203 protein-coding genes, 10 tRNA genes, 1 other RNA gene and 1 other annotated feature (3 of these 215 running past the window's edge) are annotated in these 230,686 nt (G+C 36.1%); of the genes, 124 read left to right on the forward strand and 90 right to left on the reverse strand.

Features of this window, described 5'->3' with window-relative positions; translation table 11 throughout:
* Window positions 1-51, reverse strand: the 5' end (the start) of a protein-coding gene (locus tag AC0L5Q_RS18260) for a ligand-binding sensor domain-containing protein (protein WP_473612766.1). The gene continues 2,808 nt to the left of window position 1, outside the view; the window shows 51 of its 2,859 coding nt (coding positions 1-51); it begins with the start codon at window positions 49-51; its stop codon lies off the left edge, out of view.
* Window positions 1-418, reverse strand: partial view of a hypothetical protein gene (locus tag AC0L5Q_RS18265; protein ID WP_473612770.1) — the 5' portion only. 29 nt of this gene lie to the left of the window's left edge; 418 of the gene's 447 nt are visible here — the first part of the coding sequence; it begins with the start codon at window positions 416-418; its stop codon lies beyond the left edge, outside the window. Before AC0L5Q_RS18265 ends, AC0L5Q_RS18260 begins: the two co-directional genes overlap by 80 nt.
* 203 nt (window positions 419-621) lie before the next feature.
* Between AC0L5Q_RS18265 and AC0L5Q_RS18270 the strand changes: the two genes are divergently transcribed.
* Entirely contained in the window at window positions 622-1,803 is a 1,182-nt protein-coding gene (locus AC0L5Q_RS18270; RefSeq protein WP_473612774.1) for an FAD-dependent monooxygenase, read from the forward strand.
* A gap of 68 nt (window positions 1,804-1,871) precedes the next feature.
* On the opposite strand, the gene AC0L5Q_RS18275 is transcribed toward AC0L5Q_RS18270, so the two are convergent.
* The 14 genes from AC0L5Q_RS18275 to hisG form a co-directional block, all read right to left on the reverse strand.
* A tRNA-Leu gene (locus tag AC0L5Q_RS18275) sits at window positions 1,872-1,956 on the reverse strand.
* Window positions 1,957-2,006: 50 nt separating this feature from the next.
* Window positions 2,007-2,081 (reverse strand) — tRNA-Gln (locus AC0L5Q_RS18280).
* A gap of 74 nt (window positions 2,082-2,155) precedes the next feature.
* Window positions 2,156-2,230 (reverse strand) — tRNA-Gln (locus AC0L5Q_RS18285).
* Between the two features lie 38 nt (window positions 2,231-2,268).
* Window positions 2,269-2,353: transfer RNA gene (locus AC0L5Q_RS18290), tRNA-Leu, on the reverse strand.
* Between the two features lie 10 nt (window positions 2,354-2,363).
* Window positions 2,364-2,440: transfer RNA gene (locus AC0L5Q_RS18295), tRNA-Met, on the reverse strand.
* 188 nt (window positions 2,441-2,628) lie between these two features.
* A complete protein-coding gene (locus tag AC0L5Q_RS18300; RefSeq protein ID WP_473612778.1) occupies window positions 2,629-3,117 on the reverse strand; it encodes a GNAT family N-acetyltransferase in 489 nt (162 codons plus the stop codon).
* 153 nt (window positions 3,118-3,270) lie between these two features.
* The gene (gene hisIE, locus AC0L5Q_RS18305) at window positions 3,271-3,891 is read right to left on the reverse strand and encodes a bifunctional phosphoribosyl-AMP cyclohydrolase/phosphoribosyl-ATP diphosphatase HisIE (protein ID WP_473612781.1); all 621 of its coding nucleotides are present in this window, start codon (window positions 3,889-3,891) and stop codon (window positions 3,271-3,273) included.
* Window positions 3,885-4,676, reverse strand: coding sequence for an imidazole glycerol phosphate synthase subunit HisF (gene hisF / locus AC0L5Q_RS18310; RefSeq protein WP_473612784.1), 792 nt, complete (start codon window positions 4,674-4,676; stop codon window positions 3,885-3,887). The genes hisIE and hisF overlap by 7 nt, the downstream gene beginning before the upstream one ends.
* Window positions 4,658-5,395, reverse strand: coding sequence for a 1-(5-phosphoribosyl)-5-[(5-phosphoribosylamino)methylideneamino]imidazole-4-carboxamide isomerase (hisA, locus tag AC0L5Q_RS18315; protein ID WP_473612788.1), 738 nt, complete (start codon window positions 5,393-5,395; stop codon window positions 4,658-4,660). Before hisA ends, hisF begins: the two co-directional genes overlap by 19 nt.
* Window positions 5,396-5,398: 3 nt before the next feature.
* Window positions 5,399-6,025, reverse strand: a complete 627-nt coding sequence (gene hisH / locus AC0L5Q_RS18320; protein WP_473612793.1) for an imidazole glycerol phosphate synthase subunit HisH — start codon at window positions 6,023-6,025, stop codon at window positions 5,399-5,401.
* Complete coding sequence (gene hisB / locus AC0L5Q_RS18325) at window positions 6,025-7,095, reverse strand: bifunctional histidinol-phosphatase/imidazoleglycerol-phosphate dehydratase HisB (protein ID WP_473612795.1); 1,071 nt, start codon at window positions 7,093-7,095, stop codon at window positions 6,025-6,027. Before hisB ends, hisH begins: the two co-directional genes overlap by 1 nt.
* 24 nt (window positions 7,096-7,119) lie before the next feature.
* Complete coding sequence (gene hisC / locus AC0L5Q_RS18330; protein WP_473612799.1) at window positions 7,120-8,244, reverse strand: histidinol-phosphate transaminase; 1,125 nt, start codon at window positions 8,242-8,244, stop codon at window positions 7,120-7,122.
* Between the two features lies 1 nt (window position 8,245).
* A complete protein-coding gene (gene hisD / locus AC0L5Q_RS18335) occupies window positions 8,246-9,550 on the reverse strand; it encodes a histidinol dehydrogenase (RefSeq protein WP_473612802.1) in 1,305 nt (434 codons plus the stop codon).
* Window positions 9,551-9,553: 3 nt separating this feature from the next.
* Window positions 9,554-10,453 (reverse strand): ATP phosphoribosyltransferase, encoded by a 900-nt coding sequence (gene hisG / locus AC0L5Q_RS18340; RefSeq protein ID WP_473612806.1) that lies wholly within the window; start codon window positions 10,451-10,453, stop codon window positions 9,554-9,556.
* A 69-nt stretch (window positions 10,454-10,522) separates the two neighbouring features.
* Window positions 10,523-10,652, reverse strand: a sequence feature (His leader region).
* Window positions 10,653-10,906: 254 nt separating this feature from the next.
* Here hisG and AC0L5Q_RS18345 point away from each other — a divergent pair.
* The 8 genes from AC0L5Q_RS18345 (at window position 10,907) to fadD (ending at window position 18,588) form a co-directional block, all read left to right on the forward strand.
* A complete protein-coding gene (locus AC0L5Q_RS18345; protein ID WP_473612810.1) occupies window positions 10,907-11,152 on the forward strand; it encodes a hypothetical protein in 246 nt (81 codons plus the stop codon).
* Window positions 11,153-11,255: 103 nt separating this feature from the next.
* A complete protein-coding gene (locus tag AC0L5Q_RS18350) occupies window positions 11,256-13,244 on the forward strand; it encodes an ATP-dependent DNA helicase (RefSeq protein ID WP_473612813.1) in 1,989 nt (662 codons plus the stop codon).
* The gene (tsaB, locus tag AC0L5Q_RS18355) at window positions 13,241-13,957 is read left to right on the forward strand and encodes a tRNA (adenosine(37)-N6)-threonylcarbamoyltransferase complex dimerization subunit type 1 TsaB (protein ID WP_473612817.1); all 717 of its coding nucleotides are present in this window, start codon (window positions 13,241-13,243) and stop codon (window positions 13,955-13,957) included. Before AC0L5Q_RS18350 ends, tsaB begins: the two co-directional genes overlap by 4 nt.
* Before the next feature lie 115 nt (window positions 13,958-14,072).
* Entirely contained in the window at window positions 14,073-14,501 is a 429-nt protein-coding gene (locus tag AC0L5Q_RS18360; RefSeq protein WP_473612821.1) for a hypothetical protein, read from the forward strand.
* Entirely contained in the window at window positions 14,494-15,171 is a 678-nt protein-coding gene (locus tag AC0L5Q_RS18365) for a M50 family metallopeptidase (protein ID WP_473612825.1), read from the forward strand. The genes AC0L5Q_RS18360 and AC0L5Q_RS18365 overlap by 8 nt, the downstream gene beginning before the upstream one ends.
* A 76-nt stretch (window positions 15,172-15,247) precedes the next feature.
* The gene (locus tag AC0L5Q_RS18370) at window positions 15,248-15,847 is read left to right on the forward strand and encodes a Slp family lipoprotein (protein WP_473612828.1); all 600 of its coding nucleotides are present in this window, start codon (window positions 15,248-15,250) and stop codon (window positions 15,845-15,847) included.
* A gap of 15 nt (window positions 15,848-15,862) precedes the next feature.
* The gene (locus AC0L5Q_RS18375) at window positions 15,863-16,747 is read left to right on the forward strand and encodes an alpha/beta fold hydrolase (protein ID WP_473612831.1); all 885 of its coding nucleotides are present in this window, start codon (window positions 15,863-15,865) and stop codon (window positions 16,745-16,747) included.
* A 185-nt stretch (window positions 16,748-16,932) separates the two neighbouring features.
* Window positions 16,933-18,588 carry a long-chain-fatty-acid--CoA ligase FadD gene (gene fadD / locus AC0L5Q_RS18380; protein ID WP_473612835.1) on the forward strand — a complete coding sequence of 552 codons (1,656 nt, stop codon included), beginning with the start codon at window positions 16,933-16,935 and terminating at the stop codon, window positions 18,586-18,588.
* Between the two features lie 566 nt (window positions 18,589-19,154).
* Here fadD and AC0L5Q_RS18385 read toward each other — a convergent pair.
* A complete protein-coding gene (locus AC0L5Q_RS18385; RefSeq protein ID WP_473612839.1) occupies window positions 19,155-20,999 on the reverse strand; it encodes a M2 family metallopeptidase in 1,845 nt (614 codons plus the stop codon).
* A gap of 432 nt (window positions 21,000-21,431) precedes the next feature.
* Between AC0L5Q_RS18385 and psrA the strand changes: the two genes are divergently transcribed.
* The 6 genes from psrA (at window position 21,432) to AC0L5Q_RS18415 (ending at window position 28,497) form a co-directional block, all read left to right on the forward strand.
* Window positions 21,432-22,067, forward strand: coding sequence for a TetR family transcriptional repressor PsrA (gene psrA, locus AC0L5Q_RS18390; RefSeq protein ID WP_473612843.1), 636 nt, complete (start codon window positions 21,432-21,434; stop codon window positions 22,065-22,067).
* A gap of 145 nt (window positions 22,068-22,212) precedes the next feature.
* A complete protein-coding gene (gene nagZ, locus AC0L5Q_RS18395) occupies window positions 22,213-23,226 on the forward strand; it encodes a beta-N-acetylhexosaminidase (protein ID WP_473612847.1) in 1,014 nt (337 codons plus the stop codon).
* Between the two features lie 146 nt (window positions 23,227-23,372).
* The gene (locus tag AC0L5Q_RS18400; protein ID WP_473612851.1) at window positions 23,373-24,584 is read left to right on the forward strand and encodes a saccharopine dehydrogenase family protein; all 1,212 of its coding nucleotides are present in this window, start codon (window positions 23,373-23,375) and stop codon (window positions 24,582-24,584) included.
* Window positions 24,585-24,596: 12 nt separating this feature from the next.
* Window positions 24,597-25,787, forward strand: coding sequence for a carboxynorspermidine decarboxylase (nspC, locus tag AC0L5Q_RS18405; RefSeq protein WP_473612855.1), 1,191 nt, complete (start codon window positions 24,597-24,599; stop codon window positions 25,785-25,787).
* Window positions 25,788-25,871: 84 nt separating this feature from the next.
* On the forward strand, window positions 25,872-26,738 hold the full coding sequence (gene speB / locus AC0L5Q_RS18410) for an agmatinase (RefSeq protein WP_473612859.1): 867 nt from the start codon (window positions 25,872-25,874) through the stop codon (window positions 26,736-26,738).
* Window positions 26,739-27,351: 613 nt separating this feature from the next.
* Entirely contained in the window at window positions 27,352-28,497 is a 1,146-nt protein-coding gene (locus AC0L5Q_RS18415; protein WP_473612862.1) for a N(5)-(carboxyethyl)ornithine synthase, read from the forward strand.
* A 194-nt stretch (window positions 28,498-28,691) separates the two neighbouring features.
* On the opposite strand, the gene AC0L5Q_RS18420 is transcribed toward AC0L5Q_RS18415, so the two are convergent.
* Together AC0L5Q_RS18420 and AC0L5Q_RS18425 are read right to left on the reverse strand one after the other, a co-directional pair.
* Window positions 28,692-31,778, reverse strand: coding sequence for an efflux RND transporter permease subunit (locus AC0L5Q_RS18420; RefSeq protein WP_473612866.1), 3,087 nt, complete (start codon window positions 31,776-31,778; stop codon window positions 28,692-28,694).
* Complete coding sequence (locus AC0L5Q_RS18425) at window positions 31,779-32,888, reverse strand: efflux RND transporter periplasmic adaptor subunit (RefSeq protein WP_473612870.1); 1,110 nt, start codon at window positions 32,886-32,888, stop codon at window positions 31,779-31,781.
* 147 nt (window positions 32,889-33,035) lie between these two features.
* Between AC0L5Q_RS18425 and AC0L5Q_RS18430 the strand changes: the two genes are divergently transcribed.
* From AC0L5Q_RS18430 to AC0L5Q_RS18460, 7 genes are all read left to right on the forward strand, one after another.
* The gene (locus tag AC0L5Q_RS18430; RefSeq protein WP_473612874.1) at window positions 33,036-33,908 is read left to right on the forward strand and encodes a LysR family transcriptional regulator; all 873 of its coding nucleotides are present in this window, start codon (window positions 33,036-33,038) and stop codon (window positions 33,906-33,908) included.
* A 117-nt stretch (window positions 33,909-34,025) separates the two neighbouring features.
* Entirely contained in the window at window positions 34,026-35,504 is a 1,479-nt protein-coding gene (locus AC0L5Q_RS18435; protein WP_473612878.1) for an ATP-binding protein, read from the forward strand.
* A gap of 18 nt (window positions 35,505-35,522) precedes the next feature.
* On the forward strand, window positions 35,523-36,188 hold the full coding sequence (locus AC0L5Q_RS18440) for a response regulator (protein WP_473612882.1): 666 nt from the start codon (window positions 35,523-35,525) through the stop codon (window positions 36,186-36,188).
* Between the two features lie 101 nt (window positions 36,189-36,289).
* Window positions 36,290-36,598 (forward strand): EF-hand domain-containing protein, encoded by a 309-nt coding sequence (locus AC0L5Q_RS18445; RefSeq protein WP_473612886.1) that lies wholly within the window; start codon window positions 36,290-36,292, stop codon window positions 36,596-36,598.
* Window positions 36,591-37,055, forward strand: a complete 465-nt coding sequence (locus tag AC0L5Q_RS18450) for a hypothetical protein (protein WP_473612890.1) — start codon at window positions 36,591-36,593, stop codon at window positions 37,053-37,055. Before AC0L5Q_RS18445 ends, AC0L5Q_RS18450 begins: the two co-directional genes overlap by 8 nt.
* Before the next feature lie 168 nt (window positions 37,056-37,223).
* The gene (locus tag AC0L5Q_RS18455) at window positions 37,224-38,510 is read left to right on the forward strand and encodes a YHYH protein (protein ID WP_473612894.1); all 1,287 of its coding nucleotides are present in this window, start codon (window positions 37,224-37,226) and stop codon (window positions 38,508-38,510) included.
* Between the two features lie 75 nt (window positions 38,511-38,585).
* Complete coding sequence (locus tag AC0L5Q_RS18460) at window positions 38,586-39,113, forward strand: hypothetical protein (RefSeq protein WP_473612897.1); 528 nt, start codon at window positions 38,586-38,588, stop codon at window positions 39,111-39,113.
* A gap of 269 nt (window positions 39,114-39,382) precedes the next feature.
* On the opposite strand, the gene AC0L5Q_RS18465 is transcribed toward AC0L5Q_RS18460, so the two are convergent.
* The 9 genes from AC0L5Q_RS18465 to AC0L5Q_RS18505 all read right to left on the reverse strand — a co-directional run bounded on the left by AC0L5Q_RS18465 (window position 39,383) and on the right by AC0L5Q_RS18505 (window position 46,212).
* The gene (locus AC0L5Q_RS18465) at window positions 39,383-40,105 is read right to left on the reverse strand and encodes a hypothetical protein (RefSeq protein ID WP_473612901.1); all 723 of its coding nucleotides are present in this window, start codon (window positions 40,103-40,105) and stop codon (window positions 39,383-39,385) included.
* Window positions 40,095-40,877: a hypothetical protein gene (locus tag AC0L5Q_RS18470; protein ID WP_473612904.1), complete on the reverse strand. Its 783-nt coding sequence runs from the start codon at window positions 40,875-40,877 to the stop codon at window positions 40,095-40,097. The genes AC0L5Q_RS18465 and AC0L5Q_RS18470 overlap by 11 nt, the downstream gene beginning before the upstream one ends.
* Window positions 40,874-41,260, reverse strand: coding sequence for a cupredoxin domain-containing protein (locus AC0L5Q_RS18475; RefSeq protein ID WP_473612907.1), 387 nt, complete (start codon window positions 41,258-41,260; stop codon window positions 40,874-40,876). Before AC0L5Q_RS18475 ends, AC0L5Q_RS18470 begins: the two co-directional genes overlap by 4 nt.
* Entirely contained in the window at window positions 41,260-42,573 is a 1,314-nt protein-coding gene (locus AC0L5Q_RS18480) for an ATP-binding protein (protein ID WP_473612910.1), read from the reverse strand. Before AC0L5Q_RS18480 ends, AC0L5Q_RS18475 begins: the two co-directional genes overlap by 1 nt.
* Window positions 42,574-43,233, reverse strand: a complete 660-nt coding sequence (locus AC0L5Q_RS18485) for a response regulator (protein WP_473612914.1) — start codon at window positions 43,231-43,233, stop codon at window positions 42,574-42,576.
* Between the two features lie 121 nt (window positions 43,234-43,354).
* Window positions 43,355-44,629 carry a DUF3570 domain-containing protein gene (locus AC0L5Q_RS18490; protein ID WP_473612918.1) on the reverse strand — a complete coding sequence of 425 codons (1,275 nt, stop codon included), beginning with the start codon at window positions 44,627-44,629 and terminating at the stop codon, window positions 43,355-43,357.
* On the reverse strand, window positions 44,620-44,844 hold the full coding sequence (locus AC0L5Q_RS18495) for a DUF4266 domain-containing protein (protein ID WP_473612922.1): 225 nt from the start codon (window positions 44,842-44,844) through the stop codon (window positions 44,620-44,622). The genes AC0L5Q_RS18490 and AC0L5Q_RS18495 overlap by 10 nt, the downstream gene beginning before the upstream one ends.
* Before the next feature lie 8 nt (window positions 44,845-44,852).
* On the reverse strand, window positions 44,853-45,374 hold the full coding sequence (locus tag AC0L5Q_RS18500) for a TlpA family protein disulfide reductase (protein WP_473612925.1): 522 nt from the start codon (window positions 45,372-45,374) through the stop codon (window positions 44,853-44,855).
* Between the two features lie 133 nt (window positions 45,375-45,507).
* The gene (locus AC0L5Q_RS18505; protein WP_473612928.1) at window positions 45,508-46,212 is read right to left on the reverse strand and encodes a DUF6445 family protein; all 705 of its coding nucleotides are present in this window, start codon (window positions 46,210-46,212) and stop codon (window positions 45,508-45,510) included.
* A gap of 350 nt (window positions 46,213-46,562) precedes the next feature.
* On the opposite strand from AC0L5Q_RS18505, the gene AC0L5Q_RS18510 reads away from it, so the two are divergent.
* The 21 genes from AC0L5Q_RS18510 (at window position 46,563) to AC0L5Q_RS18610 (ending at window position 61,846) form a co-directional block, all read left to right on the forward strand.
* Window positions 46,563-47,012 carry a hypothetical protein gene (locus AC0L5Q_RS18510; protein WP_473612931.1) on the forward strand — a complete coding sequence of 150 codons (450 nt, stop codon included), beginning with the start codon at window positions 46,563-46,565 and terminating at the stop codon, window positions 47,010-47,012.
* A 32-nt stretch (window positions 47,013-47,044) separates the two neighbouring features.
* Window positions 47,045-47,236: a hypothetical protein gene (locus AC0L5Q_RS18515; RefSeq protein ID WP_473612935.1), complete on the forward strand. Its 192-nt coding sequence runs from the start codon at window positions 47,045-47,047 to the stop codon at window positions 47,234-47,236.
* Window position 47,237: 1 nt separating this feature from the next.
* Window positions 47,238-47,744 (forward strand): superoxide dismutase, Ni, encoded by a 507-nt coding sequence (sodN, locus tag AC0L5Q_RS18520; protein WP_473612938.1) that lies wholly within the window; start codon window positions 47,238-47,240, stop codon window positions 47,742-47,744.
* 20 nt (window positions 47,745-47,764) lie between these two features.
* A complete protein-coding gene (locus tag AC0L5Q_RS18525; protein ID WP_473612940.1) occupies window positions 47,765-48,046 on the forward strand; it encodes a S24/S26 family peptidase in 282 nt (93 codons plus the stop codon).
* Window positions 48,047-48,289: 243 nt separating this feature from the next.
* Window positions 48,290-48,811: an RNA polymerase sigma factor gene (locus tag AC0L5Q_RS18530; RefSeq protein ID WP_473612944.1), complete on the forward strand. Its 522-nt coding sequence runs from the start codon at window positions 48,290-48,292 to the stop codon at window positions 48,809-48,811.
* Window positions 48,812-48,830: 19 nt separating this feature from the next.
* The gene (locus tag AC0L5Q_RS18535) at window positions 48,831-49,190 is read left to right on the forward strand and encodes a DUF6768 family protein (RefSeq protein WP_473612948.1); all 360 of its coding nucleotides are present in this window, start codon (window positions 48,831-48,833) and stop codon (window positions 49,188-49,190) included.
* Between the two features lie 235 nt (window positions 49,191-49,425).
* Window positions 49,426-49,800 (forward strand): DoxX-like family protein, encoded by a 375-nt coding sequence (locus AC0L5Q_RS18540; protein WP_473612951.1) that lies wholly within the window; start codon window positions 49,426-49,428, stop codon window positions 49,798-49,800.
* The gene (locus tag AC0L5Q_RS18545) at window positions 49,797-50,384 is read left to right on the forward strand and encodes a DUF2238 domain-containing protein (protein ID WP_473612955.1); all 588 of its coding nucleotides are present in this window, start codon (window positions 49,797-49,799) and stop codon (window positions 50,382-50,384) included. The genes AC0L5Q_RS18540 and AC0L5Q_RS18545 overlap by 4 nt, the downstream gene beginning before the upstream one ends.
* Window positions 50,385-50,765: 381 nt before the next feature.
* The gene (locus tag AC0L5Q_RS18550; protein ID WP_473612957.1) at window positions 50,766-51,164 is read left to right on the forward strand and encodes a shikimate kinase; all 399 of its coding nucleotides are present in this window, start codon (window positions 50,766-50,768) and stop codon (window positions 51,162-51,164) included.
* Between the two features lie 388 nt (window positions 51,165-51,552).
* Window positions 51,553-52,164 (forward strand): acyltransferase, encoded by a 612-nt coding sequence (locus tag AC0L5Q_RS18555; protein ID WP_473612961.1) that lies wholly within the window; start codon window positions 51,553-51,555, stop codon window positions 52,162-52,164.
* Window positions 52,164-53,606 (forward strand): oligosaccharide flippase family protein, encoded by a 1,443-nt coding sequence (locus AC0L5Q_RS18560; protein ID WP_473612965.1) that lies wholly within the window; start codon window positions 52,164-52,166, stop codon window positions 53,604-53,606. The genes AC0L5Q_RS18555 and AC0L5Q_RS18560 overlap by 1 nt, the downstream gene beginning before the upstream one ends.
* Before the next feature lie 75 nt (window positions 53,607-53,681).
* Complete coding sequence (locus tag AC0L5Q_RS18565; RefSeq protein WP_473612969.1) at window positions 53,682-54,620, forward strand: glycosyltransferase family 2 protein; 939 nt, start codon at window positions 53,682-53,684, stop codon at window positions 54,618-54,620.
* A 36-nt stretch (window positions 54,621-54,656) separates the two neighbouring features.
* Window positions 54,657-55,382, forward strand: coding sequence for a glycosyltransferase family 32 protein (locus AC0L5Q_RS18570; protein WP_473612973.1), 726 nt, complete (start codon window positions 54,657-54,659; stop codon window positions 55,380-55,382).
* A 4-nt stretch (window positions 55,383-55,386) separates the two neighbouring features.
* Window positions 55,387-56,577 (forward strand): glycosyltransferase, encoded by a 1,191-nt coding sequence (locus AC0L5Q_RS18575; RefSeq protein WP_473612976.1) that lies wholly within the window; start codon window positions 55,387-55,389, stop codon window positions 56,575-56,577.
* Window positions 56,578-56,590: 13 nt separating this feature from the next.
* A complete protein-coding gene (locus AC0L5Q_RS18580) occupies window positions 56,591-57,673 on the forward strand; it encodes an EpsG family protein (protein ID WP_473612981.1) in 1,083 nt (360 codons plus the stop codon).
* A complete protein-coding gene (locus AC0L5Q_RS18585) occupies window positions 57,673-58,563 on the forward strand; it encodes a glycosyltransferase family 2 protein (protein ID WP_473612985.1) in 891 nt (296 codons plus the stop codon). Before AC0L5Q_RS18580 ends, AC0L5Q_RS18585 begins: the two co-directional genes overlap by 1 nt.
* Window positions 58,564-58,583: 20 nt before the next feature.
* Window positions 58,584-59,699 carry a glycosyltransferase family 4 protein gene (locus tag AC0L5Q_RS18590; protein ID WP_473612989.1) on the forward strand — a complete coding sequence of 372 codons (1,116 nt, stop codon included), beginning with the start codon at window positions 58,584-58,586 and terminating at the stop codon, window positions 59,697-59,699.
* 264 nt (window positions 59,700-59,963) lie between these two features.
* The gene (locus AC0L5Q_RS18595) at window positions 59,964-60,422 is read left to right on the forward strand and encodes a hypothetical protein (RefSeq protein WP_473612993.1); all 459 of its coding nucleotides are present in this window, start codon (window positions 59,964-59,966) and stop codon (window positions 60,420-60,422) included.
* 48 nt (window positions 60,423-60,470) lie between these two features.
* Window positions 60,471-60,596: a hypothetical protein gene (locus tag AC0L5Q_RS18600; RefSeq protein WP_473612997.1), complete on the forward strand. Its 126-nt coding sequence runs from the start codon at window positions 60,471-60,473 to the stop codon at window positions 60,594-60,596.
* Window positions 60,597-60,645: 49 nt separating this feature from the next.
* Complete coding sequence (locus AC0L5Q_RS18605) at window positions 60,646-60,900, forward strand: S24/S26 family peptidase (protein ID WP_473613002.1); 255 nt, start codon at window positions 60,646-60,648, stop codon at window positions 60,898-60,900.
* Between the two features lie 205 nt (window positions 60,901-61,105).
* Window positions 61,106-61,846 (forward strand): substrate-binding periplasmic protein, encoded by a 741-nt coding sequence (locus AC0L5Q_RS18610; RefSeq protein ID WP_473613006.1) that lies wholly within the window; start codon window positions 61,106-61,108, stop codon window positions 61,844-61,846.
* Between the two features lie 515 nt (window positions 61,847-62,361).
* Here the strand turns inward: AC0L5Q_RS18610 and AC0L5Q_RS18615 are convergent.
* A complete protein-coding gene (locus tag AC0L5Q_RS18615) occupies window positions 62,362-63,693 on the reverse strand; it encodes an RICIN domain-containing protein (protein ID WP_473613009.1) in 1,332 nt (443 codons plus the stop codon).
* A 162-nt stretch (window positions 63,694-63,855) separates the two neighbouring features.
* On the opposite strand from AC0L5Q_RS18615, the gene AC0L5Q_RS18620 reads away from it, so the two are divergent.
* Window positions 63,856-64,125 (forward strand): hypothetical protein, encoded by a 270-nt coding sequence (locus tag AC0L5Q_RS18620; protein WP_473613013.1) that lies wholly within the window; start codon window positions 63,856-63,858, stop codon window positions 64,123-64,125.
* Window positions 64,126-64,245: 120 nt separating this feature from the next.
* Window positions 64,246-65,139, forward strand: coding sequence for an FAD:protein FMN transferase (locus AC0L5Q_RS18625; protein ID WP_473613017.1), 894 nt, complete (start codon window positions 64,246-64,248; stop codon window positions 65,137-65,139).
* Between the two features lie 511 nt (window positions 65,140-65,650).
* Here AC0L5Q_RS18625 and AC0L5Q_RS18630 read toward each other — a convergent pair.
* The 4 genes from AC0L5Q_RS18630 to AC0L5Q_RS18645 are packed head-to-tail and all read right to left on the reverse strand — an operon-like array spanning window position 65,651 to window position 68,214.
* Entirely contained in the window at window positions 65,651-65,899 is a 249-nt protein-coding gene (locus tag AC0L5Q_RS18630; RefSeq protein ID WP_473613020.1) for a hypothetical protein, read from the reverse strand.
* The gene (gene tadA, locus AC0L5Q_RS18635; protein ID WP_473613024.1) at window positions 65,886-66,422 is read right to left on the reverse strand and encodes a tRNA adenosine(34) deaminase TadA; all 537 of its coding nucleotides are present in this window, start codon (window positions 66,420-66,422) and stop codon (window positions 65,886-65,888) included. Before tadA ends, AC0L5Q_RS18630 begins: the two co-directional genes overlap by 14 nt.
* Window positions 66,419-67,573, reverse strand: coding sequence for a radical SAM family heme chaperone HemW (gene hemW, locus AC0L5Q_RS18640; RefSeq protein WP_473613028.1), 1,155 nt, complete (start codon window positions 67,571-67,573; stop codon window positions 66,419-66,421). Before hemW ends, tadA begins: the two co-directional genes overlap by 4 nt.
* A gap of 35 nt (window positions 67,574-67,608) precedes the next feature.
* On the reverse strand, window positions 67,609-68,214 hold the full coding sequence (locus tag AC0L5Q_RS18645; protein ID WP_473613031.1) for an XTP/dITP diphosphatase: 606 nt from the start codon (window positions 68,212-68,214) through the stop codon (window positions 67,609-67,611).
* A 109-nt stretch (window positions 68,215-68,323) separates the two neighbouring features.
* Here AC0L5Q_RS18645 and AC0L5Q_RS18650 point away from each other — a divergent pair, with 109 nt between their 5' ends.
* Window positions 68,324-69,226, forward strand: a complete 903-nt coding sequence (locus tag AC0L5Q_RS18650) for an EamA family transporter (RefSeq protein WP_473613036.1) — start codon at window positions 68,324-68,326, stop codon at window positions 69,224-69,226.
* 80 nt (window positions 69,227-69,306) lie between these two features.
* On the opposite strand, the gene AC0L5Q_RS18655 is transcribed toward AC0L5Q_RS18650, so the two are convergent.
* From AC0L5Q_RS18655 to AC0L5Q_RS18670, 4 genes are all read right to left on the reverse strand, one after another.
* A complete protein-coding gene (locus tag AC0L5Q_RS18655; protein ID WP_473613040.1) occupies window positions 69,307-69,744 on the reverse strand; it encodes a DUF4426 domain-containing protein in 438 nt (145 codons plus the stop codon).
* 73 nt (window positions 69,745-69,817) lie between these two features.
* Complete coding sequence (locus tag AC0L5Q_RS18660) at window positions 69,818-70,366, reverse strand: YggT family protein (RefSeq protein ID WP_473613044.1); 549 nt, start codon at window positions 70,364-70,366, stop codon at window positions 69,818-69,820.
* 38 nt (window positions 70,367-70,404) lie between these two features.
* Window positions 70,405-71,217: a pyrroline-5-carboxylate reductase gene (proC, locus tag AC0L5Q_RS18665; protein WP_473613048.1), complete on the reverse strand. Its 813-nt coding sequence runs from the start codon at window positions 71,215-71,217 to the stop codon at window positions 70,405-70,407.
* Between the two features lie 62 nt (window positions 71,218-71,279).
* Window positions 71,280-71,957 (reverse strand): YggS family pyridoxal phosphate-dependent enzyme, encoded by a 678-nt coding sequence (locus AC0L5Q_RS18670; protein ID WP_473613052.1) that lies wholly within the window; start codon window positions 71,955-71,957, stop codon window positions 71,280-71,282.
* Window positions 71,958-72,028: 71 nt separating this feature from the next.
* Here AC0L5Q_RS18670 and AC0L5Q_RS18675 point away from each other — a divergent pair, with 71 nt between their 5' ends.
* Window positions 72,029-73,075: a type IV pilus twitching motility protein PilT gene (locus AC0L5Q_RS18675; RefSeq protein WP_473613056.1), complete on the forward strand. Its 1,047-nt coding sequence runs from the start codon at window positions 72,029-72,031 to the stop codon at window positions 73,073-73,075.
* Window positions 73,076-73,113: 38 nt separating this feature from the next.
* Window positions 73,114-74,244 carry a PilT/PilU family type 4a pilus ATPase gene (locus AC0L5Q_RS18680; RefSeq protein WP_473613058.1) on the forward strand — a complete coding sequence of 377 codons (1,131 nt, stop codon included), beginning with the start codon at window positions 73,114-73,116 and terminating at the stop codon, window positions 74,242-74,244.
* Window positions 74,245-74,315: 71 nt separating this feature from the next.
* On the opposite strand, the gene ruvX is transcribed toward AC0L5Q_RS18680, so the two are convergent.
* From ruvX to AC0L5Q_RS18720, 8 genes are all read right to left on the reverse strand, one after another.
* Complete coding sequence (ruvX, locus tag AC0L5Q_RS18685; RefSeq protein ID WP_473613059.1) at window positions 74,316-74,756, reverse strand: Holliday junction resolvase RuvX; 441 nt, start codon at window positions 74,754-74,756, stop codon at window positions 74,316-74,318.
* Window positions 74,757-74,810: 54 nt separating this feature from the next.
* On the reverse strand, window positions 74,811-75,365 hold the full coding sequence (locus AC0L5Q_RS18690; protein WP_473613060.1) for a YqgE/AlgH family protein: 555 nt from the start codon (window positions 75,363-75,365) through the stop codon (window positions 74,811-74,813).
* A 52-nt stretch (window positions 75,366-75,417) separates the two neighbouring features.
* On the reverse strand, window positions 75,418-76,371 hold the full coding sequence (gene gshB / locus AC0L5Q_RS18695; RefSeq protein WP_077338238.1) for a glutathione synthase: 954 nt from the start codon (window positions 76,369-76,371) through the stop codon (window positions 75,418-75,420).
* 33 nt (window positions 76,372-76,404) lie between these two features.
* A complete protein-coding gene (gene rsmE, locus AC0L5Q_RS18700) occupies window positions 76,405-77,166 on the reverse strand; it encodes a 16S rRNA (uracil(1498)-N(3))-methyltransferase (protein WP_473613061.1) in 762 nt (253 codons plus the stop codon).
* Window positions 77,167-77,402: 236 nt separating this feature from the next.
* Entirely contained in the window at window positions 77,403-78,590 is a 1,188-nt protein-coding gene (gene metK, locus AC0L5Q_RS18705; protein ID WP_473613062.1) for a methionine adenosyltransferase, read from the reverse strand.
* Window positions 78,591-78,783: 193 nt separating this feature from the next.
* The gene (murI, locus tag AC0L5Q_RS18710; RefSeq protein ID WP_473613063.1) at window positions 78,784-79,623 is read right to left on the reverse strand and encodes a glutamate racemase; all 840 of its coding nucleotides are present in this window, start codon (window positions 79,621-79,623) and stop codon (window positions 78,784-78,786) included.
* A gap of 98 nt (window positions 79,624-79,721) precedes the next feature.
* A non-coding RNA gene (gene ssrS / locus AC0L5Q_RS18715) (6S RNA) lies at window positions 79,722-79,904 on the reverse strand.
* A gap of 140 nt (window positions 79,905-80,044) precedes the next feature.
* Window positions 80,045-80,356: a cell division protein ZapA gene (locus tag AC0L5Q_RS18720; RefSeq protein WP_473613064.1), complete on the reverse strand. Its 312-nt coding sequence runs from the start codon at window positions 80,354-80,356 to the stop codon at window positions 80,045-80,047.
* Between the two features lie 260 nt (window positions 80,357-80,616).
* On the opposite strand from AC0L5Q_RS18720, the gene AC0L5Q_RS18725 reads away from it, so the two are divergent.
* The 8 genes from AC0L5Q_RS18725 to AC0L5Q_RS18760 all read left to right on the forward strand — a co-directional run bounded on the left by AC0L5Q_RS18725 (window position 80,617) and on the right by AC0L5Q_RS18760 (window position 89,412).
* Complete coding sequence (locus AC0L5Q_RS18725; RefSeq protein WP_473613065.1) at window positions 80,617-81,186, forward strand: UPF0149 family protein; 570 nt, start codon at window positions 80,617-80,619, stop codon at window positions 81,184-81,186.
* 19 nt (window positions 81,187-81,205) lie between these two features.
* Entirely contained in the window at window positions 81,206-82,564 is a 1,359-nt protein-coding gene (gene pepP, locus AC0L5Q_RS18730) for a Xaa-Pro aminopeptidase (RefSeq protein ID WP_473613066.1), read from the forward strand.
* A 48-nt stretch (window positions 82,565-82,612) separates the two neighbouring features.
* Window positions 82,613-83,863: a 2-octaprenyl-6-methoxyphenyl hydroxylase gene (gene ubiH / locus AC0L5Q_RS18735; protein WP_473613067.1), complete on the forward strand. Its 1,251-nt coding sequence runs from the start codon at window positions 82,613-82,615 to the stop codon at window positions 83,861-83,863.
* Window positions 83,864-83,910: 47 nt separating this feature from the next.
* Window positions 83,911-85,167, forward strand: a complete 1,257-nt coding sequence (locus AC0L5Q_RS18740; protein WP_473613068.1) for a UbiH/UbiF/VisC/COQ6 family ubiquinone biosynthesis hydroxylase — start codon at window positions 83,911-83,913, stop codon at window positions 85,165-85,167.
* A 272-nt stretch (window positions 85,168-85,439) separates the two neighbouring features.
* Complete coding sequence (locus AC0L5Q_RS18745) at window positions 85,440-86,243, forward strand: hypothetical protein (RefSeq protein WP_473613069.1); 804 nt, start codon at window positions 85,440-85,442, stop codon at window positions 86,241-86,243.
* Between the two features lie 14 nt (window positions 86,244-86,257).
* Complete coding sequence (locus AC0L5Q_RS18750; protein WP_473613070.1) at window positions 86,258-86,956, forward strand: phage tail protein; 699 nt, start codon at window positions 86,258-86,260, stop codon at window positions 86,954-86,956.
* 62 nt (window positions 86,957-87,018) lie between these two features.
* Window positions 87,019-87,927, forward strand: a complete 909-nt coding sequence (locus AC0L5Q_RS18755; RefSeq protein ID WP_473613071.1) for a tetratricopeptide repeat protein — start codon at window positions 87,019-87,021, stop codon at window positions 87,925-87,927.
* Between the two features lie 444 nt (window positions 87,928-88,371).
* Complete coding sequence (locus AC0L5Q_RS18760; protein WP_473613072.1) at window positions 88,372-89,412, forward strand: XdhC family protein; 1,041 nt, start codon at window positions 88,372-88,374, stop codon at window positions 89,410-89,412.
* 12 nt (window positions 89,413-89,424) lie between these two features.
* Here the strand turns inward: AC0L5Q_RS18760 and rimI are convergent, their stop codons facing one another.
* From rimI to aceK, 4 genes are all read right to left on the reverse strand, one after another.
* The gene (rimI, locus tag AC0L5Q_RS18765; RefSeq protein WP_473613073.1) at window positions 89,425-89,871 is read right to left on the reverse strand and encodes a ribosomal protein S18-alanine N-acetyltransferase; all 447 of its coding nucleotides are present in this window, start codon (window positions 89,869-89,871) and stop codon (window positions 89,425-89,427) included.
* A complete protein-coding gene (locus AC0L5Q_RS18770) occupies window positions 89,871-90,248 on the reverse strand; it encodes a DNA polymerase III subunit psi (RefSeq protein WP_473613074.1) in 378 nt (125 codons plus the stop codon). The genes rimI and AC0L5Q_RS18770 overlap by 1 nt, the downstream gene beginning before the upstream one ends.
* 133 nt (window positions 90,249-90,381) lie before the next feature.
* Window positions 90,382-90,458, reverse strand: a tRNA-Trp gene (locus AC0L5Q_RS18775).
* A 183-nt stretch (window positions 90,459-90,641) separates the two neighbouring features.
* Window positions 90,642-92,369 carry a bifunctional isocitrate dehydrogenase kinase/phosphatase gene (gene aceK / locus AC0L5Q_RS18780; RefSeq protein WP_473613075.1) on the reverse strand — a complete coding sequence of 576 codons (1,728 nt, stop codon included), beginning with the start codon at window positions 92,367-92,369 and terminating at the stop codon, window positions 90,642-90,644.
* Between the two features lie 225 nt (window positions 92,370-92,594).
* Between aceK and queA the strand changes: the two genes are divergently transcribed.
* The 5 genes from queA to secF all read left to right on the forward strand — a co-directional run bounded on the left by queA (window position 92,595) and on the right by secF (window position 98,206).
* The gene (queA, locus tag AC0L5Q_RS18785; RefSeq protein WP_473613076.1) at window positions 92,595-93,641 is read left to right on the forward strand and encodes a tRNA preQ1(34) S-adenosylmethionine ribosyltransferase-isomerase QueA; all 1,047 of its coding nucleotides are present in this window, start codon (window positions 92,595-92,597) and stop codon (window positions 93,639-93,641) included.
* An 85-nt stretch (window positions 93,642-93,726) separates the two neighbouring features.
* Entirely contained in the window at window positions 93,727-94,857 is a 1,131-nt protein-coding gene (gene tgt, locus AC0L5Q_RS18790) for a tRNA guanosine(34) transglycosylase Tgt (protein WP_473613077.1), read from the forward strand.
* Window positions 94,858-94,936: 79 nt separating this feature from the next.
* Window positions 94,937-95,272, forward strand: coding sequence for a preprotein translocase subunit YajC (gene yajC / locus AC0L5Q_RS18795; RefSeq protein WP_473613078.1), 336 nt, complete (start codon window positions 94,937-94,939; stop codon window positions 95,270-95,272).
* 119 nt (window positions 95,273-95,391) lie between these two features.
* Entirely contained in the window at window positions 95,392-97,239 is a 1,848-nt protein-coding gene (gene secD, locus AC0L5Q_RS18800; protein WP_473613079.1) for a protein translocase subunit SecD, read from the forward strand.
* A gap of 19 nt (window positions 97,240-97,258) precedes the next feature.
* The gene (gene secF / locus AC0L5Q_RS18805) at window positions 97,259-98,206 is read left to right on the forward strand and encodes a protein translocase subunit SecF (protein ID WP_473613080.1); all 948 of its coding nucleotides are present in this window, start codon (window positions 97,259-97,261) and stop codon (window positions 98,204-98,206) included.
* A 90-nt stretch (window positions 98,207-98,296) separates the two neighbouring features.
* On the opposite strand, the gene AC0L5Q_RS18810 is transcribed toward secF, so the two are convergent.
* Window positions 98,297-99,499, reverse strand: a complete 1,203-nt coding sequence (locus AC0L5Q_RS18810) for an HD-GYP domain-containing protein (protein WP_473613081.1) — start codon at window positions 99,497-99,499, stop codon at window positions 98,297-98,299.
* A 247-nt stretch (window positions 99,500-99,746) separates the two neighbouring features.
* Between AC0L5Q_RS18810 and AC0L5Q_RS18815 the strand changes: the two genes are divergently transcribed.
* Window positions 99,747-102,287: a TonB-dependent receptor gene (locus AC0L5Q_RS18815; protein WP_473613082.1), complete on the forward strand. Its 2,541-nt coding sequence runs from the start codon at window positions 99,747-99,749 to the stop codon at window positions 102,285-102,287.
* 122 nt (window positions 102,288-102,409) lie between these two features.
* Window positions 102,410-104,014: a tetratricopeptide repeat-containing sulfotransferase family protein gene (locus AC0L5Q_RS18820; RefSeq protein WP_473613083.1), complete on the forward strand. Its 1,605-nt coding sequence runs from the start codon at window positions 102,410-102,412 to the stop codon at window positions 104,012-104,014.
* 105 nt (window positions 104,015-104,119) lie between these two features.
* Here AC0L5Q_RS18820 and AC0L5Q_RS18825 read toward each other — a convergent pair whose 3' ends face one another.
* Window positions 104,120-104,458 carry a hypothetical protein gene (locus tag AC0L5Q_RS18825; protein ID WP_473613084.1) on the reverse strand — a complete coding sequence of 113 codons (339 nt, stop codon included), beginning with the start codon at window positions 104,456-104,458 and terminating at the stop codon, window positions 104,120-104,122.
* Window positions 104,459-104,843: 385 nt separating this feature from the next.
* Between AC0L5Q_RS18825 and AC0L5Q_RS18830 the strand changes: the two genes are divergently transcribed.
* The gene (locus tag AC0L5Q_RS18830; protein ID WP_473613085.1) at window positions 104,844-106,505 is read left to right on the forward strand and encodes a hypothetical protein; all 1,662 of its coding nucleotides are present in this window, start codon (window positions 104,844-104,846) and stop codon (window positions 106,503-106,505) included.
* Between the two features lie 76 nt (window positions 106,506-106,581).
* Entirely contained in the window at window positions 106,582-109,284 is a 2,703-nt protein-coding gene (locus AC0L5Q_RS18835; protein ID WP_473613086.1) for a TonB-dependent receptor plug domain-containing protein, read from the forward strand.
* A gap of 71 nt (window positions 109,285-109,355) precedes the next feature.
* Here AC0L5Q_RS18835 and AC0L5Q_RS18840 read toward each other — a convergent pair whose 3' ends face one another.
* Genes AC0L5Q_RS18840 through AC0L5Q_RS18855 form a run of 4 tightly spaced genes read right to left on the reverse strand, consistent with a single transcriptional unit; the run spans window position 109,356 to window position 112,890 of the window.
* Window positions 109,356-109,985, reverse strand: coding sequence for a PqiC family protein (locus AC0L5Q_RS18840; protein ID WP_473613087.1), 630 nt, complete (start codon window positions 109,983-109,985; stop codon window positions 109,356-109,358).
* A gap of 25 nt (window positions 109,986-110,010) precedes the next feature.
* Window positions 110,011-111,660, reverse strand: coding sequence for an intermembrane transport protein PqiB (gene pqiB / locus AC0L5Q_RS18845; protein ID WP_473613088.1), 1,650 nt, complete (start codon window positions 111,658-111,660; stop codon window positions 110,011-110,013).
* Window positions 111,653-112,267, reverse strand: coding sequence for a paraquat-inducible protein A (locus tag AC0L5Q_RS18850; RefSeq protein ID WP_473613089.1), 615 nt, complete (start codon window positions 112,265-112,267; stop codon window positions 111,653-111,655). The genes pqiB and AC0L5Q_RS18850 overlap by 8 nt, the downstream gene beginning before the upstream one ends.
* The gene (locus tag AC0L5Q_RS18855) at window positions 112,264-112,890 is read right to left on the reverse strand and encodes a paraquat-inducible protein A (protein ID WP_473613090.1); all 627 of its coding nucleotides are present in this window, start codon (window positions 112,888-112,890) and stop codon (window positions 112,264-112,266) included. The genes AC0L5Q_RS18850 and AC0L5Q_RS18855 overlap by 4 nt, the downstream gene beginning before the upstream one ends.
* 238 nt (window positions 112,891-113,128) lie before the next feature.
* On the opposite strand from AC0L5Q_RS18855, the gene AC0L5Q_RS18860 reads away from it, so the two are divergent.
* The 10 genes from AC0L5Q_RS18860 to rpoS all read left to right on the forward strand — a co-directional run bounded on the left by AC0L5Q_RS18860 (window position 113,129) and on the right by rpoS (window position 120,455).
* Window positions 113,129-113,746 (forward strand): hypothetical protein, encoded by a 618-nt coding sequence (locus AC0L5Q_RS18860; RefSeq protein ID WP_473613091.1) that lies wholly within the window; start codon window positions 113,129-113,131, stop codon window positions 113,744-113,746.
* Between the two features lie 83 nt (window positions 113,747-113,829).
* A complete protein-coding gene (gene ftsB, locus AC0L5Q_RS18865) occupies window positions 113,830-114,150 on the forward strand; it encodes a cell division protein FtsB (protein ID WP_473613092.1) in 321 nt (106 codons plus the stop codon).
* A 2-nt stretch (window positions 114,151-114,152) separates the two neighbouring features.
* A complete protein-coding gene (ispD, locus tag AC0L5Q_RS18870; protein WP_473613093.1) occupies window positions 114,153-114,923 on the forward strand; it encodes a 2-C-methyl-D-erythritol 4-phosphate cytidylyltransferase in 771 nt (256 codons plus the stop codon).
* A complete protein-coding gene (ispF, locus tag AC0L5Q_RS18875) occupies window positions 114,923-115,405 on the forward strand; it encodes a 2-C-methyl-D-erythritol 2,4-cyclodiphosphate synthase (RefSeq protein ID WP_077338201.1) in 483 nt (160 codons plus the stop codon). The genes ispD and ispF overlap by 1 nt, the downstream gene beginning before the upstream one ends.
* A gap of 30 nt (window positions 115,406-115,435) precedes the next feature.
* Window positions 115,436-116,494, forward strand: a complete 1,059-nt coding sequence (gene truD, locus AC0L5Q_RS18880) for a tRNA pseudouridine(13) synthase TruD (protein WP_473613094.1) — start codon at window positions 115,436-115,438, stop codon at window positions 116,492-116,494.
* Between the two features lie 20 nt (window positions 116,495-116,514).
* Entirely contained in the window at window positions 116,515-117,261 is a 747-nt protein-coding gene (gene surE / locus AC0L5Q_RS18885) for a 5'/3'-nucleotidase SurE (protein ID WP_473613095.1), read from the forward strand.
* A 75-nt stretch (window positions 117,262-117,336) separates the two neighbouring features.
* A complete protein-coding gene (locus AC0L5Q_RS18890) occupies window positions 117,337-117,999 on the forward strand; it encodes a protein-L-isoaspartate(D-aspartate) O-methyltransferase (protein WP_473613096.1) in 663 nt (220 codons plus the stop codon).
* Window positions 117,999-118,577, forward strand: a complete 579-nt coding sequence (locus tag AC0L5Q_RS18895) for a YqaA family protein (protein WP_473613097.1) — start codon at window positions 117,999-118,001, stop codon at window positions 118,575-118,577. Before AC0L5Q_RS18890 ends, AC0L5Q_RS18895 begins: the two co-directional genes overlap by 1 nt.
* Before the next feature lie 78 nt (window positions 118,578-118,655).
* Window positions 118,656-119,465, forward strand: coding sequence for a peptidoglycan DD-metalloendopeptidase family protein (locus tag AC0L5Q_RS18900; RefSeq protein ID WP_473613098.1), 810 nt, complete (start codon window positions 118,656-118,658; stop codon window positions 119,463-119,465).
* A gap of 84 nt (window positions 119,466-119,549) precedes the next feature.
* Window positions 119,550-120,455 (forward strand): RNA polymerase sigma factor RpoS, encoded by a 906-nt coding sequence (rpoS, locus tag AC0L5Q_RS18905; RefSeq protein WP_473613099.1) that lies wholly within the window; start codon window positions 119,550-119,552, stop codon window positions 120,453-120,455.
* Between the two features lie 1,277 nt (window positions 120,456-121,732).
* Here rpoS and mutS read toward each other — a convergent pair.
* The 5 genes from mutS to AC0L5Q_RS18930 all read right to left on the reverse strand — a co-directional run bounded on the left by mutS (window position 121,733) and on the right by AC0L5Q_RS18930 (window position 128,359).
* The gene (gene mutS, locus AC0L5Q_RS18910; RefSeq protein WP_473613100.1) at window positions 121,733-124,330 is read right to left on the reverse strand and encodes a DNA mismatch repair protein MutS; all 2,598 of its coding nucleotides are present in this window, start codon (window positions 124,328-124,330) and stop codon (window positions 121,733-121,735) included.
* A 439-nt stretch (window positions 124,331-124,769) separates the two neighbouring features.
* Entirely contained in the window at window positions 124,770-126,227 is a 1,458-nt protein-coding gene (locus tag AC0L5Q_RS18915; RefSeq protein ID WP_473613101.1) for an NAD-dependent succinate-semialdehyde dehydrogenase, read from the reverse strand.
* Window positions 126,224-126,667 (reverse strand): homoprotocatechuate degradation operon regulator HpaR, encoded by a 444-nt coding sequence (hpaR, locus tag AC0L5Q_RS18920; protein WP_473613102.1) that lies wholly within the window; start codon window positions 126,665-126,667, stop codon window positions 126,224-126,226. Before hpaR ends, AC0L5Q_RS18915 begins: the two co-directional genes overlap by 4 nt.
* 2 nt (window positions 126,668-126,669) lie before the next feature.
* Window positions 126,670-126,924 (reverse strand): fumarylacetoacetate hydrolase family protein, encoded by a 255-nt coding sequence (locus tag AC0L5Q_RS18925; RefSeq protein ID WP_473613103.1) that lies wholly within the window; start codon window positions 126,922-126,924, stop codon window positions 126,670-126,672.
* Window positions 126,925-126,940: 16 nt separating this feature from the next.
* Window positions 126,941-128,359, reverse strand: a complete 1,419-nt coding sequence (locus AC0L5Q_RS18930; RefSeq protein ID WP_473613104.1) for a pyridoxal phosphate-dependent decarboxylase family protein — start codon at window positions 128,357-128,359, stop codon at window positions 126,941-126,943.
* A 115-nt stretch (window positions 128,360-128,474) separates the two neighbouring features.
* On the opposite strand from AC0L5Q_RS18930, the gene AC0L5Q_RS18935 reads away from it, so the two are divergent.
* Window positions 128,475-129,872 carry an aminotransferase-like domain-containing protein gene (locus tag AC0L5Q_RS18935; RefSeq protein WP_473613105.1) on the forward strand — a complete coding sequence of 466 codons (1,398 nt, stop codon included), beginning with the start codon at window positions 128,475-128,477 and terminating at the stop codon, window positions 129,870-129,872.
* A 53-nt stretch (window positions 129,873-129,925) separates the two neighbouring features.
* Here the strand turns inward: AC0L5Q_RS18935 and AC0L5Q_RS18940 are convergent, their stop codons facing one another.
* Entirely contained in the window at window positions 129,926-130,843 is a 918-nt protein-coding gene (locus AC0L5Q_RS18940; protein WP_473613106.1) for a LysR substrate-binding domain-containing protein, read from the reverse strand.
* 146 nt (window positions 130,844-130,989) lie between these two features.
* Here AC0L5Q_RS18940 and AC0L5Q_RS18945 point away from each other — a divergent pair, with 146 nt between their 5' ends.
* The 13 genes from AC0L5Q_RS18945 (at window position 130,990) to AC0L5Q_RS19005 (ending at window position 157,462) form a co-directional block, all read left to right on the forward strand.
* Window positions 130,990-132,468 carry an SLC13 family permease gene (locus AC0L5Q_RS18945; RefSeq protein WP_473613107.1) on the forward strand — a complete coding sequence of 493 codons (1,479 nt, stop codon included), beginning with the start codon at window positions 130,990-130,992 and terminating at the stop codon, window positions 132,466-132,468.
* Window positions 132,469-133,200: 732 nt separating this feature from the next.
* Window positions 133,201-136,053, forward strand: a complete 2,853-nt coding sequence (locus AC0L5Q_RS18950) for a TonB-dependent receptor plug domain-containing protein (protein ID WP_473613108.1) — start codon at window positions 133,201-133,203, stop codon at window positions 136,051-136,053.
* Window positions 136,054-136,286: 233 nt separating this feature from the next.
* Window positions 136,287-138,314 (forward strand): prolyl oligopeptidase family serine peptidase, encoded by a 2,028-nt coding sequence (locus AC0L5Q_RS18955; RefSeq protein WP_473613109.1) that lies wholly within the window; start codon window positions 136,287-136,289, stop codon window positions 138,312-138,314.
* A 552-nt stretch (window positions 138,315-138,866) separates the two neighbouring features.
* The gene (locus AC0L5Q_RS18960) at window positions 138,867-139,766 is read left to right on the forward strand and encodes an alpha/beta fold hydrolase (protein ID WP_473613110.1); all 900 of its coding nucleotides are present in this window, start codon (window positions 138,867-138,869) and stop codon (window positions 139,764-139,766) included.
* Window positions 139,767-139,925: 159 nt separating this feature from the next.
* Complete coding sequence (gene leuC, locus AC0L5Q_RS18965; protein WP_473613111.1) at window positions 139,926-141,344, forward strand: 3-isopropylmalate dehydratase large subunit; 1,419 nt, start codon at window positions 139,926-139,928, stop codon at window positions 141,342-141,344.
* The gene (leuD, locus tag AC0L5Q_RS18970; protein WP_473613112.1) at window positions 141,344-141,952 is read left to right on the forward strand and encodes a 3-isopropylmalate dehydratase small subunit; all 609 of its coding nucleotides are present in this window, start codon (window positions 141,344-141,346) and stop codon (window positions 141,950-141,952) included. The genes leuC and leuD overlap by 1 nt, the downstream gene beginning before the upstream one ends.
* 227 nt (window positions 141,953-142,179) lie before the next feature.
* A complete protein-coding gene (locus AC0L5Q_RS18975) occupies window positions 142,180-143,376 on the forward strand; it encodes an alpha-hydroxy acid oxidase (protein WP_473613113.1) in 1,197 nt (398 codons plus the stop codon).
* A 230-nt stretch (window positions 143,377-143,606) separates the two neighbouring features.
* A complete protein-coding gene (locus AC0L5Q_RS18980) occupies window positions 143,607-146,459 on the forward strand; it encodes a TonB-dependent receptor plug domain-containing protein (RefSeq protein WP_473613114.1) in 2,853 nt (950 codons plus the stop codon).
* A 656-nt stretch (window positions 146,460-147,115) separates the two neighbouring features.
* The gene (locus AC0L5Q_RS18985) at window positions 147,116-148,429 is read left to right on the forward strand and encodes a metal-dependent hydrolase family protein (protein ID WP_473613115.1); all 1,314 of its coding nucleotides are present in this window, start codon (window positions 147,116-147,118) and stop codon (window positions 148,427-148,429) included.
* 833 nt (window positions 148,430-149,262) lie between these two features.
* Window positions 149,263-151,278: a TonB-dependent receptor domain-containing protein gene (locus tag AC0L5Q_RS18990; RefSeq protein ID WP_473613116.1), complete on the forward strand. Its 2,016-nt coding sequence runs from the start codon at window positions 149,263-149,265 to the stop codon at window positions 151,276-151,278.
* A gap of 294 nt (window positions 151,279-151,572) precedes the next feature.
* On the forward strand, window positions 151,573-153,729 hold the full coding sequence (locus tag AC0L5Q_RS18995; RefSeq protein WP_473613117.1) for a S9 family peptidase: 2,157 nt from the start codon (window positions 151,573-151,575) through the stop codon (window positions 153,727-153,729).
* Window positions 153,730-154,017: 288 nt separating this feature from the next.
* A complete protein-coding gene (locus AC0L5Q_RS19000; RefSeq protein ID WP_473613118.1) occupies window positions 154,018-156,165 on the forward strand; it encodes a S9 family peptidase in 2,148 nt (715 codons plus the stop codon).
* Window positions 156,166-156,466: 301 nt separating this feature from the next.
* Window positions 156,467-157,462 (forward strand): alpha/beta fold hydrolase, encoded by a 996-nt coding sequence (locus tag AC0L5Q_RS19005; protein ID WP_473613119.1) that lies wholly within the window; start codon window positions 156,467-156,469, stop codon window positions 157,460-157,462.
* Between the two features lie 57 nt (window positions 157,463-157,519).
* Here the strand turns inward: AC0L5Q_RS19005 and AC0L5Q_RS19010 are convergent, their stop codons facing one another.
* Window positions 157,520-157,999, reverse strand: coding sequence for an Lrp/AsnC family transcriptional regulator (locus tag AC0L5Q_RS19010; RefSeq protein ID WP_473613120.1), 480 nt, complete (start codon window positions 157,997-157,999; stop codon window positions 157,520-157,522).
* A gap of 216 nt (window positions 158,000-158,215) precedes the next feature.
* Between AC0L5Q_RS19010 and AC0L5Q_RS19015 the strand changes: the two genes are divergently transcribed.
* From AC0L5Q_RS19015 to AC0L5Q_RS19050, 8 genes are all read left to right on the forward strand, one after another.
* Window positions 158,216-159,448, forward strand: a complete 1,233-nt coding sequence (locus tag AC0L5Q_RS19015) for a 3-methyl-2-oxobutanoate dehydrogenase (2-methylpropanoyl-transferring) subunit alpha (protein ID WP_077338177.1) — start codon at window positions 158,216-158,218, stop codon at window positions 159,446-159,448.
* 50 nt (window positions 159,449-159,498) lie between these two features.
* The gene (locus tag AC0L5Q_RS19020) at window positions 159,499-160,512 is read left to right on the forward strand and encodes an alpha-ketoacid dehydrogenase subunit beta (RefSeq protein WP_473618335.1); all 1,014 of its coding nucleotides are present in this window, start codon (window positions 159,499-159,501) and stop codon (window positions 160,510-160,512) included.
* 2 nt (window positions 160,513-160,514) lie between these two features.
* Window positions 160,515-162,260: a 2-oxo acid dehydrogenase subunit E2 gene (locus AC0L5Q_RS19025; RefSeq protein ID WP_473613121.1), complete on the forward strand. Its 1,746-nt coding sequence runs from the start codon at window positions 160,515-160,517 to the stop codon at window positions 162,258-162,260.
* An 8-nt stretch (window positions 162,261-162,268) separates the two neighbouring features.
* Window positions 162,269-163,687, forward strand: a complete 1,419-nt coding sequence (lpdA, locus tag AC0L5Q_RS19030; RefSeq protein WP_473613122.1) for a dihydrolipoyl dehydrogenase — start codon at window positions 162,269-162,271, stop codon at window positions 163,685-163,687.
* A 45-nt stretch (window positions 163,688-163,732) separates the two neighbouring features.
* Window positions 163,733-164,884, forward strand: coding sequence for an acyl-CoA dehydrogenase family protein (locus tag AC0L5Q_RS19035; protein WP_473613123.1), 1,152 nt, complete (start codon window positions 163,733-163,735; stop codon window positions 164,882-164,884).
* 40 nt (window positions 164,885-164,924) lie between these two features.
* The gene (locus AC0L5Q_RS19040) at window positions 164,925-165,989 is read left to right on the forward strand and encodes a branched-chain amino acid aminotransferase (RefSeq protein ID WP_473613124.1); all 1,065 of its coding nucleotides are present in this window, start codon (window positions 164,925-164,927) and stop codon (window positions 165,987-165,989) included.
* Window positions 165,990-166,030: 41 nt separating this feature from the next.
* Window positions 166,031-166,804, forward strand: coding sequence for a 3-hydroxyacyl-CoA dehydrogenase (locus tag AC0L5Q_RS19045; RefSeq protein WP_473613125.1), 774 nt, complete (start codon window positions 166,031-166,033; stop codon window positions 166,802-166,804).
* Between the two features lie 433 nt (window positions 166,805-167,237).
* Window positions 167,238-167,879: a hypothetical protein gene (locus AC0L5Q_RS19050; RefSeq protein WP_473613126.1), complete on the forward strand. Its 642-nt coding sequence runs from the start codon at window positions 167,238-167,240 to the stop codon at window positions 167,877-167,879.
* 214 nt (window positions 167,880-168,093) lie between these two features.
* Here the strand turns inward: AC0L5Q_RS19050 and AC0L5Q_RS19055 are convergent, their stop codons facing one another.
* A complete protein-coding gene (locus tag AC0L5Q_RS19055) occupies window positions 168,094-168,981 on the reverse strand; it encodes a LysR family transcriptional regulator (protein ID WP_473613127.1) in 888 nt (295 codons plus the stop codon).
* A gap of 146 nt (window positions 168,982-169,127) precedes the next feature.
* Between AC0L5Q_RS19055 and AC0L5Q_RS19060 the strand changes: the two genes are divergently transcribed.
* Both AC0L5Q_RS19060 and AC0L5Q_RS19065 read left to right on the forward strand, forming a co-directional pair.
* On the forward strand, window positions 169,128-170,351 hold the full coding sequence (locus AC0L5Q_RS19060; RefSeq protein ID WP_473613128.1) for a multidrug effflux MFS transporter: 1,224 nt from the start codon (window positions 169,128-169,130) through the stop codon (window positions 170,349-170,351).
* Between the two features lie 195 nt (window positions 170,352-170,546).
* Window positions 170,547-171,527: a LamG domain-containing protein gene (locus AC0L5Q_RS19065; RefSeq protein ID WP_473613129.1), complete on the forward strand. Its 981-nt coding sequence runs from the start codon at window positions 170,547-170,549 to the stop codon at window positions 171,525-171,527.
* 71 nt (window positions 171,528-171,598) lie between these two features.
* Here the strand turns inward: AC0L5Q_RS19065 and AC0L5Q_RS19070 are convergent, their stop codons facing one another.
* The 5 genes from AC0L5Q_RS19070 to nhaB all read right to left on the reverse strand — a co-directional run bounded on the left by AC0L5Q_RS19070 (window position 171,599) and on the right by nhaB (window position 180,646).
* Window positions 171,599-174,037 (reverse strand): hypothetical protein, encoded by a 2,439-nt coding sequence (locus tag AC0L5Q_RS19070; protein ID WP_473613130.1) that lies wholly within the window; start codon window positions 174,035-174,037, stop codon window positions 171,599-171,601.
* Between the two features lie 528 nt (window positions 174,038-174,565).
* Window positions 174,566-175,636, reverse strand: a complete 1,071-nt coding sequence (locus tag AC0L5Q_RS19075; protein WP_473613131.1) for an alkaline phosphatase D family protein — start codon at window positions 175,634-175,636, stop codon at window positions 174,566-174,568.
* 321 nt (window positions 175,637-175,957) lie between these two features.
* Window positions 175,958-178,234 carry a TonB-dependent receptor domain-containing protein gene (locus AC0L5Q_RS19080; protein WP_473613132.1) on the reverse strand — a complete coding sequence of 759 codons (2,277 nt, stop codon included), beginning with the start codon at window positions 178,232-178,234 and terminating at the stop codon, window positions 175,958-175,960.
* 204 nt (window positions 178,235-178,438) lie between these two features.
* Window positions 178,439-178,957 (reverse strand): disulfide bond formation protein DsbB, encoded by a 519-nt coding sequence (gene dsbB / locus AC0L5Q_RS19085; RefSeq protein WP_473613133.1) that lies wholly within the window; start codon window positions 178,955-178,957, stop codon window positions 178,439-178,441.
* 99 nt (window positions 178,958-179,056) lie between these two features.
* On the reverse strand, window positions 179,057-180,646 hold the full coding sequence (gene nhaB, locus AC0L5Q_RS19090; protein ID WP_473613134.1) for a sodium/proton antiporter NhaB: 1,590 nt from the start codon (window positions 180,644-180,646) through the stop codon (window positions 179,057-179,059).
* Between the two features lie 219 nt (window positions 180,647-180,865).
* On the opposite strand from nhaB, the gene fadR reads away from it, so the two are divergent.
* Complete coding sequence (fadR, locus tag AC0L5Q_RS19095) at window positions 180,866-181,576, forward strand: fatty acid metabolism transcriptional regulator FadR (protein WP_473613135.1); 711 nt, start codon at window positions 180,866-180,868, stop codon at window positions 181,574-181,576.
* A 72-nt stretch (window positions 181,577-181,648) separates the two neighbouring features.
* Here fadR and AC0L5Q_RS19100 read toward each other — a convergent pair whose 3' ends face one another.
* The 5 genes from AC0L5Q_RS19100 to AC0L5Q_RS19120 form a co-directional block, all read right to left on the reverse strand.
* A complete protein-coding gene (locus AC0L5Q_RS19100; RefSeq protein ID WP_473613136.1) occupies window positions 181,649-183,163 on the reverse strand; it encodes a SpoVR family protein in 1,515 nt (504 codons plus the stop codon).
* Window positions 183,164-183,265: 102 nt separating this feature from the next.
* A complete protein-coding gene (locus AC0L5Q_RS19105) occupies window positions 183,266-184,543 on the reverse strand; it encodes a YeaH/YhbH family protein (protein ID WP_473613137.1) in 1,278 nt (425 codons plus the stop codon).
* 120 nt (window positions 184,544-184,663) lie between these two features.
* A complete protein-coding gene (locus AC0L5Q_RS19110; protein WP_473613138.1) occupies window positions 184,664-186,598 on the reverse strand; it encodes a PrkA family serine protein kinase in 1,935 nt (644 codons plus the stop codon).
* Window positions 186,599-186,977: 379 nt separating this feature from the next.
* On the reverse strand, window positions 186,978-189,047 hold the full coding sequence (locus AC0L5Q_RS19115; RefSeq protein ID WP_473613139.1) for a M13 family metallopeptidase: 2,070 nt from the start codon (window positions 189,045-189,047) through the stop codon (window positions 186,978-186,980).
* A 301-nt stretch (window positions 189,048-189,348) separates the two neighbouring features.
* Entirely contained in the window at window positions 189,349-190,575 is a 1,227-nt protein-coding gene (locus tag AC0L5Q_RS19120; protein ID WP_473613140.1) for a threonine/serine exporter family protein, read from the reverse strand.
* Between the two features lie 136 nt (window positions 190,576-190,711).
* Here AC0L5Q_RS19120 and AC0L5Q_RS19125 point away from each other — a divergent pair, with 136 nt between their 5' ends.
* A complete protein-coding gene (locus tag AC0L5Q_RS19125) occupies window positions 190,712-190,885 on the forward strand; it encodes a hypothetical protein (RefSeq protein ID WP_473613141.1) in 174 nt (57 codons plus the stop codon).
* A gap of 29 nt (window positions 190,886-190,914) precedes the next feature.
* Here the strand turns inward: AC0L5Q_RS19125 and AC0L5Q_RS19130 are convergent, their stop codons facing one another.
* The gene (locus AC0L5Q_RS19130) at window positions 190,915-191,709 is read right to left on the reverse strand and encodes an NRDE family protein (RefSeq protein WP_473613142.1); all 795 of its coding nucleotides are present in this window, start codon (window positions 191,707-191,709) and stop codon (window positions 190,915-190,917) included.
* 133 nt (window positions 191,710-191,842) lie between these two features.
* On the opposite strand from AC0L5Q_RS19130, the gene AC0L5Q_RS19135 reads away from it, so the two are divergent.
* Both AC0L5Q_RS19135 and AC0L5Q_RS19140 read left to right on the forward strand, forming a co-directional pair.
* Window positions 191,843-192,613 carry a class II aldolase/adducin family protein gene (locus AC0L5Q_RS19135; protein ID WP_473613143.1) on the forward strand — a complete coding sequence of 257 codons (771 nt, stop codon included), beginning with the start codon at window positions 191,843-191,845 and terminating at the stop codon, window positions 192,611-192,613.
* Between the two features lie 64 nt (window positions 192,614-192,677).
* Complete coding sequence (locus AC0L5Q_RS19140; RefSeq protein WP_076418223.1) at window positions 192,678-193,853, forward strand: mandelate racemase/muconate lactonizing enzyme family protein; 1,176 nt, start codon at window positions 192,678-192,680, stop codon at window positions 193,851-193,853.
* 38 nt (window positions 193,854-193,891) lie between these two features.
* Here AC0L5Q_RS19140 and AC0L5Q_RS19145 read toward each other — a convergent pair whose 3' ends face one another.
* The 4 genes from AC0L5Q_RS19145 to AC0L5Q_RS19160 form a co-directional block, all read right to left on the reverse strand.
* Window positions 193,892-194,350, reverse strand: coding sequence for an Lrp/AsnC family transcriptional regulator (locus AC0L5Q_RS19145; RefSeq protein ID WP_076418222.1), 459 nt, complete (start codon window positions 194,348-194,350; stop codon window positions 193,892-193,894).
* Between the two features lie 96 nt (window positions 194,351-194,446).
* Window positions 194,447-195,337, reverse strand: a complete 891-nt coding sequence (locus AC0L5Q_RS19150; protein ID WP_473613144.1) for an amidohydrolase family protein — start codon at window positions 195,335-195,337, stop codon at window positions 194,447-194,449.
* Between the two features lie 38 nt (window positions 195,338-195,375).
* Window positions 195,376-196,101: an SDR family NAD(P)-dependent oxidoreductase gene (locus tag AC0L5Q_RS19155; RefSeq protein ID WP_473613145.1), complete on the reverse strand. Its 726-nt coding sequence runs from the start codon at window positions 196,099-196,101 to the stop codon at window positions 195,376-195,378.
* A 513-nt stretch (window positions 196,102-196,614) separates the two neighbouring features.
* Window positions 196,615-198,120, reverse strand: coding sequence for a dipeptidase (locus AC0L5Q_RS19160; RefSeq protein ID WP_473613146.1), 1,506 nt, complete (start codon window positions 198,118-198,120; stop codon window positions 196,615-196,617).
* Window positions 198,121-198,506: 386 nt separating this feature from the next.
* On the opposite strand from AC0L5Q_RS19160, the gene AC0L5Q_RS19165 reads away from it, so the two are divergent.
* Both AC0L5Q_RS19165 and AC0L5Q_RS19170 read left to right on the forward strand, forming a co-directional pair.
* Window positions 198,507-199,349, forward strand: a complete 843-nt coding sequence (locus AC0L5Q_RS19165; protein ID WP_473613147.1) for an HDOD domain-containing protein — start codon at window positions 198,507-198,509, stop codon at window positions 199,347-199,349.
* Window positions 199,350-199,422: 73 nt separating this feature from the next.
* Entirely contained in the window at window positions 199,423-199,767 is a 345-nt protein-coding gene (locus tag AC0L5Q_RS19170) for a HopJ type III effector protein (RefSeq protein WP_473613148.1), read from the forward strand.
* On the opposite strand, the gene AC0L5Q_RS19175 is transcribed toward AC0L5Q_RS19170, so the two are convergent.
* From AC0L5Q_RS19175 to AC0L5Q_RS19190, 4 genes are all read right to left on the reverse strand, one after another.
* On the reverse strand, window positions 199,753-200,586 hold the full coding sequence (locus AC0L5Q_RS19175; RefSeq protein ID WP_473613149.1) for a DUF2884 family protein: 834 nt from the start codon (window positions 200,584-200,586) through the stop codon (window positions 199,753-199,755). The genes AC0L5Q_RS19170 and AC0L5Q_RS19175 overlap by 15 nt on opposite strands.
* Window positions 200,587-200,794: 208 nt before the next feature.
* A complete protein-coding gene (locus AC0L5Q_RS19180; protein ID WP_473613150.1) occupies window positions 200,795-202,480 on the reverse strand; it encodes a DUF342 domain-containing protein in 1,686 nt (561 codons plus the stop codon).
* Between the two features lie 46 nt (window positions 202,481-202,526).
* Window positions 202,527-202,853: a hypothetical protein gene (locus AC0L5Q_RS19185; protein ID WP_473613151.1), complete on the reverse strand. Its 327-nt coding sequence runs from the start codon at window positions 202,851-202,853 to the stop codon at window positions 202,527-202,529.
* Between the two features lie 219 nt (window positions 202,854-203,072).
* Window positions 203,073-204,350: a CinA family nicotinamide mononucleotide deamidase-related protein gene (locus AC0L5Q_RS19190; RefSeq protein ID WP_473613152.1), complete on the reverse strand. Its 1,278-nt coding sequence runs from the start codon at window positions 204,348-204,350 to the stop codon at window positions 203,073-203,075.
* 241 nt (window positions 204,351-204,591) lie between these two features.
* Here AC0L5Q_RS19190 and AC0L5Q_RS19195 point away from each other — a divergent pair, with 241 nt between their 5' ends.
* On the forward strand, window positions 204,592-204,903 hold the full coding sequence (locus AC0L5Q_RS19195; protein WP_473613153.1) for a hypothetical protein: 312 nt from the start codon (window positions 204,592-204,594) through the stop codon (window positions 204,901-204,903).
* A 115-nt stretch (window positions 204,904-205,018) separates the two neighbouring features.
* Complete coding sequence (gene dapA, locus AC0L5Q_RS19200) at window positions 205,019-205,927, forward strand: 4-hydroxy-tetrahydrodipicolinate synthase (RefSeq protein WP_473613154.1); 909 nt, start codon at window positions 205,019-205,021, stop codon at window positions 205,925-205,927.
* Window positions 205,928-205,940: 13 nt separating this feature from the next.
* Here dapA and AC0L5Q_RS19205 read toward each other — a convergent pair whose 3' ends face one another.
* On the reverse strand, window positions 205,941-206,849 hold the full coding sequence (locus tag AC0L5Q_RS19205; protein WP_473613155.1) for an RluA family pseudouridine synthase: 909 nt from the start codon (window positions 206,847-206,849) through the stop codon (window positions 205,941-205,943).
* A 147-nt stretch (window positions 206,850-206,996) separates the two neighbouring features.
* On the opposite strand from AC0L5Q_RS19205, the gene AC0L5Q_RS19210 reads away from it, so the two are divergent.
* The gene (locus AC0L5Q_RS19210; RefSeq protein WP_473613156.1) at window positions 206,997-207,338 is read left to right on the forward strand and encodes a ribonuclease E inhibitor RraB; all 342 of its coding nucleotides are present in this window, start codon (window positions 206,997-206,999) and stop codon (window positions 207,336-207,338) included.
* Between the two features lie 26 nt (window positions 207,339-207,364).
* Window positions 207,365-207,580 (forward strand): hypothetical protein, encoded by a 216-nt coding sequence (locus tag AC0L5Q_RS19215; protein ID WP_473613157.1) that lies wholly within the window; start codon window positions 207,365-207,367, stop codon window positions 207,578-207,580.
* Between the two features lie 226 nt (window positions 207,581-207,806).
* On the opposite strand, the gene AC0L5Q_RS19220 is transcribed toward AC0L5Q_RS19215, so the two are convergent.
* Together AC0L5Q_RS19220 and purL are read right to left on the reverse strand one after the other, a co-directional pair.
* The gene (locus AC0L5Q_RS19220; protein ID WP_473613158.1) at window positions 207,807-210,077 is read right to left on the reverse strand and encodes an endo-1,4-beta-xylanase; all 2,271 of its coding nucleotides are present in this window, start codon (window positions 210,075-210,077) and stop codon (window positions 207,807-207,809) included.
* A gap of 529 nt (window positions 210,078-210,606) precedes the next feature.
* Window positions 210,607-214,536 carry a phosphoribosylformylglycinamidine synthase gene (purL, locus tag AC0L5Q_RS19225; RefSeq protein WP_473618336.1) on the reverse strand — a complete coding sequence of 1,310 codons (3,930 nt, stop codon included), beginning with the start codon at window positions 214,534-214,536 and terminating at the stop codon, window positions 210,607-210,609.
* A 264-nt stretch (window positions 214,537-214,800) separates the two neighbouring features.
* Here purL and mltF point away from each other — a divergent pair, with 264 nt between their 5' ends.
* From mltF to purF, 8 genes are all read left to right on the forward strand, one after another.
* Window positions 214,801-216,306: a membrane-bound lytic murein transglycosylase MltF gene (gene mltF, locus AC0L5Q_RS19230; RefSeq protein ID WP_473613159.1), complete on the forward strand. Its 1,506-nt coding sequence runs from the start codon at window positions 214,801-214,803 to the stop codon at window positions 216,304-216,306.
* 87 nt (window positions 216,307-216,393) lie between these two features.
* Entirely contained in the window at window positions 216,394-216,531 is a 138-nt protein-coding gene (locus tag AC0L5Q_RS19235; RefSeq protein ID WP_473613160.1) for a hypothetical protein, read from the forward strand.
* 146 nt (window positions 216,532-216,677) lie between these two features.
* The gene (gene truA / locus AC0L5Q_RS19240) at window positions 216,678-217,460 is read left to right on the forward strand and encodes a tRNA pseudouridine(38-40) synthase TruA (RefSeq protein WP_473613161.1); all 783 of its coding nucleotides are present in this window, start codon (window positions 216,678-216,680) and stop codon (window positions 217,458-217,460) included.
* Between the two features lie 160 nt (window positions 217,461-217,620).
* Window positions 217,621-218,487 (forward strand): acetyl-CoA carboxylase, carboxyltransferase subunit beta, encoded by an 867-nt coding sequence (accD, locus tag AC0L5Q_RS19245; protein WP_473613162.1) that lies wholly within the window; start codon window positions 217,621-217,623, stop codon window positions 218,485-218,487.
* Window positions 218,488-218,531: 44 nt separating this feature from the next.
* On the forward strand, window positions 218,532-219,791 hold the full coding sequence (folC, locus tag AC0L5Q_RS19250) for a bifunctional tetrahydrofolate synthase/dihydrofolate synthase (protein WP_473613163.1): 1,260 nt from the start codon (window positions 218,532-218,534) through the stop codon (window positions 219,789-219,791).
* A gap of 71 nt (window positions 219,792-219,862) precedes the next feature.
* Window positions 219,863-220,543 carry an SPOR domain-containing protein gene (locus AC0L5Q_RS19255; protein WP_473613164.1) on the forward strand — a complete coding sequence of 227 codons (681 nt, stop codon included), beginning with the start codon at window positions 219,863-219,865 and terminating at the stop codon, window positions 220,541-220,543.
* Between the two features lie 71 nt (window positions 220,544-220,614).
* Complete coding sequence (locus tag AC0L5Q_RS19260; protein ID WP_473618337.1) at window positions 220,615-221,103, forward strand: CvpA family protein; 489 nt, start codon at window positions 220,615-220,617, stop codon at window positions 221,101-221,103.
* A gap of 19 nt (window positions 221,104-221,122) precedes the next feature.
* Window positions 221,123-222,640 (forward strand): amidophosphoribosyltransferase, encoded by a 1,518-nt coding sequence (gene purF, locus AC0L5Q_RS19265; RefSeq protein ID WP_473613165.1) that lies wholly within the window; start codon window positions 221,123-221,125, stop codon window positions 222,638-222,640.
* Between the two features lie 93 nt (window positions 222,641-222,733).
* On the opposite strand, the gene AC0L5Q_RS19270 is transcribed toward purF, so the two are convergent.
* Together AC0L5Q_RS19270 and AC0L5Q_RS19275 are read right to left on the reverse strand one after the other, a co-directional pair.
* A complete protein-coding gene (locus AC0L5Q_RS19270; protein WP_473613166.1) occupies window positions 222,734-223,342 on the reverse strand; it encodes a Yip1 family protein in 609 nt (202 codons plus the stop codon).
* Window positions 223,343-223,550: 208 nt separating this feature from the next.
* Window positions 223,551-223,826, reverse strand: a complete 276-nt coding sequence (locus AC0L5Q_RS19275) for a hypothetical protein (protein ID WP_473613167.1) — start codon at window positions 223,824-223,826, stop codon at window positions 223,551-223,553.
* A 95-nt stretch (window positions 223,827-223,921) separates the two neighbouring features.
* On the opposite strand from AC0L5Q_RS19275, the gene miaE reads away from it, so the two are divergent.
* A complete protein-coding gene (gene miaE, locus AC0L5Q_RS19280; RefSeq protein WP_473613168.1) occupies window positions 223,922-224,692 on the forward strand; it encodes a tRNA isopentenyl-2-thiomethyl-A-37 hydroxylase MiaE in 771 nt (256 codons plus the stop codon).
* On the opposite strand, the gene lpxH is transcribed toward miaE, so the two are convergent.
* Window positions 224,693-225,436: a UDP-2,3-diacylglucosamine diphosphatase gene (gene lpxH / locus AC0L5Q_RS19285; protein ID WP_473613169.1), complete on the reverse strand. Its 744-nt coding sequence runs from the start codon at window positions 225,434-225,436 to the stop codon at window positions 224,693-224,695.
* Window positions 225,437-225,475: 39 nt separating this feature from the next.
* The gene (locus tag AC0L5Q_RS19290) at window positions 225,476-225,970 is read right to left on the reverse strand and encodes a peptidylprolyl isomerase (protein WP_473613170.1); all 495 of its coding nucleotides are present in this window, start codon (window positions 225,968-225,970) and stop codon (window positions 225,476-225,478) included.
* A gap of 209 nt (window positions 225,971-226,179) precedes the next feature.
* Between AC0L5Q_RS19290 and cysS the strand changes: the two genes are divergently transcribed.
* Window positions 226,180-227,562 (forward strand): cysteine--tRNA ligase, encoded by a 1,383-nt coding sequence (cysS, locus tag AC0L5Q_RS19295; RefSeq protein ID WP_473613171.1) that lies wholly within the window; start codon window positions 226,180-226,182, stop codon window positions 227,560-227,562.
* Between the two features lie 104 nt (window positions 227,563-227,666).
* On the opposite strand, the gene folD is transcribed toward cysS, so the two are convergent.
* Window positions 227,667-228,518, reverse strand: a complete 852-nt coding sequence (gene folD, locus AC0L5Q_RS19300; RefSeq protein ID WP_473613172.1) for a bifunctional methylenetetrahydrofolate dehydrogenase/methenyltetrahydrofolate cyclohydrolase FolD — start codon at window positions 228,516-228,518, stop codon at window positions 227,667-227,669.
* A 274-nt stretch (window positions 228,519-228,792) separates the two neighbouring features.
* On the opposite strand from folD, the gene AC0L5Q_RS19305 reads away from it, so the two are divergent.
* From AC0L5Q_RS19305 to tig, 5 genes are all read left to right on the forward strand, one after another.
* Window positions 228,793-228,869: transfer RNA gene (locus tag AC0L5Q_RS19305), tRNA-Pro, on the forward strand.
* 41 nt (window positions 228,870-228,910) lie between these two features.
* Window positions 228,911-228,987: transfer RNA gene (locus AC0L5Q_RS19310), tRNA-Arg, on the forward strand.
* Between the two features lie 7 nt (window positions 228,988-228,994).
* Window positions 228,995-229,070 (forward strand) — tRNA-His (locus AC0L5Q_RS19315).
* A 26-nt stretch (window positions 229,071-229,096) separates the two neighbouring features.
* A tRNA-Pro gene (locus AC0L5Q_RS19320) sits at window positions 229,097-229,173 on the forward strand.
* A gap of 405 nt (window positions 229,174-229,578) precedes the next feature.
* Window positions 229,579-230,686 carry the 5' portion of a trigger factor gene (gene tig, locus AC0L5Q_RS19325; protein WP_473613173.1) on the forward strand. 200 nt of this gene lie beyond the right edge of the window, so the window shows 1,108 of its 1,308 coding nt (coding positions 1-1,108); the start codon lies at window positions 229,579-229,581; its stop codon lies beyond the right edge, outside the window.

Genomic DNA, 230,686 nt, shown 5'->3' on the forward strand with positions numbered 1-230,686 from the left:
TGTGATCTTTCCTACCACAAACCACAAAAACTTTAGGTACCATATTTTCATCAATAGGCTTTTGCACCAACATATAGGTGGGTTTTCTTGGATCTGAAGGACGTTCTTTATTCGCCCATGCATGGCGTATTTTATCGGCATGTTCTTTGCCATATTTTGTTTCAAATCCTGTGGCGAGTATATCTACGCCAAAGTCATCCATAATAATCATCGTGTTGTTATGGTAGCCACTTGTCGAATCAAAATCTATATCTACCGTTAATATTTTATTATTGGGTAGTACTAAATCAGCACGTAAGTGAGCAATTACCGCTCGATCTTGGTGAGCTTTTAAGTTTGAATAATTAGGTTTTTCTCTTAAATCGAAGGTTAAGTTAATGTCTTCAGCTATTTTTAATTTCTCTTCTAAATGACTCATTATTATTCCTTGTAAAAGTAATTTAAATTGTTTTTATTGTAGCAACTACTTCATGCCACTCATGAGTATAGGAAAGATATCTTTATATGTTTCAGTCTTTTCATATTTTAATTGCCCTGAATATGCAGTTGTTATTTAAATATCGTATAAGCTGCAAAGGTTCGTTAAAATAAAACCATATGAAGGACGAAAGATAGTTATAGATGAAAAACTTTGATTGTGTAGTTGTAGGTGGTGGAATGGTAGGCGCAGCAAGTGCTTTAACTCTGGCAAATCTGGGGTTAAAAGTTGCTATAGTTGAAGTTAAACCTTGCGAGTTATTCGATCCTCAATCAGCTTTTGATTTAAGGGTGTCAGCAATTTCTGTTGCCACTCAACAATTACTTGAGCAACTCGATGTTTGGGATTCGTTATCGAAAAAAAGGATGTGTCCGTATTCTCGTTTGGGGGTTTGGGAAAGTCAGTTATCTTATACTGAGTTTGATTCACAAACGATTAAACAACCTATTTTAGGGCATATTGTTGAAAACCGGTTGATTCAGCTTTCTTTATGGGAAGCTATAGAAAGCAATAATCATATAACCGCTTTTTGTCCTAATACACTGCTATCGTTTGAGCAATACGAGAATGAAGTGGTTATTGAGCTTGAAAGTCATACAATATCGTCAAAATTACTTATTGCTGCTGATGGCGCTAATAGTAAGGTTCGAACCTTAGCTAATATTGGTGTTACAGGTTGGGATTACGGCCAATCAGCCATGCTTATTAACGTAGAAACAGAATTAATCCAACAAAATATAACGTGGCAACAGTTTTACGAAACTGGGCCTGTTGCTATGCTTCCGCTTAGCGGTATAAGTGAACTCGGTGGATACGCGTCTTTAGTTTGGTATCATCAAAAAAATGAAATTAAGCGCTTGTCTGCTTTGAGTGATCAGCAACTTGAATTAGAAGTAATGAAGCATTTTCCACAACGATTAGGGAAAATTAAAGTGCTTAATAAAGGAGCGTTTCCATTAACTCGCAAACATGCAAATACTTATCAAAAAAATAGAGTGGTATTACTCGGGGATGCGGCCCATACCATTAATCCTATGGCTGGGCAGGGAGTTAATATAGGCTTTAAAGACGTAAAAGCACTTCAACATGTTATTGCAACAGCGATAGGCAATGGAGAAGTTTGGTCTGATGTAAGTGTAATAGCCCGATATGAAAAGCAAAGAAGAAAAGATAATTTACTTATGATGACAGCTATGGATACTTTATATGCGTCGTTTAGCCATCCTTCAATTATTACTAAGGTCGTCCGAAACCTAGGATTAATAGTAGCAAATAAATCAGGTGTGATTAAAAAGAAAGCGCTAGCGTACGCATGTGGATTATAATTTTTAAGTTTAATAAATATTAAAATTAAGGAAAGGTGTAATAAGATAAGTGTGAATATAATATGAAATGGTACGGGGTGAGAGACTTGAACTCTCACATCTTGCGATACTGGAACCTAAATCCAGCGCGTCTACCAATTCCGCCAACCCCGCGCATAATATAATCTTTTTGGAAATATTAAATTATTCTAGAACTTGAGAAGTGGCAGGGGTAAGAGGATTTGAACCTCTGAATGACGGGATCAAAACCCGCTGCCTTACCGCTTGGCTATACCCCTGCAGAAAAACTCAAATGTAAATTACAATACAACTTTTCTATATGATGGATTTTATAAAGAATCTTCAAAGAAAGTGGCAGGGGTAAGAGGATTTGAACCTCTGAATGACGGGATCAAAACCCGCTGCCTTACCGCTTGGCTATACCCCTGCAATGTAACTTACTTTGCAGCTAACGCTGCTTTGAAATGGTACGGGGTGAGAGACTTGAACTCTCACATCTTGCGATACTGGAACCTAAATCCAGCGCGTCTACCAATTCCGCCAACCCCGCATTTCAAAAATGGTGGCTACACCGGGACTCGAACCTGGGACCCCATCATTATGAGTGATGTGCTCTAACCAACTGAGCTATGTAGCCTAACCAACCTGCCTGAGCAAGTGGCGCGTATTATGCAAATCTCGCTGACCTACGTCAACCGTTTTTTTATAAAAAAAGAGACTTTTTGACTGTTTGAACAAACAGTGTTCGATTTGTCGTTAAACTGCGCACTCTATCTATATATAAATAAGCTATTTTTAAATTTAATGTTTGAAAAACAAACTAACTCATAATGAGGCTCTTAGCATAGCAATATGAGGGATATTGTCTTCTAAATAGATATCTGAAATACGATTAAAGCCATAAGTTTGATAATAGCTTTCTAAATGCGCCTGAGCTGATATTTTTATACTTTCTTCGGGGAAATATCTTTCACACGCCTCTAGTGCTTTTTTCATTAATAGATGGCCTAGCTTTTGCCCTCGGTATTCGGGGGCAATAACAACTCTACCAATACTTGTATAATCAGTATAAGTTGTGCCTTTAGGTAAAATACGTAAATAAGCGGCTATTACATTGTTGTTATTTTTAATTTCATTAAGAGAATAGGAAAAAAGATGGATAGTGTCTGAGTGCCTATCATGTTCATCAAGATCAGGGTAATAACAGGCTTGTTCAACAACAAAAACATCGATACGTAGTTTTAAAATGTCGTACAACTCATCTGTTGTCAGCGATGAGAATGGTTTTGTGAACCATAATAATTGTTGTGGCATAATTTGTAACCTGAGCTTATTAATATTTAATCGTTATGCTTTTAATCATAATTTGCGCAATGTATTAAATAAAGCATTAAGCTAACGTAATTAAACAGCGCAATAAAAAAAGGCACTAAAAAGTGCCTCTCGTTAAATAATAAATAGGTTAGATTATTTATTATGTCTTTTTTGTAATACTTCCATTACTTCAGAAAGCTCTACATTTTGATCTTTTAACAGTACAAGCGTGTGATAAAACAAGTCAGCGCATTCACCTAAAAACTCTTCTTTAGTTTCAGCAAGAGCGGCTATTACTACTTCAACACCTTCTTCCCCCACTTTTTGAGCAACTTTATTTGTACCGCGAGATAATAATTTTGCTGTGTAGCTTTCTTCAATAGGATCGTTAGCACGTTTATCAACAAAGCGTTCTAAGTGGCTTAAAAAGTTTTGTTGGCTAAGTTTCTCTTCAGGGAAACATGACGTTGTATTTAAATGACAAGTAGGGCCATTAGGATTTGCAGCAATGAGTAAACAGTCTTTGTCACAGTCAGCTAATACTTGTTTAACATCTAATGTATTATTCGAACTTTCGCCTTTCATCCATAAGCGTTGTTTAGAACGACTAAAGAAAGTGGCTTTACCTGATTTTAACGTTGCCTCTAAGGCTTCTTGATTCATAAAACCTTGCATTAATACAGCGCCAGTTGCAGCATCTTGAATAATTGCAGGTAATAGGTTGTCCATTTTATCCCAAGCAAGTTCTTGGCTATTTTCTAAAGTAACTAACATGTTTTTTCCTCACAAAGTCGGATCTCAACTTTATTCTGTTTGAGCATCTCTTTTAATTCAGAGATAGGGATGATGCCTTTATGGAAAACACTGGCAGCTAGCGCACCATCAACATCAGCTTGTTGAAATACATCGCTAAAATGCACCATTTCACCAGCACCGCCAGAAGCGATTAAAGGTACATTACAAACAGCGCGTGCTTGCTCAAGTTGTTTTATGTCGTAACCTTTACGCACACCATCTTGGTTCATGCAGTTTAAAACAATTTCACCAGCACCTAGTTCTTGAACTTTTTTGATCCATTCAAACGTAGTCCATGAGGTTTTTTGTGTACGTGATTCATCACCGGTAAATTGATAAACCTGATACTCACCAGTTTCTTCATTAAAGAAGCTGTCTATACCTACTACAACACACTGTTGACCAAACTGATCAGCAAGACGTGAAATTAAGGTTGGGTCCATTAAAGCCGGAGAGTTAATACTAATTTTATCAGCACCCATTTTTAATATTTGTTGTGCGTCAGCTTCAGTTTTAATACCGCCAGCGACACAAAAAGGAATATCAATAACTTGTGCTATACGGGTAACCCAGCTTTTATCGACAACACGACCGTCGGCGCTTGCGGTAATATCGTAAAATACGAGTTCGTCAGCACCTGCTTTTGCGTATTGTTCAGCTAGGGGAACAATATCACCGATAATTTCATGGTTACGGAATTTAACGCCTTTAACTACTTTACCGTCTTTAACATCAAGACAAGGGATTATACGTTTGGCCAGCATGCGATAGCTTCCTCTAAAGTAAACTTACCTTCAAGTAATGAACGACCTAAAATTACGCCGCTAACGCCTGTTGGAATTAAAGCTTTAATATCGTCTAATGAACCAATGCCACCTGATGCTTGCCAATCAAGTTCAGGATACTGTGCACATAATTCAGTGTACATAGTAACGTTTGAACCCGATAGCGTACCGTCTTTACTTATGTCAGTACAAAGTACGTGTTTTAAACCGGCATCTTGATAGTGTTCTAATAACTCTTCTAAGTTAACGCCACTGTCTTTTATCCAGCCGTGAGTAGGTAAGGTTTTATTACCGTTTTCATCAATTTTAACATCAAGTGCTAAAACGATTTTTTCGCCGCCAAATTCCTGTATCCATTGTGCAACTAGTTCAGGTTGTTTAATGGCTAACGAACCGATAACTACGCGGTCAGCGCCTACCGTTAAAAGTTGTTCAACATCTTCTTTAGAACGAACACCGCCACCCACTTGAATGGTCATTTTTTCGTGATTGACTAATGTTTTAAGTAGCGTTAGCTGGCGTTTAGTTGAGTCTTTAGCGCCGTCTAAGTCAACAAAGTGCATTACGGTTGCACCTGCTTGTGAGTATAAATCTTGACGTTCTTTTGCTGTATAGTCGTAATTTGTTTTTTGTTCGTAATCGCCTTGATAAAGTCGAACTACTTGACCATCGATAAGGTCTATTGCTGGGATCATCATGGCTTACATCTCCAAAAAGTTTTTAATAATTTTACTACCGGCATTACCTGAACGTTCAGGGTGAAATTGACAGCCAATAAAGTTGTCTTTAGCAATAGCGGCTGAAAACTCAGTGCCGTATTGGCAAGTAGCCGCAGTAAATTCACCTACAGGTACAGCAAAACTATGTACAAAGTAAAAGTATTCGCCCGTGTTAATACCTTGAAAAACAGGGTGCTCGATTACCGAAGTTAAGGTATTCCAACCCATATGCGGTAAGCGTAAGCCATTAGCTGCAAGTGGTTTTACTTGTGTGGGTATTAGGTTTAAGCAATCAATTATTTCTAACTCGCCAGAAAAATCTCCTTCATGAGAGCTTTCTGTCATTAATTGCATACCTAAACAAAAGCCTAAAACAGGTTGAGTTAAGTTTTGAATCGTAGGGGCTAGATTTTTTTTATGGATGTTAGCCATCGCATGTTTAGCATTACCAACACCGGGTAAAATCACTTTATCAGCAGATTTTATAATTTCAACATCATCTGTAATGAGCGCTTTTAAACCTATGCGCTCAACAGCAAATTGTACTGAAGATAAGTTGGCACAACCGGTATCAACAATAACGTTTAGTTTTGAATTACTGCTCGACATTACAATGAACCTTTTGAGCTAGGTAAAACATCGCCTTTTACTTCAATTGCTTGACGTAATGCGCGGCCAAATACTTTAAATAAACTTTCTACTTGATGATGACTGTTACCGTCACTTGTTGATAAATGTAACGTAACAGCCATAGCTTGCGATAACGAATGGAAGAAGTGATGTACCATTTGTGTAGACATACCACCTACCATTTCGGTGCTAAAGTTTGCGTTAAACTCTAACCAAGGGCGACCTGAAATATCTAAGCTACATTCTGCACGGCATTCGTCCATAGGTAATACAAAACCAAAACGGCCAATACCGCGTTTATCGCCTAGCGCTTCTTTTAAAGCTTGGCCTAAAGCAAGGCCAGTATCTTCAACGCTGTGATGATCATCAATATGGTAATCACCATCTACTTTAACAATCATTGAAAATCCCGCATGGGTAGATATTTGATCTAACATGTGGTCAAAAAAGCCAAGGCCTGTATTAATTTCTGAAGCGCCTACTTTATCTAAGTTTATTTCAATATTAATGTCGGTTTCTTTAGTGGTACGAGTTACTTTAGAAGTACGTGCTTTAACAAGTAACTGCTCAGCAATGTCGTTCCAATTTAGGGTTTCAGGATTATATTGAATACCTGTAATCCCCATATTTTCAGCTAATTGAATGTCAGTAATTCTGTCACCAATAACAAAAGAGTTAGCAAAGTTAACTTTACCTTGTTGTAAGTACTCGCTTACCATACCTAGTTTAGGTTTACGGCAAGAGCAGTTGTCTGAATCAAAGTGAGGACATAATAAAACGTCATCAAAAATAACACCTTGAGAAGCGAAAATATCCATCATCTTGTTATGAGGTAAATCAAAGTCGCTTTGTGGGTAGCTGTCGGTACCTAAGCCATCTTGGTTTGATACCATTACTAAGCGATAACCTTTGCTTTGTAATTTTAGTAAAACAGGAATTACATTAGGTTCAAAAACAAGCTTTTCTAAGGTATCTACTTGTTTGTCGCTGATCGGTTCTTCAATTAAGGTGCCATCGCGATCAATAAATAATATGTTTTGCTGTGCCATTTTATTTCTCTGTAGTTTGCTTGTTTAAGATTTTAAGTTAGAAAATGCTGTTTCAATAACTTGTTTTAATGAAGCTAATTCTGACTTACTGCCAATACTAATACGTAAACAATCGGCTAGTTGCGGTTGTTTAGATTGATCTCTAATTAATATGTTTTCTGCTAAAAGTGCTTCAAAAACAAAAGCTTTATGAGGTGTTTTAAATAACACAAAGTTTGCATCCGTTGGAAAAACTTGAGTACACCATTGTTGTGCTTTTAACCAAGTAGACAATTCTTTAGCAAGCGTGTTAGTCGATTTAACACGTTCGGTCATTACCGTTAAGTTATCACCTTTTAACGCTTTACTTGCTATTTCTGCAACAGGTGCTGAAATAGGGTAAGGCGCAATCACTTTACTTAACATCGCAATAACATCACTATTTGCTAAAGTAAATCCGCAGCGTAAACCAGCTAATGCAAAAGCTTTAGATAAGGTTCTTAAAACAATTAAATTATCGTACTGAGGTAACCAGCTAGCAACCGACTTATCTGCACTAAATTCGATATAAGCTTCATCAACAACTACCATAGCGGTGTCTTTAAATAGCTCAAGTACTTCTTTAATTTGTGCGTGAGGTAATAAATTACCTGTAGGATTGCCCGGCGAACATAAAAACACAACTTTTGCATTACCCACTTGTTGCTTTAGCGCGTTAATATCTAATTCGTTGATACCTGTTTCACTTTGCAAAGGTACTCTAACAATACCTGCACCGTGATTTTCTGCACTAATGGCATACATACCATATGTTGGTGGGCAAATAAGAATGCTGTCTTCATACGCTTTACAAAACGTACGAATAATTAATTCAATACCTTCATCTGCACCACGTGTTGCAAGTATATTGCTTTTAGGCTGTTGGCTATATTCACTGTAGGCGTTTATTAATGAGTCAGGTTGAAAGTCAGGGTAACGATTTATACAGTCAGCGCTGATCTCATAATTTCCTAATCCTGCAGCTTCGTTAGCGTTTAACCATGTTTTATTGTTAAATTCACCATTACCAGCATGTAAGCGACGAGCTGACTCATAGGGGATCATGTCTACCAGTTCAGCTCTAGCGAGCTTGTTTACTATTGAGGGTACGGTTGAACTAGAATTACTCATATTACTTTGCATCCTCTAAACGAATAGTGACAGCACGTTGGTGAGCATCTAATCCTTCAGCATCAGTCAATTCGATAATACATTCAGCTAAACTTGCTAAACCAGAGCGTGTAATTTCTTGTACAGTAAAACGTCGTGAAAAATCGGCTAAAGATAAGCTGCTTACCACTTTTGAATAACCATAAGTAGGTAATACGTGGTTTGTACCACTTGCATAATCACCAGCAGATTCTGGTGTAAAAGCACCTACAAAAATAGAACCTGCATTACGTAACTTACTTACTAAGCTACTCGCGTTATCGGTTTGTACAATTAAATGTTCTGGACCATATTCGTTCGATACTTCAACCGCTTGTTCAATAGACGTTGTTAAAATTAAACGACAGTGTTCAAGAGCGGCGGTAGCTATATTGCAACGGCTTAATAAAGCCACTTGCTTTTGTAATTCAACATCTACAGCGCTTAATAAACTTTCGCTGTTTGACACTAAAATAACTTGGCTGTCTGGACCATGCTCTGCTTGAGATAATAGATCTGATGCGATAAAAGCAGGGTTACTGTTTTCGTCACCAATCACTAATACTTCAGAAGGGCCAGCAGGCATATCAATGGCAAAACCAGCGACTTGTTGAGACAGCTGCTTTTTAGCTTCAGTTACAAATTTATTGCCTGGGCCAAACACTTTATTCACCGACTTAATGGTTTCAGTACCAAAAGCTAACGCGGCACAAGCTTGTGCGCCACCCACTGTGTATATTTCGGTAATGCCACATAAATTTGCAGCAGCTAAAATTTCGTTAGCTAATTTACCATCTTTGTCTGGTGGGCATACTAATACTGATCTTTTACAACCGGCAATTTGTGATGGTACACCTAGCATTAATACCGTTGAAGGTAATGGCGCACTGCCTGCAGGTATATATAAACCAACACTTTCAATGGCTTCAGATTTTAAAACACAGTTAACGCCGGGGGTTGTTTCAACGGCAATATCTTGATGTTTTTGTGCTTCGTGAAAACGTTTAATTTGACCATAAGCCGTTTCAATCGCTTTTAAGCGTTTTGGTGAAAGTGCTTTTACAGCGGCTTCTAATTGCTCTTGAGAAACGGTTAAGGTTTTTAATGCAATACCATCGAACTTTTCAGTTAAATTGTATAATGCTTTATCACCTTGTGTTTTCACCAAATCAAGAATACTCGCTACTTGCTCTGATAGCGTGGCACTATCAGCAATAGCAGGGCGTGCTAACGTGTCTTGTTTAGCTTTTTCGTCGAGTAACGACCAATTAACTATAGGGTATTTCATTGTTTAGCCCATCATCTTTTCAATTGGCATAACAAGAATTGAGTGACAACCTAAGGCTTTTAATTCTTCCATTGTTTCCCAGAAAAATGTTTCTGTAGCAACAACGTGAACGGCAACCATGTCTTCGCGGCCCGCTAAAGGTAAAATTGTTGGTGTTTCAGTTCCCGGCATTAAAGTGCTTACTTCAGCAATTTTGTCTTTAGGTGCGTGTAGCATAATGTATTTGCTTTCTTTAGCTTTCATTACGCCGTGTATACGTGGCAATAAGGTATCTAAAATAGCTTGTTTTTCTGGGTTTAAGGTATCTGCACGTTGTATTAATGAGGCTTTTGAACGAAATACTTCAGCAACTTCTTTTAATCCGTTGGCTTCTAAAGTAGCGCCTGTTGACACTAAATCACAAATACCGTCAGCTAAACCTACACGAGGAGCTACTTCCACCGAACCTTTTAATAAACAAAACTCTACGTTAATACCGTTTTCTTTGGCAAAACGAGTTAATAATTGTGGGTAGGTTGTTGCAAATCGTAAACCGTCTAAACATTTAAGGCCGGTATATTCAAACTCTTCAGGCATAGCGATAGAAAAACGACAGCCACCAAAATCTAATGGTGTTGTACGAATGTATTCATTTTTGCTGCCAATTAAAGCACGTGCTAATTCTTCTTCTTCAAGCGTGTTGTCACCAACAATACCTAAATCACATACGCCATCCATAATTAATCCTGGGATGTCGCTGCTTCTTACACGCATAATATCAATAGGCATATTAGCAACATGAGCGAGTAATCTTCTATCTGTAACGTTGATTTTTAAACCACAACGTTTAAATAGAGCTTGTGTATCGTCGCTAAGACGACCTGATTTTTGCATTGCTATGCGTAAACGTGTTTCAGTTGTCATGCTTAATGTCCTATTAATTTTAAAATTTTAAATTTGATCATTCTTGTTTCGTTAAGCTGATAGAGCTAAACGTAAAAACCCCCGAGAGAGATGACTCTTTCGGGGGTTTTAGAAAATTCTATATTTCGATTACCACTGAAAGGTCACAGCCCCTCAGCGAATAAACCTGAGCAGCTAATCCGTATGGTGATGATGATGTAAGTTCAGGTTTAAATTCATTATTTTCTCGTTTTGGAAAACGTGTCGTTTTCTGTTTAATATTCATTACGTAGAAATTTCAGTACAGAAATATTTTTAATCTGTTTAATGGAGCGTACAATACTGTTTATTTGCTTTTAGGGCAAGTATTTCTTAACTATTTAATATGAAATATTGATCTAAGATAGTAAAGGTTTTCTCTTACAAGCCGATAATAGAGCTATTAGTATTTAATGTTAAATTGCGGAGGGCAGCATGATGGATATTTTTACCACTCAGTTGAGGCGTGTTGTTCAAACGCCAATAAAACCTGCAAACTCTAAAGTTAAGGGACCAGCTAAAGAACCAGCAACAGCTGAATTAACAGAAGATTTTGATCACTTAGAACAGCATGCTGATAAGCATAAGCTTGAAAAAAGTGATGCTGAAGAAGAAACGCCTGATAGCGTTGATTCTAAGCAGGGTGAAGATAAACCTCCACATTTAGATATATATGTGTGATTAAGTATTTCTCCGCGGTGATTTTTACTTCAACGCTATTTTTTCTCCTTCATTTCCTTATAATAGAACGCAATTAACTTAATCTAAAAGAATCCTGCTGTAGATGACTCCTGTTGAGCATGCTTTTTCTGAAAATGGCGCATTAGCTAGCGCTATTTCAGGCTTTTCACCACGCCAAGCCCAAACTGATATGGCCATTGAAGTGGCTAATTCAATTAAAAATAAGTCATCGCTAATTGTGGAGGCTGGAACAGGTACAGGTAAAACTTTTGCTTATTTAATTCCTGCACTCATTGCTAATAAAGAAGCTGCTGCGAAAGAAGAACCTCAAAAAAAGATCATTGTTTCAACCGGGACTAAAAACCTGCAAGAACAGTTATTTCATAAAGATTTACCTCTTATTAAAAAGTCTCTTGCGACTCAGGCACAAGTTGCTTTGTTGAAAGGTCGCGCTAACTATTTATGTATTTATCGACTTGATCAATATAAAGAATCGCGAGGGCAGTTAGATGCCGAAAGTTTAGCTGATTTTGTAAAAGTAAGAGAATGGGCAAATGTTACTCATACGGGGGATACGGGCGAACTGGTTAATGTTATTGAAAACTCTCCGGTATTTCCTTTTGTTACCAGCACTGTCGATAATTGTTTAGCAAAAGATTGTCCTAATATTGAAGATTGTTATTTAGTCAAAGCACGACAAAAAGCGATTGATGCTGATTTGGTTGTGGTGAATCATCATTTGTTTTTTGCTGACATGGCATTAAAAGATAGCGGCTTTGGTGAGCTAATTCCTAAAGCTGATATTATGATTTTTGATGAAGCCCATCAAATAGCCGATATTGCGAGTGAGTATTTTGGTGAGGCATTTTCAACTCGCCAATTATTAGACTTATGTACCGATGTTATTCAGGTTTATAAAACTAGCTTAACGGATGTTAAACAATTAGGAAAAGCGGCTGAAAAGCTATTAAAAACAAGCCAAGAATTTAGGCTGTTATTTAATTATGATCCTGAACGGGGAAACTGGCGAGAAAAGCATAACCAAAAACGCTTTGGTCAAGCATTCGCCTCGTTAAAAGTAGATTTAGATTTTTTGTATCAGGTGATCAAATTGTGTGTATCGCGTAATGAAGCGATTGATCATTGTTTTGAACGCGCCGTTAATTTATTAGCACAGTACGATATTATGGTAGATGTTGATGCTTTAGGCATGAGCTTTTGGTATGAAACAACACCTCGACATGTTGTGCTTCATAAAACGCCATTATCTGTTGCTGATAAATTTAGTGAGTACGTTAAAGAGTCAGGTGCTGGTTGGATATTTACATCAGCAACGCTGGCGGTAGATGGAAAATTTGAACATTTTGCTCAGCATTTAGGCTTAACTAGCGCTAATCATTTATTACTGGAAAGCCCTTTTGATTACGAACAACAATCACAACTTGTTGTGCCGCGTTATTTACCTGAAGCTAATGATAAAAGCCGTGCAAATGCGTTAGCAAATATTGCTTTACCGTTAATTGAAGCAAGCCAAGGTGCCTGTTTTATGTTGTTTACTAGTTATCGCGTAATGCATCAAGTTGCTGAACTGCTTTCAGAGCAAATAGAAAACCCGTTGTTAGTACAAGGGCAAATGGGGAAAAGAAAATTACTTGAAGAATTTATTGAACAAAAACACGCAGTTTTATTAGCTACAGCAAGTTTTTGGGAAGGTATCGATGTAAGAGGGAGCAGCTTAACTTGTGTTATTATTGATAAGTTACCTTTTGCTTCGCCAGATGATCCCTTATTACAAGCAAGAAGTGAAGATGTAAAACGCCGTGGTGGCGAACCTTTTTCGCAAATACAACTACCTCAAGCGGTTATTGCTTTAAAGCAAGGAGTAGGGCGCTTAATACGAGATGTAAGCGACCAAGGTGTTTTGGTTATTTGCGACAATAGACTCGTTAATAAACCGTACGGGGAAGTGTTTTTAAATAGTTTACCTGCGATGAAGCGCACACGAAATATTGAACAAGCAGCTACATTTTTAAAAAGCTTGAACAATAATACAGAAGAACAAAAGTTAGAAACAGAGACAAAACTTACATGAGTAAAGCAAATTATTTAGTTATTGATGCATCAACAGAAGCGTGTTCAGTAGCTCTACAGTATCAAGGTAATATCACCAGTTTATATGAGTTATGTCCGCAATCTCATAGCTTACGTTTATTGCCTATGATAGATGAACTATTAAAAAGTGCCGAGTGTTCTTTAGATAAATTAGACGGAATTATTTACGGTCAAGGTCCAGGGAGTTTTACTGGAGTACGTATAGGTATTGGCGTAACACAAGGTTTAGCTTTTTCAGCTGAATTACCTGTCGTCGGTGTATCTACTTTGCAGGCTATGGCGCAACAAGCCTTAACTACTTATGGTGAAACTCGTGTTATTTCAGCGATTGACGCGCGTATGAGTGAAGTTTATACAGGCTATTACGAAGCTGACGACAATAATATTATGCAACCTAAAACTGCAGAACGTGTATTACCACCAGCTACGGTTAAACAATATTATATCGATACGGTAAGTCTTGATATGAATAACTTACCTTATGGTGTAGGTACCGGTTGGGAAGCTTACAAGGCCGATCTTGAACAATTAAAACATAATGAAGGCGAACCCGAACTGTTATTCCCCCATGCTCAAGCTATGTTACTTATTGGCGCAGTGGCTTTTAGTCAAAATAAAGGTGTCGCTGCAGAAAACGCTCAACCTGTTTATGTGCGAGATACCGTCTCATGGAAGAAATTACCGGGTAAATAGTCTATAATTTATACTTTACAGAAATCTCAATCGTAATTTTATTGCTGTGGCGCTTATAAAATCAGCTAAAATAAATTTAGTTTTAACCTTTATCATTATTTGTTAAATTACACTTATGAACATAAATGACTCAACATATTCAAACCAAGCTTTACGTGCCGCACAAGGTACACAAGGTGTTGGTAAAGCTAATCAACAGGGGAATGTAAAGCCTGTTGTAGCGCCTATTGATGAAAATAATCAAAGTAGTAAAAGCAAAAATTTAGAGAAAGATAAATCACGGTTTGATGTTAGTGAAGAAGCTATTGCACTACTTGAACAACAAGCCGAGCTAAATTCAGCTCAATCAGGCACAGGTATTGTGGTTCGAGGAGAAAACTCCTCAACCAATAATTCAGCAAGTGATCAACAACAATCTAAAAGCTCTCAGTACGATAAACCTTCTCAGCAAAACCTTTCAGCAGTTGCAGCCTATCAATCGGTTGATAACATTGCTCAGAGAGAAAACATAAAACAATTCTTTGGCGTTAATCTATTTGCCTAATATTCAAAAAAGTTCGGTTGGTTTTTTAAATAGACACCAGTTTTGGCTGTTTATTATTGCCGCAATTATATTTATTCAAATCCCTATTATTTCAGTCCCTTTTAAATGGTTAGAAAGCTATTTTCATGAAATTAGTCACGGCCTTGCTGCTTTAATTACGGGGGGAAGTGTTGTTCAAATAGAGCTGTTTCCTAATGGTGCGGGTTTATGTACAACTCGTGGTGGCTTTACCTTATTAATCAGCTTTATGGGCTATGCTGGCGCAATTATGTGGGGCTTTTTAATTTATTCAATTGCATCTATTAATCAAAAAGTGGCAAAAATTGTTACTGGATTAATTATTGCGCTTATTGTGTGTTCTCTCATTTTTTGGGTACGAGATTTATTAACCTTATTTATTTTGTTAGTGGTGCTGGGGATTTTTTTCTTACAATTTAAATTACCAAAATTAGGTTATTTACAAAAATTATTAAAATTTACCGGTATTATGGTGTTATTAAATAGCTTGTTAAGCCCATTGTATTTGCTAGACGGACGCTCTCTTGGTGATGGTGCTCGTTTAGCAGAAATAACATTTATTCCTGAACTTATTTGGGTAATAATCTGGTCTGTTATGGCTATATTGAGTTTATTTACCTTAAGTAAGCGATCTAAATTTACCGTAAGATAGACATCACAATCTATTGTCAGTAGATTGTAATTAAATTGCAGTTAACTTGTAATAAGTAAAGCATAGGAGATTCATCATGACAAAATACTGGCTTATATCATGCGTTTTATTATGTACAGCATGTGCGTCTGTACCTAAAAAATTAGAGTTGCCCGAAAACACCAAAACAGTAGAATTCTCAAGTGCAAAATCACCTACTGCTAGTATTATTGGTGAAAAAGCACGTTGGGGTGGTGTTATTGCATCTGTAAAGAATAATGCTGACAATACCATGTTAGAAATTGTTAATTTTCCGCTAACCTATAATTTACGACCGAAGAAAGGTGATGAAACTCCTGGTCGTTTTAGGCTATATTTTAAAGGTTTACTTGATCCTGTAATTTATAAAGAAGGACGAAGTATTACTGCTGTAGGTACAGTAGCTGAACTTGAAAGTGGTCAAATAGGTGAACATAAATATGATTTTCCTGTGTTAAAAGACGCAAGCGTTCATTTATGGAAAAATATCCAACGTGTTGATATTAATTTACGTCAGTCACCACACTATTATCACAACGACCCATATTACTGGTCAGGCTCACATATTAATTATAATCGTCCTATTGTTATTCGTTCGTCAAGCTCAAGTAATAAGCAATCGACTAAATCGATTATGCCGCCAGTCAAAAAACGATAACCATACGTAAATTAGATGAAAATCCCTTCAGAAAGTATTGAAGAGGCTGTTTTTAAAACAGCCTCTTCTCAAATTAGCGCACTTACCATTAATAAAAATTCAAATAATATAATACTTTGCCTACATGGCTGGTTAGATAATGCGGCTAGTTTTACGCCATTATTTGAGTATTTAGACGTTAAAGATGACTTTAATGTTATTGCAATTGATTTACCTGGCCATGGTGCTTCTTCACACAAAAGTGTTGATGCTCATTATCATTTTATTGATTGGGTATATGATATTTTGGCGTTATTTGAATCTAACAAGTGGACTAACGTTCATATTGTAGGTCATTCAATGGGGGGAATGATTGCTTCAGCTTTTGCTGCAGCGTTTCCAGAAAAAGTAAAATCTTTAACTTTAATCGATTCTATTGGCTTTATTTACGGAGATGAGGCAGAAAGTACCTCAGTATTGCGTAAAGGTATGCTAAGTCGAATTAAAGCGAGCTCAGCTCCCACTATTAACAGAAAATCATCAACTTTATCATTAGACATAGCAGTAAGAGCAAGAGTGCTTATCTCAGATCTTGAGTATCGCCATGCTGAACTTATTGTTTCTCGCAATTTGCTGTATACAAAAGGGCAATGGTCATGGCGTTCAGATCGTAAATTAAATACTATATCTCCTTATCGTTTAAGTTTAACTCAATGCAAACAAATCATTTCTGATATTAAAATACCGGTGCAAGTGATTTATGGTAGTAAAGGGTTAGACTTTGTTAGAAAAGGAATAGAACTGTTTTGCCCTTTAATGCCTTGTAAAAAAATAGTTGAGCTTGAAGGTGGACATCATGTTCATATGGAAAAACCTAAAGAAACAGCTAAGCTTATTAGTGAGTTTGTTACATCAATTTAGTCTTTTAAAATGAAAGGTCTTCTGCTGAAGTGGAGCTAAAATTAGAGTAAATAAGCACATATTCTCTAATTTAACGGGTATTTTTGAATAAGATGATAAATTAACTGGAATGACCAGTTAATATTTGATAAAACTTATTTTCATCAAATCTACATAAAAAATATTACTATAATAGGGTGAACATCGTGAGCAAAATTTGGCTTGAAAAAAGTTATCCTCCTAATCTTCCATTTGAAATAGATCCTGATAAATATTCATCATTGGTACAAATGTTTAATAAGTACTGTGGTATTTATACTGATCGCACAGCATTCATTAATATGGGATCTGAAATATCGTATAGCGAGTTAGCTTCACAAGCTGAAGCGTTTGCTGCTTATTTGCAGCAAGATCTGGGCTTAGTAAAAGGCGATAAATTTGCCATCATGGTTCCTAACACGCTGCAATATCCTATCGCGTTATTTGGTGCCTTAATGGCTGGTTTAACGGTTGTTAATGTTAATCCTTTATATACTGCTCGCGAACTAGAGCATCAATTAAAAGACTCAGATACCAAAGCTATACTCATTATTGAAAACTTTGCGAGTACCTTAGCTAAAGTTATCGATAAAACCGATGTAAAACACGTTATTTTAACTTCGTTAGGTGACCGTTTGGGCTTAGTTAAAGGGGCTGTGGTTAACTTTGCCGTTAAATACGTTAAAAAAATGGTACCTGCTTTTAAACTTTCTAATACTATTCGTTTTAATGCCGTATTAACTGAAGGCGCGAAAAGAACATTTAAACCTGTAGATATTACTGGACAAGACTTAGCTTTTTTACAGTACACAGGAGGAACAACAGGTGTTTCAAAAGGAGCTATGCTTACACACCGTAATATGGTGGCAAATTTAGAACAAGCTAAAGCTGCTATCAAACCATTGCTTGATGAGGGAGGTGAAATTATTGTTACTGCACTTCCTCTTTATCATATTTTCGCTTTAACGGCTAATTGCTTAACGTTTGTAACACTTGGTGGAACTAACTTGTTGATTACCAACCCCAGAGATATGGCGGGTTTTGTAAAAGAATTAGCTAAATACCCTTTTAGTGCTATTACAGGGGTAAATACTTTATTTAATGGTCTTATTAACACACCAGGATTTAAAGATTTAGACTTTAGCCATTTAAAAATGGCGCTTGGCGGAGGTATGGCTGTGCAACGACCTGTAGCTGAAAAGTGGCAACAAATTACATCTATTTTATTGTTAGAAGGTTATGGTTTAACTGAATGTGCACCTTTAGTTACTTTAAGTCCATACACGCAAACTGAATACAATGGCACTATTGGCTTACCTGCTCCGTCTACCGATATAAAAATTATGGATGAAAATGGTGTAGAAGTTGCTGTAGGTGAACCTGGTGAAATGTGGGTGAAAGGTCCACAAGTCATGGCAGGTTATTATAAACGTGACGATGCGACTAACGAAATATTGAAAGACGATTGGTTGGCCACAGGTGATGTAGCTTGTATGGATGAAAATGGCTATTTTAAAATAGTTGATCGTAAAAAAGATATGATTATTGTTTCGGGGTTTAATGTTTTTCCTAATGAAATTGAAGAAGTTGTGATGATGCACGAAGGTGTTCTTGAGGTTGCAGCGATTGGAGTAACTGACGATAGTTGTGGTGAGATTGTTAAAATATTTGTGGCATTGAAAGATAAAAGTGTCACAGAAAAAGAGCTTATTGCCCATTGTCGTGAAAACCTAACCAATTATAAAGTCCCTAAATTAGTTGAGTTTCGCGATGAATTACCAAAATCTAACGTAGGTAAAATTTTAAGAAGAGAATTACGTTAATTTTTTTGCTGTATATACCCCTTACCGATCAAGAGGCTATTTCAGAGTGTTTCTTCGGAGGTTCTAAAAACAGTTTATGCTTCGTTATTAACTTTAGTCAGGTTCTTACATGGATGTAGACCTTAGATTTAGTTTGGCACGTGAAATCTGTGCCTATATTGTTTTAAGTTCTCATTGAAACCTGCATCTTGAATGGTTACATAACACTACATAGTATTTTTGTTTACACTAAGTCGCTAGCAATATAACTAAGGATATAGGTTGACTGACGTTAGGGGAATACTTAACCTCAGCTCGGGATAAGCAAAGTTACTCAACAAGCTATTTTTACGCCTAAATTCGCCTTGTTATACACAAAAATATCAATGTTGAGAGACTAATATAGCTTAGGAAAATAATGGTGTGTATTAAGTTTTTGATAAATAGGGTTTTAACTCATTCGCTAACATTCATTAACCCGAATTGAGGTTAGTTAATCAGCTGAATTATTAGTATCAATTCAGCTGATTTATTTATAAATAGATGGAGCGGATGATTAAGTTCTGTTTAACAGATAAAATTTACGTCTAAAAACCACACTGTTTTCCTTGGTTTTTCTCTTTTAACCATTCTTGTAATGGCGCAAAATAATCTAAAACAGCGGTAGCATCCATTTGCTCAGTACCAGTTAATACTTTGTAGGCTTCTTGCCACGGTTTACTCGCACCCATTTCTAATACGGTATTTAACGCAGCGCCAGCTTCTTTACTATCGTAGATTGAGCAACGGTGAATGGGGTCGGTATTACCTGATATTTCACATAGGGCTTTATGAAATTCAAATTGCTGAATATGCGCTAAAAAATAACGTGAGTAGGGTGTTCCACCGGGTATATGGTATTTAGCGCCCGGATCAAAGGCATTTTTATCGCGTTCAACGGGAGCTGCAACACCTTGGTATTTCTCACGTAATTCCCACCAAGCGGTGTTGTAGTTTTCAGGAGTAATTTCGCCTGAATACACTTTCCAACGCCATTTATCAACTAATAAACCAAAGGGAATAAAAGCGACTTTATCTAGCGCCATCTTAAGTAACAATCCAATATCTTTAGATTCATCAGGGATGGTATCGATTAAAGCAATCTTTTTTAAGTATTTAGGTGTTACAGAGAGCGCTATAGTATCGCCAATCGCCTCATGAAATCCGTCATTTGCACTACCTTGATAATACTTCGATTGATTTTTATATGCGCGTTGGTAAAAGTTGTGTCCAAGTTCGTGATGAATTACCGCAAATTCTTCACCTGTTTTTTGAATACACATTTTAATACGTATATCGTCTTTAGAGTCTAAGTTCCAAGCGGAAGCATGGCAGATAACATCTCTGTCTTTCGGTTTAGTAAATAATGAACGTGACCAAAAGGTTTCTGGTAAAGGATCAAAGCCTAGAGAAGTAAAGAACTTTTCAGCACCTTTTACCATTTTTATTTCATCGTAGTTTTTCTTTTCAAGTTGTTCTGTTAAATCGTATCCAGGGTCGGCATCTTTAGGTGCAACTAAGTCGTAAATATTACCCCAAGATTGTGCCCACATATTTCCTAATAAGTGGGCTGGAATCGGCTTGTTTTGAGGCACTTTATCTTCGCCATATTCCTTACCTAATTCAGTTCTAACATAACAATGCAAATCATCGTATAAAGGTTTTATTTGTCCCCATAAACGATCAAGTTCTTTAGAAAAATCGTCAGCAGGCATATCGTATTTAGAGCGCCACATAACACCTAAGTCTTTATAACCTAAACTTCTCGCGCCTTCATTACCTAGCTCAGCTTGTTTAACGTATAAAGGTTTCATTGCTGGGCTGATGGTTCTCCAACCTTCCCATAGCTCTAATAATTCATCATAATTGCGAGAGGTAGCCATTGTAGCTGTCATCTCACCTAAATTAAGTGTTTGTCCTGCTTTATTCGTGTAAGTACCTTTACCGTACATTCCATTTAACTGCGAACCTAGTTGGGCTAATTTAGCTGACTTTTCTGGATCTTGTGGAGCAGGCATCACTAAGCCGAGCTTTAGCATATCTAGTTTTCTTTTTTGATCAGCAGAAACATTTACGTTATCAAATTTAGCTGCTTCTATCGCATATTTAACACTCGCTTCTGTTGTTTTTTGGCTAACTCTTGCAGATAAAGCTTCAGTATCTTCAGTGATAAAATTGCTATAAATCCACTCAGCTTGATTAGCTTCTATGCCTAGTTTTATTAAATCTTGCTCTGTGTTATTCAAAAAAGTTTCGGCATCTTTTGCTGTTAATGCTTGATTGGCTTCTTGAGGCGTTGGAGATGTTGACTTAACTGAAGCTTCTCCCATACAGCCGTATAATGTCGTAGACATAACGATTGCAATGGTTGATAGCGTAAATGATTTGTTCATTTTTATAGCGCTCTTTATTTTTAAAATTATACATGCAGTATATGAAAATATGTTTTGTAGTAAATTAAAATAGTATGAAAAGGGGATTTTCTAAGTTAAATGGTGTTCTATAATGAGATTATTATTAATAAAACAGAAATTTATTTTTGAGCAACCATAATCCTTTTTATATGGACGACCATTATTACAAAGCATTTCCTTGAATTGATATCGCTCAAGTGTGCTGAAATACGTATCTTGAGTGGTAACGGGTATATTAAAGCTATAATATAATGTTGCAGTGTTAATAAATGAACAAAAGTATATTTCATGCTACCTTTGTTTCTTCAAAACATTGACCTATGCTAGTGTTATACGATACTTTAAACACCTGTTTAAACTGGTTGTTTGAAAATTCAGTTTACTTATTTCAATAAAAAATTTGATCATATTATGAGTACAAAAAACAAGATATTAGACGCCGCTGAACATTTATTTGCTGTAAATGGCTTTAATGGTACATCGTTAAGAGAAATTACCAGTCAAGCAGAAGTTAATTTAGCTGCTGTAAATTATCATTTCGGTTCTAAAAAAGAGCTAATTAAAGCAGTAATGTCTCGTTATATGAATGAACTGTCTCCTCGTTTAGAAAACACTCTTAAACAAATTTGTGACGACGATAAAAAACCTACCTTAATTGAAGTGTTTTCTGCTTTTGTTGAACCGCTATTGTGGTTAAATCAATTTAAAGAAAACGGTACGAGTAACTTTTTACAATTACTTGGGCGTGGTTATACCGACAGCCAAGGTTTTTTACGTTGGTTTTTAACCACTCAATATCCGGGAGTTATCTCAAATTTTGTTGCCGCGGTTTATAAAGCTTATCCTGAATTGACCGCTGAAGAAGTATTTTGGCGATTACACCTTACTATGGGCACTGTTATATTTACTATGTCTTCAAGCGGCGCTTTAATTGATATTGCTAAAAGTGATTTTGATAAAAATATTGATATTTCAGGTGTTATTCAACAGGTTATTCCTTATATTGCTGCTGGTGTAGCGGCTCCAATTATTCCTTCCAACGCTTGATCAAATCTTCTTAAACAACATTTATACCAAGCTTTAAATGTTGTTTTAATGCGCTTTATCTAGATAAACCTAATGATTTATATTCTTTTAATATTAATCATTTATAATCTCTGTATTCGTATATTACAGTTAGAAGATGGTTTACATGGGCCCTATAATGTTAGATGTACTGGGTACATCGCTCACTCAAGAAGATAAAGAGTTACTGCAACATCCACTTGTTGGTGGCCTTATCTTATTCACGCGTAATTTTGAATCTGTGGAGCAGTTGTCTGATTTAAATAACCAAATACGTAAAGCCGCCAAAAAAGAGTTTCTTATTGCGGTAGATCATGAAGGTGGTCGAGTACAACGTTTTAGAAAAGGTTTTAGTTTGATCCCTGCAATGGGTTCACTTATGGCTAAAACACAGCAAAATTATGCTAAGGCAAAAGAGCTCGCCACACATTGTGGTTACGTTATGGCGACTGAAGTTCAAGCCTGTAATATTGATATTAGCTTCGCTCCTGTTTTAGATGTAAACGGTATTAGTGAAGTGATTGGTGATCGCGCTTTTGATTCTCAACCCGAAGCTATTATTCATTTGGCTAATGCGTTTATTGAAGGTATGCACTTGGCTGGCATGAAGGCTACAGGTAAGCATTTTCCGGGGCATGGTAGTGTTAAAGCTGATTCTCACATTGATTTACCTATTGATTACCGAAAAAGATCTGAAATAGAAGCATTCGATATTTTACCTTTTAAACACCTAATTAAAGCGAATAAAGTGGATGCGTTAATGCCTGCGCATATTATATTTCCTGAAATAGATAGCCAAGCTGTTGGTTTTTCATCGTATTGGTTGCAGAAAATACTACGGGAATCGTTAGAGTTTGAAGGGGTTATTTTCAGTGATGATTTATCTATGGAAGGCGCATCTTGTGTTGGTGGTTATGTAGAACGAGCTGAAGCTGCACAGCAAGCAGGCTGCGATATGTTGTTATTATGTAATAACAGAGAAGGCTGCATTAGCGTGATTGATAACGCGAATATCAATATAAATAAAATCAGTAACCAACGTATTCAGCGTTTATTAAAAAGCACACAACACAGCTTTAAACAATTGGGTCAAAACCCACAATGGAATGAATCTATTAAATTTATAGAGCAGTATACTTAATACCAAGTATCTATTGTTTGTTTTTTATACGACTATTGTTTAAATTAACTATTATTTACTATGAGGACATTAGCTAAAAAATAGCTTGTAAAATTTGAATTTATCACTAAAATTCACCAACTTTTTTTAGCGTATGTGATTTTAAAATGACTAAAGTGATGATAATCGGCGCAGGTGGTGTAGGTAACGTTGTTACACAAAAGTGCGCTCAACAAAATAATGTATTTACCCAAATTGTATTAGCTAGCAGAACGCTAGCTAAATGTCAGGCTATTGCAAATAGCGTAAAAGAAAAAACAGGCGTAACAATTAATACGGCGCAAGTTGATGCTGATAATGTTCCTGAACTTGTTGCATTACTTAAGCAAGAAAAGCCATTCTTAGTGATTAACGTGGCGTTACCTTACCAAGACTTAACCATTATGGACGCTTGTTTAGAAGCCGGCGTACATTACATGGATACTGCAAACTACGAACCATTAGATACCGCTAAATTTGAATATAAATGGCAATGGGCTTATCAAGAAAAATTTCAAAAAGCAGGCTTAACAGCACTTTTAGGGAGTGGTTTTGATCCCGGCGCTACCAACATGTTTACTGCTTATGTTGCTAAACATTACTTTGATGAAATCCATTACCTAGATATTATTGATGTAAATGGTGGCGACCATGGTTACCCGTTTGCCACTAACTTCAATCCTGAAATTAATATTCGTGAAGTTACCGCTGAGTGTCGTCACTTTGAAGATGGTGAGTTTGTAACCACACCCGCTATGAGTAAAAAAGCGAAGTTTACTTGTCCTGATGGTGTTGGTGACTTTGATATTTACCGCATGTATCACGAAGAACTAGAATCGTTAACGGTACATTTTCCTACGTTAAAACGTGCACAGTTTTGGATGAGCTTTTCAGACAACTATCTTAAGCATTTAGAAGTATTAGGTAATGTAGGCATGACAGGTATTGAGCCCATTGAATATGAAGGGCATCAAATTGTACCTATTCAATTATTAGCTAAATTATTACCTGATCCATCAAGCTTAGGGCCAAGAACAAAAGGTAAAACTTGTATTGGTACCGTTGTGCGTGGCTTAAAAGACGGTAAAGAAAAAATAGTTTACTGTTACCAAATTTGTGATCACGAAGCTTGTTATAAAGAGGTAGCCTCTCAAGCTATTTCATATACAACTGGTGTTCCAGCAATGATTGGCGCCAAAATGATGGTTGAAAAAAACTGGTTAACACCAGGCGTTTTCAATATCGAGCAGTTTGATCCGGATCTATTCATGGCCGACATGAATGAATTTGGCTTACCGTGGAAAGTTATCGAGCTTGATCAATTCAACCTTGACCAATAAGTACAGCGTATTATGCAATTTACTGACTTTGCTCAGCTTGACTTAACCCGCTTACCGTCGCCATGTTTTGTGGTAGATGAAATCGCTGTTGAACGTAATTTAAACATATTAAACACCGTTCAACAGCAAAGTGGAGCTAAGGTTCTGCACGCGTTAAAAGCCTTTTCTATGTGGTCGTTAGCGCCGTTAACAAACAAGTACCTTAGTGGTACTTGTTCAAGCGGTTTACACGAAGCTAAATTGGCAAAAGAGTTTTACCATGGCGAAATTCACGTGTATTCAGCTGGCTTTAGTGAAGCTGATATACGTGAGCTAGTCACCTTTGCGCATCATATTGTTTTTAATAGCCCAAGCCAGTTGCTACGTTTTGAAAACATATGCCGCGAAGCGCTAACCACACGAGACGATTTATCGTTTGGTTTACGCATTAATCCACAACATTCAGAAGGCGAAGTTGCTCTTTACGACCCGTGCGCTAAAGGTTCTCGTTTAGGTACACCTGCGTCTGAGTTGGAAAAATATCTTGCGTTACCTGAATTTCAACAAGCGTTCACGCTTATTTCTGGTCTGCATTTTCATACGCTATGCGAACAAGGTTTTTTACCATTACAACGTACTTTAGCGAGTGTTGAGGCTAAATTTTCTCATTTATTTACTACGCTTAAATGGATTAACTTTGGTGGTGGTCATCACATTACCGCACCTGATTATGATACCGAAGGCCTAATTACGTGTATTAAAAGCTTTATGAGTAAATACGCCTTACAAGTATATATTGAACCCGGTGAAGCCGTTGCGATTGGCACAGGTATTTTAAGTTGTGAAGTACTTGATGTGATTTATAACGACTTTCCGCAATTGATTTTAGATACATCTGCTACGTGTCACATGCCTGATACGTTAGAAATGCCATACCGACCTGACATTTCAGGAGCAGGGCAGGCGAATGAAAAACCGCATACCTATCGTTTAGGTGGTTTAACGTGTTTAGCTGGCGATGTAATAAACGACTACAGTTTTGATAAACCTATTCAAGTGGGTCAACGCTTAGTGTTTGAGGATATGGCGCATTACACTATGGTAAAAACTAGTACGTTTAACGGTACGCAATTACCATCAATCGCTATTTGGAATTCAAAAACTGATAAACTAAATGTTGTAAAATCATTTGGTTATGAAGACTTTAAACAACGGTTATCTTAATACATTTAGCTTAGCTTTTATCACAGGGCTTTTATTGATTTTAGCTAAGTTACATAACATTTTCCCTATAATGGCTGCATTATCATGACAAAAAACTATCCTATTTTTCTCGCGTCTGAAATAGAACAATCACCTATCGAACAAGCTGCTTTTTCGGTATTGCCTGTACCTTACGAAAAAACCGTGTCGTACAGTGGCGGAACAGCGCAAGGGCCATTAACTATATTAGAAGCGTCAGAACAACTAGAAACGTGGGACGGAAAATCGAACCCTTCAGCGTTAGGTATTCATACCTGCGATGTGGTTGATTGCACGGTTGACCCAGAGCAAGTGATTGAAAATATCGCCAATGCAGTCACAAAAATACTTAAAGCAGACAGTATTCCCGTAGTTTTAGGTGGCGAGCACACGGTTACTTATGGTGTTATTAAAGGCTATTTGGATGCAGGTATTACAGACTTTGGTGTTGTGCAAATAGATGCACATGCTGACTTACGCGATGCTTACGAAGGCGATAAGCTAAGCCATGCATCCGTAATGAAACGTTTGGTTGATTTAAACATTCCTCTTTATCAATTAGGTATCCGTGCTTTTTGTGAAGAAGAAATAGCAACACGTGAGAAGCACGGTGTTTATTTTCAAGATGCTGACGAGCTCGTACCACAAAATATTCAAAGCATAAACTTGCCTGAAAGCTTTCCTAAAAACGTATTTTTTACGGTAGATATTGACGGAATTGATCCTTCAGTATTCCCTTCTACAGGAACACCCGTACCGGGTGGTTTATCTTGGTATCAAACCCTCAACTTGTTTGAGTCTGTAGCGAAACAACGCAACATTATTGGCTTCGATATTATGGAATATGCGCCGATTGCAGGTTTTCATGCTTACGACTTTTCAGCCGCATTACTTACCTACAAATTGATGGGGATTGTTGAAAGAAACAAATAAGTTTTTAGCAAATACTTAAAGGAATAATGTAACCAATTATTCCTTTATGTTTAACAAGCCATTTAGCTTAATAAATCGTTTATATCCCTTCATTTCAACTTGCAGGTATAGAATAAGCTTCAAAAATGCTATGATAGGCCTTCATCACCGAGCAGTTAACATTCTCTTACCTATTTTCTGCCTATAATTACGGCCATTAACGTTTAACTCAGTAAACTTATTACTCGCTTTACTTAATGAACTTGCACGTACTTATACTCATTCTTCGAAAAACGCTACATCAATAAAGTAAACGTAAATGCTTGATCATTATTATGATTATGTATTTTTTATTTATTGTTGATGATCGTTTTATCAAATAAAAACCATGTTGCTCTCTTGGCGACATACCCCTTATTTTACAGAGCTTTGCTTAGCAAACTCTAATATTCCAAAACTCTTAACATAAGAACAGAGCAGACTCTATCAAACTGGCCTATTGGCGAAGCTTTTATACCCATTTGATTAAATAAGTGATCTACTTTTTCATGAGGAAAAATGAGCAGTTAATTAATCTACTTGGTATTTCATTCGTTTATGACGTCGTATTTATTTTATAACGAGGAACAGTTACATGAGCATACTAAAAGTAGGAGTCATAGGGACTTCAAAAAAAGAAGACGAACGTAGATTTCCTATTCACCCTCGACATTTAAAACGCATTCCTGAAGCACTCCGCAGTCAACTTATATTTGAAGAAGCTTACGGTGAACCTTTCGGTGTTTCAGATGCAGAAATAGCGGATTTAACGGGCGGTATTGCTACACGTCATGAATTATTGGCCGAGGTAGGTACGGTTATTATTGCTAAGCCTGTATTAGCTGATTTAGAAGAACTACGTGAAGGTGGAACATTATGGGGCTATGTACATTGTGTTCAGCAAAAAGACATTACACAGGCGGCTTTAGAGCGTAAACAAACATTAATTGCTTTTGAAGATATGTTTGTTTGGTCGCCAAGTGGTCAAGTTGGGCGTCATACTTTTTATAAAAATAACGAAATGGCAGGGTATTGTGGTGTTTTACATGCGCTGCAATTAAAAGGTATGGATGGTCATTATGGTAATCAACGTAAAATCATTATTTTCGGTTTTGGTGCAGTAAGTCGTGGTGCAATATATGCTTTAAAAGCGCATGGCTTTAGAGATATTACTATTTGTATTCAACGTCCTGATCACGAAGTACGCGAAGAAGTGCTTGATTGTAACTATGTTCGAATTCGCGCTGGAACAGCAGACGAAGCACGCATGATGGTGATAGAACATGACGGAACAGCAAGGCCGCTAACTGAATTAATCAGCGAAGCAGACATTATGGTAAACGGAACTTTTCAAGATACGGCAAACCCCATCGATTTTATTATTGAATCTGAAAAGGCATGCCTTAAACCTAATGGTTTAATTATTGATGTAAGTTGCGATGAAGGTATGGGCTTCTTTTTTGCTAAACCAACAACCTTTAAAGCACCTATGTTTAAGTATGAAACCATTGACTATTACGCGGTAGACCATACACCGAGTTACCTTTGGGAAAGTGCCACACGTTCTATTTCAGCGGCACTTATTGTTTATTTACCTGTGGTATTAGCCGGTCGTGAGCGTTGGTATGAAGACGATACGATTAGAAAAGCGATCAACCTTGATGAGGGCATTATCAAAAACCCTGCTATATTGTCATTTCAAAATCGTGCCACTGATTTTCCGTATGCTTATATTGAATAGATTTTCTTGGGCGTAAGTTTACCCAACAGCTGTGAAGGTAAGTTAATACTCTACAGCTGTATTAGAAAGATAAACATTCAACTATAAAAAAGCCTGTGTTATATAAACACAGGCTCTATTATTTTCTACCCATTATCCTAATTGAAGCAGGGCAATCTTTTATTATCTAGCAATAAACTTAATTTTATATAGCCTTAATTTTGTATCGCTTTGATTTTATACAGTACGGTAAACAGTACAGGTACAACAATTAACGTTAGTATGGTGGCAAAGCCTAAACCAAACATTATTGTTACCGCCATTGACTCAAAAAATACATCGAATAGTAACGGTATCATACCTAAAATAGTGGTTATTGCGGCCATAGCTACAGGTCTTACACGACTTACGGCAGAATCAAATACGGCGTGGTAAGGCTCTTTCCCTTCACTAAGTTCTAGGTTTATTTGGTCAACCAGCACAATGCCATTTTTAATTAACATGCCTGATAAACTTAACAAACCGAGTAATGCCATAAAGCTAAACGGTGCGCCCATTACAAGCAAGCCTGTTGATACACCTATAAGGGCAAGTGGTACGGTAGCCCAAATAACAAGCGGCGCTTTAATTGAATTAAACAGTAAAACAGTAATAGCAAACATAACTAAATAGCCTAAAGGCAGGCCACCAAATAATGCGGCTTGTGCTTTTTTAGAAGACTCATGCTCACCACCCCATTCAAATGAGTAACCTTGAGGTAATGTAATGGCTTCAATTGGCGCTTTAATTCTATTAAATAAACTCGCGGCAGTTTCATCGCCTAAAACATCGTGGTCAGCCATTACGGTAATGGTACGCTTTCTATCGCGTCTCATAATGAGTGAGTCTTCCCAGTCGGTTTCAAAGCCGTTAATAACTTGCATAATAGGTACGTGTTTACCCGACGATGCGCTGTAAACTTGTAGCTCAGGCAAGGTGTCTATGTTTAAGCGTTCTTCTTTTGGCGCGCGAGCTACAATAGGGAGCAACTTAGTGCCTTCGCGATATAAACCAACTTGTTGACCAGAAAAGTTGGTTAACAAGAGTTCGTCTATATCATGCTTACTTACGCCTACACGTCGGCCCATGGCTTCGTTAAATTGAGGGCGAATAACTTTAGTGCGTTCTCGCCAATCATGTCGAATATTAAAAGCTTTACCGTCATCTTTTAATATTTGAGTAGCTTGTATTGCTAAATTTCTGAGTACGTCTGGGTCAGGCCCTGAAAATCGAGCTTCAATTTTTGCATCGGTTGTTGGTCCTATTTCCATCGCTTTGATTTTAGACTGAGCTTGCGGGTAGTTTTCATTCACATAAGTACGTAAATTGCCCATAACCTCTGGTAGTGCTTCTCTATTTTCAACACGAATAATTAGCTGCCCAAAAGCAGCGTACGATTTTTCAGGTGCGTAAGTCAGCATAAAGCGTGGCGCACCACGACCCACGGTAGAGGTTATTTGAGTGACGTTATTTTGTTTTAATAAATACGCTTGAATCGACTCAATATCTTTTTGTGTTTCTCTGATATCTGAACCTTGAAAACGCCAATAATCTAAATAGAACATAGGTGTGTTTGATTTAGGGAAAAACGACTGTTTAACCTGACCAAAACCTATTACAGACATTACAAACAAAGCAAGCATCATAAATAAGGTAATGGCTCTGTGTTTCATGCAAAGTGTTAATAAAGCTTTGTAGCCAGTAAAAATAGCGCCTTTATATGGGTCATCGTTTTGATCGTTTTGCTGAATTTTATCGCCTTCAATATTTTTATTAACTTGGGTTTCTTTAAACATGATATGAGCAAAAAAGGGCGTTAAGGTTATGGCGGTTACCCAGCTCAGCAGTAGTGAAATAAGAAGTACCCAAAATAAACTACCGGCAAATTCACCCGTTGCGTCTGACGATAAACCAATAGGAGCAAATGCAGCAATAGCAATAATGGTTGCACCTAAAAGAGGGAGGTTAGTTTGCGAAGTAATACTTAAAGAGGCTTGTAGCTTGGTTTGACCTTTTTTCATGCCGATGAGAATACCTTCGGTGACGACAATGGCATTATCAACCAGCATACCTAAGGCAATAATTAATGCGCCTAATGATATGCGTTGCAAGTCAATACTAAATAAATTCATAAAAATGAAAGTACCTAATACGGTAAGTAATAATACGATACCAATTAAAACCCCTGTTTTTATGCCCATAAAAATAAGCAGTACAGCAATAACAATAGCAACGGCTTCTATTAAACTTATCATGAAGTTTTGCATTGAATTATCAACTTCAGCGGGTTGGTTATAAACGTTAGCTACCTCTAAACCGATAGGGCGAAAGTTTTCTAATTCGTTAATACGTTCTTCAATGTGCTGACCTATTTCTACTACATTAACGCCTGATGAAAACGATATACCTAGTAATAAAGCTTGTTTATTGTTGTAGTTGGTAATGTGGCTGGGTACTTCTGCATAATCACGGCGAATGCTGGCAACATCACCTAAATAAACGAGCTCAGACGCTCCCGGATTGGAAATAATCAAACCTTCTAGTTCTTTAACGGTTTGAAATTCGCCTGTGGGGTGTAATCGAATATATTCGCTGCCAATTTTAACTTTACCAGAGTTAGATACTTGGTTTTGAGTTTGCAGTAATTGATAAATTCTACTGGAGGGAATACCTAAAGCTGCTAGCTTATTTCGTGTTATTTCAACTACTATTTGCTCTTGTTGTTCACCAGAAACATTAACCTTGCCTACACCTTTAATTAAAACGAGTTCGCGGCGTAAATAGTCAGAATAATCTTTAAGTTCTTCGTACGAGTAACCTTCTCCGCTAATGGCAAGTAGTACGCCAAATACATCCCCAAAATTATCGAGAACTGTAGGCGGATATACACCTGGGGGAAGTTGTGGTGTTAAATCATTAATTTTTCGTCTTAACTCATCCCAAATTTGCTTTAAATCATTTTTACGATAGGTAGGCTTCATTTCTACAACAATTTGAGAAAACCCTGCACTTGAAATAGAGGTAACAAACTTTACATAAGGGAGTTGTTGTATTGCATTTTCAATAGGGTAGCTAACTTCTTCTTCAACTTGGGTAGGTGAAGCGCCTGGGTAAGCCGTAGTTACCATTGCCATTTTTAAGGTAAATTCAGGATCTTCTAAACGTCCTAAACCGTTATAAGCAATAATGCCACCAAACAGTAGTATAAATACAAACATCCAGCTGGTTACGCTGTTTTTTATAGAGTACTCGGTAAGTTTCATTTATAAGCCCTTTTCACGATTCCAAGGACGAACCTGCATGCCTTCAGTTAAAAAGTTACTGCCTGCTGCAATAATTTGGTCACCTGCGCTTAATCCCGAAAGTACTTCAATGCCTGTGCTTTTTACTTCACCTACTTCAACGGCAATTCTATGCACTGTCATGGTGTTTGGGTTAACTTTCCAAACAAACTTTTTCGGGTTATCTAACGGTTTATCTTCAGGAGAAAATACGGCGCTTATTGGTAGAACAAGTTTTTGTGACTCTAGCTGGGTTATTTTAGAAAGGTCTATGCGAATATTGGCCGACATACCGGGTAGGGCATTAAAATCTTTAGGAGTGGGTAAAGAAAAAACAACTTTATAAGTTAGGGTGGAAGGATCCGCTTGTGTGTCCCATTCTTTAACCGTTGCTAAAAACTCTTGATCAGGGTGCGAATCAAAAATAACTGTCGGTTGATGTTGAGAGCCTTTTTTAACACGTGACGCGATGTTTTCAGGCATTTGTATTGAAATGTCAATAATGTCGAGTGTTTGTAAATCTATAATGGTTTGTTTAGCTTGAACGTGGTCAAAGTTTTTAATAAATACTTTAGAAATATTGCCCGAGAAAGGTGCGTGTAAATAGGTATATTCTAAATTATTTTTAGCCACGTTAAGAGACGATAGCGCAACGCCTAAGTTGGCTTTTGCTTCGTCAAAACCTGATTGAGAACCTAGCTTACGCGCTAATAAAAGTTTAGCTTGTTCAAATTGAGATTTAGCTAAATCATATCGCGCTTGTCTGTCGTCAAGTTGCAACTCAAAGTCTGTAGGATCTAATCGTGCGACCACATCGCCTTTTTCAACGGTATTACCGGGTTTTACTGGAAAATCGATAACTTGCCCACTTACTCTAAACGCTAGTTTAGATGTGGCATTTGCTTCAACTTCTCCTGGGAAATTACGTATCGCCTGTTCAGAAGGATCTACCACAGTAAATATTTTAGCTGGGCGAATAAGTTTTTCTTTATTAGGTGTTGGCGTGGAATTATCACAACCAGATATAAGTACTATTGCTGACATAAATAAGGTTGAAATAACGTAGTGAATTTTATGAGCCTTTAAAAACATATGAGCCTCTAGATAATAGATAGGGTAAATCCGTTTTAGTACAACAATTATAGCTTGAGAATATGAATAAAAGTATTGATATAAATTAATTAACTTATTCAATTTAATTTATACTCTTTGATAGCTATTATTTAGAACCGTAAGTAAATGACATTAGATCAAATTAGAACATTATGCCGCATTGTAGAGTGCGGAACTTTGCAAAAAGCCGCATTAAGTTTACATAAAACCCAACCTGCATTGTCTATGGCATTGAAGAAGCTAGAGGCAGAATATGGTTTTCAAATTTTAACTAGAGATAACTACCGATTAACCTTAACCGAAGCTGGCAAGTTGTTTTATCATAAAGCGCAAGAGCTACTGCAATCGGCTTCACAGCTTAATTCTTTAGGGCAACATTTAGGTGAAGGGAACGAAGCTAAAATAAGGCTAGGTTATGACGCTATATGCCCGTTATCGAATATATTATCGGTGTTAAAACGCTGCCAAACTCAATTTCCCTATACTGAAATAGAATTAATTGGCGAGTCTCGTTTTGGTTCTTTAGATTTACTTAAAAAAGAAAAAATTGATTTAGCCATTAGCCCATGGTGGCCAACGCTTTATGCCTTAGGTGGTTTAGAATCGTTACCTATTAGCCACTTCAGTATTATTTTAGTGGCAGCACCTCAATTATTTCCTACTTTTAAAAACATTAATATTAATGACTTAAAACAAGAAGTACATATTAACGTAGAAGAGAGTGATTTGAGCTTTGACACTCACGATCTTATTTTACTTAAAGGTTGCAGACAGTGGCGAACCAAAGACGCTTACACCCTTAAAAATATGCTCGTTGAAGGGTTAGGCTGGGGTTATATTCCTGAATTTATGGTGGCAGAAGAGCTTAAATCAGGCCAACTGATTAAGCTACAACTTGCTGAACTTGAATACAGCATAAGTGGTGAGATACGTTTAATTAAACGACAAGAAACTACATTAGGGCCTGTTTCAAGTATGATTTGGAATGAATTTTCATAAGAGAGAAGGTTTCATCTTAAATCGTTTAGCTTATGCACATTATTTGCACATTTAATTGCTATTCTAGTTTTATGAAATGGTTGCTTGCTCAATAATATTAAGGTTAATTGTTGGTTTATGAATATTCAAAAAAAATTCTTTTTAATATTTTTTGGCTTTAGTTTGGTATTGGTTTTATTCCTTGTTTTACTTATGCAGTGGAGCCTTGGAAAAGGCATGATTGAATACGTTAATACTAAAGAAATAGAAACACTTACACCTGTAGTAAAAGAACTCGCTACAGAATATCAAAAACATGATAATTGGCAGGGAATGAGCGGAAAGCATAACAAATTACGACACTTAATTTCAGAAAGCCTTTCGAACAGTGACTTTTCAACCAGACCACCCGCTTTAGGTTTTCAGCATAAAAGACCTTCGGAGTTACCGCCTCAAGATCGTGAGCATGGCAGAGCAAGAGATGGTTTTCCTTTAGGTGAGCATTTACCGCCACCACCACATTCTTCTGGTAGCGAAGCACATTATGCTTTATTTGACAGTAATAATGTTCTTATTGCAGGCAAGGCTTTCGAAAACTTGGAATACAGCAAGAAAAAGATCCTTGTTAATAATAACACGGTAGGTTTTTTAGCGGTGTCTAAACGTAATCAGTTAACCCAAGGTTACGAGCTAGATTTTATAGAGCAACAACGGCAGTATTTATGGCTGATCGGGATTCTTTTAATGGGGTTAGTTGCTTTAGTTGCTTTACCCTTAGCAAGGCATGTTGTTGAGCCTATTCGCTTAATTACCCGAGGTGTACATAAATTAACGCAGGGAGATTATCAACATCCAATTCATTTGAATCGACAAGACGAACTCGGTGAGCTGAGTCGCGACTATAATGAATTAGCGCTTACCTTATCGGAAAATGAAATAGCGAGAAAACGCTGGTTAGCTAATATCTCTCACGAGTTACGTACGCCTATTGCGATTTTAAGTGGCGAGCTTGAGGCGATGCTTGATGGTATTAGGCCATTAACGCAAAGCAATATTTCTTCTGCAAATGACGAATTGAAACACTTAACACGTCTTATTGAAGACCTACAACAACTCACTAGCGCTGATATTGGCGGCATGCGCTACCGTAAAAAACATGAAAACTTAGTCGAGTTATTACAAAGTGAAGAAGACAAATATCGTAGTTACTTGTCTGATGCTGACATGACATTGAGTGTAGATGTTAAGGATGAAAATATTGCTATTTATGTTGATAAAACAAGGCTGTATCAATTGTTTGAAAACATTATTAATAATGCCATTAAGTATTCAAATGGCACCAAATTTAAAATATCGTTAGGTGTTGAAGCAAAGGCTACAGAGCCCTTAGCGTTTATTACTTTTGAAGATAATGGATGTGGAGTTGACGATAAGCACTTAGGTAACTTATTTGAACATCTATACCGTGTTGAAAATTCTAGAAATCGTAAAACAGGTGGTTCAGGTTTAGGTTTGTCTATATGCCGTCACATTGTTAATGCACATCAAGGTGAAATATTAGCTGAACATTCAAGTTTAGGCGGCTTAGCTATCGTGATTAAATTACCAATTTCCTAAAATAATTAGAGAACGTATATGACAAATTCAATATTGATCGTAGAAGATGAAGTAAAACTTGCAAACTTGTTACACGACTACTTTGAGAATTCAGACTTTATACCTCACTTAATTCATCATGGTGACGAGGTGATACCATGGGTAAAAGAGCATAATCCCAACGTTATTTTACTCGATGTTATGTTACCTGGTAAAAACGGCATTGATCTTTGCAAAGAAATTCGCCAATTTTCAAATATTCCTATTTTAATGGTTACTGCAAAAACCGATGAAATAGATCGTCTTTTAGGGCTAGAGTTAGGCGCTGATGACTATATTTGTAAGCCTTTTAGTTTTAGGGAAGTAGTTGCTAGAGTTAAGGCCGTATTACGAAGAATTCAGCATGTAGATAACAATCTTAATATGTTGCAGCTTGATGAACATCGTTTTACGGTTACGTTGAATCAGCAAGAGGTCACATTAACTTCAGTTGAGTTTCAATTACTGAAGCCTTTAGTGAATAAGCCAGAACGTATTTTTACGCGAACACAGTTGATGGAAAATATGTATTCAGATCACCGTATTGTTAATAATCGTACTATCGATAGTCACATAAAAAAACTACGTAAAAAGCTCTTAAGCATTAGTGATGGTAAAGATTGGATTGAATCAGTATATGGCACAGGTTACCGTTTAGTTTTATAAAAAAACGCTCATTTTAAACTTCCTTTTTTTGTGCACATTGTTTGCAAATTCTCTTGTTATTCTTAGCTTGAAAGTTAAATTAACAAGTACAGGAAATTCTTATGAGCATTTATAACAAATCAATTATTGCAATTACGCTATTAATAGCAGCAACCGCCTCTGTTCAGGCAAATGATACAATGCAAGAAAAAATGGGAGGACATCAACGACCTAGTTTTGAATCGATAGACGCTAACGCAGATGGAGATATTGATCTTGATGAGTTTTCATTACAGGAACTTCCTCATGGTGATCACCAAACGGTGTTTACTAGCATAGACACTGATAATAATGGTGTTATAAGCCAAGAAGAATTTGATAACCATAAACCACCACATCCTAAACATGGAAAAGGCAAGCATCATGATTAATTCAATAAATTCTGGTATGCCAATGCCGCCACCACCACGTTCAGATCAAAAGTTAACAGAAGAGCAGCAAAGCTTGATCTCTGAAACTTTGTCAAAATTTGACGCTGAAAATATTAATGAAACCGATGCGCTGAGTATTATTGATGCATTTTCTCAAGCTGGAATTCAACCGGGTGAAGCGCTTGAAAAAGCAATGTCGTCATTTGGTTTTGATGCTAAAACATTAGGGGATCTTGCTGACGTAAAAGGGCAAGGGGGAATGCCACCGCCACCACCTAAGCAAAGCACTGAAGAAATAACGTCTATGGTAGATTATCTAAAAGAGCTTTTAGATGAGAAGCTAGCAACGGGTAGCGACAGTGTACTCAGTGATGAAGATAAACAGTCAATTTTGGCTCAAGTCTTTGAAAAATTTGATATAGAAAGCGGCGAGTCTATTATTAATACCACAGCATAAAACTTGATTACTGATTTATGGTCATTAAACGTATAAAAACGAGAGCCACTTTTTAATAGGAAGTGGCTTTTTTATATTCCTTATTTTATGCACATTGTTTGCACATTAACCTATTAGTATTACCAGCATAGTAATAGTTGGTATTACCCTGTTGGAGTCGATATAACAATGAAACATTCTCTTTTTTCCACTAAAAATAAAGCCAGTTTTCAAAACAGCGTAAGCTTTACATTATCAAGTTTGGTTCTGGCTTGTTCACTTGCTGCTTGTGGTGGCAGTAGTACGAATGAAACGCAAACGAGTGTTGAATCTAATACTGCACCTGTTGCTAATGCGGGGGCAGATCAAACCCTTTTTATTGGTAGTACGGTAACGCTTTCAGGTGCACAAAGTACTGATGCAGATGGCGACACATTAAGTTATTCGTGGAATTTATCTACTTTACCTAATGGTAGTGTTTCTGAATTGTCTAGTGATACTGAGCTTTCTACATCATTTATTGCTGATGTTGCGGGCCTTTATGTTGTGTCGTTAATGGTTAACGACGCTAGCGAAAACAGTGAAATTGACAGTGTTAACATTCTTGTATCAAACGTTACTCAAGGCTATACAGACGGTGTTTTATGTGATTATAGTTACGATGCCTATAATGATTCTGACTCGGTGCAACTAAACAGTACCGTAACTTGGACATGTAGCGATGAAGAGCGAGAATTAACGTCTAATGGTGTTCCAGACCACGCGGTAGGCACTTTTCCTAATACTAATAACCCCAATACGATAACAGAACAAAGTGTAGCCGAAAGTTATAGCTTAGCACCTGTTGAAACGACTGTTGCTACAACATTAGGTGGACCTGCAGGTCCTACGGGATACGTACTAAATGGCGTGAAAATTGATGCTAATACCGCTGGAAGTTGTGACGATTCAGGCGATAACTGTAGTTTGATAGGTAATGAAGGTAACTGGCATATTGAGGCGTTAGGACATAATAGTTTTAATTTCGGTACCGATGACAACAATGCGCATGTACAGCCCGGAGGTGTTTATCATTATCATGGTATGCCTGAAGGTTTTGTAACTAAGCAAGGCGGTGACAATACCACTATGACCATTATTGGTTGGGCGGCAGATGGATTTCCTATTTACGCACGCTATGGCTATAGCATTGCTAGTGATAATACCTCTCCCCTTAAGTCAATGACGGGAAGTTATCAGTTAGTTACTGAAGTTAGTGAATCAAGACCATCTGTTGATACGTATGCCTTAGGTACCTTTGGTGAAGATTGGGAATATGTTGCTGGTTCAGGTGATTTAGATGAATGTAACGGGCGAGTGGGCGTTACGCCAGAATTTCCAGCAGGTATATATCATTATTACGCCACAGACAGCTATCCGTACTTGCAACGTTGTGTAAAAGGAGAAGTTGAAGCGGGCAGTGTGCCACCACGCTAAATCATTAAATTTTAAGACTCTTTTGTTAAAGAGTCTTAAACCTATAGCCCTTTTAAATAATGAGAGATCTTTTTCATGAAAAATATAAAAATTGGTTTCATTGCAATAGTGAGCTTACTAACTAGCATGTTTGTATCAAGCCATTTGTATGCCCACGTCATGGTTGCTCAACACGGAACACTCAATGTTATTGATAATAAAGTATTTATGGTGCTTTCATTACCCGTTTCAGCTTTTGAGGGAGTGGACGATGATAATGACGGAAAACTGTCTAAAACCGAATTTACTCGCCATCGTACAGTGATTAGTAATCTTATTCATAAGCGTGTTGTACTTAAAGAAAATAATGACAAGTTGGTATTGCAAGACATGCTACTTTCACCCGTTGTATCTCATCAGTCGTCAAAATCACCTGTTTCACAATTAATTGTAATGGGGCGTTATAGTTTAGCGGATCCTTTTAGTCAGTTAGAGTATGAAGTAGATCTTTTTGGTACAGAGCCAACTGAACAATTATTGGAAGTTACTGCTACCCGTAAAAGTGACCAAAAGAAACAACTTATAAAACTAACAGTTAAAGGTTCGAGTATCTCTATATTTTAATAAACGATAGAAGGAATGGGTAGTCTGGTTTGAAGTCTAATTGGCCGTGAGTTTTTTGTAGCATGTATTTTGTAATATATACCCGTTATCGATCAAGATGTGTATTTCAGAGCGCTTGATGGATATCAATTCATCATAACGAGGGGTTACAATCAGCTATTTGTTGTTGCTCTTTTACATAGAGTAACTATGCCGCAAGTGCAAGGCCTACATTAAATCGCGTTTGACTCGAACAAAATTTAAACATGAAAGTTCAACAGACTCTAGCATTAAAATTCATACTCTATAGCAAAGCGTAGGGTATGATTTTTTCCTTTATGAGACACTTCAGAAATAAACCCTGCTTCCCATTTTAATTGTTTTTGTCCTTCAAATCGGTGAACCCCCATAAAACCTGGACCTAAACCTACAAAGTTTTCTCCAGTATAAATTTCAAGGGAAGGTTGCAATTCAGGTAGGTATCTATAACGATATTGCGCTCTAAATTCTAATTCCCATTCGTCTTGAATATCTTTTCCCCACTCTTTAATCGCGAAAAGGTTTAGTGTTAGGCTATTTTTATTCAATTCTTTTTCAAAAATAAGGCCCATAGTTGCTTCGTAAATATTTAAGCTTCTTTGTTTTTCAAGTTCAAAAAGTACTCCCCAGTCGGCCCAAAATTGACCTTGTTCTGTTAGCATCCAGCGGGCTTCTATTTCAGTAGCTTGTAATTCAAAATTCCCTGTTTCATCTCTTTCTCCAATTATAAAATATTCAACGGCTAGATCTTCTAATAGTGATAGACCGTAGCCAATACGTTGCGCTAAAACGTTATCAGCACTTGTTTGACTAGACATTAAGCGCCATTCAATACTTTGTTCATTCGCTACTACGTAGGGATGATATATTTTGTCTACCACCATACCGTCAGCTAATACTATGGGGCTGGTAAATGTTGCCATCATTAAAGTGAACATTAAGGCGAGTAATGTGTTTATTTTTTTATTTCTCATAGTGGTTCTTCTCTATGAATGCTTTGGTTAAGGCTTGCGTGATGAAAGGTAACGTAAAAGCTAAACCGTATATTACGAGGAATAACAGTGAAGGAGATTCTTCGTATCCTATTAGGGCTTTAAGTACATGACCATATTCTGAATTGTCTTGTACGAATGCACCTAAGTTTACAATGGGGGGGCCAACGTCAATTAAGTCTACTTGTGATAGATAAGTAGTTATTTGGCTTATTTGTCCGGCGAGAAATAAGGCCCAAAAAACGTTGATGAGTCTATTTTTATTTCGCTCTATTATTTCTGTCAAGATAAAAGAAAATAAGGTGCTAAAGCTAGCACAAATTCCTACCCCAATAATACAACCAATAAATATGTTCATATGATTGTTTTGGCGCTGAAAATACACATCAAAAAATATTAAAAATGCACTGGCTTTTAAAACGATAAAAGCACCAACACCTAATAAGAACATGTCTTTAGTGTGTGATGACAACAAACTGTTTTTAGAAGTTGATGAGTTAATAAAAAATAAAAAGCAATAGGTAATAAAAAGTAGGGCAACAAAGGTACGTTCAATGCCAGTACCTTCGAACATTTCACTTACGTATGGTGCTGCGAGAAAAAACAATAAACTACTGAATATCCCGAACGAAATCGCAGACGATAAATATGAAAAGCTTAAGGTTTTATTTTTTAAAAATACCTGTAAATAACTTAATAAAATAAAAATAGGTAATAAGTCGCGTAAAAATAAAATAACGGTATTAATTATCATGGCGTTTCCTCCACTACAATAATTTTACCTCTGGCGGTATTCGGGTGAAATTCGCCAAAATATTCATAAGTGCCTACGGGTAATGGTCCAACATATATGGTGGATTTTTTACCGGAAAAAATAACTTTTTCTCTATTTAGGTCAAAACTGTCAAATTCTTCAGCGACATTATCTTTGTTTTCGATAATAATTTTTACTTTTATATTAGCAGGTATAGCCAGTGTTGAAGGTGTAAAAATATGGTCTTTAATAGTGAGGTAATACACTTTGTTTTTAGCACAAGCATATTGACTCCAAATGCTTGCTATAAAAAGTGCGGCATATAATAACTGGCTTACTGTTGAATAAAGTAAAGGTGTTAGTATGTTACGTTGTGGCTGCATTATTGAACACCCACTAATGAAATAGGAAAAACAACGGTGACACATAATCCACCAAGCGATGAACGTGAGCAAGATATTTCACCGTTATGTAAAGTCGTTATATGTTTGACTATTGATAAGCCTAAACCCGAACCTTTAATGTGAGAGTGCTGGGAGTCAACTCGATAAAAACGTTCATAAATTTTAGGAAGCTCTTCATCACTAATTCCTGGGCCTGAATCTTCAACGCTGACTTTAATTGAGTTATTTTCATGGGTAATAGTCAGTTTAATTTCAGACTTGTTACCACTGTATTTTATTGCATTTTTTAGTAAATTTTCAAACAAGGTGTATAAAGCGAAGTAGTTTCCTAACAAACTATTTTTATTGGCTGTTTCTAACGAAATATTTTGTTGATGAGCCGATAGTAAATCAAAGTTACTGCCGATCACGTCTTGTAGAATAACTTCTAGATCAACCGTTTCTGTTTTTTGGTTAAAGTTTTCTGGCGTAAAGCGATATAGCGCAATAATTTGTTCGATAACATGAGCCATTCGATCAACGTTTTGTTGAAGTTCGGTAAACTCTGTAATGGTTAGTTTGTTATTTTCAAAAGACTTTTGAATATTATGCGCATTTATTTTTAGTACGCTAATAGGTGTGCGTAATTCATGAGCTGTGTTGGCGGTGAGTTGTTTTTCTCGATCGAATGAATCTGAAAGTCGAACCAATAATTGATTAAGGCGATTAAGCACTGGAGCTAATTCAATTGGGGGTTTGGTTAAGGTGACTTCTGATAAGTCGTCGGTGTTTTTGTTTTTTAATTGTTGAGACAAACTCACTAAAGGCTTTAAGCTTTTATTAATAATATAAAAAACAATTAATGCAATAAAAGGTAAAGCAAATAGGAGGGGAGTGGTAATAACAAATAAAATAGACTCTGCCGACTCAATTCTTGACGACATAGGTTGTGCTACTAATATTTCAAAGGCGTTTTCTTTTAAAGAATAGGTTTTCCATCGTTTACCACCAAAAAATACCTCGTTGTTATATTTTGACGAAGCATTAAATTTTGAGCTTGGCATTTGTTCGCTTTTACTGACTAATACGCCATTTTTAAATACTTGAAAGGCAAAAGCATCGTCTATTGTTGAAGGTAATGTTTGATTAGATTTACTCATAGCTAAAACGAAAGTTGCAATGGAATGAAGTTCTTGATCGAATATTATGTCGAGCTGCTTAACCGTATTTTTATACCCGTATAAAGCTGAAAAAAACGAAGCTAACATTACCGCAGATATAATAAGGGTAATAAGTTGCTTTTTTATCGACATTTACGCCTTACTCACAATATAACCAACACCTCTAACGGTTTTAATGAAGGTTTTAGGAAGCTTTTTACGAATATTATGTACGTGAACCTCAATAGTGTTGCTGCAAACTTCTTCGCCCCATTCGTACAACTTGTTTTCAAGTGAAGCTTTAGAATTTATTCTGCCTGCATTTTCCATGAGTGATTTTACGATCATGTATTCTCTACGAGAAAAATTAACGCTTTCATCATCTATTAAAATTTGCTGAGCTTTAGTGTCTAATTTTATATTGTTGATAACTATTGTGTTGTCTTGATTGGTACCTATTCGTCTTTCTATTACTCTTAATCTTGCGAGTAGTTCAGCGATATCGAAAGGTTTAGCGAGATAATCTTCTGCTCCTAGGTCTAACCCTTTTACTTTGTTTTCAACACCGTCTCTTGCCGTTAAAATAAGTACAGGTATGTGTTTGTTTTTTTCTTTTATTTTACGTAAAACATCTAAGCCATCAATATCAGGTAAACCTAAATCTAAAATAACGCTATCAAAATCTTCTGTAAGTATAGCGTTTACTGCATCATTACCTTTATCAACCCAATTAATTGTGTAGCTTTCATTATATAAAGACTGCTTTAACCCTTGAGCAAGCGGTATATCGTCTTCAACTAATAATATTTTCATGGGAAGTGCCTTGATTATTTTGCGTAAAGTTTACATTAATAACGTTACTTTTATTATAGCAGCAAGCCATCAAACCTATGAAGGTTTGATGGCTTGCTTAGTACTTTAATAATATCAACAATTAAAAGCTGTAGCTTACCTGTGCAACAACCGCATTGATACTTGGGTATAAGTCAACATCGTTTAATACTCCTGGCTCTTCTATGCCTGTACTATTTGACGACTGCTGAAAAAACTCTAACCTGAATGAAAGCTCAGTATTGTCTTTCATTGGTATGCCGTATTTTACTCCTACCGTTATACTATCCATTTTACCTAATCGATAATCAGCACTCATATAACTAGGTAGCGGGTTGCTACTTAACTGAAACGGCTGATAAAACTCGGCAGCATCTTGAGTGTAATAACGTATATGTGGTTCAATGTAACTATCGCCTAATGGAATTCTATAACGTGCATCTAACGTATGAGACGTTACTTCCCAATCATCCCAAAAATAACGGTAAGAAATATCGATAATTGAATTTGATAAAAAATGATGTTTTGTCTGCCAAAAAATACTATTTTTTACGCGCTTATCAGGTCGGTTTTCATAAAGCTGTTTTTCAGAAAAACCATTTGAGTCAACTAAACTTACCACTTTGAATGGATCTGTTAAATAACCATCAACTTGTGAGTATGAATAGTTAAATTGCATAATTGTTTGTCGGTCAATAACTTGCGTAATACCCAATAGTAAATCTATTGTAGTTTTATCGTCATCACTGCCTGAACGGTTTAATTCACTGTTTGGTGCAACCATTTCAGCAAAAGCTATTGGTATGCCGCCTTCAGGCGTTATTGTGTCGTTACTGTAAGCAATGCCAGCAGATAGCGTGGTGTTTTTTTGATTAAAATCTCGCGCAATATTAGCGTTTAACCCTAAAGATAAATAATCGTATTCATTCGAAAAATGCAAACCGCCACTTACGCGATAATCTTCTGCAAAAGGTTGTGTCCATTGAGCATTAAACTGTAAACGTGTGTCGTGGAAAGTATCGTCTAAAGGTGTTTCGCCAGCTGGAGTATCGAAAGAACCATTACCTGAAGGACGAGTAAAGGTTTGTACATTAGGTTGTGCTACTGCGCCATTTGCTGAAGCGCCAGTGAGAACATCAACCGTTAGTTTTAAATTCAAAAAATGTTCGTCTTGAAACTCTTTAGTACCGGCTAAAATTAATTCAGTTGCTTGTACACGGTCGGTTTCACCATAGTACATAAGTGCAGTGTCAAATTCCCAGCTTTTTTCTTCTTCTGCGTGGGCTGATGTGCCTAATAAGGTGCAAGTTGCTACGGTAAGCAACTGGGTAATATTTACCTTGTTTTTGCTCGATTTTTTATTGTTCATTAATTGCATCCGCAACCCCCTCCTGCAAAGCCTCGTCCGCCACTTGATGATTCTTTACTGAAATAAATATGATCATCAAGAGAAGCATCAATAGGAGACGAATTTAATGCCATTTCGTCTTTAGCTAACAAGTCTCTTTCCCATGGTTGTACGCCTAAGCTACTACAAGCAGAAGTCAGCGCGACAATGCTAACGATAAGTATTGTATGTTTATAATTTTTCATAATGTTTCCTACATTGTTGCTAAATTATTAGGCGATGAAGCGATTAATTGAGCAATTTCTTGTTCATAATTTGTGATTTTTGCACTAAAAAATCCTGTATGACGTTTCATTATTTTACCCTCTTGATTAATTAAATAACTGCTGGGCATGCCTTTAATTTTAAACTTTTTAGCCAGACTTCCTTTAGGATCATAAATAACAGGAAAATTAGCGGGTGAGGTTTGTAAAAATGTTTCAGCTAACGTTTTTTCATTATCAAGATTAATACTAATAACGGTAAATTTGTCTGAGTTGTACGAAGATTGAATTTTGTTCATCCACGGAAAAGACTTTCTACAAGGACTACACCACGAGGCCCAAAAATCAATATAAATGACCTTACCTTTGTGCTTAGCCAATAATGTATCTAATTCTATTTGTGTGTTGTTAGCTGCTTCTCCACTATAAGAAAGCGGAGAAAAAATGGCGATAATTATTACCAATAATAATGAGGTAATTGTTGAGGTTTTAGTGTTTAAAATAAAAGCCATATATGTCTCCATAATAATAATATGGAAAGTTTACGGGGTGAAACTTAAGGTAAACTTAAGAAACGCAATATATCTCGATTTAGGAAAGGGATTTAACGATTGTTAAAATAGCCTTTAGCTTTAATTTTTAAATTTACTCGAACTGTATGAAAATATTTGCCGTTAAACGACCTGTTTCAATATTATCGATGATATTTGTTTTTAAATTATCTAAAAAGGGTGAATGGAAGTGTGTGCCCGGATATATAACCAATCGATTTTGACGGTATGGAATAATGTCGATTAACTCAAATAGTTCGCTTGAATGACTAAAATACTTTTGTTCAAATAAACCGTTTTTATTAATAAAATCATTCATTGAATTAATATATTCACTTATGTTCTCTTCAGATACTCGTTCAATATTAGTTAATTTATTACGATAGAAAGCGGTTCCGCCAAATTCTCCAGCATTTAAATAATGGGTAAAAGCGATATAGTTTGGTTTTAAATTATCGTAATGTGGAATGCATTGTTCAGGTATTAACTCTTTTTCATTTCGAGTTAATATTGAATAGGCAGAACGTTCAATAGTATGGCGATTTAAATTCGATAGTAAACTTGTTTTTTGTTGTACTTGCTCAATCAACTGATTGATTAATTGTAAATAAAACTCAGGTAAATTTGCTCTTCTTCCAGGATAAAAGCTCTTGCTTTCATCATCAAAAGTAGCGGTGTTTAAAGCATAATTAATTAATGGATTAATATCTTCTAGCACGTCATCAATAATAACAATTTCTGTTTTTTGATGACCAATGAGCTTTGTTGATATTTTCATTTTGTGATTTAGTTTTATCATGCCATACACCTTATTCTATTCTACATAATGATAAGCTATTGATTGTTTTAAGTATAGTTTTCGTCATGCTGAACTTATTATTAACGATAATAGTCGGTTTATTTATACCCATGCGAGTTCCTGATACTGTATTCAGTAATTTTTCTTTTATGCTTCCCTCGTTATTAAATTAATCTTACCTCTGTTCAATAAATTATTCTCTAGCCACCATTTTTACTGACTTCATCGTTAAATTTAGGATCAATAGATCTGAGTTCGGGTTAAATTAATTTCTTTGTACTAGATTTTTTAAGGGAAACACTTTAGTATAAATCTAAATGGTAATGATTCTTATTTTGTTTTGGGTGTCTATGAAAGAATGGGAAAGTATAATGAGGGAAGCTAAACAAGCTTTTAACGATAAAGTGTTTAGTGTGGCTATTTTTTTAAATAAGCAGGCACTCGATGTAGCAAATGATCGCTTTAACGAATATGTAAACGAAGACGCTGAAAAGTCAGTCGCTGCAGTTATGGTGAGTTATTTCAGCTTAGCTGATTCATATATTCAAATTAGAGACTTTCAGCAAGCCTATAGTATTTATCAACAGAGCTTTAGTTTTCTTCAAGTTATTACAAGTGACCTTTACAAAAATAGAGAACTAGAGGTGGCAGCTTCTCATGGTATGTCTCATTTAAAAAACGAGTGGTATCTCTTTATTAAGCATCATGAAAATAAATTACAGACGTTAACCCCATCATTAATACATCAATTTCAAAAAAACTTAAATCAGTTAATGAGCGCAACTTTAACCATTCATTAGCTTTATAAATATCACTTAAATAAGGAAGCATAATGCTAAAAATTTTTACTCTGTCTTTTATGGCTTTATTTTCTAGCCTATCGTTTGCACATGAAGGTCATGACCATGGTCATTGGTCTAGCAATTTAACGCATTTAATTTTAGCGTTTGCTGTTGTAGGTATTGTTGCCGTGGGTATACAAGTTTTTCGTCGTAAAAATCAACAGAGAAAAAGGGGAGAATAATATGATTCATTCAATGTTAACTGCTTTAGATAAAGTAAGTTCTTTTAAAACAGCCTCTGCGCATTGCGACATACCCTGTAAGATATACGATCCTAGTACTGCACAAATATGTGCATTAACTATGATCCGTATGGTTGATTTGATTGAAGAAGTAAATGCTAAGGAAAGCCCCGTTCCAGCAGATCGTTTTCAACAAGTGCGTTTAATCAATGAAAAAGAAGCGCATGGCATAAAACTGAAAGAAGAAATTAGAGTTATTTGGGGGGATTATTTTAAACAGCCTCAAATAGATAAGTACCCAGACATTCATAGGCTTGTGCATAATATTATGATGCAGGCATCTAAAGTTAAGCAAGGTGTAAATCGAGAAGAAGCTTTAAAGTTACTTGAATTGATTAATGATTTTTCTACTATATTTTGGGAAACTAAGGGGATACCTACCTATTTAGCTGTATGTCCTTATCCGCCGAGTCAGGCTGTTGTATACCCTCAACTAGCATCAATCTAATGTGTATTAGGTGGTAGTATTTGATTCATTTAATTAGGGTGAATGGTAATAGTATGTTGCCTGAACTTGCTAACGGTGACTTTGTTATTGTGAGTACGTTTTATTGGTCTTTAAACGTTGGTGATTTAATTGTTGCTGAGCACCCTGAATATAAATCTATTATTAAGCGTATTGTTAAATTGTCTGAAACGAAAGGAGTGCTATTATCTAGCGCTCATCAAAGTGGTGTTTCAACAGAGCAAATAGGTTGGATCCCTAAAAAAAAGATCTTTGGCAAAGTGTTGTATCAATTTAAATCCTAATTCCCTATTTTTTCTCCTAAATTAATTCTAATAAATTATGAACATGGCCAAAATATTAGTTATTGAAGACGATCAAGCACTCAATAATTAACTTGCTGATTTATTAAATAAAGCCAGCTACGAAGTTGATCAAAGCTTGTACCTCTTCAATTCCTCGCATTACTTTATAATATTTTTACATTAGCATGAACCTTTCATCACAGCCTTGCGTCTTGTTATTGAAGCAAACAAAAAGACAATACTATGGAACAAGCACAAATAGATTTACTCGTTATTGATGCGAAATTAGGTAAAGACATTGCGTTTGCACAGCTGTTTAATTATTTTCAGCAAGGTTTACTTCGCTACGCTTATAAAGTGAGTTCTGACTCTCAAATAGCCCAAGAAGCGACACAAAATAGTTGGATAAAAGTTACTAGAAACCTCACTAAATTAAAGGATCCAAGAGCCTTTAAAAGCTGGTTGTTTCAACTGACTCATTGGCAGGTTCTAGATTTACTGCGTAAACAAAAAATACATGACCAATGTATTGATATTGAAGAAGTAGATGAATTAACAAGTTCTGCACCTGCCAATGAAAACAGTGAATTGTATTTTTATATATCTCAACTTGAGAATATTGATAAACAAGCCATTCATTTATTTTATTTAGAAGAAATGAGCTTACAAGAAATTAGTATCGTGCTTTCAATACCTATAGGTACGGTTAAGTCACGATTAAATCGTGCAAGAAATACGTTAAAAAATAAATTATCAAACCAGTAAATAGATAAGGAATAATGTGATGAATATAGATAAAAAAATTAAAGAAGAATTAGAGTCAGAGGCTAAACAAGTTGATCAAATTTTAGTACATCAAGAAGGCTTGTTTTCAATGTTGGCAAACGCATATAAAGGCGCTTTAGGTGGTTGGATGATCTTAGTGTCTATTATAACGCTGGCGGTATCAGCAATGATGGTTTGGGCGGGATACGAATTCTTTTTTGTAGAATCTATACTAGAACACAAGCTACATTGGGGCGTTGTATTAATTATTTCATTGGTCGTTCAAATAGCATTAAAAATGTGGACCTTTATGGAAATTAATCGTATGTCGACATTAAGAGAATTAAAGCGGGTGGAGCTGGCGATAAGTAAGTTATAATAAATTTATTCAACTGTAAAACTACCAAGGGTGATTATCTCATTACGAGCCTTTGGTTTTGTTTTATATTTTTTGATGATCATGTATGGTGAGGGCATATATACCTGTTACCAATCAAGATACGTATTTCAGAGCACTTGAGCGATATCAATTCAAGGCAATGTTTTGTAATAATGGTTGCTCCCTTATAAAAAGCATATAGTGACTGATTTAAATAAAGAAAAAGGATCTTCACATGTCTTCCATTCAAATTGCTCGATATATTGTCAGTTTCAGCTGGTTATATCACGGTATATTTCCTAAGTTAGTTCATATAGCGCCATTAGAAAAATTAATGACAGCGAGTATTGGTTTATCTGAAGAACTCTCTTATTTTGTTACTAAATCAGCAGGGATCGGCGAAGTGATTTTTGGTATTGTTATTTTTATTTTCTATAAAAATAAAGCCATTATATTACTGAATATTGCCGGTTTAATAGGGCTTTTAGTTTTTGTGGGTATTTTGCAGCCTCAGCTATTAATTGAAGCATTTAATCCTGTAACCACCAATATTACCATGATAGGTTTAAGCCTTATTTTATTAAATGAAGATGCGGGCAATAAGCAATGAAATACCTTTGGGTGAGTCTATTTTTAGCGGTACTTGTTTGGTCTGGTGTTAATCCAAAAGATCAATTTACTTGGTTTCTTGAAGTGTTACCTGCCGTTATTGGTGGCAGCATTTTAGCATTTACTTATAACAGCTTTCGGTTAACACCCTTATTGTACTTTTTTATATTACTCCATTGTATTGTATTAATGGTAGGTGGGCATTATACCTATGCCGAAGTGCCGTTTTTTGATGAATTATTAGGTGCTACGCGAAATAACTACGACAAAGTAGGGCACTTTTTTCAAGGCTTTGTTCCTGCCTTACTTGCGCGAGAAATACTTATTCGCAAACACGTTGTAAATGGTGATAAATGGCGAAACATTATTATTGTTGCCATCTGTTTAGCTTTTAGTGCCTTTTATGAATTAATTGAATGGTGGGTCGCGTTATCTACAGGCGAAGATGCTGAAGCTTTTTTAGGTACACAAGGTTATATTTGGGATACACAATCAGACATGATGTGGGCCTTAAGCGGAGCGATTATTTCATTATTAGTGCTATCAAAAATTCACAACAAGCAGCTAATAAGTTTAGGTAGCTGAAAAGTTAAGTGCTACGAGTAAATAGAAGGAGGCTTTGTTTTGTCTAAAGTGGTTATATTTGGAAATTCAGGATCGGGCAAATCAACGCTTGCTCAAAAAATAAGTGCAGGCAATCAAAGTGCGCATCTAGATCCATACCCGTTACCACTCATGAGGCTATTTCAGAGCACTTGAGCGATATCAATTCAAGGCGATACTTTGTAGTAATGGTTGTTCCCTTATAAAAAGCATTAACGAAGAAGTGATTTTGCTCAAGCGCTTCTTCGATGGGTCTAAAAACAATTTATGCTTCGTTATTAACTTTAGTAAGGGAATAACCATGACGTAAACTTAATGCCTTGCCTAAATTGTTTTTAGTTCCCACTGAAACCTGCATCTTGAATGGTAACGGGTATAGACACGATTGCATGGCAACCAACTACGCCACCATCTAGAACACCAATTACCGAGTCTAAAGCTAAAATTGATGAGTTTTTGAAAAATAACAACGTATGGGTAATTGAAGGGTGCTACACCGATTTACTTGAGTTGGTTACACCTATTGCCGATAAAGTTATCTTTTTAAACTTATCGGTTGAAGATTGTATTCGTAATGCACAAAAACGCCCTTGGGAACCTCATAAATATGAATCTAAAGCCGCTCAAGATGCTAATTTAGCTATGCTAATTGATTGGATTTCGCAATATACCCACAGAGATGATACGTTTTCGCAAAGCGCACACTTAGCACTTTTTAATAATTTTGAAGGTGAGAAAGAAATGTTAACTCATAATATTTAAAGCTAGAGAGAGTGTTGACCTTTGTATTACAGGCTTATTTATACGCGGTTTACTCGTTGTTGTTACTTTTTACATATAATAAAGATGCCTGAAACAAGCATCTTGAGGCGGTTTGGCTATAGATTAAATCGCGTTTAATTTGAACGAAATTTATACCCAAAAGGTCAACACGCTCTAATGTTTGCCCACACTTTTTAACCTCAATTTATTTTAAACAATAATTTTTACTTATATTCATGAGTTTATCTTTATAATTTGGTCTATTTGCTTTCATAAACAATATGGTATCTAATAATGAAACTTCCTAAAACGCCAAAACTTAACAATCGCTTAACATAAAGCAATAAAAATAATAAAGCTGGAACCTACCCTAGGAACTATTACGTTAATGATAAAAAGTATGTTAAAAAAAATACTTCGAAAGCTTGTGGAATTAATATTTAACGAATGGATAATCGAAAAATTAGTAACATTTTATAAGCATCTGCTTGAAGATAAAGTAAGAAAGGCTGTTGGTAAAGTCTCACTTAATACAGTTGAACATCAAGGAATAAACTGTAAATTTCATGGTGATGTTAAAGTCTATTATTCTGAGGGGTTAAAATTAGGCGACAATATTCGAGTAGGATTTGGTAGCTTTTTTTTCGCATTAGGAGGGATATCAATCGGCAACAATACACAAATTAGTCGTAATGTTGTAATTTATTCCGCAAATCACAGTACCGAAGGTGAAGCAATACCGTACGATGATCAATATATACTAAAACCTGTAACCATTGGAAAGTCTGTATGGATTGGTATGAATGTTATGATTTTACCTGGAGTTACTATTGGTGATGGTGCTGTCATTGGTATGGGAGCTGTTATATCTAAAAACGTTGAACCAGGAGCGATTGTTGTTGGTTCAAGTCAACGGATCATAAAACTCAGAGATCTTGAAAAGTATAAATTATTAGACGAACAAGGGCAGTATTTTTCAGAATTATGGCCTGATAAATAATGAGTAACAAACTTTATAGCTCAATAAAAAGAAGTGTTTTTGGAAATTTATCTGTTTATGTTTTACAGATTGTTTCAATGGTTTTTTATGCGAGAATGTTCACACCTGCAGAATTTGGTATTGTTGCTTCGGTTCATGTTTTTGTTATTTTCTTTCAACTTTTTTCTGATTTAGGTTTATCACCAGCTTTATTGAGCTTAAAAAAAATAGGGACGAATTTAAGAGATAGTGTATTTACTTTTACTATTGTTCTTGGGGCTATTCTAGGAGGAAGCTTTTACGGCTTTTCTTTCTTTTTGAATAGTTATTACGATAATTCATCCTATTCATTTTTTGGAATATTTGTGTCAGTTGCTATTGTATTTCAAGCTATGGCTACTCTTCCTACAGTCAGTCTTCATAGAGAAACTAAATTTTACTCTATTGCAATAGTAAATATTTTAAGCGAACTGGTCACTTTTATATTAGTGGCTGTTTTATATCAATATGACTATGGCGTCATTATTTTATTTCTTCGTATTCTTTTATCTTCTGTTTTTCGTTTCTTTATGCTTTATATACTTTCAAAAAGTACATATGTTGGATTGGCAAAACTAAACTTTAATTTTAAATATCTATCTGAAGTTGTTAGATTTTCAACGTTTCAATTTTTATTTAATGTTGTTAACTATTTTTCAAGAAATTTAGATAATATTTTAATAGGTAAGTATTTAAGTATTGAATCTCTTGGTATTTATGATAAATCGTATCAGTTAATGAGATATCCATTACAACTAATAACGTATTCTATAAATCCTGCTATTCAACCAATTCTTAGTGGCCAGAATTTAAATTTAATTCTTAAAGAGCATAATAAATTGATAAAAAAATTACTTATATTATCGATACCCATTGCGCTTTTTATGGGAGTTAATAGTACACAGGTTGTACTTTTACTGTTTGGCGAACAATGGGGGGAAGTAGACGAGTTAGTGACTATTTTAAGTTTTATTATTCCAGTTCAGATGGTGCTGTCAACGTCAGGAGCTTTTTTTCAATCTATTAATAAGCCTCAATTGCTCTTTTATAGTGGAGCAATTGCTGCCGCAGTAAATATAATTTTTATTATTTTCGGGATATATCTAGGCAACATAATTGCGGTAGCGATTTGTTTATGTATTGGTTTTACCATTAGTTTTATGGTGATTTATTTTGTTTTATTTAAATATGGCTTTCGTATTTCAAGCTTTGAATTTTATAAAGTTATATTCGGAGTAGCCGCACGATATTTACCTGTTGTTCTAATTTATTGTTTTGTTACATCATATTCTTCGATTGAAACAGGTTTGGTGTTTACTGACTTATTATTATCGGGAATTTTACTTTTAATTTTATTGGTGCTTTTTAATTTTAAAATGTTAAGTGCAAATTTATTACCAGCTAATCAAATAGCCAACGAATGAACTAAACATGATCTTTAGTTTAACTAGTCGTTAGCTCATTATTAATAAAATTTATGTTTATATTGAGATTTATCGTTGAATACAGAAAATAACGTTTCAGTTATTATCACTACCTACAATAGTGCAGAGTGTATTGTTGCTGCAATTCAATCTGTTCTACAGCAATGTAATGTAAATGTTGAAATAATTATTGTTGACGACTGCTCAGACGATTTCCCTTTATTAAAAAATAAAGCAGAACATTATTCCCTGCAGTGTCCAATTACTATTTTACAACCTGAAGGCAAAGGTAATGCTAATGTATCGAGAAATATAGGTATTCAAGCTGCACAATATTCGTATGTTGCCTTTTTAGACGCTGACGATACGTGGAATAATCAACACCTAATATCGTGCTTAACAACAATACATGATCAATCACTAGATGCTTGTTTTAGCAGAGTTAATTTAATATCAGATCAAATAGTTACTAAAGCTATACCCACATATAAAACACAATCAGATATATGCGAGTTTATTTTTATTCAAGGAGGGATTTCAGTCACTTCAAGTTTAGTTATTAATAAAGCAACATTAGTGAATGTAACTTTTAATAATAAGCTATTTAAACATCAAGATTGGGATTTTTTGATTCGTTACACTTATGCATATAAGTTAGGGCAGTCGCCTTATTATGGGCTTAATTATACGTTGTCGACAGGCACTAATATGAGCTCAAAGTTTAACTTTGATGCGTCTATTTTTTTTATGAATAATACCTTGTCAGAGCGGTGGCATGCTATTTTTATCTCATCTCAAATAACAAAAATAATAAATGAAAAACGATATAGTGATTTGGTTAGTTTACGGACTAAGTTAAATGGTAATTATAAAAATGACTGTGGTCTCTTAGGCTTTAAAAATAATTTGATAATATCGAGTGCCAAAAGTAGAGTGCTATTTAAAGTAATAGCCAGTATTTTTCGTATAGTAAGCAGTGTTAAAAGCCAAGTCCGCTTGCTTTTAAAGTTTTAATAATAAAAATTATAAATCTTATAGGTAGTACATATTATGACAATCCCTAAAGTTATACATTATTGTTGGTTTGGTAAAGGCGATAAACCACAAGACGTAATCGCGTATATTGATGGTTGGAGTCGTATGTTGCCTAATTATCAAATTGTTGAATGGAATGAAGATAATTTTAATGTTGATATTAATGACTATGTTAAAGAGGCGTACGAAGCAAAAAAATATGCATTTGTTAGTGATTATGCTCGATTATTTGCTTTGTATCACCAAGGAGGTATCTACTTAGATACCGACGTTGAAGTGTTTAAGGTGTTTGATGATTTACTTGATAATGATGTGGTATTAGGTTTTGAAGAAGCTAATTACATAGCAACAAGTACCATTTGTGCGAGAAAAAATTCTGCCTTTATCAACGAGTTTATGTGTATTTACCATAACCGACCTTTTATTTTGCCTAGCGGAGAGTGCGATTTAACAACAAATGTTACTAAACTAACTACGTTACTTGAAAAATATAACTTGGTTTTAGATGGAAAAAATCAAAGTATTACAGCCAAAAATAACGAAGTAATTACCGTTTTAGACCGTGTTAAATTTTCCCCTTATGATTATCTACATAAAATTGATTATAGTGACGATACCTCTTACGCGGTACATCATTTTGGTGCTACTTGGGCTTCCTCGTCTTCTAAATTTAAGAAAGCTGTTAAAGGTTTGATCATCAAACTATTAGGATCAAATAACTTTAAAAAATTACAGGGATAAACAAATGAAAAAATTATTAATTTCTTCATTTGATATGGAAGTAGGTGGAGTAGAACGAAGCCTATTAAGTATGCTTAATAATTTTGACTATGAGCAATTTGACGTCGATTTATTTCTTTACAGCCACACAGGTGACTTTCTTGACTTACTTCCTCCGCAAGCCAAATTACTTGATGAAGTAAAAGAATACAAAACGGTTAGACAATCTATAAAAGAAATTTTTAAGACTAAAAGTTGGTTTATTGGTGTTGCTAGAACATTAGCTAAGTCAGCGATGTTTTTTAATAAAGTTAAAGAAACAAATTATCTTCAAACTCAGCTTATATGGCGGTTTTGCTTACCTTTTTTTCCAAAAATGTCGAAAGAATATGATGTCGCTATTAGTTATTTATGGCCTCATGATTTTATAGCGAACAAAGTTAACGCAAAAGTAAAGATAGCTTGGATACATACAGACTATTCTGCTATCACTACTGATGTGAAAGCCGATTTAAAAATGTGGGATATGTTCGATTATATTATTTCTATATCTGATGATTGTTCTCATGCCTTTGTAAAAAAATATCCGTCATTACAAAAAAAGTTAATTGTTGTAGAAAACATTACATCACCTGACTTTGTTAAAACAATGTCTTTAGAAAATATAGCAATAAATACATTAGATAAAAACTGCTTTTCTCTTTTATCTGTTGGCCGTTTATGCCATCCAAAAGCATTTGATAAAGCTATTGAAGTACTTGCTTTAATACATCAAAAAGGTTTTACACATATTAAGTGGTACATTATTGGTTATGGACCTGACCAAGCTTTACTAGAAAAATTAATCATAAACCATGGTTTAGAAGATAGTTTTATTCTATTAGGTAAAATCAATAATCCATACCCTTACATGAAAGCATGTGACATATATGTTCAACCCTCAAGATATGAAGGGAAAGCGGTTACTGTTTCAGAAGCCCAAATCTTAGCAAAACCTATATTGGTAGCTAATTATCCTACAGCTAAAAGTCAAATTGAGCATTCTGTTGATGGAGTTATTAGTGGTAATTCTAGAGAGGAAATTGCCCAAAGTATTATTGATTTGTATGAAGATCCAAATAGAAGGAGTGCATTAAGTCATTACTGTTCAATGAATAATTATAATAACAGTGATGAACTTAATAAGTTGTATTCAATTATTAACCTTTCGGTTTAGGTGAATAATTTAAATGTTGCCTTATATTTTTATTTATCTACTTTCTTTAAGCTTTATGTTTATAGGACATCATTTTAAGTTTAATAAAATAGCTTTGAACGCAACTTATATCGTATCTGCAATTCCCTTAATTATCCTCACTGGATTTAAGCATGCAAAAGTAGGAACTGACTCTCCACACTATATTTATTATTATAATTATATTGATAGTGTTGACTCTCTTATTGGTATTATTAATGTTAAAGGTGAGCCTGCCTTCTGGGTGCTTAATTATTTGGGGCGTCTGATCAGTGATAACTACGTTGCATTATTTTCATTAAGCTCAATTATTATAACTAGTTGTTATTTTTACAGCATTAAACAGTTCAATCTTAAAACATTATCATTAGCGACTTTATTATTAATAGGCCCTTATCTTTTTCAAATTAATGGTACTCGGCAAGCAATTGCTATAGCTATATTTTCCGTTTCTGTAATATTCATAATAAACAAACAACCAATAAGATATTTATTGTCTATTTTAATTGGTTGTTTGTTTCATAAGTCAATTATTATTTGCTTGCCCTTATATTTTATTTTCAAGGGGGAGATAAAACCTCGTAAAATTGGCTTCATTCTTTTCTTTTTTCTTATTTTTGTTGTTTTTTTTCCAAGCTTCATCAGTATCGCTTCAAGTATTGATAGTAAATATTCAACCTATGGCGATCAACAAGAAACGAGTGGTGGGGTTGTCGTTTCAACCTTTAATATTTTGCTTTTTGTTTGGTTCGTATTATGTCGGAGAGTCAATGCTAGGTATCTGGGAACACGCTCGTTTGATATTTTATTATCCTTATATTTACTTGGTACATTAATAAGTTTACTTTCGATAATTTTAAGAATTGACCCATCAGGCTTTTTGAGGATGAGTATATATTTCATTCAGTTGAATATGTTTTTATTACCGATGACAATTATAAGTTTTAAAGACTATCAAACACGGTTAATCATGATATTCGTTGCCATTATATTCATGAGTTTATATTTTTATTTAACTACAAGCACATTTAGTAATTTAGCTCCTTATCGATTTAATCCAATAGTAGAGAATTTATAATGAAAGTTAGCATTGGTATTCCATTTTATAATCCTGGTAATTTCTTAAAACAAAGTATCTACTCAATACTTAATCAAACCTTTACAGACTTCGAACTTATATTATTGGATGATGGTTCAACAGATAATTCATTAGAAATTGCTAAAAGCTTTGATGATCGGCGTATTAAAGTGATCAGCGATGGAAAAAATAAAAGCTTACCTGTTCGGCTAAACCAAATTATAGATATTGCCCAAGGGGAGTATATCGCTAGGATGGATGCTGATGATTTGGTTTCTCTTGATAGAATTATAAAGCAAGTAAAGCTATTAGATAATTCGCCCGACATAGATATTGTAGCAACAGGGCTTTGCTCTATTACTGATGAAAATGAAGTTATTGGTTATAGGCAACCTTCAGTAGAAGTTCTTGATAACTTATCTGTAAGCGATGCCATTTTTGGACTGTCAGGAATAGCTCACGCCACTATATTGGTTAGGAAAAGTTGGTATTTAAGAAATAGCTATAACGAGAATACAAAGCTAAAAGAAGATTATCAGTTGTGGATTGATGCGGCAATTAAAAAGGATTTAAAGGTGGCTTTTATAAAGGAGCCTCTTTACTACTATCGTGAAGAAAGTAGTGTTTCTCCTAAGAAGGCAATCAGAGCATATTTTAATGGTTTGAAAATTGTTTTGTTTCAATACTTACAATTTTTAACGTTTGGTAATAAAGTTAAAATTGTGGGTAAAACTATCGCTAAAGTTTTATTTGTATTTTTCGCAAATATATTCAAATTAGAAAATAAATTATTAACTTTAAGAAACAAAAGTACACATCAAGACCCTGTTTTAATAAAGCAATTACAAAGTGAAATTAACACTTTAATTATAAATTGTGACCATAAATAAACACAGTAGAGTTATTCACTATGAAAATTATTATTATCGGGGCTTTACCTGAGTCTTTGATTAACTTTAGAGGCGAATTGATAAAGAAATTAGTCAATTTAAACCATGAAGTTATTACGATGGCTGCCTACACAGATATAGAAACTAAAAATAGAATAGAGAAATTAGGCTGTAGGTATATTTCTTATCCGATTGCACGAAATGGCATCAACCCTTTTTCAGACTTAAAAACTTTTATGTCCTTAGTCAAAGTATTCCAAAAAGAACGGCCTAATAAAGTTATAGCGTATACTATTAAACCGGTTATCTGGGGTGGGTTGAGCGCTAATTTATTTTCAAGTATTCAATTTAATGCCTTAATAACAGGTTTAGGTTTTGCTTTTCAATCAGGTGGATTTAAACGGAATGTTGTAAAGTTTATAGCTAAAACACTCTATAAAGGAGCTTTAGTTTCAGCCAAAAGTGTAATATTTCAAAATAACGATAATAAGCAGACCTTTATACAAAATAGAATAATTCCACATTCAAAAGCTTATGTAGTAAATGGTTCAGGAGTAAATTTAAATTACTTTGAACATTGTGAGCTACCTAAAGAGCCTATTTTAACCTTTCTGACGATTGCTCGGTTGTTAGGTGATAAAGGTTTAAGAGAATATGTGTCTGCTTCTGAAATTGTATTAAAAATATATCCGAATATAAGATTTCAAATCTTGGGACCAGCAGATCCATCTCCTGATGGTATAAAAATTGAAGAAGTCTATAGTTGGAAAAATAAGGGGCTAATAGAGTATTTAGGTAATACCACTGATGTTAGACCTTTTATAAGGCAGTGCCATGTATTTGTATTAGCGTCATACCATGAAGGATTACCTCGTACCGTTCTAGAAGCTATGGCAATTGGTCGCCCGATACTCACAACAGATGTTCCTGGTTGTCGAGATACTGTTGAAGAAGGGAGTAATGGATTCTTAGTTGAAAAAGGTAATGCAAAACATCTTGCCGATAAAATGCTCTGGTTTATAGAAAATCCTAATGAACTCGCATCTATGGGGGAAGCGAGTTTGGCGTTTGCTCAAAATAAATATGATGTGAATAAAGTAAACCATACTATTTGCAATATTTTAGAAATAAATTGAGCAGATTAACATCTTTATCAGCTTCAATTTTTAAAACATCGCACAGTTAAACTTCAAAAAACTATAGCCTATATTTTTAAATTTATAGGTTATCTCCTTTATATTCGTTAATTAATTGTACACTTCCTAAAGATTATTTAAAACATTTCTACCATCTACTTCTTAATTACTATTTCATTTAAAATATCTATTGCAAACCCAAATGATAATGATTATCATTTGAGTTGTGGCGGTAAGATTAATAAATAAGGAAGGTATTCGCTAATGAAAACAAATGTAATTCAGCAATCAGAACCATTGCTTTGGCAAAGGTTACTAACCTTTGGAAATGAGTGTTATGAAAAACAAAATTGGTTACAAGCCGAATATTACTATAAAGAGGCTGAACTACAATTAGATTATTTATGGTCGGCAGACCCAACGAACATCAATTTATTAATGGCGTGGATATGTACTTTACATAACTTATCTACACTATTTGAACAACAGGGAGATAAGCAAATAGGGTTACGTTATTTGCTTATTCCGCATAATAGAATGCTTAACTTAACTCAAAGCAAACAAGCGACAGAAGACGTAAAGTTAATTGCCATTAAGGCCTTGAAATTAACTTTTCCTCCAATTCTGGTATTCAGTAAAAAGAATCCTATTTGTAATGATTGTATGCAATCAATCCAAGAGTTTAAGCAGAAACTCGAAAGCCAGCAAGAGGTAGTACATTAAGCGTTAATTATTGAAACACATTGTTTTAGTTACCACAGGAGAGTCATTATGTTTTATACGTTATTAGAATTATTAGATAAAAAATTAAATTTTGTCACAGTAGCTGCTAAACAAAAGGAACATACTGGCGACAACGGAAAACTAGCAAAAGCGATTTTAGATAAAGGAGCTTAATAATATGACGGTACTAGGATTTAAACTTTTAAAAGTAAAGGGACACAGTATGTTTCCTAAAGTGCCTCAGCACAGCTATATATTAATTAATCAGTGGTTTAATTTTTGGCGTGTAAAACCTAATCAAACTGTATTAATTAAGCATCAAACATTAGGGCTTATTATTAAAACGGTTGCACTAATTGACCGTTATGGTTTTATTTGGAGCAAAGGCGAGAATCCTTCAAGCCTAACGGTTGAGAGGATTGGCCCTGTAGATAAGCATCAAATATTAGGAAAAGTATTAATGATTATTAAACAGTAATTTTAGTTAAGTTAATCTATACTGAAGCTATTACAAAAAAGTGATAAAAGAGTAACTTCTTTGTATATTTTGAGCTATGTGTAGTTAAGGTTAATTTATCCGTATTTTTATATTCATGAGAAATCAGGCATACTACTTCAATGTTCAATAACTAAACGATAGTAAGTTGATTTTTAATTAGCTCTAGTAAAGGCTTGGAGATTTCATGAATACTCAATTACAGCGTATTTTATACGGTTTTCTTTTTATTTTCTTTCATGCTTGTAGTTATAGCCAAAATATTACTTTTTTAACTCATCAAATAGAGCCTTTTTCTTATTTAGAAGATGGTGAGCTAAAAGGACTTACCACAGAAATCATTAAAGAGATGATGAAAATCACTCAATATAATCACGATATTAAAGTATACCCATTTGCAAGAGGTTTATGGACTGTTCAAAATAAACCTAACTATGCAATGTATATTGTAGCCAGGCGTCCTGAAAGGGAAGGTACGGTAAAATGGGTAGGACCGTTGATATCCAGTGGTGTGTACTTCTATAAAAGAAAAGGCTCGAGTATTATGCCTTCAAGCTTAGATGAAATTAAAGAGTCTTTTTCAGTTGGTGTACATTTAGGAAATGCAGATCATAACTTTTTAAAAGCTCAAAACTTTAATAATATTGTACCTACAACAAAGCCATTTTATGCAATAAAAATGTTAATAAAAGATAGGGTGAATTTAGTTCCTATGAGTGAATTGACAGTACATAGCTTAGCAGAAAAAGAAAAAGCGAATATCGAACGCACCAACGTCAAATTATATAATTCAGACATATATCTGGTTTTTTCAAAAGAAACTCCAAATAATATAGTTGCTAATTGGCAAGCTGCATTAGATGAAATAAAATCGACAGATGTTTACGACAAGATTTATAAAAAATACTTACCACTTCCATCAAAATAAATAGTTGTAGCCTATCTTGCTCGTAGGCTTTATATCTATAGTATGCAGGATCTTGTTGGAGTTTTATGTGGCTAAGTACACAGAGACGCTCCAAATTATACCAAACGCATTAATGAATTGACTTACGTTAATAATTTGAATAATAAGTAACCTGAACTCGCCTGAATAAATCCTTCTCTAGTAGCTGTTTTTCCTAACTTCTGCGTTAAATTTACTTGCAATAGAGGAGTATTGACGCGAAATTTGCCTTGAATTAAGAAAAACTAGCAAGCTAGAGGCTCAATAAAACTATTTTTATTATATTTCAATTTGTTAAGAATCTCTTAAACCGAGTTCAGGTTAAGTAGTTAAAGAAATACTTTAAATTTGTTAGCTTTCATTTATTTAAATGGGTATAGATTAATTGAGTCATAGAACCTGTATAAGAAAAGGCTCTTGAATAAATTCAAGAGCCTTTATACCTAATTAAATATCTAATAGGTTGGTATGTTTAAATAAAGTACTTTATTTAAATATCAGTTTACAAACTTAAAGCGCTGATTGTCACCATTAAAGCAGTTCCACTGATTAAGTGCTGCGCCATTAACGGTTTGCTGACCTGCTATATCTAAACACTTGTCACTTGCTTTAGAGCGAATTTCATAATATCCATCGCCTTTGTCGGCTAGTTTCCATCGTTGGTTGTTATTACTGTGGTTACATACCCATTGATGAACTGTTGCGCCATCGGCAGTATTTCCGTCTTTTAATTCAACACATAAGCCACTTTGATTTGAGGTAATTGCATATTCACTATTACCTAGATCAGTCAACGTAAATTGTTGGTTAGCATTACTCGTATCACAGCCCCATTGTTGATATAGGCTACCATTATTTAATGCACCATTAGTAACATCTATACATTTTGTACTGTGTTTGGCTTGTATACTAGTAGTACCTGATGGAACACCAACTGAAACAGGTTTATAGACACGGATCCAGTCAACATACATTTTATTTTTACTTTCGTCAGCGAGATCTGCATCTGTTGCTATATTGTTAGCTGCAGAGCGCCAAGCATGATCTTCAGTATCAATAATGATGAATGCTTCTTGATCCATATTGTATTGGCTTTTATCTAGTATTGCTCCTGTGTAGTCTTTATCGGTCATAACTACTTGTGCCCATGAACCATCTGCAGTTTGCTGACCATCTATGTAAAAAGTGACCTCAGTCGGACTTTTCCAGTAAACACCAAAACGATGAAATTGTTCTCTCCAGTATGTACCTGAAGTAGGTGTAACATGAGTTTGATCGTTAAAGTCGCTGATAATTTCATTAGTTTGTTCATCACGCATAAATACGTGGAAATTGGTCGACATGTTTTGTGCAAACCATGTTTCTCTCGCGCCACCATAAACTTCCAATACGTCAATTTCACGTTCATCATTTTCACTAAGTAACCAAAAGTTAGATGACAATTCTAGGTTACTCACTTTGATATTAGCTTCTAAAAAAATAGGGTATTTAACTTTTGTTTTAGATGTAACTACACCAGCATTAACTTGATCTGTACCTGTGCGACGAGATGCACTGATAATTAAGTTACCATCCGCAACCCAAGATGAATCTTGTTGCCAATAGGTTAGCCCTGGACCTGTCCAAGCATTAAAGTAAGTATCATTCCATTTATCTGTAAAAGTACTTGGTTTTCCTGTGTAATCAAATGAATCAGAGTAGTTTCCTTGCAACTCCCACGTTTTGCCATCGCCTGCTGCTACTGGTAGTGGGATCGTGTCCCAATCTGCTGCATTAATAGAAAATGAAGCGAGCATTATTCCTGATAGTAAAACAGTCCTTTTTTTCATAATAATTCCTTGTTTAGTCTATAAATAAAGTTTATATAATTTTTTGTACATTATGTACACACACAATATATTGTTAACTGTTAACATTGGTCAAGCTGTTCATTAATACAGTAATGATAATGATTTTTATTTGCGTTGGTTGTTTTAGCAATGTTTAGCTTAATGACTACATCAGCATGGGCTGGTGAAAATTATGGGGCAAAGGTTGTAAATACACGTCCACAAGATAGCTACGAATTCAAACTTTCAGGTACTATTCGTTTAGACAAAAATAAATGTGACCATTACAGCTTTCACTGTATTCATCCTGAAATCGAATATGGCATAACCAAAAAGCTAATTATTGGTGTTGAAGCTCTCACTTACCGAAAAGCTATGGTCGTCAAATTATGCCCCCTAAATGGCGTATATAATTTCATGGAAAAACAGTAGTGAATTTTTGAAACTAGATAAGCAGATTAAAAATATATCAGGTGCTACACTATCGTGCAGCGATGTAACTGATAGCATTAATCGATTAAAGGAAATCTGGAAGCAAGTGCTTAAATTATTGTGACACTAAATCAATTAGAAAAACGTAAAACATTACTTGGAACCTTAGTTGACATAGAATTAAGGGGAGAAGTCGCAGACGATGAACTTACTGCATTGTCTGAAGTAATATTTAATGAAATTGAACGAGTTCATCATACATTGAGTTTCCACAGTGAAACGAGCGAACTCTCATTTTTAAATCGACAAGCATTAAGTTTAGCTAATCGGTTTGATCCGAATAATCAAACTTTATCAATCGCTATATCCAAAGATTTGAATAAAGTACTGTCTTTTGCACTTCAGCTAAATAAATTTACCCGTGGTTTATACGATGTAACCGTTGCGCCTAGTTTAATTTTAAATAAGCAATTGCCTAATCATTTATCGTTAAATGTAACAAGCCAAAATTGCACCTTAGCTTTTGGTAACAGCAGTAATATGAGTTGTAATGAAAGTGTGGTGCATATTGATAAACCTTTATGTATCGACTTAGGTGGAATAGCCAAAGGTTATGCGCTTGATTGCGCGTTAAGTAAAGTACCTGCACACATTTATTGTCGTATTAACGCAGGAGGCGACCTAGCAATAAACCAGTGGAAAAATGAAGAAGTTGCACTGCAATACAATAAACGTAGTACGGCATTAAGAAGTGTAAAAATGCAAAATAGTGCGTTAGCTACATCAGGTAATTATCACCGAGAAAATAAGTCAGCTATTATTCAGCCTTCAACAGGGAAGCACGTTAAGTTTAAAGGCAGTATGTCGGTGTTCTCTTCTCAAGCTATGTTGTCAGACGCTTTAACAAAAGCGATGATTTTATCGTCGCGTTCTCAAAAGCGGAAAATGGCTAAATATTATAATGCCCAAGCGATAAAAATTAATCGTTTGGGTTTTGTTAAACTTTACTATTAAGGGGTTTTATTGTTTTCGGATTTATCCAAACCTTACATGTAACTTTTTTCTTACTTAACCTCAATTCGGGTTAATGAATGTTAGCGAATGATTTAAAATCGTTATTTATCAAAAACTTAATGCGCACCATTATTTTCCTAAGCTATATTAGTCTCTCAACATTGATATTTTTGTGTATAACAAGGCGAATTTTTCTATCTAATAGCTGGCTATTAGTAATAAATTCAACGAAGTTAGGCGTAAAAATAGCTTGTTGAGTAACTTTGCTTATCCCGAGCTGAGGTTAATTAACCTGAGTTCGGTTTAAGAAGTATTTAATTCATCGAAAAATTAAAATCTTATCCCGCTTCTAGCTTGATATTTTTACTTAATTCAAGGCAAATTTACGCGTCAATACTCCCCTATTGCAAGTGAATTTAACGCCGAAGTCAGTAAAAATAGCTGCTAGAAGAATATTTATTAAGCCGAGTTCAGGTTGCTTAAATTTCAAAAGTTCTAGTAGTGAATTGTTTTAGTCTTGTTCAATTGACCTGTTAGCCATTTCTTCAGGAAGTATCTGTTCTAATTTCAAGTCATATTGCTCTTCATTGTTTTGATACTCTTCTTTTAAATATTCAAAAAATTGAGTTAAATGAACATAATGTTCTTCATAATCATCACGATCTCGTAATTTCTCACTTTTTAATAATTGTTCATTATATAAAGCGGAGTCTCGTATAGCAGATAAAAGCGTAGGAATATATGCTTTAGGTATTTTCATTATCTATCTTATCTTGCTTCTTTTTCGCCTTTATCTCTGCACGTCTTCGTTTAAAAAAAGCAGACAGCAGGGCGCTGCATTGTTCTGCTAACACGCCTTTTGTGGTTTCTATTTTATGATTATGCTTTTCATGATCTACCAAGTTAAACGCGCTACCAGCTGCACCTGTTTTTAGATCGTTGGCTGCAAAGACTAAGCGTTTTATTCTGCTGTGTACCAATAAACCAGCACACATAGGGCAAGGTTCAAGAGTCACGTACAAAGTACAGTCAATTAAGCGGTAGTTTTGTAGAGCTTGGCCTGCTTGTTTTATGGCGAGCATTTCAGCATGGGCTGACGGATCGTTTAAGGTGATTGACTGATTAAAACCTTCGCCAATAATTTTACCGTCGGCTACAACTACAGCACCTACAGGAATTTCGTTAATCTGCTCTGCCTGTTGTGCTAGCTCGTAAGCGCGCTGCATAAACTTGATGTCAGGTTCGTGTTGATCTTGCTTGTTATGGGTGACTTTTGCTGTCATAAAAACATCTCAAGTAGGTCGTTTAAATAACGGTGCCCAAGTAAGGTGACTTGCCATGTGGTGCTGTCTTCATTTGGGCTTTGTACTAAACCTTTTTGCTGAGCATTGTTTAGTATAGGTAATACGGTGTTTCGGTTTAAACCGGTATAAGCTTCAAAATCGTCTAAGCTGAATTCTGCACACAATCTAAGTACATTCATCATGTATTCGAAAGGCAGTTCGCTTTTATCAACCGGATTTAGGTGGTCTAAATGTTCGCGCTCTTTATCTAAATAGCCTTTAGGGTGCTTTACTTTTACGGTGCGAAATATTTGTTGCTGCTCGATATCAGTAATTTTACCGTGTGAGCCACAGCCAATACCTAAATAATCGCCAAATCGCCAATAGTTAAGATTATGTTTACATTGGTATTCTGGTTTGCTGTACGCTGATATTTCGTATTGTTTGTAACCTGCATCTTCAAGCAGTTTGACGCCTTGGTCTTGAATATCCCATAAAGTTTCGTCAGCCGGTAAAGTAGGGGGCTTTGAATGAAATGGTGTATTAGGTTCAATGGTTAATTGATACCAAGATAAATGAGTAGGATTTAAATCTATAGCGGTTTTTAAGTCGTCTAAAGCGTTGTCTAACGATTGATTAGGTAAACCGTGCATTAGGTCTAAATTAAAACTTTTTACGCCACAAGTTGTGGCAAGTTCTGCGGCACTTTTAGCTTGTTGGCTATCGTGTATTCTTCCCAGTTTTATCAGTTTGTCTGACTCAAAACTTTGCACACCTATAGATAAGCGTGAAACCCCTGCGTTAAAAAAGCCAATAAACTTGTCGGCTTCTACTGTGCCAGGGTTGGCTTCTAAGGTTATTTCAATGTTTGCGTCGTGTGTAAATCTTGATAACACTTGCTCTAACATTGATTTAATTGCTGGCGCTGAAAATAAGCTGGGTGTACCACCACCAATAAATATGGTGTGCAGTGGTCTGTCGCTTAAGCTAAAACGTTTTATGTCGGCGTCTAAATCTTGTATGAGTTGCTCTACATATTCGGCTTCAGGAATTTCATTTTTTAGTGCATGAGAATTGAAGTCGCAGTACGGACATTTTTGTACGCACCATGGAATATGAATATATAACGATAACGGTGGAGCTTTAAGCACAGAGAAATTTCCTGATAGGTATTAAATTGATTAAGTTATTTGGCTTGGTGCTTTGCTGCTAGCTCTTTTACCAATATAGCAAGTGCTTTTCCACGGTGGCTTAATTGATTTTTTAATTCACGCGGAAGTTGGGCCGAGGTCATTTTATGATCTTCTTGCCAAAAAACAGGATCGTAACCAAAACCTTGTTCACCTAATTTTTCGGTGATTATGCTACCTTCCCAAACACCATGACAAATAATAGGCGTAGGATCGTTAGCGTGTTCCATATATACCAATACACAATGAAAACGTGCGCTGCGCTCAGCTGTAGGTACGTTTAATAAAGCTTTTAATAGTTTGTTGGTGTTGTCGCTGTCGGTAGCATTTTCACCTGCGTAACGTGCTGAATATACACCGGGTTCACCATTTAATGCGTCAACTTCTAATCCAGAGTCGTCTGCAATAGCCGGTAAACCTGTAATTTTGGCGGCATGACGCGCTTTTATGATGGCGTTTTCAACAAATGTTGTACCTGTTTCAGGTACTTCAGGTACATTAAAATCACTTTGAGGCACTATCTCAATAGTGTGTTGTGCTAGTAAACTAGAAAGCTCTTTTACTTTACCCTGATTACCTGTTGCTAAAACAACTGTAGACATGCTTTTACCTTTGAACTGTGTAGTGTTTTTTAGTTGCATGGATCATACAATATAATCCTAACCATGTATTGAATTAGCTCCACCTTTTCATCTTTTCATAAGGACTGACATGTCATTTAAAGACACCCTATTAGGTTTACTCATTATTATTATTTGGGGCATTAACTTTGTAGTTATTGCTTGGGGTCTTGATGGATTACCGCCATTATTAATGGGCGCTTTACGTTTTGCTTTAGTATTTTCTGTTGGCTTTTTATTTGTTAAAAAACCTAATATTCCGCTTAAATGGCTGGCCGCTTATGGGCTTGTTATTAGTTTTGGTCAGTTTGCTTTTTTGTTTAGTGCTATGTCGTTGGGGATGCCAGCGGGATTAGCGTCTTTAGTGTTGCAATCGCAAGCATTATTTACGTTGATTTTTGCGGCGTTGTTATTAAAAGAGCAAGTTAAGTTTGCTCAAATATTAGCAATGTTAGTTGCTGGCTTAGGGCTGTATACTATAGCGAGTACGGGGGAAGATACAACAATGACAGGTATAGGCTTTATGTTAACTATCATGGGCGCGTCTTGCTGGGCGCTAGGTAATATTGTTAACCGTGTTATTAATAAACGAGGGTTTAAACCCGGAGTAGATTTAGTCATATGGTCGGCTTGGATACCGGTTATTCCTTTTGCTATATCAAGCTATTTTATTGAAGGGCCTGATTTAATTATTGAAAGCTTAATTGGTTTTAATTGGGTGTCGTTTTTGTCTTTAGCTTATTTAGCTGTTGCTGCATCAATTGTTGGCTATAGCTTATGGAGCCATTTACTTGGGCAATATCCAGCGGCACAAGTTGCCCCTTTAACTTTAGGTGTGCCTATTGTAGGTATTACTGCGTCGGCTTTTTTCTTGAATGAAACTATTTCTACAACACAGTGGGTAGGGAGTGCTTTGGTGTTATTTGGATTAGTGATTAATGCGTTTGGTGAGAAACTAACGGTAAAGTTAGGGTTAAAAAAAGCGAGAATTTAATATTCTACTTTTAAACATGTAATAAAAAAGGAGAGATATACAGGTTATATATTTCTCCTTTTTTATTGTGATATCAGCCTTTAATCTACATAAAATTTTTGTTTAAACTTGAATGACTTATTACCTGTGCCGTCATTTATCGTAACATCAAAGTAGTAGGTTTCTTCATCTGAGTAGGTGACTTGAGCTAAATAGTAAATTGCATCGCCTTCGGTAACTTCTTCAAACTCTAAAGTTTTAATTTGGCCTAGATCATTTCGAGCTTTAGCTGTAATAACCACATGTTTAGCGGGTTTACCTTCTTTACTATTATCGAGAACAGATATATTAATTACACCATTATATCGACTACGTTCAATACCATAAGCTTTAGCTATTTTAGGTGTTAAAAACGTGGCACCAAAAGCCATGTAATGCACGTCTAAATGTTCTAATTTCTTCATGTTTTCAGCATGTGCATTAAGCATAAATACTGAAGTGATGATTAATATTGATAAGCGCTGTATTAATTTTTTCATAAATGATTCCTAAAGCAGAAGGTTAAATTATTATTTAACCTTTATGTCGCCAGTCTACTTTTGTTAATAAAAGTTAAAGCATTGCCCAGTATGGGATCCAACCTGATAGTAATATATTAATAACATTCAATAATAAAAATGCGGCTAATATTGATAAATCTAAGCCGCCGATAACCGGTACTATGTTACGAATAGGTCGTAATACCGGATCTGTAAGTTGCTGGAAGATAACTTGTGTTGGATTATAACCTTGTACCACCCAACTCATTAACGCCATAATTAACATGATGATAAACAATAAAACGCCTGTTTGTTTTATTAAATATAACGCGCCTAAAATTAAAGCGGTTACAATATTAATACCTGCGCCATTTATTAAAGGAATTAAAACAAATTTTAATGATGCTACGATAAAAGCTAACACGATTGTCGCAACGTCTACACCACCAAACCCTGGTATAATTTTACGAAAAGGGATAACTAATGGGTTACTTACTTTTACTACAAATTGGCTAAGTGGGTTGTAAAAGTCGGCACGTACAAGTTGTAACCAAACACGCACGATTAAAATCATGAGTATTGTGTCGAATGCAAAGTCGAGTAAAAAGTTAATTGCTTGCATTTATTTCTCCGGTAAAAGTCATTTAAATAAATTGATGGTTATGAGTTAGCAAGCTCTTGAGCTCTGGTTATTGCGGCGTTCATCGCTGTTGCTACAAGTTCTGGTAATTTACCTTCAGTAAATTGTAGAAGTGCTGCCTGCGTAGTGCCACCTTTAGAGGTAACATTGGTGCGAAGCTGGCCAATTTCAACCTCAGGGTTATTAACTACCATGCTTGCAGCGCCTATTGCGGTTTGTTGTACCAGTAGTCTACTTTCTTCTGCGGAAAAACCTAGTGCTTTCGCTTGTTGTTCCATGGCTTCCATAAATAAGAAAAAATAAGCAGGGCCTGAACCTGAAACTGCGGTTACTTTATCTATACCTGCTTCGTTTTCAAGCCAAATGTATTGACCCGTACAAGCTATAATTTTTTCAACATTGGCTTTTTGTTCGGTAGTTACAAATTCATTGGCGAATATACCTGTCATGCCTAAACCAACTTGAGCTGGCGTATTTGGCATAGTGCGCACAATCGCTGTGTTTGCCTGTAAAGCTTGTTGAATATTTTTAAGTAAACATCCTGCGGCAACTGAAACAAAGCATTTATTTTCAATATTCACGTTATCTGCAATGTTTTTACATACTTCAACAATAAGGTGAGGTTTTACACCCAAAATAATCGTGTCGGCAAAAGCGACGGCTTCAAGGTTGTCAGCGGTATTTAAAATATTGTACTGCTTGGAAAGTGCTTCACGTTTTGCCGGTGAAGGATTGGTGACCATAATGTTTTTAGGGTCGATGCCGTTTTTTACTAAACCGCCAATGATGGCACCATTCATATTACCTGCACCAATAAATGCTATTTTTGTCATTACTGTTCCTGTTATTAATTTTAAATTGTTAAGGCTGCTAAGGTAGTTAACCTGAACTGAGGCTATTTATCTCTAGCGCCAAATATTGCCGTACCTACACGTACCATGGTTGAACCAGACATTATCGCTTGCTGCATATCATCAGACATTCCCATTGATAAGGTATCTATTTGAGGATAGGTTTGTTGTAGGTTTAAAAAAAGTCGCTGCATTTCATCAAACGTTTCGCTTGAAGCATTTTTTTCAGGTATTGCCATAAGGCCTCGTAAGGTTAAATTATCGCAATTGTTAACAAATTGAGCTAACTCTGGTAAATCGTTTGTTAATACTCCCGACTTACTGTTTTCATTACTAATATTGATTTGTAAACAAACGTTTAGTGGGGTATCTTGATGACTTCTCTGTTCGTTCAGTCGGCTGGCTATTTTGATACGGTCGACCCCATGAACCCATGAGAAATTTTCGGCAATTTGTCGGGTTTTATTCGATTGAATAGGGCCTATAAAGTGCCAACAAATATCAGATAAATGTGAGAGCTGTGCTATTTTTTCTACGGATTCTTGTACATAGCTTTCACCAAAATCTCGTTGTCCTGCTTCATAAGCCTGTTCAATGAGTTCATTAGGTTTAGTTTTGCTTACAGCAAGTAAAGTCACTTCGTGAGACTTACGGTTTGATAGATTACATGCTTGAGAAATTTGCGCTTCAATCGCAGCGATATTATCTTTAATGAGTGTCATATAAATTGTTTCAAATATTTAATTTAATTATTCGAGCAACGCTTCGAATTATTTATAGCTAAGAGGTCTGTATGGATATTACCGAATTACTTGCATTTAGTGTTGAAAATAATGCATCAGATTTACATTTATCAACGGGTACGCCACCTTCAATTCGTGTTGACGGTGATGTAAGAAAGCTAAATATACCGGCCTTTGATGCCGCAGACGTTAACGCGTTAGTTTATGATATTATGAACGACAAACAACGCAAAGACTACGAAGAAAAGCTAGAAGTCGATTTTTCATTCGAAGTGCCAAATTTAGCACGTTTCAGGGTAAATGCTTTTCACCAAAACCGTGGGCCTGCCGCTGTATTTCGTACCATTCCAAGTAAAATTCTTTCTTTAGATGATTTAGGTTGTCCTGATATTTTCCGAGATATTGCTGATACGCCTCGTGGTTTAGTATTAGTTACAGGGCCAACTGGTTCGGGTAAGTCTACTACGCTAGCGGCAATGGTTGACTACATTAATGGTAGCAAACATGATCATATTCTTACCATTGAAGATCCAATAGAATTCGTACACGAAAACAAAATGTGTTTGATTAACCAACGTGAAGTTCATCGCGATACCTTAAGTTTTGAAGCTGCACTACGTTCTGCATTACGTGAAGATCCTGATGTTATTCTTGTTGGTGAAATGCGTGATTTAGAAACTATTCGATTAGCCATGACCGCAGCAGAAACAGGTCATTTAGTTTTCGGTACCTTGCATACAACGTCTGCACCTAAAACCATTGACCGTATTATTGATGTATTTCCAGGTGAAGAAAAATCTATGGTGCGTTCAATGTTATCTGAATCTTTACGCGCTGTTATTTCACAAACTCTTATCAAAAAAGTAGGCGGTGGCCGAGTAGCTGCTCATGAAATTATGATTGGTGTTCCTGCTATTCGTAACTTGATCCGTGAAGATAAAATTGCGCAAATGTATTCAGCAATTCAAACGGGTATGTCGCACGGCATGCAAACCATGGATCAATGTTTACAAAACTTAGTGAGCCGTGGATTAATTACACGTGAAGCAGCAAGAGAAAAAGCGGCAGACAAAAATCAATTTTCACAAGGTTATTAATCTGAGTGATCACTAAACGAATGAACTAGGGCGTTTAAATGAATTTTAATCAATTATTATCAAAAATGGTCGCTTCAGATGCGTCTGATATGTTTGTTACCGCTAAATTACCTGTTAGTGCAAAAATTAATGGTGAGTTAGTACCTATTGATGAGCATGTATTAACGGCGGCTGAATCGTTAGGCTTAGTTCACGATGCTATGACAGATAAAAACAAACGCATATTTGAAGAAGAGAAAGAGTGTAACTTTGCTATTTCTATCGACAGTATTGGTCGTTTCCGTGTATCAGCATTTTGGCAACGTGATATGGCAGGTATGGTTGTACGTAGAATTGTAACCGATATACCAGAAGCTGATGATTTAGGTTTACCGTCTGTTTTAAAAGATGTGGTTATGTCTAAACGTGGCTTGGTGCTATTTGTTGGTGGTACAGGTACAGGTAAATCAACTTCAATGGCGGCGTTAATTGGCTATCGTAACAAAAACTCTCACGGTCATATTTTAACGATAGAAGATCCTGTGGAATTTGTTCACGAACACCAAAAATGTATGGTAACTCAGCGTGAAGTAGGGCTTGATACAGAAAGCTTTGATGCTGCACTTAAAAGTTCATTACGACAAGCACCTGACGTTATTTTGATTGGTGAAATTCGTAACCGAGAAACTATGGAGCACGCGTTAAGTTTTGCTGAAACAGGGCATTTATGTATTGCAACTCTGCATGCTAACAACGCTAACCAAGCGATTGACCGTATTATGCATTTAGTGCCTGCTGATCAACATAGCAAGTTACTCTTTGATTTAGCTTTAAACTTACGTGGTATTATTGCACAACAACTCATTCCTACTACCGATGGTAATGGGCGTGTAGCGGCAATTGAAATATTATTAAACTCGCCATTTATTGCTGAACTTATCAAAAAAGGTGATATAGGTGGTATTAAAGAGGTGATGCAAAAGTCTAAAGAATTAGGTATGCAGACTTTCGACCAAGCATTATTTGATTTATACCAAGCGGGACAAATTAACTACGCTGATGCATTGCATCATGCCGATTCACCAAATGATTTACGCTTAATGATCAAATTACGCAGTAATGATCAAGGGGGATCAGGTGCACTTGCTGGCGTAACTTTAGCAGGATTAGAGCCTGAAGATGATTTTTAGGTAGATTGTCTAATAAAGCAAAGGGATCGTTTAGATCCCTTTTTTATTAAATTTTCTGTAACTTACTTGAACTACCCATACATAGATTCAAAATAGCTTTCGATAATAAGCTTAGCTGATTCTGCATCGATATTATCTTTCTTAAGGTTTTTATAGCCACCTCGAGCAAAAAGCTGCTCTTTAGCATCTGCTGTGGTTAAACGTTCGTCTTGATATTCAACAGTTATGCCAAATTTTCCAAACACTCGTCTACCAAACTTTTTAGCATCAAGGGTAAGTTGTTGCTCTGATCCATCCATATTTAGCGGTAAGCCAACTACAATGTAATCAGGCTGCCATTCTTTTAAATATTGATTAATATTATCCCAATTAGGAATTCCATCGTTGGCTTTTACACTGCCTAGTGGGCTTGCACTTCCTGTTATTTCTTGTCCTACAGCAACACCGATATATTTTTTGCCGAAGTCAAAACCAATAACTGTGCGTTGACCAATAGGGTTGTTCTTTGCCATAAATGTTCATTTCCAAAGGGTATGTTATTTTGTGAAGGAGGCTATCGCAATTTTTTATGCGTGACCTACATCGTTTGAAAGGTGAGCGATATCTATACCAAGTTTTTCAGTAGCTTTTTTCCAGCGTTGTTCAATAGGAGTATTAAATAAAATATCGTTATCGGCATCTATGGTTAGCCAAGAGTTTTCTTTTATTTCTTCTTCTAATTGCCCTGGGCTCCAGCCAGCATAACCTAAAGTGACTAAAAACTTTTCTGGTGCACTTTCAGTCCCTAAAGCCATAAGTATATCTTTAGAAGTGGTGATCATTACGTCGCTACTTAGCGCTAAAGAGCTTTGCCAGCCTTTTTGTGGGCTATGTAATACAAAGCCTCGTTGTGTCGATACTGGGCCGCCAGTGAGGACTTTTTGATTCATTACAGGGTTTGATTCAACATCTGCCTCAATATGTTCTAGTAATTCGTTTAAGGTCATATTTATTGGCAAGTTGATAATTAGCCCCATCGCGCCTTCATCATTGTGTTCGCATACATAAATAACGCTTCTATTAAAATAAGAATCGTTTAATGCGGGCATTGCAATAAGGAGTTGGTTTTCAAAATTAATCATAGTGTTAACTTATCTTTTTGTTAGTCGCGTAGAGCTATTTTTTCTATTAAAGTTACTTAGTTCGAATGTTTTCTTCAATAGCATCCATTAATTTACCACTAATATTAATTGGGTAAGCGGCTTCTATTTCTCGAATACATGTTGGGCTAGTTACGTTTATTTCTGTTACTTTATCACCTATTACATCTAAACCAACAAAGTATAACCCGCGCTTCTTCAATTCAGGGCCAATCGTATCTGCAATGAGTTTATCTGTTGGGCTTAGTGGGCGAGCTTCACCGCGTCCGCCTGCGGCTAAATTACCACGAGTTTCACCTTGTGCTGGAATACGCGCTAAGCAGTAAGGCATAGGTTCACCGTTTACAATAAGAATACGTTTGTCGCCGTCGGTAATTTGCGGCATGTATTCTTGCACCATAGCATATTGGCTACCGTGGTTAGTGAGTGTTTCAAGTATTACACCTACGTTAGGATCGTTAGGACCAATCCTGAAAATAGATGATCCGCCCATGCCGTCAAGCGGCTTGATGATGATGTCTTTTTCTTCTTGATGAAAATCACGAATTAACTTGCTGCTGCGGGTAACTAAGGTTCTAGGCGTTAAATCAGCAAACCATGCGGTAAATAGTTTTTCGTTACAGTCGCGTAAACTTTGTGGCTTATTAACAATAAGTGTACCTTCAACTTCAGCTCTTTCAAGCATGTAAGTAGCATAAATAAACTCAGTATCAAACGGAGGATCTTTACGCATCAATACTGCGTCTAGTTCACTTACGGCAATATCTTTAGCTTCTTCTAAATCATACCAGTGCTCAGGGTTATCATATACTTTAACTATGCTTGCTGAAGCGCGACATTGACCACGGTCTAGATAGAGGTCATTCATTTCCATGTAATAAATTTCGTAACCGCGTTTTTGAGCTTCAAACATCATCGCCATTGATGAATCTTTTTTCACATTAACCTGCGAAATAGGATCCATTACTATGCCAAGTTTTATTGTCATTTTACTTCCTAATTTAATTCGTTATTTATAACTTTATTTGATGTCGCCGTAACGACATTGTAAAGCGGTAATAGCTGTTAAAGCTGCTGTTTCTGTTCTTAGTACACGCGGCCCAAGTAATACATCAATAAAGCCTGAGTCGTTTGCTTGCGTAATTTCATCATCATTCAAGCCACCTTCAGGACCAATTAATAACCTCACACGGTCATTATTATTGGGTAAGTTCATAATGGAGTGTTGAGCTTTGGGATGCAAATTTAGCTTTAAGGCTGAAGTTTCTTGGGCTAACCATTCATTTAATTGAACAGCTGGCTTAACAATAGGAACAACACAACGACCACTTTGTTCACATGCACTAACTACTATTTTTTGCCACTGATCTATTTTTTTTTGTAATCGTTCGCCGTTAAGCTTTACTCCACATCGTTCAGTAAAAAGTGGGGTAATGGTATTTACGCCCAGCTCAACTGATTTCTGTAAGGTAAAATCCATACGGTCACCTCGTGAAACACCTTGACCAAGATGAATGTTAAGAGGGGATTCTACTGACTTTTCGATAAAGCTTTTAATCAACACTTGAGCACTTTTTTTGCTTACATTAACAAGTTCACCTTCATAGTCGCCATATTTAGCAGGGCTGCTATCATCACTCGGGTTTATACTATTAAACAGAGTGACACTATCGCCATTTTGTAAACGCAGTACACGAACGGTATGACCAAAAGCGTCATCGTTTAAGTCAACGGTTTCGCCAATATTAAGAGGCGTATTTTGATAAATTCTAGGGTTTCGCATGTTTATATTTATACTCAAGAGGTACTGTATTCGACAGTGAATTTACGTAATTACTTTCATTTACTTTAACTAAAAATAATTGATGTAACCAAGATAGGGGCAAAAAGGCTTTTTTTCAATGAAGAACTGTAGGAAATAGCTGAGAAAAGAGAAGGTATCCTCATATCATCTTAATATAAAGTCATAGATATAAAAAAAGCTTTCATATTGAAAGCTTTTTAGAAAATAATGAAGTATTACAAACCAGCAGAGCGACGTAAGTCTTCAGCTTTGTCTGTTTTTTCCCAACTAAATGCAGTAAAGGTATCGTCACCTACTGTCATTTCATAAGGTTCTCTACCAAAGTGACCGTAAGCCGCTGTTTGTTGGTACATAGGGTGTAACAAATCTAGCATTTTTGTAATACCGTAAGGGCGTAAGTCAAAGTGCTCTCTTACTAATTCTACTAGTTTTTGTTCAGGCACTTTACCAGTACCAAAAGTATCGATTGAAATTGAAGTAGGCTCTGCAACACCAATTGCGTATGAAATTTGAATTTCACAACGGTCAGCTAAACCTGCAGCAACGATGTTTTTAGCAACATAACGACCAGCGTAAGCTGCGCTTCTGTCTACTTTTGATGGATCTTTACCCGAGAATGCACCACCACCGTGACGAGCCATGCCGCCATAGGTATCAACAATAATTTTACGACCTGTTAAGCCACAATCGCCAACCGGACCACCAATCACAAATTTACCTGTTGGGTTAATATGATATTTAGTGTCTTTTGTTAATAATTCAGCAGGAATCACGTGTCTAATAATGTTTTCCATTACCGCATCGTGTAAATCTTCCTGTTTAATTTCAGGGTTATGTTGAGTTGATAAAACAATGGTATCAATCGAAACTGGCTTATTATCTTCGTAGATAAAAGTTACTTGAGATTTAGCATCTGGACGTAACCAAGGTAAAACACCTGATTTACGTGCTTCAGCTTGACGCTCAACTAAACGGTGAGAGTAGTATAAAGCTGCAGGCATTAAGGTTTCTGTTTCGTTCGTGGCGTAACCAAACATTAAGCCTTGGTCACCAGCGCCTTGATCTTCAGGTTTTGCGCGGTCTACACCTTGAGCAATTTCTGGAGATTGTTGGCCAATTAAATTCATAATGCCACAGGTTTCGCCGTCAAAACCAACGTCTGATGACGTGTAGCCAATACTACTAATAACGTCACGAGTGATTCTTTCTAAATCAACCCATGCAGTTGTTGATACTTCACCTGAGATGATAGCAACACCTGTTTTAACCATAGTTTCACAGGCAACACGAGCGTGTTTATCTTGTGTGATTATTGCGTCAAGTACAGCATCAGATATTTGATCTGCAATTTTATCAGGATGGCCTTCAGATACAGACTCTGAAGTGAAAAAGTGTTTAGACATAAAACCTCAATAAGTTAATTGGTTACGTATTTCTATTAATTAAACCTAAAAATAAATTACGTTTAATTTAATCGTACTATAAGAAAATAACGTATTAATCGGGTGAAAATTTTTGCTAAGTTTACCTGTTTACAGATTAACTTCATAGAATTATTTACGCCTAGACGGCTAAACGTCTTAAATTTATAAAAATTTAAAAGGGTGATAACTTGACAGGAGTGTTTAATAACGTAGACATTATTGAGATTAATTCGCTGTTAGCCTGTGAACTAAAAAATTGATATTGCAGCTGTTTGTTAGAAAAACAGTGGGTATTAGCTATTAATTGATGTTGAATCAGTTGGCGCTTAAGTTGTTCAGTAACAGGTAAAGCCGTTTCCATTATGGTGATTTGGTTATCAACTAAATATTTAATTTTATCTGTAAAGAAGGGGTAATGGGTGCAGCCTAATACAATAGTATCTGTATTTTTGTTTAAGACTTCTAAAAGATAATCTTTGAGTAATATTTCAAAGTTATTTGAATTGAGCTGGTTGTTCTCTATCAATTCAACTAATCCTGGACAAGGTTGAATATGTACGTTTGAGTCTGACTTGTGTTTATCAACTAAAGCTAAAAAACGCTTATTTTTAGCTGTTGCCTGTGTCGTTAATATAGCAATGTTTTTACTCAGTGCTACCGCGGGTTTTATGGCAGGTTCTACACCAATAATAGGAATAGAAACACGTAACCTTAACTGATCAATAGCAATAACTGTTGCGGTATTACAAGCAATCACAATTGCTTTGCAGTCTTTTTTTATTAGTGCATCAGCAATGACATTAACTCGTTCAATAATTTCATCATCAGACTTGTCGCCATAAGGCGCATATAAAGAATCCGCAATATAAATAAGCTGCTCATTTGGTAACTGTTCTTTAATACACTTGAAAATAGACAAGCCACCTAAACCAGAATCGAATATTCCAATCGGTTGATTTGACTGATTCTCAGGTTGAATTTGTGTGTTTAACGTTTTTTTAGTTACAGTCATAGAGACGAAGTTATTAAATGAATATTTATGAATAATAGGGAATATTGTAAATTAAAAAGAAAAGAATAAGTACAGGGATATTGAGTATAAGTAAAATGAGTGTTTCCAGGATGCCGCAGCTAACTTCAGCCCATGAACACCGGATGCTCAGGGCGGAAATATCATAAAAACCGTAGGCTTCCCGATACGAGCCGGGCTTGCACAATAGAGTTTAATCAATTTCCTGAATTAAAACTTATCGGCTCAGGGACATAGTCAACATACAAACACCCTGAAAACATCTTTAGTATAGCTAAAGTTTGTTAATGTATTAAGTCATTAATTGTAAATGAGTGTTAAGTGTTGTTTATTTGGACTTTTTAAATATTTTTTATACAAAAATATAAAAAATATATCAGAGTTTTTATGTTTAAGAGTTTAATTAAGCTGGATCTTTTTCAGTAGGTGACAACGCTTGTTCAATCGTAGATTGTAAAAGTTCTATTTTGCTTTCTAATACGAGCTTTTCTTTTTCTGCAGCTTCTTGTGTTTTTAATAAGTCGTAAGCTAAGTTTAATGCCGTCATCAACATAGATTGCTCAAGAGAAGAGTTTGCACAGGTTTTATCGTTAGCTTTAGTAAAACGTAAATTTAATTCTTGGGCAGCAGCAAGTAAGGCGCTTTCTTCCCCAACAGGGCAGGCGATTTTCAGTGATTTATTCGCAACGTTAATTGTTAGAGTGTTTGGGCTCATTGTTTAGTTTCTCGCTTTTCCATTTTTGCTTACCCTGATCATGGAGAGTATACCTATATTTAAAATTTAAGCTTATTAAAAATGATCTTATAAACTATAATCATGCTATACCTTTGATGCAACCTAGCTTTATACCCGTTACCACTCAAGAGGCTATTTCAGCCCGGATCTTGAATGATAACGGGTATATCCTCTAGTATCACAATAGCGCGAATGTTAAGATACTAAGCAGTGAACTTACTTAATTAAATGAATATTTTATGACTGATGAAACAACACTCGACTTTGCGACAATTCAAGGCATATTAACGAGTGAAAATGTTAAAATGCATGCTTCTGAAGTACATGGCGTTATGACTGGCTTAGTGTCAGCTGGTTATATTTTCGAAGATTCAGATTATATTATTGTTATTAACGACATGCTTAATAACAGTGAAGGCTTTCCTGCTGCCGTTAAACTTGCTCTTAAAGCTATGTTTAGTGATATTTGGCAAAACATTTTAGACGACTCTTACAGCTTTCAACTTATGTTGCCTGATGACGACGACAGTATTATGGAAAGAGCAAACGGATTAGGCCATTGGGTACAAGGGTTTAATTTAGGTTTTGGTTTACAACAAAAAAATAAAGCTAAATTGTCTGAAGATGTTCAAGAAGTACTGAACGACTTTGTTGATATTGCTAACCTTTCTGACGAAATGGAAGAAGACGAAGATACAGAGCAAGCCTATTATGAAATTGCTGAATATGTTCGAATTTCAGCGTTACTGTGTTTTACTGAGCTAGGTGTTCCGCCAGAAAACACGTCTAAAGAAGAAACCTTGCATTAAAACGCACTAAGACTCCTATATGAATCAAACGCATTTATCCGGTACCGAATTACCTTTAAGCGAATTTACGGCTCGTCGTGAACGCTTTTTTGCCAGTATGCCTGAAAACAGTGTGGCCTTATTTCCTGCTGCAATCGAATTAACACGTAGTAATGATACTGAATATCCTTTTTGCCAAAACAAAAACTTCTTTTATTTAACAGGGTTTCCTGAGCCAGATGCGGTACTTGTTCTTATAAAGGAAAAGACAAATCGGGTGGTATTATTTTCTCGTGCTAAAGATGCGTTACAAGAAGTATGGCATGGACGAAGAGTAGGGCAAGAGCTAGCCGTAAGTGCTTACGGTATTGATGAGTGTTTTACTCTTGATAAACAAGATGAATTTATTCCTGAATATATGGCTGATAAATCGAGCTTACTTTATTGTATTGGCGCAGCTGAACCGGTAAGTGAATCGTTTGAAATTAAGGTGCTTAGTTGGCTTAAAGCAGTAAAAGCTAAATCTCGTTTAGGTAAAAAAACGCCTACCAATATTATTGATTGCAGCAATATTATTCACGAAATGAGATTAATTAAAAGCGAAGCTGAACTTGAGCTGATGCGCAAAATTAATAAAATTAGTGGTGTAGCTCATCAACGTGCTATGAAGCAATCAGCCGTTGGTAAGTTTGAGTATCAGATAGAAGCTGATATTTTACATGAGTTTGCATCTCATGGGGCTAAAGCTCCTGCTTATACCACTATAGTTGCGGGTGGTGATAACGGTAATATTCTTCATTACACTGAAAATTCAGATACGTTAAAAAATAACGAATTATTACTCATTGACGCTGGCGGTGAACTTGCTGGCTATGCTGCCGATATTACAAGAACATTTCCTATTAATGGTGTTTTTACCAACGAGCAAAAAGCGATTTATCAATTAGTATTAGACGCTCAACTTATTTCTATTCAATCCATAAAGCCTGAAAGTACTTTAGCCCATTTAAATAATATGGCCTGTGGTTTTCTTACCGAAGGTTTACATAACTTAGGTATATTAAAAGGCGATTTAAGTACTTTAATTAAAGAAAAAGCCTGTAAAAAGTACTTTATTCATGGCCTAGGACATTGGTTAGGTTTAGATGTGCACGACGTAGGTGACTATAAAAGCAATGATAAGCGCGAACAAACACGCGAGTTTGAACCGGGCATGGTAATGACGATAGAGCCAGGTTTATATATACCGTTAGACGATCTTTCAGTAGAAGAAAAGTGGCGTGGAATCGCAGTGAGAATTGAAGATAATATTGTAGTAACTGAAACAGGATATGAAAATTTGACTGTTAATGCGCCAAAAGAGATTGCTCAAATTGAAGCCTTAATGGCAAATTCATAATCCACACTTTTTCAATAAAATCTACAAATAACCAAGTGTTAGAGACAAATGCAAGCATCAGAAAATATCAGCACTAAACAGCACTTTGATGTCATTATTTCAGGTGGCGGCTTATCGGGTTCTTTAATGGCGCTCAGTTTATTGTCTCTTAAAACATCAGATAATAAGCCTTTATCTATCGCGATTATTGAAGCTGCTGATGCAACTAAAATAGGCCAATCGATTAAAAACACTACGTCAGTATTCGACGATAGGGTGTTGGCTTTATCTCACGCTTCAGCTCAATATTTAAAAAAAATAGAAGCTTGGCCGCTTATACAAGAACATGCACAAGCGATAACAGATATTCATATTTCAGATCGTGGTTATTACGGCAAAGCACGTATTACTGCCGATAAACATAGCGTATCAGCCGTAGGTTATGTTGTTGAAATGTCTAAGTTAGGTTTGGCATTACACCAAGCGCTAGAAAAAAATTCTCATCATTTAACTTGGTTTACGCCAGACTCTATTGAACAAATTCAATGGAAATCTGAGTCTGTTGATATCACTTTAACCTCGCAAATTCAGCTCTCGGCTTCGTTACTTATTGGTTGCGATGGCGCTAATTCAATTTGTCGGCAATCTGCCAATATAGCGTGCGATCGTACTGACTATAATCAATCAGCCTTGATTACCAATGTATCTACTAAGCAACCTCATCATGGCGTAGCGTTTGAGCGATTTACCGAAAACGGGCCTATTGCCATGTTGCCTATGGTTAATGTAGCGAATGAAAATTCTCGGTGTTCGTTAGTTTGGACATTAACACCAGAGCAAGCTGATGAAATGAAACTATTAACTGACGAGGAATTTAAAATCACCTTAGAGCGCTCGTTTGGTAGTTGGTTAGGTAGTATAGAAAAAGTAGGGACGCGCCACATTTATCCTTTATCGTTAGTGCAAGCTCAAGCGCAGATACACCACCGAATGGTACTTATTGGTAATGCTTCGCACACTATTCACCCTATTGCTGGGCAAGGGTTTAATTTAGGTTTACGCGACGTACAAATATTAGCTAAAACATTAAAACAAGCGTTAAGTCAGCAAGAGGATATTGGTTCGTTTAATCGATTAACCGAGTATGCGCTAGCACGTAAAAAAGACCATCGTCACATAATTAAGCTCACAGATTCTTTAGTCACACTTTTTTCAAACGATTTATTTCCGCTTGTTGTTGGCAGAAATATTGGTTTGAAAGTGCTAAATTACGTGCCCGTTATTAAAAACACCTTTGTTAATAAAACGATGGGCTATTAGCTTTATTTTATTTAGCTCATTTCAATTTATTTAAGTGAAAAAACATCATGCAAAAATTTGATATCTTGATTGTCGGTGCAGGGATGGTGGGATTAACCCTCGCCCTTGCTATTAGAAAAACAACAAGATTAACCGTTGCCATTGCTGACAAAACACCTTTATCTGCAATAACAGACGAACCTAGCGTGCGAGTTAGCGCTATTAATATGGCAAGTCAGCAAATTTTTGAGCAGCTAGATGTTTGGCCAAACATTGTTGAACAACGACTTCAACCTTATCAGCACATGCATGTTTGGGATAAAGCTGGCTATGGCAAGTTGTTGTTTTCAACAAATGATGTTGCTGGAATATTAGGGGCTAGCGATGTAGAACAATTGGGCTGGATTATCGAAAATTCAGTAGTGCGTCTCGCATTGTGGAATAAAGCTCAGCAAGACAGCGGCATTACTTTTTTTACGGATGAAAATATTACCAATATAGGCATGGGCGATAGCGAAGTGTTTGCAAGTTTTGCTACACAAATGCCTATTACTGCTAAATTAGTTGTAGGTGCTGATGGTGCTAATTCTTGGGTAAGAAAACAAATGGATATGCCTATAACCTTCAGAGATTACGACCATCACGCTATTGTCGCTACAGTGCAATGCGAACAAGGCCACCAAAATACAGCATGGCAGGTGTTTTTACCTACAGGGCCGTTAGCGTTTTTACCTTTATTTGATGAAAAATTATGTTCTATTGTTTGGTCTACTTCACCTGAAGAGGCTGAAAGGTTAATGGCTTTATCTACAGAAGATTTTTCGAAAGAGTTAACAGCCGCTAGTGATGGTAAGCTTGGTAATATTACTTTAACCAGCAAAACGTTTTCATATCCTTTATCTATGCGAATGTCGCAAAGTTTTACACAAGATAGAGTCGTTTTAGTGGGAGATGCTGCACATACTATTCACCCGTTAGCAGGACAAGGTGTAAATCTTGGATTACTTGACGCCGCCTCATTAGCACAAGTTATTAGCGAACAAATTGAGAAACAAAAACACACAGCGCAACCTGAACAAACTCAATGGGCTAAGGCTACCGTATTAAATCAATATTCACGCTGGAGAAAGTCTGAAGCTGTAGAAATGGTTGCTGCAATGGAATCGATTAAACAGGTATTTACCCCACAAAACCCAATAACCCAAGTGGTGCGTGGGTTAGGGATGACCTTGTTTGATAATATCAAACCCGTAAAGCAATTAATGGTTAAACAAGCGTTAGGCATGAAAGAAAATTTACCGAGTTTAGCTATTATTCAAAAATAGAAATATAATACAATCCTACCCATTTTATTGGTTAAAATGGGTATTACCCACCGCAATTTTTTCTTTAGGTACTTGTTAGCTTTATTTTTTCAACTGTAATAACTGTCTGTTTTCTTTACACTTCATTCCTTTTTCTGGTGCGACCTGTCCTTTAATTAACTCATTTTATTAATTAAATTTTTTTTGGCTTTATTTATGCAGGTTTTGTATACAATTCTGATAAGTCTTATAAAAACATAATAATTATTACTCAAAAATTTTAAGGATTAAATATGAATATACCGTTTAAATCTTCACTGATTACTGGCATCTTTGTGATGTCGACACAATTATCACACGCCGCTTTAATTACCCCAGACATTACTATTTCGGGCTTTGCCGAATTTGATACAACTTCACTACCATTTTCTGGTACGGGTTCTCAAAGTGGTGAAATAAAAAGTGTATTAGGTGGAACAACATCAACAACAATTATTACAGATGTAACGCCTGCCGGCGCCAATCCACAAGGTGGTTTGTTCTCTATGACCGGAGATGGTGTTGGTGCAAGTGCAGTCGCTATGGGAGACGCTTTTGATTTTATGGGAGACTTCTTTTTTAGTTTTAATTTTGATTTAGCTAATTCCTCAGGTGTAGATGATTACATGATCAGCTTTGGTATCGATTTTTCAAATACTGTTGATGCAGATGGCGCTGATGCTTATGTGGATTCTGAAATTGTATTAGAAGATACCGCAGGCGAACTTTTTTTCTCAGACGTAACCTCTGATACTCTTGGTGACGAGAAAAATGGAATTGCGTTACCAACTTCTGGAGCAGCCATAAGTGATTCAGGATTGTTTGATTTTGACGTAACACTATTAGCTGGCGGCATGTATAGTTTTGATGGCTTTTTAAAAATGGATGGGGAAGAATTTGATGGAGGCACTTTTTCAGCTGATTCAACTGCCTTTATTTACATAAAAGAAATTACTAAACTTGGTGCTCCTGTTTCTGTTCCTATTCCAGCCACTATATTGTTGTTTTTGACTGGTTCATTGGGCTTATTAGTCCGTAAATACTTTACTAAAAAATAACTAAGGGTATAAAAATGAAACTTAAACAAACTATTAAAATATTAAGCGCGCTACTCGTTACCTCTATTTTACCTTCTAAGGCAATGGCTTGTTCGACAGATGCATACCTTGGCAGTATGTGTGTTTTTGCTGGTAATTTTACGATAAGAACCTGGGCCAAAGCTGAAGGGCAATTATTATCTATTGCACAGAATTCAGCACTCTTCTCATTGTTGGGGACAATGTATGGTGGTGATGGCAGAACAACCTTTGGTCTACCTGATCTAAGAGGTCGCTCAGCTATAGGTAGTGGTAACGGTCCGGGATTACCTAATTATAATGTTGGACAAAGAGGTGGCTCACCTACTGTAACTTTATCTATAGCGAATATGCCATCGCATAACCATGTAGTGACTACAAATGTTGTGAGTACTGCAGATACCAGTGGAAGCTCAGCAATACTTAGAGCGCTTGCGGGTAATGCTACAACAAATACTCCAACGGGTAATGTGTTAGCGAATAGCCCAAGAAGAGAAAATATATACAGTTCTGCTGCACCAAGTGTTGATATGAGTACCAGTGCTGTAGATTTAACGTTAAATATTGCTGTAGATAGTACGGCAACCAATACCGTTTCTAATAATGGGGGCAGCCAAGCTTTTAGTGTGCAAAATCCTTATTTAGCGGTAACTTGGTTAATTGCTTTACAAGGTATTTTCCCATCTCGCAACTAGACCTTTATATAAAACTAAGGCAACTATTAAGTTGCCTTTTTTTATTTATTATTCTACAGCCTATGAGTTTAGTTATAGCTAATGAGGTAGACGATTGGTCTGGATCTCTTAGTAAAGCTAATAAGCTTTTGGCTGAAAAACAATATTTACCCGCTTTTAATGAATATAAAATATATGCAGATAAAGATAACGGTTTAGCCCAGTTCTCTTTAGCTTTATTGCTTAAAAATGGATGGGGTAAACCCGCCAATATAAAGGAAGCTTGTTATTGGTATAACAAAGCTGCGAATAATGGTATCCCTATGGCTCAACAAGAGCTTGGAGATTGTTATTTACAAGGGATTATAGGGGATAAAAAGCAAGCTTTAGTTTGGTATGAAGCAGCCTATAAATCAGGAATCGCTTCTGCAGCTTGCCAAGCAGGTGAATTGTATTTGGCCGGAGAATATGTTCCGCTAAATAAAGAAAAAGGATTAGCTCTTTGTGTTCAGGCCGCTAATAGCGGTGCTGTAAGTGCGATGACTAGTTTAGGTAAATGGTACTTTAATGGGCAATATGTAGAAAAAAATATTTCTTTAGCTTTTCAAGTATTTCAAGATGCCGCCAATAAACATAGTGCTGAAGCAGCTTATTACGTAGCACAATATTACGATAGGGGGATTCAAAGAGAAATAAGTATAAAAGATGCTTTATACTGGTATGAAAAATCTGCCAGTAGAGGATTTAAAAAAGCTTATTTACCCACATCAGCCTTATATTTAAAAACGTTTGAAGAAGATAATACCGATAAAAAAGGTAAGCTTTTAGCTAAAACCTATTTATGGGCAAAAACATCGATAGAACTGATTACTGAACCGCAAGATAAACAATTAGCGACCTTAATTTTAAATAAAGTGAATACTGAAATGCCTCCACAATGGCAGGCTGATTTAAATGCTAAAGTTAAAGAGCATGTTGATCTGTTCAAGTAAAACTGATCGTTGTACTTAAAAATTTCCTAATAAAAAATGCATACTAAGAATAAGTTTATCGCTTAAGTAAGTGTAAATGAGTTCTTTGTAAATAAGTAGGTATACCCAAACCACTTCAAGATGCAGGATTCAGCTGGAATTAGAAACGTCTTTAGGCAAGGCATTGATTGAAGAGGATGGTTAACTCCCTTGTCGAAATCAATAACGCTGCATAAAACGTTTATAAACCAGCCTTTTAGGGACGGCTGAGCAAACCATGATTATCGTTCCATCTGTTTTTAAGGAAGCGACCATTAATAAAAAAATGCGCCTTGATCATGATTCGCTCAGTCGTCCTGAAACGAGCATCTTGAGGTGGTTTGGGTATATACCTTTGTGCTGGTGATTATGCTGTGATAAATTCCCTCTCACTAAAATCGATAAAACTCTTCTATTGTCCAATTCATGAATACTAAAAATAACCAACTTTCTACTCTACTTAGTTTATGGCACCCAAAACGAGATCAACAGCAATGGGTTTTAGGTACTATTTTTGAAATTAAAGGATCCTCATACCGTAAACCGGGCGCCATGATGTTTTTTGGTGATTTGGGTGAGCAATATGGTTTATTAAGCGGAGGCTGTTTAGAGTCAGATCTTATGCGTCATGCACGAAAGGTTATGGATACTCAGCAAGCTAAAATTGTTATTTACGACATGACCGATGAAGACGATATTGGTTGGCAACTAGGCATTGGTTGCGGTGGATTAGTTAAAATTTTACTACAACCTATTCATACTCAAAATAACTACTTAGGGTTAGCTGAGTTAACTCAACAAGTAAAAGAAAGAAAAACGTTATGGCACGCTCAACAAATTGTTGAAGGTACGCCGCAATCGAGTGTTTATTGCGATACCACTGCATTAATAACTGAACATCCGGCTATTGAAGCACATATTAATAAATTTAATAGCCAAACAAATAATTACTCATCAAAAGCTGTTTTAATTGAAGGTGACTCTATTTGGTTATACACACCTATTTTACCTTCGCCGCATATTATGATTTTTGGTGGTGGAGTTGATGCTTATCCCGTAGTTGAAATAGCTCATACTATGGGCTGGCAAATAACAATAGTGGATAAGCGTTCTGCTTATGCGAGACAAGCTCATTTTCCTTATGCTGATTGTATTATTAAAGAACCCGCAAGTGCTTTGTTAGAACAACCTAATATATTAAATAGTGTCGATGCGGTTGTGATCATGACTCATAATATTTTGATGGATGGTGAAGCATTAAAAGTGGCTCAACAAAGCAGTGCTACTTATGTTGGTTTGTTAGGCCCAATACATCGTAGAGAGCGTATATTAGATAATGAAAATTTGAAAATAGAAAGTTTAGCTAAACCGTTATCAAGCCCTATTGGTTTAGATATTGGTGGGCAGTTACCTGAGTCTATTGCTCTTTCTATTTTATCTGAATGTCATAAAGCGCTTTATAAGTAATGCTACAGCGCTTTATAGGGTTAGGCACATCACAATAGCGTCTTCGTAACCAAAGCCGTTAGCACTAGGGTAATAACCTGTGCGCCTGTTTGTTTCAGTAAAGCCTTGGTTGATATACATCATTTGTGCGCTAATGTTTTTAGCTCTTACTTCTAGCCATACTTTTGTTGCTGTAAGGTTTTTTACTTCTTGTAAAAAATGATTGAGTAATGCTTTTCCGTAACCTTTTCCTTGTAGGCTAGGTGCTACGCAAATATTCATTAATGTCACTTCACCGACTACATGCTCACCAATATAAAAACCAACTGTTTGGTTATTTACAATAAGGTAAAAGCCAAAGTATCTGCCTTCAATACAGCTGTTGAAGGTTTTTTCGCTCCAAGGGTGAGAGTGGCAAGCTGTTTCAATAGGCATTAAATGGTCTACATCAGAAGGGGTAATTGCGTTGAAGGTTGTCATTAATTTAATACTTTTTGTTGGATGATTTTCCACAACTCTTTTTTCAATTTTACACTGTTTTCGAAGGCTGTGATAACAGGAGTACTCAGTGTGCTATTAGCAAAAGTAATTGCATCGGTTTCGATAAATTGCCAATTAAATAATCCAAGATCAATCATATTATTTTTAATGGTGATTTCGCCAATTGATACATTAATGCTTTGCAAAATATCAGTAAATAATAGATGTTCAGTTAAGGATTTTGGATCTATAAGTTGTGATGTGGCTTGTGAGTTATTGGTATTATCAGCAAGTTGTTCTTCAGAGGAAGTACGTTGTTGCCATACTTTTATACCCATTTCATTTAGGTGATTAAATTGTCGTTTAGTTATTGTCATAAAAATATACGAGATTTAGGCCATAAACAAATAGGTGAACATAATGACAGAAATCATAATCAACAGAAAGATAAATGGGGAAATTATATAAAGATAAACAATGAATATTAAGATGATGATCTTAAGAAAAGAATGGCAGGGGTGGAGAGATTCGAACTCCCAACCGTCGGTTTTGGAGACCGCTGTTCTACCAATTGGAACTACACCCCTGCAACGGAGAAGAATTATACCCAAGCGAAACCAAAGGTAAAGCATAAAATACTAATTATTTATCGTTCGCTTAATTATTCTACATAAATTACGAGGTTGGATAAAATATAGGAGTATATTGATGAATAAACACCCGCCTCACAGGAGTGTGCTTGGTTTTTTTCATTAACTTAATCTTCTTTATTATTCAAATAGATTACAAAAACGTAGCTCGTCAGGGTAAGGAAAAACATCGCCGAATACTTTGTTTTCTAAATTATGTTGCACATTTTGCCAATATTTTGCGTTGAGCAAGTCTTCGTGTTGTGCAATAAAGGCTGCACGATACTTTTTGTTGGATAAAGCAAAGGTGGCAATTTCTTCAGGAAATACATCAGCAGGTGCTACTGAATACCAAGGTTCAGAGGCATAAATTTGCTCTTCTGTTTTAGCTTCAGGAATGGTTCTAAAGTTCACCTCATTCATATAGGTTATTTCATCGTAATCATAAAAAATAACTCGGCCATGGCGAGTAACCCCAAAGTTTTTCAAAAGCATATCACCAGGAAATATATCAGCGGCTATTAATTGTTTAATAGCCTGTCCGTATCCGTACATTGCATCACTAATTTCATCATCATTAGCATTAGATAAATATATATTAAGCGGGATCATGCGGCGTTCAATGTATAAATGCTCTATTACTATCATGTCGCCATCTTCCTTAATAATAGAAGGGGCGACATCATATAGCTCTTGTAATAACTCTGCCGAGAATCGACTTTTAGGAAAAGCAACTTTGGAATACTCCATTGTATCCGCCATACGACCTACCCTGTCATGATGTTTAACAAGGCGATATTTGGCTTTTACGTCTTGCTTAGTCATATTTTTACTGGGAGCAAATTTATCTTTAATTATTTTAAAAACATAAGGGTAAGAAGGAAGAGTAAATACACTCATTACCATGCCTTTTATGCCGGGAGCGAGCTCAAGTTTGTCGTTACTGGTAGATAAATGATTAAGAAAGTCGCGATAAAACTCAGTTTTCCCTTGTTTATGAAAACCTATAGCAGAATAAAGATCGGCACGCGTTTTATGCGGAATAAGTGATCGCAAAAAACTTACTAGAGCGTAAGGATGTTCGCAATTAACAAAAAAGTACGCTCTAGCAAAACCAAAGACAACCGCCATAGTTTCTGAATCAGTCAGTACCGCATCGATAAAAAGCCCTTTTTTAGGCTCGTTGAGTATTGAAATAATAAAAGGAGTTATGCCAGCCGGTGAAATAACACGGCCAATAATATAAGCGCCTTTGTTGCGATAAAATACAAAATTTAATACATCAAACTGTAGGCTCTCAATCTGAAACATGGTTTTTTTAGCGCGTTGCCTAAAGATATTAATTAACATATTGGCATCTCGGTCAATATTATTGTAAGGCACATTAAAGTTAGGGTAGGTGATCATATCTTTAATAGTATTTAAAACGCCTTTCTCTGCCGGCTGATATCGAGTGTAAATAACAGGGGGTTGCTCGCAATCTAAGCGACAAGCAGTGCTTTCTACAAAAATATAATCGTTGTGGTAATACTGGCGAGAGAATAAGTTACAAAATACAGAATTATAAAAAGATTCAGCGAGATCTGGCTGCTTATGTGTGGCTAATAGGCCGATGTAAGCCATTTTTACTTCTAACCATAAAGATTCGTCTAAATCATTAATATTAAATTCTTGATGAAGATGCTCTAACGTTTCAGTAACTCTATGCTCATAAAAATCGGTTCTTTGTTTAGCCGCAACCTGAACTTCGCTCCATTGACCTTGTTCAAAACGAGTTTTAGCCGACTGTGTTATTTCACTATAAAGAAAAATATGGCGTTCAAAACCGTCTAATATTTTTTGTGCAATTGCGTATGAAAGGCTTCTCATTATTATTCCTCATAACCACTGTTTTATGAGCATATTATAAATAGCAAAAATAGGGAGGTATGTTTCATGAATACCAAGTATAAATAACCTAAATTTAGCTGAGTTCGCTATTAGTTGCTTAAGTTAAGCTGATAAAACACTCAAATACTAGTTTTCTCTTGCTATTCAAGGCTTGTAGCACTAAAATTACGCGTTTTTTTATACTAAAAAGTACTTGTTTTTAACATGCGTGTAGCCGATTTTTCGTTTGAATTACCCGAAGAGCTTATAGCTCGTTATCCTAAAGCTGATAGAACGTCTAGCCGATTAATGTCGTTAGATGGAAACAGTGGCAATATTGAAGATCTTAATTTCTTAAATATTATCGACAAAGTAAACGCTGGCGATTTGCTTGTATTTAATAATACACGCGTTATACCGGCTCGTATGTTTGGTAAAAAAGCTACCGGTGGACAAGTTGAAGTATTAGTAGAGCGCTTGCTTGATGACCGTAGGTTTTTGGCGCATGTTCGAGCAAGTAAATCACCAAAAGTAGGTTCTGAGGTTATTTTAGAAGATAAAGTAACTGCAACTATGGTGGCTCGTCACGATGCTTTATTTGAGTTTGAAGTGCATGGCGAACAATCTGTTTTAACCGTGTTGGAAGATATTGGCCATATGCCTTTACCGCCTTATATCGATCGCCCTGATGAAGAAAGCGACCGAGAAAGGTATCAAACAGTTTACAATGAAAAACCCGGTGCAGTTGCGGCTCCAACGGCAGGTTTACATTTTGACGATGCATTACTCGAACAGTTAAAAAGCAAAGGTGTAAATTTAGCCTTTGTTACTCTTCATGTAGGTGCTGGAACTTTTCAACCGGTACGTGTTGATGAAATAGCTGATCACATCATGCATGCTGAATATGTAGAAGTACCGGCAGAAGTGGTAGAGCAAATTAAACAAACAAAAGCTGCTGGTGGCCGTGTCATTGGCGTAGGTACAACTTCAGTTAGATCATTAGAAAGCGCAGCAAAAGCAGCGAAAGAAAAAGGTGAAACACTAACCGAGTTTTATGGTGATACAGATATTTTTATTACACCAGGTTATCAGTTTGAAGTGATTGACGCGCTTATTACTAACTTTCATTTATCTGAATCCACCTTATTAATGCTGGTAAGTGCATTTTCAGGTTACGAAAATATAATGGCAGCGTATAAACATGCTGTTGCAAACGAATATAGATTTTTTAGTTATGGTGATGCTATGTTTCTCACCAAAAAAGTTAACTAACTCTTTTAATTAAACTTTTTAGTTAAAGCTTTTAGTTAATACATATTGCCGCTAGCCTGTTTCGCTAGTGGGCTAAGGAAAATAAATGAAATACGAATTAATCAATACTGACGGAAAAGCACGAAGAGGTCGATTAACCTTTTCTCGCGGTACAGTAGAAACTCCAGCTTTTATGCCTGTAGGTACTTACGGTACTGTTAAAGGTATGAAAACTGAAGAAGTTGCAGATACTGGTGCTGAAATTATTTTAGGGAATACCTTCCACTTAATGTTACGTCCTGGTACTGAGATTGTAGAACAGCATGGTGGTCTTCACGATTTTATTAATTGGGATAAACCTATTCTTACCGACTCAGGTGGATTCCAAGTATTTAGCCTAGGTGCTATGCGTAAAATCACAGAAGAAGGCGTTAAATTTAGCTCACCAGTAAACGGTGAAAAAATCATGTTAACACCTGAACGTTCAATGGAAGTGCAAAAAAGCTTAGGTTCAGATGTTGTAATGATATTTGACGAATGTACGCCATACCCTGCGACTCATAAAGAATCGAAAGAGTCTATGGAGCTTTCATTACGCTGGGCGCAACGCTCTAAAGATGCTCATGGTGATAATCCATCTGCACTTTTTGGTATTGTTCAAGGCGGAATGTATGAAGACTTACGTGAAGTATCTATTAATGGTTTAAAAGCTATTGATTTTGATGGCTACGCAATTGGTGGTTTATCTGTAGGCGAGCCTAAAGAAGATATGATCCGTATATTAGATCATACCGCACCCTTGATACCTGATAATAAGCCCCGATATCTGATGGGGGTAGGTAAACCAGAAGACTTAGTTGAAGGTGTTCGTCGCGGTATTGATATGTTTGATTGTGTTATGCCAACACGTAATGCCCGTAATGGTCATTTATTTGTAACTGATGGTGTAATTAAAATAAGAAATGCACGCCATAAAACAGATACTGGCCCACTAGATCCTGAGTGTGATTGTTATACCTGTAAAAACTATTCTCGTGCTTATCTTCATCATTTAGATAAATGTAAAGAAATTTTAGGTTCTCAATTAAATACGTTGCATAATTTACATTTTTATCAACGCATTATGAAAGGCCTACGTCATGCTATTGAAAACAATAAGCTTGATGAATATGTTACTCAGTTTTATGCTTTAAGAAATTTACCTGTACCACCTTTAGCTGGCTCTGAAGCTGAATAAAAGTGATACAAAATAAACTAGCCTAATTGGTATAGTTTACCTAATTTAACAATTTTAATATTAAAAATAAGAGGAATTTATGAGTTTATTTATTAGTAAAGCACATGCAGCAGCAGCTCCAGCAGCAGCGGGTGGTGGTATGGAAATGATCATCATGTTAGCGGTATTTGGTGCAGTATTTTATTTTATGATTTACCGCCCACAAGCTAAGCGTGTTAAAGAGCACAAAAACTTAATGTCTGCTCTTTCAAAAGGCGATGAAGTATTAACGCAAGGCGGCATTGTTGGTAAAATAGTTAAAGTGTCTGATGAAAAAGATTTCTTGGTAGTAAGTATTGCCGAAGGTACTGAAGTAACAGTACAAAAAGGTTCTATCAATGCTGTACTTCCAAAAGGCACAATGAAGTCATTGTAATTACATACCAAGCAGCATAGTAATGAGGCTGCTTGGTATTAGTCACATTTAGTGCCTGTATTATGTTTTAATATAATACAGGCACTAAATTATTTATTAACAAAAAATAGGACGATATTGTGTTAAACAAATATCCATTATGGAAAACACTAATGGTACTTTTTATAGTAGTTGTTGGTGCTTTATATGCTTCTCCAAATTTATATGGTGAAGATCCTGCGGTACAAATATCAGGATTACGTGGTGTAGAGATCACAGCATCTACACTCGATACTGTAAAAAAAGAGTTAGCAGACGAAAACATCCCATTTTCAAATATTGTTCTTGATAAAGGGCAAATTTTAGCGCGCTTTTTAAGTACCGAAGAACAATTAAAAGCCCGTGATTTGTTAATTGATAATTTAGGCGAAAACTATTCTGTTGCTTTAAACCTAACTCCGGCAACACCTAAATGGCTAGCTCAATTAGGTGGTACACCAATGAAGCTAGGTTTAGATTTAAGTGGTGGTGTAAGCTTCTTGATGGAAGTTAACATGAAAGTGGCTATTAATAAGGCAACAACAAATATTATTGATAGCTTTAGAACTGATTTACGTACCGAAAAAATTAGATACCGCTCAGTAAAAGAAACTGACAAAGGTGTGCAAGTTGTTTTTCGTAAAGCTGAAGATTTAGATGAAGCTGAAAGCTTTATCAAAAAGAAATTTGGCGATTTATTGTTAACAACGGATAGCGATAAATTAACGTTAACAGCAGCAATGACTGATGCAAAAATTAAAGAAGTACGTGATTACGCCCTACAACAAAATATTACCATTATTCGTAACCGTGTTAATGAACTTGGTGTTGCAGAGCCATTAGTACAACGTCAAGGTAAGAAACATATTGTTATTGAGTTACCGGGTGTTCAAGACACGGCAGTAGCTAAAGCAATTCTAAGTGCTACAGCAACAATCGATTTTAGAATGGTTGATACTGAAGGCGATTTAGCCAGTGCGTTAAATGGTCGAGTGCCAGCAAGTTCAGAAATTTTATATGAACAAGATGGTAAACCTGTACTACTTAAAAAGCGTGTAATGCTTGAAGGTAGTCACATTGTTGATGCTAAATCAGGGTTCGACGAATACAGTCGCCCACAGGTAAACATTGATTTAGATGCTGCTGGCGGTAGTAAAATATCGAACTTCACTAAAAGTAACATTGGTAAGCCAATGGCTACAGTATTTATTGAATACAAACCTACTAAAAAGAAAGATGCTGAAGGCAATACTATTTTTGAAAAAGTAGAAGAAGTTATCAGTGTTGCAACGATTCAATCTCGTTTAGGTAACAGCTTTAGAATTACAGGTGCCGGTAGCCAAGCTGAAGCACATAGCTTAGCGTTATTGTTAAGAGCTGGTGCATTAATCGCTCCTATTCAAATTGTTGAAGAAAGAACAGTAGGGCCAACTTTAGGTGCTGAAAACGTTAAATTAGGTTTTCAAGCTATCTTAATGGGATTTGGTTTAGTCTTTATCTTTATGATGATTTATTACCGTGCTTTTGGTGTAGTAGCCAACTTAGCATTAGGGGCTAACTTAGTATTAATTATTGGTGTTATGTCGTTAATACCAGGTGCAACGTTAACCTTACCGGGTATGGCAGGTATTGTATTAACAGTGGGTATGGCGGTTGATGCAAACGTATTGATATTTGAACGTATTCGAGAAGAAATTCGAGCAGGTAAATCAATTCAGCAAGCGATACACCAAGGTTACGATGCTGCATTTTCTACCATTATAGATGCCAACATTACTACTTTGATCGCTGCACTTATTCTTTTTGCTGTAGGTACAGGTCCAATCAAAGGTTTTGCGGTAACATTATCAATCGGTATTCTTACTTCAATGTTCACAGCTGTTATAGGTACACGTATGGTTGTAAACGCAGTTTGGGGCGGTAAACGTCTCGATAAATTATCAATATAGTGAGAGCGAAGAGTTAATTATGCAAATTTTCCAATTAAAAGAAACACTCGCTTTTATGCGTTACAGAAAGGTAGCATTAATATTTAGTTTATTATTGATGTGTGCTTCGGTATTTTCACTTTTTACCAACAAGTTAAGTTTAGGATTAGATTTTACTGGTGGTACGTTAATCGAAGTTGGTTTTAAAGAACCGGCTGATTTAACTAAAGTTCGTGATGTACTGGATAAAAATGGTTACAGCGATGCTGTTGTTCAGCTTTATGGTTCAAGTAGAGATGTTGTCATTCGCTTGGCTGAACGCCAAGGTGTTAAAGTTGAATTATTAGGTGACCAAGTACTTAACACAATCAAAGAAGGTACTGGTGTTGAACTCGACATGAGACGTATTGAATTTGTTGGTGGTAGTGTTGGTGACGAGCTAGCAGAACAAGGTGGCTTAGCTATGCTTACCGCCTTAATTTGTATTTTAGTTTACGTTGCATTTCGTTTTGAATGGCGTTTCGCACTAGGTTCTGTAATCGCTTTATTTCACGATGTATTGCTAACGTTAGGTTTATTCTCTTTCTTGAAAATAGAATTTGATTTAACGGTATTAGCGGCAATCTTGGCGGTTATTGGTTACTCCCTCAACGATACGATTGTTGTATCTGATCGCATACGTGAAAACTTTAGAAAAGTACGTGATAGCAGCGCCTCTGAAATTATTGATATTTCATTAACGCAAACATTAAGCCGTACGTTTATTACTTCTATAACTACTTTATTAGTATTAGCAGCATTGTTCTTTAGAGGCGGTGAATTGATTCATGGCTTTGCAACTGCATTATTATTTGGTGTGTTTGTAGGTACTTATTCGTCTGTATATGTAGCAAGCTCTGTTGCATTGGCGTTAGGTATTTCTAAAGAAGATTTAATACCTGAAGTGATTGAGAAAGAAGGTGAAGATCAAGAGGCGATGATGCCTTAACCGTCTTTTAAATTAGCGTTTTGTTAATTAAAGTCATTAATAAAAACCAGCATTTTTGCTGGTTTTTTGTTTTAAAGGCTAAGGGAAGGGTTAACCAATAACTTCTCGGATCACTTTTGATATATTAATTTTATAGTCTTCGGGTTTTGCAGCAGCGCTAATGGTTATTGCTTCTTTATCTAAAAAATATTCTTTAGAGGTAATGCTTCGTTCATATTTGGTACTATAAAAAGCAATAACGGTTGGTTCTAAAGGCGCTTCTCTGTTCCCTTTAATAATGACAGCCAATGTTTCATTCGATAACTTAACTACCGAACCAACAGGGTGTACGCCAATATATTTAATAAATTGCTGTACTAAAGTTCGATCAAATTGTTCATTTTTCGACATTAAGTACCTTAAGGCGTTAATAGGTTGCTCGCCTTGTTTGTGATGTTTGTTTCCCGTCATTGCATCATAAACATCTACAATGGCTGTTATTCTTGCAAGCCGAGATAACTTACAAGCATTTAGTCCGCGAGGGTAGCCAGAACCATCAAGTCTTTCATGATGGTTAATCATCATATCGGTTGTTATTTTATTGCTTAAGCCTTGCGAGTGGCAAATTTTATGACCCCAAGTAAGATGCTTTCGCGTGAGTTCTTGTTCATTTGGGGTTAATTTTCCCTTTTTATCTAAAATTGTTTTAGGTATTTTTGCTACACCTACATCATGTAGTAAAGCACCAATCGCTATTTGTGTTGCTGCTTCTTTTTTCAACCCTAAAAATAATACAAAACCGCACATTAAAATGGCGCTATTAACGGCGTGTTCCCATTGATAAGTACTTTTGTCTCTAATTCTTGTTAATATTGATATAGCGTATTCGTTTCTAATGATTGAATTTGTAATTTCTTCAGCGAGTTGATTAATAGCGGTTATATTAATTTTTTTATCCGTGTTTATGTCGTTAAATAAATCTTTAATGGTTTCTGTGGCGTTATCATATATTTTACAAGAATGATGAAATTCCTCGGCGACAGATTTTTGTTTATGAAGTGTCTTTTTAGAGGAGGGATGCGGAAGAGTTTTTTTAGCGACAGTAATGTTTTCAGCTGGAGGATTCAGCGATTTATCTTCCCTAATAACAATGCTTGTAACGCCTTGTTTTTTTAATTGGTTAATAATATCGTTAGATTTTACTAAGCCTTTCGTTTTAATTTTAAAAAAACGTTTTTCACATTTTACATCTAAAACGTACATGCCGAGTTTTAATTCTTCGACGGAAATAGTACTCGACGATATTTCAGGCATATATGCTCTTTATTATTATTATTTTTATTGCTGTATTTTTGCGCACTTTTAAAATAGATACAATAGAGTTCGTTCAGAAGAGAAAATTATGTGATTTAATTGATAAAAATATCTACAATCTGCTACAAAGCTACCTTATAGTGTGGTTGTCATAAATTAAAATAATAACAATTACGTTTAACTTAGTTTTTATGCGCTTTATCGTAAATTATAAGGCGACAAGAATTATAAAATACCAAGGGAAATTATGATTAATAATACTCCATTATTTAAAAAATCAGCTGTTTTTTTAGCCTTAAGTTCAACCTTTCTCATTCCAAACTATGTTATCGCTGAAGAAGCTGATAATACTGAAATGCATGGTATTGAGCGTATTCAAGTTACGGCTTCTCGTCGTGCTTCATCAGTTCAAGAAGCTCCACTAAATATTACCGCTTTAGATAGCGATGTAATGAAAGATCAAAATATTGGTAAATTAACTGAAATCGCGCGTTGGGTTCCAGGTTTATCTATACCCGACCAAGGTGGTCGTGGTGGTAATAATATTATTGTTCGTGGCTTAAGTACTAACTCTACAGGCCCTGATTCAGATGGTGGAACCGTTGCTACTTACTTTGGTGAAATGCCATTAGAGGTTGATGTTCGTTTAATTGATGTTGAACGTGTAGAAGTACTTATTGGGCCACAAGGTACTTTATACGGTGCAGGTACTTTAGGTGGAGCATTACGTTATATTCCCAAAAAAGCAGAGCTTGACGTAACGAGCGTTGAGCTTTCAGGCGATTTATTTAACGGTGCAGAGTCTGATAACCTTGGTGGTGAAACAAGCTTTATTATTAATACACCACTTATTGAAGATGTTTTAGCGGTTCGTGCTTCATTTAATTATTATAACGACCCTGGCTTTATTGATTACGCTTACACGGTAAAAGAAGGTGGTGTATCTAACCCTGATCCTGATTGGAATAATCCGCAAGAGGTTAACGATAATATTCGTTCCGTTAACGATGCTAACGGCGAAGAAGTACTAACAAGTCGTATTGCATTACGCTGGACTCCTACTGATTGGTTAGATGGTACATTAACTTATCTTTATCAAAAAAGTGAAGTTGAAGGCCGTACCGTATCTAATTACAAAACTTTAGGAGCTGGAAACCCCTTAAGAGATTTAGTAGGAAAATATGAGTCAGCCGAACGTTATTTAGAACCTGAAGAAAACAAAGATTCATTAATTAGTTTAGAGCTTACTGCTGATTTAGGCTTTGCTGAACTTGTGTCGGCAACTGGTTTTTCAGAGCATAAAAATGAAGGCCAACGTGATCAAACCGACTTATTAATTGCGAACGATTGGAGCTATGAGACTTTTCCTACTTTTTCGGCTTTTACTCGTGAAACTGAAGACTATGATAATTTTACACAGGAAGTGAGATTGGTGAGCCAATCAGATTCTATGTTTTCTTGGATTGTTGGTGCTTACTACAATAAAGATAGTGGTGAGGCATTAAGTGAAGAATATACTCCTCATTATGCCGAATTTGCGGGTTCAGATCGTGCTGATGATTTAGAGTATTTACAATACACTGATGAAGATGTTGTTGAAAAAGCATTGTTTGGTGAAATGAGTTTTCAATTTACAGAGAAATTTAATGTAACTCTAGGTGCTCGTTTTTATAAATACGATATAGATACAACTTCTGCATTTACATTAGGGTTATGGGATTGGGAAAGAGATTTAATAGGTGATTCTTTAGTATTTGATCCTGAAGCTATTGATGATGATGGAAATAAAGTACTTATTAATACATTGAGTGACGGTGACGGTAGTTTATTTAAACTAAATGCTAGTTATAAATTTACGCCAGATATTATGTTGTATGCGACTATTAGTGAAGGTTTTCGTTTAGGCGGTACTAATGGTATAGCTGCTTGTCCTGAAAAACTTGTTGCAGGACAACAATATGTTTGTGCAGAACCTGAAGAATTTGCTTACAAACCCGATTCTACCACTAATTATGAATTAGGTTTTAAAAGTACATGGTTTGACAATAAATTACACTTTAATGCAACGCTATTTAATATAGATTGGGAAGATGCCCAAGTAGGTGGTGCTGCGACTGAAAATGGTGGTTTGCCTTATATAGCTAATGCAGGAACGGCTAATAGTAAAGGTATAGAAATTTCATCTAGAGCTATGCTTTCAGATAACCTTACTGTGTTTATAAGCTATGCGTATGCAAAAGCTAAATTAACAGAAGATGTTGTTGGTTTTTTTGGTCGATTAGAAGCAGGAGATCCCGCTACAGATGAATACTCTATTTTAACTGGTGATCGATTACCCGGAGCGCCAGAGCATCAATTTTCTTTCGGTGTTAATTATTCTCAAGAAGTGTTTGATAATAAAATGCTTGATATTGTTTATGGTATTACGGCACAGAGTGATATTTACTCTTCAGCAGGATTAAGAGCTGAAGGTGAAAGTTTACCTGGCTATGCTTTAAGTAATTTATCTGCAACTCTTTCAGATGATCAATGGTCAGTTACTTTATATGTAGATAACTTATTTAATAAATATGCTTATTCGTCAACTCGAAGTACAGGTAAATTTGCAGGGTATTATGAGTTTTCTAATACCTATCAAGATGGTGATATAATTAATGGTGTCGAAGTTGAAGATGTAGCTAAGGTTATTGACAATGAAGCCACTTTTGATCAATACCGCGCGTACTCTCACTATGTTGTAGCGCCTCGTACTATTGGTATTAAAGTTAATTACTTATTTGATTTGTAATTTAACACACCTTACATAGCGTTTTACTTATTGTATAAAAGCATTCTGTTTTTTAAATAGAATGCTTTTTTCTTTTCAGTAAAATGATCGTTCTATTAATAATTTAACCGTGATGATTTCATATGACCCAAAGCATTAAACAACTTCATGAAAAAGCGCAACAAGCGTTAAGTCATAAACAATATCAGCAAGCCCATGGTTTTCTTATTACTCTTTTGCAGCAAGATAAATACTTTGCTGATGCGTATTTTTTATTAGGGATTATTGCCTGTGATCATCATAACCATGAAAAAGGTATTCAGTTATTTGAACAGGCTCTTAAGCTTGAAGAGCATAATGCAGAAAAGAGTGCTAGCCATAAAATAGAATATTTATCACAACTTGCAAAGTCATACGCACTGGTAAGCGATCCTATTAAAGCTAATCACTTTGCAGATTTAGCTTCTGAACTTGTATCTAATCAAATAAAAGTATCAGCATTAACACTTGATACATTAGGTGTTGCATACAGCAAAATTGGCTTACATCAAAAGGCTATTCCGTTATTTCAACAAGCAGTAAAACTTGATATTAACAATGCTGCTTATTATTTTAATTTAGGCGTATCGCAAACTTTTACAGGCGATTTCACTAGTGCTCAAATATCACATGAAAATGTTATTAAGTTAGACCCGTCTTTTAGTAAGTCGTATACCGCGTTGAGTTCATTAGGTGGTGTAAATACAAAAACGTATAATTTACCTAATATGCTATCGTTGTTTGAAAACGTTACACATCCAGATGAAAAACTGCATATTGGTCATGCTATTGCCCGAGAATATGAAGCACTTAACGATTACGACCAGTCATTTAAATACTTAAGCTTAGCGAAGCAAGCCAAGCTTGATTCAATCAGTTATAACTTTGCTGATGATGAAGCGATGTTTGATAGTTTATTTACGGCTTTTGGTAAAGATAAAATCAGTGTTAAACCTTCAGTAAAAGGCTTTGATAATAACGAAGCTATTTTTATAGTAGGTATGCCTAGATCAGGCACTACGCTAGTTGAACGCATTTTGTCTCAACATACAGAGGTAACAACTGCAGGCGAGCTTGAGTACTTTTCTTTATTAGTCAAAAAAATGAGCAAATCATCAAGCCAACGTATATTAGACAAAGACACTATTGAAGCAGCCCAAACTATAAATTTTGAAGCCTTAGGTAAGGCTTACATTGAAAAAACACGCGTGCTAACAGGCAACACCCCTAGATTTATTGATAAAATGCCATTCAATGTTTTATATGTAGGTTTTATTTTACAAGCACTACCTAATGCCAAAATAGTGTGTTTAGACCGAAGTCCACTCGATACTATTATGAGTAACTTTAGGCAGTTATTTTCAGCCAATTCATACAACTATAATTATGCTTATAGTTTATCCACTACAGCGCAATATTATGTACTATTTAAGAAGCTTGCAGAATTTTGGGTAAATAAATTTCCCGATAATTTTTATCAAGTTAACTACCAAGAGTTAGTTAATGAGCCTGAATTAAAAGCAAAAGAGCTGATTAATTTTTGTGGTTTACAGTGGCAGGAATCGTGTTTATACATAAATAGCAATACGGCACCCGTAGCAACAGCAAGCGCGGTACAAGTTAGACAACCCATTAATAATAAATCTATCGATAACTGGAAAAAATACAAAAAACATATAGAACGAATTAAATTGAATTTAAAAAGTTAATCTGAATATAAAATTACGTTTTTCAGTATTAATAGGTAAATGTTAATTCTTTATGGTAAGAAGCAGAGTACTTCTAATATCGAATTACTCTGCTTAAATTGTTTTTTAGTTAACTAAAGTCATTGTGCGGAGGTAATCAGCTATACCATCTTTACATCTAGCTCCATCGTCTTCCCCTTTAGCCTCTACAGGATAAACCTTAACAAGATTCCTATTTCTTTGAGCTGAAAGAGCTCTTAAATAAATGGGACCAAAATTGTCATCATCATAATCTTTAGTGAGTACATCTAGCATCGTGCCATCATAACTACTTGTTGCAACTATAGTGATTCCATTAGCTCCAGGTGTAATCGAGTCAATGTAAGCTTCACACCAATGAGCAGCACTTACGTTAACAGAAAAAACAAATGTTGCAGCGACAGAAATCATAGATAAAAACTTCATAAATATTCCTTATTTCAAGAGTGGTTGATTTTCCAACTACAATTTATCGACTAGTTATTACAAAAAGATTATAGAAATATGAATTGGATTCTTGTGGTAAATGTTGCTGTTGCTTTAATGGTAAAGCTATAAATTCATGAAAAGTAAAATTTATATAGTTATGAATGACACATTAGATATTAACTGATTTTAAAAATTAGTTTTTTGAACGCTTATATAGTTGTTAACTAATACCTTATTAATCAACATCTTCAGCAGGTTTGTCATATTTTTGCAACTTTTCCTAAATAAAAAATACATATTTCTAAAACATTTCTGTCATTTTTCATCCGTACTATCTTCGCAACTTTATTATCAATCTTTAAAATTCCTGCGGAGCAGAAAAATGCAAATGAAAACTTTATTCCAAGTAAGTGCTATAGCAAGTGCGTTGATGTTAGTTGGTTGTGGTGGCGATATTAATATTCAACCTACAGTTAATGATAATAGCGTAACAACAACTACAACAAACAATAGCGGTGGTGGTGAAACTCCTACTACTCCGGTTCCAGCTGAAAACCCTTGTGCAAGTCGTGGCGACTTACAAGGTGCATTTAACGGTAAAGACTGTGAGTACAGCACTTCATTTGCAAGTAAAAATATTGAAATAGAAAACGACATTGAATTTGCTAAATTGGCTGACGACGGTGTGCACGTACTAAACGGTGCCTTATTAGTGGGTAAAGATTGTAATACAACAACGTCTTGTTCTATTGAAACTAATGGCCCTACATTAAAAGTTGAAGCAGGTGCTACCTTAGCATTTACTTCAGGCGAAGCGATTATTCGTATCGCTCGTGGCGCTAAAATTGATGCTATTGGTACATTTGAAGACCCAATCGTATTTACTTCTGCCAATGCCATTGCTCGTCATGATGCTGTAGGCGATGGTGCTCAATTTGCTGATTGGGGCGGAATTATCATTAATGGTTTTGGTTTAACTAACCAATGTACAAATGCACAGCGTGCTGCTTCTACTTGTAATGTAGAAACAGAAGGAATTACGAGCTACTTTGGTGGTAACGACAATGCTGATGATAGCGGTTCAATTAAATACGCTAAAATTTGGTATGCGGGTTCAGGTCCTAAAGTAGGTGGCCCAGGTGATGATTTAAACTCATTGACTTTAAATGCTGTTGGTTCAGGTTCTTCTTTTGACTTCTTACACATTCACCAAGGCTATGATGATGGTATCGAATTTTTCGGTGGCGCATCTACTATTAGTCACATTGCTGTAACAGATACACAAGATGACGCAATCGATATTGATGGCGGCTGGCAAGGTAAAGGCCAATTTATTTTTGTTAAACACGGTTCTGTAGAAACGAAAAAAGAAGTGGTTATTCCTGCTGATGGTGATGATCCAGAAAGAATCGTTCCAGCAGGTTCAAAAATATTTATGGGTAACAACGGTTTTGAAACTGACGGCGAGAAAAACGGCGGCGCAGATTACGATGAAGCTCCAGCGTCTAACCCAACTATTGCTAACGTAACGGTTATAACTACTGATGAAAAATCAGTACGTGACCAAAGTTCTTCTCAAGCAATTAAATTTGATGATGCTATTAAGTCAATGTACTACAACGCATTATTTGTTAAAGCAGACGGTGCAAACGGAACCGCTTGTATCGAACATTCATCAGATGGTGAGAAAAATGCCGATGCAATTAAATTTACTAGCTCTGTAATGACATGTGCGAATGAATTTAAAGGCGAAGCTACATTTATGTCAGGTAAAGAACCTGCAGCGTTAACAGGTACTGCAAAAGCTGATTGGTATGACAACGCAGGCTCTAGCCAACGTTTAGCTACTACTGCTTCTGTATTATCAAATGATTTTGCTACAGATGTAGACTCTGCTGATATCACAGTAACAGCAACTGATGTAACAACATTAGATGGCTTCTTCCAATCTGCAACTTATGTTGGTGCTGTTTCAGATGCTGATACTAGCTCTAACTGGTACAAGTGGGTTGAAGCTGCTGTAACGGCTGCAGAACAAGATTAATCAATCTCTTTAACACAGCAAATAGGCGCTTAACAGCGCCTATTTTTTAGATGATTAATTATTGTGGGATAGAAAAATGAATATTCAATATAAACTAAAAACAGTTAGTTTAGCAGTAAGCCTTGGTTTAATGGCAACAACATCAACAACACTTTTTGCAGAAGAGCAAAACAGTGAAATTGAAGAAGTTGTAGTTAAAGCAAGTCGACTACAAGGTAGCGCTGCAGCAGTTGTTGAAGAAAGAAGAAATCAGGCGTTTGTTGCTGATATTTTAGGCTCAGAACAAATGTCTAAAACGGGTGACAGTGACGCGGCTTCAGCACTTCGACGTGTAACAGGCTTAACATTAGTTGATGGTAAATTTATCTATGTACGTGGTTTAGGTGAACGTTATTCAAGCGCACGTTTAAATGGCGCAAGTATTCCAAGCCCTGACTTAACGCGTAACGTTGTACCTCTTGATATATTTCCTGCAAGTATTATAGAAAGCTTGTCGGTTCAAAAAGCGTTTTCTCCATCAATGCCAGCTTCTTTTGGTGGTGGCGCGATTGATATTCGCACAAAAACAGTACCTAAAAACTTTACAGGTAGTATTGAACTAGGCGTAGGTTACGACAGCGAATCAAACTCTGGTTATACTTATGATCGCCACGGTGGTGGTATACCTAAAGCATTAAACGAAGCTATTGTTCATTATAAAGGTGATTTTAGCTTACGTAATATTATTGTTACCGACAATTTAGTAGACAATGACAATGCGTCGCGCGCTGATCAAGCAACGCTTATTAATAACAGTTTATTAAAAACACTACCTCGTGATTTAGTGATGAAAGATGAATCATTAGATCCTGCTTATAATATAAAAGGTAGTATAGGTAACTCATTTGATGAAGATTACTTAGGTGGCACCATTGGATTTTTAGCGGCAGTTTCGTACGATAAAAATCAAAAAAACACCAATAAAACATCATCGGTGATCAGTGAAAACTTAGTTGAAAACTGTAGCTCTGTTTTAAATACTGCAGAAGATGTGACTAACTCTTGTTATAACATTACTAAAACGTCTGATGTTACAACAGATAACAAGCGTTTAAGTGGTATTTTTAATGTCGGTTATCAGGTAAACGATCTATACGGAAACCATAAATTATTATGGTCTAACATCTATTTACAAGATGCTGAAGACGAAACCTCGATAGGTATTATTCAAAGCCCTAACGGAAGTACAATTAATACGATTGCAAGTAATGGTGTTGCTCAACGCGAGCACGAATTTACGTATGAAGAGCGCGAGCTTGAAATTATGCAATTTATTGGTGAGCATACTTTTCTTAAATTAAACGGTTTAGGTTTTGATTGGCAGTACACAGAGTCTGAAGCGACCACTGAAGTACCTACTGACATTGAATATAAGTTTATCGATAAATATGTTGATAATGCTTATGTTAGTTCGTCAATAACGGGTGATGACAACCGTATGGTATCGTCATACTTAGATTTACAAGATAATGTTAAATCGTATAGCGGCAACTTAACACTACCGGTTTACTTAACTGATCTTGAGATGGAATTTAAAGTTGGTTACGACTTCTCTGAAAAAGGCCGTTATTACAGTACCTCAAGTTTTGCTGTAAATAACGACACAGGTGTATCTATTCCGGTTAATACAGGTATAGACAGTGTTCTAAGCGCTACAGGGTATTTAACTGACGAACTTATTGATTCAAATAGTATTTTTGTTGACTTCAACGAACCATCTGCACCTGATGCTGATGATTACCTAGCAGGGCAAAAAATTGATGCAGGTTATGGTTCTTTTGATGTGTTTTATAAAGGTACTTGGCGTGTAAGTGGCGGTATAAGATGGGAAGAGTTTAAGCAAGTTTCTCTCGCAACATCTAGTTTGATCTTCAACGGCGACGATTTAAATATTTTCTTTTCAGAAGATAAAATTGAAGCGGGTACTATTAGAGAAGATGATTTCTTTTCTTCATTAGCGCTGACTTATATGGGCGGCGCAGACTACCAAATACGTTTAAGTTACGGTGAAACAGTTATACACCCTGATTTACGTGAAGTTGTACCTGTTGCTTACTTTGATCCATTAACGGATATTAGAACAGTGGGTCGTGTAGGTTTAGAAAGTAGCCCTATTTCTCATTATGATTTTCGTTATGAGGCTTATGGACAAAACGGCGATAACTATTCTGTAGGTCTTTTCTATAAAGATATTGAATCACCTATTGAATCGGTATTGTCTGTAGGCGACCAAGACTACACCTTAGGTTTTGTAAATGGCGAAGCAGCTAAAGTTTACGGTATAGAAGCTGAGTGGTTATATGATTTATCTTGGATGCAAGATGGTTTCTTTACTTCAGGTAACATTACCTTAAGTGATTCTGAAGTAGAAATAGACCCAGCATTAGCCGGTAACTTAACTAATACAACTAAACGTATGAATGGACATTCTCAATACGTTGTTAACTTACAAATGAATTATGATTCAGCTAATGGTAATCATAGTAGTTCGTTAGTATATAACGTATTTGGTGAGCGCATTCTTGCTTCTGGTATTAGTGGTTCAGACGATGCTTACGAGCAACCGTTCCACTCATTAGACTTGGTTTACACTTACTATCCAGACTTTAACTCTAAAGTTAAATTGAAAGTGAAAAACTTGCTTGATGAAGACCAAGAAGTTACACAGTCTGACATCGTTGTTCGTTCAAAATCGGTTGGTGTAAATGTGAGTTTAAGTTACACCTATGAATTTGAATAACGAATAATTACTATAGATTATTCAGGTTAAATAAAATCCAGTATCAGTTATTCTGATACTGGATTTTTTTATTAGGTTAATTCTTTAATGATTAAGCTTGATAACTCATCTAAAGAGTTTTTAAAGTTTTCTACAGCATGGTTATAACCATTTTCGCTCAGGGGTTGGCGAATATCAAAAAACGTTTTTTCTCGAGTATTATCCAATGTACTTTCAATTGTATAGTAACCAGAAATCACCGTTTCATGTTGCTGGTTGGCTATCGTAAATTGCTCAAACGATAGACTTAATTTTTTATTGGCTAAATGAGTGTTTTTTGAGTTTTTAAGATCGAAATATAGGTGGTTATTATTAGCTGATAGCGATGTTATTAAGTGAGCCAAAATCGCTTTTGGTAACTTGTCTCCCCAACGATGTTGGTTTGAAATTTGTATTTGATGAGAATCAACTTGCATCACTATACCTCCCGTATTTAAAAAGTCGGCGAGTGTAATATCGTTGATTATTACTAGAGTATCTTCTTGTGTTTTTTCAATATTTATTATTTTACTTGCTTGTGGTTTTATTGCATTTAATGAGTAGTATTGAATACCTTCATTCGTGTTTGAACATCCTAAAGTAAAAAGCGCTGATATTATTAAAAATGCATTAAAAGCCGCTTTTATTTGTGTACTACTTTTACTCTGTATATACGTTTTCATTGAGTAGACTCTCTTGTTCGTTAAACTATTGTTCAGCGGCTTGAGGCTGAATTTCTGTTGTATTATCGTTATTAAATATCAAACGATTAGGTTGTCTATTTAGCGTCATAATAAGGGGAGACAAGTTATTTATTGTTTTATCTAAGCTTTGTAATACCTCATTTAGCTGCTGATTAGTTTGAGAACCTTCAGAGTACGTTTTTGTTAGGCTTTCAATACCTTTTAACGTGGCATTAATTTGAGCAATAATTGTTTGGCCTTTTGGATCATTTAACAAGGTTTCAACGCGTTCTGCGGTTAAGTTAAATTGGTCCATTGACTCTGTTATGCTGGTTAAAGCTTTTGATGTAGATTTTACAATATCATTAAAAGGAATTTTTTCTATCGCTTTGGTAATGTTGTCTACTCGTGTCATTAATTGTTCTAATTCATCATCAGCGGTAGGAATGAGTAGTAAATCACCAAAAGTTTCAGGGGTTTCTAATGGTGTATTAATATATTTTAATTCAATAAATTTACTACCCGTTAATAAGTTATTCGTACTTATTACGCCATGTAAACCTTCAGATATCCTTTTTCTCATGTTTCTTTGGGTTTTATGTAAGCCTATTTTATTATCTTTAAGTCCTAATCTACCCGGATATATTTTGATCATTATGGGCAGTAGCGTGTTTTTGTCTAAAATATTAGTAATTTCAGGGTAATCTATGTCGGTTCTAACCACTTCACCTATATGTAATCCTTTATATTCAACCGGTGCACCAGGTTTTAACCCTCGTATTGTTTGGTTGAAAAGTAACATATAATTTTGACCAACGTTAAAGAGCTGTTCGTTTACCTTTTGTTTATTTGGGTAAATAGAAAATTCTGCACGTTCAGTTATGCGTTCGCCTTTTGTTAAATAAGTGGGAACATCAAATGCAACGCCACCGCCTAGTAAGGTTTCAATAGTACCAGTATTAAATTTAACGCCTTGGGCTGATAAATCGACATCAATCCCCGTAACTTCCCAAAAACGTGTGTTGGTAGTAATAAGTTGATCGTAGGGAGCTTCAATAAATACGTTGTAGTACATTTTGCCTTCTTGGGTGTTTAAATGAACATATTCAATACGGCCAGCTTGACTCCCTCTAAATAGAACAGGGTCGCCAATATCAAATGCATTATCACTACTGCTATCAAGCGTTATGTGTAAGCCAGGTGTACCTGCTGGAGTCGGTGGTGGGTTTTCTAAACCTTGAAAATGGTATCGTGTGGACTCGTCTATGCCAGGTGAAAATTCAATATATGAACCCGATAAAATTGTGGATAAACCTGACACACTACTTAAACTAACTCTAGGTTTTACTACCCAAAAATTACTGTCTTTAGTAAGTAATTCACCAACTTTTCTGTTGAGTCTTGCACTAATAATAACGCCATCTAAATTGTTATTCAGCTTTATATCTACAACTTTACCTACTGTTATATTGCGTAGTTTAATTAAACTTTCATTTTTGCTAATACCTTGTGCAGTAGCAAATTCAATGGTAATTAATGGGCCTTGTTTGAGCCATTGATCGACTACCATCCAAGCTCCTATCGCTAGGGCTATTAAAGGAATAAGCCATATAGTTGATATTTTGTTTACCGACTTTACTTCAGCTTTAGGAAGTTCGTTTTTTTGCTCAATCATGAGTAGCCTCAAAGGTATGAGATTGCCAAATAAGGCGAGGATCAAAAGTATTTGCCGCTAGCATAGTCATAACCACAAAACCTGTAAATGCAACAGCAGCAAAGCCTGCTTCAATTTTTACAATAGCGCCCATATTAACGAGTGCCACTAAAATAGATACAACATAAATATCGACCATCGACCATTTACCAATAAATTCAATAATACGAAATGAACGATAAGCCGCTTTTCTTGATTTAAAGCCAATATAGGTTGTTTCATAGCATAGCCAGCTTAATGCGAAGAGTTTTCCTAATGGAATAACAATGCTGGCAAAAAATATAATTAAGGCAACAAGGTAAGAATGACTTTGCCACAATAAAATAACACCACCGAGTATCGTGCTTTCTGTTTTACTGCCTAAAACTGTGGTGATCATCATAGGCAAAAAATTAGCGGGAATAAAAAGCAAATATGAGGTCGCCAGTAATGCCATAGTATGCTGAATACACTTAGGGCTTATTTGGGAAAGATGTGCATGGCATTGATCGCAATATGAATCAGATGCTGAATTTAGTGTTAAACAAACAGGGCATTGGCATAGTTTATTATTTTTAGCTGTGATCATGCTGCTTCCTTAGTTTGTTTGCTTTTACGTTGGTATAGCGACCATAACTGATACCGATCAAAATAAATAAAAGTGCTTGATAAACTAATAATAAACAAAAGATAAAAAAGTAAGGCGTAACCAAATTCTATGTACGCCATAGTTTGTACTTTTATAAAGCTAACTAAAATGCTGATAATAAATATTTCGGCCATATTCCACGGTTTAAGCAGTACCGTTAGTTTTAAAATAGGGTTAGTAAAAGGGAGCATTTTTGGAGTTTTAAAAGATAATGAAATATAAAGAATACAGAGTAAAAAGCACAACGGAATAATAAAGGCGGTAAATGCTAATAAAGCAGATATAAGTATATAAGTAATATTTTCAACATTTTGTATAGACTCAATTAAAGTGAGTGTTTTTTCATCACCATGCAGGCTGAAAATAATAAAGGGAAAATTTAAAGCAAATGCTAAAAATATTAAAGCTGTTACCGCACTTACTAATAGTTTTTCTTGAGCGTGCCTATAAAAGCGCGTTAATACATAGCCACAGCGGGGGCACTTGGCTTTTTCTCTATGTTTAAGAGGTGGTATTAACATGAGTAAATCGCAGTCGTGGCATGCGATATGACGCTTTTTCATTATTATTACAAACAAATTCAAGGTGGTTAGCTAGTTGTTGTAGCTTAGCTATAATTTATATTATTTTCCACTATTTCAAGTGGTTAGTTGCATTTAAATCGTGTGTTTTGTTTGTTTAGCGCATTATCTTCAAACGTCTAACCTTATTTAATTAAACTGATATAAGTCGATTTATCTTTTGCGATCAATGAAGTATGCTTAAATATCATTCATAAACGTTATAGTATTTAATCATTATATGACCGAACAGGTTTCTCTTTGGAAAAGCGAACAACAATCATCAGACTTTGCTGAGCTTTGTAATGCTTTATATGAAAGAGAATTACATGCACTTGCAAATATTGATGCTATGTCCGTTGGATTAATTCAAGGTAAATTAAAAAGCTTGCCTTATTATATTCAATGTACCGCACGACAAATGATGCAGGCATCAACGCCGTTAACCTTAGATATTCAAAATGCCAGTTGGTCAGCTAAACAGGGCGCTCATATGCCTTTATCTGATCAAGACGAAAACACGGTAAATCAATGGTACGCTAAAATTACGTTAAAACATGGACTAGTTGTTCCAATTGTTCATGATAACCATATAGCACTTGATTGTATTGACAGGATAGATGCGGAAAAACAGCGTTTTAGAACCAACGTACACGGATGGTTTTACTTTAACAAAGCACTACCTGAGAGCGACTCAACGTATCGATTATTAAAACCTAACAAACGTGTTATGACGGCTGCTTGTGCAGGTCATTGCTGGGTTAATAATCATAAATCTATTCCTGTTATGCCAACCCTTAGAGAATTACTTTTATCCTGTACTATTAATTGGCGTAATTTCAAACAACCTATTTCCTAATAACTGTAAAATATATTTAGCCATACTGAGTTAATTCCTTATAATAGTGCAATGCTTAAGGATTTGTGTATCAGCCAGCTTTTATGAGAGCAATAATCATTATTTTGTTAATATTTTTAGCCTTATTACAGCACCGTCTGTGGTTTGGAAAAAATAGTGTGCCTGATTATTTAGCTATTGAGAGCGATGTCGCTAGGCAACGAGCCGATAACGACAAGCTTATACAACGTAATAAAGTGCTCTACGCTGATACCGACGATTTAAAATCAGGTGTTGAAGGAATAGAAGAAAGAGCGCGAAATGAATTAGGTATGATCAAAGAAAACGAAGTGTTTTTTCGTATTGTTTCTACAAACAAAGCAAAAAGGCAATCAGCCGAACATTCTCAAAAGGATACTCAGTAATAATGAGTTCACCTTGTCAACAATTTGTTGTTGTAGTTCCCGCTGCTGGCGTTGGTAAAAGAATGCAGGCGCAATGTCCTAAGCAATATCTTACTATTGAACAACACACTATTTTAGAACACACCGTTTTTAAATTGTTATCTCACCCCCTCATTACACATGTTGTTATTGCCATTAGTAAAGGCGATGAGTATTTTCAAGACACAGCATTACCTTCGCATCCAAATATCTCAGTAGTACATGGTGGGGCTGAGCGTGTCGATTCAGTATTAGCGGGCTTACTCTCAATAAATAGTAACCATTTTCCTTGGGTTATGGTGCACGACGCTGCAAGACCATGTGTTGATTTAGATGATATATCGGCACTTATCGCACAAACACAAATTAACAATTGTGGTGGGTTATTAGCTTATCCTGTTCGTGACACCATGAAAAAAGCTCAATCGGTGAATGTTCAAGCTTTTCATCAAGTGGAACAGACCATAGAACGCGATAATTTATGGCATGCATTAACTCCTCAGTTATATAAAACGAATGAATTAATTTCAGCTATTACACAGGCTTTAAAAGATAAGATAGCTATAACTGATGAATCATCTGCCATAGAATATGTAGGTTTAAATAGTTTATTAATTGAAGGTAATGGCCATAATATTAAAATTACTCGGCCTGACGACTTAATGTTAGCGAATTTTATTTTGTCTCAACAAACTAAGCCTGTTGATTTAAGCGTTAACAAAGACTCTCATTCAACTTCACAAAAGGTAAAATAATGCGTATAGGACATGGTTTTGATGTACATAAGTTTGGCGGTGAAGGTCCTTTAGTATTAGCGGGTGTAAGTATTCCATACGAATTTGGATTTATTGCACATTCAGATGGTGACGTAGCTATTCATGCCCTATGTGATGCTATTTTAGGTGCCTTATGTTTAGCTGATATAGGCAATCACTTTCCTGATACCGATGGACAATACGAAAACATATCAAGCCGAATTTTATTACGCCATGTTGTAGGATTAATGCATGAACAGGGTTACGAGCTTGGAAATGCTGACATAACCATAGTTGCTCAAGCACCTAAAATTGCGCCTCATTTATTAGCAATGAGAACCTGTTTATCTGAAGATTTAACTGCTGAAATTTCTCAAGTGAATGTAAAAGCAACCACCACTGAAAAACTAGGCTACGCCGGTCGTAAAGAAGGTGTAGCGGTTCATGCCGTTGTTTTACTAACACCTAAAGCTAAATGTTAAACCTAATAAAACAAACACAGAGAAATTAACGTGAATACAGCATTACCTAAGTTTAGTTATTTATACGGTCAACCCACTTCTACTGGTTTTTTACGCAGTGAAATGGCTGATTTTAAAGTGTTTGAAAACCTGCCTTTTCAGCCTTGTGGTGAGGGTGAACATTTATTTATTCATGTTAGAAAAACGGGCGAAAACACGGCATATGTCGCTAAGCAATTAGCAACATATTTTGGTGTAAAAGAAAACCTAGTTTCTTATGCGGGCTTAAAAGATCGTTTCGCGGTAACCGAACAATGGTTTGGTATACATGTGCCAGGGAAAAAAGAATATGACCTGTCTGATCTCTCTATTGAAGGTATAGAGGTTTTAGCCAGTGCTCGACACAACAAAAAACTCCGTATAGGTGCATTATTAGGTAACCGTTTTGAGCTTACCTTGAAAAAGGTAACAAATCCTGAAGAGTTGATAAGGCGCTGGCACGCGGTTGTGGCTCATGGTGTTCCTAATTATTTTGGTGAGCAGCGTTTTGGCATTGAAGGCGGAAACATAGAAAAAGCACTTTCATTATTTTCAGGCACTAAAGTTAAAGATAAGAAAAAACGAGGCATGTATCTTTCTGCGGCACGTTCGTTAATTTTTAATAAAGTGATAGACGAACGTATTCAAGCCAATACTTTTGATAAGCCGACTGACGGCGATGTATGCATGTTAGCAGGAACACAGTCAGTATTTGTCGCTGATGAAATAGACGACAGTATAACAACACGATTTAACGAAAAAGACATTGATCTTACCGCACCTATGTGGGGCGCAGGCGAATTAATGTCGACAAAAGAAGTACAATCTTTTGAGCAAAATGTGGCAAGCCAGTATCAAGAATTTTGTGATGGCTTACCCAAGTTTGGTTTAAAGCAAGAACGCCGAAGAATTCGTCTTTGTGTTGAGAACCCAGATATAAAAGTAACAGGTAAAACTGAAGACTGTACTGTAGTATTAACCTTCTCATTACCTGCAGGCTCTTATGCTACAACGGTAATACGTGAGTTATTAGATTATACCGACCTGACTCAACGCCAAGGCCATGCTTGATAAGTTTATAAGGAAGATAAATGAAAATTTTATTAAGTAATGATGACGGTGTTCATGCAAAAGGTATCAAAGTATTATTTGAGCACTTATCTAAAGCGTTTGATGTAACACTTGTTGCACCCGATAGAAACTGTAGCGGCGCTAGTAATTCATTAACATTAGTTAACCCTTTACGTACCCATACATTAGAAAATGGATTTATAGCTGTAAATGGTACACCAACAGATTCTGTTCATTTAGGCATTAGTCAATTAATGGAGCAGCAGCCCGACTTAGTAGTGGCGGGTATTAATCATGGGCCTAATTTGGGAGATGATACACTTTATTCAGGTACTGTTGCTGCAGCTACCGAAGGGCGTCATATGGGAATGCCAGCTATTGCTGTATCTTTAGCTGGAGATCAGCACTTTGATACAGCAGCCGTAGTTGTAGTTAAAATAATAAAACGTTTAAAAGATTTTCCTTTACCGCAAGATCAAATATTGAATGTTAATGTACCCGACGTACCTTTAGCCGAATTAAAAGGCATTAAAGTGACTCGTTTAGGTAATAGACATCAAGCTGAAGCAATGAAAAAGCAACAAGATCCTTGGGGTAGAAATATATATTGGTACGGGTTGTTGGGACCTGAACAAGATGCGGGAGAGGGAACAGACTTTCATGCTATCGCCAATAATTTTGCATCTATTACACCTTTAACGGTTGATATGACTGCATACAATAGTATTGATTCAATGGCTAAGTGGGTAAATGAGCTCTCTCTTTAATTAAACAAAAAATGAGTCCGTTTGGTATAACTGTGTTGTTAGCTAAACCATAAAAAAAATAAAAATGAGTAGAATATGAATGTCAGAGTAGGAAGTCGTATTGGTGGGAAGTCTAGCCGAAGTGGAGAAATACTGGCACAAAAATTACATGCAGAAGGAATTGTGAATAAAGACGTACTACAAGCTATTGCTCGTACGCCGAGACATATTTTTGTTCCTGAAATATTAGCCCATAAAGCATACGACAATACTGCTTTACCTATTGGGCAGGGACAAACTATTTCACAACCCTATATAGTCGCAAAAATGACAGAGTTACTTTTAGCAGACGGTGTGCCTGATAGTATTTTAGAAATAGGCACAGGGTCTGGTTATCAAACGTCGATTTTAGCGCAGCTATCTCCAAAAATATTTTCAGTAGAACGTATTAAGTCACTGCAATGGCAAGCCAAAAGAAGATTGCAGGCAATGGACTTACATAATGTATCAATGAAACATGGCGATGGTTGGAAAGGCTGGAAGAGTAAAGCGCCTTTTCAAGCCATTATTGTTACAGCCGCACCTAATTCTGTTCCGCAAGACTTGTTAGATCAACTTGCTGAAGGAGGTCGATTAATTATACCGGTTGGCGAACAAACACAAATTTTAAAAATTATTACACGGCAAGGTGAGCAATTTAAAGAACAGCAAGTTGAAGCTGTGCGTTTTGTTCCTCTTGTACCTGGAGCTTTATCTTAATGAAAATATTTTCTGCCCTTTATGATTGGACGCTAAAATGGGCAAAGCATAAATTTGCTCCTTATATATTGGCTTTTTTATCCTTTTCTGAATCAGTGATCTTTCCTATTCCGCCCGATGTATTATTGGCACCTATGGTTTTATCGAAACCTGAAAAAGCATGGCGATTTGCTAGCATAACAACTATAGCTTCAGTAGTAGGAGGTGTATGTGGGTATATTTTAGGTTATTTTATGTTTGAACCATGGATTCAACCTATTATCAGTGAACTTGGTTATCAACACCGATTAGATCAAGTGATGGATTGGTTTTCTCAGTATGGTGTTTGGGTGGTTTTTATTGCAGGATTTTCACCTATACCTTATAAGTTGTTTACTGTAAGTGCTGGCTTTCTTCATATGGCCTTTATTCCTTTCTTAATAGCATCAGCTATTGGTAGAGGCATGCGATTTTTCTTAGTGGCTGGTATTATTCAATGGGGCGGGGCTGCAATGGAAGATAAACTAAGAAAATCGGTTGATAAAATAGGTTGGGGAATTGTCATTATAATCGTAATCGTTTACTTTATTTTGCGTTAAGTTGTTTTTAATTTATTAAGTAGTGTTAAGTTAATTTAAGTATTTTTAAGTTTTAAATTTGAGAATGAAAGTTTATATATGAATAGAAATAAAGTTATCGTTTTTACTTTTTATACGCTTATTATTCTATTTTTGGCTAGTTGTTCTACTCGTAAGTCTCCAGCGCCTGTTGTAGACGTTCAAGGCTCGGTTCCTTTAAGTAAAAAAATTCGTAATAGCATTAAAGCTACAGAATATATTGTAAAAAAGGGAGAAACCTTATATTCAATAGCCTGGCGCTCAGGTATTGATGTACGTGAAATTGCTAAAATCAACAAAATACCACCTCCTTATGAAATTTTCCCTGGGCAAAAACTCAACTTAACTAACAAATTTATACCATCTGTTAAAAAGACGTTACAAAAAGGTAAAACTTATACCGAAAAACCTAAAGTTGTAAAAAAACCTATTGCACAGATAAAAAATCAAGCGTATGGTAAAAATGTAGTCGATAAACGGATTGACATAGATCAAAAAGTTAGAAAATGGGTATGGCCTACTAAAGGTAAAGTTATTACTTATTTTTCGTCTACACAGAAAATGAGTAAAGGTATAAATATTGCAGGCAAAAGAGGACAAGCTGTTTTGTCTACAGCAGATGGTAAAGTCGTTTATGCTGGAGACGCGCTCAGTGGATATGGCAAGTTAATTATTGTGAAACATAATGATGATTATCTTAGCGCATATGCCCACAACGATCATATATTGGTTAAAGAGCAACAAACAGTGAAGGCTGGCGATAAAATTGCCAAGATGGGAAGTACAGACGCTGATAAAGTAATGCTTCATTTTGAAGTACGATTTAGAGGAAAGTCAGTAGACCCAATGAAGTACTTGTCGAAAAAATAATAATAATAATAAGTAGAATTTAATGGAGTTAACGTGAAGAACTAATTAGTAAGTTTAGCTTAGCTAAAATACGGGAGATATAGCATGAGCATTGATACTAGCAATAAAAACAAATTATCAAATGATAAAATAAAAATATCAGAAGAAACCACATCGAACTTAGATGCAACTCAGATCTATTTAAGTGAAATTGGCTTTTCCCCTCTTCTAACAGCAGAAGAAGAAGTTTACTTTTCTCGCCTTGCACTAAAAGGTGACGAACCCTCAAGAAAACGTATGATAGAGAGTAATCTACGTTTAGTTGTAAAAATATCTCGTCGTTATAATAATCGTGGTTTACCTCTATTAGACCTTATTGAAGAAGGTAATTTAGGACTTATCCGTGCTGTTGAAAAGTTTGATCCAGAACGAGGATTTAGATTTTCTACTTATGCAACATGGTGGATACGTCAAACGATTGAACGCGCTATCATGAATCAAACACGTACCATACGTTTACCTATTCATGTAGTAAAAGAACTTAATATTTATTTACGTACAGCCCGAGAATTGATTCAAAAATTAGATCATGAACCTACCGCAGAAGATATTGCACAAGAGCTAGATGTACCCGTTAAAGACGTAACCAAAATGCTGCGTTTAAATGAGCGTATAACGTCGGTTGATAGCCCTTTTGGTGGAGATGCTGAAAAAGCCTTGTTAGATATTATTCCTGACGAAAAAGGTGGTAGCCCTGAAACTAAGCTGCAATCAGAAGACATTAAAAGTAATATTGTTAACTGGCTAAATGAACTTAACTCAAAACAACGAGAAGTATTAGCAAGACGCTTTGGTTTACTTGGATATGAAGCCGCCACTTTAGAAGATGTTGGTACTGAAATAGGTTTAACACGTGAACGTGTTCGCCAAATTCAAGTGGAAGCATTGAAACGTTTACGTGATATTTTAAGTCAACAAAACTTATCAATAGAAGCTATTTTTCAAGCATAAAAATTGAGACTTGATCACACCTTAACATATTCTAATGTTAAGCCCAGCAGGGGAACGGCATGTACCGTTTATCCCTGCTATTTAATTTCCTTATCATTATCTTTTTTAATAACCCCATTTCATTAAATTATTCTCGGCTTGTGCTGGTTAAAACTCTCTATGGTAGTATTGCCGCAACTAGCAGCTGCTCAATAGAGCGTTTATTTTTCTTCTGCATAAAAAATCTCCTAAGAACGAGTATAAATAATCAATGGGTTATTGCGATTGATATTATATACCCGTTGCCAATGAAGAGCCTATTTCAGAGCACTTGAACTATATCAATTCAAGGCAATGCTTTGTAATAATGGTCGTTCCCTTTTAAAAAGCATTGTTGATGAAGTGATTTTTCTCAAGCGCTTCTTCGATGGGCCTAAAAACAATTTAGCCGCGTTATTAACTTTAGTAAGGTTCTTGGACGGATCTAGGACATTAGCGTAACGCAGGAGCTGCTACAGAGAATAACCATGACATAAACTTAATGCCTTACTTCCAGGATGTAGACCTTATATTTTGTTTGGAACGTAAAATTTGTACCTAAATTTTTTTAACTCCCACTAAAACTCGCATCTTGAATAGTTACGGGTATATACCCGTTTAAATGGCTAATGACATCGTTATTTATTTAATCATTAGAACACTTCCTTATTAAAATAAATACATAGCCTTAATAGAACTTAACTGAATTAATGACACTTAACTGATTAAACAAATAATCAATTGTAGATTTAATTTCGTAGGCATTAACGACTGTCTAGAAAAATTAGGATCTGTTGATTTTCATGTTTGTTGAGCTTGGCGCAAGGGATCTAGCATAGTTGTCTATGTAAATTCTTTGCAACAATGAGCAATAAGCATTTAAACGGATCCGTAATACAGGGGTTATTTGCCATTTCTACTGCGTTATCCCTAATATTTTATATTTGTTTGGCGTCCAGCCGATTTTATTTGACTTCATTTAATATACAATTTGCATTACACAATAGATATGGACTGCATACGTATTCAGCATTGATTGTTTTTCATTAAAGTTTGAGTAGGGTGAAGATATGCGTGAAGTTAGATTTTTTTATTTAAAATTAATTTAAATCAGTAGGTTGTTTTGTTTTTTGTTGTAGAGAAAGTTACAAGGAAGTGTAAATACTATTAAGATTTAAAATAAGTCAGTTGATGAATACGTATGTAATACAACATAAAAATTAAGGTGCGAATGAGTATTCACACCTTAACTCTTTCAGCTAAATTTTAGCTTTCAAGGTAAATAATAAATCAAGTGCTTGTCGAGGCGATAAATCATTTAAATCTGTATCTTTCAACGTATTTACTACAGGATGATCTTCATCAATTAACGACAATTGTTCAAAGCTAGTGTTATCACTTTGCGGGGCAGGTGACACCTGATGTGAACTAGATTTAGACGATATAATTTGTTTATTTTCTAATTCAGTTAAACGCTGCTTAGCACGGCTAATTACTGAATTTGGAACACCCGCAAGTTTAGCTACTTGAATACCAAAACTTTTACTTGCTGCGCCTTGCTGAACCTTATGCATAAAAGCAATGTTGTCGTCATGTTCAATGGCGTCTAAATGCACGTTATCTAATAATTCAAACTCATCAGACAATAAAGTCAGTTCAAAATAATGAGTCGCAAATAAAGTGTACGCTTTTATTTGGCTGGCGAGCATTTCTGCACATGCCCAAGCTAACGAAAGACCATCGTAAGTGCTGGTGCCTCGGCCTATTTCGTCTAACAACACTAAACTTTTATCGGTAGCATTATGTAAAATATTCGCCGTTTCTGTCATTTCAACCATAAAGGTTGAGCGGCCGCTAGCTAAGTCGTCAGATGCACCTATGCGCGTAAATATTCTATCTACCATACCTATTTCAGCTGAACTTGCTGGTACATAACAGCCAATATGCGCTAACAATACAATTAAAGCGGTTTGTCGCATATAGGTAGATTTACCGCCCATGTTTGGCCCTGTAATAATTAACATTTTATGCTTTTCTGATAAATGTACGGGGTTAGCAATAAACGCATCGTTTGTCATTTGTTCAACAACAGGGTGGCGTCCATCGTCAATTAAAATACCAGATTGCTCAGTTAATGTAGGTTTTACATAATTTAAGGTTTGGGCTCTTTCTGCAAAAGTATTTAATACATCAAGTTCTGAAATAGCATCAGAAAGCTCTTGTAGAGCGATTAATTCAGGTAATACTAAATCGAATAATTCATCGTATAGCCTTTTTTCTAACGCTAAAAACTTACTTTGTGCACCTAATACTTTTTCTTCGTGCTGTTTTAATTCGTTAGTAATAAAGCGTTCGTTATTTTTTAAGGTTTGGCGTCTAATATAATCATCAGGAACATCGCCCGATGCACTTCGGCTTATTTCAATGTAAAAACCATGAACCTTGTTATAACCCACTTTTAACGATTGAATACCCGTGCGTTCTTTTTCGCGTTGCTCTAGTTGCGCTAAAAACTCTGTTGCGCCGTCACTTAAATCTCTTAGTACATCTAATTCTTGGTTGTAACCGGGGGCGATAACGCCGCCATCACGAATTAATACAGGAGGGTTTTCAACAACAGCATTTTCTAATAACGTTTGAATGCTAGGTAATGGCATGCTTTTTAGTGCTAAATCGTGCATGTAGCCTGATGTTTTAATACTTAAAATATCTTGAAGTTCAGGCAAGCGTTGTAATGAATCACGTAAACGAGCAAAATCTCTTGGGCGAGCAGAGCGAAGTGCTATACGAGAAACTATACGTTCAATATCACCAAACGATTTTAATGTAGCAAATAAATCAACATATAAATCATGCGTTAAAATATCTTCAATCACTTGATGTCGATTATTTAATACCGACAAATTTCTTAACGGAAAATGAATCCAACGTTTCAATAATCGTGAACCCATAGGGGTTGCGCTGTTATCTAAAATGTCGGCTAACGTACAGTCGGTGCCGCCTTTTAAGTTAAAAGTTAACTCTAAGTTTCTTCTGGTTGCCGCATCTAAAATAACGCCAGTGGCTGCTGATTCAAAAATAACCGATCTTATATGGGGAAGTTCAGAACGCTGACATTCTTTAACATATTGAAATAAGCAACCCGCCGCAGCTAAACCAAACGTTTTATCTTCAACACCAAAACCCGTAAGTTCTTTGGTATTAAACTGTTTATTTAATAGCGACTTAGCTGTGGCGAGATCAAATTCCCACTCTGAACGCCTACGTAATCCTTTATGATTAGAAATTAATGAAAAGTCAGAGAAATTTTCAGGATAAAGCAATTCAGCAGGGTTAAGCCTTTGTAATTCAGCTTGTAATTGTTCTTTAGTGTTCGGCTCGGTAATAACAAAACGGCCACTAGTAATGTCTAAATAAGCTAAACCAAAATAGTGCTTATTTTTTTGTATGGTTTCGCTAATAGCAACAATTAAGTTGTCTTGTTTATCGGTTAATAAAGCTTCATCACTAACGGTCCCTGGTGTTACTACACGTACAACTTTACGTTCGACAGGTCCTTTACTGGTAGCGGGATCACCAATTTGCTCACAAATAGCAACCGACTCGCCTAATTGCACAAGTTTAGCTAAATAGTTTTCTACCGCATGATAAGGAACACCTGCCATAGGTATAGCATTACCACCCGTTTTACCGCGTGCAGTTAAAGATATATCTAAAAGATCAGAGGCTTTTTTAGCATCATCAAAAAATAATTCGTAAAAATCACCCATACGATAAAAAATAAGAATATTAGGGAATTCCGCTTTTATCGTAAGATATTGGCGCATCATAGGTGTGTGTTGTGATAAATCTGTCATATTTTTATTGTGGAGTTCTTAAATTTAATTGCTGGTTTATTATCTAGTTTGAGTATTTATATACATGATAAAGGTAACATTTGTCGGTTTACTTTAAATACTCAAATAAGGTGAAAGCCTATATTACGCTAGTAATAACTTGTTGTTGCTTATAATACTTTGGATAGAATCATAGGGCTAGTGATCAATCTTAAAACTCAACGTTTGATTTGGTATTGTTGTTCTATGTAAATTTCTTGCAATAATGAGTAATAAGCATTTAAACGGCTCCGTAGGGCAGTGGTTATGTTGTATTTTTACTTGAGCTATGTCTAAAGTTTGCTGGGGAAGTAGCTTTTTGAATAATTATTACGTACTACTTTGATAAGGTTGTGATGAATTTTATATTTAGACTCCCCTGTTTAAGGTATTTAAACAGGGGAGTAGCTATGAACAGGGATTAACTATTAAGTCCACTGAAACATATATATTTCACTTCTGTATAATCATCAAGTCCATATTTAGAGCCTTCTCGTCCATTACCTGATTCTTTAATCCCCCCAAAAGGGATCATTGCTGAACTAATAGAAACTTCATTGATACCGACCATACCATATTCAATATTCTTAGCCATTCTCCATGCACGTCCAAGATTATTGGTAAATACATAAGAAGCTAAACCAAATTCTGTATCGTTAGCCATATCAACAACTTCTTGTTCGTTACTAAATCTAAAAATTGAAGCAACAGGACCAAAAATTTCTTCACTAAATATATCCATGCTAGTGTCAAGGTTGGTAAGGATTGTTGGTTCGAAATAGCACGCGCCTAAAGATGATATTTTTCCACCTATTTTAACTTCAGCGCCTTGTTTAATCGCTCGTTGAACTAGATTGTCCACATCATTAGCTGCTTTTAAAGAAACTAATGGGCCGTGAGTTGTATCTGTATCAATTCCATTACCTAATTTAAATAGCTTAACTTTGTTAGTTAACTTAGTTACAAATTCTTGGTAAATATTATCTTGCACCATGATTCTATTAGCGCAAATACAGGTTTGTCCAGAGTTTCGGAACTTAGATATTATCGTTGCATCCACTGCTTTATCTAGGTCGGCATCATCAAAAATAATTAATGGCGCGTTACCACCTAATTCCATTGATGTTCTTTTAACGGTATCAGCACATTGTTTCATTAGTACTTTCCCTACAGGTGTAGAGCCAGTAAATGTTAACTTACGTACAATAGGACTGTCGGTAAAAACTTTCCCTAATTCACGTGATTGACCAACAATAACATTGATTACACCAGCAGGAATACCTGCGCGGTCTGCTAATTCAGCGAGTGCTAATGCAGATAAAGGGGTTTCTGAGGCCGGTTTAATAACAATGGTACAGCCAGCAGCTAACGCAGGAGCTGCTTTTCGGGTAATCATAGCGTTGGGGAAATTCCATGGTGTTATTGCAGCTACTACACCAACTGGCTGTCGAATTACTACGCCTTGGGCATTTGAGCCAGATAAGTTAATCGTATCGCCATAAATACGTTTAGCTTCTTCTGCAAACCATTCAACATAGCTTGCGCCATAATCCACTTCACCAAGAGATTCAGCGAGTGGTTTCCCTTGTTCAAGGGTCATTAACGTAGCAAGATCTTTTCTATTAGCAATAATCAAATCAAACCACTTTTTAAGTAATTCAAAGCGTGTTATTACGGAGGTGTCTTTCCATTGTTGAAAAGCTTCATCAGCGGCAGCAATTGCATCTTTGGCATCTTGTTCGCTAGCAAGGTTTAAATTCGTAATGACGTCACCCGTAGCAGGGTTAGTTACGTTTACTTTATTGTCTGCTTCTGATAACCACTTTCCGTTGAGGTAACTGCTGGATTTTAATAATGTAGTGTCGATTAAGTTGGTCATGAATCTTCTTCTAAAGTGTTTATTAGGTCATCTAATAGTTCGTAAAGTAGCTCTAACTTTCTGACACCATACTTTTCTTCTATTTCAGCATATCTTTCAACAGATTTTGGCGCTACTTTAGCAAATAACTCTTGGCCAAGTTCGGTCAATACTATGATTGATCGGCGCTGATCACTATCAACAGCTTGGCGTTCGATTATTTTTATTTGATCTAAATGATTTATAATTCGGGAAAGACTTGGCATAAGTAAATGGCAGCGCTTTGCTAATGTACTGATGTCAAGGCCGCTTTCATGCTCCAAAGCTCGAATAACACGCCACTGTTGTGATGTTAAATCATGTGCCTTAAGTGACGGGATAAACTTTTTCATCACTGCTTCTCTTGCTTTCAACAAGGTCATTGGCAGTGAGCGTTCGAAACTACGGAGTGCATTGGTCATAACTATAAAACTTCGTCCTTAACACCATTAACTAAGGTACCCACACCTTCAACTTCTATTTCAACAACATCACCTGGTTTTAAGTGGAAAAATTTAGAAAAATAGCTAATGATATATTTAAAAGGAAACATCATACTCGCTGTCGTATCATTTTGTCTAACCTCACCTTCGTAATCTAGCTTGTGAGACTCTGGTGGACGAATAAGAGGTAAGGTTAATGCTATTGATATTGGAGAAAACCTTTGAGGTAAAGCCAATATCAATAGTATTTTTTTATAAACTGAAACGACTCTTCATCTTTTCATCAACATCTATTAACACGGCTTTGGCTATTTCAATATCATTTAAGTCTGTTTGCCAATTACTAATAGCGGCTCTTATTATTGTTTTGCCTTCCCATTGTCCGGGGCTTAAAAATAAGCGTCCGTCTTTGTTTATTTCATTTAAATACTCAGAGGTAAGCTGATTTGCTGCTTCTACTGATAAGCCTTTCGTTGTAGGTTTAAATAACACTACGTTAAGTTGGCAAGGAAATACGAGATCATACCGATCAGAGTCTTCAATAAAATTCGCCAATGTTTTTGCTGAATGAATGTTAGATTCTACCCAATGCTTAATACCTGATTCTCCATAAGCTATTAATGATAACCAAATTGGCAGAGCGCGGAAGCGACGAGAGTTTTCAATGCCTAACGACATAAAGCTGGGTTCTTTGCTATTACTAACTAAATAAGGCGCAGGTACATCGCAAGTGTCAAATAATGCTTGGCGATGTTGTGTTAAAAATACACCACATTCGTAAGGTACATTTAGCCATTTATGACAGTCTAAAGTTATGCTGTCGGCTAGTTCTATGCCTTTCGTTTTTCCGTTTACACCATTAACGAGTCTTTCAAAAATACCAAAAGCGGCATCTACATGTAGCCATGCATTATATTTTTTACATAACTTACTTATGGCGACTAAATCGTCAAAATCGGTTGCGGTTACTGTTGCTGCACTGGCAATAACGAGTTTGCCTTTACTGGAACTTTTAGCCAACAATTGCGCTAATGCACTAACGTTTATTTTTTCAGATTGATTGAGTGCTGGAATATAGCTGATTTGTTGTTGTCCTAAACCTGCCATTCCTAAGCTTTTGATCATACTTGCATGAGGTGTAGTGGTGAACACTTCTATTTCTAAATTAAATAATCCTTGTTTTGCGACATCAATTCCTTGTTGGTTTCCAATAAACTGGCGAGCAGTAATTACCGATAAAAAATTAGCTGCGGTGGCGCCTGTTGTTAAAGAACCTTTGAAGGTATTTGGTAATTTAAATAATTCACATAACCATTGAAGGGTTTGGTTTTCAATTGCTGAGCTAATAGAGTCTCCATCTTTTGAAACATTTTGGTCAAAAGTAGATACCAACCAATCGGCTAAGGTGGCAATAGGGGTTGCTCCTCCTGTTACAAATCCCCAATATCTAGGACCTCTGCTGGCAGAAAGGTGCGGAATAAGATTGGTATCTATATGGCTAAGGGTTTCTTTTAATGATCGCCCGTTTTTGCTTAAAGAAGACAATTCAACTTTTTGATTTTTACTTGCAACAGGTCGATTATCAATTGATTGAATAAATTGAGAGGTTATTTCAGAAAATGCTGATATATATTGCGGTAAATTGTCCCATTCATTTTTTGTTGGCTTCATGTTTAACACCTTAATGACGATTCTTAGTAAGGATTAGTATAAATAAAAGCATGTTTGGGTACAGATACAGTATTGTGTTACTTTTAGGGTACAGATTGGTGGGCTATTTGTAACGATGAAAAAACAACCTATATATAAACAGTTAGCAAAAAATATTATTGAGAAAATATCTTCAGGAGTTGTAAGCCACGGAGATAAATTACCTTCATTAAGAGTGTTTTCTGTGCAACAGCAAGTGAGTGTAAATACAGCTATTCGTTGTTATGAGTATTTAGTTGATTTAGGTTACGTTGAATCTGAGGCTAAATCAGGGTTTTTAATTAGAAAGCCTCAACATAAAGCACAGCTAAATGAATTCCCTCAATTTAAAGGTGAAATAAAAGAGGTTAACAAAAAACTGTACAGTAATAATCAAAATAGGTCGTCTTTTACACCATTATTAACAGCACAGGTTAGTCCTGAATTTGTACCAATTAACCTATTAAAAAGCGCGTTCAATAAAGGCTTTCAAACACAAAATATCGATCAATTTATTTATAGTTCGGCTCAAGGAAACCAAGCGTTAATAAATGCTTTAATTGAGCACTTTTCTTACAAAGGTTTTGCACTCAAGCAGCAAGAATTGTTAATTACCCACGGTTGTATTGATGCTGTAGCAACGGCTTTAAATGTAGTAAGTAAACCGGGCGATACTATTGCTGTTAACTCGCCATGCTTTAATGGAATACTCGAACTTTTAGCCTTGTATGATAGAAAAGTTATTGAAATACCCAGTACAAACAGCGGATTAGACTTAAACCAGCTTTCTCGTATTGTTGAAAAACATACTATTGCAGCGTGTTTATTTAGCAGTAACTTCCAAAATCCAACAGGACATTCTTTATCTGCTGAACAAAAGCAGTGGTTAGCCAATTTTGCAGCACAACATAAACTTCCTATTATTGAAGACGATGTATTTATTGAATTACATCATCAAGGTGTTATGCCTTTACCTATTAAACATTGGGATAAAGAAGGTTGGGTACTTTGGTGTAGTTCTGTATCAAAATCTCTCGCGGCGGGGTTACGGTTAGGTTGGTGTGCAGCGGGCCGCTTTAGTGAAACCTTTAACTATCATAATAAAGTAAAAAACCTTGGGGTTAATCAGCCTATTCAAAAAGGTGTCGCTGAATTTATTAATAGAGGACACTATGCTCGGCATATTAAAAAAATCAATCAAACCTTATTAGTGCAGATAGCGTCTTATCGACGTTTTTTATATGCTATTTTACCCAAAAATACGGTTATTTCAGATCCTAAAGGTGGTGTAGTTCTATGGGTTAAAGTACCGAATATAGACACTCGTCTACTGGAAAAACACTGTTTAGATGAGGGCATTTATATCCGCTCGGGTTATTTGTTTAGTACCCAAAAATTCTACAGCGATTGTTTTCGCATAAATGTAGGTTGGCCGCTTACTGAGCAAATTAAAAATCAATTAAAGGTATTAGCTCAGTTTCTTAAAACAGAGTGAGTATAACTGAATGCTTCTAAAATTGCTTTCTGCTACATTTTAGAGATAAATTTTTAGGTTTCTTTTATGTAGTTTTCTAAAAACCTCACACACTCTCTTAGTTTGGCTGAATGTGAAAGTCTGGTTGGGTATACAGCCCAAATATTAGCTTTTTGAGTGTAATTAGGCAGTATCTGTACAATTTTACCTTCAGCTAATAAGTGTTTTACATCCCATAAAGAGCGCATAACTATGCCACGACCTTCTAATGCCCATTGCAAAACAATTTCACCATGATTACTAGATAGGTGCCCGCTAATAGGTAATGATATTTCTTTTCCATCACGATCAAAATGCCAAATACCAAAAGGAGAATTTCGCTCTTTAAGCACAAGGCAGTCGTGATGAGTTAATTCGTCAATTTTTTGCGGCGTTCCACATCGAGCTAAATATTCTGGTGAAGCACAAAGTATACGATTGTTCTCTTTAAGCATTTTACAAATATGTTGCTGAGGAAGATCTTCACCGACTCTAATTTCTAAATCGAAACCTTCTTGAATAATATCAACCGCGCGGTCAAACACTTCTAATCGAACCTCTAGTTCAGGAAATTGTTCTGACAGTTTAGCAATTGCGGGAGCTACATATTTACGACCAAAACCAAAAGTGGTACAAAGATGCAGAAGTCCACGAGGGATATGCTGTGCCTCGGTAAGATCATCAACCATGTCATCAATGTCTGCTAGTATTCTAATGGCCCAGCGTTGTGTACGTTCACCGTCATCGGTAAGTACTATTTTTCGTGTGCTTCGATGAAACAGTCGTGTGTTAAGGTTTGATTCTAAAATACCAATTCGCTTACTAATATAAGCAGGAGATTGGCCTAATTCCTCGGCAGCTGCGGCAAAACTTAACTTACGTATTACTGCAAGGAATACATTTAAATCTTTAGGGTGAGGTAATCCCCTACAAATCGTGTTCTCATCTTTCATATTTAGGTTGTTTATTATGGTTTTCGTAAAGCATATCATAGCTTATTGTAAAATATAGACTATAAATATTAATTCATAGTTACCTGTAACTATACGATTATAATCATAATAACAATGTTATATTCGGTCTGTTTTGGAGCATATTAATGGAAGTTGAACCTTTAGAAGAAAAAAAATTAGAATTTGGAGCAACCAGTCGTTTTCGCTTAATTGCTTTATTGTTAGGGCCTATTATTGCCTTACTTATTATGTTTTTACCTGCACCGCTTGGTATGGCAAAAGAAGCGTGGGTTTTAGTGGCTTTAATTGCTTGGATGGTTATTTGGTGGTTGTCTGAAGCTATACCTATTCCAGCTACGGCGTTACTCCCTATTCCGTTTATGCCACTATTAGGTGTAGGCGATATGAAAGTAGTAGCGAGTCAATATGCTAACCCCATTATATTTTTATTTCTTGGTGGTTTTATAATGGCTGCTGCTATGCAAAAGTGGGGGTTGCATAAACGAATAGCCTTAAAAATTGTTTCTGTGGTCGGTACAAATCCACCGAGAGTTATTGGTGGTTTTATGTTGGCAACGGCATTTTTGTCAATGTGGATATCAAACACCTCGGCGACTATTATGATGTATGCGGTAGCGCTGTCGGTGATCGACTTTGTTGCTCGTAAAACTAACGATGAAAAAATGTTACGTCGTTTTGGTGTCGCCCTTATGTTAGGCATTGCTTATAGCGGTACTATTGGCGGTGTTGGTACATTAATCGGTACGCCTCCTAATGCGTTATTAGCGAGTTTTCTATCTACAAGTTATGGTATTCAAATAGATTTTTTCACTTGGATGAAGTTTGGTGTTCCTGTTGTTTTATTAATGTTACCGCTTGCTTGGTTGTTGTTAACTAAATTTATTTTCCCTGCTGATAAAATTCAAATTGGTAATATTCAAAGTTTAATTGAAAACGAACTAAAAGAATTAGGCCCCATGAGTTATACCGAAAAAGTAGTCGCTGGCGTATTTTTTGGTGCAGCATTGGGTTGGATATTTCGTAAACCTTTGGTGGATTTAACGGGGTTACCAATTAACGATACGAGTATTGCATTAATTGCTGCTTTAGTTCTATTTGCTTGGCCAGTGCCAAAAAGCAGCGGTAAGTTTATTCTTGATTGGGAAGTAGCTAAAGAACTGCCATGGGGAATATTATTATTATTTGGTGGAGGGCTTGCTTTGTCTTTTGGATTTAATAATACAGGGCTTGCTTCATGGATAGGTCAGTTAGTTTCAGGTCTTAATGTAAGTACTTGGCTGCTTGTATTAACCGTTGTTGTTTCAATTGTTTATTTAACTGAAATAACCTCTAACACCGCTTCTACGGCAACGTTTCTTCCTATTTTAGGTGCGGTAGCAATTGGTTTAGATTTAGATCCTCGTACATTAGCTGTACCTGCTGCTGTTGCGGCTTCAATGGCATTTATGATGCCTGTAGCGACACCACCTAACGCCATTGTGTTTACCTATGAAAAAATGCGTTTATTCGACATGATTAAAGCGGGTTTCTTTTTAAATATTATTGCAATTATTGTTACCTGTTTAGTGATGTATCTTTTGGCAGGTGTCGTTTTTGGTATTTAACTTGAACTAGGGGTTGTTGACTTTTTGATATTACTTTCACAGCCCTTTGTGCTCATTTAAAATGAATTTTTCATTGGGCCTACGTGAGTTTTGATACTTAAGTTATGCTGGAATGTATAACTCGTGTTCGCTTTTTTAAGATAATTTAGGATACAAAGCTCACGTGGGGATTAAATTCGTTTTATATTCAATGAAATTCAACCACTAGAGATCAACAGAAGCTCCTCTATTTTTATAAAAACTATGAATATATTCAATTATGACTTTTTATAAGCTTCTTATAAGGATGTAGCAAAATAAACTAGTGTAGAGTAGTTATCGAGAATAATCATTCTTGCAATCATGTCTTTCTGACCTATATTTTATGTACTTAAATTTCGTTGGAAACGTTAAATTTGTGTTTATTAAACATTTAATTAACATTAAGTAGTCAACCAGTTAACAAGTGTTGTATAACATTATGAAAAATAGAGCCTTATTGGCTCTTTTTTTTAAGATTTTTAGCTATAATTGGAAAAGAATGATGCTTGAACTTATTGAACACGAAATGTAATTTATAACTCTACATTTTTACTATTTATTCCCCAAATCTAAGCTTGTAGTGTAGACGATAGTCTCTAATTTTTTTCCGTATAACAATGTTTGGTCATTTAAGAAAACAATAAGATTTTTGCGTGATAGACATAATGAGCGGTAGAAAAATTAAATTAATGTCATTAAGAGGAAATGATTATGTCCTGTAAATCAATAACTACAAAAAAAACACGTTTTAAACTTAATGCGTGTACTCTTTTACTTTTATCGTTAGGTGCATCTGCACAATCTGCTTATGCTGAAGAGGAAGCGACTGAAGCTAAAGAAGCTAAAGTTGAAAGAATCGCAGTAACAGGTAGTCGAATTCAACGACCTGGCTTTGAAACATCAACTCCAGTTAATGTTGTTGGAAAAGAAGCTATCGAAGAATCAGGCTTTTCTAACCTTTATGATGTTTTAAAATCAGTACCTTCTATTGGTGTTGGTTTAGGTAGTGCTAACGCCAGCGTACAAGCGCTTTCAAATCCAGAAGCTGGTGCATCATTTGTTAACCTTCGTGGATTAGGTACAGACAGAAGTTTAGTTTTGATTGATGGTCGCCGTCGTGTTTCAGGTAGTAGTGCCTCATCAGCGGTTGATATGTCAATGATCCCTGCAGGATTGATTGAGCGTGTTGAAGTTATCACCGGTGGTGCATCAGCTGTATATGGTGCTGATGCGGTAAGTGGTGCTGTTAACATGATCATGAAAGATGATATTGAAGGCATCGAAGTTTCAGTAAGTACAGGTGCTTCTACTGAAGGGAGTGGTGGTGAACGCTTAGCTCTTGACTTGGCCAGTGGTTCCGAATTTGCCAACGGTAGAGGAAGCATGGTTTTTGGTATAAGTTACAGTAAAGAAGAGGAGTTGAAAGCTTCACAACGAGACTTTTCTTCAATTCAATTAAATACACGACCAAACCCTGCTAATACAGGCGGTAATGACGGTATCCCAGACGAAATTCATGTCGATGATTTAGGATTGATTTCTTATTCTCCTTTAGGAGCCTTTAATATTGGAGGTAATTATTATACTGACGATAATGGTGTGCGATTACTTGATATGGGCGTTCCATTTGATTCAAGTAGAGGTGCAGGAAATGAAGGTTTTAGACAAGTTGACTACACAAGCTTAAGACAAGAGCAAGAAATTTTAGCGACACGCTTTAGTTTGAATTATGAAGTGTCAGATAATATTAATTTCTTCCTTGATGCGGATTATGGTCAAACGACTACGGTTGGTTCAGGACAACCAGACAATACATCAGCAGGTGATGGTTTTGTAATAAATAAATTGCAACGTGAAAACCCTTTATTACCTGATGATTTAACAGCTCTTATGGATGCTAATGGCGTAACAACGCTTACTTTTAACCGTGTATATGAGAATTGGGGGAATAGAATTCCAACTTTTGACCGTACCAGCACCTCTATTGTTGTAGGTTTTGATGGGTATTTAGAGAATGATTGGAATTGGAATGTTTTCTATCAAGATTCTCGTTATGAAAATAATTCAAAATGGGCTAATTATACGGTTACTGAACGTGTAGCTAATGCTATTGATGTTATTGAAGATCCTCTTACTGGTGAAGCGGTATGTCGTGTTGGTGGTAATTGTGTTCCTATTTATCCTCTTTCACAAGATCCGCTTACGGCAGAGCAAGAAGCATATATTCAGCATACAGTACTTCGTTTTCATAGAAATGAACAACAAGTTATGTCGGCGAGTTTAACAGGTGATGCATTTGAATTACCTGCTGGTGACGTTATGTTTGCTGCTGGATTAGAGCATCGAGAAGAGTCTATTGAAGCTTTAGATGATGGTATAGCACGACAAGGCAACGTTCATTTATTTAGAGGACAAGAGCCTCAAGATGCAGAGCTAACGGTTGATGAAGCGTATTTAGAAGTTGTGATCCCTGTGCTTTCAGATATGCCAGGTTTTAAACAGTTTGATATTGAAGCTGCAATTAGGTACTCAGATTACGATACTATTGGTGGAACAACAGCAAGTAAGCTTGGTTTTAATTGGGCAATATCTGACGATGTTCGTTTAAGAGCTTCTAAAGCGGTTAGTGTTCGTGCACCTAATTTATCGGAATTATTTAGTCCTGGTGTTACTACAGGAGCTTTTTTAACTGACCCTTGTGACGCTACTCAAGTTGATTTGGGTTCATCTACTCGTGAAGCTAATTGTATTGCTTTAGGCTTTCCTACAGGTTGGGTTGATCCTAACTCAGTACCAGCAAAAGAAGTTGTTACTGGAGGAAACCCTGATTTAAAAGAAGAAGAGTCGGATTCATTAGCTATTGGGGTTGTTTTAACTCCTAGTTTTATTGAAAATCTTTCATTTTCAATTGACTATTGGGATATTGAAATAACAGATGCTATCGGTTCTTTTTCTGCTACGGATATTATTAAGAAGTGTGTTGATTCACCATCAACCGACAATGAATTTTGTCCTTTAATAACTCGTGACAGTCAATCATCTATTTCTCGTATAGATGTTTCAAAAATTAACGTAGGTAGCCTTAATGCTCGTGGTATCGATTTTGAAGGTTATTATAAAACTGATGCTTATAATGGAACATTAGCTGTTTCTTTAAATGGCTCATACCTTTTAGATCATGAGCAGTTGATTGATGAGAATGACCCTACAAGTTTATTCATCACAAAAAATGAGCCTGACAACCCTGAGTTCCGTTCTAACTTAAACCTTACTTATAAAGAAGGTGCGTTATCTGTTGGATTAAACACTCGTTACATTGGTTCAACAGTACTTGATGCTAATGCTCTTACGAATGAAACAATAGATACTAATGATGTGCCTAGTCGTATGTATAACGACTTAGTCATTGGTTACGAGTTTGATAATGATTTAAGGTTAACAGCAACTATTACCAATATTGGTGATGTTGAGCCGCCTCGTCGTGAAGTTGTGTTTACTGGTGCTATTGGTAATTACGATAACGTTGGTCGCTTTGTTTCCTTAAGAGCTTCATATAACTTTTAATATTTAAAATATTATTGTTTTAAATAAAAGCCAAGTTTTTAACTTGGCTTTTTTTTCTTAAGATTTATTAAAAATAAATATTGGAAAGGTACATGAGCTATTTTTGTACTTTTAGTACTAAACGCATGAATGAATTGACCTATTTTATACGAAGAATAAATGGTCAATGGGTTATTGCGATTGGAATAACAATAGATATGAGCAATTTTTATTGAAAAATGTGAGCACAAAAGATGAAAAAATACATAACGATACTTATGAGTATTATTGGTTTTAGTTGTTTGAATTCATATGCGCAAACTTCAGCATTTAAGCCTATAGATGTTTTTGAATTAGAGTATGCAGCAGATCCAGAATTTAGTGCCGATGGGAAAAGCATAGTTTACGTGCGTAACTTTATGGACATAATGAAGGATAGAAAACGCAGTAACCTTTGGCGAGTTGATTTTGATGGAAAAAATCATAGACCAATAACTTCAGGATTAAACAATTATGCTAGCCCACGTTTTTCTCCTGATGGGACAAGGATCGCTTTTATTGCCAATGAAAATGGTAAAGCTCATATTTATGTTAAATGGTTAAAAACGGGCGAGCAGTTTTCAATTGCTCAATTACAAAAAGGTATTGGTTCTCTAACTTGGTCGCCTAATAGTGAGATGATTGCCTTTACACAATTTGTTGCCACAAAAAACAAACCCTATATCACGCTGCCAACAAAACCAAAAGGTGCTGAATGGGAAAAAGAAGCGACTATTTATAATGAATTAAAATATAGAAGTGATGGTTCTGGTGATTTAGAGCACGGAAACAAGCATGTTTTTGTTGTTCCTGCCTTGGGAGGAACACCTCGACAACTAACGTTTGGTGAGTTTAATCATAAATCAGTACTCTCATGGTCACGTGATGGTTCAACGCTGTATTTTTCAGCAAATCGTCATGATAATCATGCGATAGAAGTAAGAGATACTGAAATATATTCAGTTGAGCTTGAATCAGGTAAATTAACAGAGTTAACAAATCGATTTGGCCCTGATAATAATCCGGTTGTTTCACCTGATGGCAAAAAAATTGCTTTTACTGGTTACGATGATAAGCGTATGGGATATCACAACGAATATTTGTATGTGATGAACGTGGACGGGAGTGATCGTAAAGCACTTTCTGATAACTTTGACAGAAGTATTAATAGCTTCTATTGGGGAAGTAACAGTAAAGAAATATTCTTTGAATACACGGATAAAGGTTCAGGAAATATAGGGAAGATCAGTTTAAGTGGTAAAGTTACTAAGTTAGTTTCTAATGTGGGAGGCTTATCTTTTGGTAGGCCATATAACGCTGGTTCGTTTGCAGTAAATAAAAATAGTGAACTTGCGTTTACCTTATCAAACCCACTTGATCCTTCAAACATTGCGGTCGCTTCTCGTAAAGGTGGAAAATCAACACAAATAACTGATTTAAATAGTGAACTTCTTAACTATCGAACGTTAGGTACAGTTGAAGAAATTTGGTATAAATCGAGTCATGACGGTACTGATATTCAGGGATGGTTAGTTAAGCCAGCTGATTTTGATCCTAAGAAAAAATATCCACTTATTTTGGAAATTCACGGTGGTCCATTTCTTGGTTATGGCCCAAACTTTGCGGCAGAATTTCAATTAATGGCTAATGCCGGCTATATGGTGCTTTATACTAACCCTAGAGGTAGTAAGGGGTATGGGGCTAAATTTGCTAATCTGATACATCACGATTACCCCGGTAATGATTATCACGATTTAATGTCGGGTGTTGACCATGTTATCTCAATGGGCAACGTTGATGAAAATCGCTTATATGTTACTGGCGGTAGTGGAGGTGGAGTACTTACTGCTTGGATTATTGGAAAAACTAACCGTTTTAAAGCCGCAGCTGTTACCAAAGCTGTAGTTAACTGGACCAGTGCCGCGCTTTATTCAGATGTTCCTTTTCACTTTTCAAAATATTGGTTTGGTGCAATGCCATGGGAAGATCAAGAAAACTATTGGCGTCGTTCACCTTTATCATTGGTAGGCAATGTGAGTACACCAACCATGATTGTTGTAGGAGAGCTTGATGCCCGCACTCCACTTGTAGAAAGTGAACAGTATTATCAAGCATTAAAAATGCGTGAAATAGAAACGAAACTTGTCAGGATGAAAGGTGCATTTCACAATATATCTGCAAGGCCAAGTAATATGATTTCTAAAACATTGCATATTATTAAGTGGTTTGACGAGCATAAGTAATTCTGAACTTCAGTTTATGTATCGCTTTTACTACCCAGTTTGTTATTTTTGAAAGTAGATATCGCCTGCTATTGAGTAATGCTTTTAGGAATTAATATGATTCCTAAAAGCAAGGTATTCCAATAATCGTTTATATCTACAGCGTTTATCTTTTCTCTAAAAAGATCTTGTAATAATGAACCTGAACTCGGTTTAAGAGATCCTTAACAAATTGGAATGTAAGAAAAAATAGTTTTATTTAGCCTCTGGTTTGCTAGTTTTTCTTAACTCAATGCAAATTTCGCGTCAATACTCCTCTATTGCAAGTAAATTTAACGGGAAGTTAGGAGAAATGGTCGCTAGAGAAGCATTTATTAAGCCGAGTTCATATTAATTGAACACAAAATGTAATCCAAAGCTCTACATCTAGTGTATTTATTTCTGATTTGTGAATTCGTAAGATGGGGCATGATATTAAAATTGCTGAGTAGAATATTTTTTTACTGAAGAGTTGCTTTTTTTGGTGTAAATCGATTTACGTTGGCAATAGAAATCAAATTGAAAGGAACAATTATGTTTACCTCATATAAGATTGAAAAGACATTCGTAAACGAGATAAATATTAATTATCGCGTAGGCGGTAATGGTCCTGCGTTATTATTATTGCATGGACATCCTCAAACACATGTTATTTGGCATAAAATTGCCGATACCTTAGCTCAGCACTTTACTGTTGTTGCAGCAGATTTAAGAGGCTATGGCGATAGCGATAAGCCTGAAGCTAGCGATACATCTATTGCTTACTCAAAGCGTGAAATGGCAAAAGATCAGGTTGAATTAATGAAAACATTGGGGTTTTCTGAATTTTCAGTACTTGCTCATGATCGTGGCGCACGTGTTGCACATCGAATGGCTATGGATTCACCAGAGTGTATCAATAACATGATACTACTTGATATAGCACCCACATTAGCTATGTACGAGCAAACTAATCAAGATTTTGCTCGTGCTTATTGGCATTGGTTCTTTTTAATACGCCCTGCGCCTTTTCCTGAATCATTAATTGAAACTGATCCTGAAAACTATCTTCGAAATGTTATGGGCGCACGAAGTGCAGGCATGGCTCCATTTACAGATGAAGCTTTTGCTGAATATTTACGTTGTTTAAAACTTCCTGGCGCAGCAACTGGTTTTTGTGAAGATTATCGCGCGAGTGCAGGTATTGATTTAATACACGACCAAGACGATATTGATGCAGGCAAAAAAGTGTCGTGTCCGCTATTAGTTTTTTGGGGGCAAGAGGGCGTTGTTGGACGTTGTTTTGAGCCTCTTAATGAATGGGAAAAAGTTGCAGAAAACGTTAAAGGTGGAGCACTTCCTTCAGGTCATTATATTCCAGAAGAAGCACCTGATTTACTTTTAAAGCATGCAATATCCTTTATACAAACGGGTCAGTTTAACGGTCTAAATTGATGCGATTAACTGTGATGTTTTTAGCTTTAAAGTCAACACCTAAAGCTCTTTTTAAAAGCGATAAACATAGCAGATATCCCTTTAGCTGCCATTTAAGCTCCCGTTTACTTAGCAGCGCTTTTTTTTAATTTAATTCTAGCTTTTGAAGCGGAGAACTTTATGCATAAGCCAAGAACCCTTTATGAAAAATTAATTAATTCGCATACCGTATGCGAGTTAGACGATAAAGGACATGTTCTTTTATATATCGACCGTCAAGTGTTAAACGAGTATACAAGCCCACAAGCTTTTAGTGGCTTACGTGACGCTAACCGAGATTTATGGCGCCCTAACACATCACTTGCTGTTGTAGATCATGTTAACTCTACTGAGCCTCAACGTGTATCGGTGGGTGCTGAAGAAGGTGGTGCTTTACAAGTTAATTATTTCGCTAAAAATTGTGAAGACTTTGGTATCGAATTATTCGATATTCTTGATAGCCGACAAGGTATCGAGCATGTGGTTGCGCCAGAGCAAGGCTTTATTTTACCGGGTATGTCAGTTGCCGCAGGTGACAGCCATACCACCACTTATGGTGCCTTAGGTGCTTTCGGTTTTGGTATAGGTACTTCTGAAATAGAACACTTATTAGCAACGCAAACACTTATCTATAAAAAATTGAAAACTATGCGAGTTACCGTTACAGGTGCCTTAGGCTTAAGTATTACCTCTAAAGATGTTGTTATGGAGTTAATTCGTAACATAGGGGCGGCAGGCGCAACGGGTTATGCTATTGAGTTTTGTGGTTCTACTATCGAATCGATGAGCGTTGAAGCACGCATGACTATTTGTAATATGGCCGTTGAAGCTGGCGCTCGAGGTGCATACATGGCACCAGATGATGTTGTTTATAATTACTTAAAAGATAAACCTAGAGCACCAAAAGGTGAACTGTGGGAACAAGCCTTAAGCAAATGGCAAGCGCTTTATACCGATGAAGATGCGGTGTTTGATAAAGAAGTCACCATTGATGCAACAAGCATAGAGCCTATGATCACTTGGGGCACAAGTCCAGATCAAGCATCCGTTATTAGCGGTGTAGTGCCAAATCCTAAAGACGATATCGATCTTGCTAAGCGTAAAAGTACAACGCGCGCACTTCAGTACATGGGTTTACAAGCTGGTATTCCAATAAAAGGCATACCTATTACACACGCTTTTATTGGGTCGTGTACTAATGCCCGCATCGAAGATTTACGTCAAGTGGCTGAAGTAGTTAAAGGCCAAAAAATTGCGCAAGGCGTTAGAGCTATGATTGTTCCAGGTTCTTCTGAAGTGCGTGCTCAAGCACAAGCCGAAGGTTTAGCGGATATTTTTATTGACGCAGGTTTTGAATGGAGACAATCAGGTTGTTCTATGTGTTTAGCCATGAACGATGATGTTCTTAGCCCTGGAGATCGTTGCGCGTCGAGTACCAATCGTAACTTTGAAGGTCGTCAGGGAGCGGGTGTTCGTACACATTTAATGAGCCCTGCAATGGTCGCTGCAGCAGCAATTAAAGGTTATTTATGTGACATACGTGATTTGGGGATAAATTAATGGACGCTTTTAACATTGAAGCAGGAAAAATAGCACCATTTATGGCGGCTAATATAGATACTGATGTGATCATGCCTAAGCAATTCTTAAAAGGTATTGACCGCAAAGGACTTGATAAAGGTTTGTTCTTTGACCAAAGATTTCTTTTGTCAGGTGAACCTAATCCTGAATTTGTACTAAATAAACCTCAATGGCAAGGTGCAAAGTTTTTAGCTGTTGGCGCAAATTTCGGTTGTGGGTCAAGTCGAGAACATGCGGTGTGGGGCCTTAAACAATTAGGTATTCGTGCCTTAATAGGCACAACGTTTGCGGGTATTTTTTATGATAACTGCCAGCGTAATGGTTTATTAGTGATTGAATTAGATGAAAAATCAATGTCTCAACTTGGAGAGCAAGTCACTTCAGGTGAGATAAACAATATTGAAATCGATCTACCGAATCAAAAAATTAAGTTATCAGAAAATAATGAAATAAATTTTGAGCTAGATCCCATGCGAAAAGAAGCCTTAATGCAAGGTTTAGACGCTATTGGTAGCACTTTACAACGAGCAGAGGCAATAAAGTCTTTCGAGCAAAAACATTTACTTGAAAATCCTTGGTTGGCCTAGGGCCTGCTTGATATTTCTACATCGTTATAGTGATTTTATGTGGAACAACCACACATCAATCACTATGGCTTGTGTAAAAATCAAACAGGCTGCTGCAAAAATATACCTGAAAGGTTAACAAACCCTGATGTTGTTATAAAAATTATTGAACTGGTTGGCTTGATGTTGTTGTAGATTTTATTTTACTGGTTTTAGTTATCGTGAATTAATTAATTTGAGGTAAGCATATGACATATAAATCATCATTTGAATTGAGAAGAAGGTTTCTTCAGTTCATGGCCGCCAGTCCGTTTTTATATGGTTTTAATGTTTTAGGGCAAAGTATATCGTCACCATATGCACCTCAATATGTTCAAGATGCTAAAGAGGCTGTTAATGTTTTTGATTTTCATGAAGTAGCTAAATCAAAATTATCCCCAGGACATTATACCTACATGGCGCGAGGCTCGGATCATGGTCTCACCCAGCTTGCCAATAGCGAAGACTTCAAAAAAATCAAACTCCGCATGCGTCGTCTCGTCGATGTAAGAAATATAGACACATCAATTGAGTTATTTGGTAAACGCTACACTTCTCCCATCTTCTTATCTCCTTGTGGGAGACAAGCTATCTACCATCCTGAGGCCGAGTTGGCCGTTGCACGAGCTGCTAAAAATAAAGGCGTTGAATTTGTATTATCCACTGTTGGCTCTAGTGCTATTGAGGATGCAAATAAAGCGGCAGGCGAACCTATTTGGTTTCAACTTTATCCTGACACGGACTGGCAAGTTACTCAACGATTAGTAAAGAGAGTTGAAGATGCTGGTTGCCCAGTATTAGTGTTGACGGTAGATATGCCAGCAACTAACCGAGAAGCGCTCGACCGCTTTCATCGTTCAACTAATTCTGAATGTCAAAGTTGCCATTCACCAACGGCCGGTGTTTTGGGTAAAAAACCTATGCTTGAAGGACTTTCTCAAAAATCACGTGGTAAAGGTGGTGCCTTTATGGATTGGCTATTTGTTGAACGTTTAAAGGCGTCAACTTCAATGAAGATTGTATTGAAAGGCATAGTTACCTACGAAGATGCAAAGTTAGCACTCGAATATGGTGTTGATGGCGTTATTGTTTCTAACCATGGTGGGAGAGCTGAAGACAGCGGTAGAAGTACTATTGATTGCTTACCCGAAGTCGTTGCTGCTATTGACGGAAAAATCCCTGTTCTTTTTGATGGTGGTGTTCGACGAGGAACTGATGTTTTCAAAGCTTTAGCATTAGGCGCTGATGCAGTAGGAATAGGGCAACCTTATTTGTGGGGATTGTGCTCTTTTGGTCAATCAGGCGTAGAAACTGTATTAGAGCTGTTAAATCGTGAACTCGAAATAGTGATGAAACAAGCAAGAACAACGTCTGTTGCTCAAATAAATCAAAGCTACATTGTTTGAAAACATTTCACTTTTTTATTGTTTTGTTGGTAAACGCTATCTGAATTTATAGTCCTGAGAGGGTGTATAGCCAATTTTTAAATGAAAAAATAGTGATGTAGTAAATAATTTCACAAGTAAAGGAGGAAATCGTCATGTAAATAACACATAAAAAAAATGTAAAAAAACAAGAAAAATAGGATGTATTAAGCATCTATAAATTACATAAATTACGTTTGGGGGAAGTTATCATGTCATATAAAAAAATTAATAGACAAGAGTTTAAATTAACAAAAGTTGCTTCAAGTTTTTTATTATTATCACTGGTTTCATCGGGAGTATATGCTCAACAAGCTGAAACATCAAAAGAGAAAAAAGAGGAAAGTGTTGAAAAAATCACTGTAACAGGGAGTAAAATTCAACGACTGGGGTTTGAAACATCAACCCCTGTTAATGTAGTGGCAAAACAGGAAATTGAAGAGTCAGGTTTCGCGAGTATTTATGATGTTTTAAAATCAGTGCCTTCAATAGGTGTTGGTTTAGGTAGTGCTAACGGTAGCGCAGGGGGAGTTTCAGATCCAGAAGCCGGCGCATCGTTCATAAATTTACGTGGTTTAGGAACAGATAGAAGCTTGGTATTAGTCGATGGTCGCCGTCGTGTTTCTGGTAGTAGTGCTTCTTCTGCGGTTGATTTGTCAATGATCCCCGCGGGATTAATTGAACGTGTTGAGGTCATCACTGGGGGGGCATCTGCTGTATACGGTGCTGATGCTGTAAGTGGTGTTGTTAACATGATCATGAAAGACAAAATTGAAGGGATGGAGGTTTCTGTAAGTACAGGCGCCTCTACTGAAGGTAGCGGTGGTGAACGCTTCGCCCTTGATTTATCTGGTGGAGCAGAATTTGCTAACGGCCGAGGAAGCATAGTCGTTGGCGTTAGTTATAGCAAAGAAAATGAACTACAAGCTACGCAAAGAGACTTCGGTGAACTGCAACTAAGTTTACGACCAAACCCAGCGAATACAGGCCCTGATGATGGTATACCTGATCAAATCCACCTTCTTGACCAAGCTATTTATGCTTTCTCTCCTAAAGGAGCATTCAACATCGGTGGTACATGGTATACGGACGATAATGGTGTTAGACCAATTGACCGTGGTGTAGATTTTGATAGTCAACGAGGTATAGGCGCAGAAGGTTATAGATCAATAGAATTTACACCTTTAAGACAAGATCAAGAAACACTTGCAAGTCGTTTTAGTGTTAACTATAAAATAGCTGAAGATACTAATTTTTTTCTTGATGCTGATTACGGTATAACCAATACAGTTGGTGCAGGGCAACCTGATAATACAACGAGTAGTGGTGGATTTGCTATAAACACACTCCGACGTGAGAACCCTCTATTACCAGATGACTTAACGGCTCTTATGGATGCAAATGGTTTAACGTCATTTAAATATAATCGTGCATATGCAAATTGGGGCTATAGAGCACCAATATTAGATCGTACTAGTTACTCTATTGTTGCTGGTTTTAACGGCTATTTTGCAAATGAATGGAGCTGGGATATTTCTTTTCAAGATGCCAGCTACGAAAACGAATCGAAATGGGCTAATCATACGCTCCCCGAGTACGTAGAAAAAGCTATTGATGTTATTGAAGATCCTATTACAGGCGAAGCCGTTTGTCGTAGTGGTGGTGATTGTGTTCCTATTTATCCACTTTCACAAGATCCGCTTACGGCAGAGCAATCAGCATATATAGAGCATACCGTCTTACGTCTGCACAAAAACGAGCAACGAGTAATATCAGCAAGTTTATCGGGTGATGTATTTGAACTTCCTGCTGGTGATGTTTTATTTGCCGCAGGGGTAGAGCATAGAAATGAGTCAATAAAAACATTAGATGATGGCTTAGCTCAAAGAAATCAACTGCACTTATTTAAAGGTCAAGAGCCACAAGATGCAGAGTTAAATGTTGATGAAGCCTATGTAGAATTTGTGGTTCCTGTACTTTCAGATATACCGGCTTTTGAACAGCTAGATATTGAAGCTGCTGTTAGGTTTTCAGATTACGATACTATAGGTAGTACTACGGCAACTAAACTTGGCTTTAATTGGACTATATCTGAAGATGTACGTATAAGAGCATCAACCGCGACCAGTGTACGAGCGCCTAATTTATCAGAACTATATAGTCCTGGAGTGTCTGCATCTACTTTTACTACTGATGCTTGTCATATTACTCAAATTGAATTAGGTACGGCTACCCGTAAAGCTAATTGTGCTGCTTTGGGTATTCCTGTTGGTTGGGTAGATCCTGATGATGTTTCTGCAAAACTAGTTGTTACCGGCGGTAACCCAAACTTAAGTGAAGAAGAGTCAGATTCAGTAACAATTGGTGCAGTATTGACACCTAGCTTTATGGATGGTTTTTCTTTGTCGGTTGATTATTGGGATATCGAAATAACAGGTGCTATTGGTACTTTTTCTATTGCCCAAATTATTAATAATTGTGTTGACTCACCAACGCTTGATAATCAGTTTTGTCCATTACTTACCCGTGGTAGTAATTTATCTATTACTAATATAGATGTTACTAAAATTAATGTGGGTAGACTGAATGCCCGCGGTGTAGATTTTGAAGGTTTCTATCGTACTGGTATTTTTGAAGGTAATTTAAGTGTTTCTTTTAATGGCTCATATCTTATGGAGCATGAACAATTAGTTGATGAGAACGATCCTACCAGCTTAATTGTTACTAGAAATGAGCCTAACAATCCTAAATTCCGTGCGAACTTAAACTTTACTTATTCTCAAGATGCATTATCTGTTGGGTTAAAGACTCGTTACATTGGGTCAACAAACCTTGATAATACGGTTCTTACAGATGAGTCAATCGATACTAATGATGTTAATACGCGAATATATAATGACTTAATTTTTGGTTATAAAGTGAACGATGATATGAAGGTGCAAGCAACAGTAACTAACCTGCTTAATGTTGATCCACCTCGTCGTGCAGGCGTATATCTAGGTTCAAGCGGGAATTATGATAATACGGGACGATTTGTGTCTATACGAGCTACTTATAATTTTTAATAAGTTGCCTTAAATTGTCAGGATGATCTAACAGGGGATTTTAATATCCCCTGTTAATTTAATAGGGGGCAGGAAGTGGTTAAAGTACGAGTTGAAACAATAGAGTTGCGCCGTTGCTTTGATGTAATACCTGTTTCATTTGAACAAAATTTATAGCCAAAAGGTCAACACGATCTAGTATAAAAATTTTAATACAAGTAATGAGGAGATTATATTGATATAGATTATATATAAACCCGTTACCACTCAAGATGCGTATTTCAGAGTGCTTGAGCGATATCAATTCAAGGCAATGCTTTGTAATAATGGTCGTTCCCTTATAAAAAGCATTAACGAAGAAGTGATTTTGCTCAAGCGCTTCTTCGATGGGTCTAAAAACAATTTATGCCGCGTTATTAACTTTAGTCAGGGAATAACCATGACGTAAACTTAATGCCTTGCATACATGGATGTATGCACTTAGATTTCGTCTGGAACATGAAATCTGTGCCTAAATTGTTTTTAGTTCCCACTGAAACCTACATCTTGAATGGTTACGGGTATAAACATTAAAGCTAGAGAGGTTCTTGCAAAAGATATTCGTAGTTTTTCTTATTTCAAAAGTAGATAAATATAGATTGTAGTACTGTAGCGTTAAAAGGTTATCAGGAGATACCATGAAAGTTTTAAGTAAATTCGTAGGTTGTGTATTAGCTATAACTCCTCTTATAGGAAGCACGGCTGATTTTGTTGTGGTACATGCAGGTAAGTTAATGTCGGTACCTGGCGAGAGCGTTAAAAGTAAGCAAAGTATTGTTATTCGTGATGGGAAAGTGATTGATGTTAAGTCGGGTTATATATCAGCCAGCTCATTGAATATCACCAAAGATGACACCATCAAAATCCATGACTTAAAAAATAAATTTGTATTGCCGGGTCTTATTGATGGTCATGTTCACATTACCGATGAACTTGATAGTAAACATAAAATGCGTAGAGTCGAATTCTCTGATCCTGATACTGTTTTATTTGGTGCTAACAATGCAAAGAATACACTCAATGCAGGATTTACAACGGTAAGAGATCTAGGTGCTCGTGGCGGAGATTCTGTCTTTGCATTACGTGATGCTATTGCAAAAAACTATATTCCTGGTCCACGAATATATACGGCAGGGTTTGTTATTTCTCCTACAGGTGGCCATGGACAACGTCATGGATACAGACAAGAAGTATTTGAAGTGGTTAACCACAGTGGTGTATGTGACGGCGTTGCTGATTGTCGTCGTGCTGTACGTGACCAAGTAAGACGTGGAGCAGATCAAATAAAATTTGTTGCTACTGGCGGAGTAACATCCGAAACAGCATCAGGTACAGGACAGCAATTTTTTGATGATGAAATAAAAGCCATTGTAGATACTGCACATGCACTAGGGCGAAAGGTTGCCGCTCATGCACATAACGCAGATGGTTTAAATGCGGCATTGCGTGCGGGTGCTGACTCTATTGAACATGGTACTTTTGCTGATAAAGAATCATTAAAGTTATTTAAGAAAACAGGTGCTTACTTAATACCAACATTATTGGCAGGAGCTACTGTGACAGAAATAGCAATGAGTGAAAATTCATACTATCCACCAGCAGTTAAAGCAAAAGCAATTAAAGTGGGTCCTATGTTAATAGAAAATTTAAGAAAAGCGTACGCTAAAGGTATTAAAATTGCGTTTGGTACCGATAGTGGAGTATCTAAACATGGGCTTAACGCTAGAGAATTTGAATTACTAGTACAAGCAGGACTAACGCCTACAGAAGCAATTAAAACAGCAACTGTTTATGGCGCTGATAATTTAGGTAAATCAGATCTTTTAGGCTCTATTGAAGCAGGGAAATATGCTGATCTTGTAGCTGTGGATGGTGATCCAACAAAAGATATTAAAGAGTTAATGGATATCGATTTTGTAATGAAAGAAGGTATTGTTTATAAAAATAAGTAACACTAATACAACTAATATGAATAATAATTTTGCTAAGCAGGCGATTAACTAACTTGGTATCAGGGGGATGTTTTTCTCTTTTTAGCTAAGTTTTATCGCTTCAAATTAAGTGTTGCAAGTAAAATAACTCTGATATTACAGACCCTAATATTAGCTCTTTTTGTTTTTATGTTTGTAATATCAGAGTTCTTTGCTTTGTATGTTTTATTTCTTCTATAAAAAATACAGAGTAAAGAACACATTATATTTATTCAACCCACTCACTCATTGCTCTTCTACCTGTTTAACTATCCCTTTTTATTTAACCATCGAATTGACTCCCTAAATCAACACAACACGAAAGAGAACTTTTCAAAACACAATATGCCACTGTGTCTAAAAAATATAAATTGTTATATTTCATTATGCATTTTTACTTATGTAATTTTATGAAAATTAAAGACTTAATATTTATATAACCTCCTAATTTAAAAAATATCAACTTTATCAGCCCTTCCTAAAGGTTGGTTTAAAAACGCTTATAGTGCGTTATTGATTTCAACAAGGTTTCACATGGATGTATGTAGTTAGGTTTCGTTTAACGATACCTAAAATGTTTATATTTCCAGCGGAACATCATCTTGAGCTGGTATGGCGGTATCAGCAGTTTATGTAGGTGGGTCGTTGGAATTAACCTGCAAAATTATTCTACTAGGTTTTAGATTTTCAAAAAAAGTAAAACGTATTTATTTCTTATAATAATAATAATGGAAAACTAACACATGAAAATTATAACAGTTCATAAATATAGCTTATGTTTGTCAAGGATATGCATTTTAGGACTAACTCCTTTTTTGTCGAGCACAGCCCTAGCTAGCAACATCGTAGAAACAAATGTCCGAGTAAATAATTCAGATTTTTTGGTTTACACAACTGACTTTTTTGATCAATACAGTCCGCAAAATGCATTAGAAATGATTGAAAGGTTACCTGGTTTTTCTTTTGATGAAGGTTCTGAAAATAGAGGTTTTGGAGGTAATGCGGGGAATGTATTGATTGACGGTTCGCGACCAACGTCTAAATCTAATGGATTATCTAGTGTCTTACAGCGTATTCCTGCTGAGCAAGTTCTACGTATTGAGATTATAACGGGTGGAGTTAGTGCTGGAGAAGCAGCTGGTCAGTCAGTGGTTGCTAATGTAATTAGAGCTAATATAGGCACCAGTGGTACTTGGAGGATGCAATTGTTTAAAACCAGAAGTACAGCTTTTGAACCAGAATTTGAAGCAGCGATTACTGCAGAGCTAGGGGAATGGAATACATCTTTTGATGTCAGTATTGGCAATCTTCCGGAATATCGTCCTGCGGTTTTGACCGATCGCGATGCAAAAGGTGAATTAACGTCCTCTTCTAATGAAGTTTTTGAAGAGCTTACCCGAAAGACTTATTTTAGTGGTGAAGGTTCGCGAAGCTTGGCTGATGGTAAGCTCACGTTAAATAGCCGAGTAGGTAGCGAAAATTGGCAGGGCGACACGAGTCGCGATATTTTTTTAAATAGAAAGCCAGACAACTCAACTGCTGATTGGTCTTGGGTACTTAATCAAAAGAATAAATCACGAGAAGCAGAATTTGGAGCTGATTGGGCAAAAAATATCGATAATTGGAAATTAAGGATAATAGGTTTAGGTTTAGTTGAAGATGAAACCTATAGTTTTAAGAGACGGAATATAGGTGATAGTTTTGATTCTACTTTTCAGCAAGAGCGTTTAAAAACAGAATATGTAGGTAGAGCTACCTATGGGAAAGTTAACGGCTCTACGTTTAAACCCGAATTTGGTTTTGAGCTTGCTAGTAATAGACTTGATACTAACGCTATAGAATCTAATAACGGCATATTTTCAGCAGTTGCTGGCAGCGATGTTATAGTTCAAGAGTGGCGAGGTGAATTGTTTGCTACGTTTGTATATCAAATGAATGAGCAATTAACGCTTGAAGGTGGATTAACAGGAGAGTTTTCTCAACTTAAGGTAGAAGGGGGCTCAGATCTAAAACAAGATTTTCAGTTTCTTAAGCCTCGTATTTCCGCTACTTACACTTTAAATGATGACATTAAATTAATATTTGAAGCTGAACATGAAATAGGGCAATTAGACTTTAAAGATTTTGCCGCAAGTTCTGAAGCTTCAGATGATCGCACTACCTCAGGTAATCCAAGCTTAAAACCCGATCAAAGTACCGTGGTTAAAGCTACTGTTGATTGGAGGTTTAGTGATCGTGGTAGTTTTAAATGGGTGTTATTTAATGAATGGCGAAAGGATATTTTAGAGCAGATAGTTTTATCTGTATCTGAAGACGGAGAAGTAAGCCAAGGTTTGGGTAATGCCGGTGATGCTAATCATTGGGGAGTAAATATTGAACTTAATTTACCATTAGATTGGGTGCTACCTAATGGATTATTAGAAGTCACCTATGAGCGGGATGAATCGGCTTTTTATGATCCTATTATTGGTCGTGAACGGGTGGAAAATGAGTACAATCCATATGATATTGAATTTGAACTTCGTCAAGATTTAGCTGAACAAAAGATCGCTTGGGGATTTAAATTTGATGGTAATTTTGAAGAAACTGAGTTTTTAGTGGATGAATATAATAACACTAAAGCCACTAATGATCGGGTAGGTTTTTTTATAGAAACAACACGTTTTTTTGGATTAAAAATCCAATTAGATATAGATAAAGCTACAAGGGGGAAGTTTGACCGCTCGCGCTACTTTTTTGATGGTACTAGAGCTGGCACTTTTGAAGGAAGTCAAGTTTCTAAACGTATTCGTTACACCGATTATAAATTGTCACTTTGGGGAAGCTTTTAGTGGGGCTATCTCCTTTGGTGTTGATACCTTTTGAGTCTGAATTTCGCTTTGCAGTACTTGTCCAGCAATAGCGTTTAATTTGGACCATATCTAGTATGCTTTATGGCGATTTTATGTGTTTTTATGAGCCATGAATCGTGTTTTATGCTATCACAAAAGCTCAATTGATTCCGTATTGAATTGTACTGTACTATTTTGAAAGTAGTATTTTTTATCTTTCATCGTGAAGTGTAATTAGTCGTGAATGAAAGTACGTTATTCCAATACTAATTTATTAAAAAAAGGGGAACGGGCATGCAAATACAGTCAAAGGTTATTTTTTACAAGCTTTATTCAGATCGAAGTAAATATATAGGAGTAATTTTTACGTGGCTTTTGGCCATAGTGGGGGCAATAAGTTTATCGGGTTGTGCTTCAGCAGAAAGAACGCAATCGGTTCAGGTTAAAAATTCTCAGGTATCATCGGCACCCCTTATTCCACGTAGTGAGCTTTTTGGTAATCCAACATATTCATCTCTTAAGCTTAGTCCAGACGGCAAACAAGTTGCCTACAAAAAAATGTCTAACGGAGCATTAAATATCTGGGTTGGTCCAACTGATAATCCTGAAGCTGCAGTCCCTGTTACTTCATTTAAAAAGCCAGTGGGTAGAAGTTTCCGTTGGAGTGCTGATGGTCAATATTTATTAATGTTGGAAGATTGGGCAGCAAAAGAAATATGGCAATTATGGTCAGTGGATCTTGAATCTGGGATTGCCAAAAATTTGATTAAAGATCCCACTACCCGAACTGAAATTATCGGAACATCAAAAAAATATCCAACTAAGGTGTTGGTTAGCCTTAATACAAGAGATGCAAGGTTTGAAGATGTTTACCTAATGGATATAAAAACCGGTGAACGCGAAGAAGTATTTCGTAATGATGGACAATTTATTAGCTTCCGTGCGGATGCTAACTTAAAAGTTAATCTAGCTGAACGTGGTAATGAAGATGGCTCATCTACTTACTTTAGTTTAGATGGTGATACGCGTACTGAATTATTCACAGTACCACTTGAAGCGTTACGTAGTACAAGGGTGATGTCTTATAATAAAGGCGTAGTTACCTTACTTGATAGCCGAAATGCAGAGTATGCAAGTTTAGTTAAATTGAATACGGCAACCGGAGAACGTACTGTGCTTGCTCAGGCAATAGAGGCTGATATTAACGGTGTGTTCTTTGATAAAAAATCGAAATCACTATGGGCAACACGAGAAGATCCATTAGTACCTAAATGGACGATTAGATCACCTGCTGCAGAGGAAGAATTTACAGCGTTAATTAATACTTTTGGACACACTTTTTCGATTGCAGCTCAGCCAGATGATAAACGCTTATTGATCCTTGATTCGCCTAAGGGCTTGCCAGGACGTTACCATTGGTGGGATAGAGAAACCAAAACAGCTAAGCTTATATTTTCGACTCGACCTAATCTTGATAAATATAAATTAGCAGAGAAAAAAGGTGTCATGATACCAACACGTGACGGCTTAACTATGCCTTCGTATTTAACCTTACCTCCAGGAACGCCAGTAAACGCAAAAGGTTTTCCAACCAAAGCCATTCCATTGGTTGTTATTATTCACGGTGGTCCATGGGGACGCTCTAGCCTTATGAGTGATAGATTTTTTAATGGTGTTGATTATTGGCTTGCCGACCGTGGATATGCTGCATTATCAATAAACTTTAGAGGCTCTGTTGGGTTTGGTAATTCTTTTACCTCTGCTGCTGATAAAGAATGGGCTGGAGATATGCATAATGACGTAATTGACAGTGTTGATTGGGCTATTAAAAATGGAATAACAGTACGCGACAAAGTTGCTTCTTATGGTCGTTCGTATGGTGGTTATGCATCATTAGTTTCTTTAGCTTTTACGCCTGATCGCTTTCAATGTGCTATTGCTACTGCAGCGCCTTCTAACTTGAAAAGAATTACCGCTGATATGCCTGCTTGGTGGCGTTATCAATGGCCACAATGGACAAATCGTATTGGAGATCCAAATAATGAGAAAGATGCTATTGATTTACTCAATCGTTCACCAATCACTCGAACTGCAGATATTAAAGGTAATTTATTGATAACGGCTACAGGAGGTGACCCGCGTGTACTTATTCGTCAATCTGAATCAATGGTAGCTGCGATGGAAGCACTTCATAAGCCAGTAACTTATCTTGTTTATGAAGATGAAGGTCATGGTGGTTATAAAGCCGAAGTCACAACGTCTATGCGTGCCGTTCAAGAGCATTTTTTATCTGATTGTTTTGGTAATGCAGCTGAACCTTTTGGCTCAGATTTAGAACGCTCAGATATTGAAGTTAAATCAGGTGTTAATTTAATACCAGGCTTACCTCAAGCATTAAAAGAAACGGGTAACAAAAGATTTTCAGTGCCTCACATTATTGTAAGTAAATAGTGCTGTATAACTTGTAAGACTTAAGTTTGATAAGGTGTGCTAAATTAGCACACCTTAACTTTACTCAAAGGTATATACCCCCTTTTAATTGAAAAACGCTATAGCCATCTCCCTCTATCTATTGTTCATATATCGTGTCTTTTATTGTCACAGAAACTCAATTGATTACGTTTGAAATTCGATTATATTATTTTTAAGGTGGTTTATTCATTCACAATAAAGTCTGATTGTGAATGAATAGAGAGCATTTAAATATAATCAACCAACAGGGCACAAAGGGGAACAAGTATGAAAATATGGTTAGAGGTTAGCCTTTATAATATGAGCTTGATGCGAAAAAAGTATAGCCCAAAAGTCTTTGTTAATTTGTTGGCTATACTAGGGATGATAGGATTTTCAGGAGGTACTCTGGCTGAAGGCTCAGCATCAACTTTAGTGAAAAGCTCTCAATCTACTTCATTTATTCCACGTAGTGAGTATTTCGCAGATCCAACTTATTCAAGTTTGAAGATCAGTCCTGATGGTAAAAAAATAGCTTACATTAAGCCTTTTAATGGCGTGCGAAATATTTGGATTGGTTCTGTTGATTCACCGAAAACAGCCGTACCAGTGACATCCTTTAAGGAAGCGCCAAGAAGTTTCCGTTGGAGTGCTGATGGTCAATTTTTATTAGTATTAGAGCATTGGGTAGCAAAAGAAATAAATCAATTGTGGTCGGTAGAGCTTGAGTCGGGAACAGTGAAAAACTTAACCAATGACGTTACTACACGTACTGAAATAATCGCAACATCAAAAAAATATCCAACGAAAGTATTAGTCAGTCTCAATACCAGAGATGCAAGGTTTGAAGACGTATACCTAATGGATATGCAAACAGGTGAACGTGAAGAAGTATTTCGTAATGATGGGCGATTTATCAGTTTTCGTGCTAATGCCGATTTAAAGGTTAATATTGGTGAGCGTGGTAATGATGATGGTTCATCAACTTATATCCGTTTAGATGGAGACACTCGTTCTGAACTATTAACAGTACCACTTGATGCGTATCGTAGTACAAAAATCATATCGTATGATAGTGATAAAGGCATTATTACTTTACTTGATAGCGTTGAATCTGAATATACTAATTTAGTGGAATTTGATACCGCGACAGGAAAACGTAATATTCTAGCAAAAGCTATAGAAGCCGACATTACAGAGGTTTTTTATGATAAAAAATCGAAAGCATTGTGGGCAACAAAAGAAGATCCATTGATGCCTAAATGGACCGTGCGCTCTCCTAAAGCCGTGGACGAATTCGCAGCTTTAGAAAAAACGTTTGGTCATTCATTTTCAATTGTAGGGCAGCCCGATGAAAAACGATTATTAATACTTCAATCACCCAGCGGAAAACCTAACCGCTATCATTGGTGGGATCGTAAAACTAAAACCGCCACACTCATTTTTTCAACTCGACCTAATCTTGAGAAATATACACTCGCACCGACTAAAGGTGTAATGATCCCCGCTCGCGATGGAATATTATTGCCTACTTATTTTACCTTGCCACTTGGTACACCTGTAAATGCAGACGGTTTCCCAATAAAACCAATGCCACTTGTGGTTAGTCTTCACGGTGGTCCTTGGCTTCGAAAGCGTCCTGGCTTTAATTCGAATCACCCAATTGATGCTTGGCTTGCCGATCGCGGTTATGCCGTATTATCAATTAATTTTCGAGCATCTGTTGGTTTTGGCAAATCGTTTACATCTGCTGGCGATAAGCAGTGGGCTGGAGATATGCATAATGATGTAATTGACAGTGTTGATTGGGCTATTAAAAATGGAATAACAGAGCGTGACAAAGTCGCTTCGTATGGTTACTCGTATGGTGGCTATGCGTCTATGGTTTCACTCACTTTTACACCTGATCGCTTTCAATGTTCGATTGCCGGGGCGGGACCATCTAACTTGAAAAGAATATTAACAGATATGCCCGCTTGGTGGCGTTACCAGTGGCCGCAATGGATACATCGTGTAGGTGATCCAACTACCCGACAAGGAGTGGCTGACTTAATGGAGCGCTCACCCATATCAAGAGTTGCTGATATTAAAGGTAAGCTACTTCTATTTACAGGTGGGGAAGACGCACGAGTGCTTGAGCGCCAAGCGGAAGAAATGGTAGGAGCTATGGAAGCACTTAATAAGCCAGTTACCTACCTTCTTTATGAAAGAGAAGGGCATGGTGGACATCGAGCTGAAACGACCATTTCTAGAATGGCTGTTACTGAACATTTCTTGTCAAAATGTTTCGGTAAAAAAGCAGAGGCTTTTGGTTCCGATCTAGAGCGTTCAGATATGGAAGTTAAATCTGGTGTTGATTTAATACCAACTTTGTTTGAAGCGTTGAAAAAAACGGGTACCAAAAGGTTTTCTAAACCACACATTTTAAGTGAATAGATATACTTTATAGTTACTTAGCGTGATTATGTTATCAATTTTCATATGTGAGTTTATTTAATTTTATAAGAACATACTAAACAGCAGAGTATGTTTAGCCAAGGATGGCTCATACATTACAAATACAAAGTTCCTTACATTTTTCATCAGTGCTTGAGCTTGTTATGAAGCTCAGCATCAAGCAAAATATTTCAGCTTCGTAGATTTCATTATCGCTCATGTAAATATTCAAACGAAGTTTAACCGTTCCTAAAATATCAATGTATTCTTGATGAAATTTAAAAAGGTAAAACAATTTAAAATGAAATATATATACACCTGTTTTTTAATATTAATGAGTTCATCTGCTTTCGCTCAAGAAAGTAAGTTGCAATGGTTAGATTTAATGCTCAGTAATTACCAATACCCTCATGCCGTTGAGTATTTTACTGTTAACACGCAACAACAAAAATTTAAAATGGCCTACATGGACATTAACTCAACTAAAAATAACGGGCATAGCATTGTGCTTCTTCATGGTAAGAACTTTAATGGTGCTTATTGGGATACAACAATCGAAGCTTTAAAAAGTGAAGGTTATCGAGTGATCGTGCCAGACCAAATTGGTTTTGGGAAATCATCAAAACCCGATAATTTTCAATATTCTTTTCAAGAATTAGCTAAAAATACTAAAGCGCTTTTAGATTCTTTAGGTATTAAAAAAACAACCATATTAGGCCATTCAATGGGAGGAATGTTAGCAGCAAGGTTTGCGTTAATGTACCCAGAAACAACTGAGAAACTTGTGCTAGAAAACCCTATAGGGTTAGAAGATTGGAAGTTGTTGGTTCCTTATCAAACCGTTGATTGGTGGTATCAATTAGAAATGAAAAAAACGTATGAGGGTATAAAGGCTTATCAGCTTACAAATTATTATGATGGTAAGTGGAAAGCAGAGTACGACGAATGGGTTTACCTGTTAGCGGGTTGGAACTTAAACTCTGATTACAAGAAAATCGCTTGGAATGCAGCCTTAACTTACGACATGATTTTTACTCAACCTGTTGTGTATGAGTTTAAAGATATTAAAAGTCCAACCTTATTAATTATTGGAACAAGAGATAGAACAGCCCTAGGAAAACCTTTAGTGTCTGAAGAGGTAAGAAAAACTATGGGATTATATGATAAGTTAGGCAAAGCAACTCAAAAAGCTATTCCTAACAGTATATTAGTTGAAATAGAAAATATTGGTCATTTACCACATATTGAAAGTTTCGATAAATTTATTACTCCTTTAAAATCATTCTTAGCTAAATAAAAAGAAAGATTGTGTAATAAAAAAACGGCTTTAATTAGCCGTTAAGCATGGATAAACTTATTTACTCATATGCTCTAAAGGCAACTCTGTTTTATAACAAATTTGTTTTAATGAAAAACTGCTTTTTATGTGGCTAATGCCTTCCATTTCTGTGAGTTGTTCTAATAGTTCTTGATAGCTAGTTAAATCAGGTACGGCAACTCGAACTAAGTAATCAAAATCACCCGTCATTAAATAGCATTCCATCACTTGTGGCCATTGGCTTATTTTGTTTTCAAATTTTTCTAAATTATTCTTTTTTTGGCGGCTTAAGGTAATTTGAATAAAGACATTAACAGGCAACCCCACCTTTTTAGGATCGAGTAAGGTAACTTTACCTCTAAAAAAACCCGCCTCTTGAAGTAGCTTAACTCGTCTTGAACAAGGTGAGGCTGATAATGAAACTTTATCAGCTAATTCAAGATTAGAAATGCCTGCGTCTTGTTGTAACTCTTTTAATATTTCTATGTCGGTTTTATCTAAAATTAAATTGCTCACGTTGAATTCCTTATTTCTACTATGTTTTGTTTTTGTGGTGATACTCTCTAATTTTATATTTATTTTTGGTTTTTTACACCACTATTTTGTGTTTTTAGGTGTTTATTTGGTAGGACTAGCTACGGTTTTACATGATATATTTTTCTTATAATTTTAAAACTTTCACGCGTTTTAAACATAATAGATAAAGCACTCTGCTTTGGAGAAAACATTAACATGAATGATGAAAAACCGTTGAGCTTGCACGTACCAGAGCCGTCTTCTAGACCGGGCGATAAACCTGACTTTAGTCATATTAGCGTACCTGAAGCAGGCGTTGTTCGTAAGCCTGAAATAGATTGTACGCCTGCGAGTATTCGTGATCTTGCCTATGACATGGTTAGAGTTATGGATGATAACGGCAGGGCTGTTGGCGATTGGATCCCTGATGTTGATGATGCCTTTTTACTAAAAGGTTTAACCGTAATGTTAAGAACACGGATATTTGATGAGCGTATGTTCATGTCGCAACGCCAAGGAAAAACCTCTATTTATGTACAGTGTCGAGGTGAAGAAGCCATCGCTTGTGCACAACGCATGGCGTTATCGCAAGGCGATATGTGTTTTCCAAGCTACAGACAACAAGGGTTATTAATTGCTCAAGACTTTCCAATGGTAGATATGATTAATCAAATCTATTCCAATTCAAAAGATAAACTAGGCGGGCGTTCATTACCTTTTTTCTATTCAGAACGCGATTATGGTTTTTTCTCTATTTCTGGCAACTTAGGCACTCAATTTATGCAAGCCGTAGGTTGGGCAATGGCGTCTGCTATTAAAGGCGATACAAAAGTTGCTTCGGGTTGGATAGGTGATGGCTCAACGGCTGAAAGTGATTTTCACTCAGCACTTGTTTTTGCGTCAACTTATAAGCCGCCAGTGGTATTAAATGTGGTGAATAACCAATGGGCAATATCAACCTTTCAAGGTATTGCGAGTGGGGAGTCAGCTAATTTCGCCTGTCGTGGTCATGGTTTTAATATTCCTTCTATTCGTGTTGATGGCAACGACTTCTTAGCGGTTTATGCTGTGTCTAAATGGGCAATCGATCGTGCGCGTAAAAATTTAGGACCAACGTTAATTGAATGGGTAACGTATCGCGCCGCCGCTCATACCACGTCTGATGATCCAACAAAATATCGTCCAGCAGATGAAGCCGAACATTGGCCATTAGGCGACCCGATTGAGCGTTTGAAAACACATTTAATTGCTAAAGGTGTTTGGGATGAAACCAAACATGAAGCGCTAACTAAACAGATAAAAGCTGAAGTTAAAGCCGCAGCAAAAGAGGCTGAAAGTTACGGAACCTTAGGTAAAGGTGCGGTTCCTCCTGTGAGTGAAATGTTTAACCATGTTTATAAAGACATGCCTCCTCACCTTCGTAAACAACGTCAAGAATTGGGAGTATAAAAATGCCAGAAGGAAAAGTTATGCCTCAACATAAAGCAACTGAGAAAAAAGTGTCTCGTAAAAATATGATAGAAGCCATTCGTGATGCCCTTGATGTAAAAATGGCGCAAGACGATAACGTGGTTGTTTTTGGTGAAGATGTTGGTTATTTCGGTGGCGTATTTAGAGCAACAGAAGGTTTGCAGGCTAAATATGGTAAATCACGTTGTTTCGACGCACCAATTTCTGAGCTAGGCATTATAGGGGCTGCCGTAGGCATGGGCGCTTATGGTTTACGACCTGTTCCTGAAATTCAATTTGCTGATTATATTTTACCAGCATACGACCAAATTGCTTCTGAAGCAGCACGTTTACGTTATCGATCTTCGGGTGAGTTTATTGCGCCAATTACCATTAGAACACCTACTGGTGGTGGTATATACGGTGGGCAAACCCATTCGCAATCACCTGAAGCATTGTTTACTCATGTTGCAGGATTAAAAACGGTTATTCCTTCTAATCCTTACGACGCTAAAGGTTTGCTTATTGCGTCAATTGAAGACGATGACCCCGTTATATTTTTAGAGCCTAAACGATTATACAACGGCCCATTTGATGGTCATCACGACAGACCGGTAACCCCTTGGTCTGAGCATGAATTAGGTGAAGTTCCAGACGGTCATTACACCGTGCCTTTAGGTAAAGCGGCTATTGCCCGTGAAGGTTCAGACGTTACTATTTTAGCTTACGGCACTATGGTGCATGTTGCTATATGTGCAGCTGAAGAAACAGGTATAGATGCGGAAGTTATTGATTTGCGTACGTTACTACCACTTGATGAAGAAACCATTGAAAAGTCTGTTAAAAAAACAGGACGTTGTATTGTTGTGCACGAAGCCACTAAAACCAGTGGTTTTGGTGCTGAGTTGATGGCCGTTGTTCAAGAGTTATGTATGTACAATTTAGAAGCTCCTATTATTCGAGTTACTGGCTGGGATACACCATATCCCCATGCACAAGAATGGGATTATTTCCCCGGACCTGCTCGTGTTGGTGATGCATTAAGAAAAGTGATGGGAGAATAGAAATGAGCAATTTTTTAATTGAAGTACCAGACATTGGTGAAGGTATTGCCGAAGTTGAAGTTGTTGAGTGGAATGTTGCAGTTGGTGGAACCATCGAAGAAGACGATGTTTTATGTGTTGTAATGACCGACAAAGCGACTGTTGAAATTCCATCTCCTGTTGATGGCACAGTAACGTGGCAAGCTTGCCAAGCGGGCGATATGATTGCCGTTGGTGCCGACTTTGTAAAACTACAAGTAGAGGCTAGTGTTGCAAATTATGATGAAAACACAGCTGTTAGCCCTGCGCCTGAACAGGAAGTTGAAGCACCAGAAACAACGGTAGAAAACTCAGTTGTTGAAGAAGCCGTAGCGGTTCAAAACTCATCTGCAACCAATAACCTACCGGGTAACTATTATATTGATGTACCTGATATTGGTGAAGGTATTGCCGAAGTTGAAGTGGTTGAGTGGAGCATAAATATTGGCGATAACATCGAAGAAGACGATGTGTTATGTGTCGTAATGACCGACAAAGCCACCGTTGAAATTCCAGCCCCTACAGATGGAAAACTAGTATGGCGTGCTAGCGAAGCGGGAGAAATGATTGCTGTTGGTTCAATGTTTGTACGTTTAGACGTTGAAGGTGCGGGCAATATCTCTGAGCTAGCGAGTCAGGCACCATCAAATAGTAAAGCCGAAACACCTGCTGTTACGCAAGTTAAAGTCGAACAAGCAAAAACTTCAGTGGCTCAAACTAATGTAGCTCAAACTAAAGTTGTTAAGTCAGCTAAAACGGCATTTGAAAAGCCGAATGTATCTAAAAAACCTACAGCAAATGCTCATGGTAACGCGGCTACTTTTACTGGCGTTGCACGCGCCGAAGGTGATAAACCAACAGCAGCGCCTGCGGTTCGTCAACGTGCTATGAATGCCGGTATTAATTTAAATTATGTACGAGGAACAGGTCCTGCTGATCGCATTACTCATGATGATTTAGATGCCTTTATCGCAGGTCAATCGTCAGCTATAGCTTCTACATCTACCAATTCTAGTACCAATGCTGTTGCTAATGAATCAATTGAAGAGATTAAAGTTATTGGTTTACGTCGGAAAATTGCCGCTATTATGCAAGATACCATGCAACGTATTCCTCACTTTACGTATGTGGAAGAAATTGACGTTACTGAATTAGAAAAGCTACGTGCCAAGCTCAATAAAGAACGTACAGATGATCAGCCCAAATTAACCATGCTACCTTTTTTCATTAAAGCCTTGGTTATTGCTTTAAAAGATTACCCTGAAATGAGCGCACGTTTTGATGACGACGATAATATTGTATATCGTTATGGCGCAGCTCATGTCGGTATTGCAACTCAAACCGACAGCGGCTTAGTTGTACCGGTTATTAAACACGCTGAAACATTGGATTTATGGCAATCAGCCGACGAAGTTAAACGTTTATCAACAGCAGCACGTAGCGGTAAAGCTAAGCGTGAAGAATTAAGCGGTTCAACGATCACTATAACAAGCCTTGGCCCAGTGGGCGGCATTGTTACTACACCCGTTATCAACTCTCCTGAAGTGGCCATTATTGGCATTAATAAAATCGCTAAACGACCCGTTTGGCAAGATGGAGGTTTTGTTCCTCGCGATATTATGAATATTTCATCTTCGTTTGATCATCGAGTGATTGATGGTTGGGAAGCGACACTATTTGTACAACGTATTAAAAGCTTGCTTGAGTCTCCAGCAACCTTATTCATGTAGGAGTGAAAATGACTAATTTAGTTTCATGTAAAGTATTAATCGTAGGTGCAGGCCCCGGCGGATATGTTGCTGCAATTCGTGCAGGACAGTTAGGATTAGATACCGTGATTGTTGAAGGCGACAGAGCTGGTGGAACATGCTTAATTCGGGGGTGTATTCCGTCAAAAGCGTTAATTCATGCGGCATCACGTTTTGAAGAAATTAATGCGCATACTGGCGACGGTAAACTCGGCATTTTAGTACCACAACCTGCGCAGCTTGATATGCCAAAATTGATCGACTGGAAAGACTCAATTGTCGCGCGTTTAAGTAGCGGTGTTGAAGCTTTACTGAAAAAGAACAAAGTAAAACAAATTAAAGGTTGGGCTAACTTTTCTGATGCAAAAAACTGTACGGTTGACACGGCTGATGGAGTGATAAGTATTAAAGCGGAACACGTTATTTTAGCAACGGGATCAACCGCAACAGAACTGCCATTTTTACCTTATAGCGAAAATGTAATTTCTTCTACGCAGGCGCTTGATCAAAACGAACTACCTAATCACTTAGTTGTTATTGGGGCGGGTTACATTGGTTTAGAAATGGGCATCGCTTACCGTAAGCTAGGTGCAAAAGTTACCTTTATTGAAGGTATGGATTCTATTGTACCGCTGTTTGATAAAGAGCTAACAAAGCCTGTAGCCACATGGTTGAAAAAACATAATGTAGACATTGAATATTCAGCTCGCGCCCAGTCGGTTGTTGACCATGGTACAGGTGAAGGAGCCACATTAACCTATACCGATAAAAAAGGTATTGAGCATTCAATTCATGGCGACAAAATTTTAGTCACTGTTGGCCGTCGTCCTAATACGCAAGGTTACGGTTTAGAGAATATGTGTGTCGATATGAATGGCGCTTTCGTTAAAGTTGACAAGCAATGTCGTACAGCAATGAAAAACGTTTGGGCAATTGGTGACTTAGTTGGAGAACCTATGTTGGCACATAAAGCGTCAGCACAAGGGGAAATGGTTGCCGAAATTATTTCTGGTTTAAAGCGAGAGTTTAACCCAACGGTTATTCCTGCCGTTTGTTTTACTGAACCTGAACTTGTTGGTGTGGGTATAACGGCCGCGGAAGCCAAATTACAAGGTATAGAACCCCTTGTAGGTAAATTTCCTTTTGCTGCTATAGGTAAAGCGTTAGCAATGGAAGCCGGTAGCGATGGCGGCTTTGTTCGTATAACGGCCCGTAAAGATAACCATGTTGTTATTGGCATTCATGCTGTGGGCGCTCATGTTGCAGAGCTCAGTAATCAATTTGCTACTGCGATTGAAATGGGGGCACGGCTAGAAGATTTAGCTAATACCATTCATGTTCATCCAACATTAGGCGAAGCCACTATGGAAGCTGCCATGTCGACCTTAGGTCATGCAATACATATGTAATTAGAGTGTTGCTGATTAACGTAATAAATACCTTGAGATAAAAATATGCAAATAAAATTTAATGAAGAAGAAATAATGATTCAAGACACAGCAAAACAATTTGCTGAAGCTGAATTAAAACCTAATGCTGAATTGGTTGAGCAAGAAAGCGGTAAAGACCTATTTTTATCGAATATTAAAAAGCTGAGTGAATTGGGCTTTATGGGCATTAATATCGATAGCCAATATGGCGGTATTGAAGCTGGTAGCGTTGCTTTTTCTTTAGCGATAACTGAACTTGCCCGAGGATGTTCTTCAACTGCAGTTACCACATCGGTAACGAATATGGTGGCAGAAGTTATTCAAGCTGTAGGTAACGAAGAGCAAAAATCACATTATTTACCCAAAATTTGTAGTGGTGAGTGTTTTGCTGCTGGCTTTTGTTTAACTGAAACGGTTGCAGGTTCTGATCCTGCGGGTATGAAAACCCAAGCAGTAAAAGAGGGTGACGAGTACGTGCTTAACGGCACTAAAACGTTTATTACTTCGGGTGATTATGCTGGCGTATTTGTTGTGTGGGCAGTAACAGATCCTAGCTTACCCAAAGGTAAAGGCATAAGTTGTTTTTTAGTGGATGGCGATACTCCAGGCATAACCATTGCTAAAGCTGAAGAAAAAATGGGGCAAAAAGCCTCTTCAACTAATCAAGTGATTTTCGATAATTGTCGTATTCCTGCTTCTGCTTTATTGGGTAAAGAAAATCAAGGTTTTAAAATAGCGGTAACTGAACTAGCGGGTGGCCGTATAGGTATAGCTTCATTAGCATTAGGCTTAGGGCTTGAAGCGATAGAGTACGCTAAAGACTATATTAAAGAGCGTAAACAATTTGGTCAGTCGTTATCAAACTTTCAAGGTTTACAGTGGATGTTAAGTGACCGATATACGGAACTAGAAGCGGCTCGTTTATTAATCATGCAAGCAGCTGTTAATAAAGATAATGGTTTACCATTTTCTACTTCAGCCTCTATGGCAAAAGTATTTGCGTCTGAAAAAGCGAATGATGCTTGTTATACCGCATTGCAGCTATTAGGTGGTGCAGGGTACATAAAGGAATATCCGATAGAACGCTTAGCTAGAGATGTCAGAATTACCACTATATATGAAGGTACAAGTGAAATTCAGCGAGTGATCATCGCTAGAGATATCTTAAAAGACTAAATAAATCAGACATAAAATAGGAAATATAAAGAGAAGTAAAATGACAATTACAATAAATTCAAAACATCTAAATGAACGTGGTACTTGCCCAGCTGAATATAGTTTTGGTGAAATCTTCTCTGATCATATGTTTATACAGCAATATAGCCCTGAAAAGCATTGGCATAATCAAGAAATTTATCCTTATCAGCCTTTATCGTTAGATCCTTCTGCTGCGGTTTTACATTATAGTCAGGAAATATTTGAAGGCCTAAAGGCGTACCGAAACGTGAACGATAGTATTAATTTATTTCGTCCTCAAGAAAATATAAAGCGCTTTAATCGCTCAGCAAAGCGCATGGTTATGCCAGAGGTTGACGAAGCTTTGCATTTAGAAGCGTTAAAGTCGTTAGTTTACTTAGATCAAGATTGGGTACCTCATCAAAAAGGTTCATCTTTGTACATACGTCCAACGATGATCGCTACAAGTGCTAAATTGGGCCTTGGCGCTAGTATGAACTATAGCCATTATATTATTGCAGGCCCAGCAGGAAACTACTTTAAAGGTGGGTTAGTACCTATTTCAGTTTTTGTTGCTGATGAATATCGTCGGGCCGTAAAAGGCGGTGTTGGCGAAGCTAAAACAGGTGGTAATTATGCTGCGAGCCTTTTTGCTTCAGAAGAAGTGATTAAATTAGGTTACTCGCAAGTGCTTTGGTTAGACGCTGTAGAAGGGAAATACATTGAAGAAGTTGGCGCAATGAACATTTGTTTTGTGTATGAAAATGCACATATTGTAACGCCTGAGCTCAGTGGCAGTATTTTACCGGGAATTACACGAGATTCTATTTTGAAACTAGCTCCAGCATTAGGCTATGAAGTAAGCGAGCAACGTTTAGATATTGACGTGATTTTAGCTGATATAGCCAGCGGGAAAATAACCGAGGTATTCGGTTGTGGTACGGCTGCAGTTATATCCCCCGTAGGAAAGCTGGGCTTTAAAGGAAAAGAATACATTATTAATAATAATGAAACTGGCGATGTCGCTACAAAACTTTATGACAACTTAACCGGTATTCAATACGGTACTTGTGAAGATAAATTTGGTTGGGTTGAATCACTTTAATTGAGGTTAGTAGGGTTAATTAAAGTTAACGAGGAAAAGTAATGAATGTAGAAAATAAAGTCGCTGTAGTGACTGGTGGAGCATCAGGTTTAGGTAGAGCCGTATTAGACGAATTAAATAAAGCGGGCATAAAAGTTGCGGTTCTTGATCTAAATAAAGAGCAGGGCGCACAACTTTGTACGGAATTTGGTAACGATAATGTTATGTTTGTTTGTACTGATGTAACCAAGGAAGCGTCTGTTGAAAGTGCTTTTGAGTCTGTTATTGCTCAGTTTGGTCGTGTAGATATTTGTATTAATTGTGCCGGTATTGCCCCTGCTAAAAAAGTACTCGATCGCGACAAAAAAGCGCAAGCGTTATTTGCTTTTAGTTTAGCCATTAATATTAATTTAATTGGCAGTTTTAATGTAGCTCGAATTGCCGCTGAAAAAATGGCATTAAATGAACCTAATAACGACAACGAGCGTGGTGTTATTATTAATACCGCATCAGTTGCCGCTTATGATGGGCAAATGGGGCAAACCGCTTATGCGGCAAGTAAAGGTGGAATTGTAGCTTTAACTCTACCTATGGCGAGAGATTTAGCATCTTCAGGTATAAGAGTAAATACCATAGCTCCAGGGATTATGGGAACACCTATGTTATTAGCTATGCCTGAAAACGTACAAGAATCATTGGTTAATAATATTCAATTTCCTAAACGTATGGGAGCTCCTAATGAGTTTGCTCGCCTTGCGTTACATATTATTGAAAATTCATACCTTAATGGTGAAACTATTCGCCTAGATGGCGCTATTAGAATGCCAGCAAGGTAAGTTACTTAAGTAAGTTTTTTACGGATATAGCAGAGAAACGTGTGATTTATGTTTTTCTGTTATTTTATTTGTTTAGTCGAAACGGCAGTTATCGCTTTTTATGCGGCAACATCTTTCCTCAAAAATAGCTATTTAACCTGAGTTCGGTTTAATAAGTAGTTAACTCATTGAAAAATAAATATTAAAATCTTGGTTTGCTTCTAGCTTGATATTTTTACTTAATTCAAGGCAAATTTATGCGTCAATAGCTGGTCTATTGCAAGTGAATTTAACGCCGAAGTTAGTAAAAATAGCGGCTAGAAGAATATTTATTAAGCCAAACTCAGGTTATTTAACCTGAACACCCTTAAGTTTATTAGCTTTATTATTTTCTTTATTTTGGTTCGCTTTATGCAGGTAGCATCAGATAAATATCTAATGTAAAGGAACTACCATGTCTGCTGCTATCACGTTAACAACTTCGCAAAATGTATTATCGCAACTTTCAGCATTATCACAAAAATCATCAAGCCAAGGTGTTGAAGAAACGTCGTCGTATACTAGTGCCCTTGAAAATGAATCTTCTACGAGTAACTCGATAGATGAACTTAGGCGTTCCAGTAAAGTTACGAGTATAAATCCTGAAGAAGTTAGGCGTCTTTATAATCAAATTAAAGAGGAGACGAATACTGAATTAGAAACATTTAACACTACTGATAAAGCATTAGAACCATTTGATTATTTGAGTAACAATATTGATGGAATTATGGATTTTCCTATTGAAGTTAAAATTGAACGTGATGAAATTGAAATGGCTATTTTATATAACAGTTTAGGTATCAATTATCTGGATGTTAAGCGCATTGAAGTACGGGTGGAATTATTAGAAATTGCCAAGGAAGAAGTAAGGGAAAACGCCAACAACGGAAATATAACAAAAGATCAAGAGCAATCGTTAAATAAGACTATAAAAGGGCATATGGAGTCGTTACTTGAGCAAAAACAAAATATATTAGAAAGAAAGCACATTACTGAAAACGAAGATTTACTCTTTGAGCAGTTAAAACGTAGTTCTGCTGTTATGGTGAATGAATAGTAATAGGATTGGGGCTGTTGAACTTTTATGTTTAAATTAAATGCTTGTTGATCGCGGCGCAAAAAGCATTTAAACGGATCTGTAGGTCAGCATCTATTCGCCATTTCTACTACGTTATCGCCTATTAGAGTAGAATAACGACGAAGTATATGCTCGACCTTATATAAAAGGCTAATAAACTGCAGCAAAAATAATCAGCAAAGATCAACAGACCTTAGCTATTATTTGATAAATGTTCAACCAAGGTATCAATAAATTTTCTTTTAGCGGTACTTAAATGTTTTCTGCTAGGATAAACAACCGAAATAGGTAGGGGGGACGGCATAAATTTTGTGAGTAATTGAACAAGTTCTCCTTTCTCAATTTGATCTTGCACCATGAAGTTAGGTATATAAGAAATACCTAAGCCTGCTGTAGCAAACCTTTGCAGCATAATGTCGTTATTTGCTTCTAAATTCCCTTTAACTTTGACTAAGAAATTTTTATTTTCGTCTACAAAATTCCACTTAAATGGGGTTTTCATTATGGTATTAATAATACAGTTGTGATGTATTAAATCTTTAGGGTGATTAGGCGTTCCGTGCTTTTTTAGATAATTAGGACTTGCTACTACAATGAGTGGAAAAAGATGGATTTGACGCGATATCATATTCGAATCTTCTAATTTACCTACCCTTAGAGCTAAATCATAGCCTTCTTCTACAAGGTTAACTTCTCGGTTTACGAAATTTAATGATAAGGAAACATTGGGATATTTTTGAGAGTATTCGTTCAGCGCATTTTGCAGTATGTTTTCGCCTAATACTGGAGGTGCGGTAAAGTGAATATGATCTTTGATTATTTTTTCGTCTGTGGTTAAAGAAATCAGCTCACCTACGTTTTGTGTAATAACATCCATTTTTTGCAGGTAGCGCCTTCCATCATTGGTTAAGCTAATTGAACGTGTGGTTCTATGCAATAATCGTATGTTGAGTTGCTTCTCTAATTCGTTGATTTGCCTACTGACGGCTGAAGGGACTAGGTTTAAATGATTGGCTGCTTTACTGAAACTTTTGTGTTTACACACTTCCTGAAAAACTGTTATTGATTTAAATAAGTCCATTGTTGATTTATTCTGAAGAGTGAATTCATTTTTAGATTATTTATCACTTAATGTGATTTGTCTATTATTACCTTTCTTATATTTATACCCGTTTTCTATCTACAGTATCCACTGTGTATTTTTAGATCTTTATTCTCGAGGTTTACTTGCTTAAAAACTTTCAAAAACACACATTACCTTTTAAAGAATTTATTGGTTTAATGGCATTGATGATGTCGCTAGTCGCAATATCTATTGACTCAATTTTACCTGCACTTGAATCTGTAGGTAATGCAATGGGTAATACCAACTCTAACGATAATCAGTTGATGATTGCTTTTCTTTTTATAGGCTTAGCTTTTGGTCAATTTTTATTTGGTCCGTTATCTGATTCAATAGGACGACGTAAGAGTATGTTGATAGGTTATTCTATTTTCTTTCTAGGCAGCTTATTAGCAATTATTTCTAACGATTATCACACTATGTTGTTCAGCCGTTTGTTACAAGGTTTTGGTGTTGCGGCTCCAAGAGTATTATCAACGGCGATAGTAAGAGATTTATATAATGGAAGATTAATGGCTAAGGTTATGTCTTTTATTATGATGATATTTATATTGGTACCTATGCTGGCACCTATTATTGGTCAGGCAATATTAATGGTATTTAATTGGCAAGCCATTTTTATTTTTACAGGGCTTGTTGGCCTTGTGTCTTTGCTTTGGTATTTATTAAGGCAGGGAGAAACCTTAAGCACTGATAATAGAACCGACTTTACTTGGGTAAGAGTAAAACAGTCGGCATATACCGTTTTTACAAATCGTAAGGTTATAGGCTATGTTGTTGCTTCTGGTTTTATGTCAGGGCCTTTTGTGTTTTTTCTGAGTTCTTCACAACAATTATTACAAATTACCTATCAGTTAGAGACCTACTTTTCTTTATATTTTGCGGGTATATCTTTTGTTTTAGGCATTGCTTCGTTTGTAAATGGTAAATATGTTATTAAGCATGGCATGTTAAAAATAGCATCTATGTCATTAATTTTGTTGGTAGTTTCATCTTCTTTATTTTTTGTTACCTCTTTATTTTTTAATGGCTTACCTCCTTTGTGGGTAACAACGGTTTATTTATTAGCATTGTTTTTTTGTTTAGGTTTGGTGTTTGGTAATTTAACCGCATTAGCTATGGAGCCTTTAGGAAGAATGGCTGGAATGGGGGCTGCTATTGTTGGTTCTGTATCTACTCTTATGTCGGTAGTGCTTGCTGTAATTATTGGTCGTTTGTTTGATGGCACTACATACGCTTTAACTCTAAGTTTTTTAGCTTCATCAGTTATTGTTTTATTGTTATTTAAGTGGATTAATACAGCAGAACAGAAACAAATGGAAGGCTGATTTATTATCGTAATTGATAATTTTTTGATATTTTTAATTATTACTTATCTCTGTGAAATTCAATAAAGTTAATCTCAAACTTATTTTTATATTTAAATGTTTATTGTTAAATATAACGTGTTTTTTGTTGAGTGAATAAGGCTTATGATTTACCTTATCTATTATTAAACCTTTTAATTTTATGAGAACTTAATAATGAAAAACATAAATTCAAATCTTACCCCTCTTGCATTTGCGTTACTTATACCACTTGGAATTTCTGCATGTGGTAGTAGCAGCCAACCTGAAACAACAGCGGACTTAAAGCCAGTAGAAGAAACACTACCTGAAAACAAGCTTATTGTTATTGATGTAAATACAGCTAACGCAGAACTCCCAACCTTTACTTCATTTGATAACAACACTCCAGAGAATAAAGAGTGGAAAAAAGTTGAAAATATGTCAGATGAATTTGATACTTGGAATGAGAATAAGTGGACTAAGACTCGTTGGAATTATGGTAATACGCCGGTATTTATGCGTGACGAAAATTCTGGTGTAAGTGATGGCAACCTATGGATTAAAGCGACTTTAGACGAAACCAATAAAGATCAATGGTTTGAAACGTCTCGTGTTCGTTCGTTGGCAAAAATGAAGTTTCCTCTTTATACAGAGGCAAGGATCAAAACAGCTAATATTTCAGCTTATAATACTTTTTGGTTAAACAACGGAGATAGTAATAACCGTGATGAAATAGATATCATCGAAAATAATCCCAAGCCATCTCTTATGGGAGCAAAATACGATAATTATCCTTACGAAATGCACTCTCAGTATTTTGTTGTTAAGAATGGTGTAACAGAGCGTGGTGGTGATGATAATCCATCAGATAATCGCAAATTATCTGATGGTAATACGTTAAAAGGTGTTGCTTGGAATGACGCATACCATGTTTATGGCGCTTGGTGGAAAGACGAGCATACGGTTCAATTTTATTTAAATGGTGAAGCAGTAAACTTTGTTACCTCTACACAAGAATTTACGTTAGAGCAGCACATTATTTTTGACTTGTGGACACAAGACTCTGCATGGGTTGGTGGATTACCTGAAAAAAATGAATTATTAGATGATAAAAACAATACCATGAAGATTGATTGGGTAAGAACATGGGAGCTTGTTGATAAACCTATAAACTAATGTTCATATGGAAAAAAAATAAGCCGAGACATTTTAATGTCTCGGCTTATTTTATATCTTAGATTAAACGTTTATTTAGTACGTGTTAGTGCTTGGCTTGAATTAAATACCTGTAACGCTGTAGTACTAACAAAACCACCTGAATCAGGGAATTGAATGGTAACCGTGTTGTCTTCTTGCAAAGCAGTAAGGGCTACGGGAATTTCAATCACACCAAAGTAATTATCTCGACCAGGATTTACGTCACCTGTTTCTTGATCATAACCTCTAAAATCAACAGGAACAGTAACTTCTGTAGTATTTACCATAACTGTAGGTGTTAGTGACTTACCATGGTCACGTCCAATACCTAAACGTAATATTGCTTCACCATTTGAACCAACAACAACATCATTGATATCAAAGGTAATGGCGGTATTAGCCGTGATAGCTTGTTTAAAATCACTTGAATAATATTTAGTTTCTTCGCTCGTTTGGTCAATGGTAATATCTGTGTTGTAAGTGACTTTAATGATCATGGTACCTTCACCATCAAGTGTTACCGAATCAGGTAAACTACTTGGGTTGCTTTCTTCAAGTGAAGATGTCCAGTTGTCGGTTTTTAAATGTTTAATATTTACAGCGCTGATATTAGCGGTATCGATACCAAAGGCGTTTAAGTTAACGTCAGCTTCATCAAACTCTAAGTTGTTTAAAATTATATAAGCATCATCACCGTCAACATAAGCATCGACTTGAATATCTAAATCAGAAGACCAAGTATCAACTCGAGTACCATTAACTTCTGCCCATAGGTTATAAAATAATTCTATATCAGAATAAACCCATTCAGTTTCAGTAGTAACGCCAGTACGTTCAAACTTTTGTACCATTAAACGAGGACCGTAAGGAATTGAAACACCATTTTGTGTTGTTCTACCCCATTCAGCTTTTACCACAATAAATGGAATAGTTTTCGCTATCACATCAGGGCGTTCTAAAAAGCTCATTAGCATTTTATTGGTGGCACGCATAACTAAGGTGTCTTTTTTCGGCGTCCAACCAAGGCTTCTTTCACAATGACTTGCTGCGCCATATTCTGAAATAACATAAGGTTTCATTTCACCAATGGCAATATGGCTATAGTTTTCCATCATATCCATAGTCGCTTCCATATTACTGCCAGAGCGATATTTTTCGGTATTGCCCAGACAAGGGAAGTCATATAAATGGATTGAATAAAAGTCCATTTCAGCGCCAGAGGTGTCGATGAATAATTTATCTCGGTCTTCCCAACGTTGGAAGTTGTCTTTATCAAAATCAGGGAAAGCGACTGTGTAACCACCTACTTGAATGTCATCATTTTCAGCAACTTTACGAACTTCAGCTTTGATGGTGTTATGAAATTTAAATGCTTCTAATGGTGTTACATAATTAGCATCACTTGGGTTGCGAACGGTTGTTAAGTCATAAAGTGGCTCATTCATAACCTCAAAATATTTAGGTTTGGTTTCCCAAGCATCAGTATCATTATTTTTGAAAAATTTTGATAAATATTGAGATATAAAGTGGCCTGTTGCTGTACCTAATGGCTCTGCTTCAGTATTTGTTTGAGAAAACGACCATGTGTTACCACTTAATGCATTAATTATAGTGCCTTCTGGCCAGTAAGGGTGTTGTTGAGCACCTTGGATCATATCAAGCGCACGTGCTTTAATTTGTGGAAGTCGTGCATCAGCATGTTTTTTAGCTGTAGAGTTGGCATAAGTCCAACGAAAGTTTCCGCCGGCTGTCGTTGCGCTTGCCTCATCAACAAATCCTGTTTTTGCAGGGTCTTCTTCAACATTACGTAATGCCCAGCTGATAGAGCCTGTTACACGCCCAAAATAAACATCATTATTGGTAACAAAGTTAACCATTAAATCGGGGTCTTCATTAGGTGCATTTCTTGTTTGTCCATCGTTTTCTCCCCAATCGTTTTCTGAGGGGGATGAATGTATGGTTATAAATTTTTGACGGTCAAAAGTTTCGATTCCACCCACGCTGTGCTTAGTGTCAAAATTAATATCAACTTGAATACCTGATGGAGGGATAACAACTACGGCTTCTGCAGTGGTTATAGAGAAAGTGTCAGACACGCCGCCAATCGTTAATACGGCATCTACTGTGGTAGCAGAGGTTGCTGAACTTAATGCCTTAACTTTTACTTTTTGGTTGTTACTAACTGTACCAGCAGCAGATGTATATGCTCCACCATTAATAGAATATTCACCGCCAGTAATAGAAATGGCAGTGTTGCTGTTAATACCAGAAACAGTTATTTCGTTTGAAATAACTTCAATGCTGTTTGCAAGGTTGGTTTGGTCGACAAAGCTATAATTGTTTGGCGTTGTATCTACTGCCGGAGGTGTTTCAACAGGTGGCTTTGTAGTTGTATCACCACTACCACCACCACAACTGGCTAGAGCCATTGTAAATAAAGCTGCTTGGGTACAATGTACCAGATGTTTTTTCTTTATGTTTAAAATCATAGTATCTTCTTACAGTTAGTTGTTCTTATTTTTAATACGTTATGTGGCGTAATTATTTTTAATTTAATTAATTTGAATATTGTTAACTATTTATTGTTTACGTTGTTTGCCTGCTTTAGATTAGCATAATTGTGTATTAAAGGTAGGTTAGAAGGGCAGAGAGAGCTGTAAATATTTATAATGTTTTGTTTTTCAATATAATTAAATGTTGACTACTTGGTATGCTTCTATAGTTTTGTTAGGTGTCGGTTAAATTAATATATTTTTCATACTAAGAAACCAATAGAAACAAGGATTTATCTTTGTTAAATAAAGGTGCTAAGTTGATTTAATTATGTGTAATGCTTGTTGTTCGCAAAAACATTTTTATTGATTAATGGCTGGATATTCGCTGTAAAAATACGTTTTTTTATTTCCGATAAAAACCAAGTGCATGCATCCATGCAGGCAACGAGGTTAGGTGATTAAATAGCAATATTAGGCATAATTGCTTATCCAGAATTCGGGTTAACCTACTAAAGGCTATGTTTAATAAGGTGATATTTCAGAGAGCTTTAAAGCCTGCTGGGTAAAAATATCTCCTTTAACATCTTTTAAACTGAGCGTGATAGTAGGATCTGTTTGTTGCCAATTAATGAGTAATTCGCCGTAATTGACTTTATGAGTGGAGTTTCCTACGCGATGTTTATTAGGGGCTACTTCTTTCCATTCTTCAGTTAAGCCTGAGCTTGTTACTTCCCATAGAGGATAATCAAGTTCATTTGTTACTTTTGAAACTTCTCCCCAATGTGTATCGCCACTGATAATAATAACGCCATTAATTTTGTGCTTTTTAATTAACGACATTAATCGATTACGATCATGAGGAAAGTTTGCCCACGATTCCCAACCAGTAAATTCAGGTAATAGCTGTAAGCTTGAAGCGATAACTTTAATTTTTGCAGGTTTTTGTAACTCTGCTTCTAACCATTGCCACTGTGTTTCTCCTAGCATTGAAGCCGTTGGATTTTCAGAAGGGGAATAAGGACCCATATTTTTAGGTTTGCGCTCAGTAAAGTATTTTTCTTTACCTACTGAATTCAGTTTATCTCTATTCCAGCGTAGGTCGGGCATGATGACTTGAACTTTTTGATCATTTTCACCATACATATACGAGGTATAAATACCGTCTTTACGTGTGTAACGGTCTGAATTTTTTGGTTCGTTCCAAAAGTCTAACATGAGTTTTCTTGAGGCTTCTTTTTGTGGATATTCCGCGCCAGCGTCGTTCTCACCATAATCATGATCGTCCCAAATAGCGATAGCGGGTGTGTTTTTTAATAGTGTCTTTATGCCGGCGTTATTACCTAATAAAGTATATTTATTGGCGAGATGTGACATATTTTCAGTGTCGCCATAAACGTTATCCCCTAAAAAAATAAATAGATCGGCTTGTTCTTTGTTGATGGCATTTAAAATAGGCATAGCCTTATCTTGATGGCTACATGAACCAAATAGAATTTTTTGTGTTGCTAGCGGTTGAGGAGGGGATGATTCTGCAAAGGCTTGTGAAGTTATTATTACAGCAGTGAATATGGAGGAATATATAAATTTGAACATGTGCTACTCGTGGATTTAATAGTAAATAACCTGAGTTCGGCTTAATAAATGTTCTTCTAGCAGCTATTTTTACTAACTTCTGCGTTAAATTCACTTGCAATAGGCCAGCTATTGACGCGTAAATTTGCCTTGAATTAAGTAAAACTATCAAGCTAGAAGCTAACCGAGTTTTTAGTTATTACTTTTCAAGGAGTTAACAATATCTTAAACCGAACTCAGGTTAAATAGGTTATTAGAAACAAAAATGTTACTAGGCAACGTCTTGCCTAGTAACATTTAAAGTCGTATTACTGTTGAATTAATCGTGTTGAACCTTATCGATTAAAAGCTAGTAGTAAACGTAATAGTTGCAGTACGTGGTGCACCTATAAAGAAGGTTGTACCATTGCCAGTACCTGTAGAAAGGTAATCTTCATCTGTTACGTTACTAACTACAAAAGCAATATCGATTGTTTTAAATGGGCTGTTTTGTATTTTTGCGCTGTAGCCTGCATTTAAATCGAATATAGTGTACGAGTCAGCTGCACCGCGGTCGCCAGTATATTTTACGGACGCACCCGCGTATAAATCGCCTTGTGTGTAGTCTGCAGCAACTACAAACATATCGTCTACAGAATCAACAACTTTTTGACCCGATTCAAACCCAACAGCATTACCTACATAAGTAGAATCGTTATTGGTGTAAGAAGAATACACAGATAAGTTATCGTTAATTCGATAGTTTAGACTTAATTCAAAACCGTTAGACTCAATACCACCTACGTTTAAGTATGAACCGTTTGTACCTATGGTGTAGTCAATACCACCCGTATCGCTACCCGGTGCAATAAAGGTAATTCTGTTTTCAAAGTCAATTTGGTAATACGTTGCTGAAAACTGAATGTCTTGTGTGTTGTAGCGTAAACCTAATTCCATATTTTCAGCAGTTTCAGGCTCAATTTGAGTAAGAGAAGATGCATCTCTTTCTAACACACCGTCTTTAATTGCTGAGAAGTTTTCGCTAAAACCAGCAAATAATTCAATCTCGTCATTAACTTGGTAAATACCACCAATGCTGAATAAAACATCTGAATCACTGTCTACTTTACCGGTAACTTGATTGGCAAATTTATCAAACTTCTCTACGTCAACCATGTACTTTTGAGCGCCAATGTTTAAAGTAAAATCATCAAACGATATAGTATCTTCAACATATAGTTTTAATGTGTCAGTAGTAAATTCGTTATCGTATTGGATCCAGTAAGGTGAACTATCAAAATGATGGTAAACGCGAGCGTCTATAACTTTATGCCAATCACGAGATTCGTCACGATCGCTCGTTTCCATCCATAAACCCATTGAAATATCATTATTAGCGATTGTTAGGTCGAAGTTGGCCGTTAAACCTGTACGGTTCTTTTCATAATGAGTGTGACGGTAAGACATAACCGGTACTGCATTTCGATCGTAACATGCTTCGTGTAAACCTGTGCCAGAATCCCAAGGCCATGAGTAGTTTTCAGTACAATCTGCTGCTGGTGTTAATGGGTTGCCTGCTTGATCAGTAAAACCGTATGAACCAGCGTTAGTACCTCCTTGATTGGTTGGATTGCCATTAGCGTCAACAGGTGAAGCTAAATAAGGTGGGATCCAATCGCCACGACCTTTATTTTTATGAAAATAAGGGGTTATTTGAAACGCCATTGTTGAATCAATATCATATTCAAATCTAAGGTAACCTAAAGTGTTTTCACGTAAAGTTGACCAGCCTTCAGCAAACATTTGGTCAAAGTGAGGAATACCTGTCCAGTTCCATGTTAGTTGGTCCCAATCAGGGGTAGCATCAAATTGTTCACGGGTTACTGAGTTGTAGTTGTCTTCGTCTGCATCGTCGTAAGATAAGCGACCTGTAATGTTTAGTTGCCCTAAATCGGTTACAAACTTAACTTCAGCATGCTGTCTTTCTGCACCACCGTTAGAGCCTTCGCCAACCCAGCGACTTGTTGATGTTTGTGAGTAACTTGCGTAAGCCGTAGTGTTACCAAAAATTTCACCTGTATCGTGTCTTACAAAGTAGCGAGATGCATTATGATCGCCTTGTGTGTAAGCTATTTTAGTTTCTTGAGACATTAATGGCTGTGAACTTACAAAGTTGAATGTTCCACCTAATGCTTCTAACGAAGCTGAAGAAATGTCTGAAGTCCCTTGAGAAACTTCTACGGTTTCCATGTTTTCAGTATCTAAATAACGGTTTGCTTTTGCACCACCACCGTAATTTGAACCACCATTTGGGATGCCGTCTATCGTCATACCTAGTTGTTGTTGGTTACCGTCAATACTAAAACCACGCATAGTAATTGAAGTAGACCAATCGTCACCACCAAAAGCATCACCTTCATTGATACTAATGCCTGGTAATTTGTTCATTACACCAATAACACTGGTAATGTTTGGCACTTGTTTGGTCATTGAACTATCAATTACATGATTAGCACGGGTTAATTTTTTTACCACAACAGACACTTCTTCCATTGATGAGTCGGTTTCGGCGGCTGCATTTACAGATAACGTAGATAAAACTGCAAGTGCGATAGCACTTTTTATTGGTTTAAGATTCATGACTTGCCCTTAGATAAAAAATTATAGTTTTTAATGCGGGCATTATGATGAGGATTTATGACAGTTCTGGTGAGAAAGTATGACTGTTTGGTTATAGTAAAGTTTCAGAATTATGAAAGATATATGGCTGTAGTACTTTGAGATGTAAATAAAAAAATGAGCCATAGAGGCTCATTTTTATTGGCTGTAATTTTTATTTAAAAACTAAATTGTTTTATTCGTAAATATTCTTATGAGTAAGGTTGTGGCTAAAATCGCGCTATATATGCCGAAAACAATGATCATCATTTGTGGCATAGTAAAGTTTAAAAACTGCCAATTAATGTCACCACAATCGCCATTAGCTTCAAACAACAAAGGTAGCCATTCGTGTAATGGAGCCCATTGTGGAAAATTAGGGACAATTTCACAAACATACATAAATGAAAATTCTGAGGTTTGTATATCAACATGTTCAATGGCAATCAGTAATCCCCAAACTGAACTGGTTCCCCAAAGTATGTAAGATAATAATCGGAGAATGGTTGATTTATTACCTAACATTCCAACGATACCAGCGGCAAATATTCCCCAAAGTGCTGTTCTTTGATAGATACACATAATACAAGGAGCTAAGCCGAGTACGTATTGAAAATACAATGCTGCAATCTCTAGTCCTAATGCACTTATTGTTAATAACAACCAAGCACGAGAATTGGTGACTAAATTACTTATAAATTCCACAGTAAAACCTTATAAATAGTGATAATGCTACATTATCTTAACTAAATAAAAAGCGCCATAATTGGCGCTTTGAAATGTGTAACATAATTTTATTATATCTTAATGTGCGGCAGGCACACTATGAGTTGATGTTGCAGAATGATGTTGAATTGTTCCTGCTTCATACATTTCAGCTGTTCTATCAGCTAAATAACCTGACGAAATAGCGATTAAACCTACCAGTGTTAATACGATGGTATAAGGTAGCGCCATAAGAACCATTCTACCGTAAGACAAGCGCACTAAAGGAGCAATTGCTGAGGTTAGTAGAAATAAGAAGGCTGCTTGACCATTAGGTGTCGCTACACTAGGTAAATTAGTACCTGTGTTAATAGCTACCGCTAATAAGTCAAATTGGTCACGAGTAATTTGTCCTGAGGCTAATGCTTTTTGAATTTCAGTAATGTAAACCGTACCAACAAACACATTGTCGCTTACCATTGAAAGTAAACCATTCGCTAGGTAGAACATAACAAGTTGCATGTTACCTTCGTATGTAAGTACCCAATTAATAACAGGGGTAAATAACTGTTGGTCAATAATTACGGCGACTACGGAAAAAAACACAGCAAGTAATGCGGTAAATGGCAATGCTTCTTCAAAAGCGTGACCAATTTGGTGTTCTTCAGTGATGCCGGTAAAGGTGGTTGCTAAAATAATTACCGTAAGACCAATTAAACCAACAGGTGCTAAATGAAGAGCTAAACCAATAATTAACCAAATGGCAATCACACCTTGCATAATAAGCTTTATTTTATCACTTTTAGTGCGTTTTTGGCTTTCAGCAACATCAAAATCATTTAAAATTGTACGTACGGTAACAGGTAGTTTTACACCATAACCAAACAATTTAAACTTCTCTAAAGAAATACAAGTTAACATTCCTGCAATGAAAACAGGGATTGTTACTGGAGACATACGAATAGCAAATTCTACAAATTCCCAGCCAGCTTGTTGCCCTATAATTAAGTTTTGTGGTTCACCAACAATAGTACAAACACCACCTAAAGCAGTACCAACACCAGCGTGCATTAGTAAGTTACGTAAGTATCCACGAAATTGTTCTAGGTCGCTTCTGCTAGGATCTGGCAGTTGATTATCTTCGTTATGGTCATGAGATTGACTTGAGTCTTTACCAGAAGCGACTTTGTGATAAACAGAATAGAAGCCAATGGCAACACTGATGATAACAGCAATCACGGTTAGAGCGTCTAAGAATGCTGATAAAAAAGCACCTGAAAAACAGAATAAAAAAGATACCATAATTTTTGAGGTAACTTTTGTGACTATTTTTGTGAATAAAAATAGTAATAAATTCTTCATAAAGTAGATGCCAGCTACCATGAAAATAAGTAAGAGAATAACCTCAAAGTTTACAATCATTTCATGCATTACCTGATTAGGTGATGTCATGCCAATAGCTACAGCTTCAATTGCTAGTAAGCCACCAGGTTGTAACGGATAACATTTTAATGCCATAGCTAGAGTAAATATAAACTCTACAACTAATGCCCAACCTGCAGTATATGGGTCGACAAGGAAAAATATAATAGGATTAATCACTAAAAAAGAAATTATCGCGAGCTTGTACCACTCGGGAGAGTTTCCTAAAAAGTTTTTATAAAATGCAGCCATAGATGATTGTTGCATAGTTGACCTTTTGAAGTTAAGTTAAGTTGATGTTTATTGATTTTCGATAATTGTAATTTTTTATATGTTATTGAGATAAATATTAATATTCGAAGTAGTTTAAGCGGTATAAGGGCGCTTGTAAATAATCAGTAAAGCGGTTTTATATCAGCTTGTACCTATACTTGTTCTGGTACAATCAGTACAATAAATAATAAAAATATAAGCTATTGGTGATTTATGGTTATTAAAGCACATAGTCCAGCAGGTTTTGCTGAGCAGTATATTGTTGAGTCGATATGGAATGGCGGTTTTCCTCCGGGGTCTATTTTACCTGCTGAGCGTGAACTATCTGAATTAATTGGGGTTACTCGAACTACGTTACGTGAGGTTCTACAACGCTTAGCGCGAGATGGTTGGTTAACTATCCAACATGGTAAACCCACTAAAGTTAATAATTTTTGGGAAACCTCTAGTTTAAATATTCTTGAAACATTAGCACAATTAGACCAAGAGGGGATTCCTGATTTAGTTGATAATTTATTATCGGCTAGAACGAATATCAGTGCGATATATATTCGTGGAGCTTTAAAAAATAGTCCGTCGCAAGTTATTGAAATATTAAGTGGTTATAAAAATATTGCTGATGACGGTATTTCTTTTGCGGAGTTTGATTATAGCATTCACAAAGAGCTGGTTGTTGCCTCTGGTAATTCTATCTATTTATTAATATTAAATGGGTTTAAAGGCTTATACTCTAGGTTAGGGAGTTTATATTTTTCTCATCCTAAAGGACGTGAAATTTCTCGTAAGTATTATGAAAGTTTAATTGAACTGGCAAATGAAGGTAAATTTGATCAGGCTGTTTTTGTAACGCGTGATTATGGTGTGGAATCAGGTAAGCTTTGGTTAGAATTGAAAGACGAAATGCTTAGAGAACTGGTAAAATAAGTTTACGATTTTGTTAAAAATGATTTACAAAAGGTAGCTATTATTAGCTACCTTTTTTGATCTGAAATAAATTTATAATGCTTCTTCTTCAGCTTTAATTGGGCAAATCGCTATTGTTTTTTCGTTACCTTGCTCATCTTCTTGTACTATTTTCACTTCAAATTGCCATAAATAAAATAAATGCTTTATTACTTCATCTTTTGAATCCCCCAAAGGGATTTTTTGATGTGGAGTGTATTTTAAGGTTAACGATCTATCGCCATTAACCTTCGCATCAATAATTTGAATATTAGTTTCTTTATTACTTAAGTTATATTGGTTAGATAATGCGGTTCGTATTTTTTGATATCCTTGTTCATTATGTATAGCGCCTACTTCTAAGAAGTTATCGGTTTCGTCATCGTGGATATGAAATAGCTTAAAATCGCGCATTAACTTAGGTGATAAGTATTGGCTAATAAAGCTTTCGTCTTTAAAGTTTTCCATGGCAAAATGTAAGGTGTCTAACCAATTACTGCCCGCAAATTCAGGAAACCACTGCTTATCTTCTTCTGTTGGGTGCTCGCATATTCTTTTTATATCAATAAACATATTAAAACCTAAAGCATACGGATTTATGCCTGAATAATAAGGGCTGTTATATTCAGGTTGAGCAACCACATTGGTATGGTTATGAAGAAATTCGAGCATAAATTTATCAGTGACTAATCCTTCATCGTATAAGTGATTCAAAATAGTGTAATGCCAGAAACACGCCCAACCTTCATTCATTACTTGAGTTTGTTTTTGAGGATAAAAATATTGCGATATTTTACGAACAATTCTTACTATTTCTCGTTGCCAAGGTTTTAGTAGGGGAGCATTTTTTTCGATAAAATATAAAATGTTTTCTTGCGGCTCTGACGGAAAACGTGGTTTAGGCTTATTTTTTACTTCATCACTTTCGGGTACAGTTCTCCATAAGTTATTGACCTGTGATTGTAAGTATTCTTCTCTCGATTTTTGGCGTTTTAGCTCTTCTTCTAACGATATTTTTTGTGGACGTTTGTATCTGTCTACACCATGATTCATTAGCGCATGACAAGCGTCTAATGTGGATTCTACTTCACTAATACCATATTTATTTTCACAGTCTGCAATATAGTTTTTAGCAAACAATAAGTAATCAATAATTGAGCTGGCGTCAGTCCAAGATTTAAAGAGGTAATTACCTTTAAAAAAAGAATTATGTCCGTAACAAGCATGCGCCATAACAAGGGCTTGCATGGTCATTGAGTTTTCTTCCATAAGGTAAGAAATACATGGATCTGAATTAATCACAATTTCGTAGGCTAATCCCATTCTGCCTCTTCGGTAGGTTTGTTCTGTTTGAATAAACTTTTTGCCGAAGGTCCAGTGATTATAGCCAATAGGCATACCAACACCCGCATAGGCGTCCATCATTTGTTCCGCGGTTATTACTTCTATCTGATTAGTGTAAGTATCTAATCGGTAATGCTTAGCCACACGTTCAATTTCTGTTTGGTATTCACCTAATAGGTCAAAAGTCCATTCAGGTGAGTCACTTAAGGGGGCTCTTTTTTTCATATCATGAACTCCTATTTACATAAATGAATTAACCCTAACTGGGGGTAATTACCATTGAAGCCTTTAGTGGCTTTGTCAATTTCACTCATGTTCATTCATCAATTAAGCGGCTTGCTCAGCACGTTTTTTAAATAACTCTCTAAACACTGGGTATATGTCGGTAACGTCTTTAATATGCTGCATAGCAAAGTGATTTTGAGTTGCTGCAACGGTTTCATAGTGTTGCCATAATGTTTGGTGAGCACGTTGAGTTATTTCTATGTAACTGAAATAGCGAGCTACAGGTAAAATATTTTTCTCTAAAATATTAGCGCATTTAGGTGAGTCGTCAGCCCAATTATCGCCATCAGATGCTTGCGCTCCGTATATGTTCCAGTCTTTTGAGTCGTATCTCTCTTTGATTATTTTGTCCATTAATTCTAAAGCGGTTGAGGCTATAGTGCCGCCTGTTTCTTTAGAATAGAAAAAGGTTTCTTCATCAACTTCTGACGCTTGTGTGTGGTGGCGAATATAAACCACATCTATGGTTTTATAGGTACGTGTTAAAAACAAATATAAAAGCACGTAAAAGCGTTTTGCGATGTCTTTAGTGGCTTGGTCCATAGAGCCTGATACATCCATTAAACAAAACATAACCGCTCTAGAGGTAGGTATGGCTTGCTTTGCGTAGTTTCTGTAATGTAAATCAAAGCTGTCAATAAACGGTACTTTGGCTATTTTGTCTTTAAGGTCTTGAATGCTTTTTTTGAGTTCTTTGGTTTTTTTTATATTGTCGTGGGGATCTTGTTCTAACTGAACAAGTGCAGCTTCAAGCTCTTTTAATTGTTTACGTTTGCTTGATGTCATGGCGATACGTCTAGCAATAGATCCTTGTAATGATTTAACAATATCTATGTTTGAAGGCACACCTTCAGCGCAATAACCGCTACGAACTGTTTTGTACTCAACAATTTTGCTCAGTTGAGATTTTTCTAAATTAGGTAACTCTAAATCTTCAAACAGTAGATCAAGATATTCGTCTTTAGAAATTGAAAACACAAAGTCGTCATCACCTTCGCCAGAGTCACTTGCTTCACCTTGTCCTGAACCTTGGCCCTGACCTTGTTGCGGGCGCTCTATGCGATCTCCTGTGGTAAATTGGTCATTACCTGGATGCACAACATCGTTAATGCCGCCTTTACCTTGATGGAATACAGGCTCGCCTAAGTCTTTTTTAGGAATGGTAATGCTTTCACCTGAGTTAACATCAGTAACGCCGCGTTGGGTTACTGCATCAGATACCGATTTTTTTATTTGAGTTTTATAGCGGCGTAAAAACCTCTGCCTGTTGACGGTGCTTTTGTTTTTACTGTTTAAACGTCTGTCAATAAAATTAGCCATAACGCCTCTTTATCATTGGTGTTCACTTTTCACCTAAGTGAAAAGTGAATTTTTGCTTCAATGGTCTAGTGAGTTAATTCCTTTAAATGCTGAGTAACTCCATTATTTAATGGAATCGTACTATGAAGATTTTCTTACACGTAAATACCATTCAGATAAGAGTCTTACTTGTTTTTGGGTATAGCCTTTACTCATCATTCGCTCAACGAAGTCGTCATGTTTTTGTTGATCGTCTGTTGATGTTTTAGTGTTAAAGGAAATAACAGGTAGTAAGTCTTCAGTATTCGAGAACATTTTTTTCTCGATTACTGTGCGGAGTTTTTCATAACTTGTCCATGCCGGATTTTTGCCATTGTTGTTGGCTTTGGCCCGTAGAACAAAATTAACTATTTCATTCCTGAAGTCTTTAGGATTACTAATACCTGCTGGTTTCTCTATTTTTTCTAGTTCATTATTCAACGCTTCTCTATCAAATAATTGACCCGTTTCAGCATCGCGGTATTCTTGATCTTGAATCCAAAAATCAGCGTAGGTTACGTAACGATCGAAAATGTTTTGCCCGTATTCAGAGTAAGATTCTAAATAGGCGGTCTGAATTTCTTTACCTATAAATTCAATATATTGTTGTGATAGATAACCTTTAATAAATTCTAAATAACGTTCGGAGGTTTCTTGCGGAAGTTGTTCACGTTCTATTTGTTGCTCTAATACATAAAATAAATGTACTGGGTTTGCGGCAACTTCCATATGATCAAAGTTAAATACGCGTGATAATATTTTGAAGGCGAACCGAGTCGATAATCCCGACATGCCTTCGTCCATACCCGCGTAGTCTTTATATTCTTGATAAGACTTAGCTTTAGGATCGGTATCTTTAAGACTTTCTCCATCGTAAACACGCATTTTTGAGTAAATACTAGAATTTTCTGGCTCTTTTAAACGTGATAATACTGAAAACTGGGCCAGTGTTTCTAATGTGTCTGGAGCACATTGAGCATCAGAAAGTTCGCTGTGTTCAAGTAGTTTTTTGTAAATTTTCACCTCTTCACTTACTCGCATACAGTAAGGTACTTTTACAATGTAAACACGATCGAGAAAGGCTTCGTTGTTTTTGTTGTTTCTGAAGGTCTGCCATTCAGACTCGTTTGAATGGGCAAGTAATATGCCGTTAAAGGGGAGGGCAGATAAGCCTTCGGTTGGATTGTAATTACCTTCTTGAGTGGCTGTAAGTAGAGGATGTAAAACCTTGATGGGGGCTTTAAACATTTCTACAAATTCCATTAAACCTTGGTTAGCTCTACATAAAGCACCTGAATAGCTATAAGCGTCTGGATCATTTTGTGCAAAATGCTCTAGTTGTCTTATGTCTACCTTGCCAACTAATGCTGAAATGTCTTGGTTGTTGTCATCACCAGGTTCTGTTTTAGCAATTGCTATTTGATCAAGAATTGATGGATAAAGCTTTAATACTTCAAACTTGGTTATATCGCCTTCAAATTCATGTAAACGTTTGGCTGCCCAAGGTGAAATTATAGTATTTAAGTATCTTTCGGGAATGTTGTATTCGTCTTTTAATATTTTTCCATCAGCGTTCGCATCAAATAAACAGAAAGGGTGATCATTCACTGGGCTACGCTCACCATTAACGCTAAGCACATAAATCGGTTTTTTTTGCATAAGTGCTTTTAGCTTTTCAGCAAGCGATGATTTACCGCCACCAACAGGGCCAAGTAAATATAAAATTTGTTTTTGTTCTTCTAAGCCTTGAGAGGCATGTTTAAGGTAGGAAACAATTTGTTCAATAGCTTCTTCCATGCCATAAAATTCTTTAAAGGCAGGGTAACGAGAAATAACTCTGTTTGAAAATATACGGCTTAATCTAGGCTCTTTTGAAGTGTCGATCATCTCTGGTTCGCCAATCGCATTTAACAGACGTTCTGATGCGCTGATATAGGCATTTTTGTCTGTACGACAGATTTCAAGAAATTCTTGAATGGTAAACTTTTCTTCCTTCGCTAAATCGTACCTTGATTGATAATGTTGAAAAATACTCATGCTAACCTCCAGAAACTTAAGTTATGCTTGAAAGGAGTTGTAATACTAATTTCACGAATGAAACCAGTTTAAAGATTAAAAACCCTTATCTTTAAGACTAGTAGAAAGTTATAAAGTTGCGTATAAAAATTAAATGAAAATTGAATTAATTCAAAGGAAAGCCTTAAAACAGGCTTATTAAATAGTTATATTAGACATAATGGCTTATCTCTAATTCTGGTTATTGAATAAATAGTGACTCTGAGAATGTTATTTTTTAAAGAGAGGAAAGGTTGGAACTGTTTTGTCGCAGGGGTTAAGATTTTATCTAAAATTATGGATTAGTGTTATTCAAACCGACTTAAAAGTGATGATTAAGTCGGTTTGAACACGTAAAGTATTACCAAATTTTTACGCGTTTTTCTGGTGCAATATACATTTTGTCACCTTCTTTAACATTAAAAGCCTTATAAAACTCAGGCATGTTTGATAACGAACCTAATGCTCTAAATTCTCCTGGTGAATGAGGATCTGTTGCTACTCTATTTCGCATTGACTTTTCTACCGTTTTTGAACGCCAAATTTGAGCGTACCCCATAAAGAATCGTTGATCACCCGTTAAGCCATCAATAACAGGAGCTTCTTTACCATTCAAAGAAGTTTTATATGCTTTATAGGCGATAGTTACACCTGATAGGTCTCCAATGTTTTCACCTAAGGTTAATTCACCGTTAACGTGTAAATCGTCAAAAACTGCGTAACTGTTGTACTGAGCAACAAGGTTGTCTGAACGCTCTTTAAAGGCCGCTAAATCTTTGTCTGTCCACCAGTTTCTTAAATTACCTTCGGCATCATATTTACTGCCTTGGTCATCAAAACCGTGTCCCATTTCATGGCCAATAACAGCGCCAATACCGCCATAGTTAACAGCATCGTCAGCTGCCATGTTGAAAAATGGTGGTTGTAGAATAGCTGCAGGGAAAACAATTTCATTTACCGTTGGGTTGTAATAAGCATTAACGGTTTGAGGTGTCATTCCCCATTCCCATTTACGGATTGGGCCGCCTAGTTTTTCTACTTCTTTTTTGTGAGTAATTTCTCCAGAACGAATGATATTACCAACGAGATCATTTGCTTTAATTGTTAGAGCTGAATAATCTTCCCATTTGTCTGGATATCCAATTTTAGGTGTAAATGCAGCAAGTTTTACATGGGCTGCTTTTTTAGTGTCTAAAGACATCCAATCTAATTCGTCAATGCTGCTACCGTATGCTGCTCTTAAGTTTTCTACCAGTTGGCTCATTCTTGATTTAGCTTGTGGAGTAAAGTGTTTAGCAACATAAACCTTACCGATAACTTCGCCTAAGTTGTTGTTAACTGTTGATACACCTCGTTTCCACATTGGGCGTTGCTCTTCGCGACCACTTAATTGTTTTGAAAAGAAATCAAAATCTTCGTTATCTAATTCAGCGGTTAAGTATGAAGAAAATTTACTCAAGGTGTGAAATGTTAAATAGGTTTGCCAATCAGCCACAGAGGTTGTATTGAACACTTGGCCAAAACCTGCGGCGTAATCGGGTTGATTAACAATAAGGTCGTTTTGTTGAGAAACACCAATTGCATCTAAGTAAGTTACCCAGTCAAATTCGCTAGTTACCGCTTTATCTAAGTCAGATACGTTAAACTTGTTATAACGTTTTTCGCTATCTCTTGTTTGCACGCGAGTCCAATGATATTCAGCTAACTTTGTCTCTATCGCCATAATTGACTGTGCTGCTGCTTTCCCATTTGGAAGCTTAGCTAAATCAAACATTTTTTCTATATGAGCTACATAACCTTGGCGAAGTTTTACGAAGCGTTCTTCTTCATTAAAATAATAATCTTTGTCAGGTAAACCTAAACCACTTTGCCAAACATGCGTGGCGTAGCGGCTAGAATCTTTAGCGTCTACACCAATATAAAATTCAAAGGGTGTTGTAATGCCTACCGCTTGATATTGACCAAAAAAACGCGCGATATCTTGTTTGCTTTTAAGGTTGTTAATGGACGTTAGAATTGATGATATAGGTTTAATGCCTAAAGCATTTCGTGTATCAATATCAGTAAACGACTTAAATAGATCAGCCACTTTTTGCTCATCACTACCGGCTTTAAGGTTTTGTTGTTTTGCTAACTCTTCAATAATAGCTTTAACGTTATCGTCAGCATCATCGCGCAGATCGTAAAAAGATCCTATTGCGGTTTTATCGCTAGGGATAGTTGATGTTTTTAACCAGCCTCCGTTAACATATTGATAAAAATTATCTTGTGGGCGAACTTCTGCATCAATATTGGCTTTTGTTACGCCTGATACTAATACTTTGTTTGGCGCTGTTTGGGCTTGAGTGTTTTTATTCGTGGGTTCAGATGTTTGATTACAGCCTGAAAGTAATATAGATGTGCAAATAGCACTCGCTATCAATGTTTTCATGTGGTTACTCTTAATAATTGTTAATTAGGGGCTGTTAAACTTTCGAGATTACTTATACCGCAACAGCTGTGCCCTTTTAGGGTATTTAACGCTTAACTCTAAAGATAAACAGCTCTAGTTATTTAAGCTATATATTTTTATAACAAAGCTAAATATTTTTATAAAACGCGATACGACCATTGGTGATAAAAACGAGCTGAGTTATTTATTCATTCATTAGAAAATAACTTACTCATTTTTTCTCAAAGAGAGTAAGTTATTCAGATGGATAAAAAGTTATTTTATATTATAGACTTTTAAATTAAAGAATTTTACGAGCAGGGAATGCCACGTTTGAGAATATTAGCCCAGCAACTAATGACATAAAAATAAGGAAGGTTTGTGATCCTAAATCATTTGAGTTCAACATGTTTTGTCCTGAAACTGCGGTATTTAAGCCAATATATACTTTACTTCCAGGTACTAAAAGAACAAGGCCGAGTAGTTTTACAACGCTTGAAGGTAGGTTGGTAATTCTTGAAAATAAATTACTGTATAAGCCTAAAGCAAAAGCTCCCACAAAAGCACTTAGCGGACCACCTAAATAGAGTGCAGCCCAAACACTAGCAGCATAAGCTATGTAACCAGATAGAATGCCCCAAGGCGCATCTTTTAAACGTGCTTTAAATAGCACAACTAAACTAGCTGATAGTGCGGTTACCGCTAACCAAGGAGTCCAAGACGGAATCAATGTCGATTGGATCATTTCTACTTCTCCCCACATTAATCGTCCTATCGCTAAACCTAAGAAACCACCAAAATACAGTTTGAATAGCGACATTAATGCATCCATTATTCTAGCAGTACCGGATATTAAATTTCTGGCGGCAAGCTCGGATAAGCCAAGAGTTAAAGCTAAACCAGGAATAAAGGCAATAATACTCGATAGAATAACTAAAGAAGTATTTAAGCTTGGATCTATCAAGGTTATAGCTGAAGCAAGTATTGCCACAGTAAGAGCTGAAATAGGTTCCAGCATGTCGGTTACTCGTCGAGAAAACTCTCCCCATAGTACGAATAAGTACACGACTAAGCCTAAAAGAGCCGACCAAAAAACATCATTCCAACTTGTATGCATTAGCATAGCAAATGCACCACTTGAGCCACCAAAGGCTAAAAATGTTAAAAAGCGTCCGTATGGTGTGGGTTTCTTTTCTATTTCGTCTAAACGTTCAATAGACTCTGACAAAGTTCGTTGTCCAGAGCTTAATTCATCAACTAATTCATCTGTTCTTGCTAACGAGCCTAAGTCTAGCTCACCAGGGCTTACACGTATTACATGAGCGTATTCTTGTTCGTCATCTGTTTCTGATAAAACAAAAGTAAGAGAAGTAGGTGTTATTAAAAAGCACGAATCTAAACCCAGAAAAATAGAAACATTATGTAAATGCGCTTCAAGACGATAAGCCGGAGTACCAAATTTATGAAGCGCTTTGCCTAACTTGATAATAAAGCGTCTTTTTTCTTCGAAGTCTAAACCGTGATCCATGAATGGTATTCCTAATATTTTAGTAAGGTATATTATACTAATTTGAATAATAAATTGTTCTGAATATTTTATTTAATATTCGTGTATTTCTGTAAAATGTATTGAATCTAAAACTTAGCTTGATAAGGATTAATTTATGGTGCTTCTGGTTATTTTGTTAATTATTTTTGCTGCGGTTGCTTTGATGGTGATTTTGGGGGAGCGTTTTGGTAAGCCAATGGAGCAGGAGCAACAATCTAAGTTGTCTAAAATTGCAGCTGTAGCGTGTTTTATATTGATTATTTCTTTAGTTATTAAAGAAATGTTTTAAAGCTGATGGGGATTTAGCATTAAGTAACCTCAACTTGGGGTAAACAATGTTTTTAATGAAAATTGTTGATAACTTGCTTTATCGCCAGAGGGTAGATAAGTGCATTCTGTGATTTCAACATTATTGTTGAGGTCTTTGGTAATTATAATCGTTGAGCGTGTGCCGTAGTCAGGTGAAGTAATAAAGATAGAACTTAGCAGGGCTTCTCGTTCTGTGGGTAATCCTGTTTTAGGTAAATCTTTAAGTGGTGCTTGAACCGTGTCGTTCATTAGGGCTAATAATAAATCACCATCAAGTTCATTTTCATGTTTTTCATTTGTAATTAATGCCTTTAGTTTTTGCTGTCCGCGAGTCATTTTTGGCCAACTGTCTGTAAGTGCGCCATTACAAATGCTGTATACACCATTATTCATTACGTGTTCTTTTTTATGTACGCTGTCAAAGCAGTAGAGTTTATCTAAATTTCCGTATATTAAATTAAAGCCATTGTAAATATGACTATGATTGACAAGGTGTGTTCGAATATTTTCATTTTTAGATGCGATGTTTTCTTCAGATAATGCTTTAAGTACTAAATTACCACGTGACGTTTTGGTGTTATCAATTAAATGAGGTTGTCTGAAATTAGTGAGTGCTGAAAAATGCTCAGACTGGGTTAACCCTAACCAAGTTCCGCCTGCTTGTAAGTCTTTCCCTGCTAATATCGAATTTTCAGGCCATACGTGTAAATTTTGTGTTGGTCTTTGGTGAAATTCATCTCTGTTTGCACAGATAATAACGGGATATTTAGGATGTTGCTTTAAAGCGATAAATAAAATGCACATGATTAATTTAATACTACGTTATGTGTGAAAAATATAACCTTAATCGGGATATTCAGGTTAGATAAGTTTAAAACCTTAGCGCTATGCTTTAAACTTCATAGTATTAAAGTGAACGAGATGAAACAAGGTGTTTATGTTTGAATTACCCAATATAAATTTAAAAAATAAAGTCTCTGAAAGTGAGTGGAATACTCGAGTTGATTTAGCTGCTTGTTATCGTTTAGTGACTTTGCATGGCTGGGACGATTTAATTTACACGCATATTTCAGCGCGTATTCCTGATACAGATTATTACTTAATTAATGCGTTTGGTGTGGCGTTTGACGAAGTAACGGCATCGAACCTTGTAAAAATTGATATAGACGGCAATATTGTTGATGCTGATTGTCCTTTCGAAATAAACCCTGCCGGCTTTACTATTCATAGTGCGATACATGCTGTTCGACATGACGATATGTGCGTTTTACATCTTCATACTAATGCAACTATTGCCGTTGCTAGTGTAGAGGAAGGCTTATTACCGTTAAGTCAGTATTCAATGTTTGCTCTTGCTTCAATGAGCTATCATGATTACGAAGGCTTAGCTGTTAACTCTGCTGAAAAAATTAAACTGCAAAACAATTTAGCAGATAAAAACTTTATGCTACTGAAAAATCATGGTGCATTAACACTAGGTAAAACTATAGGTGATGCCTTTATGCATATGTACGACTTAGCTCGCGCTTGCGAAATTCAAGTGCAAATAATGTCTATGGGCATGAAACCTAATTATGTAGATCAAAGCATTATTGATGGTATTAAGGCCCAAGCTAATATTGTGCATACGGGATTAACGGGTGGACAAAAAGCTTGGCCTGCTATGTTAAGACGGGTGTATAAACACGATCCCAGTTTTGCTCAATAAGCTTAACGTACCGATTAACAGATATTATAATTTTATTTATTCCCCTTTTTATATAGAGAAACAGATGAAAGTAACTCACGTAGAAATATTCGATATACATTGTCCTGAACGTCCACCTTGGAATCCTGTTTTTATTCGTATTCATACCGATGAGGGGATAACGGGTGTAGGTGAAGCGGGTTTAGCTTACGATTGGGGACACAGCGCAGCAGCGGCTATGATTAAAGAAATAGTTGAAGCCGTTTTGATTGGTTACGACCCATTTCAAACTGAAAAACTATGGTCGCGTATGTTACGTGAAAGTTTTTGGGGATTAGGTGGTGGCCCTGTTTTATATTCTGCTATGAGTGCTATAGATACAGCCCTTTGGGATATAAAAGGTAAAGCGTTAGGTGTGCCTGTTTATCAGTTGCTAGGGGGTAAAGTTAACGATGAATTACGTACCTATGCTAGCCAATTACAGTTTGATTGGGATACCACCATTACTAAATTAATAGAGCCGCAGCAGTACGCTGAAGCAGCTTTAAAAGCGGTAGCGGAAGGTTACGATGCCGTAAAAGTTGATCCTATTGTGTATGATGCAAATGGCGAGTCGTCATTCGATCGCACTAAACTGTTTACTAAACCGCAAATGCGTTTATTTGGTAATCGCTTACGTGCTATTCGCGATGCTGTTGGCCCAGATGTAGATATTATTTTTGAATCTCATTCACTCATGGGCGCAGCTTCAGCTATTCAAATGGGCGAAGTGATCGAAGAAGTTGGCTGTATGATGTACGAAGAGCCAGTCAATTACTTAAATTCAGCGGTACATAAAAAAGTGGCTGACAACGTAAAAGTGCCTATTGCGGGCGGTGAACGTTTATATCATCGTTGGGATGTACGTCCTTATTTTGAAGATCAAAGTATTGATGTGTTACAGCCTGATGTAGGTTTATGTGGCGGTTTTACTGAAGCGAAAAAAGTATGTGATTACGCCGATGTTTACGATATTCGTATTCAAGCACATGTGTGTGGTGGGCCAGTTGCTACGGCAGCGTCTTTACACTTAGAAACCGCAATTCCTAACTTTTTAATTCATGAGCATCATACGTATGCGACTAAGTCTTGGAACCGTGAATTATGTATTCAAGATCCTCAACCTAAAAATGGTATTTTTAAAGTATCTGAAACACCGGGTATTGGCATTGAATTAAATGACGAAATAGTAAAACGCTCGCCACATGTTGTGGTTAAGTAAACGTAAATTAAGTCGATGTTAATTAAAAGTCAGTCAGATTAAGTATATTCAACAGGTAAAGCTGTGGTGTACTTAATCTCTTCCATTGCGAAGCTTGAACTAATATCAGAAAAATTAGCACGTGTTATTAGCTTTCTGTAAAAGGTATCGTAAGCCTTCATATCTGGTACAACAACACGCAATAAATAGTCTACCTCACCACTCATTCGATAAAACTCTACAATTTCTTTAAAGTCGTTAGCGACTTTTCTAAAATCATTTAGCCATTGAGGATTATGTTGATTAGTTTTAATAGTAACAAAAACCGTTAACCCTACATTGAGCTTTTCTGGATCGGCTATGGCTACACGGCCCTTTATTACGCCTGATTTTTCTAATGCTTGAATACGTCTCCAACACGGTGTTGTTGACAGGCCAACTTGTTTGGCTATTTCGCTTACTGCGGGAGTACAATCTTGTTGTAGTAATTGAAGGATTTTCTTATCAAACTTATCCATGAGGAACTCTATGTTTTATATCTATAAGTATAAAGAATTTTGTTCTAATTTTTTAATTTTTACAAGAAAAAATAACTTAGCTTTATCAAGGCGGAATTAAAGCTTATACCAATGCTTGGTGTTTTCTAAACAGAGTTTGGCTAATTCTTGTGGATTATATTTTGAAAGCTGAGTTTGGTATTGCCACAGCGCTTGGTAGCTTTTACTGAATAAACAAAGAGGAAAGTTGCTGCTTAGCATCACACGGTTTATACCAAATGTAGCCACACATTGCTCAATCACTAAATCGCACCATTGCGTATTATAGTTTCTGTTTAACATTTCCCAGCCAGAGCACTTTATTGCGCACTGTTTAAATTGTGCCAACGTCTTTAATCCAGTTAGCCAGTTGTTATATTCCTCAGAGCTATTCAGTATTTTTGGTGTTTTAGTGAAGTAAGGTGGAAAGCCTGCATGGTTAATAATAATTGTTAGCTCAGGTAATTTTTTTAACAGCTGAGTTAACTTATCAATAGCGTTGAGAGCAGATAAGGGCATTTGTAGATCGAAGCTGAGTTGATGTTCCGCTAAAGTTTTTAAGTTAGTTGGTGTATTAGGATGATTTAAAATATCGACTGCCGTGTCATCTAAAATATGGCGGCAACCGACAACACTTTTGTAATTTAAGAGTGTTTGTAGTTGCTTTAAAAAACTGTTTGGCGATAACGTTAAATCGACACAGGCCACCGATTTAAATGCTCTTTTACAGTTTAACTCTAGCCACTGTATTTCTCGCCAAGGTGCTTGGTTATCAAACCCAGCTTCAATATGTACAAAACCAGAGAGTTCAGGGCCATTTAAATCGCCGAATAAATTCATGTCAGCTTCTGAAAAATTTTGGTTAATTATATGTTTATCTGGCCAAAAAGGTGGGTTTTCAGGTTTTAGCCACTGGTATTGACCAAGTGTTAAATCAAACAAATGAATATGAGGATCAATAAATTGCATGTTAAAGCCTGATGTAAAGTGTATTTAAAATAACGGTATTATTGTGCTGTATAGCCGCCGTCTATTACTTGTAAGCTACCAGTAATAAACCTTGATTTATCTGAGGCTAAAAATAACACGAGCTCAGCCACTTCTTCTGGTTGGCCTAATCGACCTAAAGGTTGCAAGCTAGCTTCTTCTTGATGGATTTTAGCTTTATCTTCGCCTGAGCGTTCGCAATATTTATCTATGGCTTGGTGGTAAAGAGGGGTTTCAATAGTGCCAGGACAAACTGCGTTTGAACGTATGTTGTAGCTTGCGTAATCTAAAGCGGTTGTTTTTGCTAGTGAGGCTAATGCCGCCTTACTTAAGTTGTAGGCAAAGGAATTACGTTTAGCGATTAATGCTTGATCAGACGCCATGATAATAATAGAGCCTTGGTTGTTTGATTTCATTGATGGCAATACGGCTTTTATCGCAGCATACGCACCCTTAACATTAATATTAAAAACACGTTCAAAGTCAGCTTCCGTTGTATCTTCAATGGTGCCTGAAAAATGTATTCCTGCATTTGATACCAGAACATCGATTGTATATTCATCGCTAATGCTTTTGATGACTTGTGCGACTTCTTGCACATTGGTGATATCGCATGATTTAAATGTGCCAAATGTTGAGGCTTTAATATCTAAGTTAAATACTTGGTAATTGTTAGCTAAAAAAAGCTGAATAATACTTAAGCCAATGCCTGAACTACCGCCAGTGACAATGCATGTTTTTTTCATGGGAGTATCTTTTTAAGAAAATAAAAACTTAAGGGGAATATTAACGTTATTAGCTTAGAACTTCTATTGTTTCAATGTGGATTGTTATTTTGTATTACGGAATAAAAAAGCCAAATATTTTTATATACCCGTTACCAATCAAGAGGCTATTTCAGAGTGCTTGAGCGATATCAATTCAAGGCAATGCTTTACAATAATGGTTGTTCCCTTATAAAAAGCGTTGTTGATGAAGTGATTTTGCTCAAGCGCTTCTTCGATGGGTCTAAAAACAATTTATGCTTCGTTATTAACTTTAGTCAGGTTCCTACACGGATGTAGGACATTAGGGTAACGCAGGAGCAGTTACCGAGAATAACCTTGACGTCAACTTAATACCTTGCATACATGGATGTAGACCTTAGATTTCGTCTGGAACATGAAATCTGTGCCTAAATTGTTTTTAGTTCCCCCTGAAACCTGCATCTTGAATGATAACGGGTTAAATACTTGGCTTGGTATGAGGTGTTTTTGAATTTATTTAGCGAGTTCAATAAATGCAGCGGTGTACATTTTTAAATTCAACATAAACTGATCCATAGTAATAAATTCACTTTCAGTATGTCCTGAGTATTCAGTATTCGGCATAGACGGACCAAAACTTATTGCTCTTGGGAACATTCTTGAATTAGTACCACCACCAATTGATATTGGCTTAGCGTTTTTAATGCCTGTGTAGTGTGAAAAAATTGTCAATAATGTTTCTAGCTGAGGCGCATCTTGCTGAACCCAAGGTTCTTTTACTGTGGTGCTTACATCGGTAAGTACATATTCATTACTGTTTGACCACTGAGTTATCGCTTGAGTAATTTGCTCTTTAAGCACTGTAGTTTCTTTTCCACGTGGGCGACGAATATTAATATTTAGCTGCATGCCATTGTCTAGCTGTTTTAATACCGTTGGAGATACGGTCAGTGGCCCCATAAATTCGTCGCTAAATGCGATGTCGCCAAATTTTTTACCGTATAAACCTGTGCCAATATTATCGTTAATAAAGTTAACCAATGCGCCGCTTGTATTGGTTGGCCAGCGTTTAAATGAAATTAAATCGGCAAGGTAAGTGATTGCATTTACACCGTCTTCAGGTTTTGAAGAATGTGCTGATTTACCTAAAGCACTTATCGTTAATGTTTGTTCCGTTAGATCAAAACTAAACCCTATGTTCTTATAGGCTTTTGCTTTATTCATTAATTTTTGCAGTAGTTTTACGTCAGCGTTTTCAATAACAACAACGGCGTCTTCAGGAATTTGGCTACCAAAAAAACCACCAGTAAACGACTTTAAGTAAGCTTGTTGAGTGTTAATGCTTTTATTAGGAAATGTTAGACTAATTGTTCCATAACCTTTTTCTGCTATAACGGCAGGGTATTCAGCATCAATAGTAATATTGGTTTCAGGTAAATCATGGGTTTTAATATATTCTTCTAATGGTGCCCAGTCAGATTCTTCAGCCATGTATATATAAAGCTCTATACGTTTGTTGAGTTGAATGTTTTTATCTTTAATCGCTTTCATGGCGTATAACGCGGTAGATATTGGACCTTTGTCGTCTTCCGTTCCACGACCAATGATAAGCCCTGGCTTGGATGTTAAGTCTATCGTGTAAGGAGACTGTTTCCACTTGCTTGGGTTTGCTGGTTGCACATCGCCATGAGTAATTATACCTAATCGTTCTTTTGCATCACCTAGGCCGATAATAACTACGAAACCGTCATCTTTAAAATCAAGCCCAAGTTCAGTAGCTTGCTTTTTTAGTTCTTGTTTAAAGGCTATGTGAACAGGGTTTTCAGGTGAGGGGACGCCTTCAACTACAACAGTATTATGTTTTACCAGCTGAGCTAGGCTCTTTACCATCTCTGTTTTATAGGTATTTACAGCATATGTTGCCGTTTTATCTGCTAACGAACTTACTTCATTTGCGTAAGCTGAAGCGGTAAGTATGAATGGAGTTAGCAGTGTTAATAAACTCAGTTTTTTAATCACGGGGTGTCCTTTATATTTTAATTGCTGATAGCTGGATTCATTATCTATTTTCAGAGAAATAATGAATAGATGCTTCTATAGTATTTAATTTTGTAAATTAAGCCACTAAAAAACCGACCAGCGTAGCTTTTTAATCGTTTAATACCTTTTGATTTATTTTTTTAATGGAAATAATGAATAGTAATTTACATAAAATGTGTGATATTAGTTGTTTGTTTTTTTCTTAATATTATGTTTACAAAGAGTAAAATCATATTTAGGTAATTGTTATAAATTAATGCTAAATTTAAAAGAACCGCATCTTAATTATTTAAACGTCTCTGCACTTTAGATTTAATCTTTAAGTTGTTTTTTATTGTTTTAAGTGGAATCAAAGGGAAGGTAATATGGTACTTACACCACAAGAATATGCTCGGCAGGCTGAAGATTTATTTGTTTTACCTGATATTTATTTAAAGTTAAAAGAAATAATGGATGATGAAAAGTCGTCGTTAAGTGATATTGCTGAAGTTATTGTTTTGGATCCTTCTTTATCTTCTACTTTATTGAAATTAGCCAACAGTGCTTTATTTAGTTTTCCACGGGAAATAGATTCTATTGCTCGCGCCATAATGGTTTTAGGTATAAAGGAAGTTCATAATTTAGTAAATTTATATGGTGTGACTAACGCATGTAGCAACATTGAAGCTACTGTTGTTGATATGGATAGATTTTGGGAGGTTAGTGTTGACTGCGCGTTACTTTGTAAATTTTTAGCTCAAAAATTAAGATTAAAAGATGTTGATGGACTTTTTTTGTCTGGTTTAATGCATAACATAGGTGAGTTAGTTGTTGTTCAGAATTCACCAAAGCAAGTTGAATTCTGTCAAAAATATAATAAAGAAGAAACACCATGGCAATTACAAATGGACGTTTTTGGTTTTACTTACTCAGATTGCTCGGTTGAATTGCTTAACCTATGGCAGTTACCTGAATCATTGATCGAACCTATTAAGCATTATCACAATATGAAGACACAAAGCGATGCAACATCGGCTGCTAAGTTATTGCATATTTGTAGTCGGTTAGCGTTAATTAATTCCCATCCTGGCATGTATTCTAAACAAAATTTTGTTATGCCTTCATTGCTTGAAGAATTTGAGTTATCTATGGCAGATGTCGACGAAGCTTTGAATTTTTGTAATGCGGAAGGCTTAGCTATCATGTCAGCCCTCGCATTAAAAAAATAGTTAATCTGAACGCTTTTTAAGTCGTTTTTAAGGTAAAATGTTTTTATTTTATAAACGACTGATTAGGTAGACTATGACATTATCAACATTATTAACTCAATTGTCTGAAGCACCAGAACAAGTTTCTTTTGATGAGGTTATCAATACAATTGCAGAAAATTACCAATATACTCCAAGTACTTTCTCTAATGGGAGTGTAGTAAATGACGCTGGAACAAATGAAGGTTCATGTAAAATATTTGCTTTTGCTAAATTACATAAGCTTTCTAAAGAGCAAACATTAGCGTGTTTTGGTAAATATTATCGTGAAGATGTTTTAAAACACCCTGAAGGTAATGATCATGGAAATATTCGTAACTTTATGATTTCAGGTTGGGAAGGTGTTGTATTTTCTGGAGAAGCTTTACTTAAAGTCTGATTGATGTGGTATTAAACTGTTTTTAGGTTCAATAATTAACTCTTTACCTATAAGATCAAGTAGATGCAAGCTTGGTATATTTGATCTTAGTTCTTCTTCTAGTAAGTCTAATTGCCTTAAGTTACTACAAAACACTCTTGCTTTCTGATCTAAAGCATGCGTTTGTGTACTTAATTCAGACATTAACTCTTTTTCTAAACTTGTCATTTCATTATTAATAATAATATTTTTATTATCTTTTTTTCTGTCTTGTTCTTTTCCTGTGCGCTCTACTATAGCATCACCAACCGCCATTAAAATACTACCTAATGATTGGGTAACTACGTGTTCTATTTCCTTTTCAAATTGACCTGAAAAAATTTCATCAAAATCGTTAAAGCTTTGAGGTGCAACATAATAGCTTTCATCACTATGATTAAATCTATTTCTTAAATTCCATTGCATATCATTAAAACGTTTTTGGAATAACCTGTGTGATTCACTATCTTTACTAGATAATCCACCTATTGCTTTATTAACGGCTTCTAACCCTACATCTACTCCTTCAATCGCTATAGATATAATTTGTGGGATCTGTTCGCGTAAACTTCTTGAATATCTTTTTAGTAACTCTTTTTGCTTATTTGTTAGTATTGTTTCTCGACCTGAAACAAATAACTGTTGATCACGTGTTATTTGAATATAGGTTTGGTTTTCTTGTCGTAAACGAACATGAATAGGATCTATGACTACGCCATATTTAAAGCTTACATTACACTCTGCATATACTGATTGTGATATAAGTCCTGTAAGTAATACGGGTAATGCATAGCGTTTCAAAATGAAATTCCTATATTTAAATCTGAGGAGATAATACTAAATAACCTAATGTCGTTATTTTTATGAGCTTATAGACAGTATTCGCTTATAAAAACGTAAATAATTTCAACATTAGGAAACAGTTAACCTGTTATTTGGATAGTATCTATTTATTATCTTTTATCTATAAATCAGTAAATTAAAAAGAATTATTCATAGTTCAGGTTAATTAACTATGAACGATAGGCTCTATATGGACTTTTCTTTCAAAATAAACCATTTTACTTGGACCATATTCGCGTTTAGTTTTATCGTTAAAGTCACCAACATTCATTTGAACACCATGATAAATACGTTCGGTAGCTTCTATATAAACTGCAGTCATGTAAGTTTGCATTTCTGCTTCTACATTCTCTTTTTCAATTAAAATTTCACCCATTATTCCAGCATGAAATTGATAAGTTGAAACGACTTTCTTAAGCATTTCGGGGTTGGCTTTATCTTTAGGTAGAGCTTTGAGTTTATTTGTTGCTACTTTTAGCCCTTGAGTTTTATCTGTTTCAATCTTTAAGCGTTCGTCAATCTCATTTAATTTATTTTTAAAGTCTCTTATTTTTCGATCAAACGTGATTGTTGTTGAGCTGCCGGCGGTAGCGCCTACTGTACCAGCATGTACTGAATTTATAGCGTTAATATAACCTGCAATGAGTTTTCCGTTAGCTTTGTCTTCTGAACCCACCCATAGTTTGTCGTTAACATGAATGATACTATGCATTAATTGGTTTTCTATTCTAAGAATGTTACAAGTAATGTCTGAGTATTGGCAGTATTTAGCATAAACATTGCCTTCCGCTTTAATATTAACGCTCATGGTAATATCAGTAGTAGAAAGATCTTCAACTTCTTGTTTTTTGCCTATAATGCCACCGACAATGGTAATATCGCCACCGGCTTCCAATTGAGCTGATTCTACAAAACCGCCTATGGTAATATCACCTTTGGCGAACACTTTCATGCCTTCGCAAACATCCCCATCAATAATAACACTGCCTTCAAATTTTATATGCCCCGTAGTTACATCAACATTTTTAAGCTTGTATACTTCATCTATTTCCATGCCATTTTCTATAGAACGAGGTAAGCCAATTAAAGTTGAAACGAGAACATTTTTATTTTTAGGGCTTATAACCGTACCTTCACCCGCTTTCATTTTAATATCTTCACCGGGGTTAGGTTCTAGGATGATGCCTGTAACGGTATAACCTTTTATACCAGTAGTAAGGGGGATTACTTGGGCGAGTGGTTCACCAATGCGAACACAAATAATATCACCTAAATCTCTCATATCAACGCTACCGTCATCACGCTCTTTGGGGCGCAATATGCGATCTTGAGCGCATTGTACAAGCTGTTTTATGCGTGCGTTTTTTCCATTGATAGGAGGTTTACCTAAAGCGATGATCCCTTTAATTAGCATACCTTCTTTTTCATTAAGTGACTGCTGGGCTAAATTTACGAGACCTTCTTTAACAAAACCTTTTTTTATTCCAGCCGCTTGTGCAGCTGTCAGAATATCTGTAGGAGAGAGGTTTTTTCCGCCCAATGCAGTAGTGATCTCTGCAAATGCCGTCATATCATCATCATCTATTTTGATTTCAATTGAAGCGTCTTTTCGTTCCAAAACCTGATAGCGTATTTCTCTTCCCGTTTTATCTTGCTGAAGAGGTTTTAATATACTATTAAGTTCAGCAATAGCATTTTTTATGTTACTGCTATTTACTTGCAAGGCTTTGTATTCAGACTTTTCAATTAATTCAAAAATAGTTTGCTCATTAATAATGGTACTATTTTTAATCGGCTGTAAAACCAAGTCGATATTGTTCTTTTTATTTTCAACAAAGTTTACCTGAGTCACGTACTACAATCTCCATGTTCAGTAGTTAGCTATTTTTCTAACTTCTTTATATATAGTTTTCTTGATGGATTTTAATAAATGCTGGTGTTTTAATTTTTGAGTAATCAATTTTGTATTCTTTATTATCTAAAGCTTGAATAAATAGTAGTGTTTTTTCTTCACCAAAACATTCGGATGAACTTATATCTATAACTTCTTGATAGACTTTTTTAGCTTCAGATCTTTTACGAGGAACTTCCCCGTTGTATTCACCTATCCCTCTATTACTAATAATAACAACAGGATGATCTCCATTTATTATCAATAGATCAAATTTTCTGTTTTTGTGGATAATGGTATTTCTTCCACTGGTAATAAAGTTTTTCTCAATCAAAATAAGCCCCTAATTTTATTAACTGGTTTCAGTTTTAAGTCACATTTTATTGCTGATTAGTATATAAAAGTATAAGAAAATATTTTTACCAACAATACCTTAAGTGCGGCCATAAAGTAATAAATAAACTGTTCTAACTCTAAATATATAAAGTTTTAATTTACTAAGCAATTAAATAACAAGAATAACCTGAACATTAAGCCTCTTTAAGTTATAAAGCTATTTTAAATATAAAGGTACAGAGGTACTTTTTAATATAAAACGACGCACTAAATCTAAGGATCTTGCTGCAACCACTTTTTGGAAGTAATTTCGATTACCTTTTATAATAAAATGTTGGGTATTCATTTTGGTTGCATCTCCCCATGCAATCCATACCGTGCCTGTAGGTTTTTCTGTTGTTCCTCCTGTTGGGCCTGCTATACCTGATACGGCTATAGCTATATCAGCATTACTATGTTTAAGTGCTCCTTGTGCCATGGCAATAACTGTTTCTTTACTCACGGCACCATAACTTTCTAATGTTGTTGGTGGAACCGACAGCATTTTAGTTTTCATTTTATTTGAGTAAGTCACATAACCGGCTTCAAATATTTGAGAAGAGCCTGCCAACGCTGTTATTTGGCTTGCAATTAACCCCCCTGTACAAGATTCTGCTGTAGTTATTGTTAATTTGTTATCTAATAATTGCTGAAACACACACATAGGCAAGCTTAAGTCATCGTCTTTTATTTCACCTAATATATGATCATTTAATACCTGATAAACTTTTGTTAGCCATGTTTCTTTTAAAGTGTAAGCTGTTTTTGTATGAGTAGTTAATTTCAGCTCTAAAGTAGGGGAGTTAGCTCTATAGCCTACTTCTATATTTGAAGGTAAATCGGGTAGATGTTCTTCCATTAACATTTGAAGTTTTGATTCACCAATGCCAAAGGTTTGCAATCGCGTGGTATGAAGAAATTCTTGTTTCGGTAATTGACTTTTTAGTTGAGGAAGTATTTCTTCGTTAAGCATTATTTTTAATTCGCTTGGTACTCCGGGCGTGCAAAAAATATCACAATTATTTAGCTTGAGGTGAATACCCACAGCACTACCTGTTCTGTTATTAATAATATTGCAAGTTTCAGGTAATAACGCTTGTTTTAAATTAGCTTTATCAAGGGTTAACTCTCGCTTTTCTGCCCATTGTTGCAGGTGTTTTATAGCTTGTGAATTTTCTTCTAAAGATAAGTTGGCAGCAATTGATAATGCTTCAGAGGTTAGGTCGTCGCTTGTAGGACCTAGCCCGCCATTTATAATAAGTATGTTCGCAATTTCACTCATTACTTTTATTTCATTAACAAGTGCAGGTAAGCTATCAGCTATGGTTACGCGTCGGGTAACATCAATACCCAATTCTTTCAATTGTTTAGCAATATAGGCAGAGTTTGTATCAATAACATCACCGTTTATAAGTTCATTACCCGTAAGTAGTAATTGTAAATTGATGTTAGACATGTGTTGACCTTAAAAAATAATAATAGGGATTATCATAAATACTATCTTGGTGTATTTATACTTTTATCATTGATTTTGTTCTATTAATGTTTATTCAAACGTATCTAATAAACAAGTTTAACGTTAGAATAAATGCAAGGCTTTAGGATAAGGAGTACTTATTATTTTGGCTAAGGTATTTGATCGGAATATGCTTTTAGGGTACTGGTATCGTGGAGATTCGGATCTTCATGGAAACCAAATGACAGAATTTGCCCGTATAGAGCCAGACGGTAGTTTTGAATTTTCATTTATTCAATACAATAAACAAGGAGAAGTCGTTGAAGAAGTTACTGAGTTAGGGGATTGGGGATTAGTAGGTGATATTCACTTTACCATAACAAAAGGTGAACTCATCGATGAAGAACATTACGGTGCTGATATGGCTGATGAAGAAAATTATCAAGCCTATAAAGTGCTGGAATTAGACAGTAGCATTGTAAAATACCAACACATAATTACTGAAGAAGTGTTTATCCTAAGACGTGTTGTTGATAAAATAGCACACTGCTAGTGACAGTTGGTTGAGCTAATAGCGCTGTTACCTATTGTAAGTTAGATTTATGTAAATGTTTTCGTTTGATTTAATGAAAATTATTTACCGCATTTTTTTAAATTTTGAGAGAGCAATGAAAAGAATTAAAGACGCAAGTTTAATCACCGCAATAAAAACTCCTTATAATGCGAAAGGTGAAATAGACCTTGCAACCTATGACTTACTTGTGGCTAAACAACTAGAAGCTGGCGTAGACGGAATTATTGTTGGAGGCACTACTGGCGAAGGTCATTTACTTAGCTGGGAAGAGCATTTAATGCTTATCGCCCATAGTGTTAATCAATACGGTGATCAGTTAATTATTGTTGGCAATACTGGAAGTAATAATACCCGTGAAGCAATAAAAGCAACTAAAAATGGTTTTGCTATGGGGATGCATGCTGCTTTACAAATTAACCCATATTATGGACGTACTTCAGAGAAAGGAGTTTTAGAGCATTTTAAAACGGTTTTAGAAATTGGTCCTGCCTTTATTTACAATGTACCGGGTAGAACAGGACAAGATGTTACTCCTGATATTATTGAACCCTTATCAACGCATAAAAACTTTATTGGTGTAAAAGAATGTACAGGCAATGATCGTATTGCTTATTACGAAAAACAAGGCATTGCTTGTTGGTCGGGTAACGATGATGAAAGTTTTGCGGGTAGACATGAGTTCGGTTCGCATGGTGTAATTTCTGTTACGTCTAATATTATTCCTAAAATTATGCGTACATTAATGGATAAACCTGATCATGCGTTAAACGATAGTGTTAAAAACTTAATGAGCTGGATGTTCTGCGAGCCTAATCCTATTGCATTAAATACGGCTCTTATGATGACCAAAGCGGTTAATCCTGTGTTTAGACTGCCATATCAAGCATTAAACCTTCAGCAAAGAGAAGAAGGCTTAGCGCTTTTAAAAGAGATCGATAGTAGTGATCTTGTTGGCGATGGTTTATCGCTAATGTCTGACGACGACTTTACTTACAGAGCTTAACTTTTATTTAATGCTAAATTGTTAGAGCAGCTAAGGAAGGCCTTAGGTGCTCTGGTAAGCTAAAAGTTTTATGCTCAGGTGTTGTGTTTATTTCACCGAAAGGGCAATCAAACGATAACGAAAATGCACACAGTTGCAGATCAATATTTTTTTTAATCTTCTCTTCAAGCACATCATCTTTTTCTTTAATACCATGTAACCTATCGCCGACAACAGGCATATCGATACTTGCTGAGTGAATACGTATTTGGTGTTTTCTACCCGACTCTATTTTTACGTTAACTAAAGACACATCAATATTTCTATTGTAATCAATACAAGTAAAAGTACTGAGTGCTTTCTTCCCATCCACGTCAATACTAATATTGTCAGGTTGTGAGCGTTGGTTATGATCACCATGAACTAAAATTAGATAATGTTTTTCTAATTGATGATGTTCAAATTTTTGACTAAAAGCTTGTGCCATTTTTTTTGTATGAGCAATAACAATAAGACCCGTTGCCGCTCGGTCTAATCGATGCACAATAAATACAGGACGCTCTGGCTGTAAATGAGTTTGAGCCCAACGTGCTATTGTACAATGGTCGCTCCATTTAGAGCCTTGCGAGAGCATACCGTAAGGTTTGTACCACACACTATAATCGCCCATATCTTCGATTAAGATTGCTTCATTAGGCTCTTGTTTAAGTACACCTTCGTTATAATAAAAATGTAATTCATCACCTTTTTTTAAGGTTTTTTTTAATCGACGAAAACGCTGAGTTGATTTACCTCTGGTTAACCACAAAGCACCTTTAGCTATCGCTTTTTTTATATCTGCAATACTTATGTTACAAACCGCGTCTAATTCAATTAATGCATTGCTCGCCTCAGTAGTAACAATAAGGTGTTTTTCAAAAATAATATTATCAGAAGTGTTCATTGAGTTTTTCAAATAAGTAGAACGAAAATAGTTCAAGCTAAAGTTATAAGGTGTAGTTTATCAAACAAGACAATGACCTGTCGGACTTTTGATAGTAATATACAAAATTAATGAGATGATACTTTTAATTAAATAGCAGGGGTTGTAATGGAACGTGATTTAACACTTTTTCCTCAAGATGATATTGGTGAATACTTATGGGATGCCGTTAATACGGGAAATGATATTACCCAAGAAAGAGAAATTGAATTTACTGTTATTTTTAAGTCGCAAGAGCAAGCACTAAAATTTGGTCATTTATTATTAGAAAACAATCAAAAATTGTCTTTATGTCCGTTTGATGAAAATGCTGATTATCCCTGGGAAGTTACCGCTTATCCGTTTATTGGTGCTTCGTATGAAAATATTACGGCTTACCGCCATTTGTTAACTGAAAGCTCAGCGCCTTTTGAAGGTGTGTTTGATGGTTTTTATTTTCCAGTAAATTAGTTCCTTTCTATAAGCTAAAGAGCACTATGATTGATATTAAAAAATTTGATGGCATCAAAAAAACGAGTGCTAAATCATTTAATAACCAAAAAGCGTTAATAAAAAAAGTTATGGCGGGAAGTGTTATTACTTGCGAAACCTGCGGTACGCCAATAAAGCTTGTATTACCTGAGCAATCTAAAACACCAGGGCTATATTGTACTAAAGGCTGTACCGATATTGCTTTAGATTTTGAGCTTTAGTTATACCCGTAACCTTCAAGATTCTGAAATACGCACCTTGATTGATAATGGGGATATTATATCAGTCAAACATCTTCAAATTATATTTTGACGTGCCAACTAAATTATAATAAATAACCTGAACTTGGGCTAAAATAAGCATGTCAATGCTATAATTTTTGAGTGAATCAAGGCTTATAGCATTGATAATAAAATATGTGTTTATCTCGAGTTCAGGTTAAATATTTTATTCTTCTACCAATGTAACCATTATATCATCAACATAAAAGTCAACAGCTATATCATTTGCTTCAACATAAATTGCAGCAGAATTTTCTGTAGTTGTTATTGTATGCGTGTAAGTACCTGATAGTTTCACCCAATTACCTGCACTTACTGTTGTAAGAGTAGTAAGTTCAAGGTAGTCAGTCTTTTCAGTTATAGTCCCATCGGTATCTACATCGTGTTTTATTTCTAGAGTTAGCTTCATTCCAGGTGTATGAGTACTCGTATCATCAGATAACTTTACCCATGCAGAAACGCTATAAGTTTCATTAGCCGTGAATAAGCCCTTAACATCTTTTTGTATACCTTGCCAAGTAGCCGTACGTCCTACAACTAAAGCGCTATTATTACCAGCGTGTACTTCGGTAGTTTCTAAACTTACTGTTGCATCACCACGGGCTAACCATGAACCAAGTCCAGCTTCAAAGTTACCATTTGTTAACAATTCGTTTGAAGCATCCGGAGTTTCAACTTCTCCAAAGTACTCTACTAATGCATCAGCGAAACCTTGTAATGCTGGTTTTGGTGTATAGTCATTGAAGAATAATAATGGCCATTCGGTAGTAGGTTCAGGCCAGGTTTGTAACCAGCTATCTCCATCAATTACTCCCCAAATAGTGATGCCACCACGTTGATCTTCAGGAACTACATCTAGGTATGCTTCAACAATATCATGATAATACTGCTTTTGTTCATCAGCTCTTTCACTTGTAAGGTAAGTTAATTTTGCTCCACCTTCATTGTTCATACGAACATCCAGCTCAGTTATTTTTACTTTTAGACCAAGATCTACGACTTTCTGTAGCTGTGCTCTTATTGTTGTAATATTAGGACTGTTAACTGAAATATGAGACTGGAAACCTATGCCATCAATCGGTACGCCATCAGCTTGAAAATCAGTAACCATATCAATAACAGCATCTAATTTAGTAGCATTCCAGATCAGGTTGTAATCGTTGTAGTATAAGTCAGCATCTGGATCTGCTGCTCTTGCTGCTGTAAATGCTCTTGGTATAAATTCAGTACCAATGTTTTCGTACCAAACAGATGCATCGGCGCCATCAGTAGTCGTTTTTGCACCACGGTATTCACCATTTTCCATAAAGGCTTCATTAACAACATCCCAGCTAGTCACTGTATCGTTATCACCTTCTTCTTCAAAATGAGTGGCTATTTGTGTTACATGATTTTCCATCATGGTTATCCAGTCAGCTTTCTCACCTTCGAAACTTTGCATCCAACCCGCTATTTGTGAATGCCATACAAAAACATGACCGTGTACAGTGAGTGAATTGTCTTTAGCATAGTTAACAAGTTCATCGGCATCATCATAGAAAAACTCGCCTTGAGTTGGTTGTAAATAGGTAGGCTTCATAATGTTTTCAGCAGATAACTGATTAAAGTGTAGTTCAATAACCGTTTGCACTTCAGGTCTGTCGATTATGCTGTTAGCAAAACCACCCGCTGGAACCGCTACACCAATGTTAAAATCAGGCGATATTACTTTTAAACTGTGTGCTGTAACTGCGCTGTATTCTACATCCGGAATTTCTTCAACCGGTGCATCAGGTAGTAGAATGCCTGAAAATTCATCTAGGTATATAGACTTGCCAATATTCTCTTCTTTTGAAAAATGAATAGCTAATCTAATCAAGGAGTCTGCTTCAGCAGTAGCCGCTGTTAGCGTGATTTTTTGCCACTCACCTGTTAGCGTTTCTTTTATTAGAGCGAGTTGACCATAGGCAGGAGCTGGTGTTTGAACCCAAAAGTCAGCACTTGCTCCTTCTTCACCTTTAACCCAAACACTAAATTCGTATACTTTACCCCCAACAACAGGAATATCTTCATAAGCTGCTTCAATTGCCCATGGGTTTGCCCCTAAAGCCTCGACAACAACTTCAATTGCCTTTGTTCCTTTATAACTATTAACACCTTCTGTTGACTCGATTACTTCAATGGTAGAAATAGCACCGTCTTCTTGAGAAGGTCTTAACACCCAGTTGCCTAATGGTGACATTTGGCCGGCAGAATCTTCTTCAAATCCACCATTAGTTATGTCAGCCATTTCTGGTTCTTCTGGTACTTCAGGTGTTTCTGGCACTTCAGGTGTTTCAGGAGTCTCTGGAACCTCCGGAGTTTCTGGCACTTTAGGATCTGTATCACTCCCCATACATGCAGTTAATAGAGACATAATGGTCACTATTCCTGCCACTTTAACTAAGGTTTTATTCATTTTTATATTTTCCTATGTTTAAAAGAAGAAAAAATGAGTCTGCGTACTAAAAGCCATCGAGACTTTATTCTAAGGCTTACTTTTATTTATATTGTGTTAAGCCTAGAAATACTTTTATAAAACCAAGTAAATCGGTATTAAAAAAAGTTAGCGTTATCATTTGTTCTTGAGCACTATTACATGTGTATTTTGTTTATGTCAATATGGTTTTTATTTAATGTAGATCAATGTTATTGGTGTTTTATTGTTTATCTCTTTGTGTGGTAAAGGTTTATGGTCATTTTTACATTATCTGAGGTATGCAAGATATTTTGATTTGTTTGTTAGCGTTATCATTTAAAAAGGGGGCTGGGACGTTGCAGGCATAAATAGATTGATGAAAATTTTGATGATTGTTTAAGCGGGATTTGTCTTTCTATCTCGAAGAGATTTTTGTATTAACATTGTTGAAATTAGAGTGGGTAATAAAAAAGGGCACAAAATGCACCCTTTACTTTATATAAGAATTTGTATTACAACGTACCGGTATTTAACCAATAAATTTACGAGCGTTACGGAACATTCTTACCCATGGCGAATCTTCTTGCCATTCGTCAGGGTGCCATGAGTTGGCTACGGTTCTAAATACACGTTCAGGATGTGGCATCATAATCGTTACACGACCATCAGTTGTTGTAAGAGATGTAATACCATCTGGTGAGCCGTTAGGGTTTGCAGGGTATGTTTCAGTTACTTGACCGTAGTTGTCTACATAACGAATAGATACAGTGCCTGATTGGTTAGCTGCATCGATTGCTTCGTCTGAACTAAACTCTGTTCTACCTTCACCGTGAGAAACAGCGATCGGCATTCTTGAACCTTCCATGCCTTTAAAGAAGATTGAAGGGCTTTCTTGAATCTCAACTAGGCTGAAACGTGCTTCGAAACGCTCTGATTTGTTTTGCACAAAACGTGGCCATGCTTCAGAGCCTGGGATAATTTCTTTAAGGTTAGATAACATCTGACAACCATTACACACACCTAAACTGAATGTGTCTTCACGGTGGAAGAATGTTTTAAACATTTCACGTGCGTTAGCGTTGAATAAAATTGATTTTGCCCAACCTTCACCAGCACCTAAAACATCACCGTAAGAGAAACCACCACAAGCGACTAAACCGTTAAAGTCAGCTAAGTCAGTTCTACCTGCTAAAATGTCAGACATATGAACATCAATAGCTACAAAACCAGCACGGTCAAATGAAGCAGCCATCTCAACATGAGAGTTAACACCTTGCTCACGTAAAATAGCAATCTTAGGGTTGGTGTTATTAATAGCATCTTTCGCGATTAAGTCTGCAACAATATCTTCATTAATATCAAACGTTAGCTCAGCGTTTAAGCCTGGATCTTCAGTATCAAATTTAACGTCATGTTCTTGCTGAGCACATTCAGGGTTATCACGTAGTGACTGCATCTTGAATGTGGTTTGTGCCCAAAGTGTACGGTAGTAAGTACGAGTGTTAGCTAATACTTCTTCACCATTACGAGTAAAGCGAATGGTATCTTCATTGTTCAAAGTACCAATAGCGTTACAACAATCGGCAATATTATGCTCTGCAAATACAGCGTAAACTGCGTCTAAATCACTTTCGCGTACTTGAATGACTGCACCTAACTCTTCGTTAAATAGTATTTCTAAGTCACTACCTTTCAGTGTAGATAAGTCGATATCTACACCGGTGTGACCAGCAAATGCCATTTCAGCAACAGTGGTAAATAAACCGCCGTCAGATCTATCGTGATAAGCGATTAATTTTTGTTGAGCTACTAATGCTTGAATAGCATTAAAAAAGCCTTTTAATGCTTCTGGGTTATCTACATCTGGTGTTTCAGTACCAAGTTGTTTATAAACTTGTGCTAAACATGAACCACCTAAACGATTTTTACCTTGCGATAAATCAATTGCGATAAGGGCTGTTTCACCTAAATCAGTACGTAATTGTGGGGTTACTGTTTTACGAATATCTTCAACAACACCAAAGGCTGTAATAATTAGAGATAAAGGTGAAGTAACCGACATTTGTTCGCCGTTCTCTTCCCCTTCTTTTGTCCAAGTGGTTTTCATCGACATTGAGTCTTTCCCCACTGGAATTGTTAATCCTAATGCCGGACATAACTCTTCACCAATGGCTTTAACTGCTTCGTATAAACCAGCATCTTCACCAGGGTGACCCGCTGGTGACATCCAGTTTGCAGAAAGTTTAATACGGTTTAAATCGCCTATATCAGCACAAGCAATGTTAGTTAACGATTCAGCTACAGCTAAACGAGCAGACGCTCCAAAGTTTAATAAAGCAACGGGTGTACGTTCACCTAACGACATAGCTTCACCGTGGTAAGAATCAAGAGCAGATGCAGTTACACCACAGTCAGCTACTGGTACTTGCCAAGGACCAACCATTTGATCTCTGTTAACCATACCGGTTACCGATCTATCACCAATGGTAATAAGGAAAGTTTTTTCAGCAACCGTTGGTAACGTTAAAATACGCTGTGCTGCATCTTCAAGAGTAATATTATCTAATGCGAGTTCGTCACCAGCAGCAGTGGCTGATTTAACATCTCTAATAATTTTAGGGGTTTTACCTAAAAGTACGTCTAGTGGTAAATCGATAGGAGTTTTTAAGTTATCAACATCAGCAAAGTGTGAGTCAGTAACCGTTAAATGTTCTTCTTCTGTTGCTCTACCTACTACGGCAAATGGCGCACGTTCACGTTCACAAATTTTTGTAAATTGCTCTAACTGCTCATCAGAAACGGCTAATACATAACGTTCTTGTGATTCATTACACCAAATTTCATGAGGTGCCATACTGCGTTCGTCGTTTGGTACATTACGTAATTCAAATACACCGCCACGACCACCATCAGAAACTAATTCAGGAAATGCGTTAGATAAACCACCCGCGCCAACATCATGAATAAATAAAATTGGGTTTGCATCACCTAACTGCCAACATTTATCGATGACTTCTTGGCAGCGACGTTCCATTTCTGGGTTTTCACGTTGAACTGAAGCAAAGTCTAAGTTTTCAGCTGACTGACCTGAAGCCATTGAAGAAGCAGCACCACCACCTAAACCAATGTTCATTGCTGGACCACCTAACGCGATTAAGTTAGCACCAACAACAATGTCACCTTTTTGTACATGTTCATCACGAATATTACCTAAACCACCGGCAAGCATAATAGGTTTGTGATAACCACGAACTTCTTTACCGTTAAAAGAATTAACTTCTTCTTCGTAAGTACGGAAGTAACCTAAAATAGCAGGGCGACCAAATTCGTTGTTAAATGCAGCACCACCTAATGGTCCTTCAAGCATAATGTCTAATGCAGAAACGATACGCGATGGTTTACCAAAATCTGTTTCCCAAGGCTGTTCAAAGTTAGGAATACGTAAGTTTGAAACTGAAAAACCCACTAAACCCGCTTTCGGTTTTGAACCAACACCGGTAGCACCTTCATCACGAATTTCACCACCACTACCCGTAGCTGCACCTGGGTATGGAGAAATAGCGGTAGGGTGGTTGTGCGTTTCAACCTTCATTAAAATTTGAATGTCTTCATGGTTATAACCATATTCATTCGTTACTGGGTTAGGGAAGAAGCGTCCGCCTTTATTACCCACCATAACCGCAGCGTTATCTTTATAAGCGCTTAGTACGTAATCAGCATTAAGTTCGTGAGTATTACGGATCATTTTGAACAATGATTTTGGCTGTTTTACGCCATCGATTGTCCAATCTGCATTGAATATTTTATGACGACAATGTTCAGAGTTTGCTTGAGCAAACATGTAAAGTTCGATGTCGTTAGGATTACGACCTAATTTAGTAAAGTTTTCAAATAAGTAATTAACTTCATCTTCAGCAAGCGCTAAACCTAAGTTAATGTTTGCAGCAACTAATGCACCTTTACCGCCGTTCATTATATCGATTGATGTTAACTCACCTGGCTCAGCTGATGCGAAAAGTGAAGTTGCTTGACTCATTTCTGAAAATACAGCTTCCATCATACGATCATGAATTAAGTTATTTAACTGAGCTTGTTGTTCGTTTGATAATTCTTCAGTTTGAATGTAGTAAGCAATACCACGTTCTAAGCGAATAACTTTGTTTAAACCACAGTTATGTGCGATATCTGTTGATTTAGATGACCACGGTGAAATAGTGCCCGGACGAGGTGTAATTAATACAAAATCACCTGCGGGTTCATGTGTTTCAATAGTTGGCCCGTATTTAAGCAGCTGTTGTAAAACGTGCGACTCTTCGCTAGTAAGTTCTTCAGATATATGAGCAAAGTGAGTGTATTCTGCATAAATATCAGTAACAGGAAGTGATAGCTCAGCACATTGGATAAGTAATTTTTTTACTTTAAATTCAGAGAGTGCAGGAGCCCCGCGAAGGGTTTTCATCAACATCGACATAGTCTATTTCACCGGGTTAGATTAATAAGGAAAAAAGCGCGCGTAGTATATACCTAATTCATTTTAAGATACAGCAATCAGTGTGACTTTAACGGTGAAAATCTTCTACTTATTCATGCTTAACTTGTTTGAAAATAAATATAGAAAATACATGCTTATTTTTTAATATAATCAAAAGGTAAAGTTAATTATATAGGGATTAAATTAAAAAGTTCTTTGCGAAATAGAGTAAATAACGACACAATAAGCGTTATGAACAACATACTACGAAAACTTTCAGATAATATATTATATACAATAAAGTTTATTTTATTGTTAGGTGTTTTTATATCTGGATGCCAACCTGTTAATCAAGTTTCTGGTCTGCAAAGAATTATAGATCGTGGCTACGTGACGGTAGGTACTTTATACGGACCTACTAGTTATTACATTGAAGCTGAAGGGCCAACAGGTTTTGAATACGAACTTGCTAAAACTTATGCTGATTATTTAGGCGTGAAGCTTGTTGTGGTACCTGCCTATCATATAGATGACTTATTCCCTAAATTAGACTCTGGCGACGTTGATTTTTTAGCAGCAGGGTTAGCAGTAACGTCTAAACGTTTAGAGCAATATAGTGTCGCACCAACTTACGATAAAGTTAGCCAAAAACTTGTTTTTAAACAAGGGAAAGAAAGACCTAGAAGATTAGATGCCCTTAACGGAAAATTGGTTGTAACTGCTAGAACCAGCCATGCAGAAAATTTAGCTAAATTAAAACGCAGTAATAATGACTTAGTATGGGAAGAAAGCTCTGAGCTTGATGCTGAAGAACTTTTATTAAAAGTATTAGAAGAAGAAATCGATTATACGGTTATAGACAGTAATGCGCTTGCAATCAGTCGTCGATATTATCCAGAAATAAGTATTGGATTTACTATAAAAGAAGAAGAGCAATTAGCTTGGCTAGTAAATAAACAAAATGATACCTCTATATTATCTAGCTTAGTTGAATTTTTTGGACAAGTTCATCATGACGGTTCTTTGTTGGCTTTAGATGATAAATATTATGGTCATATTGAACAGTTCAATTATGTTGATACGCGTATGTTTATCAAAGCGATTGAAGAAAAATTACCAAAATATCAACCTATATTTGAAAAATATGGTCAAGAGGTTGATTGGAAGTTGTTAGCAGCAATAAGCTATCAAGAGTCTCATTGGAATCCTAACGCTCGTTCGCATACCGGCGTTAGGGGGATGATGATGTTAACTTTACCCACCGCCAAGCAAATGGGGATTAAAAGTCGACTTGACGTAGAACAAAGTATTAGTGGCGGTGCCAAGTACATTAAGCGTATGATTGAAAAAATGCCTGAACGTATTCCATATCCTGATCGTTTATGGTTTGCTCTAGCTTCATATAATGTTGGTTTTGGTCATTTAAATGATGCGCGCATTATTACTCAACGACAAGGTGGAGACCCCGATCGTTGGGTAGAAGTAAAATCCCGCTTACCTTTATTAAAACAAAAGAAATATTATAAAAAAACCAAGTATGGGTACGCGCGTGGCGATGAGCCTGTAAATTACGTTGAGAACATTCGACGTTATTACGATACGTTAGAATGGATGGATCAACAAAGTATTGATGAAGAAGATGTTATTGTTGAAGATGCACCTATTGAAGCTTTATCTGTAGAGCCTAAAGAAGCAACATCTCTTGAAAATGATGAAAAAACTGAATATTCCCCTTTAGCTGAACCTGTTAGCTCTTAAATTTACCTCCGAATATAAATAAATTGTTTGTTGTCATATTTTATTCATATTATATAAGCATAATGATATTTAAAAAGGAGATACGTAATGTCATTTAATACAAGAAAACGTTTAGTTAGCTGCCAAAGAAGAAGACAGTTAAATCGTCAAAAAAGTAAAACAATGGGTCGACGTCAGTCACAATTTATACAAGAAACTATTTTGTTAGAAGAAAAGAGTAATTAATTACAACAACTAATTGAATATTTTTAAGGATAAAAATAGATCTATTTATTCATGCAATGGCTATAATTTTTTAGTCTATTATTAAGAATATTGTTTTTTGTGGTAAAAGTAGTGGATAATGCGCCTCCTTAAATGTGGAGATTATCATGCGGTATGCACTAGGTATTGAATACGACGGCAGTAAATACTGTGGTTGGCAACGCCAAAATAATGGTATTGGTGTTCAGCAAAGGGTTGAAGAAGCTTTATCTAAAATAGCTAACGAACCTATCGAAGTTATTTGTGCTGGGCGAACCGATACAGGCGTTAATGCAACGAATCAAGTTGTTCATTTTGATACTGATCAAATTCGTAAAGACGTTGCGTGGACGCTTGGCGTTAATACACACCTTCCTTCCGATATAGCGATTTCTTGGGTTAAACCTGTAAGTGATGAATTTCATGCTAGGTTTAGTGCAACAGCCAGACGTTATCGCTATGTTATTTATAATTCAAGATTACGTTCCGCTATTCTTAGTCATGGCATTAGTTTTTGTCATCAGCCATTAGATGAAAATTTGATGCATCAAGCTGCCCAGTTATTATTAGGGCGTCATGATTTTACTTCTTATAGAACGGTTCATTGTCAATCTCACTCTGCTATAAGAACTTTATATCACTGTAATGTAAGTCGTTTTAATAATTATCTCGTTATAGATGTAAAAGGTAATGCTTTTTTACATCATATGGTGAGAAACATTGCTGGTTCATTAATGGAAGTAGGACAAGGTGATCGTCCAGTTTCATGGATCAAGGAAGTACTAGAGGCCAAAAATAGATGTGTTGCTGGAATGACAGCAGCTTCTGCTGGACTCTATTTTGTTGATGTTGATTATCCTGAAGAGTTTGATATTCCGAAGCGAGATTTAGGACCACTGTTTTTAACTTAAAGAAAAAACTACGCGAATAGCGTAACTTTTAGTATTAAAAATAGTGTAAAATATGTTTTAATTATGGGTTATATTAGATTATTACTATGTGTTTGATTGTTTTGATGGTTTTTTAATCGTTTCAATCATCTTCCCTTATGCAATAGGCAAAATTTAAATTATGAGCTGGATAGAAAAAATTCTCCCAAAAGCCAAATCTAAGGCTACACAAAAACGCGGTGTTCCAGAAGGTGTTTGGAGCAAATGTACTGAATGTAATGCGGTACTATACAAAGTTGAACTAGATCGCCAAATGTCGGTTTGTCCTAAATGTGACCACCATATGCGTATCAGTGCGAGAAAACGTATTGATGGATTTTTAGATCCGGATGGTAGAATTGAGCTAGGCGAAGAGTTTGAAGCACAAGATATTTTAAAGTTTAAAGACTCTAAAAAATACAAAGATCGTATCAGTGCAGCACAAAAAGCTACAGGCGAAAAAGATGCTTTAGTTGTGATGAAAGGTGAGCTAATGGGCGCCCCAATTGTTGTAGCTGCATTTGAGTTTGCCTTTTTAGGTGGTTCAATGGCGTCAGTTGTTGGAGCTCGTTTTGTTAAAGGCGTTGAATATTGTTTAGAGCATAACTTACCGTTTGTTTGTTTTTCAGCAAGTGGCGGAGCACGTATGCAAGAAGCCTTATTCTCATTGATGCAAATGGCAAAAACAAGTGCTGCCTTAGCTAAAATGAGCGAAAAAGGTTTACCATATGTGTCAGTACTTACTGACCCTACAATGGGTGGAGTATCAGCTAGTTTAGCTATGTTAGGTGATATTAACGTTGCTGAACCTAAAGCATTAATTGGTTTTGCTGGTCCGCGTGTTATTGAACAAACTGTACGTGAAAAACTACCTGAAGGCTTTCAACGCAGCGAGTTTTTGAAAGAAAAAGGTGCTATTGATTTAATTGTAGATCGCAGAGAAATGCGCTCTACATTAGCGCGTATGTTAGCTAAGTTTATGGGGTATGATAGCCCTAAAGCTTCTTAGGTAAGACTTTTACTAAGTTTTTTAGCAAGGTTTAGTATTTTTACATGACAAAAAATTTATCAAGCCACTCATTAGGGTCATCCCTTGATGAGTGGCTTTCTTATATTGAAAGTATTCATTTTACCGAAATTGATATGGGATTAACCCGTATTAAACAAGTAGCTGAACGCTTATCTATTGATTTAACTTCTTCCAAAGTTATTACCGTGGCAGGAACCAACGGTAAAGGTACTACGTGCGCCTTTATAGAAAACTATTTATCAAGCGAGGAATACTCTGTCGCAGTATATTCTTCACCTCATATTGAAAAATTTAATGAAAGATTGCGTCTAAATAAAATAGATGTAGAAGATCAGCTGTTAATCAACGCATTTTATAAAATTGAGCAAGCACGCTTAGATATTTCATTAAGCTATTATGAGTATACAACTTTAGCCGCTCTTATCGTTGTTAGTGAACTAAAGCCTAATTACCTTATTTTAGAAGTGGGGTTAGGGGGGCGATTAGATGCAACAAATATTGTTGATTGTGATGTAGCTGTTGTAACAACTGTTGATCTTGATCATCAAGCCTTTTTAGGAGATACCAGAGAAAAAATTGGTTTTGAAAAAGCGGGTATCATGCGTGAAAACACATATGCCGTTGTTGGCGATCTTGCTCCCCCTCAATCAGTGTTAAAATATGCAGAAACTATAAATGCAAAATTATTATGTAGAGAACAGCACTTTTCTTTAATCCAGCACGAAAAAAATTGGTCTTTTTCATTAAATCATAAAATTTATGAAAAGCTCAATGTACCTTATATTCCAATTGACAACGTAGCAACAGCGCTTACTGTACTCTCTTTGTTAGAAGTACCTATTAGTAGTGCTAAAATTAATACGGTGATTAACTTAACTAAAGTGGCTGGACGTACTGAACTTTTTGTTAAAAATTGTGATGTATTACTTGATGTGGGCCATAATCCACAAGCAGCAAGGTATTTAGCTAACTACCTAAAAAATATGAATTATAATAAAATATTTGCTGTAGTTGGAATGTTAGCAGACAAAGATATTACTAACGCATTGTCACCTTTAATTGAATATGTAGACGCTTGGTATTTAGGTAGTTTACATGTCAACAGAGGTGCTAAGGCGCAACAGTTATCAGAAAAATTAAACGTTTTGAATGAGTCGGTTAATTGCTTTGACAATGTGACTCAAGCCTTTAAAATGGCTAGTTCTGTAGCGGGAGCAAAAGATCTTATCCTAGTATATGGATCATTCTACACTGTAGCAGAAATAAGGCGACTACTTGTTTAGCGGTAAGTTATTTAGTGGTAAAGTTGTTTAGTAGTAAAGCTTAAATTATAAGCTAATATTAGGAGTTTAGTTTGTCTACACCTTTTCAAAACCGAATAGTTGGAACTGTTATTGTTGCGGCTGTAGCGATTATATTTTTACCTGATTTCCTTGATGGAAACAAAAAGAAATACAATGCTGAGTTTGAAAATATCCCTCAAGCACCTAAAATTGAACTTAATACTGAAATTAAGTCTTTCCCTAGTGATAAATTAAAAAGTATTGAACCTAAAGAAGAAGAGGTAGTTGAAGTAGAGCAAGATAATATACTTCAACTCGCTTCAGATGAAAGTAACACGAGTGCCTCTAAAGAAAAGGTTACTGAACAATCGTCTGTTGCATCTTCTGATACTGTTAAAATTAATTCATTAGAAAAACCCGCATCATTAGGCGCAGATACAACTCAAAAAGCTGAACCCGATAGTAAAAATACCACTAGGGTAAGCCTACCTGAAAAAATTAACGTGAAAGAAACTTGGGTCATTCAATTAGGAAGTTTTAGACATAAAAAGAATGTATCAGAGCTTATAGAAAAATTAAAATATCATGGCTACACAACATTCACACGGCCAATAAAAACTAAAAATGGTACGTTAACTAAAGTGTTTGTAGGGCCTGATATCAATAAAGCTTCTTTGGAAAGTAAAATAAAACCACTTAAAACATTAACCCATGTAGAAGGTAAAGTTACACGCTTTTATCCTACTAAATAATAAAAATAATAGCTTTAATTGGTTAGCATCTGGTAGAATGCGCGCCTCTAATCAATGAGAACATTCAAATGATGATTTGGGTAGATTATGCCATATTGGCAATAATAGGCATTTCAACACTAGTAAGTTTAGTACGTGGCTTTGTTAAAGAAGCGATTTCAGTTGTAATTTGGATCGGCGCCTTTTTTATCGCGAGTACTTTTTATAGTGACTTAGCGGTCTTCTTTACAAATATCTCAGATCAATTCCTTCGAAATGCAGCGGCAATTACCGTACTGTTTGTTTCTACTCTTATTATAGGTGCGTTAGTTAATTATATTATTGGGCAACTTGTTAATAAAACAGGTCTTTCTGGTACGGATCGCGTATTAGGTTTAGCTTTTGGTGCACTACGAGGTGTATTAATTGTTAGTGCTATATTATTTCTATTAGATGCATTTACACCTGCGCCATCAACCGTATGGTGGCAGAACTCATTGCTTATCCCCGAATTTAAATTGATTGTTGTTTGGTTTTTTGAATACCTTAAACAGTCATCTAGTTTTTTAATACAATCTTAGGTCTGCGGAGAATAATTTCATGTGTGGTATTGTTGGCATAGTTGGTAAAAGTAACGTAAGTCAATTAATCTATGACGGATTAACAGTGCTTCAACACCGAGGTCAAGATGCGGCAGGTATCGTCACCATTAGTGATAATACCTTTAGAATGCGTAAAGCTAATGGCTTAGTGAAAGATGTATTTCACACTCGTCATATGTTGAGGCTCCAGGGTACTATTGGTATTGGGCATATTAGATACCCAACTGCAGGTTCATCTAGCTCTTCTGAAGCACAACCTTTTTATGCTAATTCACCTTTTGGTATTTCGCTAGCGCATAACGGTAATTTAACTAACGCTGATGAGTTAAAGAAATGGCTGAATCTTAATGCTCGACGTCATGTAAATACAACGTCGGACTCTGAATTATTATTGAATATTTTGGCTCATGAGCTTCAATGTACAAGTAATTTAGAACTGACACCGGATGATTTTTTTAATGCGATTAGTAATGTACATAAACGCGTTAGAGGTGCATATGCAACGGTGGCGCTAATTATAGGGCATGGAATGATAGCGTTTCGTGACCCAAACGGTATTCGTCCACTTGTTTTTGGTAAAAGAGAAACAGAAACAGGTTTAGAGTATATGGTAGCGTCAGAATCTGTTGCATTAGATGCTTGTGGTTATGAGTTTGTAAGAGATGTTGCTCCAGGTGAAGCGATTTATTTTACAGAGTCAGGTGAATTATATAGCCAGCAATGTGCTGAAGCTCCGCAATATTGTCCATGTATATTTGAATACGTTTATTTTGCTCGTCCAGATTCGACTATCGATAAGATATCAGTTTATGCGTCACGAATTGAAATGGGTAAAAAATTAGGCGAGAAAATAGCCAAAGAATGGGAGGATTTAGACATAGATGTTGTTATTCCTATTCCTGAAACTTCATGTGATACTGCGCTAGAAATAGCTCATCAGTTAAATGTTCCATATCGCCAAGGCTTTGTAAAGAATAGATATATTGGCCGTACTTTTATTATGCCTGGACAAGAGCAACGGAAAAAATCTGTTCGTCAAAAACTGAATGCCATTGGCGCAGAGTTTAAAAATAAAAATGTTCTATTAGTTGATGACTCAATTGTTCGAGGCACAACATCTGGTCAAATAATTGAAATGGCTAGAGCTTCAGGAGCTAAGAAGGTTTACTTTGCCTCAGCGGCACCAGAAGTGCGTTTTCCTAATGTTTATGGTATTGATATGCCAAGTGCTAATGAGCTAATTGCACATGGCCGTGAATTAGATGATATTTGTGATTTAATTGGTGCCGATAAACTTATATTCCAATCAATTGAAGACTTAGTTTCTGCAGTAAATGTAGCGAACCCTGAAATCAAAATGTTTGATACATCAGTGTTCAATGGTCAGTATATTACTAAAGATATCAACCAATCTTATTTAGATAAGCTAGATGCATTACGAAACAATGAATCAAAAGAAAACTCAGATAGAAATGCAGAATCTATTATTGATATGTACAACGAAGGTGCTGAATAATTTGTAATTACATTCGTTCTATTTGATTGGATAAATATTTAAAGCATAGAAAAAAGGCACCTTAGGTGCCTTTTTTCTGTTTGGTTTTCATTTTTAATTAAATATATGTAAAAACTCAGGCCCTAAACCTACACCAAAAAGAATGATCATTGCGGCTAATAAACCTACCAGTAATACTAAGCCACAAGTTACAACAGAGCTTGCATATATAAAGCCTTCTTCTTCAGGAATATTCATCATAATAGGGACACCTGAATATAAAAGATAAACTGAATAAGACATTGCGGCAATACAAGCGAGTACCACAAACCAAAGAACAGGGTAAAGCGCTACAATACCGACCATAAGCAAAGGTGTTGCTGTATACGCAGCAAGCTCTAAAGATTGCGTAAAATCGGGTGACGAATCAAAAGTTCTAGCCATCCAGTGAATTAAATAAGCCAATGCCGCTACACCAATTATTAACGTTAAATAAAAAATTACGGTCATAACAATAGCGTTGGTGTTTGTTAGCTTTATTGGTTCCCCTACTCCAATTGTCCAGCCAATATGAGCCGCTGCAAAGTAACCGCAGATTGCAGGAATTAAAGCGATGGTACAAATGTGAACTAAGCTATAAAGTAAGCTTTCGTGGCGTTTCTCGATTACTTGCCATTCTTCTTTAGGGTGGGTATACAAGCCCCATATATGATTTAATATCATTGTAATCTCCTTCCACGTTTCCGAACAAAGGACAACATAACGCAATGTCGGTTAGTTTTGTTTAAATTATTATCTAGTTATTATTATTAAGTCTTACATATCTATTTATGTAAGATAGTCGTTCAAAGGTCAAGAAATGTTAATAAAATAATCAAAAAAGAGTGGTTTTATCGTCAATTAATCTAAAAATGATAGAGGTTATTACTTTTTAACTGATTTTTATTCGAACAATATTCATGACTTCTATTTCAAATCCTGCAACTTTTTCGTTAGATACGTAATAGGTAACATTAACTCTATTATTCACTAAAGATTTATAGAGTTTCTTACGTTTATATTTAAAAGGAACGTCTATATTTTCAAACATAACCGTATTAATAAACCATTCGTTTTCTTCACGTTGTACATGTGAAGTTACCTTGAGGTTATCTGTATGAATGAGTTCTTGATGTTTTTTTATTAATTTGTCACTGTCAGATTTCATTGTTAATAAGTTTGTTATACATAAATTGATATTTTCCTAGTATCTCAATAAATAGGCTTTTAAAATAGAGCAATTCATCAATATTGTTATTCACTATGACCTACTCTCATTTGTTATCACCTATTAATAATTTTTTAAACATTGAAACGCCACAAGTGTGGATTGATGAAGCAATAAAAGTTGAAAACTTAGAAGTCATATTAATAGATCATTTGATTTGTGAGTTAAAAGCCGCTCAATCAGCTATGTTTTTAATTCGTAAATATGCAGTAGATAAAAAAAGTGGTGATGCGCTACTTGAGTGGTTACAGCCATTTGAGCAGTTTATTTATAAAAGAGAGGGTAATTGGCGCGACCTTGCTGTTAAAAATAAACTTACAAAATCGGTTATTCCTAAATCTGATTCACCTTATGGACAAGATTTAATTGATAAAATGGTGTTATTGATAAAAGAAGAGCTTCACCATTTTTATCAAGTATTAGAAATGATGGATCATTACGGTATTGAATATAAAAGCATAACACCATCTCGTTACGCTAAAGGTATGTTGAAACACGTTAAAACACATGAGCCAGATACGCTAATTGATAAGTTGATTTGTGGGGCATATATTGAAGCTAGATCGTGTGAGCGCTTTGCTAAACTAGCTCCTTACGTAGATAAACGATTAGGAGATTTTTATATTTCTCTTTTAAGATCTGAAGCACGCCACTATCAAGATTATTTAGAATTGGCCCAGTCAATATCTCCGGTAGATATCACTGCAAAGGTTGAGTATTTTGGAAAAGTTGAAGCTGATTTGATATCTAGCCCTGATACTGATTTTAAGTTTCATAGTGGAATATCTAGTATAAAAACTACGTAATTATTTAAAAATAGTATTCAATAGTGTTTTTGTTGTAGGGGTAACTTTTAACCAAGCACCTTGTTCATACCAATCACCTAACACTATTCTTTGAGCTGGGTTATTATTCGCTATTAATTCATGTATGTTGGGTCGATGGGTGTGACCATGGATCATTAATTGGCAGTTGTATTCTTCTAAATCTTTAATAACTTCAGATTCAGTTACATCCATAATATCAAGTGACTTTGTTTGTTGTGCTTGTTTACTTTTTTCTCTGTAATTATCAGCAATTTTCTTTCTTAACCATAACGGTAGGCTTTTCATAAAACCTTGCCACCACCAACTACGCGATTTTTTTCTAAATTTTTGATAATCAACATCACGCGTACAAAGTGTATCGCCATGCATAAGTAAAACTTTTTCGTTATAGAGATCGATTAGTTGTTTTTCAGGTAATAGGATCATATTAGCTTGTTTGGCGTAATGTTTACCTAATAAGAAATCTCTATTGCCGTGAATAAAATAAACTTCTGTGCCTGTTGCTGTTAAGGTTTGTATGGCTTTTATAACTGCATCGGTTAGTTCTGTTTTGTAGTCGTCACCAAACCAAACTTCGAATAAATCACCTAAAATATAGAGCTTTTCGGCTTTTATCGCGTCATTCTTCATAAACGACAAAAAACAGGCCGTAATATCAGGCCTGTTTTCCGCTAAATGTAAGTCAGCTATAAAGTAGATGATTTGTTCTTTATTGTTTATCACTAAAAATTTGAATCCAAATATTTAATTTAAGCTGCTTTCTTAAGCTTCAATAACTGTTTCAGTAATAATGATTTCTTCTTTTGGTACATCGTCGTGATGGCCTAAACGACCTGTATCAACTAACGTCATTTTGTCTACAATGTCCATACCTTCAACTACTTCACCAAATACACAGTAACCCCAGCCTTGAACTGTTTCACTTTTAAAATCTAAAAATGTGTTATCAACCAAGTTAATAAAAAACTGAGCAGAAGCTGAATGAGGATCTTGTGTACGTGCCATAGCAAGTGTGCCACGCGTGTTACTTACGCCATTGTTTGCTTCATTTTTAATGCTTTCACTTGTGTTTTTTTCTTCTAAACCAGACGAAAAACCACCGCCTTGTGCCATAAAGCCTTTAATTACACGGTGAAAAATAGTGCCGTTGTAAAAGCCATCTTCAGCATATTGTTGGAAGTTTTTAGCTGTAACAGGTGCTTTATCAAAGTCTAATTTAATTTTGATATCACCTAATGTTGTTTTAAAAGTAATCACTATATGTTCTCTCTATTTAATACGATATTTATAATGTGGAGATTGTAACGTAAGAATTCAAACATTTCTTCTCTAAAATCTAACCATCTGATGATTCAAAAGAAATGTTGATGTACACTTACGCTTCGATTTTTTGTTAAAATACAATAAACCTAATTTAATTAGCGCCCCTAAAGTTTTTCAGGGCAATACAGGAAACTAGAAAAGTTATGCTGCAAATTTTTAATACTCTTAGCCGAAAAAAAGAAATATTTAAACCTATTACTGAAGGTAAGGTTGGCTTGTATGTTTGTGGTATTACCATTTATGATCGTTGCCATATTGGCCATGCGAGAACGTATGTAGCCTTTGATATTATTGCGCGTTATTTAAAATATTCAGGTTATGAACTTACTCATGTGCGTAATATTACTGACGTTGACGATAAAATTATTAAACGTGCGCTAGAGAATAACGAAAGTTGTGAGTCGTTAACTCAACGTATGACAGCTCAAATGTATCAAGACTTTGATGATTTAAATATTATGAGACCTGATATTGCACCAACCGTAACAGGACACATGCCTGAAATTATTGATCTTGTTGCTACATTAATAGAAAAAGATCACGCGTATGTTGCTTCAAATGGCGATGTAATGTTTGAAGTAAGCACATACAACGATTACGGCAAGCTGAGTATGCAAAACCTTGATATGCTGCAAGCGGGTTCTCGGGTTGATATTGATGAAGCTAAAAGAAGCCCATTAGATTTTGTTTTATGGAAAATGGCAAAACCAGATGAACCAAGCTGGGATTCACCTTGGGGTAAAGGTCGTCCTGGTTGGCATATTGAATGTTCTGCGATGAACCAAAAGCATTTAGGTAAGCATTTTGACATTCATGGTGGTGGCTCTGATTTACAATTCCCCCATCATGAAAATGAAATAGCTCAGTCGTGTTGTGCGAATAATACACCTTATGTTAATTACTGGATGCATGGTGGTATGGTGCAAATTAACAAAGAGAAAATGTCTAAATCGTTAAATAACTTTTTCACATTACGTAGTGTTTTAGATGAATATGATGCAGAAACAGTAAGATTCTTTTTAACGTCGAGTCATTACCGTAGCCAGTTAAATTATTCTCAAGATAACCTAACACAAGCAAGAGCTAGCTTAGAACGACTGTATACTGCGTTACGTGATGTAACTCCTGTACCGGTTGAACTAACTGGCAACGAGTATGTAAATCGTTTTGAGAAAGCCATGAACGATGACTTTAATTGCCCTGAAGCTATGCCGGTTATCTTTGAATTATCTAAAGAGATTAACCGCATAAAAGATCAAGATGCAAACAAAGCAGGGGAGCTAGCTTATATTCTTATTGAACTAGGTAAAGTGTTAGGTATTGCACAAAGCTCACCAGAAGAGTTCTTTAAAGGTAGTGTTGCAAATGATTCTGAAGCTGAAGAAATTGAAGCGTTAATTAAACAACGTAATGAAGCGCGTGCTAATAAAGATTGGGCGATGGCTGATGATGCCAGAGATAAACTGAAAGCGATGAATGTTATTCTTGAAGATTCAGCTGGAAAAACTACATGGCGTAAAGCTTAGTTTTTAATGCTTTAATCTTTATATTTATAGAATTAAATCCAATAAAAAAGTCAGCTAACTAGCTGACTTTTCGGTTTTAAATACTTAATACTTAATACTTGAAATTAATTATTAGCTTCGCAAGCTAACAAAGTGTTTTCAATTAAGCTTGCTACCGTCATTGGTCCAACACCACCAGGCACAGGAGTAATGAATGATGCTTTATTTTTCGCAACTTCAAATCCTACATCACCGACTAGTGAGCCATTTTCTAAACGGTTAATGCCCACATCGATCACTATAGCGTCTTCTTTAATCCATTCACCCGGAATAAATTCAGGTTTACCCACAGCCACCACTAACAAATCAGCCCCTCTTACTTTAGATTCTAAATCTTTTGTAAAGCGGTGTGTTGTTGTAACTGTACAACCAGCAAGTAGTAGCTCTAAACTCATAGGTCTACCAACGATATTGGAAGCACCTACAACAACAGCATCTAAACCATGAGTTTTGATCTTGGTGGTTGATATCAATTCCATAATACCTTTAGGAGTACAAGGACGAAGACCTGGCTGGCGCAATACTAATTTACCTACGTTAGAAGGATGAAAACCATCAACATCTTTATTAGGGTTAATATGTTCAATAACTAAATTCGAATCTAAATGTGCAGGAAGTGGTAGCTGAACTAAAATACCATCGATTGTATTATCTAAATTTAGCTCATCAATTAATGCAAGGAGCTCACTTTCAGATGTTGATGATTCTAAATCGTAAGATTTAGATATAAAGCCTACTTCTTCACATGCTCTGCGTTTACTTCCAACATAAACTTCAGAAGCAGGATCTGATCCAACTAATATAACGGCAAGGCCGGGAACTCGTAATCCATTTTGTATACGCTGATCAACTTTACGTTTTACAGATGTTCTAATTTGCTGGGCAATTTCTTTGCCATTGATTAATGATGCTGTCATTTTACTTCTATATATTTATGATGGATGAAAAACGCTAGCATTTTCTCATAATTTTAAGTGTAATTGTATAAGGATTTTATATAAATAAAATTATGGGGATTAAATAATGAAATTAAGACTATTAACTGATATTTCAACATTATTGAGTTGATAATTATACAAGATGATGTAAAAGTAACCGAACGCGTTTTTTTTTATAAAAAATGTTTGACGCGACCCAGTCAACTAGGTAATATCCGCCCCCGTTGAAAGCAAGTAATGTTTTTAGCAATGTCGGTGATTAGCGCAGCTTGGTAGCGCACTTGGTTTGGGTCCAAGGGGTCGCAAGTTCGAATCTTGCATCACCGACCACTTTTAATTTTTAATTAAAAGTTTAGTTCTGTAGGCCATGTGCGCCCTTAGCTCAGCTGGATAGAGCAACGCCCTTCTAAGGCGTGGGTCGTAGGTTCGAATCCTACAGGGCGCGCCATACAGTGGTGGCTGTAGCTCAGTTGGTAGAGCCCCGGATTGTGATTCCGGTTGTCGAGGGTTCAAGTCCCTTCAGCCACCCCATTCAGGCTAGTAGAAATAAAGTATATCGGTGATTAGCGCAGCTTGGTAGCGCACTTGGTTTGGGTCCAAGGGGTCGCAAGTTCGAATCTTGCATCACCGACCACTTTACTCCTTTCATATGATTTCAATTTCTTAATCCATTAAAATTTCTATTATTAATTTTAGTGAATAAAATATCTTCTCTCATTTCTATCTTCGTACATTACATGTAAATCAATACGATTTTATCAATTGTGCTTATGATGTTATTGTTTTTTTCTGTAATTTAATAATAAATACAATTATTTATTATTAAATTAAAAATAAATTGTTTATACGCTCGACTATTGCTATAAGCATCGCTATAATTTCGCGTCATAATTTTTAATCTGAACATCTTTATTTGTAATTTTAAGCTTCGCTATTAATTTTAGGGAGATTAAAAGCAAACTCTACTTGTTATTGTTTGTTTACTGTATTTAGGTGAGTTATTGATAGCGTACTAAACGCTAAGTTTTGAGGTAATTAAATGCAAGTTTCAGTTGAGACTACACAAGGTTTGGAACGTCGTTTAACGATTTCTGTTCCTGCAGAATCAGTAGATGTTGAAGTTAAAAATCGTCTTCGTCATATAGCTAAAACACAACGAATTAACGGATTTCGTCCGGGTAAAGTTCCACCATCAGTTATTCAAAAACGTTACGGAAAGTCTGTACGTCAAGAAGTGGCTGGTGAGCTTATGCAGCGTAATTTTGTTGATGCGATCGTAGCAGAGAAAATTAACCCTGCTGGAAGACCAAACTTTGTTGCTAAAAGCAATGAAGAAGGTAAAGCATTAGAGTTTGAAGCAACTTTTGAAATTTATCCTGAAATTAAGCTAAATGATTTAGGATCAATTAACGTTGAAAAACCGAAAGTTGAAGTAACAGATAAAGATTTAGACGAAATGTTTGTTACGTTACAAAACCAACATAAAACGTGGAAAGAGAACAAACGTAAAAGTAAAAAAGGCGATAAACTAACTATCGACTTTACTGGTCGTATTGACGGTGAAGACTTTGAAGGTGGTAAAGCTGAAGGTTTTGAACTTGAATTAGATGCTGGCCGTATGATCCCAGGTTTCGAGACTGATATTATTGGTATGAAAGTTGGTGAAGAAAAAACGATTAAAGTAACTTTCCCTGAAGATTATCATGCTGAAAATCTAAAAGGCAAAGAAGCTGAATTTGATATTGTTGTTCATAAAACTGAAGGACCAGTAGTTCCTGATATTGATGAAGAATTTGCTAAGCTTTTCGGTGTGGAAGAAGGTGGTGTTGAAGCTTTACGTGATGAAGTACGTAAAAACATGTCACGTGAATTAACTCAAGCGGTTAAAGCTAAAGTTAAAGAGCAAGTGATTGACGGCTTATTAGCTGCACATGATATTGACATTCCTGCCTCTTTAATTGCTCAAGAAGTTGATGTTTTACGTCAACAAGCTATGCAACGCTTTGCTGGCCAAATGGATCCTAATAACTTACCTGAACTTCCAGCAGAAATGTTTGAAGAGCAAGCTAAGAAACGTGTTAAAACAGGTTTATTATTAGGTGAAGTGATTAAAGTAAACGAATTGAAAGTTGATGAAAACAAAGTAA

The sequence above is a fragment of the Pseudocolwellia sp. G5-9 genome, from assembly GCF_055808995.1.

Excerpts from the sequence above, each read along its gene's own strand:
- AC0L5Q_RS18740 (WP_473613068.1), top strand. The coding sequence starts at position 83,911 with ATGCAAAAATTTGATATCTTGATTGTCGGTGCAGGGATGGTGGGATTA.
- AC0L5Q_RS18560 (WP_473612965.1), top strand. The coding sequence starts at position 52,164 with ATGAGTAACAAACTTTATAGCTCAATAAAAAGAAGTGTTTTTGGAAAT.
- AC0L5Q_RS18755 (WP_473613071.1), top strand. The coding sequence starts at position 87,019 with ATGAGTTTAGTTATAGCTAATGAGGTAGACGATTGGTCTGGATCTCTT.
- AC0L5Q_RS18955 (WP_473613109.1), top strand. The coding sequence starts at position 136,287 with ATGAAAAAATACATAACGATACTTATGAGTATTATTGGTTTTAGTTGT.
- AC0L5Q_RS19105 (WP_473613137.1), bottom strand. The coding sequence starts at position 184,543 with ATGGCTAATTTTATTGACAGACGTTTAAACAGTAAAAACAAAAGCACC.
- AC0L5Q_RS18555 (WP_473612961.1), top strand. The coding sequence starts at position 51,553 with ATGATAAAAAGTATGTTAAAAAAAATACTTCGAAAGCTTGTGGAATTA.
- AC0L5Q_RS18830 (WP_473613085.1), top strand. The coding sequence starts at position 104,844 with ATGCAAATGAAAACTTTATTCCAAGTAAGTGCTATAGCAAGTGCGTTG.
- AC0L5Q_RS19100 (WP_473613136.1), bottom strand. The coding sequence starts at position 183,163 with ATGAAAAAAAGAGCCCCCTTAAGTGACTCACCTGAATGGACTTTTGAC.
- AC0L5Q_RS18595 (WP_473612993.1), top strand. The coding sequence starts at position 59,964 with ATGAAAACAAATGTAATTCAGCAATCAGAACCATTGCTTTGGCAAAGG.
- hisA (WP_473612788.1), bottom strand. The coding sequence starts at position 5,395 with ATGATGATCCCAGCAATAGACCTTATCGATGGTCAAGTAGTTCGACTT.
- AC0L5Q_RS18385 (WP_473612839.1), bottom strand. The coding sequence starts at position 20,999 with ATGAACAAATCATTTACGCTATCAACCATTGCAATCGTTATGTCTACG.
- nhaB (WP_473613134.1), bottom strand. The coding sequence starts at position 180,646 with ATGCAACAATCATCTATGGCTGCATTTTATAAAAACTTTTTAGGAAAC.
- AC0L5Q_RS19235 (WP_473613160.1), top strand. The coding sequence starts at position 216,394 with ATGTCATTTAATACAAGAAAACGTTTAGTTAGCTGCCAAAGAAGAAGA.
- AC0L5Q_RS18985 (WP_473613115.1), top strand. The coding sequence starts at position 147,116 with ATGAAAGTTTTAAGTAAATTCGTAGGTTGTGTATTAGCTATAACTCCT.
- AC0L5Q_RS19080 (WP_473613132.1), bottom strand. The coding sequence starts at position 178,234 with ATGAATCTTAAACCAATAAAAAGTGCTATCGCACTTGCAGTTTTATCT.
- AC0L5Q_RS19025 (WP_473613121.1), top strand. The coding sequence starts at position 160,515 with ATGAGCAATTTTTTAATTGAAGTACCAGACATTGGTGAAGGTATTGCC.
- AC0L5Q_RS18430 (WP_473612874.1), top strand. The coding sequence starts at position 33,036 with ATGACATTAGATCAAATTAGAACATTATGCCGCATTGTAGAGTGCGGA.
- AC0L5Q_RS18585 (WP_473612985.1), top strand. The coding sequence starts at position 57,673 with ATGAAAGTTAGCATTGGTATTCCATTTTATAATCCTGGTAATTTCTTA.
- AC0L5Q_RS18960 (WP_473613110.1), top strand. The coding sequence starts at position 138,867 with ATGTTTACCTCATATAAGATTGAAAAGACATTCGTAAACGAGATAAAT.
- yajC (WP_473613078.1), top strand. The coding sequence starts at position 94,937 with ATGAGTTTATTTATTAGTAAAGCACATGCAGCAGCAGCTCCAGCAGCA.
- AC0L5Q_RS19135 (WP_473613143.1), top strand. The coding sequence starts at position 191,843 with ATGTTTGAATTACCCAATATAAATTTAAAAAATAAAGTCTCTGAAAGT.
- AC0L5Q_RS19220 (WP_473613158.1), bottom strand. The coding sequence starts at position 210,077 with ATGAATAAAACCTTAGTTAAAGTGGCAGGAATAGTGACCATTATGTCT.
- tsaB (WP_473612817.1), top strand. The coding sequence starts at position 13,241 with ATGAGTAAAGCAAATTATTTAGTTATTGATGCATCAACAGAAGCGTGT.
- tgt (WP_473613077.1), top strand. The coding sequence starts at position 93,727 with ATGAAATACGAATTAATCAATACTGACGGAAAAGCACGAAGAGGTCGA.
- AC0L5Q_RS18940 (WP_473613106.1), bottom strand. The coding sequence starts at position 130,843 with ATGAAAGATGAGAACACGATTTGTAGGGGATTACCTCACCCTAAAGAT.
- AC0L5Q_RS19145 (WP_076418222.1), bottom strand. The coding sequence starts at position 194,350 with ATGGATAAGTTTGATAAGAAAATCCTTCAATTACTACAACAAGATTGT.
- AC0L5Q_RS19000 (WP_473613118.1), top strand. The coding sequence starts at position 154,018 with ATGAAAATATGGTTAGAGGTTAGCCTTTATAATATGAGCTTGATGCGA.
- AC0L5Q_RS18515 (WP_473612935.1), top strand. The coding sequence starts at position 47,045 with ATGCTAAAAATTTTTACTCTGTCTTTTATGGCTTTATTTTCTAGCCTA.
- AC0L5Q_RS18770 (WP_473613074.1), bottom strand. The coding sequence starts at position 90,248 with ATGACAATAACTAAACGACAATTTAATCACCTAAATGAAATGGGTATA.
- AC0L5Q_RS18450 (WP_473612890.1), top strand. The coding sequence starts at position 36,591 with ATGATTAATTCAATAAATTCTGGTATGCCAATGCCGCCACCACCACGT.
- AC0L5Q_RS18445 (WP_473612886.1), top strand. The coding sequence starts at position 36,290 with ATGAGCATTTATAACAAATCAATTATTGCAATTACGCTATTAATAGCA.
- AC0L5Q_RS18750 (WP_473613070.1), top strand. The coding sequence starts at position 86,258 with ATGAAACTTAAACAAACTATTAAAATATTAAGCGCGCTACTCGTTACC.
- cysS (WP_473613171.1), top strand. The coding sequence starts at position 226,180 with ATGCTGCAAATTTTTAATACTCTTAGCCGAAAAAAAGAAATATTTAAA.
- AC0L5Q_RS18760 (WP_473613072.1), top strand. The coding sequence starts at position 88,372 with ATGAATACTAAAAATAACCAACTTTCTACTCTACTTAGTTTATGGCAC.
- AC0L5Q_RS19130 (WP_473613142.1), bottom strand. The coding sequence starts at position 191,709 with ATGTGCATTTTATTTATCGCTTTAAAGCAACATCCTAAATATCCCGTT.
- queA (WP_473613076.1), top strand. The coding sequence starts at position 92,595 with ATGCGTGTAGCCGATTTTTCGTTTGAATTACCCGAAGAGCTTATAGCT.
- AC0L5Q_RS18435 (WP_473612878.1), top strand. The coding sequence starts at position 34,026 with ATGAATATTCAAAAAAAATTCTTTTTAATATTTTTTGGCTTTAGTTTG.
- AC0L5Q_RS18935 (WP_473613105.1), top strand. The coding sequence starts at position 128,475 with ATGAAAAAACAACCTATATATAAACAGTTAGCAAAAAATATTATTGAG.
- fadR (WP_473613135.1), top strand. The coding sequence starts at position 180,866 with ATGGTTATTAAAGCACATAGTCCAGCAGGTTTTGCTGAGCAGTATATT.
- AC0L5Q_RS18895 (WP_473613097.1), top strand. The coding sequence starts at position 117,999 with ATGAAAATATTTTCTGCCCTTTATGATTGGACGCTAAAATGGGCAAAG.
- AC0L5Q_RS18605 (WP_473613002.1), top strand. The coding sequence starts at position 60,646 with ATGTTTCCTAAAGTGCCTCAGCACAGCTATATATTAATTAATCAGTGG.
- metK (WP_473613062.1), bottom strand. The coding sequence starts at position 78,590 with ATGTCTAAACACTTTTTCACTTCAGAGTCTGTATCTGAAGGCCATCCT.
- AC0L5Q_RS18945 (WP_473613107.1), top strand. The coding sequence starts at position 130,990 with ATGGAAGTTGAACCTTTAGAAGAAAAAAAATTAGAATTTGGAGCAACC.
- AC0L5Q_RS18610 (WP_473613006.1), top strand. The coding sequence starts at position 61,106 with ATGAATACTCAATTACAGCGTATTTTATACGGTTTTCTTTTTATTTTC.
- AC0L5Q_RS18725 (WP_473613065.1), top strand. The coding sequence starts at position 80,617 with ATGACTGATGAAACAACACTCGACTTTGCGACAATTCAAGGCATATTA.
- ispD (WP_473613093.1), top strand. The coding sequence starts at position 114,153 with ATGAGTTCACCTTGTCAACAATTTGTTGTTGTAGTTCCCGCTGCTGGC.
- AC0L5Q_RS18440 (WP_473612882.1), top strand. The coding sequence starts at position 35,523 with ATGACAAATTCAATATTGATCGTAGAAGATGAAGTAAAACTTGCAAAC.
- AC0L5Q_RS18820 (WP_473613083.1), top strand. The coding sequence starts at position 102,410 with ATGACCCAAAGCATTAAACAACTTCATGAAAAAGCGCAACAAGCGTTA.
- AC0L5Q_RS18745 (WP_473613069.1), top strand. The coding sequence starts at position 85,440 with ATGAATATACCGTTTAAATCTTCACTGATTACTGGCATCTTTGTGATG.
- AC0L5Q_RS18570 (WP_473612973.1), top strand. The coding sequence starts at position 54,657 with ATGACAATCCCTAAAGTTATACATTATTGTTGGTTTGGTAAAGGCGAT.
- AC0L5Q_RS19275 (WP_473613167.1), bottom strand. The coding sequence starts at position 223,826 with ATGAAATCTGACAGTGACAAATTAATAAAAAAACATCAAGAACTCATT.
- AC0L5Q_RS19165 (WP_473613147.1), top strand. The coding sequence starts at position 198,507 with ATGGTACTTACACCACAAGAATATGCTCGGCAGGCTGAAGATTTATTT.
- AC0L5Q_RS18485 (WP_473612914.1), bottom strand. The coding sequence starts at position 43,233 with ATGAAAATATTATTAGTTGAAGACGATATACCGCTTGCTCAAGGGTTA.
- rsmE (WP_473613061.1), bottom strand. The coding sequence starts at position 77,166 with ATGCGAAACCCTAGAATTTATCAAAATACGCCTCTTAATATTGGCGAA.
- AC0L5Q_RS18460 (WP_473612897.1), top strand. The coding sequence starts at position 38,586 with ATGAAAAATATAAAAATTGGTTTCATTGCAATAGTGAGCTTACTAACT.
- AC0L5Q_RS18270 (WP_473612774.1), top strand. The coding sequence starts at position 622 with ATGAAAAACTTTGATTGTGTAGTTGTAGGTGGTGGAATGGTAGGCGCA.
- AC0L5Q_RS19005 (WP_473613119.1), top strand. The coding sequence starts at position 156,467 with ATGAAATATATATACACCTGTTTTTTAATATTAATGAGTTCATCTGCT.
- AC0L5Q_RS18540 (WP_473612951.1), top strand. The coding sequence starts at position 49,426 with ATGTCTTCCATTCAAATTGCTCGATATATTGTCAGTTTCAGCTGGTTA.
- AC0L5Q_RS19150 (WP_473613144.1), bottom strand. The coding sequence starts at position 195,337 with ATGCAATTTATTGATCCTCATATTCATTTGTTTGATTTAACACTTGGT.
- AC0L5Q_RS19125 (WP_473613141.1), top strand. The coding sequence starts at position 190,712 with ATGGTGCTTCTGGTTATTTTGTTAATTATTTTTGCTGCGGTTGCTTTG.
- mltF (WP_473613159.1), top strand. The coding sequence starts at position 214,801 with ATGAACAACATACTACGAAAACTTTCAGATAATATATTATATACAATA.
- AC0L5Q_RS18475 (WP_473612907.1), bottom strand. The coding sequence starts at position 41,260 with ATGCAGCCACAACGTAACATACTAACACCTTTACTTTATTCAACAGTA.
- AC0L5Q_RS18850 (WP_473613089.1), bottom strand. The coding sequence starts at position 112,267 with ATGATCACAGCTAAAAATAATAAACTATGCCAATGCCCTGTTTGTTTA.
- nagZ (WP_473612847.1), top strand. The coding sequence starts at position 22,213 with ATGGGCCCTATAATGTTAGATGTACTGGGTACATCGCTCACTCAAGAA.
- AC0L5Q_RS18645 (WP_473613031.1), bottom strand. The coding sequence starts at position 68,214 with ATGTCTACAGTTGTTTTAGCAACAGGTAATCAGGGTAAAGTAAAAGAG.
- AC0L5Q_RS18860 (WP_473613091.1), top strand. The coding sequence starts at position 113,129 with ATGACCGAACAGGTTTCTCTTTGGAAAAGCGAACAACAATCATCAGAC.
- AC0L5Q_RS18580 (WP_473612981.1), top strand. The coding sequence starts at position 56,591 with ATGTTGCCTTATATTTTTATTTATCTACTTTCTTTAAGCTTTATGTTT.
- AC0L5Q_RS18375 (WP_473612831.1), top strand. The coding sequence starts at position 15,863 with ATGAAAATCCCTTCAGAAAGTATTGAAGAGGCTGTTTTTAAAACAGCC.
- AC0L5Q_RS18975 (WP_473613113.1), top strand. The coding sequence starts at position 142,180 with ATGACATATAAATCATCATTTGAATTGAGAAGAAGGTTTCTTCAGTTC.
- AC0L5Q_RS19190 (WP_473613152.1), bottom strand. The coding sequence starts at position 204,350 with ATGTCTAACATCAATTTACAATTACTACTTACGGGTAATGAACTTATA.
- AC0L5Q_RS19170 (WP_473613148.1), top strand. The coding sequence starts at position 199,423 with ATGACATTATCAACATTATTAACTCAATTGTCTGAAGCACCAGAACAA.
- AC0L5Q_RS19205 (WP_473613155.1), bottom strand. The coding sequence starts at position 206,849 with ATGAACACTTCTGATAATATTATTTTTGAAAAACACCTTATTGTTACT.
- AC0L5Q_RS18455 (WP_473612894.1), top strand. The coding sequence starts at position 37,224 with ATGAAACATTCTCTTTTTTCCACTAAAAATAAAGCCAGTTTTCAAAAC.
- AC0L5Q_RS18530 (WP_473612944.1), top strand. The coding sequence starts at position 48,290 with ATGGAACAAGCACAAATAGATTTACTCGTTATTGATGCGAAATTAGGT.
- hisC (WP_473612799.1), bottom strand. The coding sequence starts at position 8,244 with ATGAGTAATTCTAGTTCAACCGTACCCTCAATAGTAAACAAGCTCGCT.
- surE (WP_473613095.1), top strand. The coding sequence starts at position 116,515 with ATGAAAATTTTATTAAGTAATGATGACGGTGTTCATGCAAAAGGTATC.
- AC0L5Q_RS19155 (WP_473613145.1), bottom strand. The coding sequence starts at position 196,101 with ATGAAAAAAACATGCATTGTCACTGGCGGTAGTTCAGGCATTGGCTTA.
- gshB (WP_077338238.1), bottom strand. The coding sequence starts at position 76,371 with ATGACAATAAAACTTGGCATAGTAATGGATCCTATTTCGCAGGTTAAT.
- AC0L5Q_RS18915 (WP_473613101.1), bottom strand. The coding sequence starts at position 126,227 with ATGACCAACTTAATCGACACTACATTATTAAAATCCAGCAGTTACCTC.
- AC0L5Q_RS18615 (WP_473613009.1), bottom strand. The coding sequence starts at position 63,693 with ATGAAAAAAAGGACTGTTTTACTATCAGGAATAATGCTCGCTTCATTT.
- AC0L5Q_RS18950 (WP_473613108.1), top strand. The coding sequence starts at position 133,201 with ATGTCCTGTAAATCAATAACTACAAAAAAAACACGTTTTAAACTTAAT.
- AC0L5Q_RS18495 (WP_473612922.1), bottom strand. The coding sequence starts at position 44,844 with ATGAAAAATTATAAACATACAATACTTATCGTTAGCATTGTCGCGCTG.
- AC0L5Q_RS18370 (WP_473612828.1), top strand. The coding sequence starts at position 15,248 with ATGACAAAATACTGGCTTATATCATGCGTTTTATTATGTACAGCATGT.
- AC0L5Q_RS18535 (WP_473612948.1), top strand. The coding sequence starts at position 48,831 with ATGAATATAGATAAAAAAATTAAAGAAGAATTAGAGTCAGAGGCTAAA.
- AC0L5Q_RS19270 (WP_473613166.1), bottom strand. The coding sequence starts at position 223,342 with ATGATATTAAATCATATATGGGGCTTGTATACCCACCCTAAAGAAGAA.
- speB (WP_473612859.1), top strand. The coding sequence starts at position 25,872 with ATGACAAAAAACTATCCTATTTTTCTCGCGTCTGAAATAGAACAATCA.
- AC0L5Q_RS19065 (WP_473613129.1), top strand. The coding sequence starts at position 170,547 with ATGAAAAACATAAATTCAAATCTTACCCCTCTTGCATTTGCGTTACTT.
- AC0L5Q_RS18840 (WP_473613087.1), bottom strand. The coding sequence starts at position 109,985 with ATGAAAACGTATATACAGAGTAAAAGTAGTACACAAATAAAAGCGGCT.
- AC0L5Q_RS18655 (WP_473613040.1), bottom strand. The coding sequence starts at position 69,744 with ATGAAAAAATTAATACAGCGCTTATCAATATTAATCATCACTTCAGTA.
- AC0L5Q_RS18590 (WP_473612989.1), top strand. The coding sequence starts at position 58,584 with ATGAAAATTATTATTATCGGGGCTTTACCTGAGTCTTTGATTAACTTT.
- leuC (WP_473613111.1), top strand. The coding sequence starts at position 139,926 with ATGCATAAGCCAAGAACCCTTTATGAAAAATTAATTAATTCGCATACC.
- AC0L5Q_RS18470 (WP_473612904.1), bottom strand. The coding sequence starts at position 40,877 with ATGATAATTAATACCGTTATTTTATTTTTACGCGACTTATTACCTATT.
- psrA (WP_473612843.1), top strand. The coding sequence starts at position 21,432 with ATGAGTACAAAAAACAAGATATTAGACGCCGCTGAACATTTATTTGCT.
- AC0L5Q_RS19035 (WP_473613123.1), top strand. The coding sequence starts at position 163,733 with ATGCAAATAAAATTTAATGAAGAAGAAATAATGATTCAAGACACAGCA.
- rimI (WP_473613073.1), bottom strand. The coding sequence starts at position 89,871 with ATGACAACCTTCAACGCAATTACCCCTTCTGATGTAGACCATTTAATG.
- secF (WP_473613080.1), top strand. The coding sequence starts at position 97,259 with ATGCAAATTTTCCAATTAAAAGAAACACTCGCTTTTATGCGTTACAGA.
- AC0L5Q_RS18810 (WP_473613081.1), bottom strand. The coding sequence starts at position 99,499 with ATGCCTGAAATATCGTCGAGTACTATTTCCGTCGAAGAATTAAAACTC.
- AC0L5Q_RS18825 (WP_473613084.1), bottom strand. The coding sequence starts at position 104,458 with ATGAAGTTTTTATCTATGATTTCTGTCGCTGCAACATTTGTTTTTTCT.
- AC0L5Q_RS19120 (WP_473613140.1), bottom strand. The coding sequence starts at position 190,575 with ATGGATCACGGTTTAGACTTCGAAGAAAAAAGACGCTTTATTATCAAG.
- AC0L5Q_RS18600 (WP_473612997.1), top strand. The coding sequence starts at position 60,471 with ATGTTTTATACGTTATTAGAATTATTAGATAAAAAATTAAATTTTGTC.
- hisD (WP_473612802.1), bottom strand. The coding sequence starts at position 9,550 with ATGAAATACCCTATAGTTAATTGGTCGTTACTCGACGAAAAAGCTAAA.
- folD (WP_473613172.1), bottom strand. The coding sequence starts at position 228,518 with ATGACAGCATCATTAATCAATGGCAAAGAAATTGCCCAGCAAATTAGA.
- AC0L5Q_RS18490 (WP_473612918.1), bottom strand. The coding sequence starts at position 44,629 with ATGCAATTAATGAACAATAAAAAATCGAGCAAAAACAAGGTAAATATT.
- ftsB (WP_473613092.1), top strand. The coding sequence starts at position 113,830 with ATGAGAGCAATAATCATTATTTTGTTAATATTTTTAGCCTTATTACAG.
- lpdA (WP_473613122.1), top strand. The coding sequence starts at position 162,269 with ATGACTAATTTAGTTTCATGTAAAGTATTAATCGTAGGTGCAGGCCCC.
- ubiH (WP_473613067.1), top strand. The coding sequence starts at position 82,613 with ATGCAAGCATCAGAAAATATCAGCACTAAACAGCACTTTGATGTCATT.
- AC0L5Q_RS18815 (WP_473613082.1), top strand. The coding sequence starts at position 99,747 with ATGATTAATAATACTCCATTATTTAAAAAATCAGCTGTTTTTTTAGCC.
- AC0L5Q_RS18890 (WP_473613096.1), top strand. The coding sequence starts at position 117,337 with ATGAATGTCAGAGTAGGAAGTCGTATTGGTGGGAAGTCTAGCCGAAGT.
- AC0L5Q_RS19055 (WP_473613127.1), bottom strand. The coding sequence starts at position 168,981 with ATGGACTTATTTAAATCAATAACAGTTTTTCAGGAAGTGTGTAAACAC.
- AC0L5Q_RS19070 (WP_473613130.1), bottom strand. The coding sequence starts at position 174,037 with ATGATTTTAAACATAAAGAAAAAACATCTGGTACATTGTACCCAAGCA.
- AC0L5Q_RS18550 (WP_473612957.1), top strand. The coding sequence starts at position 50,766 with ATGGTAACGGGTATAGACACGATTGCATGGCAACCAACTACGCCACCA.
- AC0L5Q_RS18995 (WP_473613117.1), top strand. The coding sequence starts at position 151,573 with ATGCAAATACAGTCAAAGGTTATTTTTTACAAGCTTTATTCAGATCGA.
- AC0L5Q_RS19075 (WP_473613131.1), bottom strand. The coding sequence starts at position 175,636 with ATGTTCAAATTTATATATTCCTCCATATTCACTGCTGTAATAATAACT.
- AC0L5Q_RS18630 (WP_473613020.1), bottom strand. The coding sequence starts at position 65,899 with ATGAAAATACCTAAAGCATATATTCCTACGCTTTTATCTGCTATACGA.
- AC0L5Q_RS18345 (WP_473612810.1), top strand. The coding sequence starts at position 10,907 with ATGATGGATATTTTTACCACTCAGTTGAGGCGTGTTGTTCAAACGCCA.
- accD (WP_473613162.1), top strand. The coding sequence starts at position 217,621 with ATGAGCTGGATAGAAAAAATTCTCCCAAAAGCCAAATCTAAGGCTACA.
- miaE (WP_473613168.1), top strand. The coding sequence starts at position 223,922 with ATGACCTACTCTCATTTGTTATCACCTATTAATAATTTTTTAAACATT.
- AC0L5Q_RS18505 (WP_473612928.1), bottom strand. The coding sequence starts at position 46,212 with ATGATAAAACTAAATCACAAAATGAAAATATCAACAAAGCTCATTGGT.
- AC0L5Q_RS18500 (WP_473612925.1), bottom strand. The coding sequence starts at position 45,374 with ATGGCTTTTATTTTAAACACTAAAACCTCAACAATTACCTCATTATTA.
- AC0L5Q_RS18545 (WP_473612955.1), top strand. The coding sequence starts at position 49,797 with ATGAAATACCTTTGGGTGAGTCTATTTTTAGCGGTACTTGTTTGGTCT.
- AC0L5Q_RS18575 (WP_473612976.1), top strand. The coding sequence starts at position 55,387 with ATGAAAAAATTATTAATTTCTTCATTTGATATGGAAGTAGGTGGAGTA.
- AC0L5Q_RS18480 (WP_473612910.1), bottom strand. The coding sequence starts at position 42,573 with ATGTCGATAAAAAAGCAACTTATTACCCTTATTATATCTGCGGTAATG.
- rpoS (WP_473613099.1), top strand. The coding sequence starts at position 119,550 with ATGAGCATTGATACTAGCAATAAAAACAAATTATCAAATGATAAAATA.
- tadA (WP_473613024.1), bottom strand. The coding sequence starts at position 66,422 with ATGACAGCAAAAGTCACCCATAACAAGCAAGATCAACACGAACCTGAC.
- AC0L5Q_RS18650 (WP_473613036.1), top strand. The coding sequence starts at position 68,324 with ATGTCATTTAAAGACACCCTATTAGGTTTACTCATTATTATTATTTGG.
- AC0L5Q_RS18350 (WP_473612813.1), top strand. The coding sequence starts at position 11,256 with ATGACTCCTGTTGAGCATGCTTTTTCTGAAAATGGCGCATTAGCTAGC.
- hisIE (WP_473612781.1), bottom strand. The coding sequence starts at position 3,891 with ATGTTAGTTACTTTAGAAAATAGCCAAGAACTTGCTTGGGATAAAATG.
- AC0L5Q_RS18300 (WP_473612778.1), bottom strand. The coding sequence starts at position 3,117 with ATGCCACAACAATTATTATGGTTCACAAAACCATTCTCATCGCTGACA.
- AC0L5Q_RS18420 (WP_473612866.1), bottom strand. The coding sequence starts at position 31,778 with ATGAAACTTACCGAGTACTCTATAAAAAACAGCGTAACCAGCTGGATG.
- aceK (WP_473613075.1), bottom strand. The coding sequence starts at position 92,369 with ATGAGAAGCCTTTCATACGCAATTGCACAAAAAATATTAGACGGTTTT.
- AC0L5Q_RS18670 (WP_473613052.1), bottom strand. The coding sequence starts at position 71,957 with ATGACACTCATTAAAGATAATATCGCTGCGATTGAAGCGCAAATTTCT.
- AC0L5Q_RS19050 (WP_473613126.1), top strand. The coding sequence starts at position 167,238 with ATGTCTGCTGCTATCACGTTAACAACTTCGCAAAATGTATTATCGCAA.
- AC0L5Q_RS19040 (WP_473613124.1), top strand. The coding sequence starts at position 164,925 with ATGACAATTACAATAAATTCAAAACATCTAAATGAACGTGGTACTTGC.
- hisB (WP_473612795.1), bottom strand. The coding sequence starts at position 7,095 with ATGGCACAGCAAAACATATTATTTATTGATCGCGATGGCACCTTAATT.
- AC0L5Q_RS18510 (WP_473612931.1), top strand. The coding sequence starts at position 46,563 with ATGAAAGAATGGGAAAGTATAATGAGGGAAGCTAAACAAGCTTTTAAC.
- AC0L5Q_RS18465 (WP_473612901.1), bottom strand. The coding sequence starts at position 40,105 with ATGAGAAATAAAAAAATAAACACATTACTCGCCTTAATGTTCACTTTA.
- AC0L5Q_RS19260 (WP_473618337.1), top strand. The coding sequence starts at position 220,615 with ATGATTTGGGTAGATTATGCCATATTGGCAATAATAGGCATTTCAACA.
- AC0L5Q_RS18660 (WP_473613044.1), bottom strand. The coding sequence starts at position 70,366 with ATGCAAGCAATTAACTTTTTACTCGACTTTGCATTCGACACAATACTC.
- AC0L5Q_RS19045 (WP_473613125.1), top strand. The coding sequence starts at position 166,031 with ATGAATGTAGAAAATAAAGTCGCTGTAGTGACTGGTGGAGCATCAGGT.
- ruvX (WP_473613059.1), bottom strand. The coding sequence starts at position 74,756 with ATGGCAAAGAACAACCCTATTGGTCAACGCACAGTTATTGGTTTTGAC.
- AC0L5Q_RS18400 (WP_473612851.1), top strand. The coding sequence starts at position 23,373 with ATGACTAAAGTGATGATAATCGGCGCAGGTGGTGTAGGTAACGTTGTT.
- murI (WP_473613063.1), bottom strand. The coding sequence starts at position 79,623 with ATGACTGTAACTAAAAAAACGTTAAACACACAAATTCAACCTGAGAAT.
- purF (WP_473613165.1), top strand. The coding sequence starts at position 221,123 with ATGTGTGGTATTGTTGGCATAGTTGGTAAAAGTAACGTAAGTCAATTA.
- purL (WP_473618336.1), bottom strand. The coding sequence starts at position 214,536 with ATGAAAACCCTTCGCGGGGCTCCTGCACTCTCTGAATTTAAAGTAAAA.
- AC0L5Q_RS18675 (WP_473613056.1), top strand. The coding sequence starts at position 72,029 with ATGGATATTACCGAATTACTTGCATTTAGTGTTGAAAATAATGCATCA.
- leuD (WP_473613112.1), top strand. The coding sequence starts at position 141,344 with ATGGACGCTTTTAACATTGAAGCAGGAAAAATAGCACCATTTATGGCG.
- AC0L5Q_RS18425 (WP_473612870.1), bottom strand. The coding sequence starts at position 32,888 with ATGTTTTTAAAGGCTCATAAAATTCACTACGTTATTTCAACCTTATTT.
- AC0L5Q_RS18930 (WP_473613104.1), bottom strand. The coding sequence starts at position 128,359 with ATGAAGCCAACAAAAAATGAATGGGACAATTTACCGCAATATATATCA.
- mutS (WP_473613100.1), bottom strand. The coding sequence starts at position 124,330 with ATGACAGATTTATCACAACACACACCTATGATGCGCCAATATCTTACG.
- AC0L5Q_RS18620 (WP_473613013.1), top strand. The coding sequence starts at position 63,856 with ATGACTACATCAGCATGGGCTGGTGAAAATTATGGGGCAAAGGTTGTA.
- pqiB (WP_473613088.1), bottom strand. The coding sequence starts at position 111,660 with ATGATTGAGCAAAAAAACGAACTTCCTAAAGCTGAAGTAAAGTCGGTA.
- AC0L5Q_RS19195 (WP_473613153.1), top strand. The coding sequence starts at position 204,592 with ATGACAGAATTTGCCCGTATAGAGCCAGACGGTAGTTTTGAATTTTCA.
- AC0L5Q_RS18855 (WP_473613090.1), bottom strand. The coding sequence starts at position 112,890 with ATGAAAAAGCGTCATATCGCATGCCACGACTGCGATTTACTCATGTTA.
- AC0L5Q_RS19210 (WP_473613156.1), top strand. The coding sequence starts at position 206,997 with ATGGAACGTGATTTAACACTTTTTCCTCAAGATGATATTGGTGAATAC.
- proC (WP_473613048.1), bottom strand. The coding sequence starts at position 71,217 with ATGACAAAAATAGCATTTATTGGTGCAGGTAATATGAATGGTGCCATC.
- truA (WP_473613161.1), top strand. The coding sequence starts at position 216,678 with ATGCGGTATGCACTAGGTATTGAATACGACGGCAGTAAATACTGTGGT.
- AC0L5Q_RS19215 (WP_473613157.1), top strand. The coding sequence starts at position 207,365 with ATGATTGATATTAAAAAATTTGATGGCATCAAAAAAACGAGTGCTAAA.
- hisH (WP_473612793.1), bottom strand. The coding sequence starts at position 6,025 with ATGTCGAGCAGTAATTCAAAACTAAACGTTATTGTTGATACCGGTTGT.
- AC0L5Q_RS19115 (WP_473613139.1), bottom strand. The coding sequence starts at position 189,047 with ATGAAAACATTGATAGCGAGTGCTATTTGCACATCTATATTACTTTCA.
- AC0L5Q_RS19140 (WP_076418223.1), top strand. The coding sequence starts at position 192,678 with ATGAAAGTAACTCACGTAGAAATATTCGATATACATTGTCCTGAACGT.
- folC (WP_473613163.1), top strand. The coding sequence starts at position 218,532 with ATGACAAAAAATTTATCAAGCCACTCATTAGGGTCATCCCTTGATGAG.
- ispF (WP_077338201.1), top strand. The coding sequence starts at position 114,923 with ATGCGTATAGGACATGGTTTTGATGTACATAAGTTTGGCGGTGAAGGT.
- dapA (WP_473613154.1), top strand. The coding sequence starts at position 205,019 with ATGAAAAGAATTAAAGACGCAAGTTTAATCACCGCAATAAAAACTCCT.
- nspC (WP_473612855.1), top strand. The coding sequence starts at position 24,597 with ATGCAATTTACTGACTTTGCTCAGCTTGACTTAACCCGCTTACCGTCG.
- AC0L5Q_RS18980 (WP_473613114.1), top strand. The coding sequence starts at position 143,607 with ATGTCATATAAAAAAATTAATAGACAAGAGTTTAAATTAACAAAAGTT.
- AC0L5Q_RS18690 (WP_473613060.1), bottom strand. The coding sequence starts at position 75,365 with ATGATTAATTTTGAAAACCAACTCCTTATTGCAATGCCCGCATTAAAC.
- hpaR (WP_473613102.1), bottom strand. The coding sequence starts at position 126,667 with ATGACCAATGCACTCCGTAGTTTCGAACGCTCACTGCCAATGACCTTG.
- pepP (WP_473613066.1), top strand. The coding sequence starts at position 81,206 with ATGAATCAAACGCATTTATCCGGTACCGAATTACCTTTAAGCGAATTT.
- AC0L5Q_RS18415 (WP_473612862.1), top strand. The coding sequence starts at position 27,352 with ATGAGCATACTAAAAGTAGGAGTCATAGGGACTTCAAAAAAAGAAGAC.
- AC0L5Q_RS19015 (WP_077338177.1), top strand. The coding sequence starts at position 158,216 with ATGAATGATGAAAAACCGTTGAGCTTGCACGTACCAGAGCCGTCTTCT.
- AC0L5Q_RS18720 (WP_473613064.1), bottom strand. The coding sequence starts at position 80,356 with ATGAGCCCAAACACTCTAACAATTAACGTTGCGAATAAATCACTGAAA.
- AC0L5Q_RS19110 (WP_473613138.1), bottom strand. The coding sequence starts at position 186,598 with ATGAGTATTTTTCAACATTATCAATCAAGGTACGATTTAGCGAAGGAA.
- sodN (WP_473612938.1), top strand. The coding sequence starts at position 47,238 with ATGATTCATTCAATGTTAACTGCTTTAGATAAAGTAAGTTCTTTTAAA.
- hisG (WP_473612806.1), bottom strand. The coding sequence starts at position 10,453 with ATGACAACTGAAACACGTTTACGCATAGCAATGCAAAAATCAGGTCGT.
- AC0L5Q_RS18680 (WP_473613058.1), top strand. The coding sequence starts at position 73,114 with ATGAATTTTAATCAATTATTATCAAAAATGGTCGCTTCAGATGCGTCT.
- AC0L5Q_RS18360 (WP_473612821.1), top strand. The coding sequence starts at position 14,073 with ATGAACATAAATGACTCAACATATTCAAACCAAGCTTTACGTGCCGCA.
- AC0L5Q_RS18900 (WP_473613098.1), top strand. The coding sequence starts at position 118,656 with ATGAATAGAAATAAAGTTATCGTTTTTACTTTTTATACGCTTATTATT.
- AC0L5Q_RS18835 (WP_473613086.1), top strand. The coding sequence starts at position 106,582 with ATGAATATTCAATATAAACTAAAAACAGTTAGTTTAGCAGTAAGCCTT.
- hisF (WP_473612784.1), bottom strand. The coding sequence starts at position 4,676 with ATGCTGGCCAAACGTATAATCCCTTGTCTTGATGTTAAAGACGGTAAA.